At 49.6% G+C, this 230,686-nt stretch carries 188 protein-coding genes, 26 tRNA genes, 9 rRNA genes and 1 pseudogene (1 of these 224 running past the window's edge); 143 read left to right on the top strand and 81 right to left on the bottom strand.

Annotated features, from left to right (window positions below; genetic code table 11):
- A complete protein-coding gene (locus DYA43_RS13840) occupies nt 1-1,134 on the bottom strand; it encodes a 5-(carboxyamino)imidazole ribonucleotide synthase (RefSeq protein ID WP_061057040.1) in 1,134 nt (377 codons plus the stop codon).
- A gap of 3 nt (nt 1,135-1,137) precedes the next feature.
- Complete coding sequence (purE, locus tag DYA43_RS13835; protein WP_061057039.1) at nt 1,138-1,623, bottom strand: 5-(carboxyamino)imidazole ribonucleotide mutase; 486 nt, start codon at nt 1,621-1,623, stop codon at nt 1,138-1,140.
- A gap of 198 nt (nt 1,624-1,821) precedes the next feature.
- Here purE and tsaC point away from each other — a divergent pair, with 198 nt between their 5' ends.
- The 4 genes from tsaC to DYA43_RS13815 are packed head-to-tail and all read left to right on the top strand — an operon-like array spanning nt 1,822 to nt 4,473.
- Nucleotides 1,822-2,379 (top strand): L-threonylcarbamoyladenylate synthase type 1 TsaC, encoded by a 558-nt coding sequence (gene tsaC / locus DYA43_RS13830; protein WP_061057038.1) that lies wholly within the window; start codon nt 1,822-1,824, stop codon nt 2,377-2,379.
- A 19-nt stretch (nt 2,380-2,398) separates the two neighbouring features.
- On the top strand, nt 2,399-3,313 hold the full coding sequence (gene hemF, locus DYA43_RS13825; protein WP_061057037.1) for an oxygen-dependent coproporphyrinogen oxidase: 915 nt from the start codon (nt 2,399-2,401) through the stop codon (nt 3,311-3,313).
- A 60-nt stretch (nt 3,314-3,373) separates the two neighbouring features.
- Nucleotides 3,374-4,204 carry a shikimate dehydrogenase gene (gene aroE, locus DYA43_RS13820; RefSeq protein WP_061057036.1) on the top strand — a complete coding sequence of 277 codons (831 nt, stop codon included), beginning with the start codon at nt 3,374-3,376 and terminating at the stop codon, nt 4,202-4,204.
- 2 nt (nt 4,205-4,206) lie between these two features.
- Nucleotides 4,207-4,473 carry a DUF1488 family protein gene (locus DYA43_RS13815; protein ID WP_061057035.1) on the top strand — a complete coding sequence of 89 codons (267 nt, stop codon included), beginning with the start codon at nt 4,207-4,209 and terminating at the stop codon, nt 4,471-4,473.
- Here the strand turns inward: DYA43_RS13815 and DYA43_RS13810 are convergent.
- Entirely contained in the window at nt 4,466-5,014 is a 549-nt protein-coding gene (locus tag DYA43_RS13810) for a gamma carbonic anhydrase family protein (protein ID WP_020332557.1), read from the bottom strand. The two genes, DYA43_RS13815 and DYA43_RS13810, sit on opposite strands and share 8 nt — an antisense overlap.
- Nucleotides 5,015-5,496: 482 nt before the next feature.
- Here DYA43_RS13810 and DYA43_RS13800 point away from each other — a divergent pair.
- The 7 genes from DYA43_RS13800 to DYA43_RS13765 all read left to right on the top strand — a co-directional run bounded on the left by DYA43_RS13800 (nt 5,497) and on the right by DYA43_RS13765 (nt 11,014).
- Nucleotides 5,497-7,049, top strand: a 16S ribosomal RNA gene (locus DYA43_RS13800).
- 67 nt (nt 7,050-7,116) lie between these two features.
- Nucleotides 7,117-7,192: transfer RNA gene (locus DYA43_RS13795), tRNA-Glu, on the top strand.
- 1 nt (nt 7,193) lies between these two features.
- A tRNA-Lys gene (locus DYA43_RS13790) sits at nt 7,194-7,269 on the top strand.
- Nucleotides 7,270-7,297: 28 nt separating this feature from the next.
- Nucleotides 7,298-7,373, top strand: a tRNA-Val gene (locus DYA43_RS13785).
- Between the two features lie 350 nt (nt 7,374-7,723).
- Nucleotides 7,724-10,611 (top strand): 23S ribosomal RNA (locus tag DYA43_RS13775).
- A 94-nt stretch (nt 10,612-10,705) separates the two neighbouring features.
- Nucleotides 10,706-10,821: ribosomal RNA gene (gene rrf, locus DYA43_RS13770) — 5S ribosomal RNA — on the top strand.
- The 16S, 23S and 5S rRNA genes sit together here with 4 tRNA genes alongside, the layout of an rRNA operon.
- 102 nt (nt 10,822-10,923) lie before the next feature.
- Nucleotides 10,924-11,014: transfer RNA gene (locus tag DYA43_RS13765), tRNA-Ser, on the top strand.
- A gap of 96 nt (nt 11,015-11,110) precedes the next feature.
- On the opposite strand, the gene ilvY is transcribed toward DYA43_RS13765, so the two are convergent.
- On the bottom strand, nt 11,111-12,004 hold the full coding sequence (gene ilvY, locus DYA43_RS13760; RefSeq protein WP_024374228.1) for an HTH-type transcriptional activator IlvY: 894 nt from the start codon (nt 12,002-12,004) through the stop codon (nt 11,111-11,113).
- A 136-nt stretch (nt 12,005-12,140) separates the two neighbouring features.
- On the opposite strand from ilvY, the gene ilvC reads away from it, so the two are divergent.
- Nucleotides 12,141-13,625, top strand: coding sequence for a ketol-acid reductoisomerase (gene ilvC, locus DYA43_RS13755; protein WP_020433563.1), 1,485 nt, complete (start codon nt 12,141-12,143; stop codon nt 13,623-13,625).
- A gap of 120 nt (nt 13,626-13,745) precedes the next feature.
- Here the strand turns inward: ilvC and ubiK are convergent, their stop codons facing one another.
- The 4 genes from ubiK to DYA43_RS13735 form a co-directional block, all read right to left on the bottom strand.
- The gene (ubiK, locus tag DYA43_RS13750) at nt 13,746-13,997 is read right to left on the bottom strand and encodes a ubiquinone biosynthesis accessory factor UbiK (RefSeq protein ID WP_024374230.1); all 252 of its coding nucleotides are present in this window, start codon (nt 13,995-13,997) and stop codon (nt 13,746-13,748) included.
- Between the two features lie 122 nt (nt 13,998-14,119).
- Nucleotides 14,120-17,242 carry a multidrug efflux RND transporter permease subunit gene (locus tag DYA43_RS13745; protein WP_020433565.1) on the bottom strand — a complete coding sequence of 1,041 codons (3,123 nt, stop codon included), beginning with the start codon at nt 17,240-17,242 and terminating at the stop codon, nt 14,120-14,122.
- A gap of 11 nt (nt 17,243-17,253) precedes the next feature.
- Nucleotides 17,254-18,360, bottom strand: a complete 1,107-nt coding sequence (locus DYA43_RS13740) for an efflux RND transporter periplasmic adaptor subunit (protein ID WP_024374231.1) — start codon at nt 18,358-18,360, stop codon at nt 17,254-17,256.
- A gap of 18 nt (nt 18,361-18,378) precedes the next feature.
- Nucleotides 18,379-18,957 (bottom strand): TetR/AcrR family transcriptional regulator, encoded by a 579-nt coding sequence (locus tag DYA43_RS13735; RefSeq protein ID WP_061057034.1) that lies wholly within the window; start codon nt 18,955-18,957, stop codon nt 18,379-18,381.
- 168 nt (nt 18,958-19,125) lie between these two features.
- On the opposite strand from DYA43_RS13735, the gene rep reads away from it, so the two are divergent.
- A complete protein-coding gene (gene rep, locus DYA43_RS13730; protein WP_024374233.1) occupies nt 19,126-21,141 on the top strand; it encodes a DNA helicase Rep in 2,016 nt (671 codons plus the stop codon).
- A 52-nt stretch (nt 21,142-21,193) separates the two neighbouring features.
- On the opposite strand, the gene DYA43_RS13725 is transcribed toward rep, so the two are convergent.
- The gene (locus DYA43_RS13725; RefSeq protein WP_032081990.1) at nt 21,194-21,601 is read right to left on the bottom strand and encodes a c-type cytochrome; all 408 of its coding nucleotides are present in this window, start codon (nt 21,599-21,601) and stop codon (nt 21,194-21,196) included.
- A 292-nt stretch (nt 21,602-21,893) separates the two neighbouring features.
- Here DYA43_RS13725 and DYA43_RS13720 point away from each other — a divergent pair.
- The 10 genes from DYA43_RS13720 (at nt 21,894) to DYA43_RS13675 (ending at nt 30,101) form a co-directional block, all read left to right on the top strand.
- Nucleotides 21,894-21,970, top strand: a tRNA-Arg gene (locus tag DYA43_RS13720).
- Between the two features lie 34 nt (nt 21,971-22,004).
- Nucleotides 22,005-22,080 (top strand) — tRNA-His (locus DYA43_RS13715).
- 5 nt (nt 22,081-22,085) lie between these two features.
- A tRNA-Pro gene (locus DYA43_RS13710) sits at nt 22,086-22,162 on the top strand.
- Between the two features lie 65 nt (nt 22,163-22,227).
- Nucleotides 22,228-22,303: transfer RNA gene (locus DYA43_RS13705), tRNA-His, on the top strand.
- Nucleotides 22,304-22,326: 23 nt separating this feature from the next.
- Nucleotides 22,327-22,403, top strand: a tRNA-Pro gene (locus DYA43_RS13700).
- A gap of 1,146 nt (nt 22,404-23,549) precedes the next feature.
- On the top strand, nt 23,550-25,265 hold the full coding sequence (locus DYA43_RS13695) for a dipeptide ABC transporter ATP-binding protein (protein ID WP_020433571.1): 1,716 nt from the start codon (nt 23,550-23,552) through the stop codon (nt 25,263-25,265).
- A 96-nt stretch (nt 25,266-25,361) separates the two neighbouring features.
- Entirely contained in the window at nt 25,362-26,918 is a 1,557-nt protein-coding gene (locus DYA43_RS13690; RefSeq protein WP_020332739.1) for an ABC transporter substrate-binding protein, read from the top strand.
- A gap of 176 nt (nt 26,919-27,094) precedes the next feature.
- Nucleotides 27,095-28,072, top strand: a complete 978-nt coding sequence (locus DYA43_RS13685; protein WP_004728362.1) for an ABC transporter permease — start codon at nt 27,095-27,097, stop codon at nt 28,070-28,072.
- 2 nt (nt 28,073-28,074) lie between these two features.
- Nucleotides 28,075-29,013, top strand: coding sequence for an ABC transporter permease (locus DYA43_RS13680; protein ID WP_020332740.1), 939 nt, complete (start codon nt 28,075-28,077; stop codon nt 29,011-29,013).
- Between the two features lie 125 nt (nt 29,014-29,138).
- Complete coding sequence (locus DYA43_RS13675; RefSeq protein ID WP_061057033.1) at nt 29,139-30,101, top strand: hypothetical protein; 963 nt, start codon at nt 29,139-29,141, stop codon at nt 30,099-30,101.
- Between the two features lie 66 nt (nt 30,102-30,167).
- Here DYA43_RS13675 and DYA43_RS13670 read toward each other — a convergent pair whose 3' ends face one another.
- The 6 genes from DYA43_RS13670 to DYA43_RS13645 form a co-directional block, all read right to left on the bottom strand.
- Nucleotides 30,168-33,296 carry an efflux RND transporter permease subunit gene (locus DYA43_RS13670; protein WP_061057032.1) on the bottom strand — a complete coding sequence of 1,043 codons (3,129 nt, stop codon included), beginning with the start codon at nt 33,294-33,296 and terminating at the stop codon, nt 30,168-30,170.
- A gap of 3 nt (nt 33,297-33,299) precedes the next feature.
- Nucleotides 33,300-34,451, bottom strand: a complete 1,152-nt coding sequence (locus DYA43_RS13665) for an efflux RND transporter periplasmic adaptor subunit (RefSeq protein ID WP_061057031.1) — start codon at nt 34,449-34,451, stop codon at nt 33,300-33,302.
- Between the two features lie 422 nt (nt 34,452-34,873).
- Nucleotides 34,874-36,778 carry an FUSC family protein gene (locus tag DYA43_RS13660; RefSeq protein WP_061057030.1) on the bottom strand — a complete coding sequence of 635 codons (1,905 nt, stop codon included), beginning with the start codon at nt 36,776-36,778 and terminating at the stop codon, nt 34,874-34,876.
- 16 nt (nt 36,779-36,794) lie between these two features.
- Nucleotides 36,795-37,217, bottom strand: a complete 423-nt coding sequence (locus tag DYA43_RS13655) for a MarR family winged helix-turn-helix transcriptional regulator (RefSeq protein WP_061057029.1) — start codon at nt 37,215-37,217, stop codon at nt 36,795-36,797.
- A gap of 168 nt (nt 37,218-37,385) precedes the next feature.
- On the bottom strand, nt 37,386-38,741 hold the full coding sequence (gorA, locus tag DYA43_RS13650) for a glutathione-disulfide reductase (protein WP_061057028.1): 1,356 nt from the start codon (nt 38,739-38,741) through the stop codon (nt 37,386-37,388).
- 144 nt (nt 38,742-38,885) lie between these two features.
- Nucleotides 38,886-39,725 (bottom strand): 23S rRNA (adenine(2030)-N(6))-methyltransferase RlmJ, encoded by an 840-nt coding sequence (locus DYA43_RS13645; RefSeq protein WP_038130126.1) that lies wholly within the window; start codon nt 39,723-39,725, stop codon nt 38,886-38,888.
- Nucleotides 39,726-40,004: 279 nt separating this feature from the next.
- On the opposite strand from DYA43_RS13645, the gene prlC reads away from it, so the two are divergent.
- Both prlC and DYA43_RS13635 read left to right on the top strand, forming a co-directional pair.
- Nucleotides 40,005-42,047, top strand: coding sequence for an oligopeptidase A (prlC, locus tag DYA43_RS13640; protein ID WP_020332519.1), 2,043 nt, complete (start codon nt 40,005-40,007; stop codon nt 42,045-42,047).
- A 115-nt stretch (nt 42,048-42,162) separates the two neighbouring features.
- On the top strand, nt 42,163-42,393 hold the full coding sequence (locus tag DYA43_RS13635; protein ID WP_020332520.1) for a hypothetical protein: 231 nt from the start codon (nt 42,163-42,165) through the stop codon (nt 42,391-42,393).
- Here the strand turns inward: DYA43_RS13635 and DYA43_RS13630 are convergent.
- The 4 genes from DYA43_RS13630 to DYA43_RS13615 all read right to left on the bottom strand — a co-directional run bounded on the left by DYA43_RS13630 (nt 42,377) and on the right by DYA43_RS13615 (nt 44,817).
- Nucleotides 42,377-42,835, bottom strand: a complete 459-nt coding sequence (locus DYA43_RS13630; RefSeq protein WP_061057027.1) for a DoxX family protein — start codon at nt 42,833-42,835, stop codon at nt 42,377-42,379. The genes DYA43_RS13635 and DYA43_RS13630 overlap by 17 nt on opposite strands.
- Nucleotides 42,836-42,850: 15 nt before the next feature.
- Nucleotides 42,851-43,618: an HvfC/BufC N-terminal domain-containing protein gene (locus DYA43_RS13625; protein ID WP_061057026.1), complete on the bottom strand. Its 768-nt coding sequence runs from the start codon at nt 43,616-43,618 to the stop codon at nt 42,851-42,853.
- Entirely contained in the window at nt 43,615-44,478 is an 864-nt protein-coding gene (bufB, locus tag DYA43_RS13620; protein WP_061057025.1) for an MNIO family bufferin maturase, read from the bottom strand. The genes DYA43_RS13625 and bufB overlap by 4 nt, the downstream gene beginning before the upstream one ends.
- A gap of 78 nt (nt 44,479-44,556) precedes the next feature.
- Nucleotides 44,557-44,817, bottom strand: coding sequence for a BufA1 family periplasmic bufferin-type metallophore (locus DYA43_RS13615; RefSeq protein WP_020332524.1), 261 nt, complete (start codon nt 44,815-44,817; stop codon nt 44,557-44,559).
- Nucleotides 44,818-45,134: 317 nt separating this feature from the next.
- Here DYA43_RS13615 and uvrD point away from each other — a divergent pair, with 317 nt between their 5' ends.
- Nucleotides 45,135-47,309 carry a DNA helicase II gene (gene uvrD / locus DYA43_RS13610; RefSeq protein WP_020332525.1) on the top strand — a complete coding sequence of 725 codons (2,175 nt, stop codon included), beginning with the start codon at nt 45,135-45,137 and terminating at the stop codon, nt 47,307-47,309.
- A 715-nt stretch (nt 47,310-48,024) separates the two neighbouring features.
- Here the strand turns inward: uvrD and ggt are convergent.
- The 4 genes from ggt to rarD form a co-directional block, all read right to left on the bottom strand.
- Nucleotides 48,025-49,779 carry a gamma-glutamyltransferase gene (gene ggt / locus DYA43_RS13595; RefSeq protein WP_061057024.1) on the bottom strand — a complete coding sequence of 585 codons (1,755 nt, stop codon included), beginning with the start codon at nt 49,777-49,779 and terminating at the stop codon, nt 48,025-48,027.
- Between the two features lie 101 nt (nt 49,780-49,880).
- Nucleotides 49,881-50,537: a LysE family translocator gene (locus DYA43_RS13590; RefSeq protein ID WP_032081434.1), complete on the bottom strand. Its 657-nt coding sequence runs from the start codon at nt 50,535-50,537 to the stop codon at nt 49,881-49,883.
- Nucleotides 50,538-50,609: 72 nt separating this feature from the next.
- Nucleotides 50,610-51,410 (bottom strand): helix-turn-helix domain-containing protein, encoded by an 801-nt coding sequence (locus tag DYA43_RS13585; RefSeq protein WP_024374646.1) that lies wholly within the window; start codon nt 51,408-51,410, stop codon nt 50,610-50,612.
- Nucleotides 51,411-51,617: 207 nt separating this feature from the next.
- On the bottom strand, nt 51,618-52,535 hold the full coding sequence (gene rarD, locus DYA43_RS13580; protein ID WP_061057023.1) for an EamA family transporter RarD: 918 nt from the start codon (nt 52,533-52,535) through the stop codon (nt 51,618-51,620).
- A gap of 239 nt (nt 52,536-52,774) precedes the next feature.
- Between rarD and recQ the strand changes: the two genes are divergently transcribed.
- The 3 genes from recQ to DYA43_RS13565 all read left to right on the top strand — a co-directional run bounded on the left by recQ (nt 52,775) and on the right by DYA43_RS13565 (nt 55,367).
- On the top strand, nt 52,775-54,610 hold the full coding sequence (gene recQ, locus DYA43_RS13575; RefSeq protein WP_044367003.1) for an ATP-dependent DNA helicase RecQ: 1,836 nt from the start codon (nt 52,775-52,777) through the stop codon (nt 54,608-54,610).
- A complete protein-coding gene (locus DYA43_RS13570; RefSeq protein ID WP_044367001.1) occupies nt 54,603-54,905 on the top strand; it encodes a DUF3630 family protein in 303 nt (100 codons plus the stop codon). Before recQ ends, DYA43_RS13570 begins: the two co-directional genes overlap by 8 nt.
- Nucleotides 54,906-55,007: 102 nt before the next feature.
- Nucleotides 55,008-55,367, top strand: a complete 360-nt coding sequence (locus DYA43_RS13565; RefSeq protein WP_061057022.1) for a hypothetical protein — start codon at nt 55,008-55,010, stop codon at nt 55,365-55,367.
- A 47-nt stretch (nt 55,368-55,414) separates the two neighbouring features.
- Here DYA43_RS13565 and DYA43_RS13560 read toward each other — a convergent pair whose 3' ends face one another.
- Nucleotides 55,415-57,244 (bottom strand): ABC transporter ATP-binding protein, encoded by a 1,830-nt coding sequence (locus DYA43_RS13560; protein WP_061057021.1) that lies wholly within the window; start codon nt 57,242-57,244, stop codon nt 55,415-55,417.
- A 159-nt stretch (nt 57,245-57,403) separates the two neighbouring features.
- On the opposite strand from DYA43_RS13560, the gene DYA43_RS13555 reads away from it, so the two are divergent.
- From DYA43_RS13555 to DYA43_RS13540, 4 genes are all read left to right on the top strand, one after another.
- Nucleotides 57,404-58,189, top strand: coding sequence for an ABC transporter ATP-binding protein (locus DYA43_RS13555; RefSeq protein ID WP_061057020.1), 786 nt, complete (start codon nt 57,404-57,406; stop codon nt 58,187-58,189).
- Entirely contained in the window at nt 58,180-59,109 is a 930-nt protein-coding gene (locus DYA43_RS13550) for an iron-siderophore ABC transporter substrate-binding protein (RefSeq protein WP_061057019.1), read from the top strand. The genes DYA43_RS13555 and DYA43_RS13550 overlap by 10 nt, the downstream gene beginning before the upstream one ends.
- On the top strand, nt 59,106-61,079 hold the full coding sequence (fhuB, locus tag DYA43_RS13545) for a Fe(3+)-hydroxamate ABC transporter permease FhuB (protein ID WP_061057018.1): 1,974 nt from the start codon (nt 59,106-59,108) through the stop codon (nt 61,077-61,079). The genes DYA43_RS13550 and fhuB overlap by 4 nt, the downstream gene beginning before the upstream one ends.
- 175 nt (nt 61,080-61,254) lie before the next feature.
- Nucleotides 61,255-63,417 carry a TonB-dependent receptor gene (locus DYA43_RS13540; protein ID WP_061057017.1) on the top strand — a complete coding sequence of 721 codons (2,163 nt, stop codon included), beginning with the start codon at nt 61,255-61,257 and terminating at the stop codon, nt 63,415-63,417.
- A gap of 40 nt (nt 63,418-63,457) precedes the next feature.
- On the opposite strand, the gene DYA43_RS13535 is transcribed toward DYA43_RS13540, so the two are convergent.
- Nucleotides 63,458-63,946, bottom strand: coding sequence for a TIGR00645 family protein (locus DYA43_RS13535; RefSeq protein WP_038130135.1), 489 nt, complete (start codon nt 63,944-63,946; stop codon nt 63,458-63,460).
- A 196-nt stretch (nt 63,947-64,142) separates the two neighbouring features.
- Nucleotides 64,143-65,009, bottom strand: coding sequence for a YicC/YloC family endoribonuclease (locus DYA43_RS13530; RefSeq protein WP_047463205.1), 867 nt, complete (start codon nt 65,007-65,009; stop codon nt 64,143-64,145).
- Between the two features lie 215 nt (nt 65,010-65,224).
- Here DYA43_RS13530 and rph point away from each other — a divergent pair, with 215 nt between their 5' ends.
- Nucleotides 65,225-65,941: a ribonuclease PH gene (gene rph, locus DYA43_RS13525; protein WP_020332543.1), complete on the top strand. Its 717-nt coding sequence runs from the start codon at nt 65,225-65,227 to the stop codon at nt 65,939-65,941.
- A 150-nt stretch (nt 65,942-66,091) separates the two neighbouring features.
- Entirely contained in the window at nt 66,092-66,733 is a 642-nt protein-coding gene (gene pyrE, locus DYA43_RS13520) for an orotate phosphoribosyltransferase (protein ID WP_004728401.1), read from the top strand.
- A gap of 85 nt (nt 66,734-66,818) precedes the next feature.
- On the opposite strand, the gene DYA43_RS13515 is transcribed toward pyrE, so the two are convergent.
- From DYA43_RS13515 to coaBC, 3 genes are all read right to left on the bottom strand, one after another.
- The gene (locus DYA43_RS13515; RefSeq protein ID WP_061057016.1) at nt 66,819-67,769 is read right to left on the bottom strand and encodes a Kdo(2)-lipid IV(A) acyltransferase; all 951 of its coding nucleotides are present in this window, start codon (nt 67,767-67,769) and stop codon (nt 66,819-66,821) included.
- Nucleotides 67,770-67,774: 5 nt separating this feature from the next.
- Nucleotides 67,775-68,365, bottom strand: coding sequence for a nucleoid occlusion factor SlmA (slmA, locus tag DYA43_RS13510; protein WP_020332546.1), 591 nt, complete (start codon nt 68,363-68,365; stop codon nt 67,775-67,777).
- Between the two features lie 124 nt (nt 68,366-68,489).
- The gene (gene coaBC / locus DYA43_RS13505) at nt 68,490-69,707 is read right to left on the bottom strand and encodes a bifunctional phosphopantothenoylcysteine decarboxylase/phosphopantothenate--cysteine ligase CoaBC (protein ID WP_061057015.1); all 1,218 of its coding nucleotides are present in this window, start codon (nt 69,705-69,707) and stop codon (nt 68,490-68,492) included.
- Between the two features lie 196 nt (nt 69,708-69,903).
- On the opposite strand from coaBC, the gene DYA43_RS13500 reads away from it, so the two are divergent.
- The 8 genes from DYA43_RS13500 (at nt 69,904) to DYA43_RS13465 (ending at nt 77,981) form a co-directional block, all read left to right on the top strand.
- On the top strand, nt 69,904-71,583 hold the full coding sequence (locus tag DYA43_RS13500) for a methyl-accepting chemotaxis protein (RefSeq protein WP_032081580.1): 1,680 nt from the start codon (nt 69,904-69,906) through the stop codon (nt 71,581-71,583).
- A gap of 108 nt (nt 71,584-71,691) precedes the next feature.
- The gene (radC, locus tag DYA43_RS13495) at nt 71,692-72,366 is read left to right on the top strand and encodes a RadC family protein (protein ID WP_020332549.1); all 675 of its coding nucleotides are present in this window, start codon (nt 71,692-71,694) and stop codon (nt 72,364-72,366) included.
- A 403-nt stretch (nt 72,367-72,769) separates the two neighbouring features.
- A complete protein-coding gene (rpmB, locus tag DYA43_RS13490) occupies nt 72,770-73,006 on the top strand; it encodes a 50S ribosomal protein L28 (RefSeq protein ID WP_004728407.1) in 237 nt (78 codons plus the stop codon).
- Nucleotides 73,007-73,019: 13 nt separating this feature from the next.
- Nucleotides 73,020-73,187 carry a 50S ribosomal protein L33 gene (gene rpmG / locus DYA43_RS13485; RefSeq protein WP_004728408.1) on the top strand — a complete coding sequence of 56 codons (168 nt, stop codon included), beginning with the start codon at nt 73,020-73,022 and terminating at the stop codon, nt 73,185-73,187.
- Nucleotides 73,188-73,334: 147 nt separating this feature from the next.
- On the top strand, nt 73,335-73,814 hold the full coding sequence (locus DYA43_RS13480; RefSeq protein WP_024374705.1) for a hypothetical protein: 480 nt from the start codon (nt 73,335-73,337) through the stop codon (nt 73,812-73,814).
- 35 nt (nt 73,815-73,849) lie between these two features.
- Complete coding sequence (gene mutM / locus DYA43_RS13475) at nt 73,850-74,686, top strand: bifunctional DNA-formamidopyrimidine glycosylase/DNA-(apurinic or apyrimidinic site) lyase (protein ID WP_061057014.1); 837 nt, start codon at nt 73,850-73,852, stop codon at nt 74,684-74,686.
- A 43-nt stretch (nt 74,687-74,729) separates the two neighbouring features.
- On the top strand, nt 74,730-75,734 hold the full coding sequence (locus DYA43_RS13470; protein ID WP_061057013.1) for an NAD-dependent epimerase: 1,005 nt from the start codon (nt 74,730-74,732) through the stop codon (nt 75,732-75,734).
- A 243-nt stretch (nt 75,735-75,977) separates the two neighbouring features.
- Entirely contained in the window at nt 75,978-77,981 is a 2,004-nt protein-coding gene (locus DYA43_RS13465; RefSeq protein WP_061057012.1) for an LTA synthase family protein, read from the top strand.
- A gap of 59 nt (nt 77,982-78,040) precedes the next feature.
- Here DYA43_RS13465 and coaD read toward each other — a convergent pair whose 3' ends face one another.
- The 5 genes from coaD to DYA43_RS13440 form a co-directional block, all read right to left on the bottom strand.
- The gene (gene coaD, locus DYA43_RS13460) at nt 78,041-78,538 is read right to left on the bottom strand and encodes a pantetheine-phosphate adenylyltransferase (protein WP_014204064.1); all 498 of its coding nucleotides are present in this window, start codon (nt 78,536-78,538) and stop codon (nt 78,041-78,043) included.
- Nucleotides 78,539-78,623: 85 nt separating this feature from the next.
- A complete protein-coding gene (locus DYA43_RS13455) occupies nt 78,624-79,718 on the bottom strand; it encodes a glycosyltransferase family 4 protein (RefSeq protein ID WP_061057011.1) in 1,095 nt (364 codons plus the stop codon).
- Nucleotides 79,719-79,801: 83 nt separating this feature from the next.
- Entirely contained in the window at nt 79,802-80,842 is a 1,041-nt protein-coding gene (locus DYA43_RS13450) for a glycosyltransferase family 4 protein (RefSeq protein WP_061057010.1), read from the bottom strand.
- Nucleotides 80,839-81,630: a glycosyltransferase family 2 protein gene (locus tag DYA43_RS13445; RefSeq protein WP_020332724.1), complete on the bottom strand. Its 792-nt coding sequence runs from the start codon at nt 81,628-81,630 to the stop codon at nt 80,839-80,841. Before DYA43_RS13445 ends, DYA43_RS13450 begins: the two co-directional genes overlap by 4 nt.
- Complete coding sequence (locus DYA43_RS13440) at nt 81,623-82,693, bottom strand: glycosyltransferase family 9 protein (RefSeq protein WP_061057009.1); 1,071 nt, start codon at nt 82,691-82,693, stop codon at nt 81,623-81,625. Before DYA43_RS13440 ends, DYA43_RS13445 begins: the two co-directional genes overlap by 8 nt.
- A gap of 153 nt (nt 82,694-82,846) precedes the next feature.
- On the opposite strand from DYA43_RS13440, the gene DYA43_RS13435 reads away from it, so the two are divergent.
- Nucleotides 82,847-83,560, top strand: coding sequence for a 3-deoxy-D-manno-octulosonic acid kinase (locus DYA43_RS13435; RefSeq protein ID WP_061057008.1), 714 nt, complete (start codon nt 82,847-82,849; stop codon nt 83,558-83,560).
- Here DYA43_RS13435 and DYA43_RS13430 read toward each other — a convergent pair.
- The 12 genes from DYA43_RS13430 to DYA43_RS13375 form a co-directional block, all read right to left on the bottom strand.
- Entirely contained in the window at nt 83,557-84,636 is a 1,080-nt protein-coding gene (locus DYA43_RS13430) for a glycosyltransferase (protein ID WP_061057007.1), read from the bottom strand. The two genes, DYA43_RS13435 and DYA43_RS13430, sit on opposite strands and share 4 nt — an antisense overlap.
- Before the next feature lie 41 nt (nt 84,637-84,677).
- Nucleotides 84,678-85,931 (bottom strand): lipid IV(A) 3-deoxy-D-manno-octulosonic acid transferase, encoded by a 1,254-nt coding sequence (waaA, locus tag DYA43_RS13425; RefSeq protein ID WP_061057006.1) that lies wholly within the window; start codon nt 85,929-85,931, stop codon nt 84,678-84,680.
- Between the two features lie 8 nt (nt 85,932-85,939).
- On the bottom strand, nt 85,940-86,986 hold the full coding sequence (waaF, locus tag DYA43_RS13420; RefSeq protein WP_081094791.1) for a lipopolysaccharide heptosyltransferase II: 1,047 nt from the start codon (nt 86,984-86,986) through the stop codon (nt 85,940-85,942).
- 74 nt (nt 86,987-87,060) lie between these two features.
- Nucleotides 87,061-88,134: a glycosyltransferase family 9 protein gene (locus DYA43_RS13415; protein ID WP_061057005.1), complete on the bottom strand. Its 1,074-nt coding sequence runs from the start codon at nt 88,132-88,134 to the stop codon at nt 87,061-87,063.
- On the bottom strand, nt 88,127-89,350 hold the full coding sequence (locus tag DYA43_RS13410; protein WP_061057004.1) for an O-antigen ligase family protein: 1,224 nt from the start codon (nt 89,348-89,350) through the stop codon (nt 88,127-88,129). Before DYA43_RS13410 ends, DYA43_RS13415 begins: the two co-directional genes overlap by 8 nt.
- Nucleotides 89,351-89,352: 2 nt before the next feature.
- On the bottom strand, nt 89,353-90,336 hold the full coding sequence (gene lpxM, locus DYA43_RS13405) for a lauroyl-Kdo(2)-lipid IV(A) myristoyltransferase (RefSeq protein WP_061057003.1): 984 nt from the start codon (nt 90,334-90,336) through the stop codon (nt 89,353-89,355).
- Nucleotides 90,337-90,543: 207 nt separating this feature from the next.
- Nucleotides 90,544-91,710 (bottom strand): nucleotide sugar dehydrogenase, encoded by a 1,167-nt coding sequence (locus DYA43_RS13400; RefSeq protein WP_061057002.1) that lies wholly within the window; start codon nt 91,708-91,710, stop codon nt 90,544-90,546.
- A gap of 44 nt (nt 91,711-91,754) precedes the next feature.
- Entirely contained in the window at nt 91,755-92,693 is a 939-nt protein-coding gene (rfaD, locus tag DYA43_RS13395) for an ADP-glyceromanno-heptose 6-epimerase (protein ID WP_061057001.1), read from the bottom strand.
- A gap of 155 nt (nt 92,694-92,848) precedes the next feature.
- Entirely contained in the window at nt 92,849-95,092 is a 2,244-nt protein-coding gene (locus DYA43_RS13390) for a YjbH domain-containing protein (RefSeq protein WP_061057000.1), read from the bottom strand.
- Nucleotides 95,089-95,847, bottom strand: coding sequence for a capsule biosynthesis GfcC family protein (locus DYA43_RS13385; protein WP_061056999.1), 759 nt, complete (start codon nt 95,845-95,847; stop codon nt 95,089-95,091). The genes DYA43_RS13390 and DYA43_RS13385 overlap by 4 nt, the downstream gene beginning before the upstream one ends.
- Nucleotides 95,844-96,521, bottom strand: a complete 678-nt coding sequence (locus DYA43_RS13380) for a YjbF family lipoprotein (protein WP_061056998.1) — start codon at nt 96,519-96,521, stop codon at nt 95,844-95,846. The genes DYA43_RS13385 and DYA43_RS13380 overlap by 4 nt, the downstream gene beginning before the upstream one ends.
- A 210-nt stretch (nt 96,522-96,731) precedes the next feature.
- Nucleotides 96,732-96,992 carry a hypothetical protein gene (locus tag DYA43_RS13375; RefSeq protein ID WP_061056997.1) on the bottom strand — a complete coding sequence of 87 codons (261 nt, stop codon included), beginning with the start codon at nt 96,990-96,992 and terminating at the stop codon, nt 96,732-96,734.
- Between the two features lie 590 nt (nt 96,993-97,582).
- On the opposite strand from DYA43_RS13375, the gene DYA43_RS13370 reads away from it, so the two are divergent.
- From DYA43_RS13370 to DYA43_RS13280, 19 genes are all read left to right on the top strand, one after another.
- The gene (locus DYA43_RS13370) at nt 97,583-98,716 is read left to right on the top strand and encodes a polysaccharide export protein (RefSeq protein ID WP_061056996.1); all 1,134 of its coding nucleotides are present in this window, start codon (nt 97,583-97,585) and stop codon (nt 98,714-98,716) included.
- A gap of 58 nt (nt 98,717-98,774) precedes the next feature.
- Nucleotides 98,775-99,215 carry an arsenate reductase/protein-tyrosine-phosphatase family protein gene (locus tag DYA43_RS13365; RefSeq protein ID WP_061056995.1) on the top strand — a complete coding sequence of 147 codons (441 nt, stop codon included), beginning with the start codon at nt 98,775-98,777 and terminating at the stop codon, nt 99,213-99,215.
- Nucleotides 99,216-99,265: 50 nt separating this feature from the next.
- Complete coding sequence (locus tag DYA43_RS13360) at nt 99,266-101,431, top strand: polysaccharide biosynthesis tyrosine autokinase (RefSeq protein ID WP_061056994.1); 2,166 nt, start codon at nt 99,266-99,268, stop codon at nt 101,429-101,431.
- A 21-nt stretch (nt 101,432-101,452) separates the two neighbouring features.
- A complete protein-coding gene (gene rfbB / locus DYA43_RS13355) occupies nt 101,453-102,529 on the top strand; it encodes a dTDP-glucose 4,6-dehydratase (protein ID WP_061056993.1) in 1,077 nt (358 codons plus the stop codon).
- Nucleotides 102,529-103,395: a glucose-1-phosphate thymidylyltransferase RfbA gene (gene rfbA, locus DYA43_RS13350; RefSeq protein WP_061056992.1), complete on the top strand. Its 867-nt coding sequence runs from the start codon at nt 102,529-102,531 to the stop codon at nt 103,393-103,395. The genes rfbB and rfbA overlap by 1 nt, the downstream gene beginning before the upstream one ends.
- A 10-nt stretch (nt 103,396-103,405) precedes the next feature.
- Entirely contained in the window at nt 103,406-104,278 is an 873-nt protein-coding gene (rfbD, locus tag DYA43_RS13345) for a dTDP-4-dehydrorhamnose reductase (protein WP_061056991.1), read from the top strand.
- A gap of 5 nt (nt 104,279-104,283) precedes the next feature.
- Nucleotides 104,284-104,838, top strand: coding sequence for a dTDP-4-dehydrorhamnose 3,5-epimerase (rfbC, locus tag DYA43_RS13340; RefSeq protein ID WP_061056990.1), 555 nt, complete (start codon nt 104,284-104,286; stop codon nt 104,836-104,838).
- Between the two features lies 1 nt (nt 104,839).
- Nucleotides 104,840-105,853 carry a glycosyltransferase family 2 protein gene (locus tag DYA43_RS13335; protein WP_061056989.1) on the top strand — a complete coding sequence of 338 codons (1,014 nt, stop codon included), beginning with the start codon at nt 104,840-104,842 and terminating at the stop codon, nt 105,851-105,853.
- Nucleotides 105,854-105,857: 4 nt separating this feature from the next.
- Nucleotides 105,858-107,108 carry a lipopolysaccharide biosynthesis protein gene (locus DYA43_RS13330; protein ID WP_061056988.1) on the top strand — a complete coding sequence of 417 codons (1,251 nt, stop codon included), beginning with the start codon at nt 105,858-105,860 and terminating at the stop codon, nt 107,106-107,108.
- A gap of 71 nt (nt 107,109-107,179) precedes the next feature.
- Nucleotides 107,180-108,508, top strand: coding sequence for an oligosaccharide repeat unit polymerase (locus DYA43_RS13325; RefSeq protein WP_061056987.1), 1,329 nt, complete (start codon nt 107,180-107,182; stop codon nt 108,506-108,508).
- Between the two features lie 72 nt (nt 108,509-108,580).
- Nucleotides 108,581-109,654 carry a CgeB family protein gene (locus DYA43_RS13320; protein ID WP_162268969.1) on the top strand — a complete coding sequence of 358 codons (1,074 nt, stop codon included), beginning with the start codon at nt 108,581-108,583 and terminating at the stop codon, nt 109,652-109,654.
- Complete coding sequence (locus tag DYA43_RS13315; protein WP_061056985.1) at nt 109,647-110,846, top strand: CgeB family protein; 1,200 nt, start codon at nt 109,647-109,649, stop codon at nt 110,844-110,846. Before DYA43_RS13320 ends, DYA43_RS13315 begins: the two co-directional genes overlap by 8 nt.
- Entirely contained in the window at nt 110,836-111,915 is a 1,080-nt protein-coding gene (locus DYA43_RS13310; RefSeq protein WP_081094787.1) for a glycosyltransferase, read from the top strand. Before DYA43_RS13315 ends, DYA43_RS13310 begins: the two co-directional genes overlap by 11 nt.
- Before the next feature lie 33 nt (nt 111,916-111,948).
- The gene (locus tag DYA43_RS13305; RefSeq protein WP_061056983.1) at nt 111,949-113,553 is read left to right on the top strand and encodes an asparagine synthetase B family protein; all 1,605 of its coding nucleotides are present in this window, start codon (nt 111,949-111,951) and stop codon (nt 113,551-113,553) included.
- 10 nt (nt 113,554-113,563) lie between these two features.
- Nucleotides 113,564-114,598 carry a polysaccharide biosynthesis protein gene (locus tag DYA43_RS13300; protein ID WP_061056982.1) on the top strand — a complete coding sequence of 345 codons (1,035 nt, stop codon included), beginning with the start codon at nt 113,564-113,566 and terminating at the stop codon, nt 114,596-114,598.
- 1 nt (nt 114,599) lies between these two features.
- A complete protein-coding gene (gene wbjC / locus DYA43_RS13295) occupies nt 114,600-115,703 on the top strand; it encodes a UDP-2-acetamido-2,6-beta-L-arabino-hexul-4-ose reductase (protein WP_061056981.1) in 1,104 nt (367 codons plus the stop codon).
- Between the two features lie 18 nt (nt 115,704-115,721).
- Nucleotides 115,722-116,852, top strand: a complete 1,131-nt coding sequence (wecB, locus tag DYA43_RS13290) for a non-hydrolyzing UDP-N-acetylglucosamine 2-epimerase (protein ID WP_061056980.1) — start codon at nt 115,722-115,724, stop codon at nt 116,850-116,852.
- Nucleotides 116,852-118,063: a glycosyltransferase family 4 protein gene (locus DYA43_RS13285; protein WP_061056979.1), complete on the top strand. Its 1,212-nt coding sequence runs from the start codon at nt 116,852-116,854 to the stop codon at nt 118,061-118,063. The genes wecB and DYA43_RS13285 overlap by 1 nt, the downstream gene beginning before the upstream one ends.
- Complete coding sequence (locus DYA43_RS13280; RefSeq protein ID WP_061056978.1) at nt 118,050-118,454, top strand: WbuC family cupin fold metalloprotein; 405 nt, start codon at nt 118,050-118,052, stop codon at nt 118,452-118,454. Before DYA43_RS13285 ends, DYA43_RS13280 begins: the two co-directional genes overlap by 14 nt.
- Nucleotides 118,455-118,495: 41 nt before the next feature.
- Here DYA43_RS13280 and wecA read toward each other — a convergent pair whose 3' ends face one another.
- Nucleotides 118,496-119,557, bottom strand: coding sequence for a UDP-N-acetylglucosamine--undecaprenyl-phosphate N-acetylglucosaminephosphotransferase (wecA, locus tag DYA43_RS13275; protein WP_061056977.1), 1,062 nt, complete (start codon nt 119,555-119,557; stop codon nt 118,496-118,498).
- 425 nt (nt 119,558-119,982) lie between these two features.
- Here wecA and DYA43_RS13270 point away from each other — a divergent pair, with 425 nt between their 5' ends.
- The gene (locus tag DYA43_RS13270) at nt 119,983-121,302 is read left to right on the top strand and encodes an MBL fold metallo-hydrolase RNA specificity domain-containing protein (RefSeq protein WP_061056976.1); all 1,320 of its coding nucleotides are present in this window, start codon (nt 119,983-119,985) and stop codon (nt 121,300-121,302) included.
- 11 nt (nt 121,303-121,313) lie between these two features.
- Here the strand turns inward: DYA43_RS13270 and DYA43_RS13265 are convergent, their stop codons facing one another.
- Both DYA43_RS13265 and DYA43_RS13260 read right to left on the bottom strand, forming a co-directional pair.
- Nucleotides 121,314-121,892 carry a uracil-DNA glycosylase family protein gene (locus DYA43_RS13265; protein WP_061056975.1) on the bottom strand — a complete coding sequence of 193 codons (579 nt, stop codon included), beginning with the start codon at nt 121,890-121,892 and terminating at the stop codon, nt 121,314-121,316.
- The gene (locus DYA43_RS13260) at nt 121,892-122,818 is read right to left on the bottom strand and encodes a D-2-hydroxyacid dehydrogenase (RefSeq protein ID WP_061056974.1); all 927 of its coding nucleotides are present in this window, start codon (nt 122,816-122,818) and stop codon (nt 121,892-121,894) included. Before DYA43_RS13260 ends, DYA43_RS13265 begins: the two co-directional genes overlap by 1 nt.
- Before the next feature lie 72 nt (nt 122,819-122,890).
- Between DYA43_RS13260 and DYA43_RS13255 the strand changes: the two genes are divergently transcribed.
- Both DYA43_RS13255 and DYA43_RS13250 read left to right on the top strand, forming a co-directional pair.
- On the top strand, nt 122,891-123,496 hold the full coding sequence (locus tag DYA43_RS13255; RefSeq protein WP_061056973.1) for a YjaG family protein: 606 nt from the start codon (nt 122,891-122,893) through the stop codon (nt 123,494-123,496).
- Between the two features lie 178 nt (nt 123,497-123,674).
- Nucleotides 123,675-124,916, top strand: coding sequence for a mechanosensitive ion channel family protein (locus DYA43_RS13250; RefSeq protein ID WP_020332391.1), 1,242 nt, complete (start codon nt 123,675-123,677; stop codon nt 124,914-124,916).
- A gap of 53 nt (nt 124,917-124,969) precedes the next feature.
- On the opposite strand, the gene DYA43_RS13245 is transcribed toward DYA43_RS13250, so the two are convergent.
- Nucleotides 124,970-126,046, bottom strand: a complete 1,077-nt coding sequence (locus DYA43_RS13245) for a CNNM domain-containing protein (protein ID WP_024374124.1) — start codon at nt 126,044-126,046, stop codon at nt 124,970-124,972.
- Between the two features lie 352 nt (nt 126,047-126,398).
- On the opposite strand from DYA43_RS13245, the gene hupA reads away from it, so the two are divergent.
- Nucleotides 126,399-126,671, top strand: a complete 273-nt coding sequence (gene hupA, locus DYA43_RS13240) for a nucleoid-associated protein HU-alpha (protein WP_004728324.1) — start codon at nt 126,399-126,401, stop codon at nt 126,669-126,671.
- A gap of 43 nt (nt 126,672-126,714) precedes the next feature.
- Complete coding sequence (locus tag DYA43_RS13235; protein ID WP_061056972.1) at nt 126,715-127,407, top strand: DUF1481 domain-containing protein; 693 nt, start codon at nt 126,715-126,717, stop codon at nt 127,405-127,407.
- A 78-nt stretch (nt 127,408-127,485) separates the two neighbouring features.
- Here the strand turns inward: DYA43_RS13235 and purD are convergent, their stop codons facing one another.
- The 3 genes and pseudogenes from purD to DYA43_RS13220 form a co-directional block, all read right to left on the bottom strand.
- Complete coding sequence (gene purD, locus DYA43_RS13230; protein WP_061056971.1) at nt 127,486-128,778, bottom strand: phosphoribosylamine--glycine ligase; 1,293 nt, start codon at nt 128,776-128,778, stop codon at nt 127,486-127,488.
- Between the two features lie 87 nt (nt 128,779-128,865).
- On the bottom strand, nt 128,866-130,458 hold the full coding sequence (gene purH / locus DYA43_RS13225; RefSeq protein WP_032081301.1) for a bifunctional phosphoribosylaminoimidazolecarboxamide formyltransferase/IMP cyclohydrolase: 1,593 nt from the start codon (nt 130,456-130,458) through the stop codon (nt 128,866-128,868).
- Nucleotides 130,459-130,564: 106 nt separating this feature from the next.
- Nucleotides 130,565-130,705, bottom strand: a pseudogene (locus DYA43_RS13220) (phosphoribosylamine--glycine ligase); the annotation flags it as partial.
- A gap of 2 nt (nt 130,706-130,707) precedes the next feature.
- Here DYA43_RS13220 and zntR point away from each other — a divergent pair.
- Entirely contained in the window at nt 130,708-131,106 is a 399-nt protein-coding gene (gene zntR / locus DYA43_RS13215; RefSeq protein ID WP_061056970.1) for a Zn(2+)-responsive transcriptional regulator, read from the top strand.
- 35 nt (nt 131,107-131,141) lie between these two features.
- Here zntR and DYA43_RS13210 read toward each other — a convergent pair whose 3' ends face one another.
- From DYA43_RS13210 to DYA43_RS13165, 10 genes are all read right to left on the bottom strand, one after another.
- Entirely contained in the window at nt 131,142-132,782 is a 1,641-nt protein-coding gene (locus tag DYA43_RS13210) for a methyl-accepting chemotaxis protein (protein ID WP_061056969.1), read from the bottom strand.
- Nucleotides 132,783-133,033: 251 nt separating this feature from the next.
- Nucleotides 133,034-133,330: a DNA-binding transcriptional regulator Fis gene (gene fis / locus DYA43_RS13205; protein WP_000462885.1), complete on the bottom strand. Its 297-nt coding sequence runs from the start codon at nt 133,328-133,330 to the stop codon at nt 133,034-133,036.
- A 23-nt stretch (nt 133,331-133,353) separates the two neighbouring features.
- The gene (gene dusB / locus DYA43_RS13200; RefSeq protein ID WP_032372123.1) at nt 133,354-134,322 is read right to left on the bottom strand and encodes a tRNA dihydrouridine synthase DusB; all 969 of its coding nucleotides are present in this window, start codon (nt 134,320-134,322) and stop codon (nt 133,354-133,356) included.
- A gap of 139 nt (nt 134,323-134,461) precedes the next feature.
- A complete protein-coding gene (gene prmA / locus DYA43_RS13195) occupies nt 134,462-135,349 on the bottom strand; it encodes a 50S ribosomal protein L11 methyltransferase (RefSeq protein ID WP_061056968.1) in 888 nt (295 codons plus the stop codon).
- Between the two features lie 138 nt (nt 135,350-135,487).
- Nucleotides 135,488-136,831 carry an acetyl-CoA carboxylase biotin carboxylase subunit gene (gene accC / locus DYA43_RS13190; RefSeq protein WP_020431203.1) on the bottom strand — a complete coding sequence of 448 codons (1,344 nt, stop codon included), beginning with the start codon at nt 136,829-136,831 and terminating at the stop codon, nt 135,488-135,490.
- Nucleotides 136,832-136,846: 15 nt separating this feature from the next.
- Entirely contained in the window at nt 136,847-137,308 is a 462-nt protein-coding gene (gene accB, locus DYA43_RS13185) for an acetyl-CoA carboxylase biotin carboxyl carrier protein (protein ID WP_020332376.1), read from the bottom strand.
- A gap of 61 nt (nt 137,309-137,369) precedes the next feature.
- Complete coding sequence (gene aroQ, locus DYA43_RS13180) at nt 137,370-137,819, bottom strand: type II 3-dehydroquinate dehydratase (protein WP_020332374.1); 450 nt, start codon at nt 137,817-137,819, stop codon at nt 137,370-137,372.
- 364 nt (nt 137,820-138,183) lie between these two features.
- Nucleotides 138,184-140,133, bottom strand: a complete 1,950-nt coding sequence (gene acs / locus DYA43_RS13175; protein WP_061056967.1) for an acetate--CoA ligase — start codon at nt 140,131-140,133, stop codon at nt 138,184-138,186.
- A 215-nt stretch (nt 140,134-140,348) separates the two neighbouring features.
- Nucleotides 140,349-140,987 carry a 3'-5' exonuclease gene (locus DYA43_RS13170; protein WP_061056966.1) on the bottom strand — a complete coding sequence of 213 codons (639 nt, stop codon included), beginning with the start codon at nt 140,985-140,987 and terminating at the stop codon, nt 140,349-140,351.
- 3 nt (nt 140,988-140,990) lie between these two features.
- Nucleotides 140,991-142,814 (bottom strand): DUF294 nucleotidyltransferase-like domain-containing protein, encoded by a 1,824-nt coding sequence (locus DYA43_RS13165; protein ID WP_061056965.1) that lies wholly within the window; start codon nt 142,812-142,814, stop codon nt 140,991-140,993.
- 208 nt (nt 142,815-143,022) lie between these two features.
- On the opposite strand from DYA43_RS13165, the gene DYA43_RS13160 reads away from it, so the two are divergent.
- Both DYA43_RS13160 and DYA43_RS13155 read left to right on the top strand, forming a co-directional pair.
- The gene (locus DYA43_RS13160; protein WP_061056964.1) at nt 143,023-144,204 is read left to right on the top strand and encodes a 3-phenylpropionate MFS transporter; all 1,182 of its coding nucleotides are present in this window, start codon (nt 143,023-143,025) and stop codon (nt 144,202-144,204) included.
- Nucleotides 144,205-144,316: 112 nt separating this feature from the next.
- Entirely contained in the window at nt 144,317-147,751 is a 3,435-nt protein-coding gene (locus DYA43_RS13155; RefSeq protein WP_061056963.1) for a hybrid sensor histidine kinase/response regulator, read from the top strand.
- A gap of 43 nt (nt 147,752-147,794) precedes the next feature.
- Here DYA43_RS13155 and gppA read toward each other — a convergent pair whose 3' ends face one another.
- The gene (gppA, locus tag DYA43_RS13150) at nt 147,795-149,288 is read right to left on the bottom strand and encodes a guanosine-5'-triphosphate,3'-diphosphate diphosphatase (RefSeq protein WP_044364072.1); all 1,494 of its coding nucleotides are present in this window, start codon (nt 149,286-149,288) and stop codon (nt 147,795-147,797) included.
- 7 nt (nt 149,289-149,295) lie between these two features.
- On the bottom strand, nt 149,296-150,609 hold the full coding sequence (gene rhlB / locus DYA43_RS13145) for an ATP-dependent RNA helicase RhlB (protein ID WP_020332366.1): 1,314 nt from the start codon (nt 150,607-150,609) through the stop codon (nt 149,296-149,298).
- Nucleotides 150,610-150,720: 111 nt separating this feature from the next.
- Here rhlB and trxA point away from each other — a divergent pair, with 111 nt between their 5' ends.
- The 16 genes from trxA to DYA43_RS13065 all read left to right on the top strand — a co-directional run bounded on the left by trxA (nt 150,721) and on the right by DYA43_RS13065 (nt 167,734).
- A complete protein-coding gene (gene trxA, locus DYA43_RS13140; RefSeq protein WP_004728344.1) occupies nt 150,721-151,047 on the top strand; it encodes a thioredoxin TrxA in 327 nt (108 codons plus the stop codon).
- 197 nt (nt 151,048-151,244) lie between these two features.
- The gene (gene rho / locus DYA43_RS13135; RefSeq protein ID WP_024374422.1) at nt 151,245-152,504 is read left to right on the top strand and encodes a transcription termination factor Rho; all 1,260 of its coding nucleotides are present in this window, start codon (nt 151,245-151,247) and stop codon (nt 152,502-152,504) included.
- A gap of 102 nt (nt 152,505-152,606) precedes the next feature.
- Nucleotides 152,607-153,596, top strand: coding sequence for a hypothetical protein (locus DYA43_RS13130; protein ID WP_061056962.1), 990 nt, complete (start codon nt 152,607-152,609; stop codon nt 153,594-153,596).
- 101 nt (nt 153,597-153,697) lie between these two features.
- Complete coding sequence (gene ubiD / locus DYA43_RS13125; protein ID WP_061056961.1) at nt 153,698-155,551, top strand: 4-hydroxy-3-polyprenylbenzoate decarboxylase; 1,854 nt, start codon at nt 153,698-153,700, stop codon at nt 155,549-155,551.
- On the top strand, nt 155,548-155,817 hold the full coding sequence (locus DYA43_RS13120) for a 2Fe-2S iron-sulfur cluster-binding protein (protein ID WP_020332361.1): 270 nt from the start codon (nt 155,548-155,550) through the stop codon (nt 155,815-155,817). Before ubiD ends, DYA43_RS13120 begins: the two co-directional genes overlap by 4 nt.
- Nucleotides 155,818-155,832: 15 nt before the next feature.
- Nucleotides 155,833-156,546 carry an NAD(P)H-flavin reductase gene (gene fre / locus DYA43_RS13115; RefSeq protein WP_020431188.1) on the top strand — a complete coding sequence of 238 codons (714 nt, stop codon included), beginning with the start codon at nt 155,833-155,835 and terminating at the stop codon, nt 156,544-156,546.
- A 454-nt stretch (nt 156,547-157,000) separates the two neighbouring features.
- Nucleotides 157,001-158,553 (top strand): 16S ribosomal RNA (locus tag DYA43_RS13110).
- A 100-nt stretch (nt 158,554-158,653) separates the two neighbouring features.
- Nucleotides 158,654-158,729, top strand: a tRNA-Glu gene (locus tag DYA43_RS13105).
- 301 nt (nt 158,730-159,030) lie between these two features.
- Nucleotides 159,031-161,918, top strand: a 23S ribosomal RNA gene (locus DYA43_RS13100).
- A 94-nt stretch (nt 161,919-162,012) separates the two neighbouring features.
- Nucleotides 162,013-162,128: ribosomal RNA gene (gene rrf, locus DYA43_RS13095) — 5S ribosomal RNA — on the top strand.
- A 294-nt stretch (nt 162,129-162,422) separates the two neighbouring features.
- Nucleotides 162,423-163,975, top strand: a 16S ribosomal RNA gene (locus tag DYA43_RS13090).
- Nucleotides 163,976-164,040: 65 nt separating this feature from the next.
- Nucleotides 164,041-164,117 (top strand) — tRNA-Ile (locus tag DYA43_RS13085).
- A 42-nt stretch (nt 164,118-164,159) separates the two neighbouring features.
- Nucleotides 164,160-164,235 (top strand) — tRNA-Ala (locus DYA43_RS13080).
- 292 nt (nt 164,236-164,527) lie between these two features.
- A 23S ribosomal RNA gene (locus DYA43_RS13075) occupies nt 164,528-167,415 on the top strand.
- Between the two features lie 94 nt (nt 167,416-167,509).
- Nucleotides 167,510-167,625, top strand: a 5S ribosomal RNA gene (gene rrf / locus DYA43_RS13070).
- A gap of 32 nt (nt 167,626-167,657) precedes the next feature.
- A tRNA-Asp gene (locus DYA43_RS13065) sits at nt 167,658-167,734 on the top strand.
- A 483-nt stretch (nt 167,735-168,217) separates the two neighbouring features.
- Here DYA43_RS13065 and pssA read toward each other — a convergent pair.
- Together pssA and DYA43_RS13055 are read right to left on the bottom strand one after the other, a co-directional pair.
- Complete coding sequence (pssA, locus tag DYA43_RS13060; protein WP_024374528.1) at nt 168,218-169,558, bottom strand: CDP-diacylglycerol--serine O-phosphatidyltransferase; 1,341 nt, start codon at nt 169,556-169,558, stop codon at nt 168,218-168,220.
- A gap of 98 nt (nt 169,559-169,656) precedes the next feature.
- A complete protein-coding gene (locus DYA43_RS13055) occupies nt 169,657-170,082 on the bottom strand; it encodes a GNAT family N-acetyltransferase (protein ID WP_061056960.1) in 426 nt (141 codons plus the stop codon).
- 65 nt (nt 170,083-170,147) lie between these two features.
- Between DYA43_RS13055 and murB the strand changes: the two genes are divergently transcribed.
- Together murB and birA are read left to right on the top strand one after the other, a co-directional pair.
- Nucleotides 170,148-171,191, top strand: coding sequence for a UDP-N-acetylmuramate dehydrogenase (murB, locus tag DYA43_RS13050; RefSeq protein ID WP_061056959.1), 1,044 nt, complete (start codon nt 170,148-170,150; stop codon nt 171,189-171,191).
- Nucleotides 171,188-172,150: a bifunctional biotin--[acetyl-CoA-carboxylase] ligase/biotin operon repressor BirA gene (gene birA / locus DYA43_RS13045; RefSeq protein ID WP_024374525.1), complete on the top strand. Its 963-nt coding sequence runs from the start codon at nt 171,188-171,190 to the stop codon at nt 172,148-172,150. The genes murB and birA overlap by 4 nt, the downstream gene beginning before the upstream one ends.
- 34 nt (nt 172,151-172,184) lie before the next feature.
- Here the strand turns inward: birA and coaA are convergent, their stop codons facing one another.
- Nucleotides 172,185-173,108, bottom strand: coding sequence for a type I pantothenate kinase (gene coaA, locus DYA43_RS13040; RefSeq protein WP_024374524.1), 924 nt, complete (start codon nt 173,106-173,108; stop codon nt 172,185-172,187).
- Nucleotides 173,109-173,315: 207 nt separating this feature from the next.
- On the opposite strand from coaA, the gene DYA43_RS13035 reads away from it, so the two are divergent.
- From DYA43_RS13035 to rpoC, 13 genes are all read left to right on the top strand, one after another.
- Nucleotides 173,316-173,391: transfer RNA gene (locus DYA43_RS13035), tRNA-Thr, on the top strand.
- 45 nt (nt 173,392-173,436) lie between these two features.
- Nucleotides 173,437-173,521: transfer RNA gene (locus DYA43_RS13030), tRNA-Tyr, on the top strand.
- Nucleotides 173,522-173,556: 35 nt separating this feature from the next.
- A tRNA-Gly gene (locus DYA43_RS13025) sits at nt 173,557-173,631 on the top strand.
- 13 nt (nt 173,632-173,644) lie between these two features.
- A tRNA-Thr gene (locus DYA43_RS13020) sits at nt 173,645-173,720 on the top strand.
- 105 nt (nt 173,721-173,825) lie between these two features.
- Nucleotides 173,826-175,010 carry an elongation factor Tu gene (gene tuf, locus DYA43_RS13015; RefSeq protein ID WP_020332747.1) on the top strand — a complete coding sequence of 395 codons (1,185 nt, stop codon included), beginning with the start codon at nt 173,826-173,828 and terminating at the stop codon, nt 175,008-175,010.
- A 248-nt stretch (nt 175,011-175,258) separates the two neighbouring features.
- Complete coding sequence (secE, locus tag DYA43_RS13005) at nt 175,259-175,639, top strand: preprotein translocase subunit SecE (RefSeq protein WP_020332599.1); 381 nt, start codon at nt 175,259-175,261, stop codon at nt 175,637-175,639.
- Nucleotides 175,640-175,651: 12 nt separating this feature from the next.
- Entirely contained in the window at nt 175,652-176,200 is a 549-nt protein-coding gene (gene nusG / locus DYA43_RS13000; RefSeq protein ID WP_020332600.1) for a transcription termination/antitermination protein NusG, read from the top strand.
- A gap of 144 nt (nt 176,201-176,344) precedes the next feature.
- On the top strand, nt 176,345-176,773 hold the full coding sequence (gene rplK, locus DYA43_RS12995) for a 50S ribosomal protein L11 (RefSeq protein WP_020332601.1): 429 nt from the start codon (nt 176,345-176,347) through the stop codon (nt 176,771-176,773).
- 4 nt (nt 176,774-176,777) lie between these two features.
- On the top strand, nt 176,778-177,479 hold the full coding sequence (gene rplA / locus DYA43_RS12990) for a 50S ribosomal protein L1 (protein WP_020332602.1): 702 nt from the start codon (nt 176,778-176,780) through the stop codon (nt 177,477-177,479).
- A gap of 282 nt (nt 177,480-177,761) precedes the next feature.
- Nucleotides 177,762-178,256 carry a 50S ribosomal protein L10 gene (rplJ, locus tag DYA43_RS12985; RefSeq protein ID WP_020332603.1) on the top strand — a complete coding sequence of 165 codons (495 nt, stop codon included), beginning with the start codon at nt 177,762-177,764 and terminating at the stop codon, nt 178,254-178,256.
- A gap of 59 nt (nt 178,257-178,315) precedes the next feature.
- Complete coding sequence (gene rplL, locus DYA43_RS12980) at nt 178,316-178,684, top strand: 50S ribosomal protein L7/L12 (protein WP_020332604.1); 369 nt, start codon at nt 178,316-178,318, stop codon at nt 178,682-178,684.
- A 230-nt stretch (nt 178,685-178,914) separates the two neighbouring features.
- Nucleotides 178,915-182,943 (top strand): DNA-directed RNA polymerase subunit beta, encoded by a 4,029-nt coding sequence (gene rpoB / locus DYA43_RS12975; protein WP_020332605.1) that lies wholly within the window; start codon nt 178,915-178,917, stop codon nt 182,941-182,943.
- Between the two features lie 102 nt (nt 182,944-183,045).
- Nucleotides 183,046-187,248 (top strand): DNA-directed RNA polymerase subunit beta', encoded by a 4,203-nt coding sequence (rpoC, locus tag DYA43_RS12970; RefSeq protein ID WP_020332607.1) that lies wholly within the window; start codon nt 183,046-183,048, stop codon nt 187,246-187,248.
- Between the two features lie 94 nt (nt 187,249-187,342).
- Here the strand turns inward: rpoC and DYA43_RS12965 are convergent, their stop codons facing one another.
- On the bottom strand, nt 187,343-187,837 hold the full coding sequence (locus DYA43_RS12965; protein WP_032080022.1) for an Rsd/AlgQ family anti-sigma factor: 495 nt from the start codon (nt 187,835-187,837) through the stop codon (nt 187,343-187,345).
- Nucleotides 187,838-188,013: 176 nt separating this feature from the next.
- Between DYA43_RS12965 and nudC the strand changes: the two genes are divergently transcribed.
- The 4 genes from nudC to DYA43_RS12945 all read left to right on the top strand — a co-directional run bounded on the left by nudC (nt 188,014) and on the right by DYA43_RS12945 (nt 191,899).
- Nucleotides 188,014-188,799 carry an NAD(+) diphosphatase gene (gene nudC / locus DYA43_RS12960; protein ID WP_061056958.1) on the top strand — a complete coding sequence of 262 codons (786 nt, stop codon included), beginning with the start codon at nt 188,014-188,016 and terminating at the stop codon, nt 188,797-188,799.
- A gap of 251 nt (nt 188,800-189,050) precedes the next feature.
- Complete coding sequence (gene hemE, locus DYA43_RS12955; RefSeq protein ID WP_020332611.1) at nt 189,051-190,118, top strand: uroporphyrinogen decarboxylase; 1,068 nt, start codon at nt 189,051-189,053, stop codon at nt 190,116-190,118.
- 95 nt (nt 190,119-190,213) lie between these two features.
- Nucleotides 190,214-190,849, top strand: coding sequence for a TetR/AcrR family transcriptional regulator (locus tag DYA43_RS12950; RefSeq protein ID WP_020332612.1), 636 nt, complete (start codon nt 190,214-190,216; stop codon nt 190,847-190,849).
- Nucleotides 190,850-190,942: 93 nt separating this feature from the next.
- A complete protein-coding gene (locus DYA43_RS12945) occupies nt 190,943-191,899 on the top strand; it encodes a hypothetical protein (protein WP_061056957.1) in 957 nt (318 codons plus the stop codon).
- Nucleotides 191,900-191,949: 50 nt separating this feature from the next.
- Here the strand turns inward: DYA43_RS12945 and DYA43_RS12940 are convergent, their stop codons facing one another.
- The 7 genes from DYA43_RS12940 to rsgA all read right to left on the bottom strand — a co-directional run bounded on the left by DYA43_RS12940 (nt 191,950) and on the right by rsgA (nt 201,740).
- Entirely contained in the window at nt 191,950-193,086 is a 1,137-nt protein-coding gene (locus DYA43_RS12940) for a murein hydrolase activator EnvC family protein (RefSeq protein WP_061057244.1), read from the bottom strand.
- A gap of 169 nt (nt 193,087-193,255) precedes the next feature.
- Nucleotides 193,256-194,788, bottom strand: coding sequence for a 2,3-bisphosphoglycerate-independent phosphoglycerate mutase (gpmM, locus tag DYA43_RS12935; RefSeq protein ID WP_024374077.1), 1,533 nt, complete (start codon nt 194,786-194,788; stop codon nt 193,256-193,258).
- Nucleotides 194,789-194,952: 164 nt separating this feature from the next.
- Nucleotides 194,953-195,840 (bottom strand): DMT family transporter, encoded by an 888-nt coding sequence (locus tag DYA43_RS12930; RefSeq protein WP_061056956.1) that lies wholly within the window; start codon nt 195,838-195,840, stop codon nt 194,953-194,955.
- A 122-nt stretch (nt 195,841-195,962) separates the two neighbouring features.
- Nucleotides 195,963-197,843: a methyl-accepting chemotaxis protein gene (locus tag DYA43_RS12925; protein WP_020332617.1), complete on the bottom strand. Its 1,881-nt coding sequence runs from the start codon at nt 197,841-197,843 to the stop codon at nt 195,963-195,965.
- A 265-nt stretch (nt 197,844-198,108) separates the two neighbouring features.
- Nucleotides 198,109-199,524, bottom strand: coding sequence for an SLC13 family permease (locus DYA43_RS12920; RefSeq protein ID WP_061056955.1), 1,416 nt, complete (start codon nt 199,522-199,524; stop codon nt 198,109-198,111).
- A gap of 166 nt (nt 199,525-199,690) precedes the next feature.
- Nucleotides 199,691-200,548: an archaetidylserine decarboxylase gene (asd, locus tag DYA43_RS12915; RefSeq protein ID WP_020332619.1), complete on the bottom strand. Its 858-nt coding sequence runs from the start codon at nt 200,546-200,548 to the stop codon at nt 199,691-199,693.
- Between the two features lie 130 nt (nt 200,549-200,678).
- Nucleotides 200,679-201,740, bottom strand: coding sequence for a small ribosomal subunit biogenesis GTPase RsgA (gene rsgA / locus DYA43_RS12910; RefSeq protein WP_020332620.1), 1,062 nt, complete (start codon nt 201,738-201,740; stop codon nt 200,679-200,681).
- Nucleotides 201,741-201,900: 160 nt separating this feature from the next.
- Between rsgA and orn the strand changes: the two genes are divergently transcribed.
- From orn to DYA43_RS12860, 10 genes are all read left to right on the top strand, one after another.
- A complete protein-coding gene (gene orn, locus DYA43_RS12905) occupies nt 201,901-202,446 on the top strand; it encodes an oligoribonuclease (protein ID WP_020332621.1) in 546 nt (181 codons plus the stop codon).
- A gap of 213 nt (nt 202,447-202,659) precedes the next feature.
- Nucleotides 202,660-202,735, top strand: a tRNA-Gly gene (locus DYA43_RS12900).
- A gap of 55 nt (nt 202,736-202,790) precedes the next feature.
- A tRNA-Met gene (locus DYA43_RS12895) sits at nt 202,791-202,867 on the top strand.
- Between the two features lie 33 nt (nt 202,868-202,900).
- Nucleotides 202,901-202,976: transfer RNA gene (locus DYA43_RS12890), tRNA-Gly, on the top strand.
- Between the two features lie 57 nt (nt 202,977-203,033).
- Nucleotides 203,034-203,110, top strand: a tRNA-Met gene (locus DYA43_RS12885).
- A gap of 33 nt (nt 203,111-203,143) precedes the next feature.
- Nucleotides 203,144-203,219: transfer RNA gene (locus tag DYA43_RS12880), tRNA-Gly, on the top strand.
- Between the two features lie 34 nt (nt 203,220-203,253).
- Nucleotides 203,254-203,329 (top strand) — tRNA-Gly (locus DYA43_RS12875).
- 33 nt (nt 203,330-203,362) lie between these two features.
- A tRNA-Gly gene (locus DYA43_RS12870) sits at nt 203,363-203,438 on the top strand.
- Between the two features lie 34 nt (nt 203,439-203,472).
- Nucleotides 203,473-203,548 (top strand) — tRNA-Gly (locus tag DYA43_RS12865).
- A 42-nt stretch (nt 203,549-203,590) separates the two neighbouring features.
- A tRNA-Met gene (locus DYA43_RS12860) sits at nt 203,591-203,667 on the top strand.
- A 578-nt stretch (nt 203,668-204,245) separates the two neighbouring features.
- Here DYA43_RS12860 and queG read toward each other — a convergent pair.
- Nucleotides 204,246-205,358, bottom strand: a complete 1,113-nt coding sequence (gene queG, locus DYA43_RS12855; RefSeq protein ID WP_061056954.1) for a tRNA epoxyqueuosine(34) reductase QueG — start codon at nt 205,356-205,358, stop codon at nt 204,246-204,248.
- A gap of 211 nt (nt 205,359-205,569) precedes the next feature.
- Between queG and tsaE the strand changes: the two genes are divergently transcribed.
- The 9 genes from tsaE (at nt 205,570) to DYA43_RS12810 (ending at nt 214,900) form a co-directional block, all read left to right on the top strand.
- The gene (gene tsaE / locus DYA43_RS12850; protein ID WP_061056953.1) at nt 205,570-206,034 is read left to right on the top strand and encodes a tRNA (adenosine(37)-N6)-threonylcarbamoyltransferase complex ATPase subunit type 1 TsaE; all 465 of its coding nucleotides are present in this window, start codon (nt 205,570-205,572) and stop codon (nt 206,032-206,034) included.
- Nucleotides 206,028-207,746, top strand: coding sequence for an N-acetylmuramoyl-L-alanine amidase (locus tag DYA43_RS12845; protein ID WP_169804149.1), 1,719 nt, complete (start codon nt 206,028-206,030; stop codon nt 207,744-207,746). Before tsaE ends, DYA43_RS12845 begins: the two co-directional genes overlap by 7 nt.
- 12 nt (nt 207,747-207,758) lie before the next feature.
- Nucleotides 207,759-209,699 carry a DNA mismatch repair endonuclease MutL gene (gene mutL, locus DYA43_RS12840; RefSeq protein ID WP_061056952.1) on the top strand — a complete coding sequence of 647 codons (1,941 nt, stop codon included), beginning with the start codon at nt 207,759-207,761 and terminating at the stop codon, nt 209,697-209,699.
- On the top strand, nt 209,696-210,628 hold the full coding sequence (miaA, locus tag DYA43_RS12835; protein ID WP_020433627.1) for a tRNA (adenosine(37)-N6)-dimethylallyltransferase MiaA: 933 nt from the start codon (nt 209,696-209,698) through the stop codon (nt 210,626-210,628). The genes mutL and miaA overlap by 4 nt, the downstream gene beginning before the upstream one ends.
- A gap of 195 nt (nt 210,629-210,823) precedes the next feature.
- Nucleotides 210,824-211,087 (top strand): RNA chaperone Hfq, encoded by a 264-nt coding sequence (gene hfq / locus DYA43_RS12830; protein ID WP_020332629.1) that lies wholly within the window; start codon nt 210,824-210,826, stop codon nt 211,085-211,087.
- Between the two features lie 41 nt (nt 211,088-211,128).
- The gene (hflX, locus tag DYA43_RS12825; protein ID WP_061056951.1) at nt 211,129-212,418 is read left to right on the top strand and encodes a ribosome rescue GTPase HflX; all 1,290 of its coding nucleotides are present in this window, start codon (nt 211,129-211,131) and stop codon (nt 212,416-212,418) included.
- A 45-nt stretch (nt 212,419-212,463) separates the two neighbouring features.
- A complete protein-coding gene (gene hflK, locus DYA43_RS12820) occupies nt 212,464-213,654 on the top strand; it encodes an FtsH protease activity modulator HflK (RefSeq protein WP_020332631.1) in 1,191 nt (396 codons plus the stop codon).
- Between the two features lie 2 nt (nt 213,655-213,656).
- On the top strand, nt 213,657-214,640 hold the full coding sequence (gene hflC / locus DYA43_RS12815; protein WP_020433624.1) for a protease modulator HflC: 984 nt from the start codon (nt 213,657-213,659) through the stop codon (nt 214,638-214,640).
- Nucleotides 214,641-214,711: 71 nt separating this feature from the next.
- The gene (locus DYA43_RS12810) at nt 214,712-214,900 is read left to right on the top strand and encodes a DUF2065 domain-containing protein (RefSeq protein ID WP_024374461.1); all 189 of its coding nucleotides are present in this window, start codon (nt 214,712-214,714) and stop codon (nt 214,898-214,900) included.
- Between the two features lie 16 nt (nt 214,901-214,916).
- Here DYA43_RS12810 and DYA43_RS12805 read toward each other — a convergent pair whose 3' ends face one another.
- Both DYA43_RS12805 and DYA43_RS12800 read right to left on the bottom strand, forming a co-directional pair.
- Entirely contained in the window at nt 214,917-215,144 is a 228-nt protein-coding gene (locus tag DYA43_RS12805; RefSeq protein WP_020332635.1) for a SlyX family protein, read from the bottom strand.
- 2 nt (nt 215,145-215,146) lie between these two features.
- Nucleotides 215,147-216,127 (bottom strand): WD40 repeat domain-containing protein, encoded by a 981-nt coding sequence (locus DYA43_RS12800; RefSeq protein ID WP_020332636.1) that lies wholly within the window; start codon nt 216,125-216,127, stop codon nt 215,147-215,149.
- A 139-nt stretch (nt 216,128-216,266) separates the two neighbouring features.
- On the opposite strand from DYA43_RS12800, the gene fkpA reads away from it, so the two are divergent.
- From fkpA to rplI, 15 genes are all read left to right on the top strand, one after another.
- Entirely contained in the window at nt 216,267-217,055 is a 789-nt protein-coding gene (gene fkpA / locus DYA43_RS12795; protein ID WP_020433619.1) for an FKBP-type peptidyl-prolyl cis-trans isomerase, read from the top strand.
- A gap of 178 nt (nt 217,056-217,233) precedes the next feature.
- Nucleotides 217,234-217,956, top strand: coding sequence for a helix-turn-helix transcriptional regulator (locus tag DYA43_RS12790; protein ID WP_020332638.1), 723 nt, complete (start codon nt 217,234-217,236; stop codon nt 217,954-217,956).
- Nucleotides 217,953-218,345 carry a sulfurtransferase complex subunit TusD gene (gene tusD / locus DYA43_RS12785; protein WP_055453748.1) on the top strand — a complete coding sequence of 131 codons (393 nt, stop codon included), beginning with the start codon at nt 217,953-217,955 and terminating at the stop codon, nt 218,343-218,345. The genes DYA43_RS12790 and tusD overlap by 4 nt, the downstream gene beginning before the upstream one ends.
- Entirely contained in the window at nt 218,342-218,698 is a 357-nt protein-coding gene (gene tusC / locus DYA43_RS12780) for a sulfurtransferase complex subunit TusC (RefSeq protein WP_024374462.1), read from the top strand. The genes tusD and tusC overlap by 4 nt, the downstream gene beginning before the upstream one ends.
- A gap of 14 nt (nt 218,699-218,712) precedes the next feature.
- Nucleotides 218,713-218,988: a sulfurtransferase complex subunit TusB gene (gene tusB / locus DYA43_RS12775; protein ID WP_020433616.1), complete on the top strand. Its 276-nt coding sequence runs from the start codon at nt 218,713-218,715 to the stop codon at nt 218,986-218,988.
- Nucleotides 218,989-219,171: 183 nt separating this feature from the next.
- Nucleotides 219,172-219,546, top strand: a complete 375-nt coding sequence (rpsL, locus tag DYA43_RS12770; protein ID WP_014203960.1) for a 30S ribosomal protein S12 — start codon at nt 219,172-219,174, stop codon at nt 219,544-219,546.
- A gap of 102 nt (nt 219,547-219,648) precedes the next feature.
- A complete protein-coding gene (rpsG, locus tag DYA43_RS12765; RefSeq protein ID WP_014203959.1) occupies nt 219,649-220,119 on the top strand; it encodes a 30S ribosomal protein S7 in 471 nt (156 codons plus the stop codon).
- A gap of 75 nt (nt 220,120-220,194) precedes the next feature.
- Nucleotides 220,195-222,291, top strand: a complete 2,097-nt coding sequence (fusA, locus tag DYA43_RS12760) for an elongation factor G (RefSeq protein WP_020332642.1) — start codon at nt 220,195-220,197, stop codon at nt 222,289-222,291.
- Between the two features lie 107 nt (nt 222,292-222,398).
- Nucleotides 222,399-223,583: an elongation factor Tu gene (gene tuf / locus DYA43_RS12755; protein WP_061056950.1), complete on the top strand. Its 1,185-nt coding sequence runs from the start codon at nt 222,399-222,401 to the stop codon at nt 223,581-223,583.
- 286 nt (nt 223,584-223,869) lie between these two features.
- A complete protein-coding gene (locus DYA43_RS12750) occupies nt 223,870-224,058 on the top strand; it encodes a (2Fe-2S)-binding protein (protein WP_020332718.1) in 189 nt (62 codons plus the stop codon).
- Nucleotides 224,059-224,127: 69 nt separating this feature from the next.
- Nucleotides 224,128-224,604 carry a bacterioferritin gene (bfr, locus tag DYA43_RS12745; RefSeq protein WP_020433766.1) on the top strand — a complete coding sequence of 159 codons (477 nt, stop codon included), beginning with the start codon at nt 224,128-224,130 and terminating at the stop codon, nt 224,602-224,604.
- A 196-nt stretch (nt 224,605-224,800) separates the two neighbouring features.
- On the top strand, nt 224,801-225,169 hold the full coding sequence (gene rpsF / locus DYA43_RS12740; RefSeq protein WP_004723737.1) for a 30S ribosomal protein S6: 369 nt from the start codon (nt 224,801-224,803) through the stop codon (nt 225,167-225,169).
- Between the two features lie 8 nt (nt 225,170-225,177).
- Complete coding sequence (priB, locus tag DYA43_RS12735; RefSeq protein WP_086027247.1) at nt 225,178-225,480, top strand: primosomal replication protein N; 303 nt, start codon at nt 225,178-225,180, stop codon at nt 225,478-225,480.
- Between the two features lie 15 nt (nt 225,481-225,495).
- Complete coding sequence (gene rpsR, locus DYA43_RS12730; RefSeq protein ID WP_000090472.1) at nt 225,496-225,723, top strand: 30S ribosomal protein S18; 228 nt, start codon at nt 225,496-225,498, stop codon at nt 225,721-225,723.
- 33 nt (nt 225,724-225,756) lie between these two features.
- A complete protein-coding gene (gene rplI / locus DYA43_RS12725; RefSeq protein ID WP_020332714.1) occupies nt 225,757-226,206 on the top strand; it encodes a 50S ribosomal protein L9 in 450 nt (149 codons plus the stop codon).
- 75 nt (nt 226,207-226,281) lie between these two features.
- Here the strand turns inward: rplI and DYA43_RS12720 are convergent, their stop codons facing one another.
- Entirely contained in the window at nt 226,282-227,049 is a 768-nt protein-coding gene (locus DYA43_RS12720; protein WP_020332713.1) for a DUF481 domain-containing protein, read from the bottom strand.
- A 172-nt stretch (nt 227,050-227,221) separates the two neighbouring features.
- Here DYA43_RS12720 and DYA43_RS12715 point away from each other — a divergent pair, with 172 nt between their 5' ends.
- Nucleotides 227,222-228,631, top strand: a complete 1,410-nt coding sequence (locus DYA43_RS12715) for a replicative DNA helicase (RefSeq protein ID WP_020332712.1) — start codon at nt 227,222-227,224, stop codon at nt 228,629-228,631.
- Between the two features lie 13 nt (nt 228,632-228,644).
- Nucleotides 228,645-229,730, top strand: coding sequence for an alanine racemase (gene alr / locus DYA43_RS12710; protein ID WP_061057242.1), 1,086 nt, complete (start codon nt 228,645-228,647; stop codon nt 229,728-229,730).
- Between the two features lie 10 nt (nt 229,731-229,740).
- On the opposite strand, the gene DYA43_RS12705 is transcribed toward alr, so the two are convergent.
- Entirely contained in the window at nt 229,741-230,160 is a 420-nt protein-coding gene (locus tag DYA43_RS12705) for a secondary thiamine-phosphate synthase enzyme YjbQ (RefSeq protein WP_061056949.1), read from the bottom strand.
- A gap of 285 nt (nt 230,161-230,445) precedes the next feature.
- On the opposite strand from DYA43_RS12705, the gene pgi reads away from it, so the two are divergent.
- Nucleotides 230,446-230,686: the start of a glucose-6-phosphate isomerase gene (gene pgi, locus DYA43_RS12700; RefSeq protein ID WP_055453706.1), read on the top strand. Its footprint extends 1,412 nt past the window's final position; only the first 241 of its 1,653 coding nucleotides appear in the window; its start codon is at nt 230,446-230,448; its stop codon lies beyond the right edge, outside the window.

Below are 230,686 nucleotides of genomic sequence, written 5' to 3'. Positions count from 1 at the left end.
CTAGTGCTTAATCTGCTGCGCCACTTCCTGTACCGCCGGAAAGGCTGTTGGATCGAGAACGGCTGCCAGTTGACATAGCTTACGTTGTAATTCGCCACTGTAATCGGCGGTGACGTTGATGTGACCCATTTTGCGTCCGGGACGTTTGTCTTTGCCATACCAGTGAATATGGCAGCCTTCCATCGCCAGCAGGGCATCAGGCAAGGTGTCTTCACCCAGAATGTTGATCATCGCAGTTTCGCGAATCAGCTTGGTGCTGCCCAGTGGCAGTCCGCACACTGCGCGTAGATGATTTTCAAACTGACAGGTTTCTGCGCCCTGCTGAGTCCAGTGGCCAGAGTTGTGCACGCGCGGCGCAATTTCATTGACCAGCAACGTCCCCTGGACGTCGAAAAACTCCAGCGCCAGCACGCCGACGTAATTCAGGCTTTCAGCCACGGCGGTAAACATCTGCTTCGCTTGCTCTTGTAATTCTGGCGCATCAATAGCGGTCGACAGGCTGAGGACGCCGTTCACGTGCACGTTCTCAGCCAGTGGATACACCGCGATCTCGCCATCTTTGCCACGCGCGCCAACCAGCGACACTTCGCGATCAAAGGGCACGAACTCTTCCGCCACAATCGCCTGTTGCTCAGATGCCGCCAGTGCTTGTGCCATGTCGGCCCAAATCGTTTCGCTATCTTGTGGGGTTTTGAGACGCCATTGGCCTTTGCCATCATAGCCACCCAAGGCGGTTTTCAGCACCATGGGAATGCCGACGTAATCAATTGCAGCATCAAATTCAGCGCGGTTGGTGATCACTGCGTATTTGGCGTTGCGTACGCCCGCGTTGTCCAGCAGTGCTTTTTCCAGACGGCGATCGCCACCGGCTTTAATCGCGTCGGTACTTGGCAGAAATTTTCCGCTGCGTTCACACACGGCCAGCACATCGTGAGGAATGTGTTCAAATTCGGCGGTAATCACATCCGCACCGGTAATTGCCTGTTCCAAACCATGGCCAATTACAGCCTGAGTCAGCGGATGCACCACGTTCTGGGTATTGACGTCAAAGGCGGAAATTTCAATGTTGAGCGGCGCCCCGGCCAGAGACATCATGCGCGCGAGTTGACCGGAACCTAATACCAATACGTGCATGATTTATTCCTCGGCTGGGTTTGGGTTAGCCAGCACGGCTTCGGTTTGTGCGGCGCGGAACGCTTCCACTTTCGCCATCACGCTTTCATCAAACGCACCAAGGATTTGTGCGGCCAGCAGCCCTGCATTCGCAGCGCCAGCTTCACCAATCGCCAGAGTGCCGACCGCGATGCCTTTAGGCATCTGAACGATAGAATAAAGAGAGTCGATACCCGACAACGCACGCGACTGTACCGGAACGCCCAGTACGGGTAGGCTGGTGAATGCAGCTGTCATGCCGGGAAGGTGCGCCGCGCCGCCAGCGCCAGCGATGATCACTTTTAGTCCACGCTCTTTGGCACTGGTGGCGTAATCGGCCAGAAGTTGAGGGGTACGGTGCGCGGAAACCACTTTGGTTTCGTAAGCAACACCAAATTGATCCAGCATCTCTGCTGCAAGCTTCATGGTTGGCCAATCCGATTTTGAACCCATGATAATGCCGACTTTCATCTCAAACTCCTTCAAGCGTTATAAATTAGGTGAGCTTTTGTGCGCGCATTATACGGGGATTTTTCTTTCAAGCAAACGTTTGCGCAGTGATTGAAAGTGTAGCGGTATAATTTATCCCGAATTAGATTTAGCCGTTGCGCCGGATAATTTGTACACTAGGCCGCAAATAAAAAAGTCAGCTCAACTTAGGAAACTCTGGTGAATAATTTTGAACATACACTGCAAGCGTTGCAGTCCGGTGAAGTGATCGCTTATCCCACTGAAGGTGTGTTTGGTGTCGGGTGTGATCCGGACAATCCGCAGGCGATTGAAAAGTTGCTGCAACTCAAGCAGCGTCCGGTCGAGAAGGGCCTGATTCTGATCGCTGCGTCGTACCAACAACTGCTGCCTTATATTGATGAAAGCCAACTGACTCAAGAGCAGTTGGAGCGAGTGCAGTCGACCTGGCCGGGGCCGGTGACCTGGATCATGCCAGCCAGCCAGCGTGTCTCGCATTGGGTGAGCGGCCAGTTTGATACCATCGCCGTGCGCGTGACCGATCATCCGTTGGTGCGGAAGCTGTGTTTGGCGTATGGCAAGCCGCTGACCTCAACCAGCGCGAATCTGTCCGGTTTGCCACCGTGCATGACCACGCAGGAAGTCGAACAGCAACTCGGTGATCAGCTGGTGGCGATTCTGCAAGGCGAAACGGGCGGACGCAATAAACCCAGCGAGATTCGCGATGCCAAAACGCTCCAGGTACTGAGACAAGGCTAAGTCAGCAAAGGAAGTAACGATGCCAACCATCAATAAAGAAGCCGTCAAACAATTTCTGTTGTCGCTACAAGACAGCATTTGCCAGCAGTTGGAAGCCGTCGATGGCGGTGCCAAATTTGAAGAAGATGCCTGGCATCGTGAACCAGGCGAAAAGCTCGGCGGCGGCGGTCGTACGCGCGTGATGCGTCATGGTCATGTGTTTGAACAGGGCGGGGTGAATTTCTCCCATGTGGAAGGTCAGCAGATGCCCGCATCGGCAACCGCACACCGCCCGGAACTGGCCGGACGCCGCTTTGAAGCGATGGGCGTGTCATTAGTGATGCATCCCAATAACCCATACGTACCGACTTCGCACGCGAACGTGCGTTTTTTCATTGCGGAAAAAGAGGGTGAGGCGCCGATTTGGTGGTTTGGCGGCGGATTTGATCTCACGCCCTTCTATCCGTTTGAGCAGGATTGTCATGAGTGGCACCGTGTGGCAAAAGCACTGTGCGCGCCGTTTGGTGATGACGTTTACGCCGAGCATAAAGCATGGTGCGATCGTTACTTCTATCTGCCGCATCGCGAGGAAACCCGCGGTATCGGCGGGCTGTTCTTTGACGATCTCAATCAGTGGAGCTTTGAGCAGTGCTTTGACTATATTAAGGCGGTCGGCGAGGGGTACACGCAGGCGTATCTGCCGATTGTCGAGCGCCGCAAAGCGACACCGTATGGCGAACGCGAACGCGAGTTCCAGCTCTACCGTCGTGGCCGTTATGTCGAATTTAACTTGGTCTTTGACCGCGGCACGTTGTTTGGCCTGCAATCGGGTGGACGCACCGAGTCGATTCTGATGTCAATGCCGCCGTTGGCGCGCTGGGAATATCGTTATCAGCCACAGGCGGGGAGCGCCGAAGCGGAATTACAGCAATTTTTAGTACCGCGCGAGTGGTGACAGAGTCAGTAGTGAGTGATAGGGTCGCATACAGCGACCCTCTTTCTTTCAGGCAGGAACATGGATTTTCAATACGATCAGTATGCGGTGTTCGGCAACCCGATCGGCCACAGTAAATCACCTTTCATTCATACCTTATTTGCCCGTCAAACCAATCAGGCCATGACCTACACCGCGCAACTCGCGCCCGTGGATGGTTTTGTGCAAGCTGCGACAGATTTCTTTGCCCACGGCGGTAAAGGGTGCAACATCACCGTTCCGTTTAAAGAAGCGGCGTTCACGTTTGCCACCCGCTTGACGGAACGGGCGCAACTGGCTGGCGCGGTTAACACGCTTAAAAAACTCGATGATGGCGGTATTCTGGGGGATAACACGGATGGTGAAGGTCTGGTGCAGGATCTGATGTTGCATCAGGTGCCGTTGCAAGACGCGCGAATTCTGTTGATTGGTTCCGGCGGCGCGGCGCGTGGTGTGCTCAAGCCTTTATTAGATAAACAGCCAGCCAGCATCACCATTACGAACCGCACCTTTGCCAAAGCGCAGCAGTTAGCGGAGAGCTTTGCTCCGTACGGTAAGGTGAACGCTGTGGAAATGGCGCAGCTGAATTCCGGTTTTGATGTCATCATCAACTCGACGTCGGCCAGTCTGGATGGTGCCTTACCGGATATCTCCGCCGCGATTTTCCAGCCGACCAGTGTGGCGTACGACATGATGTATGGTAAAGGTCACACCATTTTCAACCAATGGGCATTAGACAGTGGGTGTGCTCAGGCGTATGACGGTTTGGGGATGCTGGTGGGGCAGGCGGCAGAAAGTTTTATGTTATGGCGTGGTTTACGTCCGGGGACGAAACAGATTCTGCGTGAACTGCGCAAAAATTTAGAAGGTTAATCATGAACCAATCGATCTTATTTCCGGATATGCAAACTTGGAATGATGAGCTGCAAGCCGTGGTGTTTCCTGCACAGCAGGCCGGAGCGCTCATTGAATGTGTCGTGACGCTTGCCGAACTCAGCCGTCTGTCGGCAGAGACGATTGATGGTGAGCAACAGGCTCTGGCTATTTTTCAGACACTGCGTTTTGATTTGGAAGAAATAGCTGAAGCGCTGATTGAAGAAGAAGACTACAACCAGCGCGGACAAATCGAAGTGGTTAGCTAACGGCTTCAACCGACGTCAGGTAGTCATTTTTATTCTGAACGTAGTTTTGTGCGGACTTTACTAAAAAGGCTCTTTCTTTTTCATTTAGAGGACGAGCCTGTTTCACCGGGCTGCCTATATATAGATAGCCGCTTTCTAAGCGTTTTCCAGGTGGGACTAAACTGCCCGCACCGATCATCACATCACTTTCTACTACTACGCCATCCAATACGATAGCGCCCATGCCGACTAACACGCGATCTTGGATGGTGCAGCCATGCAACATCACTTTATGCCCGACGGTCACGTCTTCACCGATAATCAGCGGATAGCCGTCTGGATTTTCGTTATTCTTGTGCGTCACATGCAACACACTTCCATCCTGAATATTGGAGCGCGCGCCGATCACAATGTGGTTCACATCACCGCGAGCCGCCACCAGAGGCCAAATACTGGCGTCATTACCAATCTTGATGTCGCCAACGAGAACGGAACTCTCATCTATATAGACACGTTCACCGATCTGTGGAGTGATTCCTTTATAACTACGAATAGCGCTCATTACGCCTCCTTATCTGGGCTGTTGAGGGCAGTTTAGAAGTGAAAGAGTAGTAGAAATAGCCCTTGGTGAATAAAAAACAGTCAAACAGTTAAAAAATCAAAAAAAACGTGAAAAAGCGCTTGCCAATGTGAGCTCGATCTCTATAATGCCCCCTCGCTGACACGGCAAAGCTTCGAAAGAAACAAAAGCAGTTCAGCAAGGTCGTTTTCAGAGCTGAAAAGCTCGCGAAAATAAACTGAAAAAAGTGTTTGACACGACAGTTTATCTCGCTAAAATGGCCGCCTCTTCCACGGTGACTCAGTCGCTGAAGCAGGAAGAAAGCTCTTTAACAATATAAACCTATCAATCTGTGTGGGCACTCGTTGATGATAATCGCAAAAGATTTATCAATGAACTGAGTGACCAATTTGATACTTCGGTATCGAGCACAGTCAATTCAACATTACATAGTAATGTTATCAGTATTCATTGAGCCAAAACTTTAATTGAAGAGTTTGATCATGGCTCAGATTGAACGCTGGCGGCAGGCCTAACACATGCAAGTCGAGCGGCAGCGACAACATTGAACCTTCGGGGGATTTGTTGGGCGGCGAGCGGCGGACGGGTGAGTAATGCCTGGGAAATTGCCCTGATGTGGGGGATAACCATTGGAAACGATGGCTAATACCGCATGATAGCTTCGGCTCAAAGAGGGGGACCTTCGGGCCTCTCGCGTCAGGATATGCCCAGGTGGGATTAGCTAGTTGGTGAGGTAAGGGCTCACCAAGGCGACGATCCCTAGCTGGTCTGAGAGGATGATCAGCCACACTGGAACTGAGACACGGTCCAGACTCCTACGGGAGGCAGCAGTGGGGAATATTGCACAATGGGCGCAAGCCTGATGCAGCCATGCCGCGTGTATGAAGAAGGCCTTCGGGTTGTAAAGTACTTTCAGCAGTGAGGAAGGAGGTATCGTTAATAGCGGTATCTTTTGACGTTAGCTGCAGAAGAAGCACCGGCTAACTCCGTGCCAGCAGCCGCGGTAATACGGAGGGTGCGAGCGTTAATCGGAATTACTGGGCGTAAAGCGCATGCAGGTGGTTTGTTAAGTCAGATGTGAAAGCCCGGGGCTCAACCTCGGAATTGCATTTGAAACTGGCAGGCTAGAGTACTGTAGAGGGGGGTAGAATTTCAGGTGTAGCGGTGAAATGCGTAGAGATCTGAAGGAATACCGGTGGCGAAGGCGGCCCCCTGGACAGATACTGACACTCAGATGCGAAAGCGTGGGGAGCAAACAGGATTAGATACCCTGGTAGTCCACGCCGTAAACGATGTCTACTTGGAGGTTGTGGCCTTGAGCCGTGGCTTTCGGAGCTAACGCGTTAAGTAGACCGCCTGGGGAGTACGGTCGCAAGATTAAAACTCAAATGAATTGACGGGGGCCCGCACAAGCGGTGGAGCATGTGGTTTAATTCGATGCAACGCGAAGAACCTTACCTACTCTTGACATCCAGAGAACTTAGCAGAGATGCTTTGGTGCCTTCGGGAACTCTGAGACAGGTGCTGCATGGCTGTCGTCAGCTCGTGTTGTGAAATGTTGGGTTAAGTCCCGCAACGAGCGCAACCCTTATCCTTGTTTGCCAGCGAGTAATGTCGGGAACTCCAGGGAGACTGCCGGTGATAAACCGGAGGAAGGTGGGGACGACGTCAAGTCATCATGGCCCTTACGAGTAGGGCTACACACGTGCTACAATGGCGCATACAGAGGGCGGCCAACTTGCGAAAGTGAGCGAATCCCAAAAAGTGCGTCGTAGTCCGGATTGGAGTCTGCAACTCGACTCCATGAAGTCGGAATCGCTAGTAATCGTGAATCAGAATGTCACGGTGAATACGTTCCCGGGCCTTGTACACACCGCCCGTCACACCATGGGAGTGGGCTGCAAAAGAAGCAGGTAGTTTAACCTTCGGGAGGACGCTTGCCACTTTGTGGTTCATGACTGGGGTGAAGTCGTAACAAGGTAGCGCTAGGGGAACCTGGCGCTGGATCACCTCCTTATACGAATGATTATTGCGATGAGTGTTCACACAGATTGATACGGTTTAAATGTGAAGAGTATCTTAGTGTCCCGTTCGTCTAGAGGCCTAGGACACCGCCCTTTCACGGCGGTAACAGGGGTTCGACTCCCCTACGGGATACCACGGGTCGTTAGCTCAGTTGGTAGAGCAGTTGACTTTTAATCAATTGGTCGCAGGTTCGAATCCTGCACGACCCACCATTTCCTGCCACAGGAAATCAAATAATGTGGGCGATTAGCTCAGTTGGGAGAGCACCTGCCTTACAAGCAGGGGGTCACTGGTTCGAACCCGGTATCGCCCACCACTCTCTAAGAATTTTTGGATAGGATAGCCAAACCACTTCAGTAAAACGGGTGTGGTTCGGATTTCTGACGCTGAGAATCCTTAGAAAGTGTTTCTTTCGATAGAAAGTGGCATAGCTCTTTAACAATTTGGAAAGCTGACAAAACAACAATTTATTGTTGTTTGTAAAGTTCTCAATGTATTCCTGAATGGAATACACCAACAAACACATTCAAGTGTGCTTGGTATCGAAGCTTACTGATTCAGTAAGTCTTCAAATTGAGTCCGGCAAAATCAGTCACACACTCATGAAAAATAAATGTGTGACACCTAGGTTGTTTAACAGCAACCCGAAACTCCTTCGGGTTGTATGGTTAAGTGACTAAGCGTACACGGTGGATGCCTTGGCAGTCAGAGGCGATGAAGGACGTAGTAACTTGCGATAAGCTCAGATTAGGCAGTAACAGCCACTTGAGTCTGAGATTTCCGAATGGGGAAACCCAACTGCATAAGCAGTTATCATTAACTGAATACATAGGTTAATGAAGCGAACCGGGGGAACTGAAACATCTAAGTACCCCGAGGAGAAGAAATCAACCGAGATTCCGATAGTAGCGGCGAGCGAAATTGGATTAGCCCTTAAGCTTTACATGCGTCAGGTGAAGGTTCTGGAAAGGACCGCGAAACAGGGTGATAGCCCCGTAGCCGACAGCGCATGTTCAGTGAAATCGAGTAGGGCGGGACACGTGTTATCCTGTCTGAATATGGGGGGACCATCCTCCAAGGCTAAATACTCCTGACTGACCGATAGTGAACCAGTACCGTGAGGGAAAGGCGAAAAGAACCCCTGTGAGGGGAGTGAAATAGAACCTGAAACCGTGTACGTACAAGCAGTAGGAGCCTCTTCGTGGGGTGACTGCGTACCTTTTGTATAATGGGTCAGCGACTTATATTCAGTGGCAAGGTTAACCATTTAGGGGAGCCGTAGGGAAACCGAGTCTTAACTGGGCGTTCAGTCTCTGGATATAGACCCGAAACCGGGTGATCTAGCCATGGGCAGGTTGAAGGTTGAGTAACATCAACTGGAGGACCGAACCGACTAATGTTGAAAAATTAGCGGATGACTTGTGGCTAGGGGTGAAAGGCCAATCAAACTCGGAGATAGCTGGTTCTCCCCGAAAGCTATTTAGGTAGCGCCTCGGACGAATACTACTGGGGGTAGAGCACTGTTAAGGCTAGGGGGTCATCCCGACTTACCAACCCTTTGCAAACTCCGAATACCAGTAAGTACTATCCGGGAGACACACGGCGGGTGCTAACGTCCGTCGTGGAGAGGGAAACAACCCAGACCGCCAGCTAAGGTCCCAAATTACAGCTAAGTGGGAAACGATGTGGGAAGGCTCAGACAGCTAGGATGTTGGCTTAGAAGCAGCCATCATTTAAAGAAAGCGTAATAGCTCACTAGTCGAGTCGGCCTGCGCGGAAGATGTAACGGGGCTAAGCTGTAAACCGAAGCTGCGGCAATGCGATTTATCGTATTGGGTAGGGGAGCGTTCTGTAAGCCGTTGAAGGTGTGTTGTAAAGCATGCTGGAGGTATCAGAAGTGCGAATGCTGACATGAGTAACGACAAGGGGGGTGAAAAACCTCCCCGCCGGAAGACCAAGGGTTCCTGTCCAACGTTAATCGGGGCAGGGTAAGTCGACCCCTAAGGCGAGGCCGAAAGGCGTAGTCGATGGGAAACGGGTTAATATTCCCGTACTTCTTACAATTGCGATGGGGGGACGGAGAAGGCTAGGTGGGCCTGGCGACGGTTGTCCAGGTTCAAGTGCGTAGGCTTGAGGGTTAGGTAAATCCGGCTCTCTCTAAGGCTGAGACACGACGTCGAGCTACTACGGTAGTGAAGTCATTGATGCCATGCTTCCAGGAAAAGCCTCTAAGCTTCAGATTGTAAGGAATCGTACCCCAAACCGACACAGGTGGTCGGGTAGAGAATACCAAGGCGCTTGAGAGAACTCGGGTGAAGGAACTAGGCAAAATGGTACCGTAACTTCGGGAGAAGGTACGCTCTTGATGGTGAAGTCCCTCGCGGATGGAGCTGATGAGAGTCGCAGATACCAGGTGGCTGCAACTGTTTATTAAAAACACAGCACTGTGCAAAATCGTAAGATGACGTATACGGTGTGACGCCTGCCCGGTGCCGGAAGGTTAATTGATGGGGTTAGCGTAAGCGAAGCTCTTGATCGAAGCCCCGGTAAACGGCGGCCGTAACTATAACGGTCCTAAGGTAGCGAAATTCCTTGTCGGGTAAGTTCCGACCTGCACGAATGGCGTAATGATGGCCACGCTGTCTCCACCCGAGACTCAGTGAAATTGAAATCGCTGTGAAGATGCAGTGTACCCGCGGCTAGACGGAAAGACCCCGTGAACCTTTACTACAGCTTGGCACTGAACATTGAACCTACATGTGTAGGATAGGTGGGAGGCTTTGAAGACGTGACGCTAGTTGCGTTGGAGCCGTCCTTGAAATACCACCCTTGTATGTTTGATGTTCTAACTTAGCCCCGTTATCCGGGGTGAGGACAGTGCCTGGTGGGTAGTTTGACTGGGGCGGTCTCCTCCCAAAGAGTAACGGAGGAGCACGAAGGTGGGCTAATCACGGTTGGACATCGTGAGGTTAGTGCAATGGCATAAGCCCGCTTAACTGCGAGAATGACGGTTCGAGCAGGTGCGAAAGCAGGTCATAGTGATCCGGTGGTTCTGTATGGAAGGGCCATCGCTCAACGGATAAAAGGTACTCCGGGGATAACAGGCTGATACCGCCCAAGAGTTCATATCGACGGCGGTGTTTGGCACCTCGATGTCGGCTCATCACATCCTGGGGCTGAAGTCGGTCCCAAGGGTATGGCTGTTCGCCATTTAAAGTGGTACGCGAGCTGGGTTTAGAACGTCGTGAGACAGTTCGGTCCCTATCTGCCGTGGGCGTTGGAAGATTGAAGGGGGCTGCTCCTAGTACGAGAGGACCGGAGTGGACGAACCTCTGGTGTTCGGGTTGTGTCGCCAGACGCATTGCCCGGTAGCTAAGTTCGGAATCGATAACCGCTGAAAGCATCTAAGCGGGAAGCGAGCCCTGAGATGAGTCTTCCCTGATACTTTAAGTATCCTAAAGGGTTGTTCGAGACTAGAACGTTGATAGGCAGGGTGTGTAAGCGTTGTGAGGCGTTGAGCTAACCTGTACTAATTGCCCGTGAGGCTTAACCATACAACACCCAAGGGGTTTTGTAGTGGACTCAAAGCTAAGCGCATAAGAATGTGTTGAGAGAACGAAAAACAGCTTTCCGAATTTTAAGAATTTGCTTGGCGACCATAGCGTTTTGGACCCACCTGATTCCATTCCGAACTCAGAAGTGAAACGAAACAGCGTCGATGGTAGTGTGGGGTTTCCCCATGTGAGAGTAGAACATCGCCAGGCTTTAATATCGTTTTCAGATATCCATTTAAAGTGAATAGCCTGAAAACACAGCTAAATATCTAGCATCGTAAGTATAAGACTCGATTTTTAGTGACAATTTGTGGAGAGATGGCTGAGTGGTTGAAAGCACCGGTCTTGAAAACCGGCGTACGTTAATAGCGTACCTAGGGTTCAAATCCCTATCTCTCCGCCACTATTAAAAAACCCGCTGAGCAATCAGCGGGTTTTTTGCTATTTATCATGATGAAAATACATCGTAAAAAAGCCGCGGTGATGGCGGCGATAACGTTCAGTCAACGATACTGCGTTTGGATGACACCACTCGCCACAACGCTCTGACCAACGGATCATCGAGCTGTGAACGCTTACAGCACACTCCGAGTTTGAATGGCTTGATCGGTGAAAAGGACAGGCGTTGTACTTTCTCTCGCACTGGACTGTTGTTGATCACCACATCCGGCGCAATTCCGACACCACATCCCAGAGCGACCATACTGACGATCGCTTCATGGCCCGCGATCTGTGCATAGATGCTGGGCTTAATCTTCATCTTTTTAAACCAAGCGTTGGCGCGATCCCGCGCGGTCCCGGCTTCAGGAACAATAAAGGGTACTTGCGTCCAGTCTGGGTGCTCTTTTTGTATTTCTTCGACAAAGCTACTGATACCAATAGGCGCGATCACTGACAATGGGATTTCGCTGATCGTTTCAAATTCAACTCGGGATGGCAGACTTTCTGGCATCGCGGAAATCGCTATGTCCGCTTCGTCGTTAAGAATTTTATCGATCGCTTGTGCTGGGTCGCCAGTCAGCAGTTTGAATTCAATATAAGGGTGTTTGAGGCGAAAAGCATTGAGCAGTTCAGGTAAGTGGCTGTAGCTGGCGGTGACGGAACAGAACAGACGAATCTCTCCTTTTAGTTCTGCTTCCTGATCGTTGAGTTGCGACTGAAACTGGCGCCACTCATTGATCATGCGCATCGCGACTGGGAGTAACTTGCTGCCCGCTGGTGTCAGCTCGACGCTGCGGTTGTCGCGGACAAACAGGACGTGACCAATCTCTTCTTCCAGTTTCTGTACCTGGCGGCTGAGCGCCGAGGGACTGACGTGCATCGCGGTGGCGGTTTTGCTGAAATTCATACTGTCGCAAAGATGGAGAAACAGTTGTAAGGTTTTAATGTTCATGTGCACTCGCATGTTGCATTAATTGCAATAACTAATTGTGAATATATCACTTTAAGCAACTTACTGTCTGTTTTAGTATGAATTCATTCGGTGCAGAGCCACCGACCTGATGGAATAACGATAAAGGAGCACCCTCATGGCTAACTATTTCAATACGCTAAACCTGCGCGAACAATTAGACCAACTTGGCCGCTGCCGCTTTATGGCACGTGAAGAATTTGCAACAGAAGCAGATTACCTCAAAGGCAAGAAAGTCGTCATCGTAGGTTGTGGTGCTCAAGGCCTGAACCAAGGTCTGAACATGCGTGACTCTGGTCTGGATGTTTCTTATGCTCTGCGCCAAGCAGCCATCGATGAAAAGCGTCAGTCCTACAAGAACGCCAAAGACAACGGCTTTGTGGTTGGCAGCTATGAAGATCTGATCCCACAAGCTGACCTGGTCGTTAACCTGACTCCGGATAAACAGCACTCAAACGTTGTAGAGACGGTTATGCCTCTGATGAAAGAAGGCGCTGCTCTTGGTTACTCACACGGCTTCAACATTGTTGAAGAAGGCATGCAAATTCGTCAAGACCTGACCGTAGTTATGGTGGCACCTAAATGTCCGGGTACTGAGGTTCGTGAAGAGTACAAACGTGGCTTTGGTGTTCCGACACTGATTGCGGTTCACCCAGAAAACGATCCAAAAGGTGAAGGTTGGGATATCGCGAAAGCATGGGCTGCGGCGACGGGGGGTCACCGTGCTGGCTGTCTGGAATCGTCTTTCGTGGCGGAAGTGAAATCTGACCTGATGGGTGAACAGACTATCCTGTGTGGCATGCTGCAAGCGGGTTCTATCGTATGTTACGAGAAAATGATTGCTGACGGTATCGAACCAGGTTACGCAGGTAAACTGCTGCAGTTTGGTTGGGAAACCGTAACTGAAGCGCTGAAGTTCGGCGGCATCACGCACATGATGGATCGCCTGTCTAACCCAGCGAAAATTAAAGCGTTTGAACTGTCTGAGGAGCTGAAAGATCTGCTGCGTCCTCTGTATAACAAACACATGGATGACATCATCTCTGGTCACTTCTCCAGCACGATGATGGCAGACTGGGCGAACGATGACGTGAACCTACTGGGCTGGCGTGCAGAAACGGCGGAAACGGCGTTTGAAAACTACCCGGCAACGGATGTGAAGATTGCTGAACAAGAATACTTTGATAACGGCATTCTGATGATCGCGATGGTTCGCGCTGGGGTTGAACTGGCATTTGAAGCAATGACCGCATCAGGCATCATTGACGAGTCCGCGTACTATGAATCACTGCATGAACTGCCGCTGATCGCTAATACCATCGCTCGTAAGCGTTTGTACGAAATGAACGTGGTTATCTCTGATACTGCTGAGTACGGTAACTACCTATTCGCTAACGTAGCGACTCCGCTACTGCGCGAAAAATTCATGCCGAACGTGGGTACTGACGTGATTGGTAAAGGTCTGGGCGAAACATCTAATCAGGTGGACAATGCCACTCTGATCGAAGTGAACAGCATCATCCGTAATCACCCAGTGGAATACATCGGTGAAGAACTGCGTGGCTACATGAAAGACATGAAGCGCATCGCGGTAGGTGATTAATCACTCGGCTTAAAAGAATTACAAAAGCAAACACAACAACATAAAAAAGAAAAAGGGCTTAGTCGCAAGACTAAGCCCTTTATATATTCAATCAACCACCCGCAAAGCAGGGGGCGCTGCTTATTTGTCAGCCAGTTTCGCTTCAAGCTCCGCCAGTTTGGCTTCCATCTCGGTTAGCTTCTGGCGCGTACGCAGCAGAACTTGAGTCTGCACATCGAACTCTTCGCGGCTGACCACGTCCAGTTTGTTCAGTTGTCCCTGAATAACCTGACGTACTTTCTGTTCCACATCCGCCCCCAGGTCTTTCACTGGCTGAGGCATAGATTCGTGAATCTGTTTGGCAATTTGCTCAAGTTTCTTTGGATCAAACATTCGTTCTTCACTCCTATATTTATTCCGCTCATTCTATGCAATTCACCGTGCAATGTCGTTAATTGCGACAATAAAAAAGGCCACCGAAGTGACCTTTTGTGAGTCAGAAACTCTTTATTGGTTTACTTATTCTCAGCTAATTGGCGGTGCGCTGCTTTGGCTTCATCGACACGGGCCAGCTTCTCCAGGTCTTTGTCTTCGACAAACACCGGCAGTGGCTTGTGTTTTTCAGCCAGATAGCTGTAAATCACGGGCAGTACGAACAACGTAAAGATAGTACCTATCGCCAGACCAGCGACGATAACGATACCAATACTGAAGCGCTGCGCCGCACCTGCACCAGTAGCGTACATCAACGGGATCAGACCAGCAATCATCGCGGCTGTGGTCATCAGAATCGGACGCAAACGCACTTTCGCAGCGGCCATTACGGCATCAATGCGGCTGAGCTTATTGTGTAACTGCTCTTCTTTGGCCACTTCGCAGATCAGAATACCGTGTTTAGTGATCAGGCCGACCAGAGTAATCAAACCGACTTGTGAGTAGATGTTCATCGTCGCCATGCCCCAAGCCAGCGCGATCAACGCGCCACAGATGGCGAGTGGTACCGACACCATGATCACGATTGGGTCTTTAAGAGATTCAAACTGAATCGCCAGAACCAGGAAGATGATCGCCAGTGCCAGACCAAACGTCGCGTACAGCGCGCTGCCTTCGGTCACGTACTGACGAGCTTCGCCCATGTAGTCGTGGTTGTAGCCTTTCGGCAGTTTGGTCTCAGCGATGTTTTCAAACCAGTTGATAGCATCACCCATGGCTGTACCCGGTGAAGGCACGGCACCCACTGTCGCCGAGTTCAGCTGGTTGAAGTGTGGCAGTGCGCGTGGCTCTGCAATCACGTCAATGCTGATCAGGCTGCCCAGAGGGACGGCTTTACCATCGGCGCCGCGAACATAGTAGTTGTTCATCGATTCCGGGTTCAGACGCCATTTACGCTCGACCTGAGGGATCACTTCGTACGAACGACCGTTCAGGTCGATACGGTTGACGTAACCGTCCGCCATCATAGTTCCCAACGTGACACCGATATCCTGCATGGTGACGCCATACGCACCCGCTTTGTCTTTATCGATGTTGATTTTCATCGTTGCGGAATCGTAGTTCAGGTCCAGGTTCGAATACACGAACAGTGGGCTACTCTGCACTTCGGTCAGCACGTCGGTCGCAATGGTAAACAGGCTCTCAAACGCATTCGGAGTGGTAATGACAAACTGGATTGGCAGACCCGAACCCGCACCTGGCAATTCAGGCATCTGGAATGCGGTTACGGCCATACCCGGAATGTCTTTCACCAAGTTACCCACGCGTGTGGTCACTTCTGCCTGGCTTGCTTCACGCTGGCTCCAAGGGACCATCGAAGCGATACCAAATGCCTGGTTGGAATCCGGCACCCCGGTAAAGACCTGCGCAAATTGCACTTCTGGCTGATCGGACAGAATCTTGTTCACGTCCGCCATGGTGTTAGACAGGTAATCCAGGTTCGCGTTAGAAGGACCGGTACCGAGCAGCATGACCACGCCTTTATCTTCCGACGGTGCCAGTTCACTTGGGATGAACTTGAACAGTACCGGCAGGCTGCCAAATACGATGATTGCAAACGCAATCACCACCGGACGATGTTGCATGACCGCGCCAAGCATTTTCTCGTAACGGTTGGTCATCTTATCCAGTACATGGTGTACTTTCTGTTCAAAGCGATTGGGTTTTTCATTCGCTTTGAGCATTTTTGAACACATCATTGGCGACAGAGTCAGGGCGATGATACCGGACACAAACACCGAACCTGCCAGCGTGAGGGCAAACTCTTTAAACAGCGAGCCGGTAATACCGCCCATCAGCGCGATTGGCGCGTATACCGCACCCAGCGTCAGCGTCATCGCGATAACCGGAACGGCGATTTCACGCGTACCAATGATGGCGGCACGGAACGGTGATTCGCCCTCTTTAATATGGCGGTCAACGTTTTCCAGTACCACGATCGCATCATCCACCACCAGACCGATGGCGAGTACCATTGCCAGCAGCGTCATCAGGTTCCAGGAGAAACCCATTGCCTGCATCACCATCGCGACACCAATCAGCGACAGCGGAATGGTGACGATAGGAATGATAACGGCGCGGAACGAACCAAGGAACAGCGTGATCACCACCAGTACGATCACGGCCGCTTCGACGATGGTTTTGATGACCTCGTGAATCGATTCGTTGATTGCCACCGTCGAGTCATACATCACGTTCATCGAAATGTTGCTTGGCATGTTGCGTTTTAGTTCCGGCAAAATGTCGAGCACATCTTTCGCGATATTGATCGGGTTAGCACTTGGTGCGGCGTTAATCGCTGCAACCACCGCTTCCTGACCGTTCGCACTCGCGCGGTAGGTATCGTGGCTCTTGGCCAGAGTTACGTTGGCGATGTCGCTCAGGCGAGTGACACTGCCATTTTCGTTTTTCACCACCAGATTTTTCAGTTCATCGACGTTCGATACCTGAGTATCCGCGCTGCCGTTAAACAGCACGAATTCGCCTACCGCCTGACCGGTGGCCGACTGGTAGTTGTTCGCGCTCAGTACGCCCATGACATCGGTGGCCGTCAGGTTGAAAGCCGCCATCTTGGCCGGATCCAGCCACACGCGTAGGGCGTATTTCATCCCACCGTACAGGTCGATGCTGGAAATACCGTTAATCGAGTACAACTGAGGGTTGATCACGCGTTGCAGGTAATCGGTGATCTGGCTTGAGTCCAGTTCATGACTGGTAAAACCGATGTAGAGTACCGCCGTTGTGGAACCGGTCGACATCGTCACCGTCGGGTCTTCCGCTTCTTTTGGAAGCTGAGAGCGCACCGAGTTGGTTTTGGCCAATACATCCGACAACGCCGCATTCGGATCGGTGTTGAGTTTCATGTTGACCGTGATCTTCGAAGTACCCAAAACCGACTGCGATGTCATGTAGTCGATATTGTCCGCCTGAGCAACCGCCTGTTCCAACGGCTGGGTAATAAAGCCTTGAATCAGGTCGGCACTCGCACCGTAGTAGCTGGTGCTGACGGTGATCACCGTATTGGTCATTTCCGGATATTCACTGACCTGCATTTTGAACACGGCCTGCAAACCAAGCAGGGCGATCAAAAAGCTGATCGAAACCGCGAGTACCGGACGTTTAATAAAAACATCAGTAAAGCGCATACGTCCTCCGCTTACAGCATTGGGGTTTCAGCAGGTGGCGTAGTGGCATCACTTTCCACAATGCGAACTTTCGCGCCATTACTTAAACGAACCTGACCAGAGGTCACGACCATATCACCCGGTTTTACACCTTCAAGAATGTGGGCGATATCCTCAGTGCGTTCACCGACTTTCACCACGTGCTGTTGCACGCGTTGTACACCCTCTTCTTCAGTGACAATAAATACATTGTTACCGTAGAGAGTAAAGGTGATGGCGGTTTGTGGCAGAGTGACCTGGTTGTCCAGTTTCGGCAGAATGATGTTGGCACGCGCGAACATACCGCTGCGCAGTTTACCGTCGCTGTTCGGAATGTCGGCTTGAACCTGAATCAGACCACTTTGCACGCTGACTGCTGGCTCAATCGCGGTGATCGAACCGCGGAATGTGGTTTGCGGGTAAGCATCCACGGCGATGTCGACTTCCTGACCGATGGAAATGCGCGAGATATCTGTTTGTGGCACGGTAAAACGCAAACGCATGACGCTGGTATCTTCCAGGCGCACAATGTCGGTGCCCGGTTGCAGGTACTGACCCAGATACACATTACGAATACCCACTACGCCCGCAAATGGTGCTTTGATTTCACGACGCGCAATCGAGGCTTTCAGGCTCTCAATGTCTGCAGACAGTGAGTAGTAGTTTGCTTCGGCTTCATCGAAAGATTCTTTAGAAATTGAGCCTTTAGTATACAAACCTTTATAACGCTCATATTTGGCTTTGGCGGCCGGCAAACGAGCTTGTGAGCTTTTCAGGTTGGCTTTTTCCACTTCTGAATCCAGCAGCACCAGCGGCTGATCCTGCTGAACTTGCGCGCCTGATTCGAAAGCAATTTTATCGATCACGCCGCTGGTTTCAGTCGTCAGGGTGACGCCTTGATTAGGCTCGATAAAGCCGATCGCTTCAATGACCGGAACCCAGTCCACGGGCTTCACTTCGGTTACCGTCACGGGAAATTCCGCTTCCGGACGATTAGCCATGTATTCAGCAATTTTCTTTTGCTTAAACAGATTGAAACCTATCACGCTGCCAAACAGCAGAATCACGATAAGTATCATGAAGAATGTCCACTTTTTCATTCTCGTGAGAACCCCAAATTAGTGTTGAATGATTGCGTCCCAGCTGGCTTCAATGACGGCTTGCAGTTGGTCATTGTCCAGTTGATACAGCCCCGACACATGTTTTTGTGCCAGAACGACAGTCGTTTCAAAACTTAACGCCGCCAGAATTTGATTATCCAGTGGTTTGAATAAGCCTTGATTTTTACCTTGGTCAAACAGCAAATCGACTTTGGTAAACATTTTCCTCTCAAGTCCCCTGGTATTGCAACCCGTTGTTGTGGGTAGTGATTCATATTGAAGTCGGTTGCAAATCAGATCGCCGTCGGAACTAGCCAAGCTCCAGATGTTCAGCCACATGGTACGAAAGCGCTGTTTCAGCGGCATGTCATCACTGACATTCGCCTGCACAGCCTCCGCAATACGGCGGCTGACATGTAAACGCACTTCCAGGAGCAGATGTTCCTTATCATCAAAGTAGCGATACAACGTTCCCGCTGCGACCCCGGCTTTCTCGGCCAGTTTGTGCATCGATAAACCGTGAAACCCCAGTTCTGCAATCAAGGTTTCCGCTGATTCAATGATCGCCAGACGTTTGTCAGCTTGTTGATCGGGCACAGAAAAACTCCGCGGTGAATGAACGTTCACACATTATAGCTTATAACGCAGGCATTTTTGCAACACACTTGTGCAGTAAAAATGTAAATAATGATTTTTTCTTTGGGTGGAAAGCGGCGCCAACGGGCATTATCATTAGCGCCTTGAATACGCAGACCAGAGAGCAATATGAAGCTGAATCCAAGACAAGATGAAGCCGTGAAATACGTATCCGGCCCGTGCCTGGTACTGGCGGGTGCTGGCTCGGGTAAAACCCGGGTGATCACCAATAAAATTGCCTATTTGGTTCAGCAATGCGGCTACAAAGCGCGCAATATTGCCGCGGTAACATTTACCAATAAAGCGGCCCGTGAAATGAAAGAGCGGGTGGGGCAGACATTGGGTAAAGCCGAATCCCGTGGTCTGATGGTGTCAACGTTTCACACGCTGGGGTTGAACATCATTCGCCGTGAATACAAACAGCTGGGCTTGAAAGCCGGCTTCTCGTTGTTTGACGATCAAGACCAGTTGGCGCTGCTTAAAGAGCTGACGGAAAAGCAGCTTGATGGCGACAAAGATTTGCTGCGCCAACTGACGAGCACCATCTCGAATTGGAAGAACGACATGCTGTCGCCCGATCAGGCCAAAGCTCAGGCACTGGGTGAACAGCAGCAACTATTCGCGTTCTGCTATGAAATGTATCAAAAACAGATGCAGGCTTATAATGCGCTGGATTTTGACGATTTGATTTTGATGCCCGTACTCCTGCTGCGCGCCAATGAAGAGGTGCGTCAGCGTTGGCGCAATCGCATTCGCTATTTGCTGGTGGATGAATACCAGGATACCAACTCCAGCCAGTATGAACTGGTGAAACTGTTGGTGGGTGAGCGTGGCCGTCTGACGGTGGTGGGCGATGATGACCAGTCGATTTACTCCTGGCGTGGCGCGAAACCGCAGAACTTGGTGTTGCTCGGTCAGGATTTTCCGAATTTACGCTTAATCAAGCTGGAGCAGAACTACCGTTCAACCAGTCGCATTCTGCGTGCCGCGAACATTCTGATTGCCAACAACCCGCACGTGTACGATAAGTCGCTGTTTTCCGAGATCCCGGATGGCGAAAAACTCAAAGTGATCCTGGCCAATAATGAAGATCATGAGGCGGAAAAAGTCACTGCTGAGATCATCGCGCACAAGTTCCTGAATCGTACTGAGTATCGCGACTACGCCATTTTGTACCGTGGTAACCACCAGTCACGTCTGATTGAGAAATCCTTGATGCAGAACCGGGTGCCTTACAAGCTCTCTGGCGGAACATCGTTTTTTGCGCGCGCCGAAATCAAAGACATCATGGCTTACCTGCGGGTGCTGGTGAATCCGGATGACGACAATGCGTTTCTGCGTATCGTCAATACGCCGCGTCGGGAAATCGGTCCGGCGACACTGGAAAAGCTCGGCAGTTACGCCAACATGCGTGGTAAAAGCTTGTTTGAGTGCAGTTTTGAGTTGGGCTTGGAGCAGCACCTTTCCGGCCGCGGTTTGGAGAATTTGCGCCGCTTTACTCAGTGGCTGGTCGCCATTGCTGATAATGCCGAACGGGGTAATACCGTGGACGCGGTACGCTCTCTGGTGCGCGACATCAATTACGAAGACTGGTTGTATGAAACCTCGTCCAGTGCTAAAGCGGCAGAGATGCGGATGAAAAACGTCTCTGACCTGTATTCGTGGATCGTGTCGGATTTGGAAGGCGACAACTATGACCAGGAAGAGAAAACCCTCAAAGAGGTGGTGCAGCGCCTGACATTGCGCGACATGATGGAACGTGGCGAAGAAGACGATGACAGTGATGCGGTACAACTGATGACGCTGCATGCATCCAAAGGTCTGGAGTTTCCTTACGTGTACCTGATTGGGGCGGAAGAGGGCATCTTGCCCCATCAAACCAGCATTGATGAAGACAACGTTGAGGAAGAGCGTCGTCTGATGTACGTAGGCATTACTCGCGCCCAGCGAGAACTGACTTTTATTATGTGTAAGGAGCGTCGCCAGTTTGGTGAGTTACTCAAGCCGACACAAAGCCGCTTTTTGGACGAGCTGCCGTATGATGATGTGGAGTGGGAAATAAAGAAAAAGCCGCTTTCACAGGAAGAGCGTATGGCCAAAGGTCAGGCTCACATTGCCAATATTCGGGCGATGTTCAAGAAATAGCGCCCAATAAAAAAGGCCTGGGATTCCCAAGCCTTTTTTGAGTCCGGTTTGCTTACAAGCCTTCAATCATATGCTCAATGGCTGCAACGATTTCATCGTCTGAACAGTCCATACAGGTGCCTTTTGGTGGCATCGCGTTAAAGCCATTCAGAGCATGGTTTTTCAGAACATCTTTACCTTGGGCGATACGAGGGCCCCAATCGGCTGCATTACCCGCTTTCGGCGCGCCGTTTACTCCAGATGCGTGACAGGCGATACAAAATGTGCCGTAAACTTTAGCGCCATCACGTGGTCCGGTTGGTTCAGCCACAACCGGCTCGCTACCGGCCAGATACACATCACCAACCGGTTTGATGCGCTCGGCAATAGCGTCGTAATCGGCTTGGCTGGTGGCAAAAGCTGCAGTAGAAAAGGTTAGTGCAGCGAACAATACGCTTAAGACTGATCGAGACATATCCATTAAACTCACTTTACATTCCAAAGGTAAGTGCTGCTTACCCAATTATTATTTAGCGTAGGGCGATTTAAATAGCGATCAAGGCTGTTAAATCAATGTAAATATTGGGTGATTATATCCCGATAACTTGTTGCAATAAACAACAAGTTGCGATCTTCAGGGGCTTAGTCACATCCTTTGTGTGGGGTTATTGGCAAGTAACTGACGAAAAAGACGTCAAACGATAAAAAAAGTTGAAAAAGTACTAGACGGCCTAGGGGGATATACGTATTATTCCACTCCGCCGATAGGGCATGCGCCCGTAGCTCAGCTGGATAGAGCGTTGGCCTCCGGAGCCAAAGGTCGAAGGTTCGAATCCTTTCGGGCGCGCCATTTCCCGGAGGAATTATCGGTAAAATTTATAGTGGTGGCTATAGCTCAGTTGGTAGAGTCCCGGATTGTGATTCCGGTTGTCGCGGGTTCGAATCCCGTTAGCCACCCCATTCGTCGGTGAATAGCGCAGTTTGGTAGCGCATCTGGTTTGGGACCAGAGGGTCGGGGGTTCGAATCCCTCTTCACCGACCACTATTTAATAGTTAGGCTTTGATAGCGTGACTAGTTCGGCAAACAGCCGGTTACACAAATTGATGGTGGCTATAGCTCAGTTGGTAGAGTCCCGGATTGTGATTCCGGTTGTCGCGGGTTCGAATCCCGTTAGCCACCCCATTCTTTTCTAAAGAATAAAAGCTCGGTGAATAGCGCAGTTTGGTAGCGCATCTGGTTTGGGACCAGAGGGTCGGGGGTTCGAATCCCTCTTCACCGACCACCATTCAAAGCCTCGTCAGAAATGACGGGGCTTTTTTGCATTGATGGTTTGGGGGTTTGGAAGCTGAGTTAGCTTTCATCACACTCAGGTCGTGGGCTGGAGCGCCAGTCCGATCGAATGCCTCTTCACTAGCTACCATTTAAGTCTTCGTTAGACATAACGTTTTTTGCACTTGTGGTTTGGATTCTGGGCTCGGTTTCATCGCATTTTGGACACGTTTTGGAATGTCTGCCGTCTTCTTCTTCTTCTTCTTCACGGATTCGCATATCACGTTTTATTTCGCTTCGTGCGCGCTCCCGGTGCTTGCCGCGGATCGCCAGCTTGGACTGGGTCGCGATAGCGTTCACTCACTATATGTCATGCAGTGAAAAGGTTTTCCTCATCGTGATGGTTTGTATCATTAATGGTTGCTCGGAATCCGGCGGATAAGAGTAATTCTGCTTTATAAACTCAGCCCTTCAGTGGTTAGTTTTTGTCTAGTCATTAAAAGTTGCTGATTATGTGGCTTATTTAACACTTTCTGTTTTTATGCGTTTTGCGTTCAAAAAACGCATCTAAGCTCAAATTGGATATTTTGTGCGAAGTGGCGGTGAAATTTTCTTTCTGGCGGTGATTTCCCTGCTTTTTAATGAGATTAAGCGACCGATAATCATACTGTTTATGTTTTTATAACTAGATTCAAACACTGGGTTTTGTTTTTAATGCAGTGTTGTTTGGCTTAAGTAATGGTTTTCACTCGGTGCTTGTTTCTTTAATGTTAAATATGGTGTGTCGGACGATTGTGCAGAAATATGCGCGGATGCTGGTTTACAAAATTTTTGTTTTTAACCAGAAAATAGAGTTTAAATCTATATGAATCGGTGTGAATTTACGTGCCAGAAAAATGGTTCAACAATTTATATATGTAATTTAAATGCATAAAAATTCGATAATGCTGCTTTCTTTTTGCGTGTTATCGATTTTTTATCCTCTCAATGTTGCTTTTCTGTGAAATATTTGCCAAATTGATGACCTTGTAAATTGCCAGAATAATGTACTGGCAAGAATGGATTCACTTGTACTCGTTGCCCCCACGCCATTTTGTGCTGTGGGCACCGAGTCGCAGACAGGGCAGAAAACTGCCGAAGCAGTAGAGGTCTGGTTTAGATGTCACTTTTAGAAGTTAAAAACCTTCGTATTGAATACCCATCACGTCATGGCGTACACGCTGCGGTAAAATCGCTGTCGTTCAACATTGAGCGTGGCGAGATCGTTGGCGTAGTAGGCGAGTCCGGGGCGGGTAAATCGACCGTCGGCAATGCGATCATCGACTTGTTGAGCCCACCGGGCACCATCGCGGGTGGTGAGGTTTTTCTTGATGGTCAGAAAATCTCCGGCTTGTCCGCTGAGAAGATGCGTGCTGTACGTGGGTCTAAAATTGGCTTTATCTTCCAAGATCCAATGACTTCCCTAAACCCACTGTTTACCGTTGAGCAGCAGCTCAAAGAGACCATTCATGCCAACATGAAGGTGAGTGATGACGAGGCGTATCAACGTGCGCTGTCTCTGATGAAACAGGTGGGAATTCCTCAACCGGAAAACCGTCTTAAACAATACCCGCACCAATTCTCGGGCGGTATGCGTCAGCGCGTGGTGATTGCGATTGCACTGGCGGGCGAGCCGGATCTGATCATTGCCGATGAACCGACAACGGCACTGGACGTGTCCATTCAGGACCAGATTCTCAACCTGATCCGCGAGTTGTGTATCAAGAACAACGTAGGCTGTATGCTGGTTACGCACGACATGGGTGTGGTGTCGAATGTCACTGACCGTGTTGCGGTAATGTACCGTGGTGACTTGGTAGAGTTTGGCCCGACGGCGAAAGTGCTGGGTGACCCGGATCATCCTTACACCCGCAGTCTGATTTCGGCCGTACCACGCTCGGATGTCAAACTGGATCGATTCCCTCTGGTCACCTACATCGAAGATGTTGCTGAGCATAAAACGCTGGATATCAAGAATCACTGGTTGGGACAGAGTCAGGATCAGCGCAAATACACGGGACCACTGCTGAAAGTGGAAAACGTGAACCTGCGTTTTGTGACCAAAGACTCGCTGTTTGAAAGCCGCCGTGAATACGTACAGGCATCAAACAATGTCAGTTTTGACGTGTTTGAAGGGGAAACTTTCGGTCTGGTGGGCGAATCTGGTTCAGGTAAATCGACCATTGCCCGTGTGATCGCAGGCTTGTATGAGCCGAATGATGGTCGCGTGACGTTTGAAGGTATTGACCTCACGGCACTGAAATCAGAGAAAGAACGCCGTCCGATGCGTCGTCAGATGCAGATGGTGTTCCAGAACCCTTACACCTCAATGAACCCGCGTATGAAGATTTTTGACATCATCGCGGAGCCGATTCGTTTCCACAAACTGACCAACAGTGAAGCGGAAACGCGTCAAATCGTGAGCGACCTGCTTGACCACGTTGGTCTGGGACGCAAATCGGGTGTGAAGTACCCGCACGAATTTTCCGGTGGTCAGCGCCAGCGTATTTCGATTGCGCGTGCACTGGCAACCCGTCCACGTCTGTTGATCTGTGATGAACCGACGTCGGCGCTGGATGTATCGGTTCAGGCTCAAATCCTGAACCTGCTCAAAGATCTTCAGGATGAGCTGAATCTGACCATGCTGTTTATTAGTCACGATTTACCAGTGATTCGCCAGATGTGTGATCGCGTGGGTGTGATGAAGATGGGGACGCTGCTGGAAGTGGCGCCGACCGAACAGCTCTTTAATTCACCGTCGCATGAATACAGCAAACAACTGATTTCCTTGATGCCTGAATTTACAGGCTTGAGAGAAGATGTAAAAACGGCTTAAAGCCGTACTGGATTACCCATCCTTCGGGATGGGGATTGATAAACAGAAGCAAATACAACAACTAGGGATTCGGATTCCCGCATAAGGAGTTATGCAATGAAAACCATGAAAAGCAAACTAGTAGTGGCTTTAATGGCAGCTGGCTTGAGCTTTGCGGCAAGTGCTGCAGACATCACAGTGGCTTACGACGCAGACCCAGTGTCTCTCGACCCGCATGAGCAGCTGTCAGGCGGCACGCTGCAACTGTCTCACATGGTGTTTGATCCACTTGTTCGTTACACGCAAGACCTGGATTTTGAACCACGCCTGGCAAAAAGCTGGGAACGTCTGGATGACAAAACCGTTCGTTTCCACCTGCGTGAAGGTGTGAAATTCCATTCAGGTAACACAATGACTGCTGACGACGTGGTATGGACATTCCAACGTCTTCAGAACTCTCCAGATTTCAAAGCGATCTTTGAACCGTACGAGAAAATGGTGAAAGTTGATGACAACACCGTTGATCTGGTTTCAAAAGGTGCATACCCACTGGTTCTGCAAACCGCTACTTACATCTTCCCAATGGACAGCAAGTTCTACACGGGCAAGACTGAAGACGGTAAAGACAAGAGCGAAATCGTTAAACACGGTAACTCGTTCGCATCAACGCACATTTCAGGTACTGGTCCGTTCATCGTGACTCAGCGTGAACAAGGCGTGAAAGTTGAATTCGAACGTTTCAAAGATTACTGGGACAAAGATTCAAAAGGTAACGTGGATCACCTGACTCTGGTACCAATCAAAGAAGACGCGACTCGCGTTGCTGCGCTGCTGTCTGGCGATGTAGACATGATTGCACCGGTTGCTCCTAACGACCACAAACGTGTGGAAGAAGCGAAAGGTGTTGATCTGGTGACTCTGCCAGGTACTCGTATCATCACGTTCCAAATGAACCAGTCTAGCAACGAAGCGCTGAAAGACGTACGCGTTCGTCAGGCGATCGTTTACGCGATCAACAACGAAGGTATCGTTGACAAAATCATGAAAGGTTTCGCGACAGCAGCTGGTCAGCAAAGCCCTAAAGGCTATGCAGGTTACAACCCTGAGCTGGTTCCTCGCTACGATCTGAAGAAAGCGAAAGAGCTGATGAAGGAAGCGGGCTACGAGAAAGGCTTCACTCTGACGATGATCGCACCGAACAACCGTTACGTGAACGATGCGAAAGTGGCACAGGCTGCTTCTGCGATGCTGTCTAAGATCGGCATCAAAGTTGACCTGAAAACCATGCCTAAAGCGCAATACTGGCCTGAGTTCGACAAATGTGCGGCAGACATGCTGATGATCGGCTGGCACTCAGACACAGAAGATTCAGCGAACTTCTCTGAATTCCTGACTATGACTCGTAACGAAGAGACAGGTAAAGGTCAGTACAACTGTGGTCACTACTCAAACCCAGAAGTCGACAAGCTGGTTGAAGCGTCAAACGTAGAAACCGATCCGGCGAAACGTGCACAGATGCTGCAGAAAGTTGAAGCGACGCTGTACAACGACGCAGCGTTCGTTCCTCTACACTGGCAGAACCTAGCTTGGGGCGCGAAATCAACTCTGGATATCAAACCAATCGTCAACCCGATGGAATTCCCATACTTCGGTGACCTGGTGGTTAAACAGTAATCACGTTCTTCGTTCGTGAATAGGGCCTCCAGAGCTTCGGTTCTGGAGGCCTGTTTAAAGCTTTGGTACTTAACTTTGTTTCAGTCGGGTTAGGTGCCATTTTTGAGACTGAAGTTAGTTCACTGGCGGTGCGTTGACCCGCGGTGAATTCGTCATGGAAAGTTAAGGGGCAAGGAATGTTTTCGTTTCTGGTCAAGCGCCTGTTTCAGGCACTGATAGTGATGTTTGTGATCAGTTTGGTGGCGTTTGCCATTCAGGATAACCTGGGCGATCCGCTGCGTGAGCTTGTCGGTCAATCGGTTTCGGAAGCAGAGCGTCAAGCGCTGCGTGACGAGCTGGGCCTCAACGATCCTTTCGTTACTAAATACGCTCGTTTTGTTACCGCTGCTGTGCACGGTGATTTGGGCACATCCTACTTCTTCAAGCGTCCTGCGGTTGAAGTGATCCTCGATAAACTGGTAGCGACGCTGGAACTGGTGTTCGGTGCTTCGTTAATCATTGTTATCTGTTCGATTCCGCTTGGGGTGTATTCGGCAATACATCCGAAAAGCTTCTTTACCAAACTCATTATGGCGGGCAGTAGTATCGGTATCTCGATCCCGGTGTTCCTGACGGCCATTATGCTGATGTATGTGTTCTCGATTGAACTCAACTGGCTACCGTCCTACGGCCGGGGTGAAACCGCCAACTGGCTGGGCTGGGATTCGGGCTACTTTACACTTGATGGTCTGGCGCACCTGATTTTACCGTGTGTGTCACTGGCGTCGATCATGCTGCCGCTGTTTATCCGTCTGGTTCGAGCGGAAATGCTCGAAGTGTTGAGCTCGGAGTACATCAAGTTCGCGACTGCAAAAGGTCTGCCAATGAACAAGATTTACTACCAGCACGCGCTGAAAAATACCATGCTGCCAGTGTTGACCGTCGGCGGGGTGCAAATCGGTACCATGGTGGCGTACACCATTCTGACCGAGACGGTATTCCAATGGCCGGGTACGGGCTTCTTGTTCCTTGAGGCGATCAACCGTGTTGATACGCCACTGATCACCGCTTACGTTATTTTCGTCGGCCTGATCTTCGTGGTCACCAACACTATCGTTGACCTGTTGTATGGTCTGATCAACCCAACCGTTAACCTGACTGGTAAAGGAGCATAATCATGAGTCAAGTAGCTGCTGCTCCTTCACGTTGGGAGCGTTTCAAACAATCCGATTTTCTGTACTACTTCCTGCGCGATAAAGTGGCGATGTTCAGCTTTACCGTGTTTATGGTGGTGCTGGTATTGTCTCTGGTGTCGCCGCTGGTGGCGCCGACCAACCCGTATGATTTGTCATCCATCGACATCATGGACTCTGAATTGCCACCATCATGGATGGCTGACGGCGATGCCCGCTTCCTGCTGGGTACCGACAACCAGGGCCGCGATATTCTGTCGACGATTCTTTACGGCTCGCGTTTGTCGTTGACCATCGGCTTCTTGGCTGTGGCGCTGCAACTGTTCCTCGGCATTGTGATTGGTCTGTCTTCGGGTTACTTCGGTGGCCGTATCGACAGTTTCCTGATGCGTTTTGCCGATGTACAACTGTCGTTCTCGACCATGATGGTCGCGATCATCGTTTCTGCCATCTTTAAAGCCAGCTTTGGTAGCGAATTTTACAGCGAATACGCGGTGATTATGCTGGTGGTGATCATCGGTGTGGCGGAATGGCCGCAGTACGCGCGTACCATTCGTGCATCGGTACTGGCTGAGAAGAAGAAAGAGTATGTTGAAGCGGCGCGTGTGATGGGCTTTAAATCGCCTCGCATCATGTTCCGTCACATTCTGCCAAACTGTCTGTCGCCAATTCTGGTGATTTCAACCGTACAGGTGGCAAATGCCATCATGTCGGAAGCGGCACTTTCTTTCCTTGGTCTGGGTTTGCCGGTTGACCAACCGTCACTGGGATCGCTGATCAGTATCGGTTTTAACTACATCTTCTCCGGTTCATGGTGGATCACCATCTTCCCGGGTATCGTACTGGTGACGCTGGTGCTGGTGATTAACCTGCTAGGCGACTGGTTGCGTGATGTATTTAACCCGAAAATCTATAAAGGGTGATCAGAGTCGATTGATTTTGTTCACATAACCTACCTAAACTAAGAGTCGTAAGTGATTACGGCTCTTTTTTTGCATCTATCGCTGAACATTGAGCAGTAACCATTGTCACTAAGAATAGGATAACTATGGATATGAGAGTGGTCGTGATGCCTAAAATCAGCCATCGAGTTCTATTAAGTCTGTCCTGCTGTGCCGTTCCGCTATTCTCACTACCGGTGCACGCCAAGGACTTTCTATGCGATGCCACACAAGCGTCGAGTAATCAATTGCCTGTGCTGGATAAAGCCTGCCCTATTGGGCAAGGTTTGTGGGGAAACTCGGCCCCGAAAAAGAGAGACTCGAATTTCTGGATTCAGTGTGGCTTGCTGAAGGAGCCACTGCCGGTCGATAAAGCCAAAGTGCTGTATCAGAAAATCTCAACGGACGTCTGGATGAAGCCGGAACAGAAAGGCCAGCGTTGCCTGATTGGGCCGTACACCGATTACGCACAAGCAAAGAAAGACCTGGCTGGTGTGCGTAGCGTGCCGGGCTACAAAGAAGCGTTTATTCGTGAGGTGCGTAAAAACGGCAGCGAGGTAGCCGGAGTGGCTGCGCCAGTGAAAAAGCCTGCCCCTAAACCAGCGCCTAAAACAGAAAAGGTTGTCAAAGCGACACCAGTTAAAGAGGCACCCGTTGCCGCGCCTGTTACCAAACCTGCGGCACCTGCACCTACTGGCAAAACGCTACAGACGCCACCGAAAGCCGCGAGTTCAGGCGGTGATGTGGTGATCCGTCATCAGACCGCATTGAATGGTCTCACCTATGTGGTGCCTTACACCATGGCGGATAACGTGCAGTTTTACATGGAGCACAATCTGGCGTGGAACCGCCTCAGCTATGACGATGCGGAGAAATTGTGCCGCAGCCAAAGCATGCGCCTGGCGACGGAAGAGGAGTGGAAACAGCTGCTCAGCTCCAAAGTGATGGAAAAAGAACAGTGGCCGGTCTATCTGCCTTACTGGGGATTCAATAAAAAAGGATTGTTTACCAGCGGCAAGATCACCAACCTCAAAGGGACGTCGCTGCTGAATGTGTTGTGCGTTAAATAACCGCAAAACAGTCAAATAAAAAAAGCCCAGTGAAATCACTGGGCTTTTTTGTACTGAGCGTTCAGGTTAGGCGTCTTTTGGAATCTTATGTGGTTTGGTGCGGAACAGTTTCATCACCATCACAAAGAACACCGGTACGAAGAAAATCGCCAGAATCGTGGCGGCCAACATACCACCGACCACACCCCAACCAATCGCGTTACGGCTCGCAGCACCAGCACCCGTGCTCAGTGCCAGTGGCAGTACGCCAAGGATAAACGCGAAGGAGGTCATCATGATCGGACGCAGACGCATACGACATGCTTCTACGGTCGCTTTGACCAAATCCATCCCTTCGTCATACAGGCCTTTGGCGAACTCGACGATCAGGATGGCGTTCTTCGCCGACAAACCAATGGTCGTCAACAGACCCACCTGGAAGTAGATGTCGTTCGACAGCGCTTTAACAGTAGCCGCGGCAATCGCCCCGAATACACCCAGCGGAACCACCAGGATGATAGAGAACGGTACACTCCAGCTTTCGTACAGAGCCGCCAGGCTGAGGAAGACGATCAGAATCGACAGCGCATACAACAGCGGAGCCTGAGAACCTGATTCAATTTCCTGATAGGACGCGCCAGTCCACTCCAGGCCAATACCTTGTGGCAGCTGAGCAACGATATCGCGAATCGCTTGCATCGCTTCACCGGTACTCTTACCTGGCGCCGCAGAACCCTGAATGTTGACCGCCGACACCCCATTGAAACGTTCCAGACGTGGTGAGCCAAATGTCCACTCGGTGGTTGCAAACGCATCAAACGGCACCATATCGCCATCCGAGTTCGCCACATGCCACAGCTTCAGGTCATCCGGATTCATGCGGTAAGGCGCATCGGCCTGCACGTACACTTTCTTCACACGACCGTTGTCGATGAAGTCGTTGACGTAGCTCGAACCCAGTGCCGTTGATAGGGTAGAGTTGATGTCAGATACCGACACACCCATCGCCATCGCTTTTTCGTAGTCGATGTTGATGCGGAATTGCGGCGTATCTTCCATACCGTTCGGACGCACGGATGTCAGGTTCGGGTTGCTGGCTGCCATACCCAGTAACTGGTTACGCGCGGCAATCAGCTGCTCGTGGCCAAGGTTACCGTTGTCGGTCAGATACGCATCGAAACCACTCGCACTACCCAGGCCTTGAATCGCAGGGACGTTGAACGAGAAGATTTGCGCTTCTTTGATCGGTGCAAACGCAGGGTAAGAGCGGCCGACGACGGCGCTGACCGACAGCGCCGGATTGGTCCGTTCGCTCCAGTCTTTGAGGCGAACGAACGCCATACCCATGTTCTGACCTTGACCCGCGAAGCTGAAGCCCGCGACGGTAAAGACCGATTCCACCGCGTCTTTTTCATCTTCGAGGAAGTGCTTACGCACTTTATCCATCACTTGCAGAGTCTGCTCTTGCGTCGAACCGACCGGCAACTGAACGATAGACAGGAAAATACCCTGATCTTCTTCTGGCACGAATGAGGTTGGCAGACGCGTCCACAAGGTCGCCAGAACACCGACGATCGCCGCATACACCAGCATGTAACGAATACGCTGATTGACGCCGCGGTTTACCGTGTTCTGATAGCCTTGCGTACTGCGATCAAACCATTTGTTAAACCAAGCCAGCGGACCACGATGAACGTGGTGATCTTCGCCTTTCTTGATTGGCTTAAGCAGAGTTGCACACAGCGCTGGCGTCAGAATCATGGCCACTAGTACCGACAGCACCATGGACGAGACGATGGTGAGTGAGAACTGACGATAAATCGCCCCCGCCGCACCACCGAAGAACGCCATCGGAATGAATACCGCACTCAGTACCATTGCGATACCAACCAGCGCGCCGGTGATCTGACTCATCGACTTACGGGTGGCTTCACGTGGCGACAGGCCATCTTCGCTCATCACCCGCTCAACGTTTTCCACCACAACGATGGCGTCGTCAACCAGCAGGCCGATGGCGAGCACCAGACCAAACATCGTCAGGGTGTTGATCGAGAAGCCAAACGCCGCCATAACCCCGAATGTACCCAACAGAACCACAGGGACTGCGATGGTTGGAATCAGGGTCGCACGGAAGTTTTGCAGGAACAGGTACATCACCAGGAAGACCAGTACGATCGCTTCAAACAGCGTATGTACCACTTCTTCAATCGAGATTTTGACGAATGGGGTGGTGTCGTATGGGTAAACCACTTCAATGTTCGCCGGGAACATTGGCTGCAGTTCTGCCAGACGCGCTTTCACCGCCGTTGCGGTTTCCAGAGCGTTGGCACCCGTCGCCAGTTTAACCGCGATACCCGATGCGTATTTACCGTTGTACAGCGCCACTGCTTGATAGTCTTCCGCACCCAGTTCAACGCGAGCGACATCTTTCAGGCGAATCTGCGCGCCGTCGGTGTCCACTTTGAGCAGAATGTTTTCAAATTCTTTCACGGTGGTGAAGCGGCTTTGCGCGGTAATCGTGGCGTTAAGCTGCTGACCTTGCAGAGACGGTGTTGCCCCCAACTGACCCACAGAAACCTGAGTGTTCTGCGCGCTGATGGCTGATTTAACCTGCGCCGGTGTTAACTGATAGTTGTTCAGTTTGTTCGGATCCAGCCAGATACGCATTGCGTGCTGAGCACCAAACACCTGCACTTCACCGACACCCTGAACTCGGCTGAGCGGGTCTTTGACCTGCGATACCATGAAGTCCGCGATTTCGGTGTTGTCCATGCTGCCGTCGCTGGAAATAAAGCCGACCACCATCAGGAATGAGGTCGAGGATTTCGCAACAGTAATCCCTTGTTGAGTCACTTCGGTCGGTAGCGTCGCTTCAGCCAGAGACAGTTTGTTCTGTACCTGTACCTGCGCGATGTCCGGATCGGTGCCTGATTCAAAGGTCAGCATGATGCTGAAGTTACCCGCAGAGTCACTGGTTGCCGACATGTAAAGCAGGTTGTCGATACCGTTCATGTTCTGCTCGATGGTCTGGGTTACGCTGTTTTCCACCGTTTCCGCAGAGGCACCTGGGTATGAACCCGAAATCGACACCGAAGGCGGCGCGATATCCGGGTATTGCGAGACAGGCAGTGTCATGATCGACAACACGCCCGCCAGCATGATGATAATGGCGATCACCCACGCAAAGATGGGGCGATCTATGAAAAATCGAGCCATGTCTTATTGTTCCTTAGAAGCTTCCAGGACGTTAGGAGTGACATTGCTGCCCGCACGAACTTTCTGCAGACCTTTTACAATCACTTGTTCACCCGCGTTCAGACCTGAGTCCACCAGCCATTGATTGCCAATCGTGCGATTTGCAACAATGTTGCGGCTCTCAACCTGGTTCTGATCGTTGACGATCAGGACCGAAGCCTGACCACGCGCGTCGCGGCTGACTGCAGATTGAGGGATCAGAATACCGTCATCGCGGTGCTCAGTCGGCACCGAGGCACGCACATAAAGACCAGGTAACAGGAACTGATCCGGGTTTGGAATGGTTGCGCGCACGTTCACCGTACCGGTTTTCTCGTTCACGGACACTTCGGCAAATTGCAGCGTCGCACGCTGTTCAATCGGCGTACCGTCATCCAGGAACAACTCAATACCGCTCAGCTCCTGGCTGCCTTTACCCGCTGACTGGCGCAGCTTCAGCAGTTCATTACTTGGCTGAGACAGGTCAACATACAGCGGATCCAATTGCTGAATGGTGGCCAGCGCATCAGTTTGGTTAGCGGTAACCAGCGCACCCTCGGTGATCAGTGTGCGGCCAATGCGACCTGAAATCGGCGCGGCAATTTTGGTGTAACCTAAGTTGATTTGCGCAGAGTTCACGTTCGCTTTTGATGCTTCTACCGACGCTAGCGCCTCTTTGTAGCTCGCCTGTGCATCTTCGTAATCCTGTTGGCTGACAGACTTCTTCGCCACCAGTTCACGGTAACGCTTCGCCTGGAATTCAGCCTGAGCCAGAGTTGCTTCTGATTTGGCTAAGTTGGCTTTGGCACTGGCCAGCGCCGCTTTGTAGGTTGAAGGATCGAGTTCAAACAGAACATCGCCCTTGTTCACCATGCTGCCTTCAACAAACAGGCGGTTGGTGACAATACCGCTCACTTGCGGACGTACTTCGGCAATGCGGTATGCACTGGTACGGCCCGGCAGTGTGCTGGTGACTTCAACGGGTTGGGTGTTGATTTTGACCACATCCACCGCAACTGGCGGCGGTGCGCCGTTACTGGCGGCTTGTGGTGTGGCTTCTGGCTGACATCCAGCAAGCGCAACTGCGGCAACAATTGCGGTTAGCCATTGTTTAGAAAAGGCTTTACCGTCGCCCATAATCTCTCTCTCCTTTACCACTTCGAACGCATTAAACTCAGTGATCCATTCTGGTATACGTACAACCCACCACTCAGATTCACAGGCTTAAATGTCTTTGTGAGAATGCTAAAAAATCGCAATGCCTCTCGACAAGATAATGTAACCACAGTTAACAACGGGTTAAGAATCGTAATGAATTGGCTGCTGACAGAACTCTGTCATTTATTGCACAAATGGACAAGTAAATTTTACTATACAAACGGACAATTAATTTTGGGTGTCTACTTTGCGACCATTTTGAGCGAATGATTGTCGCACTGAATGCACTTTGATGCATGTGCATTTTTTGTTCTCTGGCATTTTTCTCATTCTTAGAAAAGGGTGCTCTAAAAGGAGGAAAGCGGCTCTTTGTAGGCAAGAACCGCTTGGGAGAGAAGCGCTCAGCGACGTTTGAGCCGTTGCCATCGGGGTAGGTACTCACTCAGGCGCAGCGCAGCGCGTTCAGCCATCAGGCTGGGTTGCGGAGTGCGCTCTTGCTCCTGGCGCGCATAACGGTGCAGCAGTTCAATGGTGGCCTGCGGCGACTGATTCAATGCATGTTGCAGCCGCTTTAACCACACCTGATGGCGTTGTTGGTGGTATTCACTGGTGCTATGGCTGGCGATTTGTTGCCAATGATGCAGGCACTGGCCGAGCAGCACCAGAGTCAACCCGGTCTCACTGTGTTCTGCCCAGTTGAGGCCGTTTTTGCGTGTCATCGCGATCAGCTTTAGAACCCGGTGTTTCATGCGCGCCTGCCAGAAATTAAACGGCGTGCCGTGTTGAATCAGGCTCGGCAGAGCATGCCACATCGCTTCCATGAGCAGCTGCTGCCGGCGTACCAGATTGGTCGGGAAAATCAGTTTGAACGCCAGTAGCGCCAGCATCGGACCTGCCACCACTGCCAGAGCCATCACGATGGCATGGGTGCTGTCCGCGCTGTAAGGTTGCTGCGGATGAGAAAGCAGCAGAAAGATCATGAAATAATCCATCGAACCGGAGCTGAGGCGACGGTGAGCAAATGGCACCACGCCCAGCAGAATAAACGGAACCATCATCAGCAGCATCTGCCACTCGTTGGCGGCCAGCGGCCACAGCCACAACTGACAAATCAGGTTGGCGGCCGCGCCGACCAGCTGCCACCAGAAAATGTGGGTCATAATCAGCGCTGGATTTTCAAAAGTGGAAAACAGCGTCACCATCACCGATGCTCCCAGCAATACGTATGCGCCAACCGGCGAGCCTGATAACGCCCAGCCAAGGCCGAGCATGACCATTAAGCTGGTGGTGCGGTACATCGCCTGACTGGCGCCGACCCAATCGCGGTGCAGCACCACATTACCGCTGACCGAATAGTTGTCGAGTTTACCGCGTTCACGAAATGTGTGACGTCCGCTTAACGCTTGGCCCAGTTCGGTCAGGGCTTGCGACAGCGTCAGATCATCACACGCCTCATTCGCCAGTTTTAAATGTGCCACGACCTGTTCGAGCGGGGATTGCAGCTCATGCACGTTGATCGCGTGCTGGATTTGAGTCACGAATTCCTCGCCGTCAATCCGGGTGCGTTGATGAGTCAGCCAGGTCAGGATCGAGATCAGAGAAAACACCACCGAACGCAGCGACTGCACCGAACGTCTTGAGCGCAGCGAACCGGCACTGTGCGGTTCCAGCGCTTCTTCGATCTGCGCGGCTTCGAGCATCAGGTGCTCCAGTGGTTGCGAGAACGGCTGCTGACGCGCGTGCTGCAATAGCGCTTGCAGAACGGAGATAGTCAGGGTTCGCACCCGCCACACCAATGCATCTTCATCACTTTTACGGGCAAACATCAGGCCGACCAGCAGAGCGATGATAACGCCCGTCAGTACCGTGAGCAGGCGGTCCATGCCGAGCTCAAGCATGTTGGTCTGATTGGCGGTACCGAGCAGCGCCACCAGCGAGGCCGAGTAGCCAGACAACAGCGTCGCGTAACTGAACAAACCATGAATTACATTGCCCGCACCGGCGCACAATCCGACCCACAACGATAAGCCGAGAGCCAGCAGCAGAATGTTGTCACCCGCCAGGTACACCAGCGCAACCCCGGCCAGGGTGCCAATCACGGTACCGACAAAACGGAACAGGCTTTTTTCCAACAGCATACCGCGGCCCGGTTGCGACGCCGCCCATACAGACATCGCTGCCCATTGCGGATGCTCCAGACCAAGCTTCCAGCCGATAAAAAGTGCCAGACACGACGCCAGCGCAGTGCGCAGTGCAAAGGCAAGACGTCCGGAATCGAGTCCCAGATTTGCAAGTTGAGCTTTCATGATTTGCCCTCAGCAATCAATGCTTGAATTTGGTGATCAGTCCGTTGAGTACTTCCAGCATCACGCCAATCTGCTCATCGGACACATCCGCCAACATCTCCGTTTCTATCTGCAGCAGCTCTGCACGCAGCGCGCCTACTTGTTCGCGCCCGGCGTCAGTCAGATAAATGCGTTTTGCCCGGCGATCATGACTATCCGCCTGACGTTCAATCTGACCTTTCTGCTCCAGCGTATCTAATAAGCGTACTAGGGTTGAGCCTTCCATGCCGACTGATGCCGCTAAATCTTTTTGGCTGATACCATCACCAAACTCATCCAGGTGCAGCAATGGTGCCCAACTGATGTCTTTGATGCCTGCCTGCGCAAGGCGTTGATCGAGATGACGGCGCCACAGACGGGCGGCAATAGAAAACTGAATTCCAAATTTTTGTCGGGACATAATAGTTCTGATTAATATAGTTTGAATTCAAACTATATGGGGAGAGTCGAGCAGAATCAACGCGCGATTTAACCAGAACGCCGAACCGCAGGCATAAAAAAGCCCCGTAGCAAGTGCAGGGCTTTGATATCTCTTGGCGTACGCCACGCCAAATGAATGCTTAATGCATTAACGCATGGTCACGAATTCTTCGCTGCCCGTTGGGTGAATCGCGACGACAGAGTCGAAATCGGCTTTGGTGGCGCCCATTTTTATCGCGACGCCAAAGCCTTGAATCATCTCATCCACCGCAAAACCGATGCCGTGCAGACCAACCACGGTTTCTTCTGGTCCTGCGCACACCAGCTTCATTTTGCATGGCTGACGGTGCTGAGTCACTGCGGTGTACATGGCCGTAAAGCCCGATTGGTACACTTTCACGTTGTCTTCGCCGAATTTCGCGATCGCGTCGGTTTCCGTCAGGCCGATGGTGCCGATTGGCGGGTGGCTGAACACTACGGTCGGCACTAGGTCGTAATCCATTTTCGCATCCGGCTTGTTGTTAAACAGGCGCTCAGACAGCTGACGACCCGCTTTCACGGCCACAGGCGTCAGTTCGATACCGCCTTCCATGATATCGCCGACACAGTAAATGCCGCTAACATTGGTGGCTTGGTAAGCATCCACTTTGATGTAGCCTTGCGCGTTAGTTTCCACACCCGTCGCCGCGAGGTTAATCGCGTCGGTCGCTGGGTGACGGCCAATGGCCCAAATCAGAGTATCGACATTGCAGCTTTCGCCGTTTTCCAGATGCAGGGTCAGGCTGCCATCGGCTTCCTTGACCACTTCTTTTGGCACGCTGTGGGTGTGCAGTTGCGGGCCTTCTGCCGCCATCACTTCCACTAACGTGTCGATGATCATCGGATCAAAGCTGCGCAGTGGCGACTCTTTACGGCAGAACAGGTGCGTTTCGGTGCCCAGTGCGTTGAGTACGCCCGCGATTTCCACCGCGATGTAACCCGCGCCGACGACCGCGACACGTTTTGGCTGTGCGCTCAGTTCAAAGAAACCGTTGGAGTCGATACCGAATTCGGCACCCGGAATGTTGGGAATAGTCGGGCGGCCACCGACGGCGATCAGAATGTGATCGGCGGTGTAGTGCTCCCCATTGACTTCCACGGTTTTTGCATCGACAAATTTGGCAAAGCCGCGAATCACTTCCACTTTGTTGTTGCCCAGCACGCGATCGTAAGACTGGTGAATACGACCGATGTACGCCTGACGGCTTTCCACCAGTTTGGCCCAGTCGAAGTGTTTCACGTCCACATCAAAACCGTAATCTGCCGCGTACAGGTTCATCGCTTCTGCTACCTGAGCGCCGTGCCACATCACTTTCTTCGGCACACAGCCGACGTTCACACAGGTACCGCCAAGATCTTTGGCTTCAATCAGGGCGACTTTGGCGCCGTACATGGCTGCACGGTTGGCTGAGGCGATACCGCCGCTGCCGCCACCGATACAGATATAGTCAAAATGTGTTGCCATTACTTTCTCCAATTTGGGCTCATCGCGAACAGGTCCGCACCAAGCCTCTGTTATGCATGTATCCAACGACCTAATCTAGGTTAGTTGGGGTAGATTGCCAAATTACAATCCTCAGTCGCTGAGTAATTTTGAGCGGTCGCGACCTTATTCAGGAACAATCCATTCTACTTTATAGTGACCGGTGGCTGGCGCAATTGCTTCTTTCAGGAACGGCAGAATGCTCTGCATCTGGCTTTCCAGTTTCCACGGCGGGTTGATGACAATCATGCCAGAGGCGGTCATGCCGCGCTCGTTGGTGTCGGGTGACACGCCGAGTTCAATTTGTAAGATTTTGCGAATGCCCAGACCTTGCAGGCCTTCAATCATGTCATCGATGTCACAGCGGTTAACCACCGGATACCAGATGGCGTAAATGCCGGTCGCCCAACGTTTGTAGCTTTGCGCGATCGCCTGTACCACATCACGATACTCTTTGGCGAGCTCATACGGTGGGTCAATCAGCACCAGACCACGGCGTTCTTTCGGCGGCAGGCTGCCTTTCAGACGGGCAAACCCGTCTTCTTTGAAAATCGCCACCTGACGATCGCGGTGAAACTCCTGCTCCAGCAGCGGGTAATCGCTCGGATGCAGCTCCGTCAGCACCATGCGGTCATGGCTGCGCAGATGCGCACGCGCCACACGTGGTGAACCCGGGTAGTAACGCAGTTCGCCATCGTCGTTGAGCGCTTTAATCGCATCGAGGTAGCTGTGAATGTCTTCCGGAACCTCGGTTTGTTGCCACAGGCGGGCGATGCCTTGCTTGTATTCACCGGTTTTTTCTGACCATTCGTGGGTCAGATCATAGCGGCCGACACCCGAGTGCGTGTCGTGGTAGACAAAGGGTTTGTCTTTCTGCTGCAGGGAAGACAGGATCAGGCTCTGTACGATGTGTTTCACCACATCTGCGTGGTTTCCGGCATGGAAACTGTGTCGGTAACTTAACAAATTGCGCTCTCTCACCCGAAACCAGGTGCTGGTCAGTTCAAAAAACAGTTCGCCCGATTATACGCCAGTATTGAAAATTGCTGAACCTGACTATATCTATTAACGTAATAGCCATATCCTTCTTTGCTGGCGTAGTGACTTATTGATAACGTACGCTCAGCAAATCATCGAATTATTTTAGGTGCTTAGCCGCGCCGGCTGCCGCGTTGCGCCAGCATCCATGACTTCAGGTATCGTGATGGTTCGTCACGTACTCTCTTTTATTAAAAGGAACGTTATATGTCTAATCCACTTCTTACCTTTACGGATTTGCCACCGTTTTCTGCAATTAAACCGGAGCACGTCAAGCCAGCGGTTGAGAAGGCGATTGAAGATTGCCGCGCGCGCATTGATGCGGTGCTGGTAGGCAACGCCGAGCCGAGCTGGGAGAGCGTGATTGCGCCGATTGAAGAAGTGGATGATCGCTTAAGCCGTATCTGGTCGCCGGTCAGCCATATGAACTCGGTGATGAACAGCGATGAGCTGCGTGATGCCTACGAAAGCTGCCTGCCGATTTTGTCGGAATACAGCACGTGGGTCGGTCAGCACAAAGGGCTGTTTGAGGCCTACAAAGCAATCAAAGCCAGCAAAGCGTTTGCCACATTGAGCCGCGCGCAGCAGAAAACTATCACCGACGGCCTGCGTGATTTCGAGTTGTCGGGCATCGGCCTGCCAGCGGCAGAGCAAAAACGCTACGGCGAAATCAGCAAACGCATGTCGGAGCTGGGCTCGAAATTCTCTAACAACGTGCTTGATGCCACCATGGGCTGGACCAAACACGTCACGGACGTGAATGAGCTGTCAGGCATGCCGGAATCGGCGCTGGCGGCCGCGCAAGCAGCGGCAGAAGCCAAAGGGCTGGAAGGTTATCTGCTGACACTCGACATTCCGTCTTACCTGCCGGTGATGACCTACTGTGACAACCAGGCGCTGCGTCAGGAACTGTACGAAGCGTATGTGACCCGCGCCTCGGATCGTGGTCCGAATGCCGGTAAGTGGGACAACAGCGAAATCATTGCCGAGCAGTTGAAACTGCGCCACGAAATCTCGCGCATGCTCGGTTTTAACACCTACAGCGAAAAATCGCTGGCGACTAAAATGGCCGAATCGCCAGAGCAGGTACTGGGCTTTTTGAATAACCTCGCTGCCAAAGCCAAGCCGCAGGGCGAGCGCGAAGTGGAAGAGCTGCGCCAGTTCGCCGAGCAAGAGTTTGGCGTGACGGCGCTGAACCTGTGGGACATCGCGTACTACAGTGAAAAACAAAAGCAGCATCTGTTTGATATTTCAGACGAAGAACTGCGCCCTTACTTCCCGGAACACAAAGTGGTGAGTGGCCTGTTTGAAGTACTCAATCGCGTATTCGGTATGGAAGTGAAAGAGCGTCAAGGTGTTGATACCTGGCACGAATCGGTGCGTTTCTTCGATATTTTCGACAGCGAAGGCACACTGCGTGGCAGCTTCTACCTCGATTTGTATGCCCGTGAGCACAAACGTGGCGGCGCGTGGATGGATGAGTGCCGCGTGCGCCGCATTAACGGTGAAGGCGAGTTGCAAACGCCAGTCGCGTACCTGACCTGTAACTTCAACCGTCCGGTGGGCAACAAACCGGCGCTGTTTACCCATGATGAAGTGGTCACGCTGTTCCATGAAACCGGCCACGGCATTCACCACATGTTGACGCAAGTTGAGGTGGGTTCGGTGTCTGGCATCAACGGTGTGCCGTGGGATGCTGTCGAGCTGCCAAGTCAGTTCCTGGAAAACTGGTGCTGGGAAGAAGAGGCGCTGGCGTTTATCTCCGGTCACTACGAAACCGGTGAACCGCTGCCAAAAGCGATGCTGGAAAAAATGCTGGCTGCGAAGAACTTCCAGTCTGCAATGTTTATTCTGCGTCAGTTGGAATTCGGCTTGTTCGATTTCACCCTGCACACTACATACGATCCGGAACAAGGCCCGAAAGTGCTGGAAACGCTCGCCGACGTGAAGAAGAAAGTGGCGGTGCTGCCAAGCCTGGAATGGAATCGTTTCTCGCACAGCTTCAGCCATATTTTTGCTGGCGGCTACAGCGCGGGTTACTACAGCTACCTGTGGGCTGAAGTGTTGTCGGCCGATGCGTTCTCTCGATTTGAAGAAGAGGGTATCTTCAACCGCGAAACGGGTTTGAGCTTCCTCAATAACATTCTTGAAATGGGCGGCAGCGAAGAGCCGATGGAGCTGTTCAAACGCTTCCGCGGCCGTGAACCTCAGATCGATGCGCTGCTGCGCCACGCCGGCATTGCGGCCTGAGTCGCTCTCTTGGCGCAGTTAACCAAAGCATGACAATAACCCCGCTCCATTGAGCGGGGTTATTTGTTAGAGTAAGGGATATTACGCGACCCTATGGATTAGTTGGAGATTCGCCATGCAAACGACAAAACGCGCTAAGTTGTGGATTCAAACGTTATCGGTCAGTGCGTTACTGACGATGGCGGGCTGCGCTGAGATGAAACAGGCAGGCACCGACGTCGGTCACGCCACCCGCGACGCAGCGACAGCCATTGGCCATGCCACGCGCGACACCACCAAAGCGATTGGGCATGCGACGCGCGATGCGGTTAACTCGGTGAAAGACGATCTCAATTCTGCAGAATAACGCGCTGCCACTTGCGGCTCAGCCAGTTATCCAGCGACAGATTGCCCGGCCCCCACACGAACACCATCAATAACATTAATCCCCACAGCTGGTGGTCGGTAAATCCTTGTTGCCACAACAGCGGATACGACACCACCGCCATCGCATTGACCGCAAACAGGGCCAGTGCGCTGAGTCGACCGAAAAGCCCCGGAATCAACAGCAGCGGCAGCGCCAGTTCGGCGCCGGTTGCCAGATACGCGGCGAGCTGCCACGGTAGTAGCGGGACCTGATATTCCAGTTCAAACAAGTACAGCGTACTGTCCCAGTTGGCGATTTTACTCAGCCCTGATTGCCAGAACACCCAGCCAGCCCAGACGCGGCACAGCAGTAAAACCAGGCTGGCGAAGTCGCGTTGCAGCCAATGGCACAGGGCTTTATAACGGTGCATGAAGTCAGCCATGTCGGGCTCCTTAATTTAATCGTGGGTATTGGGGGCGGCTACACGAAAGCCGGCGACAATCTCCATCGCCATGATGGCGGGCAACGCCGCCAGTGCATCTGGATGAATCTGCCCCAACGGCGCGCGATGATGCATCGCCAGCAACAACTGATAAGTCGGCTCATCCAGCGCTTGTGTCCACGGCTCGCCATCGGCAGTGCAGGCGATGATCCCCGACTGAAGCGCATTTAAAGTGAGCTGGCTAAAGTCGTCATCCCGCATCGCACGCTGCAAATCAAACAGCGCAAACGGTGCGCAAAATGGTGCGGCCCACGGCACTAACTCAAACACCAGTTGTGGCTGCTGTTCCGGCGCGACCTGACTCAGCGTGCTGAGTGGCTGATAGTCATTGCGCGGTGCCTGTGCGTATTGTTGCTGCACGTGGTCAAGCGCCCATTCAAACCGCGCCAGTGCCGCGGCATACGGCGCGGCCTGCATCACGGGCTGCGCGCGTTCAATCACAGCCGCAAACCCTTCGCCATAGTGGCTGACATCACCACGGGTCAGCGGATGCGACAGCACGTATTCGCGTGCCAGCGCGGCAAAACACTCGTTGCCCAGCACCGCCAGCAGCATAGGATAGGTGGCTTCGAGCACTTCGCTCAGGCTGATCACACGGTTGTTGCGATAAATCTGCAGTCGCTCATCGGCGCTCAAACCGTCCGCGATAATCGCGCACTCGTCGCCGCCCGCCTGATAGTTGAGGCCGCGGGCAAACTGCGCCTGCAATTGCGCCAGCGTCATGAGGCTCTCCTTATGCCGCGTTCGGCATCAATCGCATGCAGGCGTGCGGCCGCTTGGTGCGCTTCGCCCAGCAGGACTTCAGGCGCTGGAATATCCAGATCCCACTCAATCAGGGTACGGCGCGTGCCGTGTTGACGACACCAGCGTTCAAACAGTTGCCACACCGCGTCGCTCACCGGTCGGCTGTGCGTATCAATCCAGATTTCGCCCTGCGGCAGCATTTTGACGGAGTAACCCGCGAGATGAATTTCCTCCACCGCACTGGCGGGAATGGCATCAAGATATGTCTGGCTGTCAAAGCCATGGTTAAACGCGGACACATGCACGTTGTTGAGATCGAGCAGCAAACGGCAATCGGTGCGCTGTTGCACCGCGCACAAAAACTCCCACTCCGGAATGGTTGAGTGAGAAAAACGCAGGTAGCTGGACGGGTTCTCAATCAGCAGCGGGCGACCCAGTGCGTGTTGCACCTGATCGACATTGCGGCAGAACACCGCCAGCGCTTCTTCGGTGTAGGGCAGTGGTAGCAGGTCGTTAAAATAGTGGCCGCCGTTTTCGCTCCAGCTGAGGTGATCAGAAATCAGGATGGGGTCGATGTCATCGACTAACGTTTTGAGCTGCGCCAGATGTTGCGCATTGACCGCGGCCACCGAACCGAGTGATAAGCCGATGCCGTGGCAGCTGATGTCGTAGCGCTCACGCAGGCGGCGCAAATCGCGTCGAGCCGGGGCGTGAGGCTGAAAATAGTTTTCGCTGTGAATTTCCAGCCAGTTCAACGGGGTCGGTTGGCTGAGAAAATGGTTCATGTGTGGGCTGCGTAACCCCACGCCGACCTGAGGGTGAGAGTGCGTTGAGTGCATGGGCGTGTCCTTATCGCGGGGTCAGGGAGATAAATCGAGTGCGCCGCCAGCGCCGCGCACTCAAGTCGCAGAGTGTGGTTACTTGTCCATGGTGCTGCCGCCAGCCAGTTTGTCGCACAGACCTTTTGGTACCACGACAAACGCATCTTTCTGATGATCCATTTTTGACGTGCCTGCGCAGGAGCTGGTTTTGGTCGCGCAGTCATTTTTGCCCGCTTTCGCCACGCCGTAGCATTTTTCTTTCTCTGCGGCGGCGGCTGGCGCTGCGGTCAACAGAGTGCCGCCCATTGCCAGTAGGCCAGTGATTGCTGCTGTGACTGCTAGGTTTGATTTTTTCATCTTCATTTCCTCGAGACTGTTCCTTGGTCGTTATTGTCGCAGGCCGTTGTTGTGGCTTGCTTACCCAAAAAGAGAGGCAGGCGCGCAGAAAACTTTCACAACGAAAATAGGAAAAAGTGAAATATTGATGAAATTTATAATTAAGGTGATGATTTATCGAACAATTTTATGTGGGAAAATTTTTGATATTTTTTACCTGAGAGCAGAAGTTTTGTGCGAGGAGAGGGGAAATCCGAGGGAAATTTCGCTCGCTTGGGTCTCGCTGCGTTTAGGGGTATAATCGTTCAAATTATGTATAAATAACCAGTAGCTAAGCCATGATCGATCCCTCTCTTTTACTTGACGGTTTAAACGACAAACAACGCGAAGCGGTGGCGGCACCGCTTGAAAACCTGTTGGTGCTGGCAGGGGCCGGTAGTGGCAAAACCCGGGTGCTGGTGCACCGCATCGCTTGGCTGATGTCGGTTGAACAGGCCTCGCCGTTCTCCATCATGTCCGTGACCTTTACCAACAAAGCGGCGGCGGAAATGCGCGGCCGTATTGAAGAACTGATGATGGGCAGTTCGTCCGGGATGTGGAACGGTACGTTCCATGGCATCTGCCACCGTATTCTGCGCGCCCATTATCTTGATGCCAAACTGCCGGAAGATTTTCAGATCATCGACAGCGATGACCAGCAGCGTCTGCTGAAACGTCTGATCAAAGCGCAGAATCTGGACGACAAACAGTGGCCTGCGCGTCAGGTGTCGTGGTGGATTAACGGCAAGAAAGACGAAGGGTTGCGCCCGGCGCACATCGACGCTTATCGCGATCCGGTGACTCAGACGTACCTGCAACTCTACACCGCGTATCAGGATGCCTGTGACCGCGCGGGTCTGGTCGATTTCGCCGAAATTCTGCTGCGCGCGCTCGAGCTGCTGCGCGACAACAAACACATTCGCGAACATTATCAGGCGCGCTTTAAGCACATTCTGGTAGACGAATTTCAGGACACCAACAACATTCAATACGCGTGGCTGCGCATGATGGCGGGGCCGCAGTCGCACGTGATGATCGTGGGCGATGACGACCAGTCGATTTACGGCTGGCGCGGGGCGAAAGTGGAAAACATTGAGAAATTCACCTTGGAATTTCCGAGTGTGAACACCATTCGCCTTGAACAGAACTACCGCTCGACCAAAACCATTCTCGAAGCGTCCAACACCCTGATCGCTAACAATACCGAACGCATGGGCAAAGAGCTGTGGACCGACGGCAACGTCGGCGAGCCGATTTCGGTCTACTCGGCGTACAACGAGCTGGATGAAGCGCGTTTTGTAGTAGGTAAAATCAAAGAGTGGCAGGACAAAGGCGGCATTCTCAATGACTGCGCGATTTTGTACCGCAACAACGCCCAGTCGCGGGTACTGGAAGAAGCCCTGCTGCAAACCGGATTGGCGTACCGCATTTATGGCGGCATGCGCTTCTTCGAACGTCAGGAAATCAAAGATGCGCTGAGCTATCTGCGCCTGATGAACAACCGCAACGACGACACCGCCTTTGAGCGCGTGGTCAACACGCCCACCCGTGGTCTGGGCGATAAGACGCTGGATACCGTGCGCTTTGCGGCGCGCGATCGCGGCTGCACCTTGTGGGAAGCCAGTGTGCAGCTACTGGACGAAAAAGTGCTGACGGGCCGCGCGGCTTCAGCACTGAGCCGTTTTGTTGAACTGATCAACGCGCTGGAAGATGACAGCGCCGAGATGCCGCTCCATAGCCAAACCGACCATGTGATCAAGACTTCGGGTCTGTTTGATATGTACCAGCAGGAAAAAGGCGAGAAGTCCAAAGCGCGGATTGAAAACTTGGAAGAGCTGGTCACTGCGACCCGCCAGTTTGAAAAGCCGGAAGAAGCGGACGAAATGACCATGCTGACCGCGTTTTTGACCCATGCGGCACTGGAAGCGGGTGAAGGGCAAGCGGATGAATTCGACGATGCCGTGCAGCTAATGACGCTGCACAGTGCGAAAGGTCTGGAGTTTCCGCTAGTGTTTATGGTGGGCGTGGAAGAGGGCATGTTCCCCAGCCAGATGTCGGCCGAAGAAGCAGGGCGCCTCGAAGAGGAGCGCCGTCTGTGCTACGTGGGCATGACCCGCGCGATGCAGAAGCTGTACATCACCTATGCGGAAATGCGCCGTCTGTACGGACAGGACAAATACCACAAGCCATCGCGCTTTATTCGCGAGTTGCCGGAAACCTGCCTCGATGAAGTGCGTATGAAAGCGCAAGTCAGCCGTCCGGCCAGCAGCGGCCGTTTCAGCCAGAGCGCGGTGAAAGAGAACTTCAACGAAACCGGCTTTACACTCGGCTCACGTGTGCAGCATCCGAAATTTGGTGAAGGCACCATCATTAACTTTGAAGGCAGCGGTCCGCAAAGCCGCGTGCAGGTCGCCTTTAATGGCGAAGGCATCAAGTGGTTGGTGACGGCTTACGCCAAGCTGGAAAAAGTCTGACCCGACGGATGAGTCACGAAAAACCCGGTCAGTGTACCGGGTTTTTTTACGTTTGCCGCCGACGGATAACACGCCATTTTTGAGCGATAGCAAAAGAAAAACCCCGAGGGGCCAAAGCCCTTCGGGGTTATAGTCTTACTCGCAGCAATCCGGCTACTAATAGGTGCTCCCTGCATCTATTCCTTGATAAGTATGCTGTATCCGTCAGCGTAATCCGTTCATCGCCATCCTAGCGGTGTCCTTGATCTTCCTGATCTGCTAACTATCCTGGTTAGCTCTCATCACTTGTTCCCTGAGCGGTGTCCTTGGCATCATCCTGATGCTGAGTCCTTGCCTCGTCCAGAGGAGTCCATTGTCATTCCCTTGTCGTCGCCTTCCTGGTAACGATTGAGTCCGTTCAATGTCCTGTTTGCTATCCTTGCCGATCATTCATCCTGAATAACCGTATCTTCTTCCTGAAGATCACCAATCCGTAGTGATTTCCTGTTCCGTGTCAGCATCCTTCCGACACGATTCATCTTACGGATTTCGCTCTGCGGGGCAATGTGAGGAAATCGATTACGTAGCGATTTATTTTGCTCTAATACATTGAGTTTATTTAAAAACAACCACTTACGATTTGTTGTTGTCCTTTTTGCCAGATAAAAAGCGAGATTACCCCACCGCTTTGTGCGAGATCTCTTACAAAACGGTGGGACGATCGATTACGTGAGGATCACTCGCCGATCGCGACCCCTTCACGACGAGGATCCGCCGCGCCTTCCAGACCTTGCACTGTGATGCGAATCGCGTGCAAGCCGGAGTTGAGATCGCGCACGGCGACTTTCACGCCCATCTTCTCCAGTTCCGGTTTGAGCTGCTCCGCTTGGGTGCCCTGTTCGACATCGGTTTCCCCAAAGCGGTTGAGCACATGCGGCTGGTTAATCGCGCTCTGAATGTCCATGCCCCATTGCAGATGGGCAATCAACGCCTGCGCCACATAGCCGATGATGCGGCTGCCACCCGGTGAACCGATGGCTAAGTAAGGTTGCTCGTTGTGCAGCACAATCGTGGGGGCCATCGAAGAACGCGGCCGCTTGCCCGGCTCCAGACGGTTGGCTATTGGGCGGCCGTTATCGTGGGTCGCAAAGGAGAAATCGGTCAGTTCGTTGTTGAGCAAAAAGCCGCGTACAAACAGACGGGAGCCGAACGCGTTTTCGATGGTGGTGGTGATGGACACCACGTTACCGTCACGGTCGACGATGTTGAAATGGCTGGTGGACGGCAGTTCGATGGACTGATCGGGGCTTTGCAGCATCGCATGTTGCCAAGGTGGCGTGCCGGCTTCGGCGCTGGTCAGGGCTTTGCCCGGCTGAATCAGCTTGGCGCGCTGCGCCAGATACCCGGGATCGAGCAGTCCTTCCGTTGGCATCGGCACATAATCCTGATCGGCCATGTACAAGCCGCGGTCGGCAAACGCCAGTCGTGAGGCATCGCCAATCACCTGCCACGATTTGGCGCTGCTGGCACCCCAGCCTTTGAGGTCATATTTCTCGGTCAGTGCCAGAATCTGGCCGACGGTCAGTGCGCCGGAGCTTGGCGGCCCCATGCCACACACCTGATAGCTTTGATACGGCGCGCACACGGCTGCACGTTGTTTGATTTGGTAAGCATCGAAATCATGCTGCGCCAGCACACCCGGGTTGCCCATCGCGGTCTGAACCGTGTGGACGATGTCTTCGGCGATTTCGCCCTGATAGAACGCTTTGTCACCGCGCTGGGCGATGGCGCTCAGCGTGGCGGCGTACTCGGGGTTTTTCAGCACGGAGCCTGCGGTCAGCGGCGAGCCGTCGGGCTGAAAGAAATAGGCTTTGGTGGCGGGGAAACGGCTCAAACGCTGCTGATCGTCGGCAATCAGCGTGGCAAGGCGCGGGCTGACTTCAAACCCCTCTTGTGCCAGTTTGACTACCGGCTCAATCAGGCGCGCCCAGGCCATTTTGCCGTACAGACGATGCGTCTCCCACAGCAGTTTGACGGTGCCCGGCGTGCCGACGGAGCGGCCACCGACCACGGCATCGTAAAATTTCAGCGGCTGGCCGGCGCTGTCGAGAAACAGCCGCGGCGTCGCATCGAGCGGCGCGGTTTCGCGGCCATCAAAGGTCGTGAGCGCCTTTTGCTTGGCGTCCCAATACACCAAAAAGGCGCCACCGCCAATGCCGGACGACTGCGGTTCGACCAAGCCCAGCATCAGCTGCACCGTCACCATGGCGTCGATGGCATTGCCGCCATCGCGCAGAATTTGCGCGCCCGCTTCGGCGGCGAGCGGGTTGGCCGCGGTCACCATCCAGTTCTGGGCTTTCACCAGTTGTTTGCTTGCCAGTCCGCTGCTTTGCTCAGGTGCAATCGCGTCGGTGACTTGATTTGGTGCGGCTTGCGCGGCGAAAGAAAATATCAGCCCTGACGTGGCGAGCGTTGCGAGAGTCCACTGCATACTCTTCTCCTTGTTGTAATGGTCAACATTCAGAGTGGCAGTGGACGTGGTGTTTTTCTAGCCAAAGATGATAAATATGCAACCTTGACTCAGAATTGAGGTTAACCGAGCAAGCCTGTCAGTGATTGCCACAGAATCATCACGCCGATCAGGGTGAAGATCGCGCCGCACAGCAGATCGATATAACGGCTGGCGGCCTGCAATTTACGCTGCAAACGCTGGGTTGACAGCATCCACGCCAGAGCGGCAAACCACAGCAGCGACAGGCTCCATAAGATCAGCAAGGCCAGGCTTTTGCCACCCAGTGACATGCCTGCCGGCACCAAGGTCGACATCAGGCTGACGAAAAACACCAGCGCTTTCGGATTCAGAATATTGGTCATAAAGCCGCGCGAGAAGGCTTGACGTTTGTTGCTCAGCAGCAGCTCCGGTTTGCTTGATAACTCGCCCGGGGCTTGTGACCAGTTGGCCAGCGTCGCACGCAAGGCACCGCTGCCGAGATAGAGCAGATAGCTGCCGCCGCACAACTGCAATAGGGCAAACAGCAGCGGCTGCTGATGCACCAGATAACTGACGCCGGTCAGGCTCAGCAGTGAGTGCAGTAAAATGCCGAATGACAAACCGAGGGCGATGTAGACACCGGTCTGGCGGCCATAACGCGTGGCATTTTGAACCACCAGCGCCACGTCGGGGCCGGGGCTCATCAGGGCGATAAAATGCACCGTCGCAAGGGTAATAAGAATACTGGCTTCATTCATGAAAGGATCTCCAACAACAGATGTCGTCATTGTGCCAAGCGCGCGTTCGCGCCGCTTGTAAAATTCTGACACTCAGTGCGAGTTGACCGCGGAAGGAGAGACGCCGTAGGTGTGTTTGAACGCTTTGGTGAAATGCGCCTGATCGTAAAAGCCGACCTGATGAGCCACGTCGGTGCCGGGCAGTCCCGCTTTCACCAGCTTCATGCCTTGCTCAAGACGCAGGCGGGTCAGCCAAGCATACGGCGTCATGCCGGTGCGCGCTTTAAAATGGCGCTGCAATTGTGTTGGCGTGAGATTGCACAAGGTGGCCAGTTGCTCTAAGCGCACGGCCTGATCGAGGTTGGCGAGCAGATACTCTTTTAAGGTGGCCAGCGACTGGGTGCCAAGCGCGACGGCATCTTTTTCTTTGATGGCACCATAGCGCGACACTAAACCGGAAAACCCTTCATACGGCAGGCAATCTTTGGCGAGTTGACACAAATCCGGCTGTGCCAGTTTCTGATGCAACTGGGTCAGGGACGCAAACACTTGCTGGTCGCTGACGATCAGGCGATCAAAGCTCATCACATCGCTGGGTTTACTCAGTTCGAGCGTTTGGTGAAACCATTCGGGTTCAATCGCGAACACGCGTACCTGATAGCCGGAATCGAGCAGTGAACGGCCGTCGTGCAGTTCATCCGGTGGCATGATCACCAGCTCGCCGTGGCCAACGTTGTGATGTGTGCCCTGATGGAGAAAACGCTGCTGCCCCTGAGTGATGAGCCCGAGGTGAAAATCGAGGTGATAATGGCGCTCGAACGCGAACTCATGATAGTCCGCTTCAATCAGACTGATCGCCTGATGAGGGGTGGTACTGTAGCGAACTTTGTCCATGATGATGTGTGTGCCCGGCGCTGAAGGCATGCACAGCGGCACGCCATAGAGTGAAACAGTGGTGAAAAAGTCGTCAAACACTTCTAGCGTAGCGAGGCGGGCGCCGTTTGTCTTGTAAAAAACGATCACCCGCCGTTGCGATGTGTTTTCAGCGCTGAATGGCTTCAGCGCGAAATTATTTCTGTGCGGTGGCGCTTCGCCGCCGCGTTACTTGGCGACCGCGTTGGCCAATGGTCGTTTGCGCCCTTGGGTCAGACCATCGACACTGAAGATCACCAGCGCGCTCCAGATGAAGGCAAAGGTAATCGCTTTGTCAGCACTGAAGTTTTCACCGTACACCAATACCGCCAGCAGGAACATCAGGCTTGGGCCGATGTACTGGAAAAAGCCCAGCGTCGAGAGTTTGAGCTCAGTCGCCGCGCCGGTAAAGCACAGCAACGGCAGCGTGGTGACGATACCGGCTGAGATCAGCAGCAGGTTGAGGTGCCAGTCGTTCACCAGCATGGAGCTGGTGGCCGAGTCGGCAATCCACAGCAGATAAATCGCCGCCGCAGGCACCAGCACCAGCGTTTCAATAAACAGGCCGGTTTGCGCATTCACGCCGACTTTTTTGCGCAGCAGGCCATACAAACCAAAGGTGATGGCCAGCGAGAACGCCACGATCGGCACCGAGCCGAACACTACCAACTGAATGGCGACGCCAATGGCTGCCAGAGCCACCGCAAACCACTGCAATTTACGTAGCCGTTCGCCGAGAAACAGCATGCCGAGCACCACGTTGAGCAGCGGGTTGATGTAATAACCTAAACTGGCGTCGAGCATGTGATTGGCGTTGACCGCCCAGATAAAAATCAGCCAGTTGCCGCCGACCAGCAGAGCAGTGGTCAGCAGATAGACCATCTTCTTTTTGTCGCGGAATACGCTCACTACACTGCGCCATTGACGGCCGAAATGCAGCAGCGCGGCCAGCAGGAAGAAAGACCAAATCACGCGGTGACTGAGAATTTCCAGAGCGGAAACCGAACTGATCGCTTTGAAATAGATGGGCGCAATGCCCCACATGGTGTAGGCGCTGATGGCCAGTATCACGCCTTTTTTGGCGTTTTGTTGTTCTTCGGGTGTCATGCTTTACTTCTCACTAAGATCGCGCACCGAAGGGTGGCGAGTTACCGGGCAGTATACAGGGCAAATCGTTTTCCTCGAACCATTATGTGCCAACGCACGTTCTGGCCTGAGCACGTTGCCCACGCTTGCGGCGCAATTACTTTGCCAATAGCGGTTTAATTCACCGCTAAACGCCTCTACAATATCCGGCTTATTGAAATGCCCAATCGTCTGCTTGCAGACCGCCACTGAGACCCAGCATGACCGCTACTTTAATCGCTGAACAATCCGACGCGTTGCCCGATCCGCAGACCATTCTGCGCGATGTGTTTGGCTACCAGACTTTTCGTGATGGTCAGCAGGAAGTGATCGAATCGGCTGTTGCGGGTCGTGATTCGCTGGTGATCATGCCCACTGGCGGTGGTAAATCGCTCTGTTATCAGATTCCGGCATTGGCGCGCGAAGGCGTGACGGTCGTGATTTCGCCGCTGATTTCGCTGATGAAAGACCAGGTCGATCAGCTTAAAGCCAACGGCGTGGCAGCGGAGTGCGTCAACTCGACCCAGAGCCGCGAGGCGCTGATTGGCATTTACAATCGCATGCATTCCGGCCAACTCAAGCTGCTGTATGTGTCGCCAGAGCGCGTGCTGACCGGCGAATTTATCGAGCGTTTGCACAACCTGCCGCTGGCGATGATTGCGGTCGATGAAGCGCACTGTATTTCCCAGTGGGGACACGATTTCCGCCCGGAATACGCGGCGCTTGGCCAGCTCAAACAGCAGTTTCCGCAGGTGCCGATCATGGCACTGACGGCGACCGCCGACGATGCCACCCGCAGCGACATTCTGTCGCGCCTCAACCTGACTGACCCGCACGTTTATCTCGGCAGCTTTGACCGGCCGAACATTCGCTACACGCTGATGGAAAAACACAAGCCGGTGTCGCAGGTGATTCGTTACCTCGACACGCAAAAAGGCCATTGCGGCATCATCTACTGTGGCAGCCGCAAGAAAGTGGAAATGGTGACGGAAAAACTGTGCAACAACCACATTCGCGCCGCTGGCTATCATGCCGGGATGGACGCCGATGAACGGGCGTATGTGCAGGAAGCGTTTCAGCGCGACGACATTCAGATTGTAGTCGCCACCGTGGCGTTCGGCATGGGCATCAACAAACCCAACGTGCGGTTTGTGGTTCACTTTGATATTCCGCGCAACATCGAATCCTATTATCAGGAAACCGGCCGCGCCGGCCGCGATGGCTTGCCCGCAGAAGCCGTGATGCTGTATGACCCGGCAGATATTGCCTGGCTGCGCCGTATGCTGGATGAGAAAAGCGACGGCCCGCAAAAGCAGGTGGAAACCCACAAGCTGACCGCCATGAGCAACTTTGCCGAAGCGCAAACCTGCCGCCGTCAGGTGCTGCTCAACTACTTTGGCGAATATCGCGACAAGCCGTGCGGCAACTGCGATATCTGCCTCGATCCGCCCAAACATTTCGATGCCACCGAAGAGGCGCGCAAAGCGTTGTCGTGTGTCTATCGCGTCAATCAGAGCTTTGGTATCGGCTATGTGGTGGAAGTGCTGCGCGGCATGCAGAACATTCGTATTCGCGAGCATGGCCACGACAAGATTTCGACTTACGGGCTCGGGCGAGATCACAGCCACGACTACTGGGTAAGTATCTTCCGCCAGTTGATTCACAAAGGCATGCTGCATCAGAACATCACGCGCAACTCGACGTTGCAACTGACCGAAGAAGCGCGTCCGCTGCTGCGCGGCGATATGTCGCTGGAACTGGCGGTGCCGCGTTTGGATACCGCGGTGCGCGCGGCCAAAGCGGATAAACTGTCGAGCAAAAACTACGACAAGAAACTGTTCGCCAAACTGCGCAAGCTGCGTAAGTCGATTGCCGATGAAGAAGGGTTACCGCCGTACGTGGTGTTCAGTGACGCGACTTTGATTGATATGGCGGACATTCTGCCGACATCGTATGGCGAAATGCTGGCGGTGAGCGGTGTGGGCCAGCGCAAACTGGAAAAATACGCCGACCCGTTTTTGGACTTAATTCAGGAGCATCTGACCTATCATGGCTGAGTTTGGTTTACGTGATTATCTGGCCAGTGACGGCCGCCTGATTGTGGCAACGCCCGCGTTTGATTTTGACTCCTTTCCGCCGCTCGGTGAGCGTTTGGTCGCGCTGTTGTCGGCGCGCGTGCTGGAAAAGCAGAGCGATGCCGATTTGCACTCGTGGCTGATTGATTTTGAAGGCTGCCACCTGATGCTGCGTGCCGAACACTACAGCGAATGTGTGTGGCTCGAAGCCATGGGGGAAGGCTTGGCCAAAGAAGAGCTCGATTTTATCGCCAGTTTACTGCGCCGCGGCATCTGAGTGCCAAAGCGCGACGGCTGTTCCATCTCGTCGCCATTTTCCTTTTTCTTTATTTTTCAACGCTTATGCTACTCCTACTCGGCTTAGAACAAGGAGAGCACCATGCGTCTGGAATCCATTCATCAGGATGTCATTTCGTTTGAGCGTTTTATCGGGCGCTGTATCCGTTACGCGCTGATCGCGCTGGGTTTGTTGCTGCTGGGCCTGTTGCCGGGCGTGCTCGGTTTTCTGCTGCTGGCGGAACTCACCGCTGTGCAGGCGTGGCTCAATGCGCTGTCGATGGTCAGCGGGCTGGAGCTGCCGTATCCGGTGGCGGATTTTCACCAATCAGCGTCGCTGCATCTGTTTCTCGCGTTTTATAGCCTGTTCATCGAAACCGTATTCTTCGTTGCGCTCGCCACGCTGTTTGCGCCGATCATTCACCGCGTGTTTCATCGCATGCATTGCGCTGAAGACGCCTAGCGGACGCATAAAAAAAGCCCCAAACGGGGCTTTTTCTGTCTCATCAGTTAGGCTTCGCCGATAAAGCCACCAGTCTGGTGCGCCCACAACTGCGCGTACACGCCGTTTTGCGCCAGCAGTTCCTGGTGGGATCCTTGTTCGACGATGTGGCCCTGGTCCATCACAATCAAACGGTCCATGGCGGCAATCGTCGACAGACGGTGCGCAATCGCAATCACGGTTTTGTTTTCCATCAGCTTGTCCAGGTTCTCCTGAATCGCCGCTTCCACTTCCGAGTCCAGCGCAGAGGTGGCTTCGTCCATGATGAGGATCGGCGCGTCTTTGAGCAGTACGCGCGCGATGGCGATGCGCTGGCGCTGACCGCCGGACAGTTTCACCCCGCGTTCGCCCACTTGCACGTCGTAGCCTGAGTGGCCGTTTTCATCTTGCAGCAGTTCAATGAAATCGTGCGCTTCAGCCTGACGGCTGGCGTGGATCAGCTCTTCTTCGCTGGCGTGCGGGTTGCCGTAAAGAATGTTTTCACGAATCGAGCGGTGGAGCAGTGACGTGTCTTGGGTGATCATACCGATTTGCTGGCGCAGCGATTCTTGCGTGACCTGCGCGATGTCCTGACCGTCGATCTCAATCCGGCCGGCGTTTAAATCGTAGAAGCGCAGCAGCAGGTTAACCAGCGTCGATTTGCCCGCGCCGGAGCGACCGACAATGCCGACTTTCTCGCCCGGTTTGAGGTGCAGATCGAGCCCGTCAAACACCGCTTTCTGGTCGTTGTATTGAAAACCAACCTGATGGAAGCGAATGTCGCCTTGGGTGACAGCCAGCGGTTTGGCGTGCGTCGCGTCTTCAATTTCAATGTCGTTGGCGATGGTGTTGATGCTGTCGATCACCATGCCGATACTTTCAAACATGCCGCGGATTTCCCACATGATCCATTTCGACATGCCCTGTAGGCGCAGCGCAATGCTGATGCCAATCGCGATCACGCCGACAGTCACGCTTTCCGCCAGCCACAAGTGAATCGACAGCGCCGCCATCGAAAACAGCAGCAGGTAGTTAATCAAATCCACGCTGTAGAGCAGGCTGGTGAGGGTGCGCATCTGCTGATACACCGTCGCCAGATAGTTTTTCATCCCTTTTTGCGCGTGTTGGGTTTCGCGCTGCGAATGCGAGAACAGCTTCACGGTGGTGATGTTGGTGTAAGTATCGACGATGCTGCCCGTCATGCTCGACTGTGCGTCGGCCTGAGCGGTAGAGATGCGTTTCAGGCGCGGAATAAAGAACACCTGGATCAGAATATACAGACACAGCCATGCCAGAATCGGCAACACCAACACGTCGTCGGCGCTGGCAATCATCACCAGCATCGAGACGAAGTAGACCGCGATGTAGACCGACAGATCAACCAGTTTCATCACCACTTCGCGCACCGAATGGGCGCTCTGCATCACTTTGGTGGCCACGCGCCCGGCAAAGTCACGTTGGAAAAATCCCACACTCTGTTTGAGCAGGTAACGGTGCACCAGCCAGCGAATCGACATCGGGTAGTTGCCGAGGATCGCCTGATGCAGCAGGTTGGAGTGCACAAACGCCAGCACCGGCATCACCACCAACACCAACAGCGCCATCGACAGCAGCGCGCTGCCGTTTTCCGCCCAGAAGTTGGCGCGTGAGCTGTTGCTCAGCATGTCGACCAGTTCACCCATGTAACGCACCAGCGTGACTTCCGCAATCGCCACACAGGCGCTGAGCAGTGACATCAGCAGCAGCGGTTTTTCAAACCCGCGCGTGTAATAGCGACAGAAGCCAAACAGGGTTTTGGGCGGTTGTTGCGGCTCGTGATCCGGAAACGCGTTGGTGAGATTTTCAAACCAGTGAAACATGAAAGTGACCTTGCTCTTTGAGGAGTAGTTGCAATTTGAATGTGGTTACTGACTTTTCATCGACAGAATAATCAGTAAAATGGCGGAATTGGTATAGTAATGATAATTAAAACGGTTCTCAATAACCTTTGGGTGATCTGAGAGGCGGGAGGTAAGCGAATGTTCACCCTATCTGGCGTGGAGATGGTCCGCGGAGGTCGTCGTATTCTGGCGATTGAGCAGTTGAACATCCCCACCAACGAACTGACGGTGGTGCTGGGCCACAATGGCTCCGGCAAATCAACGCTGGTCAGTTTGCTGTCCGGTCAACAGGCACCGGATACCGGGTCGGTATGGCTGAATGACGCGCCGCTGACGTCTCTGAGCAGCAAATCGCTCGCCAAAGCCGTCGCATTCCTGCCGCAAAAACTGCCTGCCAGTGCGGGACTGACGGTACGGGAACTGGTGCGTCTTGGCCGTTTTCCCTGGCGCGGCGCACTCGGCTTCTGGCGTCAGCAGGATGCCGATATTATCAGAGCGGCGATGGACAAAACCGGCGTCAGTGCGTTTGCCGATACGTTCGTTGATGAGCTGTCGGGCGGTGAACGTCAGCGGGCCTGGGTCGCGATGCTGCTCGCGCAAGAATCGCCGGTACTGATCCTGGATGAACCGACCTCGGCATTGGATGTGCAGCATCAGTACCAACTGATGGCGCTGCTGGCAGAACTGAATCAGAAGCAGGGCTGCGGCATTATTGTGATTCTGCACGATCTCAATCTGGCTCTGCGCTACGCGACCCATATTGTTGCGCTCAAGCAAGGGCGGATTGCCTTTGACGGCCCGGCAACGACGCTGGCTGATGAGCAGCGGCTCTCCGATTTGTACCAAACTCCGATTACGCTGATCGATCACCCACATGCGGTGAGCGAGGCCACTACCAATAAGGTCGCGATTGTATGTGCCTGAAATCGACTGTGAAGCAAACTCTGCTGCTGTTTGGCCTGTTGGTCTGCGGCGTATCTTCCGCTCTGGCGGCCATTGAGGTGAGCGATTCGCTCGGCAAGCAGACGCTGAATGCCGTGCCTCAGCGTGCGGCGGTACTGGACTGGAGCCTGCTCGAGCAGGTAATTGAACTGGGTGTGACGCCGATTGCGGTCACCGATGCCGATTCGTACCGTGACTGGGTGGTGAAGCCGGCTATTCCGGCTTCGGCGGAAAATGTCGGCACGCGCGGCGAACCCAATCTGGAAAAAATCGCGGCACTGAAACCCGATATTATTCTGATCACCGGTTCACAGCGCGATCTCAAACCGCGTCTGGAGCAAATCGCGCCGGTGTTGCTCTACACCAATTTCAGCGCCAATGACGCGCAAGCCGAAGTGGCGATCACCCAATTTAAACAACTGGCGCAGGTGTTTGGTCAGCAAGCGCTCGCCGAGCAAAAACTGGCCATGATGGACCAGCGTTTTGCCGAACTGAAAGCCGAGCTCAATACGCATTTTGGCTCGCCGCTGCCGCGCACTCTGGTGATGCGTTTTGCCGACACCAAATCGACCTTTATCTACACCCAAGATTCGATGGCGTTCTACGTGGTGGAAAAACTCGGCCTGACTCCGGCGCTGGTGGAAGCGCCGCAGCAGTGGGGCATCGTGCAAAAGCCGATCGCTGATTTACGTAACGTGCGTGATGGTTATGTGCTCTACATCGAACCGTTCAATGAAGAGAAAAAACTGAAAACCTCGGTGCTGTGGAAAGCGATGCCGTTTGTGCGCCAGCAACATGTCAACTCGGTCGAGTCGGTCTGGAGCTATGGTGGCGCGATGTCACTGCTGTATACCGCGGAAGCCATCACCGCCAGCCTGCTTGAAATGGCTCCCGCGTCATGAGTGCCAAACATCTGCTCGCGGTGGTGATGTTATTGGCCGCCGCCGCACTGGCGAGCCTGCAGTTCAATCAGCCATTAGCGCTCAGTCATCAGTGGAGCCTGATCGGGAGTCCGCAACTGGCTGAATCGTTTGATGATTTCAACTTTGCTTACGCGCAACTGCCAAGGCTGGTGATGACGCTGATTGTCGGCGCCATGCTCGGGCTGGTCGGCAGCCTGATGCAGCAGCTGACCCAGAACTCGCTGACCTCTCCGCTGACGATGGGGACGTCGTCCGGTGCCTGGCTGGCACTGATCATTGTCAGCATCTGGTGGCCAGATGCCATTGCCGATTACAGTGCGCTGGCGGCGATGACTGGCGCGCTGTTGGCATTCGGTCTGATTCTGCTGATCGCCGGGCTGGACAACATGACCGGTTTACCGATGGTGATCTCCGGTATGGTGATCAACATTCTGCTTGGCGCGATTGCCGGCGCGATCATTTTGCTGCATCAGGATTACGCGCAGAACGTGTTCATGTGGGGCGCAGGCGACCTGGCGCAGAATGGCTGGGAGATGATCGAGTGGTTGGTGCCGCGCTTATCGCCGCTGTTGCTGCTGTTGCTGTTGGCGCCCCGCGTATTGACGCTGCTGCGCTTGGGTCATCAGGGCGCGCAGGCGCGTGGATTGTCGGTTATTCCGGCGTTTTTCCTGCTGATGATCATCGGCATCTGGCTGGTGTCCGCGTCGATTACGGTTGTCGGCCTGATTGGTTTTATCGGCTTGCTGACCCCCAATATTGTGCGTGCGCTTGGCGCGCGGACACCGCGTATGGAGCTGGTGGCGAGTGTCGTGTTTGGTGCGTTGTTACTGCTACTGACGGACATGCTGGCACAGTGGCTGACCTTATGGTTTGGCCAGGTGGTGCCGAGCGGTGTGACCGCGGCCGCCATTGGCGCGCCTGCGCTGATTTGGTTCAGTCGCCGTCAGCTGAAAGCGCAGGATGGCATTGCCGTGGCGCTGCCGGGCTCGCGTCAGCGCGTCAGCCGTGGGCTGAGCGTCACCGTCGCCGCGCTCTTGATGGTAGGAGTGGCGCTCTATTTCTGTTATCAGCCAGACAGTGCGGATACCTGGTTGGCGTTGCCGAGTGATTATCAGTGGTCGCTGCGCTGGCCGCGTGCGCTGACAGCGCTGTGCACCGGCATTGGCCTCGCGCTGGCGGGGACCATTTTGCAGCGTCTGATTTACAACCCGTTAGCCAGCCCGGATATTCTCGGCGTGTCGTCCGGAGCGACATTTGCGCTGGTGTTCTCCAGCTTGTTTCTTGGCCAGTCGCTGCTGTCGACCCAGTGGGGGACGGCGCTGGCAGGCAGTCTGGCGGTGCTGTTGGTGCTGATCTTGCTCGGGCGAAAACATCAGTTCGCGCCATCGAGTGTGATTCTGACCGGGATCGCGATGACTGCGCTGCTGCAGGCGTTTGTGCAGTTCTGTCTGGCGAAAGGCAATCAGGACAGCTACAAAATTCTGCAATGGCTGGCAGGGTCGACTTACCGAGTGACCGCCGAACAAGCGACACTGCTGTCTGGTCTGGTGCTGGTGCTGTTTGTCCTGAGCCTGATGAGCAGCCGCGCGCTGACGCTGATTTCCATCAGCCGCTCGTTTGCGACGGCACGCGGCCTCAATAGCGCCTGGATGTCGCTCGGCTTGCTGGTGTTGGTGGCCATGCTGTGCGCCGTGGTGACGGCGACCATGGGCCCGGTGGCCTTTGTCGGCCTGATCGCGCCGCATTTGGCGCGCATGCTCGGTGCGCAGCAGGTCAAAGCGCAGTTGCTGCTCGGCAGCCTGATTGGCGCGACGACCATGCTGTGGTCAGACTGGCTCGGGCAGGTATTGCTGTTTCCGAATCAGATTGCCGCCGGCACGCTGGTCGCGATTCTCGGCGCGCTGTATTTCCTCGCGCTGCTGATTGTTAATCGTCTGGCGAAGCGCTGATCTCGTTTCCCTTTGCACACCAGAAGGAATGGCGGCGCGATTCCTTCGGTTTTCCTGATAGTTATCTCACTTTTCCCCGCATTGATTATTTTTATGACATTGCAAATCGTTCTCATTGACAATATCATTCGTAAAAATTTTAATGATTAGTTTATAAATTAAAGCAGGGGTATTTATGAAATCGTTCCGTCTTTCTCCAGTCGGGCTTGGTGTGGTTGCCGCGCTCGCGCTTGGACAAACTGGCTATGTTGGCGCGGAAGAAACCGCCACACAAAGCAGTGAAGCGAAAGAGGTCATCACCATCGTGGGTTCTCAGGTCGACTTAGGTGGCGACTATCAGGGTGGTCAGGTTGCACGCTCAGGCCGCGCCGGTATTCTCGGCAACCAAGATTTCATGGATACTCCTTTTTCATCAAGTAACTACACTTCGAAGCTGATCGAAGATCAGCAGGCCAAAAGTGTCGGCGATGTGCTGAAAAATGACCCGACGGTGCGTCAGGCTGTGGGTTACGGTAACTTCCAGGAGCTGTACATGATTCGCGGCTTCCCGGTCTATTCCGACGACATGACGCTGAACGGTGTGTACGGTATTCTGCCTCGTCAGTATGTGGCGGCAGAGATGCTGGAGCGCGTGGAAGTGTTCCGCGGTGCGAACTCGTTCGTCAACGGTGCAGCGCCGGGCGGCAGTGCGATCGGTGGTTCCATTAACCTGGTTCCAAAACGGGCGGGTAGTGAACCGCTGACCCGCGTTACGCTGGGTACGCAATCCGGTGGTCAGGCATATGGCGCGATGGATGTGGCCCGCCGTTTTGGTGATAATCAGGAAAATGGTGTGCGTGTGAACGTCGTGGCGCGTAACGGTGATGACGCTGTGGACGATCAGGAAACCCAATTGGGTGTGCTGAGCTTGGGCTTTGACCACCAAGGTGAAAATCTCCGTATGTCCGCCGATCTTGGCTATCAGGATCATCACATTGATGCGCCGCGCCCAAGTGTGACGCCGGGCAGCGCAATTCCTTCGTTACCAAGTTCAGAGGCCAACTACGCGCAGGACTGGACTTACACTGACGAAAAACAACTGTTTGGTGTTGTGCGTGGCGAATACGATTTCTCCAGCCAGACGACCGGTTGGATTGCTGGCGGCATGCGCCGCGGTAAAGAACACAACCTGCTGGCTAACCCAACGGCGGATGCCGATGGCAACCTGACGGCTTACTTGTTTGAGAACGTGCGTGAAGACACCGTCATGTCAGGGGATACTGGTGTACGTCATGAATTCTCAACCGGCAGTGTGGGTCACACTGTGGTGGTGTCGGGTTCAGTCTATCAGTCTCGTTCGAAAAACGCCTACGTGATGTCATCCAGCACTGACGTTGGCTCACTGTACGACTATGACTCACTCGAGCAATTTGCCGGTCTGTACTACGGCGGTTCGCTCAGCGATCCAAAAGAAACCGAACGCGTGACTTACAGCAGTGCTGCGCTGGCAGACACCTTGTCGCTATTTGATGATCAGGTGAAAGTGATGCTGGGCGCGCGCCTGCAGCGTCTGGAAACCAGGAGTTTTGATTATAGTACTGGCGAAAAGACGGGTGACTATAGCAAAACTGCACTGACTCCGTCGGTGGGTGTCGTTTATCAGCCAACGCTGGATATCTCCCTGTATGCTAATTACTCTGAAGCATTATTGCCCGGTGAAACAGCACCAGCAGATAGCAGTAACCCGACTGGAGAGGTGTTGAAACCAAACCGCTCTGAACAGTATGAAGTGGGCGCGAAATACGACAATGGCAGCTACGGTGCCGTGGTGAGCCTGTTCCAAATCAGTAAGCCAAGTTACATGTACGACAGCAACAATTACTATACCGACAATGGCGAGCAGCGTAACCGCGGTATCGAACTGTCTGCGTTTGGTGAACCGATTGAGAGCGTGAAAGTGTTGGGCGGTGTGACGCTGATTGATGCGGAAATAGTCAAAAACGCAGATGCAACTACAGAAGGTAAACAGGCGATCGGTGTGCCGAAAGTGCAGGCCAACGTCAACATTGAGTGGGCCACCCCGTTTGTTGAAGGCCTGACTCTGGAAGGTCGTACGTTGTACACCGGCTCTCAGTACGCCAGTGCGGACAACTCACTGGAACTGCCATCGTGGACTCGTTTCGACCTGGGAGCGCGTTACGGCATGAAGCTGGGTGATAATGCACTGACGCTGCGTGCACGTGTCGACAACGTGACCGACAAGAGCTACTGGGCTTCAGCGGGTGGCTACCCGGGCAGCAACTACCTGGTGCAGGGCGCGCCACGCACGTTTGTTCTGTCAGCCAGCTACGACTTCTGATGACCCACAAAAAAACCAGCTTCGGCTGGTTTTTTTATCATTACTTCTTGGTGATCTTGTCCAGATAGCCCATGGCGAAGGCCGACAATACAAACGTGACGTGCAGCAGCAGGTACCACTGAATTTTTTCACTGTCGATGTGCTCGGTATTCATGAACACCTTCAGCAGATGAATCGACGAAATCGCCACAATCGACGCTGACACTTTGTTCTTCAGTGAGCTGGTGTCGAGTTTACCCAGCCAGCCCAGCTTGTCGTCGTTCTCATCCACATCAAGCTTCGAAACGAAGTTTTCGTAACCGGAAAACATCACCATCACGATCAGGCCGCCAACCAACGAAATATCAATCAGCGAGAGAGTGACGAGAATCAGATCCACTTCTTTAATTGAGAAGATGATAGGCAGCAGGTGAAACACCTCCTGAAAGAATTTAATACCCAGCGCCAGCAGAACCAAACTGAGGCCAAGATAAATAGGCGCCATAATCCAACGCGCTGAATACAAAAGTTTTTCCACTAAATTTTCCATCATGAAGAAGCCGATTTGTTGTTATTAGACAGCGGTGCGCACAGTGCCCACCGTAATGGCGCGATATTACTCTGATTGCCGCGGGTTTGACTATCGGCAAACGGTAAAATTTTTCCATTGCCTGAGGAGCGAAATCGCAGCAGGCAGAAAACAAAAAGCCCTGCAAAAGCAGGGCTTGGCAAGTGTACGGCGGCGATTATTCGATGTTCTGGATCTGCTCGCGCATTTGCTCAATCAGCACTTTCAGTTCTACGCCAGAGGCGGTGATGTCGGTGCTGATCGATTTGGAAGCCAGTGTGTTCGACTCGCGGTTGAACTCCTGCATCATGAAATCGAGGCGGCGACCGACCGAGCCACCTTTTTTCAGAATATTGCGCGTTTCTTTGACGTGCGAATCGAGGCGATCCAGCTCTTCCGCTACATCGGATTTCTGCGCCAATAGAATCAGCTCTTGTTCGATGCGGCTCGGGTCAAGCTCCACTTTGGCTTCTTCAAATTTGCTGACCAGACGTTCACGTTGCCAGTCGATGATTTCCGGCATGCGCGCGCGCACTTTCACCACTTCGGCGCTGATGCCATCCAGACGCTGCTCAATCAGCGCTTTCATGTTTTCGCCTTCGCGACCACGAGCTTCGATGAATTCACTCACCGCTTCGTCAAAACCTTCCAGCAGTGATTTGTTGATCGCGTCCATATCCTGCTCAGGAGTTTCCATCACGCCCGGCCACTGCATGACCTGGAACGGGTTGATACGGCTCAGTTCGCCGGTCATGTGCATGATTTGGCTGGCTGCTTTAATCACTTGTTCGGCCAGCGCTTCGTTGATGTTTAACTTGCTTTGCGCTGCAGGGTTGGCATCAAAACGCAGGTGACATTCGACTTTACCGCGCGCCAGACGCTGGCGGAAACGTTCGCGTAACACGGGCTCCAGGCCACGGAACTGCTCCGGCAGGCGGAAGTAAGTTTCCAGATAGCGTTGGTTAACCGAGCGAATTTCCCACACGGCACTGCCCCAATCGCCTTTGACTTCTTTGCGTGCATACGCCGTCATGCTGTAGATCATCGATATGTCCTTGGTTTTGAAATTTTTTAAATGAACTGGCGCTAATACTAGCATAGAAAAACCCTGCGGTGGCGAGATGCACTTCCCAGTTGCGTGGCCAACTTGGTGTAGCGATGGGACGCAAACCTAGGATTGACGTTCGAATTCCGCTATAATTCTGCCCCAATCAAATCCGCCCCCTCGATGGCGGTTCACCCAACACAGGTAAAAACCTTATGCGTCCAAATAACCGCGCTGCGGATCAGGTTCGTCCGATTAACATTACTCGTCACTACACGGCCTACGCAGAAGGTTCTGTGCTGGTGGAATTCGGCAACACCAAAGTGCTGTGTAACGCAACGGTAGAAGAAGGCGTGCCACGCTGGCTGAAAGGTCAGGGCAAAGGCTGGGTAACCGCAGAATACGGCATGCTGCCACGCGCCACCCATTCGCGCACACGTCGTGAAGCGGCGAACGGCAAGCAAGGCGGTCGTACCATGGAAATTCAGCGTCTGATCGCGCGCAGTCTGCGTGCTGTGGTTGACCTGGAAGCGATGGGCGAACTGATGATCACTGTGGACTGTGACGTGATTCAAGCCGATGGTGGCACACGTACCGCATCGATTTCTGGTGCCAGTGTTGCGATGGCTGATGCGTTCGACAAACTGGTCGCGGACGGCAAACTGAAGAAGAACCCGATGAAAGGCCATGTCGCGGCAGTTTCAGTGGGGATTCTGGGTCAAGACGTATTGTGCGATCTCGAATACGTTGAAGATTCGGCGGCAGACACCGATATGAACGTGGTGATGACCGAAGAAGGCAAGATGATCGAAATTCAGGGCACGGCCGAAGGCGAACCGTTCAGTCACGAACAGTTGCTTGATTTGTTGGCGGTGGCCAAGAAAGGCATTGCAGATATCGTCTCGGCGCAGAAGGCGTCGTTAGAGAATTGATATTTAGCTCCCAATTGGGGGCTATTTTTTTGTCTGAATTTTTTGCCGCGTGAGCGGCAGCAAGAAACCTTGGGCGTTTACTGGTGTAAGCGTCCACCGTTGAGTTTGACGATGCTCAAACCAGAACCATGTAAATATAGAGAGAAAGTGATGAAAGCATACCAGCGTGAATTTATTGAGTTTGCCCTAGAAAAGGAAGTACTGAAATTTGGTGAGTTTACTTTGAAGTCTGGCCGTAAAAGCCCATATTTCTTTAACGCTGGTCTTTTCAACACTGGCCGCGATTTAGCGCGCCTCGGCCGTTTTTATGCGGCGGCGCTGGTGGATTCAGCGATTGAGTTCGATGTGCTGTTTGGCCCAGCCTACAAGGGGATTCCGATTGCGACCACCACCGCCGTAGCACTGGCGGATCACCACGATGTGGACACGCCATACTGCTTTAACCGCAAAGAAGCCAAAGATCACGGCGAAGGTGGCAATCTGGTGGGCAGCGCGCTGGAAGGCCGTATCATGCTGGTAGACGATGTGATTACCGCGGGCACGGCGATTCGTGAGTCGATGGAAATCATTCAGAACAACGGAGCAGATTTGGCCGGTGTGCTGGTGGCGATTGACCGTCAGGAAAAAGGCAAAGGCGAATTATCGGCGATTCAGGAAGTTGAGCGTGACTTTGGCTGCGCGGTGATTTCGATTGTCAGCCTGACCGACCTTATCACCTATCTGGAAGAGCAAGGCGGCAACCGCGAACACCTCGACGCGGTGAAAGCGTACCGCGCGCAATACGGTATCTGATACCGATCTCCTCAAAGGGGAATGGACGGACAACAAAAAGCCCACCGATTGGTGGGCTTTCTATTTCAAGCTGGCGTTGCAGGCATTATTGGTAACGGATGCCTTTCGGCACATTCGGATCCTGCATGGTTTTAAAGCGTTTATGTAGCCACATCCACTGCGTTGGCGCGCGCATGATGACCATTTCCACGTACTTATTCATATAGGCCGCGGCGGCGACTTCATCTTTTTGTGGGTAGTTGTCTCCCACCGCGATGTCAGCCAAAATCTCATACTTGCCTTCGTCGTTACGAAAGCCTGAACCCATCACGATGGCGCAGTGGCTGGTGTACGCCAGAATACTGGTGCCGGTGGTGGTACACGCATCTTGCACTGCAAAAAACGGTACGAATACCGATTTGTTACGCCCGTAATCGTGGTCTGGCAAATAGAACAGCAGCTCACCCTGGCGCATAACGCGAATCATTTTCTTCACGTCTTTACGGTCAATCAGTACGTTGCCATTATGTGTGCGGCCCCAATACTGAATGAAGTTGTAGGCGGGGTTGTTGTGCGGGCGAAACGCGCCATAACCCGGCAGACCCAGCACGGCAAACGCACGCGCGGTAATTTCCAGGTTGAGGGCATGCACGCAGCACAGCAGCACGCCTTGGCCGTTGGCTTTGTATTCGCGCAAGACCGCCAAGTCTTTCTCAACAATACGACGTTTGAACCGCCAGGTGGGCCAGAACCAGGTGATGCCGGTTTCAATCAGTGCCAGACCGGTGTTTTTGAAGTTCTCGACCACCATCTGATCGATCTCGTCGCTGCCTTTGTCAGGAAACGCCAGTTCAAAGTTACGTTTGGCGACGTGCACGCGTTTTTTACCCAAACGCATGCCCAACAAGCCTAAGCTCTGGCCGAGTTTCAGCAATACAGGATAAGGCAGCAGGTTAACGATCAGCGCGAGGGTGCCGAATCCCAGCCACACGCCCCAGTTTTTAGGGTGCAGCAGAGACAGGGTGAATTGAGGTTTGCCGTATTTGTCTTGACTCATGGGGTTCACTTAATCTGAGCACTCAGCAGCGACCAGTATTCGTCGAAGTTGGCCGTTGGCAGGTATTTAAAATCGGAACGCACAAAGCGGTTCAGACTGCCTTCGACCTGACCGAGTAACTGGGCGGCCAGAATGTTTTCGTCAACAGGAAATGATTTGCCTTCACGAATTTTACGTTCACGCAGAATCTGACGCAGTGAGGTCTCGATGCGCTCGAACAGCTGATTGATGCGCTCACGCAGACGCTCATTTTCAAACATTAGAGCATGGCCGGACAAAATTCTTGTCAGACCGGGGTTACGTTCTGAAAACGCCAGCAGCAGTTGCATCACCAGACGAATACGGTTCAGGGTGTCTTTTTCATCATCCAGAATGCGGTTGATACGCGACATCAACGACTCTTCGATGAACTCGATCAGACCTTCGAACATGCGTGCTTTGCTGGGAAAGTGACGATACAGCGCCGCTTCAGAGACACCGACCTGTTTTGCCAGTTTGGCGGTGGTGATGCGCGAGGCGCCTTCGTGCGACTCCAGCATTTCTGCTAAGGCTTGGAGAATTTCTTCACGTCGATTGCTTTTCTTACTGACGGCCATAACCGTGTTTCCTTTTAATACCACTGCTTGGTTAGAAATGAGTCGGGCGAAAAGGTCACTGTTTCGCGCCCCAACCTCACTTCAGAGCGTTTCGATAAAATGGTGTAAGCAGGCGGGGAGCCGCTTACAGTTTGTCGTTGATCAACAGCATCAGCGCTTGTGCCAATTCGGCTTTGGAGGCCAATGGCAGTGATTGCTCACTGGGTGCACTTGCTTCACTCGGGCGCCAATACACCGTGAGGGCATTGTCGTTGCTGTTGAAACCCTGGCCGGCGACGGAGACGTCGTTGGCACAGATCATATCGAGATTTTTCTTCACCAATTTGCCGCGCGCGTATTTTTCCACATCCTGTGTCTCGGCGGCAAAACCGACGGTAAATGGTCGGTTATCGGTCATCGCGGCGACCGAGGCGACGATGTCCGGATTTTTGACCATAGTGACGCTGAGCGTATCACTGTCGTCGGTTTTTTTGATTTTTTGCTGTGCCATGCTCTGCGGACGGTAATCCGCCACCGCCGCGCAGCCGATAAAAATGTCGTGCTCGCCTGCGTGCGCCATCACCGCTTGGTGCATGTCGATAGCACTGTCTACATTGATACGCGACACGTTGGCAGGCGTTGGTAAATTCACCGGGCCACTGACCAGCGTCACTTGCGCTCCCAGTTTCGCCGCCGCATCGGCAATCGCAAAGCCCATTTTTCCGGAACTGTGATTGGTGATGTAACGCACCGGATCGAGCGCTTCCCGGGTCGGGCCCGCGGTCAGCAGGACGCGTTTACCCGCCAGCGGCTTTGGGCCGAAAAAATCCTCACAGCGATGCACCAGATCCATCGGTTCGAGCATGCGGCCCGGGCCGATATCGCCACACGCTTGTTCACCGGCGGCTGGTCCCCAGATCTGCATGCCGCGACGAGCCAGAGTGGCAATGTTTTCTTGAGTCGCGATATTGCGGTACATCTGCTGGTTCATTGCCGGAGAGACGACAACGGGCGCATCCGTGGCCAGCACGAGAGTGGTGAGCAAGTCATTGCCCATCCCTGCGGCCATGCGCGCAATCAGATCGGCGGTGGCTGGTGCCAGCAGAACCAGATCGGCCCACTTAGCAAGTTCGATGTGGCCCATCGACGCTTCGGCGGCCGGGTCGAGCAGGCTGTCAGAGACAGGGCGACCGGAGACCGCTTGCATCGTTAAAGGCGTGATAAATTCTTTTGCCGCTTTGGTCATCACGACCTGAACGTCGGCGCCGCGCTCAATCAGGCGACGGGTTAATTCTGCACATTTGTACGCCGCGATACCGCCGCTGATACCAAGCAGAATCTTTTTTCCTGCCAATGTTTGCATGCTGGATTCCTCAAAAATTCTGCGCGCTATGTTAGCACAACTCCAGAAAGATGTCGGAGCTGTGTCAAATCTCGGCATGTGCAGGCGATAAATCCTCAGCCGGACGCTGCAAAGTTATGCCAGCCTCACAGATATTCTTTCTGGATTATGCAACATACTGTTTTATAAAAACCAATAATAAAGCACAAGGACCTTTATGATTACCTCCCTGAGAAGCCGAACTAAACTTTTACTGCTAACGGTCATTCCTCTGGTGATTATTACTGCCATGGTCACGGCGGTATATTACTGGAACGGGATGAAATCCCTCGACCAAGAACTGACTCAATACCGCGCGCAGCTGGTCGACAGCCGCAAAGCGGAGCTCAAAGCCTACCTGATGATGGGTGTCACTGCAGTGAAATCGCTGTACGACGCCGATCAGGGCGGGGAAAACAAAGAACAGGCGAAAACGATTCTCAAAGCAATGCGCTTTGACAGCGATGGCTACTTTTTTGCCTATGACTCCAAAGGCATCAACACGCTGCACGCGATTAATCCGTCATTGGAAGGCAAGAATCTCTACGATCTGAAAGATAAAAATGGCGTGCCGGTGATCGCCGGATTGATCCAAGCGGCAAAATCGGGCGACGGCTTCCTTTATTTCTCGTGGCACAAACCGTCGATTGACGCGCAGGCGCCTAAACTGGGGTATGCGGAATATCTGCCGAAATGGGACTGGGTGCTGGGAACCGGTATCTATATTGATGACATCGATACTCAGGTCGCTCAGTTTAAGGCGCAGCGCGAAGCGCAGCTGTATGAACAAACCCTGTCGGCAGTTGGTCTTTCCGTCGTCGGGCTTGTGCTGACTATCATCGTGGTGAGCGTGCTGGTTGCGCGCGGCGTGGCGCCGTTGCAGCACGTGGTGGACTCACTGAAAGCGGTCGCGGCGGGTGGCGGCGATCTCACCGCGCGTTTGAAAGTCGAAAGCCACGATGAAGTGGGCGAAGTCGCGCAAGCATTCAATGCCTTTATGGACAAACTGCATCCGCTGATTGTCGATCTGCGTACCTCGGCGCAGGACGTGCAGTCTGCCGCGGCCGATCTCGATGTGCAAACAACGCAGTCCAGCCAGCAAATGAACAGCCACTGCATGGAGACCGATAAAGTGGTTGCCGCGGTAACCGAAATGAGCGCCACAGCCCGTGAAGTGGCCAATAACACCAACTCTACCGCTCAGGCGATTGACTCTGCCAACCGTCAGATCATGGATGCGCAGAAAGAGGTGAATCTGGCGATTGAAGGTATTGGCGAGCTGGTGAACGAAGTCAACCTGACTTCGGATGCGATTCAAGAATTGAGCCAGCAAACGGAACAGATCACGAAAGTACTGAACGTGATTGGGGATATTGCTGAACAAACCAACCTGCTGGCATTGAATGCGGCAATTGAAGCAGCACGCGCTGGCGAGCAGGGCCGCGGTTTTGCCGTCGTGGCCGACGAGGTACGCTCATTGGCAAGCCGCACGCAAAACAGCACACAGGAAATCGGTGAGATGCTGCAGGCGCTGCATCAAGGGGTGAGTAAAGCGGTCAGCAGTATGGCACTGAGTCAGGATCGCGGCGAAAAAACCGCGCTGGAATCGGTGCAGATTAAAGACAGTTTGTCTGGCATTTCTGATGCGGTCAGTGTCATTCACGATATGGGGATTCAGACCGCTTCTGCCGCTGAGCAGCAAAGCGCAGTGGCGGAAGACATCAACCAAAACCTGGTCGCGATTCAGCAGATAGTCAATGAGCTTAGCGATAACCTGCAGCGTTCAGAATCGATCAGCACCCGTTTGGCACAATCGGGCCAGCAAATGGGGAACCTGGTCGGTCACTTTAAGCTTTAACTGACAACGGCGTTGCACCGCTGAATGACGCCGCTCTAAAGATCCCTCAGGCCGCTTGCAGCCTGAGGGAGAGATCGGCTTGAGTATGGCAAATCACAGGAGCCATACATGAGCCTCAAATCCCTTCCCAACGAATCCATGCCGCGTGAAAAGTTGTTGTTACGCGGCCCTCAGGCATTATCCGATGCTGAATTGCTGGCGATTTTTCTGCGCACCGGCACTCAGGGTATGAATGTCCTCGAACTCTCCGACTTTCTGCTGCGCGAGTTTGGATCGCTGCGCGCCCTGTTTTCCGCCACCAAGGATCAGTTTTGTGTCCACAAAGGGCTTGGCGAAGCGAAATTTGTTCAGTTGCAGGCGGTGTTGGAGATGACTCAGCGCTATCTGGCAGAAACGCTCAAACGCGGCGAAGCGCTCACCAGTCCGCAGCAGACCAAACTGTATCTGTCGAGTGTGCTGCGCGATCGCCAGCGTGAAGCGTTCTACATTCTGTTTCTCGACAACCAACACCGCGTAATTCGTGATGAAGTGCTGTTTGAAGGTACGATTGATGCGGCGAGCGTCTACCCGCGAGAGGTGGTCAAACGCGCACTGCACCACAACGCGGCGGCGCTGATACTGGCGCACAACCACCCGTCCGGTGTTGCGGAACCCAGTCAGGCGGACCGAAGGATCACGCAGCGTCTAACCGATGCCCTAGCGCTGGTGGACATTCGCGTGTTGGATCACTTCGTGGTGGGTGACGGTGACGTGGTCTCATTTGCGGAGCGGGGCTGGATATAAAGCGACACAAAAAAATAAATTTCGGGTTGTTGAAAGTTTAAACTATTGAGCAAATACAAGGCTGTAGGGACAAACTTTCACTTTTTCTCAGGAAAATTCCGACAGCCCTTACCAGCAATTCACTTGAATGCACAAAAAATGCTTAGCTTTCTGTGGTTTTCTGGTATGATTCGCACACATTTTTTAACCCCAATTCAGCTCAACACAAAAAAGATCAGGTAATCCTGTAAAAAGGATCTGTTCGGGTCTTGAGCAATGCGTGTCAAGTTAGTATAATGCGCGACCTTTGATAGCCTTGTATGGATTTTCCATAACGGTTTTTAACCTCAACTTCTTATGTAGAAAGAGAGAGGTTCGGCCACCAAGGTTGATATCGAGCTGAAACGATTTGGAGAAGACATTCATGTCCCGAGTATGCCAAGTAACTGGTAAGCGTCCAGTAACGGGTAACAACCGTTCACACGCACGAAATGCTACTAAGCGTCGTTTTCTGCCGAACCTACAAACTCATCGTTTCTGGGTAGAGAGCGAAAAACGTTTTGTTAAACTACGTCTAACTGCTAAAGGCATGCGTATCATTGATAAGAAAGGCATCGATGCTGTTCTTGTTGATATCCGTGCACGTGGCGAAAACGTTTAAGAGGAATTAAACAATGGCTAAAGGCATTCGTGAGAAAATCCGTCTAGTATCTTCTGCTGGTACTGGTCACTTCTACACAACTGACAAGAACAAACGCAACATGCCAGGCAAATTTGAGATCAAGAAATTTGATCCAGTTGTACGCCAGCACGTTGTATACAAAGAAGCGAAAATCAAGTAATTGATGGCTTCCTTGGAACGATAAAAACCCAGCCTCTTGGCTGGGTTTTTTCTTTTCTGCTTTCGGTGTCCTGCCAAGCACTTATCTAGGATCTCTTTTCTTCCTCTGCTACTCTAGCGGTATCGTAATCAACTAAGGACAGCGATTATGCGCGTCGCGCCTCATCGTCGTCGCCGATGGAATAACATTCTGATTCTGGCGGTGATTGTGTTTATCGGAGTGTTGAATCTGCCTGCGTTCATCAAATCGTATTTGATCGAACCGGAGGTTAGCTCGTATCCAACCTTACTCAATCCGCACGCCAAGTTACAGGCTATGCATTTTGCCCGTTTGTCACTGGAGCTGAATCAGGGTCGCTGGCGAGCCACACCACCGACAGAGGTGGCTCCGGAAGAGCTGGTGAAACGTTGGCAAGAGCTGGTTGGTACGGAAGTGAACGATGAGACCTATCTGTCGTTGCAACCGAATTTACGCAGTCCGCAGACGATCGAAGTGTGGTATAGCGATCAGGAAGAGCCGCAAAGGATCACTTATTACCGTACGCCACAGTTCTGGCTGTTTAAGAACTGGCAGGATAAGTGGATCGCCATCTCTGTCGACAATGGTTACCTGCTGCCGTCATCCTGAGCACCGCTCCATCATTAGAGGTTTAATTACACAACATGCCAGAACTCCCGGAAGTTGAAGTCAGCCGAATGGGTATCTCGCCGCATCTGGTGGGAGAAACCGTGCGTTCGCTGACGTTCCGTACGCCTAAACTGCGTTGGGATATTCCCGCTGAATTGAAGCAGATGGAAGGGCAGGTCATCACCGCCATTTCTCGCCGCGCCAAATATCTAATGATTGAAACACCGGTCGGCAGCGCTATCGTCCATTTAGGCATGTCAGGGTCACTGCGCGTGTTGGATGGCGATTTTCCACCCGCCAAACACGATCACGTGGATCTGACGCTGACCAATGGCAAAGTACTGCGCTACAACGATCCGCGCCGTTTCGGTGCCTGGTTATGGTGTCCGGTCGGCGAGAGTCACGAAGTGCTGGGCCATATGGGGGCAGAGCCACTGACGGAGGCGTTTAATGCTGAGTATCTGCAAAATAAGGCGCGTAATAAGCGGGTGGCGGTGAAGTCGTTTATCATGGACAACAAAATTGTCGTCGGTGTGGGCAATATCTACGCCAATGAGTCGCTGTTCAGCTCTCATATTCATCCGCTGCGACCTGCCCATTCTCTGAGTGAAGCCGAGTGGATTTCTCTGGTGGCTGACATCAAAGCGGTCTTAACTACCGCTATTGCGCAAGGTGGCACCACGCTGAAAGATTTTGCCCAAGCGGATGGCAAACCGGGCTATTTTGCCCAGGAGTTGCAGGTGTATGGCAAAAAGGGCCAACCTTGTCCTCGCTGCGGCGAGAAAATCGCCGAGCTTAAAATTGGTCAGCGCAACTCGTTCTTTTGTCCACAATGTCAGCCACCAGAGCGCGAAAAATCAACACATTTGTGATATAACGCCCATACACTAATTTAGAGGCTTAAAGAGTATAACAATGAAATATTTAGTGACCGGAGCTGCGGGTTTTATTGGTTCAGCGGTAATTGAACGTCTGTGTGCCGAAGGCCACGATGTGGTTGGCATTGATAATCTGAACGACTACTACGATGTGGCGTTGAAAGACGCGCGCTTGGAGCGAGCGGCACATGAACGTTTCTCGTTTCTTGAAATGGACATCTCGGATCGCGAAGCGATTGCCGATCTGTTTGCGGCTGAACAGTTTGATAAGGTCATTCATCTGGCAGCGCAAGCGGGCGTACGTTATTCGATTGATAACCCGATGTCGTATGCCGACAGTAACCTGGTCGGCCATCTGACTATTCTGGAAGGTTGCCGCCACCACAAAATCAAGCACTTGGTGTATGCATCGTCGAGTTCGGTGTACGGTCTGAACCGCAAAACGCCATTCAACACGTCGGATAGTGTGGATCACCCGATTTCCCTCTACGCTGCGACCAAAAAGTCTAATGAGCTGATGGCGCATACCTACTCTCACCTGTACGGTGTACCAACAACAGGGCTGCGTTTCTTCACCGTGTATGGTCCTTGGGGACGTCCGGATATGGCGCTGTTTAAATTCACTAAAGCCATCATCAATGGTGACGCTATCGATGTGTATAACAACGGCGATATGATGCGTGATTTCACCTACATTGATGACATCGTTGAAGGCATCTTGCGTATCAAAGATGTGGTACCTGAGCCGAATGCAGAGTGGAGCGTGGAAGCAGGATCGCCAGCGACCAGTTCAGCACCTTACCGTGTGTATAACATTGGTCACGGCAGCCCGGTGAAACTGATGGATTACATCAAAGCACTGGAATCGGCGCTGGGTATCGAAGCGAAGAAAAACATGCTGCCGATGCAGCCGGGTGATGTGTATGTGACGTACGCTGACACTCAAGACCTATTCAACGCGACGCAATACAAACCTCAGATGGGAGTTGAACAAGGCGTGGCGAATTTTGTGAAATGGTACAAAGAATTCTATTCTGTATAGCGATATTTCACACACTCTTTGCGGCCGGGACTTGTGTCCCGTGCTGTAAACGATAATCTTCCGCTTTACCGGATGCTCAGATATTGATGAGCCAAATCTGGCTCAACGCCATATTATTTCCTGAATTTGATGCTCTGAGTTCGGTATCATTCTTGCTAATGTGACTAACTGATTTTATTCTCTGACCAAGAAAACACTCGCTTTTCGCTCGTCAGATTGTCCACCTGTTTGTTGTCCATAAAAATGAAGTATCCATCTCATCTGCGCCAGCTGTGTCTGCTACTACTCCAGTGTTTCCTGTTCTCCTTCAGCCTGTTGCTGATTGCCCGTGTAATGTTTTTTCTTCACGTTCGTGATGTGTTGCCGGAGGCCGGAGTTAGTGATGATATTGGGCGGGTGTTCTGGGTCGGTGGGCGGTTTGATGCCAAGGTCACCGCTATTGCTTACGCGCCGTTGCTGCTCAGCGGTTTAATTGCCGCTGCGTTTCACAATATCTACCGCCGCTGGCTGAAATTTGCCTTGGGTTATCACAGCGTGATTGCCTTTTTGTATGTAGTCGGAGGCATCGGTAATTACTACTATTACCTGACTTATGGCAGCTACGTTGACCTGTTTGTCTTTGGTCTGTGGGAGGATGACACTAACGCCGTACTGATCAATATCTGGCAGGATTACCCTATCATTCGCGGTTCGTTGTTGTCCGTTTTGGCCGCATTGCTGGCTTATGTCTCTTCACGCTGGTTCTTGCGTACAACGCTGGGACAGTTGCGTCCACGCATGTATTGGCATTGGAGCATGACCTCTCTGGTGGTCTTGCTGACGATTGTGGTCACGTTCGCGGTCGCACGCGGTTCGCTCGATAGCCATCCACTTAAGCGCTATCATGCCAGTGTGTCGCAGTACAAACCGCTGAATATGATCACGCCGAACGTGTTTATGGCGCTTGATTGGGCGACAACCGATTACAAAGAGCAGCGCCGTTTTGACCCTGTGTCACAACGCGTATTGACCACGCAGATGGAAAAGATGCTCGGTCAGCCGACGCCGAACTATCATGTACCGACCAACCCTTTCCTTGCTGACAATCCACCGCATGTCGTGGTCGCGATGATGGAGAGCATGGGCATGAATATTTTGGTGGAAGACGATCCGCAGACGAACGATTTACTGGGGAGCCTGCGTCCGTATTGGGGGAACGGTTTCTTATTCGAGCGCTTTATGGCGGGCACGTCGGCGACCATCGACAGCATTGTCATGACGTTGTTCCACAGCCCGGTGGCGACGATCAGCCACTCATCGATCCAAAACATTGCGCTGCCAAGTTCAGCTGTTCTGCCTTATAAGCGCGCGGGCTATGAAGTCACATTCCTGTATGGCGGCAATGGCATGTGGCGAAATTTGGCCAACTATTTGCCGGTACAAGGGTTTGACCGCGTGTACGATGAGAACGACATTATTGAGGCATTTCCGGAGGCGGCCCAATATTCCGGAACTTGGGGCGTACCGGATGGCTACTTGTTTAAGTATGCCAACAAGGTTTTGGAGGAGGCGAAAAAACCGACGCTGATTTTTATTATGACGGTGACCAACCACTCGCCGTACAAAGTGCCGGATTATTATCAGCCGAAGCCAACGGTCATGAGTGAACGTTTGTCCTCGCTGATTGGTTATCAGGGCGATCAGGCCAAAGTGTTACTCAACACATTCCAGTATGCATCGGATGCGTTTGGGCAGTTTATCGGCCGAGTCAAAGCCTCAGACAAGTTGAAGGACAACACGGTGATTGCGGTTACTGGCGATCATCGCATGCGTTACAGCAGCACCGATGAGCCGACCGAATACGGCTTAACCTTCGCCGTGCCATTTTTCCTTGATGTGCCACAGCCGATTTTGGATCACACGCCATTTACCTATGATCCGCAGCGCATTGGTTCGCATCGCGACCTGTTTCCGACGCTGTATCATTTCAGTTTGTCGAATCAGGATTACATCAGTTTAGGCGGCGAAAACCTGTTGGCCAAAGACGGAGTGAGTAACATCGGTTTTAATGCCTCGCGTACTATCAGTGAAAAGGGCGCATTCAGTAGCAGTGGTGCGGGGGTGTTTTATGCGTGGGACGAACACAATCCGCTGTTGAATCAATCCAGACCGGAGAAGAATCCACCGCAAGAGACGGACTGGGGCAAAGAGTATTCGTTGCTGCAAGATTATTATCTGCGCTCGCAAGTGTTGCCGATGACGCCATAAACTGGAGTAACACATAAAGAAAAAGGCTGCTCAGTGAGCAGCCTTTTTTCGAGGCGTGACTATTCCACAATCTTTTTGCTGTGCAGCGCGTTGGCTACCAACTCGGGCACAAACGCATCCACGTTGCCTCCATGAATCGCGACTTCGCGAACCAACGATGAGGAGATAAATGCGTACTCTTCCGCCGGGGTGAGGAAAACACTCTCCAGCCCGGGCATCAAGCGTCGGTACATGTTGGTCAGGCCGAATTCGTATTCAAAGTCGACCGTGGTGCGCAGGCCGCGCACCAATACCGTGGCGCCTTCGGCTTTGGCAAAATCCACCATCAAGCCTGAGAACCCTTTTGCCGTAACGTTATCCAGATGTGAGGTGACCGCTTTGGCAAAGGCCACGCGCTCTTCCAGCGTAAACAGGGTATTTTTGCTTGGACTGGCGGCCACCGCGATGATCACTTCATCAAACATGCTGGCAGCACGCTCAATCAAATCCAGATGGCCGTTGGTAATAGGGTCAAAGGTGCCCGGGTAAATAACGCGGGAAATACTTTTTGAATTCACAATGTTCTACTCAGTGTTTGTGCGTGTAGGGGTATGCTAAACAAAACTGTGCCGCCAAACCATGACAATCTGACGGCAAGTGTGATTATTTTTCATCCAATAGCGATTGAAAAAAGTCCAGATGCTGCTGAGCGCTTTCCTGACAGGAGAAATCGTTGATCATCCGCTGCTGCGCTTTGCGCCCCATCTCTTGGCGATTTTGCTCAGACGCGTACAGCCACTGAATTTTATCGGCGATGGCTGAGGCATCATTCACCGGAACAACGAATCCGGTTTCGCCGTCGATCAAGAGTTCTTTACCACCGCCGGTGGTGGTCACCACGGAAGGAATGCCCATCGCCATCGCTTCAATGATGGTTTTAGGTAAACCTTCTCCGCTAATCGAAGGCTGAACTTGCACTTGGCTTGCCGCCAGCAGTTCCGGCACATCTTTGCGGTAACCGAGGAAATGTATGCGATCGCGCATGCCACTTGCTTCGGCCAATTTCAGGTTCTGTTCGGTATCCATATCGCGACCGACCAGCAGCAAGTGCAAATTTGGTAATGGCGCCAGTTGTTTCGCGCTCTCAAGCAACACGTGTACGCCTTTACTTGGCCGCGCATTGGCGATACAGATGGCGCTGAACGCGTCGTCCGGCAAGCCCAGTGCGCTTAAATTCGCCGGCTGCGCCTGATACCAAGCAATGTCGTGGCCTTTGTAAATCGTGACCACTTTGTCGGCGCGTTTCCAAACATGTTTGCGCACATCGTCAGTCACTGCCTGTGCCACACAACTGATGCCGTCGATACGAGGATGCAAATGGGTCAGGTAGGCGGTGGGATCGTGACGATACAACCCGCCGACTGTGCCGCGATAGCTCACCAGTTTGGTGTGTTTGAAACCGATGCAGGCAAATGCCGCGTTGGGAATGGTTTTGGAGTTCATGGCGTACACCACGTCATAGCGTTCTTGATGCAGCGCGTGACGTAACATCTTGATCGTGTTGAGACAAATCTTTTTCTTCGGGTAACAGTCGATGATCTTCACGCCGTTGTCGCGAAAACGCGGCACATACTCCGCATCGCCTTGCGTCATGATGGTCACCTCATGGCCGAGCTTGGCCATTTCAATAAACATCTCCGCTTCCGGACGCACGCTGTTCCAGGCATCACGATAGGAGCTAAAAATTAAGATTTTCATGGTCTCACATTACCTCAGCCGCAGCGAAACTGCAGCGGTGTTCAAATTTGGTGGCTGACACGCTTTCGCGTCGCGAGCCCAGATTATGACTTTCCGGCCGCAACGCGAGCGTAAAGCTGCTCATAGCGTTTGGCGGTATTCTCAATCAGAAAGCCTTGCAGTTTTTTCTCACGTCCGATGGCGAGCTTTTCGCGCAACGTGGCGTCGCTGCGAATAGTTTCAATCGCATTGGCCAGTCCAAGGCCATCGCCGGGCTCAATCAAAAGCCCTGACTCTTGGTGGTCAATAATATCCGGGATACCGCCCGCACGAGCACCAATCACCGGTAAGCCATTGCCCATCGCTTCCAGAATCACCGAACCCAAGCCTTCGCTGTAGGAAGGGTGAACCAGCAAGTCGGCTGCGGCAAACCAATCGCCCATGTTGCTCTGTTTGCCCATGAACGACACGTTGGGTAAGCCTGCGGCTTGCTGCTCTAGGGCGGCTCGCTCTTTGCCGTCTCCTAACAGCGCAAAATGAACCTCAGGGGCGCGCTGAACCAACGCTTTTGCTGCGCTCAGGGTGACATCAAAACCTTTGTGTTTGAGCATGTTGGCGGCGTGGATGACCAGAAATTTGCCACTGAATTGCTGTTTGATGTGCGCCACGTTGGCGTCATCAATCGGGTAGGTGACTGGCGAGCTGGGAATGATCTCAATGCTTTTTGTCGGGTACGCGTCACGAATGCGGGCCGCGATTTCATGGCTCAGGCCAACCAACAACGCGGCTTGGCGGTATGCTTGGTCCGATAACCATTTTTTGCGCAGCGGATTGTCGATGCGACGCGTCACCATATACGGCACACCATGCAATGCGTGTTGCAGCCACGCCCAGTAAATGGCTCGGCCTTCATGCACATGAATCAATTCACAGCCGTCGGTCACGCGTTTGCCATGTTGGAGTAAATAATGGCTGGCGGCGATGACTCGACAAGGCAGCTCGGACACACGCGCAAAAAACGGGCTTTTGGGGTTAGCGACAATTGTCAGCTGATAGCCCATGCGAATCTGCTGCTTGATGAGTTGCAGTGTCTGGTTTTCTCCGCCGTGATAGCCGGATGCCAAGTTAACGTGGCAGATGTTCATTTCTGTTTTTGCTCCTGCTTGCGCACGTAGTCGCGCAGCCACAAATCCGCATACCGAGTAAACGTGGTGTTGGCGCTTAACATCGCCAACAGTAAGCCATGGCGACCATCGAGAAACCCGCGTTTAATCACGTACATTTTAAAGAAGCGGAAAAAGCCATGCAGGACTGCGCCGCCCAACGACGCTTTCTTGCGTCCTTCACGTTGGTCAGCCCACGCTTTCATGTATTGCTGCGTTTTTGCGGTGTACTGTGGCAGATACTCAAAGGTGTAATGCTCGAGATAACCTTTTAACGACCGCAGTTGAAATCCGGATGGGATTTCTACGCTCTCATGCACCAAGGCTTGGTTGTATTGTGTGTCGCGCGTGCGGTAAAGACGCGTGACCCAGTCGGGGGACCAACCGGAATAGCGAATCTGTTTGCCAAACGCGGTGGTGAGACGATCAATCTGGTAGACGGTGTTGGGTTTGTCGGCGTGGACCGCTTGTAAAATTTGTTCTTTGAGCGCATCGGTCACGCGTTCATCGGCATCGAGCCACAACACATAGTCTGAGGTAATGTGCGATTGCGCCAAACGGCGCTGAGGACCAAAGCCGGGCCACTCGGTGTTGACGAAAAATTTATCGGTATAGCGGCGAGCGATGGCTTCAGTTTGATCGCTGCTGCCGGAATCAAGAATGACGATTTCGTCGACCCATTGATACACCGTGTCTAAGCAGGCTTGCAGGTGCTTGGCTTCATTTTTCACGATCAGGGCGACCGCCAATGTTGGAGTGGTATTAGCCATGATTTGGGTTACCTAACTGTGTTGTCGCTGACATCATGCGATCAAAGGTGGTGATGACCGCATCGAGCGAGATGGCCTGCATCAGGTCCGTGCCTTTGGCGCGTGTGCTCCACGCCAGCAGTTCCAGCGGTTTGCCCTGTTGCTCGGTCACGAACGGTTCGTACACACTCACCACATCTTTGATATTAAAGTATGGCCCCGTGCGCTTCGGGTTGCTGTGGGCATACAAGCCCAGTACGGGCGTTCCTTGTGTGGTGGCAATATGTGCCGGGCCAGAATCCGGAGCAAGCACTAACTTCGCTTCGCCCAAGACGGCGGCCAGTTGTTTTAAATTGGTTTTGCCAACCAGATTGAGTACCGGGTGCGTCATCAAGGCGCTGATTTGCTCTGCCAGTTTCTGCTCGCGCGGCGCAGGAGAGCCACATAAGGCGACCTGATACCCTTGAGAGATAACGTAATCGGCAAATTGCGCGTAGCGTTCCGTGACCCAATTGCGCTCATCTTTACTGGCGGCCGGGCTGATGACGATGGTCGGTTGGTTACCCAGTTGCGCACGGGCAAATTGCCTATCTTGTTCGGAAATCGGCAGGTTCCAGGTTGGTGTTTGGCGTGGCACGCCAAGAAATTCGGTAAACGAGAAAAAACTGTCGAGCACGTGCGCCGATTCGGTGTCAGCAATCTTGCGGTTAGTGAACAACCACTGACCTTCTTTGGCCCGTTTGCGGTTGAATCCCACTTTGTATTGCGCGCGAATGCCCAGCGTGACCAAACTGGCGCGCAGGGCTAACTGCATGTGCACGAGCGCATCAAAATGACGCCCTTTCAGTTGCTGCCAAACCGCTTTGATCCCAGACCAGCCGGCTTTTTTATCAAAGACGATCAATTCAACGTTCGGCAAACCTTGGAGCAATTGGGCTTCGACTTTGCCAATCACCCAGGTCACTTGGGTATCTGGCCAGTGTTGTTGCAGGTTTTGAACCGCGGCAACGGCATGACAAACGTCGCCAATCGCCGACAGGCGCAGAAAACAGACCGACTTCGGAGGCGCAGTGAACAGTGGCATCAAATAAGCTCTTCAATTAATGAGGCTAAATTATGCAGAGTCCACCGATAAATGTAAAATAACCGCATTCTTTTCCTCTCTTTATTGGTGTGAAGATGCCAATTTTGATGAGATCGCCACCTTGTGTGTCAGTCATCATAGCGGGAACCTAACGTGATCAAACAACAGAAGCTCAGCAAACATCAGACAATTTGGTACGACGACCAATGGGTCAATGAACCGTTGGCGTCGTTGTTTGACCCCGAATATTGGCACGCCAATCAGCGGGTGATTGGTAGCGCGCAAGGGCGTGGCACCACGTGGTTTGTTCAAATGGCGGCGTTGCCAGCTGCGTTGCGCCATTATCGCCGGGGCGGCTTGTTTGGCAAATTGGTCAGTGACAGTTATTGGTTTCAAGGGTGGGAACAAACCCGCAGCTGCGCCGAATTTCAATTGCTGCATCATTTACGTGAGCAAGGGGTGAATGTACCACGCCCGATTGCTGCTCGCGCCCTGCGTCGGGGCTGCGTGTATCAGGCCGATATTCTCAGTGAGAAAGTGGCCAATGCGCGGGACTTGGTTGCAGTGTTACAAGACAAAGCCTTGCCTGAGGCGCTTTATCATCGTATTGGTCAACAGGTGGCGAAGCTGCACCGTGCTCAGGTCAACCATACCGATTTGAATATTCACAACATTTTGCTCGATGATAACAACCATGTGTGGATTATTGATTTTGATAAATGTGCGCTTCAACATGGCGATGGCTGGAAAGCGGAGAATTTGGCGCGACTGTTGCGTTCGTTTCGCAAAGAGCAGTTACGCGCCAATATCAAATGGCAAGACGCCGAATGGCAAGCGTTGCTGGCCGGTTACCAAGCAACAGTTTAATGCTTATCGTTATTCCATTGCTCTACGATAGTCATAAAAGACTGATAGACTTTCTCTTCGGTAAACTTTTCATAACCCGCGGAAAGATCTGGAATGTCGCGGTCTTCCAGCAATGCATCGATTCGTTCCGCGATGACTTTTTCATCGTAAGAGTGAATCAGATATTTCGATAGCTCTCCGGTAAGAATTTCATCTGGGCCGGAAGGGCAGTTCACACTGAGTGCGGGAATGCCGAGAATCAAAGCTTCAATGATAACGGTTGGTAGACCTTCATGATCAGAGGTCAGTACGACCGCTTTCGCACCTTTAATAATTGGGTACGGATTGGTGTCGAACTTTTTGAACTCCACTCGTTCGCCTAGATTTAACTCTTCTGCTTGTATTTTTAGCTTTTGCTCCAAAGAGCCTTCACCCAAGATCACTAGCTTGATGGACGGATTTTTTACGTAAGAAAACGAAGTCAGCAAGCGATCAACACGTTTTTGTTTTTCTAGGCGGCCAACGAAAAGCAGGTAGTTTTCTTGAGAAGCCTGTGCGCTTTCATCACAAGCGTAATGTCGGATGGTCTCAATATCGAAAGGATTATAGAGCACGCTAGCGGGCTGGATGTGTTTCCCACAACACTGCTCAGTAAACTTTTTTATACTCTCGGAGACGCACAACACATGCTTTCCTTTGAGTCGCTTCGCCAATCTGTTGCGGTATCGAAAGCGTTTGAAGCAGTTGCGTTGACTGTAGGAATACTGGTCCGAGTTATGGATAAATGGAACTAAACGCTGATCAGAAAAATGTGCGATTAACTTGATACATTCACTGTGTGGGGCAATCAAATAGTCAAACTCAGCGTCCTGATACCAGGATTTAAAATGCGACAGCAGTACTCTCTCACATTTATTGTTCTGAGGAATATTCAGACAAGAGATGTTTAAATCACTTAATTCCGGTAACTCAATGTGATCGAACAGAGTGATGATTTGTACGTTGTGTCCGTTCGCCTGCAGCAGCCTAGCCAGGCGCACAGTTACCACCTGTACGCCTTCAATTTTTAAGTCTCTGATTAAAAATTTTATGTTCATGAGTTAACCATCACTGCATTCAAATCCATCTTTTAGTTGTTCTAGGCGATATTGGCGATTGTACGAGAAATTGCGCCTGTATTTTGCTCAACGACTCTCAGTGCGTTGGCTCCCTTTACCTGTAGCAGTTGGGAAGTTGTCCAAAATTGCTGGAGATTATAAGTTATTTGCTGGGCATTTCCGCAAATAGTTACGGCATCATTGGCCTGCAGCAATTGCATAATTTCACTGAAGTTATAATAACTTGGGCCATTGAGTAGTGGTTTTCCGAGAGCAGCTGGTTCAAGTAAGTTGTGCCCGCCTACTTTATCGCCGATAAGGCTGCCTCCCATAAAGCAGATGTCCGCCGCACTGAGTAGTGTTAGTAACTCGCCCATTGTGTCGCCAAGGTAGACCTGACAATCTTGTTGCATTGGTGTTGGGAACGTTCTGCGACAAGTTATAAACTCTCGCTTTATGCAGAGGTCAAAGACGGAATTAAACCGTTCCGGATGGCGTGGAACTAAGATCAGTAAAGCCTGGGGAAAATGCTCTAGCAGGGCTTGATGAGCGTCGAGGAGAATAGCATCTTCACCATCGTGGGTGCTGGCGGCAATCCATACCGGACGGTCTAAGCCCAGCTCTTCACGTAACTGTCTTCCCTGTTCGAGTACCGTGGGTGCAATTTCAATATCAAACTTAATCGAGCCGGTCACCTGAACTTGCTCTGGTTGAAAACCCAAGCGAATAAAACGCTGAGCGTCACTATCGTACTGACACAAAATGCGATCAACGTAAGGGCGAATCAGATTAAATAGCGCGGAAAACTTTTGATAGCGAAGGCAAGATCGCTCTGATAAGCGAGCATTAATGATGGTTATTGGAATGTTATGTTGATGCACTGTGTGTACGGTATTCGGCCACAGTTCCGTTTCAACGATCAGGAGTCGAGACGGTTTAACGGCTTGCAAAAAGCGGCGCACACACCAAGCAAAGTCCAACGGCATGTAGCGATGTTCAATCAGGTCGCCTAGTTTGGCGATTTGTTCCGCACCAGTGCTGGTGGTGGTTGTAACGACAATCGCCTGATCTGGCTGCGCTTGCTTCATGGCTTTGATCACGGGAATCGCGGCGATTGACTCACCAACGGAAACCGCATGGATCCAAATAGGATTCTGAGAACTAACTTTGGGTGTCATTCCCCAGTGCTCTTTCCAACGTGCACCAAAAGCCGGTTTACCGACTTTCTTTTTATACAATGAATAGAGCAGTAATGGACTAGCGACAATCAGCAACAGAGTATAGATCAGGCGCATTGTTCAAATTACTCCTGTTCTGCGTTGTCGAATTGCATCAACGCGTTGATGACACGCTGCGGAGCGAGATCTTTCAGACATTTCAAATGGCCTAACGGACATTCCCGTTTGAAGCACGGTCTGCATTCAATATCGGTATGAATGATGGCTTTTTTCTCTGCCAGAGGCGGCGTGTATGTTGGCGAAGTGGAGCCATACACCCCGACCACTTGGCAACCGACTGCTGCGGCCACATGCATTAACCCCGAGTCATTGCTGACGACGCTCTCGCAGCAGGCCAGCATGTCGACGGCTTCGATCAAACTGGTTTTGCCCGCCAAATCGACGATGTGTGATTGTTGCTCGTCGTTGAGATCGGCCACAATGGCTTGCGTGGTTTTACTGTCTTTCGCTGAACCAAATAGCCAAACTTGTTTCCCTGCATTGATCATCGCCGCGGCGACGGCGGCGTAATGTTCGGTCGGCCATTGTTTCGCCGGTCCAAATTCAGCCCCGGGACACAAGCCAATGACTGGGCGCGAGGAGTGAAGGGCAAACTTATCGCGAGTTTGTTGCTGAGCGTCTTTATCAATGTACAGACTTGGGCGTGGTAACGCGTCGAGGCCGCCCAATGATGCGGAATCTACCATGGTTGCTTTGGGATGTGCCAAGGCTACATAACGCTCGGTCATGTATTGGAAGGATTTTTTATTTGGGCGTAAATCGTTCAGCAGCCCGTAACGCATCTCACCTTTCCAGCCTGTTCTGACTGGAATGTCGGCAAACCAAGGTATCAGCGCGGATTTGGCTGAATTCGGCAGAATATAAGCCTGATCATATTGACCACGCATCGACTTACCGATGGCTCGGCGACCAAGAAAGTTAAAATCACCATGCCCTAACGGCATTTCGATCGCTTGATGTACCTCGGGCATGCGCTCCAGAATGGGTTTGCACCATGCTGGCGCCATGACATCGATGACGGCGTCGGGATGTTGTTGTTTGATGCGAGTATAGAGGCATTGAGACATCACCATGTCTCCGACCCAAGAGGGGCCAATCACTAGAATTTTCATTCGATACTTCGATTCGTTTGATGCTGTGTTCATTCTGGCGGTAGAGGAATAATGAACACAAGCGTTTTGCTCTTTTAGTGTGAAGATAGCAGAGATTCGCGCTTTTGCTTTAGCTCTGACCATTCAAAATCATGCACATAGACTCGGTCGTTTCGGTCTTTGGCTGGTGGGTTAAACACCACCTCTGCTTTATCTGATAGAGGATGCCACTCTTGGAAATTGCGAGGGTCGTCGGCATAAATCGCCAGAATGGGTGTGTTCAAAGCGCTGGCCATATGAACCACGGAGGTGTCGGGCGTGACACACAAGTCGACCTGACTGAGCAGTTGAAGCGAAAACTCCAGCGAAGGTGTTTCGCAAAGCAATTGCACACGATGGTTATCGATTTCAGCTAAAAGTTCTTTCAGAAATTCAATTTTCCCCGGCACCGGAATCAAGTAAAGGGTATCTTGAGGGAAATCGCGTAACCAATGATTAAGCAACTTGTTGGCTTCCGTTTTGGAAAACTGACGATATTTGCTGGAACCAAAGAGGTTAATAGCGATGGTTGTTGTGCTTTTATCCACAATGGTTGAATTTGAGTAAGGAATCAGTGGAATCTCTGTTGACTCCGGTGCATCACAAAAGAGCTTTGCGACCGCAAGGTAGCGATCCTTAAAATGGATATGCTCTTTGGGAAGGCATACATTGAAAATCGGGTGTGATTCTTTATTGAATCCAATGTTATAGGATGCCCCCAGTGCGTGTAGGGCTAGCAATTCTTTAAAGTCAAAACTGGTTCCTAGTTCAACAACTGCATCAAACTGACCACGAAAGTCTCGTAATGATTGTGCCGTTTCCACGCTTCGCTTACCACAATGAATAGTGTTGCAGCTCGTTGATTTTTCAAACCAGTTTGCACAAAAATCGGGCGTTATAACTGTTACCTGAATATCCGGTCGGTATTGTTGCAGCAATTTTACTAGTAGGCCACTCATAATAGCGTCGCCAAGCTTGTTGTCCCAACGTAGTAATGCCAGAGACTTAATTTCTCTGAGTTGGACTTTTGAGTGTGGTGCTTTGTCGTAACGTTGGCAGTAATAGCTCAACTTGAGTGTTTTATGCTTGTTGCGTAGAGCTCGATTGAGCTGTTTTAATTTCTTAAGCACCGATTGGCTCCACATTTATTGCTTGTGTCGATGGCTGAGCTGTATTGTTTAGCAAAAAAAGCATAGAGAGTACGTACAAGATAAAAGTTTGCCCATTATAAAATGGTGCATCGGTTAGTCCCATAATGACATAAAGCATAACTATGGAACCTACAATTTTTTTTACATTTTTATTGACGTGCCTAACTAGATATAAAGGCATAAACAGTAAGAATAATAGAAAAACAAGCCCGATGACTCCTGATTTTACAACACTGTCGACAAACTGATTGTGATAGTGTGGTGGATGGTAGTCATACAGAGCTTTAGATACTTTCTGCTGTTGGTAGAGCAACTCTAATTTGTTGAAATGTTCAGTTCCCAACCCTAATAACCAGTTACCTTCTGACAACTTGATTGCAGCTTGCCACATTTGCAGTCGCAGACCGATGGAGGTATTCATGTTGCCTTGTTGAATCTGTTCAAATTCATAACGAGTCTGCTCTATACGTTGATCGACAAAGTTGGTAGAGAACATAAATACGGTAGAAGAAATTAGTATCAGAAAAAGAATTATTCTCTTAAGTGTGAGTTTGAATTTATTAAACACAAGGACGAGCAGCGCGCAGGCAAAGGCTAACCACACCCCACGAGATTCTGTTAGGATCAAGCTAGTCACTGGCAATATTGCAAAAAATCCAAACAAGATTTTCGTATTGATGCTTTTTGAAGTTAAAGAAAAATGAATTGACAACAAAGCTAGAAGGGCAGTTATTCCAGCGTAAGGGATTGGGTTTATTACTCCGGATTCACGGCTGAGTCCCAGTACAATATTCAAATAAATGCTGTTGGCAAAAACCGTCACACACCCGAGAGCTATAATGGCCCGGTAGTAAACAGGCTTAATCGCACAAAAAGGGAAATAAAGTGCGATAAGAGATAAGCAAAGTAATGCTCTTATTTCTCGGGAGCTGACGCCATGCAGGAAAGATTGAATAAAGATAAAAAGCGCGAATGCCCAGATAAGAATGTGAAAAGGTTTACACAAGTTTTCAATGAGAAAGGTCTTGCAGTTTTTTCTGAAACCAATAGCGAAACCTAACAGTGAGATTACCGTTGTCATCACTAATACTTTACTTGCCCCTTCAAACCAAATCATAAAAGCAAAAGAGAATACGAAGGGTAACAGTAAAACCACCTCGTTAAAGGTCTTCTTATTCAAAAGATTTACACTCATATTTATTGTTTAACTTGATATGGATTGATGTCAGAATCTGGGCGCGTTTTCAGTAGTCGAAGAATCCACATATATTGTTCAGGGCGTTGTGAAACATAGTCTTCAATACATTCGTTCATCATTCTCGCATCCTGATGCTCATCTCCGGTTGGGAATGGAAGCTCAGGGTAGAAATCCAATTCATATTGTCCGGTTTCGCTGTTAAACATGGCAAATAGCGGTACTATTTTCGATTTACTCAGTGTAGAAAGGCGACCTAAACCCGCGATGGTTGCTTTCTGCGTAGCAAAAAAATCCACAAATACACTGTGTTCTCGACCTAAGTCTTCATCAGGTAAGTAGTACCCCAAATAGCCATCTTTACGCACAGATTTGATAAAGGGTTTGATTCCGACGCTGCGATCGTAAACGCGGCCACCATATTGAACACGTTGTTTATGCATTAACCAGTCCGACACCTTATTCTTTTGGCTCTTTGCCATTGCAGAAACAGGGTGACCTCGTGAGGCAAGTAAAATAGCAGGAATATCGATGGCCCAAGTATGTGGTACGAGAAGAATAACGTTTTCTCCCCGCTCCAATACATGTTCTACATGTTCAAAGCCACGAATAGTTGTATTGTGTTCCAGCCATGCTTTACTACGCAGTGATGTGGACGCAAATCCGATTAAGAACATCACAGACGTGATGTACATCTCTTGCAGAATCTTTTCTCGCTCATCGACGGATTTTTCCGGGAAACACATATGCAAGTTGACCCGTGCCCGAGTGTTCGCCTTACTTTTTACTTTCACAGCAAACTTGGCGAGACTTTGGGCTAGTACTCTTTTCAAAAATATTGGAAGAAAACTCAGTAGACAGGCAAAAATCACTGCCAGCCAGGTACCCCAATAACGAGGATGAAGAAAGTGCCAACTGAACTGCGGATTATAGGCGTAATCATCATGGTCATTGCGTAGTGATGATGAGGAGTTTGATGACGGCATAAATGGCTCAGATTCGATTGCTTTTTGCGTAAAATTGTGACCGATTATAGCAGCTAACTGAGTGGGAAACAGTAAGCAATGTGGGGGTAAGTTCGGTACACGACTATTTTCTGTTCGCCGCCATTGAAAATGGAGCTTTCAATCGTGATGAATAAACAACAGCCACCCAGAGGTGGCCGTTCAGTACAGGAATATTAGACTGAAGTCTTAATCGCTGCCAAAAAGGTCACGTGTATACACTTTAGCTTCCACATCTTTGAGCTCTTCCGCTAAACGGTTTGAGACAATAATGTCAGCTTGCTGTTTAAACATCTCAAGATCATTCACAACACGTGAATGGAAGAAGTGCTCTTCTTTAAGTACTGGCTCATACACGATCACTTCGATACCTTTCGCCTTAATGCGTTTCATGATGCCTTGAATTGAAGAGGCACGGAAGTTATCGGAACCTGCTTTCATGATCAGGCGATAGATACCCACCACCTTTGGCTGACGCTGAATAATAGAGTCTGCAATAAAATCTTTACGAGTACGGTTCGCATCCACGATAGCGCCAATAATGTTGTTTGGCACATCGTGGTAGTTGGCGAGAAGCTGCTTGGTATCTTTTGGCAGGCAGTAACCACCGTAACCAAAAGATGGATTGTTGTAGTGATTGCCGATTCGAGGGTCAAGACTGACGCCTTCGATGATTTGGCGGCTATCGAGGCCATGAACTTCTGCGTAAGAATCCAATTCGTTGAAGTACGCCACTCGCATGGCGAGATATGTGTTCGAGAACAACTTCACCGCTTCTGCTTCGGTTGAGTTGGTAAACAAAACGGGAATGTCTTGTTTGATTGCGCCTTCTTTCAATAGATTTGCAAACGTTTCGGCGCGCTCACTCTTTTCTCCCACAATAATGCGAGAGGGGTACAAGTTGTCGTACAGCGCTTTGCCTTCACGCAGGAATTCTGGTGAGAAAATAATGTTTGAACAGTTCAAATCCTGCTTGAGTTTTTCGGTATAACCGACCGGAATGGTGGATTTAATGACCATTACCGCCGTTGGGTTAATGGCCATCACATCGCGGATGACTGCTTCAACGGATGTTGTATTGAAATAGTTGGTGCTTGGGTCGTAATCGGTTGGGGTGGCGATAATCACAAACTCAGCATTTTTATAGGCCAGCTCTTTATCGGTGGTAGCAGTAAAGTTGAGTGATTTCTCCGTTAGAAACTGTTCAATTTCGTTGTCGACAATCGGAGATTGACCACGGTTCAGCATCTCAATTTTTTCCTGAACGATATCCAGAGCAACCACTTCGTTGTGTTGGGCCAGAAGTAAAGCATTGGACAGGCCAACATACCCTGTACCTGCTACTGCTATTTTCATAGTGTTCTCTCTTATAGCTTCAATACAATGAAAACTAGATGGGATTAATTGATTATCGATAAATATTCTGCGACGCCTTCAGCGACAGATTTAAATTCGATATCGCAACCTGAAGCACGTAACTTAGTCAGATCGGCCTGAGTGTATTCCTGATAAGCGCCTTTAAGGTGTTCTGGGAACGGAATGGTTTCAACTTGGCCTTTGCCGTGATGAGTAATGACGGCTTTAGCTACTTCATGGAATGATTCTGCATTACCAGTGCCGCAGTTGAAAATACCGGAGACGCTGTGGTCGAGGAACCACAGGTTAACGGCTGCTACGTCACCAACGTAAACAAAGTCACGTTTGAAATGTTCACTACCTGCGAATAGCTTTGGATTTTCGCCCGCATTCATTTGATTATTGAGGTGGAATGCGACGGACGCCATGGAGCCTTTGTGTTGTTCGCGTGGACCATAGACGTTGAAGTAACGGAATCCAGTAATTGGAGAAAGTTTTTCGCCGTGTTCTTCAGCGTCTAACCACAGTCGACGAACATAGTTGTCAAACTGCTGTTTTGAATAACCATAAACGTTCAGAGCACCTTCGTATTGTGGTTCTTCAACGAAGGTATCAGTTTCGCCGTAGGTCGCTGCAGAGGAGGCATAAAGGAACGGAATTTCTCGTTCAAGGCAGTAATGTAGCAGTTCTTTAGAATACTCATAATTATTGAGCATCATGTATTTGCCATCCCATTCGGTGGTGGCAGAGCAAGCACCTTCATGGAAAACTGCATCAATAGGGCCAAAGTCATCTCCGGCCATGATCTGAGTTAGGAAGTCGTCACGATCCATGTAGTCTGCGATTTGAAGATCTACTAAATTTTTAAACTTGCGGCCATTCTTCAGGTGGTCCACAACCAGAATATCAGTGATGCCACGCTCATTCAGAGCTTTGACGATGTTGCTGCCAATCATGCCAGCTCCACCAGTTACGATGATCATAGTCTTTCCACTTCAGCTTGAAATATGAAACGAATATTAGCAGTAATGTTTTTTCATGGCTATCTGACCCACCGTAGTAGTTGAGTAATAAGCGCATGGATACAGGGTTTTCAAGAATGGGGTTAATGAAAAATTAACCCCACTGAATAGATGAGTTAGTCGTTGGAGGAAACATGACTCTTCCGCTCAAACCATGGGCTACGAGCATCGGTGAGATAATACAAGTGATATTTACGACTAAGCATCTGACCGCCATCGCGAGTGATTGGCTGCCATGCGATGTTCGCGCGGCTGGTGGATGGTTTAATGGTCATGATGTCAAACGGTACGGAAACGTAGAACCCTTTGTTGTAGCTGCCTTCACCATATTCTTCCGTGGTCAGATCCGTGACGGTTGCAAACGCACCTACAATGACACCTGATTTAAACTGTTTTGAAAAGTCAACACGGACCCCTTTATCGCCACCGAGGAATTTACCGACACTGACTTTAAACAGGGTGTTATCGATCCACTCCCATTGTGGCGTGTAATAAGTGGTAATTTGACCGGTTGTGCCTTGGTCGAGTACGTATGCTTGACAGCTCACGTCGCCGGCACTGCAGTTGCTAGCATTATAGCCATCATAGTAGGCGTACGGATCGCTAAAGGTACCAAACCAAGAGTCAGGATCACGTTGAGAGATTAAGTTGGCATCCACTCCGATGGCCCAATTGCTGTTCAATGGACGATAAAGAACTTCACCACCCACACCTGCAAACATGGTTTCTAGGTAGCCCGCGTAGGCTTGGGTATACACTTGTTGCAACGGTTGCTCAAACCACGTCAGTTGCAAGTTGTTTAAACGCACGGGGTTGTCATGAACGTAGGCGCGAAACATGGTGCGAACACGCGGTACCGCAAAGTTGGAAATGTGCGGGTTGTTCTCGACGTAGTTAAATTTGTCGTAGTTATCGGCAAGGTTAACGTAAATCGAGCCACTGGCTTCAAGGTTGTTGGTCAACCAGACATTTGCATTGGTATTGAAGCCAATTTGATACAGATAAAATGACTCTGGTCCGCCAAACGATTGTTGTAGAACGGGTGAAATACCGGCACCCCAACGCTGATTATGTTGTGCAAGTTGTTGCCCGGAAGCTCGTGTGTTCGGTTCCGAATACGTCGTGATGTCTGACATGTTCGCTCCGATATAGTCGTGGTTGGCGACTTTTTTATATCCACTTGCTGAAATTTCAGCTTCGGTCAAGTCGACACCATTGCGTTGCTCTACGATTTTATAAGTACGAATGGTTTCTGGAGCATGATTGGCTAAAATCGCGGCTGCGCGATCTTGTGCTTCTTCGCGATCGCGATATTTCGTTTGTTGACCAGTGATGATTAACGTGTCGCCATCTTGACGAATGGTATTTTTCTCATAGCCAGCATTGCTCGCAAGCTGCTCGCTGACTTCATCCCAATTCGGGTTAGCAACCGGACGACGAGTGACCGCCGTTTTCGGCTCATCTCGCCAAATTGCCTCAAGTTGGTCGAAATTGGTATAGAGGTTTAGGCCAACAGTGAGGGTGTCGCCGCGTTGGTAGCTGACTTTAGCGTCGCCCCAATCACCAAGGCGATAAAGCACGCCAAAGTTCCATGGTGTATTCTGAGGCATAGGTTTGCCACTAGAAACGTGAGGATAGTCTTGTGAGTAGTCATTCGCATCATATTCTACCTTGATGCGTAGTGGGTCATAATGTGTTTGATATTCAATACCGCCAAATATTGCTGCAGGACCATGAAACCAGCGGCCAGCATCGATTGAACCACCACTTGCTTTCGTCTCAGTACTTCGTCCGCAAAAGCTATCACTTGTGGTACAGAATGGATTGCTGATATTGCCGCTTTGTCCAATGTAACCCCAGCCCATTCCCAAGGTAACATCCAAATTACCCCAGCGCTTGGTAGCAGCAATAAACTCACCATCAAATAAGCCTGTACCACCAATGTCGCGGATCCCGATCGAGGTCTCAGGGAGCCAGTAACTTTCTTCAAGTAGGCGTAGCTTTACGTCAATCCCTTTATCTGTGTATAGGTTATCGCCACTGTAACTTGGATTTGGGTTGTACAACATATCCGGTACACGAGTGTAGCGAATTGTAGATTCTAACCATGGAAAGAGCTGAATTGAGGTGTTGAAGTGTTGGTAATCATCATTGACGCTGATGCCAAAGTTGAATTCTCCTTCGGCGGCCATTCTGCCTGATGGCATTTGCATCAGCCCCACACCACCAAAATCGGATTGTGATGGTTTGAAATCCACGGGAGTCAACTGGGAGGCTAATAGTGGGCTGGATAGTAAGCCAACACAGACTGCGCTCAGTGTAAAGACAGACGAAGTGGATGAGCGTACAGAGTGTGTCATAGAGTAGAACCCTCAATCATGCTAATCAAAGTGGCAATTTCTTGCTCGAGCTGAATAATCTCTTTGTCATTGCTACCAAATCCCACGAGCAAAGCGCTACCGGGTTTGATATGTGTTGACTCATCATTCCAATAGGCGTAACCGACGCGGGTAACATTGCCTTCTGGAGAAATCAACCATGCGTAGCTATGATGTTTCTTGTGCGATGCTCGCGAGTTTTGAATATAATCTGCAATAGTATAATCAGCTTTGAACTTAATCTTTTGTTGCTCAGACAAGCCAAATAAGACAATAGAATCAGGCCGTTGTGTTAGCTGAAGGCGATATTGACCCGCTAGGATAGGGTTCAATTCCGGTTTAATTCTAGTAGCGTCAAGATCCAGATTTAGTATCTCTCGGTATCCGTACTGATAAAGTCTTAGTTGAGCGAGTAATTGCTTAGCCGCACGATGGTAATTTTCATCATGCAGCAGCGTATTTAACTGCTTTTTGACTTTGGTGAGAAGACTGCGGGCTTGCTGATCTTTATCACTGGCGAACAGGCGAAAGCCTTCATGGTAGGTATTTAGGCCTTGTACTAGGTTATCTTGGTTTTGTGCATCCAGTAGTATTCGATCGAGACGAACTGCTTGATTGTATTGCAGCATTAATTGGTGGTTTTCAAGAATCACCGTAGTTGGAGAATTAGCCAAAGCTGATTCGTTGTGCAAGAAAGTCAAACCAGCCAAAAGCCATATTGGAAGGAATTTGGTCATTGTTGCACCTCTACATATGGCTTGAGAATATCCATTTCGATGCGATCCATATCTGGGCCGATGTACTGGACGCTTTTAAGTACCCAGCCTTGTTTATTAACCCAATAGTGGTTTTGGAAACTATTTGACAGCTCAGGGAACGATACTGTTTCTAGCCAATGATCTAGTGTTTCCTGCCAAAGTTCGGACGTTACCTTCTCGCTGCTTAGTTTGGTAGTGGATACATCAGCGGTATAGCCATAATGACTACCTTTTTGCCAATCGAAGTGAGTCTGCCATTGAGATGGCTCTTCCCAGCTCTTCCTATGGCTTTCGCGCTGAGCCAAATTTTGTTGAGGCAAATTAAGAGTTTTGACGATGCGGCCTTGTTCGGTAATGATCATCGCTTGATCGTGCGATATCCATTTGAGTTGCGTTTGGCCGGTCTCTGGATTTTTTTCTGCGTATGCCAAAACCATAAAGACTCTAGGCCCATCGTTCAGACGAACATAGGCACTGGCGAAAGGTAACTCTGATATTTGTTGAGCACTTAGCTCGACGTCATCAATTCCCCAGAAAGCTTCTTTAAGTGTCTCATTTACGCTCGAGATTCGTTGTGAACATCCAGCTAGCAATGTGATGTTTAATATAAGTATCACGCTGCGTAAATTACGCCATCCTAACGTTTGTGTCATAGCCTAAACAGCCTTGTTTATCGTGTTGGGTTATCATTTTTAGCGATTTAGATTAACAGCCTTAATCAATCGCAGCAATCTTAGACATGTTTTTTAACTGGTTAATTTTTTGGAAAAATGTGAGCTATTTTATGAAAAAAAGACCAACAAAAGTTGGTCTTCAAAATGCTTAGATGTCGACATGAATCCAAAAGGAATGTCTATCCTCGCTTAGTTCGTGCCAGTTGTGCCAGTTGTGCCGTCACTGTTGCTGTTCTCAGCTATAGCAACAGTAGCCGTTACAACAACAGCAGCACCAACAGCAACAGTCGTTGCCGTTAATCCACCCGTTGCCGCCCCCGCTGCTACACCACTACCAGCTGCACCACCACCAGCTCCTGACGCCGCACCCGCTGCACCTTCTTCACCTGTAGCGAAAGCTGTAGATGAGACACCCAACGCCAGTAGCATTGCTAACGCAATATTTTTCATACTAAATCCTTATACATACAAATTTTAACATCGATGTTTGAAGTGTGTATTGCACTTCGATTCTCATTGTAGATACAAACTATTGATGAAGTAAACGGGCATATGCATCAAAGGGGCCATCGGATGATTGGTTTACACAACCGGATAAGTAAAAATACAGCGATAAATTTGAGACAATAAATTGTCATTGAGGTGACTATATGCATAATTAACGGCCGAATAATATAAACGCGGTAATGTTTGCCGCAAATAATACAACGTCAAATTTTTTTACTTTCTTCAATGTCAATGATTCATAAGCGCGGTGTGGTTTGCGTAAATACCAATGGGCGGTAGCGTGCCTGACTTTGGACTTAGAGCCACATTTGCAAGGTGTTCATGTTTTCTTTTGGTGCAAAGAAAGTAGTATGAAAGTGCGGTGCCCTTAGGGGTAAGGTATACATTTACTGGTTAAACAATATAGTTAAAGGTTAACACTCTAGTCTTTAACCATATTGAAATAGACGCGATACCCAGTAGTTTGGGTATGGTGAATTTTTTCCAGTGAAAACAAGAGCAAATGATTCGCTCGTAACAAAAAATTGGCTTACATGGAACTCAAAAAAAATCTCTTTTGTGCGGTATTACTGCCGTCTATCTTAGCTGGATGCACTATGGTGCCTGGCTCACACCTATCTACAATCGATAAGCAAGAAGTTGAAAACAACACTCAAACTAGTGATGTTTCTGACCTTATCAATGTTTATCCATTGGACGCTCACAGTGTCAATCAAGTGCAAAGCACAGTTCAATATCGCTCTCAATCGAATCCCAATTTAGACAATCTAATCTCAAACTATGAGTACAGAGTTGGGCCTGGGGACATACTTAATGTGACCATTTGGGATCACCCTGAGTTAACGATTCCTGCAGGGTCTTATCGAAGTTCTGCAGAGGCAGGGAACTGGGTTCACGCCGATGGTACAATTTTTTATCCTTATATCGGAACAGTAAACGTATCGGGTAAAACCGTTCGTGAAATCCGCGCCGAAATAGCCCAACGATTGGCTAAGTATATTGAAAGTCCTCAAGTCGATGTCAACGTCGCCGCTTTCCGTTCGCAAAAGACATATGTTACTGGTGAAGTAAACTCGCCAGGTCAACAAGCAATTACCAACATTCCCCTCACCTTGTTGGATGCGGTCAATAATGCTGGTGGTTTATCAACGGATGCTGATTGGCGAAATGTAACGCTTACCAGAAACGGATCAGAAGAGTTGATATCTCTGTATGCGTTAATGCAAAAAGGTGACCTGACTCAGAATCGTCTCCTTCAATCAGGAGATATCATTCATATCCCAAGAAACGACGCACAAAAAGTATTTGTGATGGGGGAAGTGAATGATCCTCAAATGTTGAAGATTGACCGTTCAGGAATGAGTCTTACAGAAGCGCTGAGTAGTGTTGGTGGTATAAATGAACTGTCTGCAGATGCTACGGGAGTCTTTGTGATCAGGACTTCGCCGAATAAAGCAGAGCGACTAGCAGACGTTTACCAATTGAACATAAAAGATGCTACTGCCTTAGTCATTGGAACAGAATTTAGCTTACAACCTTACGATATTGTGTATGTAACAGCTGCGCCATTGACACGTTGGAATCGTGTAATCAGCTTATTAGTACCAACTATATCAGGGTTTAATGAGCTTACTGAAGGCGCATTGAGAATCAGAAATTGGCCATAGACAGGTTTTTGCCCTTAGTGGTTTGTTTCTCTCTGAATCATAGAAAAGGAACCAAAGCGTGTTCAACAAAATTTTAGTGGTCTGTGTTGGTAATATATGTCGCTCGCCTATGGGTGAACGTATGCTACAAAACCTTATGCCAGAGAAGGAAGTCGCATCAGCAGGAATTGCTGTAGCGAAAAGTAATTTGATCGGAAAGTCTGCAGATAGCTCTGCTGTACTTACCGCTAACAAATACAATGTTGATCTGTCAGGGCATTGCTCTCGTCAGTTAACATCTCAACTGTGTTCTGAGTACGACTTAATTTTAGTGATGGAAAAGGGACACATAGAAGCGTTGACCAGTATTGCGCCTGAAGCACGAGGTAAAACAATGTTATTTGGACAGTGGATAGGTAAAATCGATATCCCAGATCCATACAAACAGAGCCTAGAAGCATTCGAACATGTATACCAATTACTTGATGCTTCTGCAAAAGCATGGTGCGAGAAATTATAAACTCCGGTTCAGTGTTCAATAAACTAACTTATCGTCAAAAAGTGTAATATATGACAACGCAAAATATAAAATCCAAAGTAGATGATTCTTCCGATGAAATCGATTTAAAGAAACTCTTTGGTGTTTTACTAGACTCGAAATGGTTGATTCTAACTGTAACATTTGCTTTTTCTATCGCAGGGGTTGTTTATGCGTTGTTGTCAACACCCATTTATAAAGCAGACGCACTTCTTCAGATAGAACAGAAAAGTTCCAGTGGAATATCGGCTCTTGTTGGAGATATGGGAGATGCATTTTCTTCTAAATCATCGTCTGACACCGAAATTGAAATTATTAAATCAAGAATGATTCTTGGAGACACAGTCGATAAATTTAATCTGACCATAGTCGTAACGCCTGAATATATACCTGTAATTGGGAAAGGACTTTCAAGGCTATTCGGTGAAATAAATCATATATCAGTTTCTCGCTTTGAACAGCCAGATGCTACCTCTGAACAGAAAGCAGAAATCGTTGTTCAAGATAGACAGCGAGGCATTTATCAACTTTTTGTCGGTGGCGATTCGGTATTGACAGGAAAAGTAGGAGAGTTGGCTGAATCCAATGGGTATAAAATATTTATATCTGATATTCAATCGGAAGATGGTTTTAGGTTTTCTATCGCTAAAAGAAGCAAACTGGATGCAATATCTTTTCTGAGCCAAAACTTATCAATTACAGAAAAAGGCAAGAATACCGGAATTATTTTATTGAGTTTTGTTGGTGAAAATAAACAATTTATAAAGAAAATATTGGACGATATTAGTAAAAATTACTTTCTTCAAAATGTAGAAAGAGAGTCGGCAGAAGCTGAAAAAAGTCTATCATTTCTTAAAGGTCATCTTCCTGAAATTAAAGTAAAACTAACAATGGCGGAAGACGAACTAAATAATTTTCGTCGACAAAATGATTCCATTGATTTAGGACTTGAGGCTAAATCCACGTTGGATGTTATGGTTAAGTTAGAAACTCAACTTAATGAATTAACATTTAAAGAGAGTGAGGTTAGCCAGAGGTTTACCAAAGACCATCCTGCATATAAGTCTCTTTTAGATAAAAGACAAACATTATTGAATGAAAAGGAAAAACTGAATAAGCAAGTTCAGAAGCTACCCAAAACACAGCGAGAAATATTGCGCTTAACAAGGGATGTTGAAGTAAACCAACAAATTTATGTCCAATTACTCAATAAGGTTCAGGAACTCAGTATTATTAAGGCAAGCACTGTCGGCAATGTTAGAATTCTGGATACTGCCGAATCATATTCTCAAGCCGTTAAGCCAAAGAAAACCATTACAGTTATTTTGTGTACAATGTTTGGCGCATTTTTGAGTATGGGTTTTGTTATTCTTAAAGCGGCGTTCCACAAGGGAGTCGAAAGCCCGGATGAAATTGAAGCATTGGGTTTATCGGTATATGCCAGTGTTCCTAAGTCCAACTTGCAAATAGAGTTAGCCAGTAAACTGAAAAGCAAAGGGCGCCGAAATCACGGCACAACGTTACTTGCGGAGTCAAACCCTGCAGATTTATCGATAGAAGCTCTGCGTGCGCTGCGAACCAGTTTGCATTTTGCGATGATGGAAGCAAAGAACAACAGAATTATGATTTCTGGCCCGGCTCCGGGAATCGGAAAATCATTTATTTCAACAAACTTTGCGGCTGTTGCTGCTAAGACCGGGCAACGTGTTCTGCTCATTGATGCAGATATGCGAAAAGGTTATTTGCAACAGTGCTTTGGTCTAAAATGGGACAATGGTTTATCTGACTATCTTTGTGGGAAAATTAAGTTAGAGGAAACCATTCGTCAAACGAGTATTGAACATCTGGATATTATTACTCGTGGTCAGGTTCCACCGAACCCTTCTGAATTGTTGATGCATAAGCGATTCAGGGATTTACTGGATTGGGCAAGTGAAAACTATGATCTGGTACTCATTGATACCCCGCCAGTGCTTGCGGTGACTGATCCGAGTATTGTTGGGGCATTTGCTGGTACCACTTTAATGGTGGCTAGGTTTGGCCAAAATACAGCCAAAGAAATCGATGTTGCACGTAATCGTTTCGAACAATCGGGTATTGAAGTCAAAGGCATCATTCTGAATGCGGTTGAGAAGAAAGCGTCCAGCTCATATGGGTATGGCTATTACAACTACAGTTATGAATCCAATAATAAATAAGACAGTTGGCAGAACTTAAGTATGAAGATTTTAGTAACAGGTGGCGCAGGATTTATTGGCTCTGCGGTAGTTCGACACATTATTCACAATACTAATGATTTGGTAATCAATGTAGATAAGCTAACGTATGCTGGGAACTTAGAATCGTTAAATAGCGTGTGTGATAGTGAGCGTTATACTTTTGAACAGGTTGATATCTGCAATAAATCTGAGTTGGAACGAGTGTTTGCATTGCACAATCCGGATGTTGTAATGCATTTAGCTGCTGAGTCGCACGTTGACCGTTCTATTGACGGTCCTTCCGCGTTCATAGAAACGAATATTATAGGTACCTACAACTTACTGGAAGTCAGTCGTCAATATTGGAATTCTCTAGACTCTGAAGCAAAGTCGAAATTCCGTTTTCACCATATTTCGACAGATGAAGTCTACGGTGATCTTGACGGGAGCGATGATTTATTCACCGAAGAGACACCTTACGCGCCGTCCAGCCCCTACTCAGCGTCAAAAGCATCAAGTGACCACTTGGTGAGAGCGTGGATGAGAACTTATGGTTTGCCGACAATTGTGACTAACTGTTCTAACAATTACGGGCCATATCACTTTCCTGAAAAGTTGATTCCTTTGATGATTCTTAACGCTTTAGACGGCAAAAAATTACCTATCTATGGAGATGGTCTGCAAATTCGAGATTGGCTATATGTTGAAGATCATGCGAGAGCTTTATATCTAGTTGTCAAAGAAGGTGTGGTAGGCGAGACGTATAACATTGGTGGGCATAATGAAAAAGCGAATATTGACGTCGTAAAAACGATCTGCACTCTGCTTGAAGAACTCGTGCCCAACAAACCTTCCGGTGTTGGACAATATCTAGACTTAATTACTTATGTAACAGACCGCCCGGGACACGATGTTCGATATGCAATTAATGCGGCAAAAATCGAACGCGAGCTAGGATGGAAACCACAGGAAACCTTTGAATTGGGTATTCGCAAAACAGTTAAATGGTATTTGACCAATCAAACTTGGTGGTCGAGAGTACTTGATGGTTCATATACCGGTGATCGCCTGGGTGTAACTCAGGAGAAGTTGCAATAATGAAAGGTATTATACTTGCGGGGGGCTCTGGGACTCGTCTGTATCCTCTAACTCGTGGTGTATCCAAGCAATTGCTGCCTATTTATGACAAACCAATGGTGTTTTATCCGATCTCGACTCTGATGTTGGCGGGTATCAGAGAAATCTTGATTATCACAACACCAGACGACAATGCTGCTTTTAAGCGTTTATTAGGTGATGGCAGTGATTATGGAATACACCTTGAGTATGCAATTCAACCAAACCCGGACGGTTTAGCTCAGGCTTTTATTATCGGTGAAGAGTTTATCGGTGATGATAGTGTCTGTTTGGTGCTAGGGGACAATATTTTTTACGGACAATCTTTCAGTAATACCCTCAAGAATGCAGCAGCGAGGCAATCGGGTGCGACAGTCTTTGGTTACCAGGTGAAAGATCCCGAGCGTTTTGGTGTAGTAGAATTTGACGCCAACATGAAAGCTATCTCCATTGAAGAGAAGCCAGCAAAGCCTAAATCGAGTTATGCTGTTACGGGATTATATTTTTACGACAACCGAGTCATAGATTTTGCTAAAAACGTAGAACGCTCAGCTCGAGGGGAATATGAAATAACCTCTATCAACGAGATGTATTTATTTGATGGATCACTAAATGTGGAATTGCTGGGGCGTGGATTTGCCTGGCTAGACACAGGAACGCATGAGAGTTTGCATGAAGCTTCATCTTTCGTACAGACCATAGAACACGTTCAGGGACTGAAAGTCGCTTGTTTAGAGGAAATTGCATGGCGAAATGGATGGCTGACAAGAGAAGATATTAAGAGACTTGCAGAACCTATGCTTAAAAATGAGTATGGACGTTACTTGCTCTCTTTGATTAAGAATTGAGGAGAGAGTGATGAAAATATTGATTACAGGAAGTAATGGCCAAGTTGGGCAGTGTCTAGTTGAGAAGATTCGGGATAGTGTTGAACTACTTGCTTTGGATAGAAACCAATTGGATATTACTGATCAGGCGGCAGTTTTAGAAACTGTCGCTCAGTTTGAGCCTGATTATATCATCAACGCCGCTGCTTATACGGCTGTCGATAAAGCAGAGAAAGAAATTGAACTCGCTTATGCGGTGAATAGGGATGGCCCCGAATATCTAGCCTTCGCAGCACAAAAATATGGGGCAGTATTTCTCCATATCTCAACAGATTATGTTTTTGATGGTGCAAGTGAGCACCCCTACGAAGAAAGCGATGTCACCGCCCCGCAAGGAATCTATGGTAAAAGCAAATTAGCAGGGGAAGTTGCAGTTGCAGCTCAATGTTCTCGGCATATTATCGTTCGTACAGCATGGGTCTTTAGTGAATATGGGAATAACTTTGTTAAAACCATGCTAAGGCTTGGCTCTGAGCGAGATATGGTGAGCGTAGTGTCTGATCAGTTTGGTGGGCCGACGTATGCTGGGGATATAGCAAATACTTTGCTTGCAATGGTCAGCTTCGTTGAACGTGGCGGTACACCTGAATGGGGCGTGTATCATTTTTCGGGTATGCCTCACACGTCTTGGTATAAGTTTGCGAATGAAATTTTTATGCATGCCAAGCGGGCTCAGATTTTAGACAAACTACCTTCAACTTTTGCCATTACCAGTTCGGAATTCCCTACTGCAGCGAAGCGTCCTGCCAATTCTCGTTTAAACTGCCGGAAAATATTTGAACAATTTGGTATCGAACCCAGTGATTGGCTGAGTGCATTAGATAATATTGAAAACTACAAGTAAAAGACATGAAAGTAATTGATACAAATATACCCGAAGTAAAAATAATTGAGCCGACAGTCTTTGGAGATGAAAGAGGTTTCTTTATGGAAACCTGGAACCAAAAAGAGTTCGATGAGCGTGTTACCGGAAAATTAACTTGTTTTGTCCAAGACAACCACTCAAAGTCAAAAAAAGGCATTTTACGAGGACTTCATTATCAAACAAAGAATACCCAGGGAAAGCTTGTTCGTGTAGTTCAAGGGGAAGTCTTTGATGTCGCAGTTGACCTGCGCAAACAATCACCCACTTTCGGCCAGTGGGTGGGAGTGTATCTTTCGGCAGAAAATAAGCGTCAGTTGTGGGTGCCAGAAGGATTCGCACATGGTTTTTACGTAACAAGTGAAGAAGCTGAATTTGTGTACAAATGTACTAATTATTATGATCCTGCTTCAGAAGTATCGATAAAGTGGGATGATGAGCATCTGAATATTGTGTGGCCGATCACTACCCCTCCTCTGTTATCTGGCAAGGATATGTCTGGCGTAAGCTTCAAAAATGCACAATTTTTTAATGGTAAATAAAATGAAAACAACGATATCAATATGCATTCCTTCTTATAATCGCCCACAAGAATTAGCTAGACTATTAGACTCTATAGACTCTAACTACAGTGAAAATATAGAAGTTTTAATATGCGAAGATAAGAGCCCTAAAAGGGATGAGATAAAATCGGTTGCTAACAGTTATAAAGAAAGAACCAAGTATAAAGTTGTTTACCACGAAAATGAAACAAACTTGGGTTATGACAACAATATTAAGAATCTGGTAAAAAGAGCTTCCAACGATTTCATTATATTTATGGGGGATGATGATGTTTTCATTCCTGGTGGGTTAGATAAAATGATGTCATTTTTGAATGAGAATAGTAGTCTGGGTTATATCCTAAAGTCTCATCAACACCGATTCAAAAATGACAATGTTGAAAAGTTTAGATATTTTGATGGGACAAAAATATTTGTCAAAGGTCAGGAAACTTACGTAAAGCTGTTTAGAAGAAGTGTATTTATTTCAGGTTTTACGATAAACCGACATTACGTAAAAGATTTAATCATCGATGACTTTGATGGTGGGTTGTTATATCAGCTATATTTGCTTGCTGAAGTCTCCATAAATTACGATTGTGCGTATTTTGATGAGCCTCTCACAATGGCATTTGAGGAAGGCATTCCTTACTTTGGTACTTCTGAGTCCGAAAAAGGCCGTTACACGCCAGGAACAATTACTGTTGAGAATTCATTAAACTTTCTCAAAGGATTTTTTGATATCACACGATATATAGATAAAAAATACAACCTAAATTCAACGAGTCTTGTTAAAAAGGACATGTCTAAGTACTTTTATCCAAGTTTAGCAATACAAAGAGATAAAGGAGTAAAAGTTTTTCTAAGCTATGTTAGCAAACTAAATGGCATGGGTTTTAATTGTTCAATCTATTATTATATCTATGTGGTTGCTTTAACAATTTTCGGTAAAAACATTTGTGACAGAATTGTAAGTGAACTAAAAAATGTTCTAGGCAAAACGCCACAGTTATAATCATATGTTTAGAAAACTATTAAGAAATAAAGAACTGCTCTGGACGGTATTTGCACAATTTCTGCAGATGAGTTCTGGAGTGGTCTTAATTAAGTTATTGACCAGCAATCTTTCTTTGACCAGTTATGGTACATTCTCACTTGTTATGGCAGCGAGTGCATTTGTATTAACTGTACCTTTCACTGCGCTTCAGCAAGGTTTTTATCGTTATAGGTCAACATACATAAAGAAAAATAAAGGGGAAGAGCTGTATTCCTCGATGATTTTCGGCATTTCTACCCTGGTTGTAATATACGTCTTAATATCTTATGTAATATCTTTGCTTTTCTTTAAAAATGAAATATGGTATACGCAATTTTTCACAATAGCTTTTTTTGTCTCCACCGAAGTAATAAAGATATATGTAAGAGCCATAGTCAATGCTGATAGGAAAAGAAAACTTTACTCTCTTGCTATAATAACGGAATTTTCAACCAAGTTATTATTCGTTGCCATTTACTTCAATTTTCCATCAATCAACGTGCTCTATATTGTGTTGCTTTATGCAATATCAAATACGATGAGTATTATGGTTTGTATGAAAGGATACATTAGTCATATCAGATACATACCATGGTCATCTTTCTGGAACGTATGGAAAAAAACGTTAACATTTTCTGCCCCTTTATTGATTTGGGCTATTTTTGGTTGGTCGAGAGATTCATCGCTTCGGTGGATTATAGAGACAAAACTTGGTACGTCTGATGTAGCAGTATTTACCGCAATCACATCAATTGCAGTTATAGTGCCATTAGCATTGCAGTCACTAGTGTCAGCCTATATTATACCTATTCTTTATCAAAATGATGAAGGAAAAAATAGATATGAAGTCGATAGAAAATTTAGTCGATTCATTCAGATTCTTTACTTGTTTGGTTTTATAGGTTTTGTATTCCTTATTTTCTATTCAGATATAGTGATTGAATTGTTCACCGATGAAAAATATCTAGCATATTCATGGGCATTACCATGGGCGTTTATATCCTACTATCTATTCTGTTGCGCTATGTTAAATGGTACGACATTACTTGTTCAATATGATACAAAGAGTTTACTATATCCTAATTTACTTTCAGGTATCGTTATCCCTTTTGTTTTCTTTATTTATGGTGAAAATTTTTCATTTAAGTTAGCAATAGCATCCTATTTCACATCATATTTAGTTTACTTTTTATCAACGACAATAATTGTTTTTAAATCAAGACGTAGATACTAAAATAAATTTTTAAGTGTGGTTAATGAATGTTGTTTTGACTTAATTGTAAATCCCAATATAGTAGGATTAATATGGAAACAATATATACTATATCGACTGTTATTTTCTTAGTTGTTGTTTTGTTGTCATTATACATTTACTATTCCAAGTCAGGGAATATTTTCAATCCTTGGTTCATTATTTCTTCTCTCTCTATACTGGATGTGTATATTCCTGCTGTTATAAGGTTAGTTAACAAAGAGTTAAACGTTTATGCATCTTGGATGAGCCATTTAGATGAAACTGATATTATTTATGGTGTTATAGTCTATTTTATTGGATGGGTGTTTTTTAGTTTAGGATATTTTCTATCAAAGAAGATGAAATTTGGAGGCGAGGGAAAATATGAAAGATATATCAGTATTAAAAGAACTAGAAACTTACTAATTTTTAGTTTGTCATTCCTTTTGCTTTATTTTTACTTGACGTTGTCGTTTTTTGGTGGTGTGAGTAACTATATTTTAATTTCTTTGTCTGAAAGATTTAATAATACTGTAGAACTACCATATTATTTGTCAATGCTTGGACAAGTAAAAATTATGGCAATGTCTATAGTCTTTATATCTAGTTCACTCATATTTAGTTCCGATCTTATTAAGAAAAGATATCCAAGACTGAGGTTTACTTTAATCTTTATATGTCTAGCTGTAGCATTTACAACATTATTTAGAGGCACCATATTAAATTTCTTATTAGGCTTTGGTGCTTTAACTGCCTATATTATCAATAAAAATAATATAGGCACAGGCAAAAGGGATTTAAAGAACCTATCTAGAAAAGTAGTCCTTATTGCTGTTGGGCTATTTATAGTTGTTGGAGCTTCAAGAACGTTATATATAGCTCGGAACGTGTCAGAAATAAACAATGTGTCATTTTCATTTGTAAATGAGATAAACAAGAACTTAACGGGAAGTTCTCTTTTAGGTGTTTCTTCTATAGTTAAGTATTATGGAGAAGATTCGGATAGACTTTTTATGGGGAAAACTATTACAGATATGTTATTGATGCCCGTACCAAGATCTATTTATCCTAGCAAACCAGAATGGTACGGTATTGATGACATTACCCGAAAAATGGGATGGCCAGAAACCACTCAATCGGCTACATCCATTCAAGGAGAATTGTTTGCCAACTTTAGTTATCCTGGACTGGTTTTAATGATTTTATTTGGATGTATATTTGGTATTTTTTCAAAATGGTCTGAAAAAAATATCATAAATGCTTCTTTATATTCATTTGTCGTAATTCCTGCAACATTAACGACATTTTGGATGTCGACAACAGGTCTAATTAATGCTCTAAAATTTCTACCATTCATATATTTGCTGTTATTTGCTTTTTCTTCCAAGAGACTTGATTAATAAAAGTTGTTTTTTTCATTTACAACGCGACTTTAAAGATAGGTCGTATTATAAACAATGGTGGTTAGGTATATGAAAATACTTGTGGTCGCAGATTGGCATGGTGCAGAGATTTATGCAGAAGTGTTCGCCAAGTCATTTGAAGAGTTGGGACATGAGGTTCGCCGATTTAGCTGGAAAGAATACTTTAAACACTATCAATATTCTACTAGATATGAAACGGATAATAATAAGATTAAGTCAATTTATTATAGGCTTCAGAACAAGTATATATTAGGTCCTGCTGTAAATAAAATAAATAGAGACTTAATTGAACAGGTGAACCTGTTCAAGCCTGATTTAATTTTTATTTATAGAGGCACGCACATACATCCATCAACGTTAAAAGAAATTAAAAAAAATACGAGTAGCAGAGTTTTTGGGTATAATAACGATGACCCTTTTTCTCCTCGTTACCCTAAATATTTCTGGAGACATTTTATCAACAGTGTACCGCTTTACGATCATCTATTTTGCTATCGTGAACATAATATTAATGAATTTTCTCAACTAGGTAATACAAATGCTTCTTTACTGAGAAGTTATTACACGCATGAAAGGAACTTCAAATTAGATAATATTAATAAAAAATATGATGTTATCTTTATTGGTCACTTTGAAGATGATGGAAGAGATTCGTGCATGTTGGATCTTTTGGAAAATAATTATATCGTTAAACTATTTGGTACCGGTTGGGAAAAGTCAAAACTATATCAAGAAATAGTGAGGTTAAATGGTGAGATTTCTCCTGTATACGATGACTATAATTTAGTTTTGAACCAATCTAAGGTTGCTCTTGTGTTTCTTTCTAAACTGAATAGAGACACCTACACTAGACGTTGCTTTGAAATACCAGCAACAGGCACAATGATGCTCTCAGAGTTCACTGAAGATCTCGCATCGCTTTATGAACCAGGTGTAGAAGCTGATTTCTTTAAGTCCAAAGATGAGCTAATCAAAAAAGTGGAATATTATATGTCTAATACAGAATTGGCATTAAATATAGGTGAATCTGGTAGGAGACGATTGATATCTGACGGTCATGAGGTTTTAGATAGAGCGAAACAAGTTCTAAATAAATACCATGAAGGTAGTGAAAATGAATAATTCGGTTTATCACCTAAAAAAAATTCTTAAAAAATCTGCGCTGCTTAAAAAAATAAATGCAATTTTAAGTGGCTTAAAGTTAGAAAAAAATTACGATAAAATTTTTGGACATGTCACGCCTATTATAAATAGTTTAAGTGATGATAAATATAATGAATTAAAATGTAAGGCTATAGAAAAAATAACCAAAAATCAAAAACCAAGAATCATCTGGGTTGGTGCAAATTATGAACAAGATTATTCTGGTTTCGTTCAAGCATTGTCAAGAATTGGTGATGTGACAGTATTTACTCGTAACAGTGGATCTTATGGATTAGAGGCTCCTGTTATTCGTGAAAGTATTATTTTTGATAAAGAGCGACAGAAGAATAGCGATAGATTGTATTCAATTTTTGAAGAGTTAGGCGGAAGTCAAGGTGTTGATGTCGTCATGGGACAGATGTGGTCTACTTTGGTTGATCCTGCTGTCTTAGATAAAATTCGTTCGACAGGTGTTGTGGTCATTAATGTCGCCATGGATGATAAGCTGCCTGTACATTGGAAGACAGATTCTCGCGGGAGATTGGCTGGAGCCATTGGTTTAGCTGATAGTGTTGATCTAACTCTCAATACAAGTAAGCAGGCTGTAAGCCTGTACGCAGAGAGAGGATTACCTTGTATCTATTGGCCTTTAGCCAGTGATGGCGGTGTGTTTGTGCCTGCTGAATCCAAAAAATATGATGTTGTTTTTATTGGCTCTAACTATGGTGTCCGAGCTAAAGTGATTTCGGATTTACTTTCGGCTGGTATTGATGTGAAGGCGTTTGGCCCTGGTTTTCCGTCAGGCCTACTAGGCCCAGAAGAAAGTGCAAAAATTTTCGGAGAAGCAAAAATCGTTTTAGGAATTGGATTTGTTGGATATAGTCAACGTATTTCTACCCTTAAACTACGCGATTTTGATGCTATGTTCACTGGAGCACTGTATATAACTTCAAGAAATGAAGATCTTGAAGAGATATTTTTCGAAGGTGAACATATAGCTTACTATGATTCCACTCAGCATCTTATTTCTCTAATAAAGTATTACCTAGAACATGATGAAGAGAGAAAGAGAATTGCAAGAAGTGCTTTGAAAAATGCAAATGCTCATCATCGTTGGGATAGTAGGATAGAAGATATATTTAATTTTTTGGGCGTGAAATTTGAACAATAAAATATTAATGATAGGGCCATTTCCTGAGCCTATTCATGGGATGTCTCTGAGTAACGAAATTATTTATAGCAACATATCATTATGTAAAGATATTGATGTTTATAAGTTTGACATAACATTATCCAGAAGGTTAAAAAGCAAAAATTCACAGGGTAAATTAAAATTAGTGCCGCTTATCGCCTCTTTGTATAATTTTGCCAGAATGATTTTGTTTTTACTTTACCATAGAAAGTCTATTTGTTATTTCACTCCACCTCAATCTGCTTATGGTTACCTCAGATTAGTTCCAGGAATGTTATTGTCAAAGATTTTTGGAAGTCGACTTATTGTTCATATGCACGGCGCAAAATTTATTTCCTATTTAGAACGTTCTCATAAGCTAGTTAGGAAAGTAATTTTGTGGTCATTAAAATATGTTGATGACTTCATTGTTTTAGGTGACTCACTAAAAGATAGCCATTCTAAAATTATAAGCGCGAATAAGATTAGAGTATGTGAGAATGGAGTTTTGGATCCGGAATATAAAGGTGATAAAATTAATGATGAGAAAGTAAATGTATTATTTTTAAGTAACTTAATGAAGGATAAGGGAATTTTTGAATTCTTGGATGCTGTTGAAAAACTTGATGATAATATGTTTAATTTTGATATTGCCGGAGCAATAGAAACTAGCAACAATAAGCATATAAATGAGAGACTGAATAAGCTAGGCTCTAAGATAAATTACCATGGTGTAGTGAGTGGTGAAAAAAAAGCACGTTTGTTTGAAAATGCAGATATATTTGTCCTACCTTCTTATGATGAGGGACAGCCGCTTTCTATTTTAGAAGCTTATAGTTATAAGTGTGCAGTCTTAGTCACAGATGTAGGTGGTGTTTGTGATATATTTAAAGATGGTATAAATGGAAGGTTTATAAAGGTAGGCAGCTCCTCTTCGATAGTTTCTTCTATAAAAAATATGACAAAAACAGAAATAGAAATTTTCGGGAATGTTAATCTGCAAAGTTACTATGCAAAATTCACGGAGCAGGCTTTAGTTAAGCGTATTTTGAAAATTTTGGTTGATTAGTTATCTTCTGAACAATTTAGGATTAAACGTAAAATGAACAATGAAATAGATTTCTTCATTCAGTTCGATATCAAAGCAAGACAATTTGTTGAAATGGATTGGGGAGGATTAGAGGTAGATAAATTAAGTGACAATGAATATAAGCTATCTCTCTCTGACCACGTCCAAGATGATGACCATCACCATGGTTTAGTTTTTAGTAAGACCGAGTCTGGCTTTACTCTATCTAACGACTTTTTTTGTACTATTCCCGTTTATTTTATTGAAGAAGAAAACTTTTTATATCTCTGCTCGAACTTTGAACGATTGACGAAGTTCTGCAACAGCAGTGTTGATTTTACCGGTGTGTGGGAATCGCTTTTATTTGGCAGCTGTATATATGATAGAACTATCTTTAATCAGATTAAACAATTGCCGTGTTTACATAAAATTGTAGTAGATGATAAAAATGTAGATATGATACGTCAGCCACCGTTAGAGTTCTTTATCGATTCGTCTAAGACACCAGATGAATTATTAGACGGGATAGATGAAAGGTTAACCGAGATATTCTCACGATTTTCAAATAAATTAGATTATGTGATTGGTGTTAGCGGTGGACTAGATAGTCGACTTACATTAGCTTATTTGAATAAAGTTGGTATAAAAAACGTTCAACCATTCACTTTTTTTGCTAGTGATAACAGTTTAGAATTTTCCCTAGCTAAAAAAGTATGTGATAAGTTTGAATTCGCTCAACCTATAGGCTTTAAATTGAGTGATGAATCTTACAATAGTTATCTGAAGTTTCTCTCTAATAGCTCTGGTGCTCAAATAGGTTATCATCATTCACATATATTAAGCTGTCTTGAACAGTTGAAAAATGTAAATTCTAATTATATTCAAATATCCAATTATTATACTGATGCGATATTTGGATGGGCAACAGAAAATAATAAGTTATCCGGATTGGATTCTTGGTCTAGAGCCGTTAAAGGTCTAGAGTTTTTGGATGAGAAGATTAAGGATGAAATATTATTAGACATTGAAAATGTATTTCATTCATTTGATGATAACCAAAATTTTTCATCTAAAGATGAATACAAATATATTTTTGAGAGGAATCAAAAGTTCCATATCAGTTTAGCGTTTCAACAAAATAGGATTTGTAAAACACTTTTGCCTTATTGTGACTATAAACTTATGAAACTGGTCTTTTCTTTGCCATTAACTTATCGCGCCAATAAACGTATCTCTGATCTCCTTTTGACAAGATTGAACGGCGGCAACTTGTATTCGTTGTCTTCTAGACAAATGATTGATGGGAAAGGATTCTCTCAAAAAGAAGGATTGAGCAAATTAGTCGAGAGTTTTCGATTTAGAGTTGATAATTTTTTATCGTTGGTTATTTCTAGGCTAACTTGTGGTAGAATTGTTTATAAAAATAAATATCAGTCGGAAGCTCATTATAATTTGTACTATTCATTGAAATGTAAAGGCCAGATAGATGAAGACCTTAATATTTTGAGTGATATCGGCATTACTAGTAGTTCGGCTGTTCAGTGGTACAAGAGCATGTCTCCTAGGAATGGTAAGACTGCTTATTTTTTTCAGCTTCATACGTTGGCAAGTTATTTGAAATATAAAGATATTAATTAGGTAGATAGATATGTTTAGTAATAAAGTTTTATTGATAACAGGTGGCACTGGGTCGTTTGGTAATGCGGTTTTAAATAGATTCCTAGAAACGGATATTAAAGAGATTCGAGTTTTTTCTCGTGACGAGAAGAAGCAAGATGATATGCGCAAAAAATACAATAACCCCAAGCTAAAATTCTATATTGGCGACGTTCGCGACTATAACAGTGTATTGACTGCAACTCGCGGTGTTGACTTTATCTACCACGCAGCAGCATTGAAACAGGTTCCTTCTTGTGAGTTCCATCCAATGGAGGCTGTAAAGACGAACGTTCTCGGTACTGAGAATGTACTAGAAGCTGCAATTACTAACCAGGTTAAACGCGTGGTTTGTCTGAGTACAGATAAGGCTGTTTACCCAATTAACGCGATGGGCATTTCCAAAGCGATGATGGAAAAAGTAATGGTTGCTAAATCTCGTAATGTTGATGCAACGAAAACCGTAATTTGTGGTACTCGATATGGAAACGTAATGGCGTCAAGAGGTTCTGTTATTCCTCTTTTTGTCGATTTGATTAAATCAGATAAGCCGATGACGATTACTGATCCATCGATGACTCGTTTTATGATGACTTTGGAAGATGCGGTTGATTTGGTTCTTTACGCATTTGAACATGGTACGAACGGCGACATTTTTGTTCAAAAAGCTCCAGCAGCTACTGTTGAAACATTAGCTCAAGCGCTACGAGAGCTACTTGGAGTAAAAGAGCATCCAATCAATGTCATCGGCACTCGTCACGGTGAGAAGCTCTTTGAGGCGCTGTTAAGCCGAGAAGAAATGGTCGCTGCGGTCGATATGGGAGACTACTATCGTGTTCCACCAGACCTAAGAGATCTAAACTACGGTAAATATGTAGAAGATGGCGATGCAAGAATTTCGCAAATGGAAGATTATAACTCGCACAACACTGAACGACTGGATGTTGAGGGTATGAAGTCCCTACTTATGAAACTTCCGTTTATTCGAGCCATGTGTGCTGGTGAAGAATACGAACTGGATGCATGATATGAACATAGTCGTCACAGGGGCCAATGGATTTATTGGCAAAAATTTATGTTCAATGTTGGATGAATCTGGCTTTAAGGATGTAATTCGTATTGATCGTACGACATCCAAGGCTGATTTTGAAACTGCCCTTTCAAAAGCAGATTTCGTCTTTCACTTGGCTGGAATCAATAGGCCTACCAACGACAATGAGTTTAAAACGGGTAACTCTGATTTAACTCAGTTTATTGTTTCCGAGTTACACAAGACAGGGCGCCAAGTTCCAATTGTGTTGAGTTCCTCGACACAGGCAGATAGAGACAATTTGTATGGAGCCAGCAAGGCAGAAGCAGAGGCGATTGTTGAGCGGTACGGTAAACAATCTAATGCACCATTCTATATCTATCGTTTCCCTAATGTATTCGGTAAATGGTGCCGACCTAACTACAACTCATTTGTAGCAACGTTTTGTCACAACATCGCTAACGATGTCGCTATCAACATCCATGATCCTAAGGCTGAAGTCACCTTGGTATATATTGATGACGTTTGTAAGTCATTAATCTCTCTGGTTGATAGTGGAATGTCATCAGGTTATCAAACCGTTTCTCCAGAGTATTTGGTGACGGTTGGTGAAGTAGCCGAGCTTCTTATGTCGTTTAAAGAGAGCCGTAGTAATTTGGTTACAGAGAACGTTGGAACAGGATTCACACGAGCATTGTACTCGACGTACTTGAGCTATTTTTCTCCAGCGCAGTTCAGTTATCAAATTCCCGGGTATACCGATGAGCGGGGCACATTTTGTGAAATGCTCAAGACCAAAGACTCTGGACAGTTTTCGTTTTTTACTGCACATCCAGGTATTACTCGAGGCGGTCATTATCATCACTCCAAGAATGAAAAATTTCTTGTTATTAAAGGTTCGGCATTGTTCAAATTTGAAAATATTGCTACTGGTGAGCGCTACGAGTTGGCGGTTTCGTCTGATGAGCTCAGAGTCGTAGAAACAGTACCGGGATGGTCCCATGATATTACAAATTCTGGACAAGAAGAGTTAATTGTTATGTTGTGGGCAAATGAAATTTTTGATCGAGAAGCTCCTGATACCTTTGCAAGGCTACTGTAGCGAAAAGAGATTTTAGTAATGAAAAAAATGAAAGTCATGTCAGTGGTGGGGACTCGTCCCGAAATTATTCGTTTATCGCGTGTGTTGGCCAAGCTCGACGAACATTGCGAGCATATTCTGGTTCATACTGGGCAAAATTATGATTTTGAACTGAATGAAGTTTTTTTTAACGATTTAGGTGTAAGAAAGCCAGACTACTTCCTTAATGCTGCAGGCAAGAATGCAGCAGAAACTATAGGTCAGGTTATTATTAAGGTCGATCAGGTTCTTGAAGAAGTACAGCCAGAGGCAATGTTAGTGCTTGGTGATACCAACTCTTGTATTTCTGCATTACCGGCAAAGAGAAGAAAGGTTCCAATCTTCCATATGGAAGCTGGAAACCGATGCTTCGATCAGCGAGTTCCTGAAGAAACGAATCGTCGTATTGTCGATCACACTGCTGATATCAACTTAACCTACAGTACGATTGCTCGTGACTATCTGTTGGCAGAGGGACTACCTGCTGATCGTGTGATCAAAACGGGAAGCCCAATGTTTGAGGTATTGTCTCACTATATGCCTCAAATCGATGCCTCAGACGTGCTTACCCGTCTAGGTCTCAAAAAGGGCCAATTTTTTGTCGTTAGTGCGCATCGAGAAGAAAATGTTGATTCGCCCAAGCAGCTAGCAAAACTAGCTGAATCGCTCAATACAGTTGCACAGCAATATGGACTGCCAGTGATTGTCTCAACGCATCCGCGTACTCGTAATCGTATTGAAGCTCAGGGTATTCGTTTCCATCCAAACATTCAGTTGTTAAAGCCACTTGGCTTTCACGACTATAACCACTTGCAGAAAAATGCTAGAGCGGTTCTTTCTGACAGCGGAACGATTAATGAAGAATCATCAATCATGAACTTTCCTGCATTGAATCTTCGTGAGGCGCATGAAAGGCCTGAAGGGATGGAAGAGGCTTCAGTTATGATGGTTGGCTTATCTTCCGAGCGAGTCATGCAGGGTTTGAAGATTCTGGAAACTCAACCTGCAGGTGAAGAACGTTTACTAAGACAAGTTTACGACTACAGCATGCCTAATGTTTCGGATAAGGTTGTACGTATTATTCATTCTTATACTGATTACGTTAAAAGAGTTGTCTGGAAAGAATATTAATGCGATTAGCTTTAATTATTGACGATTACTTGCCCCAAAGCACTAGAGTTGGGGCAAAAATGTTTCATGATCTGGCGAAACAACTCGTTGAATCTGGTCATTATGTTACGGTGATTACTCCAGATGATCGTATTGAAAAAATACTAGAGATCACAGACTTTGATGGGGTGGAAGTTTGGCGCTTTCGTGCCGGAAAAATCAAAGATGTTGGTAAAGTAAAACGAGCGATCAATGAAACATTGTTGTCTTTTCTTGCGTGGAAAGCTATTCGAGGTCAAATTTCCAAGAATACTTTTGATGGTGTGGTGTACTACTCTCCATCCATATTCTTTGGTGATTTGGTCAGTAAAATTAAAAAACGCTGTAAATGTCCATCCTACTTGGTTCTTCGAGATTTTTTTCCGCAATGGGCGATTGATGCTGGGATGATTAAGCAAGGCTCTTTGATTGAAAAATATTTTCGATATTTTGAACGGCGTTCATATAATTCGGCGGATATGATTGGTGTGATGTCGGAGAAAAATAAAGAATTATTTGAACGTTATCATGGAAAGGATTTTCCTGTAGAAATATTACGTAATTGGGCTTGTTTGTCTCCATATAATTCATTGAGGAAAAATGAGATTAGAGAAAAGCTCAATATAAAAAACAAGATTGTTTATTTCTATGGTGGAAATATAGGGCACGCTCAAGACATGGCTAACCTTATGCGCCTAGCGAATAATATGAAACAATATAAAGATGCTCATTTTCTATTTGTCGGCCAAGGTGATGAGGTTGATTTGATTCTTGATATGGCTAAAGATTTGAAATTAGAGAATTTTTCTTATCTTCCATCAGTTAATCAGAGTGAATTTAGAGATATACTTTCTTCTATTGATGTTGGGTTGTTCTCACTTTCATCTAAACATACTTCTCATAATTTCCCTGGTAAACTCTTGGGATATATGGTTCAAGCTATTCCTATTTTAGGAAGTGTGAATCAAGGTAATGATCTTCTTGACTTAGTTAATGATAATTCAGCGGGATATATTACGATTAATGGTGAGGATGAAGCTCTTTTAGAAAATGCAATTTCTTTGTATTACAGCACTGATCTTAGACGAAATTTAGGGGATGGTGGGTATAAACTCTTGTGTGCTGAATTCTCAGTAGAAAGTGCAGAGAAAAGCATAGTGTCAAATTTGGAGATAAATCATGAGAGAGTTTAACAGCGACTTATTCGATTTGATGTACCAAGATGCCAGAGAATCACCGCGGAAAAGAAGTCACCACAATTTACACGGTAGTTTTGATGAAAAAGTGCAACGTTTGTTTATTGCATTGTTGAAAGGAAGTTATGTTGAGCCTCATTTTCATTCTCAAGATAATCAATGGGAAAACTTCTTTGTTCTTGAGGGGGAAATTAAGGTTTGCTTGTACAATTCAGACGGTACTGTAAGAAAAACAGTTTTTGTTGGAGATGGGAATAAGACGCGAGCTATTGAGTTTTTCCCTAATGATATACATAGCGTAGAATGTATTTCTGATAAAGCGATTATGCTTGAAATAAAAGAAGGCCCATTCAATCCTAATATGAGTAAGGTTTTTCCTGAATGGTAAAAAAAGAAAGCTCTTTTTGAGCTTTCTTTTTAGATTTTGTGTCAAATATTAGCTAAATTTCTAAACTTGTTTCTAATATAAGTCGTGATTCGCCAAATATAGTTAAGAATGGTTGCATAAATCAAAAAACAAGCAATAAATAAGTAAAGCATAGTGGCTTCGCTAATATTCATAGCTTCACCATAAATACCAAAAGTAGCGAAAGCTACAGCAATAGAGCAGATTACTACTAACGTTTGCTTTGAACTCAGCCCCAACCGTTGAAAAATGTGATGTAAATGTTCTCTATCTGGTTTGAACGGGGAGTCCCCCCTACGAATACGACGAATCATGATCGCGGCCATATCCATCAACGGCACTGCGATTAACCAAAGAGCTGTAACTGGTCTCATTGGCGGCTGCTTACCTATTTGGCTAGCACCTAGAAGTAACCAAATAACAGTAAAACCTATCATCATACTACCCGCATCACCCATGAATACTTTTCTTGCGCGCCCCAAAATTCCTAAATTCATAAAGATATATGGCAGCATTGCTACAATAAAAAGTACGCACAAGTAAGCTAATCCGTGCAGACTTCCGACATTTAGAAGAATTGCTATGGCGCCGAAAGTGACAATAGACAACCCACCAAGTAAACCATCGATGCCATCCACCATGTTAAAGGCGTTAATTGCAGCAATGACAGCGATCACTGTGACTGTTGATCCAAACCAGCCTAAATATATATAACCAAATCCAAATAAGTTCCCTAAGCTATGCAGTTCTATGCCTGTCACTTTCATCATAATGATAGACAATAGCGCCTGAATACCGATTCGCAATTTCACGCTTAAATCAAATTTATCATCTAACGCACCAATCAAGGTAAGCAGCGATATGGAAGCAACGAAAAGCTCACTGTACTGAATGGTGTCGGGTCTGAAGGTCAAAAATTGTGTAATAACTAAGCAGGTTGAGATGCCACCTACAAGGGGAACTGCCCCTTCATGCAGTTTCCTTGCATTGGGTTTGTCAACTAAACCAATACTCTTCGCCACTTTTCTCATTAAGAAAAGAGTGGCAAAAGAACTAAAAAAGACAAATACGAGCTCTAAAAACATGATCTAGCCATTGGTGTGTTTACGTACATTTTTGTTTGCAAAAATTTTATCTCAAAAGCTACCTATCTAAAAGTTAGATTTAAAGATCGTTTGTGTCTACATCTTAGAAAACATACTTTATTAATTCTTTACTTAACAATGGGATATGATTATTAAAGGTTTTTTTCTTACGCTTAGCTTGGATAATAAATTCGATTATAATTGTACAAATTCTCAATGTTGTAGGTCTTAATTTTAAGAATTTTCATTGCTCTATATGTAATTTGTGTGACGTGTGTTTACTTTTTTGTATCGAAAAGCTTTCCTGCTTCATGATTACTTCAGAACTGTATTTGGGTTAGCGCTATCGCATTTTAAGGATGATAAAATTGTGTTTGATTTCTCATACAGGCACCGTTGAAATTTTCGTATTGGAGGAGTAATTGATGCAACTCATACATCATGGTGGCAAACAGACGGTGACTGGTTCTTGTCATGAACTGGTTGTTGATGATCTGGCGATTCTTGTCGATTGTGGTCTGTTTCAGGGCAAAGATGCGCTGGATATCGAACCGGATTTTCCGATCGAACACATCCAGGCGCTGATTCTGACACATGCGCACATCGACCATATCGGTCGGTTGCCGTGGTTGATTGCGGCGGGTTTTACCGGACCAATCTATTGCACGCCGGCGACAGCAGAATTGCTTCCTCTGATGCTGGATGATGGTATGAAGTTACAATCCGGATTCTCGCGTGCGCAGCGGGAGGTAGTGCTGGATAAGATTGACCATCTGATTGAACCGATTGAATACGAGCAGCGTTTTCGCATTGAGTCCGATTCCGGGGTTATGTTGCAGTGCCAGTTTGTGCCTGCCGGGCATATTCTGGGCTCCGCCTATCTTGAAATTCAACTCCCGAATCAGAAAGTGATTGTGTTCTCTGGTGATTTAGGTCCGAGCAACACGCCGTTACTGCCCGATCCGGTGCCGCCAATGCATGCAGATTATCTGGTCATTGAGACGACGTACGGCGATACCCATCACGATGGCGTTGAAGAGCGCGCCAACAAACTGCGTGAAATCATCGATCGTTCATTGGCCGATGGTGGCACGATTCTCATCCCCGCCTTTAGTATTGGCCGCACGCAAGAGCTGTTGTTCGATATTGAGCAATTGGTGTATGAGCATCAGATCAACGCTGATTTACCTATCATTCTCGATTCGCCAATGGCACAAAAAGTCACCGAGTCTTATCGTCGATTCAAACAGCTCTGGGGTGAAGAAGCCAAAGAACGTTTAGAAATGCATCGCCATCCGCTGGCGTTCGATCAGTGTGTTCTGGTTCAGGACTATCGCTCGCATGAAGCCTTGGTGAACCGACTGGCCTCGACCGGAGAGGCATCAATAGTGGTGGCCGCATCCGGCATGTGTGAAGGCGGGCGAATTGTTGATTATCTTAAAGCGTTACTTCCTGATCCTCGAACCGACGTTATTTTCGCTGGCTTTCAGGCTGAAGGGACTCTGGGGCGCGCCATTAAGCAGGGCGACAAAGTGGTGATGATTGAAGGGGAAGAGGTTGAAGTGAATGCTCAGATTCATGTCATGTCGGGTTATTCCGCACATGCAGACCAGGATGATCTGCTGGCATTTATTGAAGGCATCGATGAGAAGCCGAAAGAAGTGCATCTAATCCATGGTGAACACGAGGCCAAGCAAGCGTTCGCTCAACTGCTGCGTGACAAAGGCTACAACGTCATCGAATAACGCTCAAACCGCTAGTTAGCGGTGAGCTGAGTATGGAAATGTTGGCGGATATACGTCACCACTTCGTCTTCAAACCACGGATTTTTCTTTAACCATAAGGTATTGCGTGGTGAAGGGTGCGGCAGAGGAATGTAGTGTGGCGCCCAGCGTTGCCATTGACGGACGGTGTCAGTCAGGGTGGATGGTTTATCTTTCAGGTAGTAATTTTGCGCATACTGACCAATCAGCAGCGTTATTTCGATGTTGGGCAGTTGCGCCAGCACTTTCTGATGCCATAGCGGCGCGCACTCTTTACGCGGTGGCAGATCGCCGCTCTTACCTTTGCCCGGATAACACAGCCCCATCGGCATGATGGCAATCTGCTTTGGATCGTAAAACGTCTCTTTGTCCACGTTCAGCCATTGGCGCAGGCGATCGCCACTCGGGTCGTTCCACGGTATCGAGCTTTCATGTACGCGAATACCGGGTGCCTGACCGATGATCAAAATCCGCGCTTCTTCATGCGCCTGAATCACCGGATTGGCACCCAGTGGCAGTGCGGGCTCACATACCCGGCATTGACGAACTTCTCGCAGCAGATCACAGAGCATCAGTACCCCTTGGCAAAATCAATGCGGTTATTGAGCTGGAAGCCATCGCGCCACAACGCGTAATTCTCGGCAAAGATTTCCACCACCTGATGCGGAAAGCTCAGCGCAGCAATGTGCGGCGTGACGGTGATCGCCGCATGTGTCCAGAATGGATGTGATTCGGCGAGCGGTTCAGCGATAAACACGTCTAAAAACGCGTGCTGAATATGACCAAGTTCAATCAGTGGAATCAGCTCATCTTCGACTAAGGTTTTGCCCCGACCGACGTTGAACAGCAGCGCCTGCTGGCAATGGCTCAAGGTCTCTTTGCCCAACAATCCAAGCGTACTTGGCGTATTGGGCAATGTGTTGACTACGATATTCGCCTGAGCGAGTGCGGCAGGTAATTCATTAATGTGATACGTCTGACTGAAGGCGCCTTGCTTGGGCGGAATGCCGGAGCTGTTGACGCCCATCACCGTTAGGCCAAATGCGGCAGCCACATCAGCCAGATGGGCACCGATTGAGCCCGTGCCGAGAATGGTCATCACCTGGCCAGTCAGCGATTGATATAAGTGAGGCTGCCACTGCGCATGCTGCTGTTGCTGCTGATAACGCGCGAAATGGCGATAGTGACCGATGGTGTAACCGAGCACGTATTCCGCGATTTGTTGGCCGAAGATGCCTTTCACGTTAGTGAGCTCGTAATCCTGGCGCAGTGCCGGGGCGATAAGCGCATCGACGCCAGCGTAAGCCGATTGCAACCACTCTAAACGCGGAAATTCCTCCAGGCAGCGAGCAGCCATCGGCGGTGCGGCCAGTAACAAGTCTGCCTGACTGCGATCTTCGGTAATCACCAGATCGGGCAGCTGCAGCGCTTCAATGGCGTCGCGATAGAGGTCATTGTGCTCCGTTAAAATGTACAGCTGATGAGTGAAATTGTTCATAGATGCGCCTTTTTTCCCTGCTGGTTATCCAGTACACTTCCGCTGTCTTTATCCGCAACGAATTGAGTGACCATGTTACAGACATCAAATGGGTTACAGAACCCTTTGCAACTTCGCCTTGAGAAGTTTGAACCTTGGCAACAGATTACCTTTATGGCGTGTCTATGTGAACGCATGTATCCGAATTACGCCATGTTCTGTGAACATACCCAATTCGCTGAGCCACGTCGTTACCGTGAAATTCTCGACAGTATTTGGGAATTGATGACGGTGAAAAACGCCAAGATTAACTTTGAGCGTCAATTGGAAAAACTGGAAGAGCTGATCCCGACCTCAGACGAGTTTGATCTGTATGCGGTTTATCCTGCGATTGATGCGTGTGAAGCGCTCGCAACGGCGCTGCATGGCCTGCTGGATCGCGATGATTTGTACGAATCGATGCAGAAAGTCAGCCAGATTTCGGTGCAAACCGTCGCGCAACTGGAAGAAGCGCAAACCGGTGAAGCCATCACCAACGACAATCAGAAAGAGAACGAAGCCGTGTGCGAAGAGTGGGATGTGCAATGGGCCATCTACCGACCACTGCGTGAAGCGAGTGAGCGCGATATTGATCTGATCAAAGATCTGCGTCAGGAGCTGCGCGACGACTGCATCAGCAATATCGGCGTGTCATTGTAATATTTCCCAAGGCAGGAGACTCTCTCTTGCCTTTTCTTTATCCGTTCCCTTACCCACAACATCCTTCATTCACCGCCTCATTACGTCCGAATATTGTCATAAATTGTTGCCGCCGCAGTTCTGCAGTGCAGAATGCGTTACGATGCGTATCACGTTGTTCCCAATGCAGGAGTTAAACATGTTGCAGTCTCTGGAGACTTGGCTGAGTCAGTTTGGTATTGAGATGTCTCAGTTTATTAAGATTTCAGAAGCGTTAGGCTTAATTGTTCTGATTGCGGTAGTGGTGCATCTCGTATTGCATCGTGGAGTGGTCGCGTGGTTGAAACGACGCGCAACCAAATCTGAGGCGGTGTGGCGTCATGCGCTGTTTGCCGGCAAGTTGTTCAGCCGGATTGCTTTGGTTATTCAGGGCATTTTGATTGCGGTTCAGACCAGCATGTGGCTGTCGCCGGAGAGCGCAATCCGTGATTGGATTCTGACGTTGGTGGCGCTGTGGATCGTGCTGTTTGCCTTGCTGGCGATGTTCTCGCTACTTGACGTGGCGGATACGCTGCTGTCACGCACGCCGCTTGGCCGCAACATGCCCGTGCGCGGCATTGTGCAGAGTCTGAAGATCGTTTTCTTTGTGATTGCGGCGCTGCTGGCCACATCGATTCTGGTGGGCAAATCGCCGCTCATTCTGTTGAGTGGGGTCGGTGCTCTTACCGCGGTCATCATGTTGGTGTTCAAAGACCCGATCCTCGGGCTGGTGGCTGGAATTCAACTCTCGGCCAATAAGATGCTCAGCGTCGGCGATTGGCTGGAAATGCCGAAGTATGGTGCCGACGGTGACGTGATTGATATCAGCCTGACCACTGTGAAAGTGCAGAACTGGGACAAAACCATCACTACTATTCCCACTTATGCACTGATTTCCGATTCGTTTAAAAACTGGAAAGGGATGCAGGATTCGGGCGGGCGCCGCATCAAACGCAGCGTGCTGATTGACGCGACCAGCGTACATTTTCTGTCTCAGCAGGATATTGGCCATTTAACCCGGGCCAAGTTGCTGGAACCTTACATCAAAACCAAACTGGAAGAGATCACGCAGTACAATCATCGCCAGCAGTTTGATGAAGAGTGCCTGATCAACGGCCGCCGGCTGACCAATCTGGGCAGTTTCCGAGCCTATCTGGAGCGTTACCTGCGTGCGCATCCGGAAATCCATCAGCGTATGACGTTGATGGTGCGCCAACTGGCACCGACTCATGAAGGCATCGCGTTGGAGTTGTACTGCTTTACCAATACCACCGCGTGGGTCGAGTACGAGCGTATTCAGTCCGATATCTTTGACCACTTGTATGCCGTGTTGCCAGATTTTGGCCTGCGGGTTGCTCAGGCGCCGACAGGGCACGACTTCCGACAATTGCACGCGAACTAGCCAATCAAAAACGCCCCTCTTATCGAGGGGCGCTGTCTTTGCAAGCAGAGGGTTTATTTACGGTTCTCTTGCGGGTCATCTTCGTCACGGCTTTCAATCACACCGTGTTGCTTTTTCCAATTTTCCCAGCGTTCTGTCGCCAGTTTCTGCATGTCGGTGGTCTTATCGGCTTCATCGATAATTTCCTCACCGAGCAAGTGTTCAAACACATCTTCCAGCGTCAGCAGACCTTGTACGGTGCCATATTCATCCACCACTAAGGAAAGCTGCAGACGGTTTTTCATCATCTGAGCAAAGGCTTTGGGTAGGGTTTGAGTATTAAGTAACACATGGATCGGTCGCATCACAGCGCCAAGTTGTTGCTCGCCCAAGCCGCTTTGTTGCAGCTTGAACAGCTCTAAGCGATGCACAAAGCCGATGATGTTATCGCTGTCCTCACTATAGACTAACGGGCGGGAAAACGGCGTATCGCGGTGTTCAAGCAGGAACTCGTTGATGCTCAGTTCTGCATTAACACGAAACAGCACGGTACGCGGCGTCATGACCTGAGTGACGGGCACGTCGCTGATGGCCAGCAGGTTGTTGAGTATCTTCGATTCGCCTTCGGCCAGTTCACCACTTTCGTTGGCCAGCAGCGCCATGGCAGACAGTTCGTCACGCAGACGCGGCACTTCAATGTTGCGTGCCAGACGTTTGGTGATTTGCTGCGAGAACCACACAAACGGCGTCAGACACCACACCATCCAGCCAAGGATCACGGCGCTGGCTGGTGCGAGCTGGCGCCAATAGGTTGCACCAATAGTTTTCGGCACGATTTCAGACAACACCAGAATACCGAGCGTCAGCACGGCAGAGAAAACCCCCAGCCACTGGCTGCCAAAGACAACGGCGGCTTGCGCACCGGCACTTGCGGCACCAATGGTGTGAGCAATGGTGTTTAAGGTCAGAATCGAGGCCAGTGGGCGGTCGATGTCGCCTTTCAGTTGGGCCAGTTTCTCGGCCGACGGGTGTGACTGCTGGCGGAGCTGGGCGAGATAGCTGGGCGTCAGGCTGAGTAAAACGGCTTCGAGTACAGAACAAATAAACGATACGCCAATCGCCACAGTGACGTATATCGTAAGCAAAAACATGCTGGTTCCTTAATGGTGTTATCCAACGATTAAACATTCAGATTGATGACGTTTTTTCCGCAAAAAAGTGTGCTGGATTTGTTACGCATCGGTATTGATTGTGAACAATCTTATTTCCGAAACACCTTGATATATCAGGCTTAGCGGGTGTTTGACCGGAAATATTTGGAGACATTTTGCGTTAAAAACAAGTCAGGCGCCTCGTTCAATGGGTAACAAATTGTGAGTTATTACTCATATTATGGTTAAAAGTACGTCAGAGAGGCACAAGTTACGCGACAAACCTTTGCCAGACGGGGCATTTATGCTTTAGAGTGAACTGAATTCGATAACCTATGAGAAGGGAAACCTAATGAACAAGACCCAATTAATCGACTTTATCGCAGAGAAAGCAGATCTATCTAAAGCTCAGGCTAAAGCTGCTCTTGAAGCTACTCTTGGCGCGGTTGAAGGCGCACTGAAAGAGGGTGACCAAGTTCAACTAATTGGTTTTGGTACATTCAAAGTAAACCACCGTGCAGCACGCACTGGTCGTAACCCAAAAACTGGCGAAGAGATCAAAATTGCAGCAGCTAACGTACCTGCATTCGTCGCTGGTAAAGCACTGAAAGATTCAGTGAAGTAATCTATACTACGCCGAGATATCGTGTCTCGGCGTTTTTCCCTTTATGAAAAAACTTCTGTTTCCTATTTTTGCGTTTGGCCTGCTGGCCGGATGCTCATCTTCTCTCCCGACGGCTAATCTCGAGCAAATTAATGACTACACGGGTGGTCAGAGTATGGGAGACGCCACCAGTTTCTATTGGTACACCGAACGTCAGAATCAACCCAGCAGCGCAGCCGACTATGTTTCGTCTGAACGCTTTGGTTGGTATCAATCCAGCTATCGCTGGGACGAAGGTCAGGTGCGAGAAGTGGTGCGCGAAGGCGTTCAGCCCAAGAACCAAACTTTAGTCCCTTATCGTGTACAGCTGCGTTTCAATAAAGATGGTGAGGCGGTGTATCAGCAATACCGTGTCGACGGTAAAGTGCTGCCACTTAATCAGGATCAGTTGGCGCACTATCAGCAGCAGGCGAAAGCTCTGGCAGAGATGACCAAATCTCAGGATTCACAAGGTCTGGAATTGATTCAGGGCGTATGGGATGGTGAGGTTTTTGAAACCTGTACCGGGCGAGAATATCGCCGGATTGAATTTAATCAGACCTTACCGAATTTTGTGGTCAACCGACTTTCATCGCTCGACAGCTATGTCGCATTTCTGGGCAAAATCCGCAACGACAAAGTGTATGTCGAAGAGCTGCTGATGCTGGCGGATGATAACCACGACTGCATTCGTCGTCCGAATCTGATCAGCGAATAATCACGTTCTCATTTGAACGGACACAACGAACATAAAAAAGGCGCCTAACGGCGCCTTTTTGCTAATCAACTTTGGAAGTTATTGGCTTTCCTGCTCGCGAGCGATCGCGCGGTAACCGATGTCGTTGCGGTGGAACATGCCATTCCAACTGATCTGTTTCGCCAGTTCGTACGCACGTTGCTGCGCTTCTGAAACGGTATTGCCGAGTGCGGTCGCACACAGCACGCGGCCTCCGTTAGTGACGACGTGGCCATCTTTGTCGGTGGTGCCGGCGTGGAACACTTTCTGACCTTCCACTTCAGTAGTTGGCAGGCCGGAAATGACGTCGCCTTTAGCATAATCACCCGGGTAGCCGCCCGCGGCCAGTACGATACCGATGGACGCACGTGGATCCCATTTCGATTCCACTTGGTCCAGTTTGCCGTCAATCGCCGCCAGACACAGTTCAACCAGGTCAGACTGCATGCGCATCATGATCGGCTGGGTTTCTGGGTCACCAAAGCGGCAGTTGTATTCAATCACTTTTGGCGCGCCGGTGTTGTCGATCATCAGGCCTGCGTACAGGAATCCGGTGTATGGGTTGCCTTCGGCCGCCATGCCTCGCACGGTTGGGTAAATCACTTCCTGCATCACGCGGTCGTGGATAGCTTGCGTCACCACTGGCGCTGGTGAGTAAGCGCCCATGCCGCCCGTGTTCGGGCCGGTGTCTTGGTCGCCGACACGTTTGTGGTCTTGACTGGTGGCCATTGGCAGAACGTTTTCGCCATCGACCATCACGATGAAGCTGGCTTCTTCGCCATCGAGGAACTCTTCAACCACAACACGGCTGCCTGCATCACCAAACGCGTTGCCCGCCAACATGTCTTTGATGGCCTCTTCCGCTTCTTCCAGCGTCATGGCGACAATCACACCTTTGCCCGCGGCGAGGCCGTCGGCTTTGACGACGATCGGAGCACCTTGTTCACGCACATAAGCGAGTGCAGGCTCAATTTCCGTGAAGTTGGCATAAGCGGCGGTTGGAATGTTGTGACGCGCCAGAAAATCTTTGGTGAACGCCTTAGAGCCTTCCAGCTGCGCAGCGGCTTGAGTCGGGCCAAAGATTGGCAGGCCAGCGGCGCGGAATGCATCCACCACGCCAATGACCAGCGGCGCTTCAGGGCCAACGATCGTCAGCTCAATTGCGTTGTTCTGTGCAAAGGCAACCAGGCCTGAGACATCTTCAACTGCGATATCAACGTTTTGCAGCTTTGCTTCCAGCGCGGTGCCCGCGTTCCCCGGAGCGATAAATACCGTTTCAATGGCAGGGTTTTGCGCGACTTTCCAGCCTAGCGCATGCTCGCGACCGCCAGAACCAATAATTAAAACTCGCATAAATGAATTCCTTAATTTTAAATTCGGATCTCTTAATCATTGGGAGCTCGGCCAAGCTGACGGGCTCCCCAGTGACGGCTCGAAGAATTAGTGACGGAAATGACGCATGCCAGTGAAGATCATCGCCATGCCGTGTTCGTCGGCAGCGGCGATCACTTCATCGTCACGCATTGAACCGCCTGGTTGAATCACGCATTTAATGCCCGCTTCTGCGGCGGCATCGATACCATCACGGAATGGGAAGAACGCATCGGATGCCATCACGCTGCCAGCCACTTCCAGACCTTCGTCGGCAGCTTTAATACCAGCAATTTTCGCGGAATAGACGCGGCTCATTTGGCCTGCGCCAACACCGATGGTCATGTCGCCTTTGGCGTACACAATCGCGTTTGATTTGACGTATTTCGCGACTTTCCAGCAGAACAGCGCATCTTTCAGTTCTTCTTCGGTCGGTTGACGTTGAGAAACCACTTTCAGGTCGCTCAGTGTCACCATGCCTTGATCGCGGTCTTGAACCAGCAGGCCACCGTTGACGCGTTTCACATCAAAACCAGTGGTCTTGCTGTGCCATTCGCCACATTCGAGCAGACGTACGTTTTTCTTCGCTGCCACTACGTCAATCGCTTCTGCTGAGACGCTTGGTGCGATGATCACTTCAACAAACTGGCGTTCCACAATGGCCGTGGCCGTTGCTGCATCCAGTTCGCGGTTAAACGCAATAATGCCGCCGAATGCGGAGGTTGGGTCGGTTTGGTAGGCGCGGTTGTACGCTTCCAGAATGTCGCCGCCCAAGGCCACACCACATGGGTTGGCGTGTTTGACGATCACACACGCTGGCTCTGCGAACTCTTTGACGCATTCCAGCGCGGCATCGGTATCGGCGATGTTGTTGTATGAGAGGGCTTTACCCTGAATCTGACGTGCGGTAGATACCGACGCTTCTTCTGGGTTTGCTTCCACGTAGAAAGCCGCGTCTTGGTGGCTGTTTTCGCCGTAACGCATGTCTTGTTTCTTGATGAACTGTTGGTTGAAGGTGCGTGGGAACTTTGATTCCTCATCGCCTTCTTTGTTCTCGCCGTAGCTCGGGACCATGGTGCCGAAGTAGTTGGCAATCATGCCGTCGTAAGCCGCGGTGTGTTCAAACGCAGCAATGGCGAGGTCGAAACGCGTGTCCAGCGTCAGTGATTTTTCGTTTGCATCCATTTCGGCGATCACGCGGTCGTAATCGCTCGCGTTCACGATGATGGTCACATCTTTGTGGTTTTTCGCCGCAGAGCGCACCATGGTCGGGCCGCCGATATCGATGTTTTCCACCGCGTCAGCCAGTGTGCAGTTCGGGTTCGCTACGGTTTGCGCGAATGGGTAAAGGTTCACCACCACCATGTCGATTGGGTTAATGGCGTGCGTGTTCATGACCTCGTCGTCCTGACCACGACGGCCAAGAATGCCACCATGAACTTTCGGGTGCAGCGTTTTCACGCGCCCGTCCATCATTTCTGGGAAACCGGTGTAGTCAGAGACTTCGGTTACTGCAATGCCTTGCTCGGCAAGTAGGCGAGCGGTACCACCAGTAGACAGGATGTCGACACCGCGCTCAGAGAGCGCTTTTGCAAACTCAACAATGCCAGTTTTATCTGATACGCTGATGAGTGCACGGCGAATTGGACGAGCGTTATTCATGCTTCCATTTTCCTTAAATTCACGGAGTTAATGACGAAAGATGTTTGCCAAAATTGTTCATGGGTGATGGCATAGCATCACAACTTGGCCAGTTTTGGTAAAGACCTTTTTCTCCAGGAGTTTGGATGGCGCGTATTCTAACCAATTTATTACAAAAGATCTCGCGCAATCGTTTGGCATGGGAAAAATAATAGCTAAAAACAGGTTTTTCAAGCGAAAAAAGTAACCAAAGAGTAAATAGGTGCAGTTATGTTTCAGATAGGTGAATTGGCGAAACGGTGCGGAGTTTCCACCGATACGCTGCGTTTTTACGAGAAAAATGCGCTGATCTCGCCAGCCGGTCGCAGCGATTCGGGTTACCGTTTGTATGATGAAGAGAATCAGAAACAGGTGAGTTTTATCCTCAAAGCCAAAGAGCTGGGGCTGAGTCTGGAAGAGATTAAGGAACTGCTTGAGATTCGGTTGGAAGCGACTGAGCATAGCTGCGCGGAGGTCAAATCGATTACTTCCGCTAAGCTGGCGTTAATCGACGAAAAAATCGCTGAGCTGATGCGCATTCGCAGCGCCCTGAACAAAATCAATGACGCCTGCTGCGGCCATCGGGATGACGACGCCAGCCATTGCTCCATTCTGGCAGCGCTGGAATAACAAAGGGCCATAAGGCCCTTTGAGTCTAGTTGACGTTACACCTTAAACGTTGAGAAGCTGTGAATCAGTTGCTGGCCGTTTTCCATCAATAGTTCGCTGGCAGCCGCGACTTGCTGGGCTTGTGCGGCGGATTGAGTGCTGTGATCGGCAATTTGCGTCAGGTTGCGGCTGATTTCATCGGTCGCGAGTGATTGTTGGTTACTCGCCTCAGCAATGTGCTGGTTGAGGGTCAGGATGGTGCTGACCTGCTGATCAATCGCATTGAGAACCTGCTGAGCCAAATCAGCCTGCTCTTGCGTGGCTTTCGATTGCTGCTGTGTTTGCTCCATCGACGCGCTGACATCGCGAGTACGTTGTTGCAGGCTGGCGATGATCTGTTCGATTTCATTGGTGCTGCTTTGTGTGCGTGTTGCGAGCGTGCGCACTTCATCAGCCACCACGGCAAAGCCACGTCCTTGTTCACCGGCGCGGGCGGCTTCAATCGCGGCATTGAGTGCCAGTAAGTTGGTTTGTTCGGCGACGCCACGAATCACTTCGAGCACCGCGCCCACTTCTTCTGTTTCTCTTGCCAGAGCCTGAGTGTCACGATCGGTTTTGCTCAACAGCTCAGACAGAGAGCCCATATAGCCGGAGGCTTGGGCGATGACATTACTGCCTTCCTGGCCCTTGGCGCTGGCGGTTTGCGCGGCGACCGCAGCTTCCTGCGCCGCATTCGCCACTTCCTGATTGCTGGCGTGCAGCTGGTTCATGGCCGAAGCAACGGTATCGACTGACTGTTGTTGCTCCATCGCTTTGCCGGAGGCACTTTGTGCCACTTGCGTCAGCTCCTGAGCGCTGCCGGTAACACTCTCGGTGATTGGTGCGATGTCTTGAACGATATGACGAATCTTTCCGGTAAACTGGTTGAAGGCGCGTGCGATGCGCGACAGCTCGTCACTGCCGCTGGTATCGAGTTGACGGGTAAGGTCACCTTCGCCCTTGGCAATGTCTTCCATCGCATACAGCGTTGCCAGACAGGGTTTTGTAATGCTGCGACCGATGGTGTAGGCGAGGGTAAACATTACCGCAATGGCCATCGCCAGTTGTAGCAACACGGTTTGCATTCGTGTCGCGACCAGCGCTTGCACATCATCAATATACACACCGGAACCGACCACCCAACCCCAGGGTTTGAACAGTTTGACGTAGGAGACTTTCTCGACAGCGACTTCGGCACCCGGCTTCGGCCACAGGTAATAGACAAACCCTTCCCCCTGATCACGGGCGAGATTGGCCATATCGACAAACAGTGCTTTGCCGTTGGGATCTTGAATACCAGATAAGGCTTTGCCATCCAACTGTGGTTTAAATGGGTGCATTACCATGGTTGGAGTCAGATCGTTGATCCAAAAATAATCATCAGCACCATAGCGGGCGCTGGCAATCGCCTGTTTGGCTTGTTGCTGCGCTTGTTGTTCGGTGAGTGCGCCACTGGTTTGCTGCTGATAAAAGTAGTTGAGCAAAGAGGTGGTACTTTCAACCAGATGACGGGTTTTGGTTTGCTTGGCATCCATCAGGTCATCCTGATAGTCCTGCACGAGCAGTGTGAATGGGATCAGCAGAAGCAATGTAATCGTGCCACCCAGCAAGTAGAGGCGGGCGCGGATACTGATCTGACGCAGACTGGAAAAATTCATGAGCATCACTCCTTGTAATGCAGGCTGTTAGACAGAGGCGATGTTGTTATTGAAGAATTATTAATCGCACTGTGCACTGTAACAAAAGGAGGAAATGAGCGTAAATGAGACTTAAGGTGAACAATCAATAACTTGCAACTTAGGTCTTGTTTTCAACGAAATCATGGCGTGTTTGCAGCAGAAGGCGTGCGGTTTTCGGGCAATAAAAAACCGAGCCAGAGGCTCGGTTTATAAAAAAGGGTCAGAACGTATTAGTTCATGCCGTATTTTTTCAGTTTCTTGCGAAGAGTACCGCGGTTGATACCCATCATCGTTGCCGCGCGAGTTTGGTTACCGCGAGTGTACTGCATGATGGTGTCCAGTAGTGGTTGTTCAACTTCAGCTAGAACTAATTCGTATAGTTCTGTCACTTCCTGACCATTCAGTTGAGCCAAGTAGTTTTTAAGAGACGCTTTAACTGAATCACGTAGTGGCTTTTGCGTGATTTGATCTTGTGAAGTTACGGTTGTTACTGTTAAAGCTTCTGAAGTCAGATTTTGTTCGAACATATTCGGTCTAGCTCTTCTCTTAATTATGATGCAACGTTATCAAAATAACCCTCTAATGCTTCGATTTGCATTGCTGCAACGTCGATGGCATTGAAGGTACGGCGAAACTCACTTGCCTGTTCATGTTCTTTGAGATACCACCCAACGTGCTTACGCACGATGCGAGGGCCTAAATACTCTCCATAAAATTGATGCAGAGCGTTCACATGACCAAGCAGGATGTCTTTCACTTCCGAAGTCGGGAGATCAGGCATCGTGGTGCCGTTTTCCAAATAGTGTTGGATTTCCTGGAAAATCCATGGACGTCCTTGGGCAGGTCGTCCAATCATTAAAGCGTCAGCGCCGGTGTACTCCAGCACATGTTTGGCTTTCTCCGGAGAATCGATATCACCGTTAGCGATGACCGGAATTTGAATAGCCGCTTTGACCGCTTTAATGCTGTCGTATTCCGCCTCACCCTTGTACATGCAGGTACGGGTTCGCCCATGGAGCGCCAGTGCCTGAATGCCGCAGTCTTCGGCAAGTTTAGCGATTTGGACACAGTTTTTGTTTTCTGGGTCCCAGCCAGTGCGGGTTTTGAGTGTTACAGGAACATTCACTGCATTCACTACAGCTTTCAGGATGTCTTCAATGACATCCGGATAGCGCAGCAGCGCAGAACCGGCCAGCTTTTTATTCACTTTTTTCGCTGGGCAGCCCATGTTGATGTCGATGATTTGTGCACCGTTTTCAACGCTGAACTGGGCCGCATCGGCCATCAGCTGTGGATCGGAACCAGCAATCTGTACAGAGCGAATGCCCGATTCGCCTTCGTGTACCATGCGGTTTCTGGACTTGTCTGTTTTCCATAGCGCAGGATTGGAGGACATCATTTCACTGACGGCCATACCCGCGCCATAGCGGAGACACAACTCTCGAAACGGTCTGTCGGTGACACCGGCCATCGGTGCAACGATGAGATTGTTCTTAAGTTGATAATTTCCGATTTTCAAAACGTCTTCACAGCTTCATACCAGCAAGGGCGCGCATTTTACGCATTTTTTCGATGCGTGAAAAGACTAATATTTGAGCATTTACAAAAACATTTTGTAAATGGTCTATTTTTCAGTCAATTAGCGCGCAAAGTCTTATCTAGCCTTGCTTGCGACCCGTGATACGGCACCATTCTTCCTTCTCTTTGATAGGATCAACGTGCAGTTCGTCACGGTAGTAATCCGCCACATCTTCAGCTTGGGTGTTGAGGACACCAGACATCGCCAGCAGGCCGTCTGGTTTCATCAGACTCTTGATGACGGGTGAAAGTTCACGCAGTGGACTGGCCAGAATGTTAGCCACGACCACGTCAGCCACTAAGCCTTCAGGTTGGTTTTGTGGTAGGTAGACTTCGATTTGATCTTCGACGCCGTTGCGCGCTGCGTTGTCTTTCGACGCCAACAGGGCTTGTGGGTCGATATCAATACCGATCACTTTCGCTGCGCCCAGCTTGATTGCCGCGATGGCCAGAATGCCTGAACCACACCCAAAGTCGATCACGGTCTTGCCGGACAGATCGAGAGAGTCCAGCCACTCTAAACACAGCGCAGTGGTTGGGTGAGTACCAGTACCAAACGCCAGACCTGGGTCGAGCATAACGTTAACTGCATCTGGATCAGGTACATCGCGCCAGCTTGGGCAGATCCACAGACGCTGGCCAAACTTCATCGGGTGGAAGTTATCCATCCACTCGCGTTCCCAGTCTTTGTCTTCAATTTGCTCAACTTTGTAGGCAAAATCGTCCGCTAGCAGGTTACTGGCGCGAATTTGGCTCAGAACCCATGAGGTGTCGGCTTCGGCATCGTAGAGGGCAAGAACATCGGTATCGCCCCACAAACGGGTTTCACCCGGCAGGGGTTCAAACACAGGCGTATCCTTCGCATCCAGGAAAGTAATGGATAACGCGCCGGTCTCTTCCATCAACATATCGCTGATGCGTTCAGCGTTTTCGTTGGTCGCGTTAAGTTTAATTTGAATCCAAGGCATTGCTCTTGCTCTCTTCAGTTCGTTCAATTGGCGCAAAGTGTAGCAGATTTGGCCCGTTTTTATAGGGCTAGTCCGCTTGAGCGTCGGGGGGAAACAAAAATGCCCACCGAAGTGGGCATTTGCGATAAGAAGGCCGGGTTAGTGAATACCCAGTTTTTTCTCCAGGTAGTGGATGTTGGTGCCACCGTGCTGGAAGTTCTCATCTTTCATAATGACTTGCTGTAGTGGAATGTTGGTTTTGATACCTTCCACAATCATCTCGTCCAGCGCGTTACGCATACGTGCGATTGCGACGTCACGGTTTTCACCGAAGGTGATCAGCTTACCGATCATTGAGTCGTAGAACGCTGGTACGGTGTAGCCAGAGTAGATGTGCGATTCCCAACGAACGCCCATACCACCTGGTGAGTGGAAACGGGTGATCTTGCCTGGACAAGGCAGGAAGCGCTCTGGGTCTTCCGCGTTGATACGACATTCCATCGCATGGCCGCGGATTTTGATGTCATCCTGAGTAAACGACAGTGGCTGACCCGCCGCAATGCGCAGCTGCTCTTTAATCAGGTCAACGCCAGTCACCATTTCAGTCACTGGGTGTTCAACCTGAATACGCGTGTTCATTTCGATGAAGTAGAACTCGCCGTTTTCATACAGGAATTCAAACGTACCTGCGCCGCGGTAACCGATTTCGATACATGCACGAGTACAACGTTCACCGATGTACTTACGCATCTCTTCAGTAATGCCTGGTGCCGGAGCTTCTTCCACCACTTTCTGGTGACGACGCTGCATTGAACAGTCACGCTCACCCAGGTGAATGGCGTTGCCCTGACCATCAGCCAGAACCTGCACTTCAACGTGACGAGGGTTTTCCAGGAATTTTTCCATGTAAACCATGTCGTTGTTGAACGCCGCTTTCGCTTCTGCACGGGTCATGCTGATAGCATTGACCAGTTCCGCTTCGCTGCGAACCACACGCATACCACGACCGCCGCCGCCACCAGAGGCTTTGATGATCACTGGGTAGCCAATGCGTTTCGCGTGCGCTTTGTTTTTCGCTTCGTCATTGTCCAGAGGACCGTCAGAACCTGGTACACAAGGAACACCTGCTTTCTTCATCGCGGTGATCGCTGACACTTTGTCACCCATCAGGCGAATGGTGTCGGCTTTCGGGCCTACGAAGATAAAGCCGCTGCGCTCAACTTGCTCAGCGAAGTCCGCGTTTTCAGACAGGAAGCCGTAACCCGGGTGGATTGCCACCGCGCCGGTCACTTCTGCTGCAGAAATGATACGTGGAATGTTCAGGTAGCTGTCGATGCCTTTCGCAGGACCGATACACACGGTTTCGTCCGCCAGCAGCACGTGTTTCAGATCGCGGTCTGCAGTGGAGTGAACGGCAACAGTTTTGATGCCCAATTCTTTACATGCACGAAGAATACGAAGCGCAATTTCGCCTCGGTTCGCGATGACTAACTTATCTAGCATAACTACGCGCCTCGATTATTCGATGACAACAAGTGGCTGGTCGAATTCAACTGGCTGACCGTCTTCAACAAGGATCTCGGTAACAACACCAGATTTGTCTGCTTCGATTTGGTTCATCATCTTCATCGCTTCAACGATGCACAGAGTGTCACCCGCTTTCACAGTTTGGCCCACTTCGATGAACGCTTTTGAATCTGGACTTGGAGAGCGGTAGAAAGTACCAACCATTGGAGAAAGAACCATGTGGCCCGCAGGAGTTTTAGAAGCTGCTGGCGCTTCAGCTGCTGGAGCCGCCGCAGGTGCAGCTACTGGAGCTGGCGCTGCGATTGGAGCAGGTGCTGCGTAATGAATCGGTGCAACCGGTGCGACACCGTGACGACTGATGCGTACCGACTCTTCACCTTCAGAAATTTCTAGCTCAGCAATGCCAGACTCTTCAACCAATTCGATAAGCTTCTTGATTTTACGAATATCCATTGTTTCTTTCTCTTTTATCTTGTGAGTAAGACAGCTCAAGTGAGCTGCAGAGTGTTTGGGGTTACTTTGTTTGCAGCGCGCGAATGGCCGCCGACAAAGCGAATTCATAGCCTTGTGCACCAAGACCGCAAATCACACCTTGTGCCTTATCAGACAAGTAGGAGTGATGACGGAACGGCTCACGAGCATGTACATTTGATAAATGCACTTCGATAAATGGAATAGCAACCCCCAGCAAAGCATCACGTAACGCCACACTCGTGTGAGTGAATGCTGCCGGATTAATAATAATGAAGTCCACTTTGCCGTATGAACGGTGAATGGCTTCAATCAGCTCGTATTCGCGATTTGACTGAAGATGTTCCAACTCAATGCCAGCGCTTTCTGCTTGTTGTTGTAGATTCGCTACAATTTGGTCCAAAGTTTGTGAGCCGTAGTGTGCCGGTTCACGTAAACCTAATAAGTTTAAGTTTGGACCATTTAAAACCAGAATGCGTGATTTTGCTGCCATTGTGTTGCTATCTCCCTTTATTATGTAGTTATTGCGAATATTCCCATATTATCGCTTATTCGACACAACTTTTTTGTCAAAAGTTCGCGGTTTTTATTAAATTGACCAAGATTATAGCTAATTCATAGCAAATGGCAGCAATTTACTGGTCTTATCACTTTGTTTGACTCTCGTAGCATCACGATAACATTTCTCTCGCGAAAACGGCGATAGGAGGATAGCGGCTGAGCAGACGGGGCTTTCTCCGTGCTGGTACCACCGACAGAGTTCACTCAGTCAGGTTTTGGTAGCTGGGTAATAACGCGCAGAAACAAAAGCACCTTCCAGAGGAAGGTGCTTGGTCATCAAGAAATTTGTGGCAGAGTTAGGCTAGCTGCGCTTTCTCGGCAATCAGTTTGTCGACCACACTTGGATCGGCGAGGGTGGAGGTGTCGCCCAGATTGCTGGTATCGCCCGTGGCAATCTTACGCAGAATGCGGCGCATGATCTTACCTGAACGGGTTTTTGGCAGCGCGTCTGTCCAGTGCAGCACATCCGGTGTGGCGATCGGGCCAATCTCTTTACGCACCCAATCTTTCACTTCTTTGTGCAGTTCTGCGCTTGGATATACGCCATCATTGAGGGTGATGTAGGCATAAATCGCCTGGCCTTTAATATCGTGCGGCACACCCACCACAGCGGCTTCAGCAATCTTATCAAACGCCACCAGAGCGGATTCGATTTCGGCGGTACCCATACGATGGCCAGAGACGTTCAGTACGTCATCCACGCGGCCAGTGATCCAGTAGTAGCCATCTTCATCGCGGCGCGCGCCGTCACCGGTAAAGTACATGCCTTTAAAAGTCGAGAAGTAGGTCTGCTCGAAACGTTCATGGTCGCCGTACACAGTACGCATCTGGCCCGGCCATGAATCTAGGATCACCAGGTTACCTTCTGCTGCGCCGTCAATAACTTCGCCCATGTTGTCTACCAGGGCTGGCTGCACACCAAAGAACGGACGTGTCGCCGAGCCCGGTTTCAGCGCGGTTGCACCTGGCAGTGGCGTGATCAGAATGCCACCCGTTTCGGTTTGCCACCAGGTATCGACGATCGGTGATTTTTCATTACCGATGGTTTTGTAGTACCACTCCCACGCTTCCGGGTTAATCGGTTCGCCCACCGAGCCCATAATGCGCAGACTACTGCGCGAGGTGCCTTTTACAGCTTCATCCCCTTTCGCCATCAGCGCACGAATCGCGGTTGGTGCGGTGTACAGAATGTTGACTTGGTGTTTATCGACCACTTCGCTCATGCGCGCCGTGCTTGGGTAGTTCGGCACACCTTCAAACAGAATGGTTTTCGCGCCGTTCGCCAGTGGTCCGTAAATCAGATAAGTGTGGCCCGTGATCCAACCTACGTCGGCGGTACACCAGAAAGTTTCGCCTGGCTGGTAGTCGAATACGTATTTGAAGGTCATGGTCGCGTAAACCAGATAACCGCCAGTGGAGTGCAGTACACCTTTTGGCTTACCGGTTGAGCCAGAGGTGTACAGAATGAACAGCGGATCTTCCGCTTTCATCTCTTCTGGCGGGCAGATATCAGAGGCTGCAGCCACAGCATCGTGCCACCAGACGTCGCGATGTTCGTGCCACGCGACGTTGCCGCCAGTGCGCTGGAATACGATCACTTTGCTGATGGTTTTCACTTCCGGGTTAGTCAGAGCTTCATCGACGTTTTTCTTCAGTGGTACGGCACGGCCGCCACGTACGCCTTCATCGGCGGTGATCACAATCTTGGAATCCGAATCGATGATTCGACCCGCTAGTGCCTCTGGAGAGAAGCCACCAAACACCACGGTATGAACGGCGCCGATACGGGTACACGCCAGCATAGCCACAGCCGCTTCCGGTACCATCGGCATGTACAGACACACCACATCGCCTTTGCGTACGCCCTGAGCTTTCAGCGCGTTAGAGAAACGGCACACTTCACGGTGCAGTTCTTTGTAAGTCAGCGTTTTATCATCGGTCGGGTCATCACCTTCCCAGATGATGGCGACATCGTCGCCACGCTCCGCCAGATGGCGATCAAGACAGTTGGCCGACACGTTCAGGGTGCCGTCTTCAAACCAGCGAATATCGACGTGGCCAGTATCAAAAGAGGTGTGTTTCACTTTGGTGAATGGCTTAATCCAATCCACAATCTTACCGTGTTCGCTCCAGAACCCTTCCGGATCGGATACTGACTGTTGGTACATCGCCAGGTAGGTATCGTTGTCGGCATGGGTGTGCGCTTTAATGTTTTCTTTAACCGGATAAATGTGGGCTTCACTCATTGCATATTCTCCTTGTGAATACAGCAAATTTCCCTTTCACACCGCGTTTCAAACACGAGGGAGGAAATTCGATATGCCTATAACTCTTAGTCAGGGGAGGCTTTTACACAATTAGACTTTAGGATGAATGGTCGATTTGTTGTGAGAAAATAGGCAGTTAAGCTGGTTTTTGAGAAGTGGATCTAAGCTTACACAACACAATTCGGGCGTAAGGGTTAAGACACATGGTGAGATGAGGATCTAAACGTGGGTAAATCACCATTGGTCAGACGGACATACACCAGAGCGGCGGCAATTGCATCCTGCAGCGCATCGTGTTTGTCCTGCAGCGGTAAATCCAGATGACGGCAAATCGCATCCAGACTGAGGTCGAAATAGGCATTCGGCAGATGTTTTTCCAGCTTGTCATGATAAATCTGGCTGACTTCGATTAAATAATTGGGTAGCGGGAAGCCAAGATGGCGCCGGCAGGCAATATCGAGAATCTTTTTGTCGTAGCGGATGTGATAGCCGACCAGCGGACGATTACCGATGAAATCGAGCAATCGGGTTAATGCCTCGCGCTCGCTGATGCCGTCAATCAGATCCTGATGACGCATGCGGTGAATACGCACTGAGCCTGAGTCGAGCGATTGTGGCGCACGCAGCCGCACTTCAAACGGCTGGCTGGTCAGAATGCGGTTGCCGATGATTTTGGTGGCGGCGATCGTGACCAGCTCCGCGCGGTTGGGATCAAGGCTGGTGGTCTCACAATCGAGCGAGACATATTCCTGTTCGCCAGGCGCGGTGAACAGTGCTTGGTAGGGTGAACCGCGAAGCTTGTAATGCCAGTACTGGCGGGCAATCCAGTTCATCGCTCAGTCCCGAATCTGATAGTGGTAACCCAGCCACTGCTTGAACTTCTTCACCACATGCAGGCTGTGGCGCAGTAAATCGCGTTCTGCCCGATCCAGCTGTTTTAAATCAAGCGTATTGGCGCTGTGTTGGTTGCTGAGTTGCTGGGCGAGACGCAACTTAAAGAACTGCTTGAGTGCTTCACTGAGATTGTCGCCAGTCTCTTGTTCTAACACCTTACGTTTGACCAGAGTTTCGATGCGTTCAAACGTGTTGTTGACCTCAATGTTGTGTTCGAGGCTCAGCGCACGAATGCCGTGCACGATGGGGAAGATTCCTCCCTGTTTGATATCGAGGCCAGATTTGGAGTTCTTCACATTACCAAACAGGGTCAGCGGCACTGAGAAGTTGAGCGCCGGACGCGTAAACTCGGTCAGAATCAGCTCCTGATCGGCCATCAGATGATGGAGGTGTTGTTTGACCTGAGTCAGTAGCTCTTTGTTGCCCGCAACAGCATGAGCATCGGCCATGATGGCGATGTCCATCACTTGCTCGGATCGGGCGGCCTTGACCCAGTCGGTTAAAGTCTGCTTCCAAGCCGCTTGCGACTTAACCCATTTCGGGTTGTTGACCATCACTTTGCCGGGGCAAAGTGGGTATCCCAGTTGCAACAAGGTGTGAGACAGCTCGTTCATGATCGGTTGGCACTGATGCCATTCCAGGCCGTCTTTGATGATCAGGGCGTTATCCTGATCGGTTTTGAGAATTTGTTCCCCGCGTCCTTCCGAACCGAGCACAATCAGGCAGCAGTGATCATGCAGTGCGGGTGGCACTACCAGTTCAAATGCCTTTTCGATGATTTGTTCGTTCACCGCCGAGATCAGTTCCATCACAAAACGGGTGCGTACGCCACGACTGAGCAGGCTCTCCACCAGTTGGCGCTGCTTGTTGGATGCCAGCGCCAACTCCTCAACACTCGAAGCACGGGCGATCGCCAGTGTCAGAACATGGGAATGGGTTGAGAAAGCACTGAGGATCTGAATCATGTCCAGAATGCCGACTGCTTGGTTGCCTTCGCACACCATCAGGCGTTTGACTCGCTGGCGGGTCATCATCACCATAGCATTGAACAGGAAGTCCCCCTCATCGACATGCAGGACCGGAAACGTCGCGATCTGACCCACGGGAGTATCGAGGGCAAATCCGTCCAGCATCACCGCATGCAGCATGTTAGTCCGGGTGACGATGGCGTAGGGATGGGCATGACTGTTTTGCAGTCTGGGGTCGCCTTCGGCCAGTTGCACCAAAGCGGCATCTACCCCGTTGTCTTTCATCATTTGAGTGACGGCCTGCAGCGGTTGCTCCGGAGTGAGCAGCATCGGCGACAGGTAAATCGATTGATCGACTTTGGTCAGAATGAACTCGGCGATATTTTTCTGTTGCTGCGCCGCTTCGATTAATTCCTGACGTTTGGCCAGATTATTATCGAAGTACGCCGCAAATTGACCATTTTCATTGTACAGCTCGAGAAATACGCTTTGGGGCAACAGGTAACTGAGAGTATCTTCCAGCGCGACATAATGATGCTTGGTGTTGCCTTCAAAGATCGCCCGGACATCAAACAGGTCATCGTTGGCGTAATGAGCGTAAATCTCTTTGCCGTCAGCGGAACGTTCTTCCACGGTTCCCTTGATTAACACATGCAGATGCGCACATGGCTGGCCGCTGTGCAGAATCACTTCACGCTCACGAAAATAGGCGACGTCCAACGAGGCGCGCAGGTATTGCTGTTGACTGGCCGTCAGGCGGTCAAATGGCGGGGACTGCATGTTGAATTTATCCGGCATGACGCAAGCTCACCTTAGAGAATCATCTATGGTAAGTGTGACGAAATTCTTTCTGGCCTCCAGACGACTTTGGTCTAATGGAGGCGACCGCCAAACGGATTAAGTGTGAATAGGGAAACAGTGCGTTGAACAAAGATCCCTTTTTCGGCAACGGGACTCATTGCATAATACTCACGCTTTTAACGACGGTTTCATTTTAGGATCACTAATGCTAAACCCTTCACCTTTTGGATGGATATCCCAGTATTTTATCGGTTTCTTCTTTGCTTACGGCGTGTATCTGCCGTTTTGGTCGCTGTGGTTTGCTGACCAGGGCGTGTCAGCGACCGATATCGGTGTGTTGGTCGGCATTGGTTTTGCGACCCGTTGTGTCGCCAACCTGGTGATCACGCCACGCGTGCACAAAGCGGAGCTGTTGCTCCCTGCGCTACGCTGGCTGAGTCTGGCTGCGCTGCTGTTTGTTGCGTTTCATTTCTTTACCGGCGGCAGCTTCTGGCTGATGGCATTGGCTACCGTGCTGTTTAACCTCTGTTGTGGCCCGGTGGTGCCGCTGTCGGATGCGATGGCTAATTACTACGCCAAACGTAAAATGCTCGACTACGGCCGTACCCGTCTGTGGGGCTCGGTGGCGTTTATCGCCGGTTCAACCGTGGTAGGCTTTCTGGTTGCGCATTACGGCGCGACCATGATTCTGTATACCGCGCTGTTCGGTGTGTTTGTCTCGCTCATTATCAGTTTGCGTAATCCCAACCCTATGCCGGTGACCGAACACCATGGGCATGCTGAGCGTCTCAAACTGATGTCATTACTGCGTGAATGGCCGGTGCTGAAGTTCCTGCTGCTGGTGGCCCTGATTCAAGGCAGCCATGCGGCGTATTACAGTTTCAGTTCTATCTACTGGAAACAGGCGGGTCATTCGGAAGATGTGATCGGCTATCTGTGGAGCCTGGGCGTGGTGGCGGAAGTGCTGGTGTTTGCATTCAGCAAGCGTCTGTTTTCCGGCTGGAGTCTGCGTACACTGTTTGTGATTGCGTCACTGGGCGTGATGGCACGTTGGGGCATGACGGCTTCGACCACGGCGATTGTTGCGCTGGTGGCGATTCAACTGCTACACGGCGTGACGTTTGCGATGGCACACATTGCTGCGATTCAGTACATTCAGCACGCACCGCAGAACAAAATGGTGGCTTTGCAGGCCCTGTATAACGCTATTCCATTGGGAGCCGTCATTGCGCTGATGACAACACTCAGTGGCTGGGGATACGAACACTGGGGCGCATCTGTGTTCTGGGCGATGGCGGCGATGGGACTGCTGGCGCTGCTGGTGAAAGTCGAACAGCCGCAAACCTCGGTCTCAATGCAGAAAGCGGAGCCTGAAGCACAGATTTAATGCTGGCTGATTGAGCAATTCGCTAATCCTTTGTTTAATAAAAGTCTCTTCACTATGCCTTGCGCTGGGAAGGGACTTTTTTGTCACTGCGGTGCAGCAACAAGGATAAGCAATGCAAGGATGGTTAGTGATACCGGTGTCGCTCATGTATCTGGGCGTACTGTTTTTAATTGCCTGGTATGGTGATCGGCAGACCCGCTGGCTGGCGAAATGGCGTCCGTGGATCTACAGTCTGTCGATTGCGGTGTACTGTACATCGTGGACCTTTTACGGCACGGTCGGTCAGGCGAGTGCCAACCCCTGGTCGTTTCTGCCCATCTATGTTGCCCCTATTTTAGTTTTTGCCTTTGGTTGGCGTATTCTGGCCCGGCTGATTCTGATCGCCAAGCGCGAACACATCACTTCTATTGCCGACTTTATAGGTGCGCGTTACGGCAAATCCCAAGGCCTGGCGGTTGCGGTCACACTGATTGCGGTTGCTGGGATCCTGCCTTACATCGCGTTGCAGCTGCGTGGCATCACTATGGGGCTCAACATCGTTGCTCCGGATCTGCGTGAGCAGTTCGGCTATCAGGACGATCATGTTTCCTGGTTTGTGGTACTGGCGCTGGCGCTGTTCACCATGCTGTTCGGTACCCGCCATATTGATAACACCGAACATCACCGCGGCATGATGATGGCGATCGCGTTTGAGTCGATTGTCAAGCTGGTTGCTTTTTTGGTGGTCGGGTTGTTCATTCTGTTTCTCGCGTTCAGCCACGACAGTGTCAACCTGATTGAGACTGCGCGGGCAACTTATCAGGCGCCAAATTGGCCGACCCTGTTTGTCCACACGGTGCTGACGATGATCGCCATCATCTGTCTGCCGCGTCAGTTTCACACCATGGTGGTGGAAAACGAGCGAGCTCAGGATTTACATACCGCACGCTGGCTGTTCCCGATTTATCTGATCCTGATGGGGCTGTTTGTGTTGCCGATTGCCTGGGTCGGGCAAAGCCTGCTCGGCGGCACGTCTCCGGATACGTTTGTGATTAGTGTGCCGATGTCGGTCGGCGCCGAAGATATCGCGCTACTGGCGTTTCTCGGCGGCACGTCGGCGGCATCAGGCATGGTGATTGTTTCCACCATCGCGTTGGCCATCATGGTTTCCAATGATTTGGTGATGCCGTTATTGCTGCGCCGTATGCGGCTGTCTCAGCGCAACCACCGTCACTTTTCCGGGTTGCTGGTGATTATTCGCCGCACGTTGATCCTGCTGTTATTGCTGGGGGCGTGGGGCTTTTATCTTGCGCTGGATACCATTCCGTCATTGTCGGCGATTGGTTTTCTCTCCTTTTCGGCGATCACTCAGTTTGCGCCAGCGCTGATTGGCGGGATGTATTGGCGCGAAGGGAACCGCAAAGGGGTGTATGTCGGCCTAGCGGTTGGTTTTACGCTGTGGCTGATTACCCTGATGACCGCCACCAACATGTTGGCCGGGGATGAACAGAGCAATATCTTGTTATGGCTGATCACTCCGCCGGATGTACTGGGCAGCATGGGGCTGAAAAATTCCGACTGGGGGATGATCCTCAGCGTATCGCTCAATGCGCTGTGCTACGTGCTGGTGTCGTGGGGAACACGCTCGAGCCTGAGTGAACGGCTGCAATCGGCGGCGTTTGTCGGTACACCGCTGCCTGAAAATGAAAACATGAGCCTGTATCAGAGCCGAGTGACGGTGGGCGAGCTGGAAATGCTCGCGTCGCGGTTTGTCGGTCGTACTCGGGTGCGTGCTGCCTTTACTCAATACTGGGGACAGCAACGTGAAACCCTGATGCCCAACCAGCAGGCGCCATCCACGCTGATTCGCCATACCGAGCGGGTACTCGCCGGGGTGTTTGGTGCATCTTCGGCCAAACTGGTGCTGACTTCGGCGCTGCAGGGCCGTAACATGCAGCTTGAAGAAGTCGCCACCATTGTTGATGAAGCTTCGGAGCTGTACGACTTTAGTCGCGGACTGCTGCAAGGCGCCATTGAGCACATCGGGCAGGGCATCGCTGTGGTGGATAAGCAGCTGCGCCTGGTGGCGTGGAACCAACGTTATCTCGAGCTGTTTGATTTCCCGCTCGGCCTGATTCAGGTCGGCCGGCCAATCGCAGATGTGATTCGCCATAACGCCGAACAAGGGCTGTGCGGCCCAGGCGACCCGGAAGACCACGTGCGCCGGCGCGTATATCACCTTGAGCAGGGCTCTCGTCATACTTCATCGCGTGTGCGCCCCGATGGCCGCGTGATTGAAGTGCAGGGCAACCCGATGCCCGGCGGCGGATTCGTCATGAGCTTCACCGATATTACTGTGTTCCGCGATGCCGAGCAGACGCTCAAAGAAGCCAATGAAAATCTCGAAGAACGGGTACTCGAGCGAACCCGTGAGCTGGAAAAACTCAACAAACAGCTGGTCTCCGCCACGCAACGTTCGGAACGAGAATCGCAGTCCAAATCGCGCTTTCTGGCTGCGGTCAGTCACGACCTGATGCAGCCCCTCAATGCTGCGCGCCTGTTTGCCTCGTCTCTGGCCGAAGTCGCCAGAGACGATGAAGTGAAACGCCTGTCGCACCATATTGAAAGTGCGCTGAGTGCGGCGGAAGACTTAATTGGCGATTTGCTGGATATCTCCCGCCTTGAATCGGGCAAGCTGGAGATTCATCCGCAGAGCTTTGCGATTAAAGATGTGCTGGCCAATCTCAATGCCGAGTTCAGCGCGCTGGCGCGCCAGCAAGGTGTCGACTTTTGCATGGTGCCCTCTTCTTTATATGTACGCTCCGATCCTAAGTTGCTGCGCCGTGTGGTGCAGAATTTCCTGACTAATGCGTTTCGCTACAATCCGAAAGGTAAAGTGTTGCTCGGCGTGCGCCGCATTAATGGCAAAGTACGGATTGACGTGTGGGATAACGGCATCGGCATAGAAGAAGACAAACAGCAGGAGATTTTTGAAGAGTTCAACCGTGGCGGTCAGGTGCGTTCAGACCAAGGACTTGGGCTGGGGCTGGCAATCTCTAAAGGTATCGCCCATGTGTTGGGGCACGAGATCTCCATGCGCTCCTGGCCGGGACTCGGCAGCGTATTTTCGCTGACGCTGGAACAGTCAAAGCCAGTGGTACAAGAAGCGCCGATTGTGGCGGTGGCCGAGGCTGTGTCTGATCTCAGTTATCTGCGTGTGCTGTGCGTGGATAATGAAGAAGACATTCTGGTGGGCATGCGGGATTTACTTGAGCGCTGGGGCTGCGAAGTAAAAACCGCCACCGATCTGGTAAGCAGTTTGAAAGCGCTCGACAATCAGTGGATTCCGGATGTGATTTTGTCCGATTACCGACTCGACAATGGCCGCACAGGATTAGAAGTCTTGCAGCAATGCCGTTTGCGTTTGGGCGACTGCTTTGAGGGAATTATCATAAGTGCCGATCGCAGCGCGGATATTCTTGATGGGATTAAATCCAACGGCTTTGGCTTTATTGCGAAACCCGTCAAACCGATAAAACTGCGCGCGATGCTCAATCGTGTCGGATAAGCCGATGAGTGCGAAATAAAAAACGCCCTGAATGGGCGTTTTTTTACAGCGTATTGATGGTCAGCGGCCAGCCAATATCAGTTTGGCGGTTGGCTTCCAACTCCAGTTCCGCGTGGGTGAGCGGATTCTGCTCCAGCCAATCGGCATCGAGACTTAACGTCAGCTTGTCGCCTTCCGCAACCAAGGTTACCTGAGGCTCCAGTGCGGCGTTGCGGCGATGGCTGAGCAAAACGGCAAGACGGAACAGACGCAGTACGCGTTTACCACTGGTGCCGGACAGGGCATATTGCTCTGGCAGCGAAGTCAGTTGTTCACGATAGCGACGTGCCAGTTCCGCGAGAAAATGCTTCTGCGCGCGGGTGTAGCCCGGCAGCTCAAGGTGCTGGAGCAGATAAGCACTGTGTTCGCCGCCTTTTTTGTAATCGATCGACAGTCCGATTTCATGTAGCTGCGCCACACTGCTCAGCAACATTTCCGCCTGCGGTTCGCTAATCCACTCTTCACCACCGCATTGAGCCAGTAGTTTGGCGGCCAGCGTAGCCACTTGTTCCCCATAAGCGGTATCGAGCTGGTAGCGGTTCTGAATGCTGGCGATGGTGCGGGCACGAATATCGTCCTGACGCAGACCTTCGACCATTTCATACACCAAACCTTCACGCAGCGCGCCACCGGCCAGTGTCATTGCATCAATATTGAGTGATTCGAAAATCGCGATCAGAATAGACAAGCCGCTTGGAAAGACTAAGGCCCGTTCCAGCGTCAGCCCTTCAATTTCCAGCTCTTCCAGATGATCGGCCAGCATGGCTTGCTTTTGCAAACGCTTGAGCTTGGCCAGTGTGATCACTTCATCCATGCCTTGCGCCAACATGATCTCTTGCAGCGCTTGTACCGTCCCGCTGGCGCCAACGCACACATTCCAGCCCAGTTGTGTGTACTGTTCCAGAATGGGAGCCAGCATCTGCTTGGCGGCATGAATGGCGTTATTGAAGTTGGTCGCGTTGAGCTGACGGTCTTTAAAATGACGTTCCAACCAAGTGACGCAACCCATTTTCAGGCTGGTCAGGGCTTTGGCTTCAAAACCTTCACCGATAATCAGCTCGGTGCTGGCGCCGCCAATATCCACCACCAGTCGACGGCCCATGCCGCCGGAGGTGTGGGCGACCCCTTTGTAAATCGTGGCCGCTTCCTCTTCGCCGGAGATCACCTCTATCGGGTGACCAAGAATGGCGTTGGCTTTGCTAAGAAACGCATCGACATTCGTGGCTGTGCGCAGTGTGGCAGTACCGACAATGCGGATATTCTCATCAGGAATATCTTGCAGGCGCTCAGCAAACAGACTGAGACAATCCCAGCCACGCTGCATCGCTTCAAAGCTCAACGCATTGTTTTCATCCAGACCAGCGGCTAAACGCACTTTGCGTTTGATTTTTGCCATGGTCTGAACGCTGCCATCAATATGGCGCACAATCAACATGTGAAAACTGTTCGACCCGAGGTCGATGGCAGCATATAGCGGTGAAGAAACGGCTTGACTCATAGACGGCTTACGAATCCTTGTTCTGACGCGGACGAGGTGAGCGCGGACGACGTTGAGATTTACGGTTGCCGTTATTGTTGTTGCGTTGACCGCCGGTGTTAGTGCGACGTTGCTGCGATGAACGCATCGTCAGCGCTTTCGGCAGATCGGTCAGCAGAGCTGACGGGTCGTACTCAGACGTTGGAATCGCATGCTCGATGTACTCTTCGATGCCTGGCAGGTTAATCGCGTACTCTTCACAAGCGAAGCTGATTGAGTGACCGCTGGCACCTGCACGACCGGTACGGCCGATACGGTGAACGTAGTCTTCACAATCGTCTGGCAGGTCGTAGTTGAATACGTGCGTTACCTGAGGAATGTGCAGGCCGCGAGCTGCCACGTCGGTGGCAACCAGAACGTCCACTTCGCCTTTTGTGAACTGCTCAAGAATGCGTTCACGTTTTTTCTGCGGAACGTCACCAGTCAGCAGGCCTACGCGGTGACCATCGGCAGCCAGATGGCCCCAGATTTGTTCACAACGGTGCTTAGTGTTGGCAAATACAATCGCGCGATCCGGCCATTCCTCTTCAAGCAGAGTCTGCAGCAACGCCATCTTGTGTTCATTCGATGGGTAGAACAGCTCTTCTTTAATACGGTGACCGGTTTTTTGCGTTGGCTCCACCACCACGTGCTCAGGATTGTGCATGTGTTCGAACGCCAGTTCCTGTACGCGGTAAGACAGCGTCGCTGAGAACAGCATGTTGAGACGGTCTTTCGGCTCCGGCATACGACGGAACAGGAAACGGATATCTTTAATAAAGCCAAGGTCGAACATGCGGTCGGCTTCATCCAGTACCACAGCCTGAATGTTGTTGAGGTTAAAGACGCGCTGTTTGTAGAAATCGATGATACGGCCAGTGGTGCCAATCAGCACGTCTACGCCGTCTTGCAGTTTCGCCAGCTGTTTGTCGTAGCTTTCGCCGCCATAAGCAAGCGCTGCTTTAATACCGGTGCTGGCAATCAGAGGCTCGGCATCGTTATAGATTTGAATCGCCAGTTCACGGGTCGGAGCCATAATGATCGCACGAGGTTGCGTTGGCTGACGGCCCTCAATTTCTGGTGTAGTCAATAAATGGTGGAAAGTAGCAGTAAGAAACGCGAGCGTTTTACCAGTACCCGTCTGGGCCTGGCCTGCGATGTCTTGGCCGGTGAGCAGTACCGGCAGCGCCAAGGCTTGGATAGGGGTGCAGTATTCGAACCCTTTTTTTTCCAATCCTTCAATGACTTGCGGATGTAAACCGAAGTCGGCGAACTTTTGCTCTGTGATATGCGTCTTTTTCATAGGTATAGAATATCAGCTTAGGCTTGCAATACGGAAGTAAATACATTCCAATAGAGCATCTATTTACTGGTTAGTATGCAACCAGTTCAGAAAAACACATTGGAGTGGATGATGAGTGATAAAATTTTGCAGCTTTCTGATGAAGGTTTTGAGAACGATGTGATCAAAGCTGCAGGCCCGGTTCTTGTTGATTTTTGGGCAGAATGGTGTGGTCCTTGTAAAATGATTGCGCCGATTCTTGATGAAATCGCAGACGAGTACGAAGGCAAACTCACTATCGGTAAACTGAATATCGACCACAACGCGGGAACTCCGCCTAAGTTTGGTATTCGTGGCATTCCAACGCTTCTTCTGTTTAAAGATGGTAGCGTTGCAGCAACCAAAGTTGGTGCGCTATCTAAGACTCAACTGAAAGAATTCTTAGACGCGAACCTATAAGGGAACGCCCAGAAACCGTACATAGCAATATGTGCGGTTTTGTTTTTGGTAAAAAACATTTTCTAGACTAGGCTAATATTTAGTGCTAGTTTATCGCACGTTAATTAAACAAATGTTCACTTCTTGGTCAATCCTGCGACCAAATCCATCTTAACTAGAAAACAGATCCTATTTTGACTAAACAAGTATCCACCACAATGAATCTAACAGAATTGAAGAACAGACCTGTGTCTGATCTTGTGAAACTTGGTGAGAGCCTGGGCCTTGAAAACCTTGCGCGTCTGAGAAAACAAGACATTATCTTCTCCATCCTCAAAGCACATGCAAAAAGTGGTGAAGACATCTTTGGTGACGGGGTCTTGGAAATTCTTCAAGACGGTTTTGGTTTCCTACGCAGTGCAGACAGTTCATACCTGGCTGGTCCTGACGACATCTATGTGTCACCGAGCCAGATTCGTCGCTTTAACCTGCGCACGGGTGACTCGATCGCCGGGAAAATCCGTCCGCCTAAAGAAGGTGAGCGTTACTTTGCACTGTTAAAAGTGAACACAGTTAACGACGACAAACCAGACAACGCCCGCAATAAAATCCTTTTCGAAAACTTAACTCCTCTGCATGCCAACGAACGTATGGTGATGGAACGTGGTAATGGTTCTACTGAAGACATTACGGCGCGAGTTCTCGACCTGGCGGCACCAATTGGTAAAGGTCAGCGTGGTCTGATCGTTGCTCCGCCAAAAGCGGGTAAAACCATGCTGCTGCAAAACATTGCACAAAGTATCGCCAGCAACCACCCTGAGTGTGTGTTGATGGTTCTTCTGATTGACGAACGTCCGGAAGAAGTGACTGAGATGCAGCGTTTGGTGAAAGGTGAAGTGGTTGCTTCGACTTTCGATGAGCCGGCATCACGTCACGTTCAAGTGGCTGAAATGGTGATCGAGAAAGCGAAACGTCTGGTTGAACATAAGAAAGATGTGGTGATCCTGCTGGATTCGATTACTCGTCTCGCTCGTGCTTACAACACGGTCGTGCCTTCATCAGGTAAAGTACTGACTGGTGGTGTGGATGCGAACGCACTGCATCGTCCTAAGCGCTTCTTTGGTGCGGCTCGTAATGTTGAGGAAGGCGGTAGCCTGACGATCATCGCCACTGCGCTGGTCGATACCGGTTCGAAGATGGATGAAGTCATTTATGAAGAGTTCAAAGGTACAGGTAACATGGAACTGCACCTGAACCGTAAGATTGCTGAAAAACGTGTTTTCCCAGCGATCGACTTCAACCGCAGTGGTACTCGTCGTGAAGAGCTACTGACTAAGCCGGATGAACTGCAGAAGATGTGGATTCTACGTAAGATTGTTCACCCTATGGGCGAAACTGATGCGATGGAATTCCTGATCGACAAACTGGCCATGACCAAAACTAACGACGAATTCTTTGACGCGATGCGCCGTCAGTAAGATTTCTGCGAATTAAAAAACACCACCCTCTGGGTGGTGTTTTTGTTTGCATTCTCGCCATGAACCGCCCACAATGGCTAAGAATGTTAACAGGAGGTTAATATGCAACAAGGAATGTTGTTTACACTTCTCCTATCTCTTTCACTCTGGATGACACCCGCTTCGGCGGTGGAAATGGCTCCACAGGAACGCCAGCAACTGTTACAGGACCATCAACTGCAGCAAAAAGTGGCAGAACTGATGGAACTGGCGGTGAAAGATGATATCGATGCACTCCGTTTTGCGTTGCAGCGCTTAGCACTGCCGCAGCAGGAAGCGGTGCGCTACCTGCTATTACAACATTTGGATCAAAGCCGTTTGGTGTTGTCTCCGAGAATGGTCAATTTTGTTGATGCGCAGCGTCAAATCGCGCCCGTTTATCAAGTGATGGAAAAAGGGGAAGGCTACGAGTTTTCTGTTCCTGCCTTTGATTATCTCGGTATCGCCAATCGACTGATTAAACAATGGAATCAGGATCAGAGTGTGCTGGACTTTGTTCTCAAAGCGGAACGTTATGAGCTTAATCTGCGTCAATGGCTGTCAGGCAATGAGCATCAGGTTCAGGCTCGTGAAGCGCTGTTAATTCGTGAGTTTGACAGTTTGTCGGCGGAGGCGGTGAAGGCGTTGACGGACCAACTCACTCAGGCTTCTGTGACCAGTTGGCTACCTTCTTCTTCCGTCATGGTGCGCATGGCCCAGGTCAGTGAAGATCCGCAGGTATATAAGTTACTGTGGTTGATGCGCGCTGACTTTCATGTCGAGCAGGAGCTAGACCGGCTCGCCAAGCAAGGAGATGAATTCGCGCTGCAACAGATGATGGTGGCCGTGGATAATCCACGTCTGAAAAATCAGGCCCTCAAAGAGCTGGCCCGTTCTAAACCGATGTCGGAAGAAGTGAAAACATTTCTGGTCGAGCGATTGGGCAATTCTGAGGAAGCGCCGATTGTCGCGCAGGCACTGGCCGATCAGGGATACCAATCATGGCTGAAGGAGATTCTGGCCAGTAATCGTCAGGTGAAGAGTCACGCCATTTTGCAGGTACTGGCGCAATAACGTATTGGTACGCCACAAAAACAGCAAAAACAGCAAAAGAGGGACCGAGAGTCCTTCTTTTTGTTATACTGCGCGCAGATTAACCAATCATCAGAAGACCTATGAGTTTTAAGGATTTACGTGAATTTCTCGATCATCTGGACAAACATGGCCAGTTGAAACGCATTACGCACCCAATTGACCCTCACTATGAAATGACGGAGATCAGCGATCGCACCTTACGTGCTGGTGGCCCGGCTCTGTTATTTGAAAACCCGATTGGTTCTGACATTCCCGTGCTCACCAATCTGTTTGGTACGCCAGAGCGTGTCGCCATGGGGATGGGGCGAGATCAGGTTCAGGAATTGCGTGAGGTCGGCAAATTATTGGCTTACCTGAAAGAGCCCGAGCCACCGCGCGGTTTTAAAGATGCAATCGACAAACTGCCTGTATTCAAACAGGTTCTCAATATGCCGGCCAAAAGATTACGCCGCGCCCCGTGCCAAGATATTGTTTGGCAGGGCGAGGATGTTGATCTCGATAAAGTACCTGTGATGAGCTGCTGGCCGGATGACGTTGCGCCACTGTTAACCTGGGGATTGACCATCACGCGTGGTCCCAATAAGAAGCGCCAGAACTTAGGCATCTACCGTCAGCAAAAAATCAGCAAAAATAAAATTATCATGCGCTGGCTTGCTCATCGTGGTGGCGCATTAGATTTTCGTGACTGGATGGAAACCCATCCGGGCGAACCTTTCCCGGTCTCTGTTGCATTTGGTGCTGACCCGGCCACCATTCTGGGGGCGGTCACTCCGGTACCGGACACCTTGTCGGAATACGCATTTGCCGGTTTACTGCGTGGCAGCAAAACCGAAGTAGTGAAGTCCATCAGTAATGATCTGGAAGTGCCTGCCAGCGCGGAAATCGTCTTGGAAGGATATATCGACCCTAACGAGTACGCTGATGAAGGCCCGTATGGCGATCACACTGGCTACTATAATGAAGTCGAACGCCACCATGTGTTCACGGTGACGCATGTTACTATGCGCAATCAACCGATCTATCACAGTACCTATACCGGACGTCCACCTGATGAACCTGCGGTACTGGGTGTGGCACTCAACGAAGTGTTTGTGCCGATTCTGCAAAAGCAGTTTCCCGAAATTACTGATTTCTATCTGCCACCGGAGGGATGCTCTTACCGCATGGCGGTGGTGACGATGAAAAAACAGTATCCGGGGCATGCGAAGCGCGTCATGATGGGTGTTTGGTCTTTCCTGCGTCAGTTTATGTACACCAAATATGTCATTGTCTGTGATGAATCGGTGAATGCCCGAGACTGGGGCTGTGTGATTGCAGCCATGACTGAGCATATGGATCCGGTACGCGATACCTTGATGATAGAGCACACGCCGATTGATTCGCTGGACTTTGCTTCACCCGTGGTAGGGCTAGGTTCGAAGATGGGCATGGATGCGACCACCAAGTGGGCGACTGAGCTGGCGATGTCTGAACCAGAGGACAGCACTGATCAGGTAGTCGTTGCAGAAGCCGATATCGAGGCATTCAAATCGCAGAACCCCTTGGTATGCGATCTGTACTTACCGCCTTCAGCGAATAATTGCTTCGCGCTGGTCAAAATGGAGAAGAAGCAAGCGGGCCAGTCTCAGCCAGTGATGGAGGCAGTATTGGCATTTTTAGCGCCATACGCTGATGTGAAGTTTGTGGTGCTGTGTGACGACGATGTCAATATCCGCGACTGGCATGACATTATCTGGGCCATTACTACCCGAATGGATCCTGCCCGTGATACTGTGCGTATGCATGCACAAGGCGGCCGAGTATCTAAGCTCGTCATGGATGCCACCAATAAGTTTGAAGGTGAGGTCCAACGCGAGTGGGGCACGCCGATTAAGAAAGATCCTAAACTGGTCGCGAAAATCGATGCGATTTGGGATGAGTTAAGTATTCTATGACCCACACTGTCCGTTTGCTTCCGAGCAATATTCAGTTTGAGGTAGAAGAAGGGCAAACGGTGTTGGACGCTGCGCTCAACCAGCATATTTCATTTCCACACCGTTGCCAGGTCGGTGCTTGTGCCGCCTGCCTATGCCGCAAAGTCGAAGGTGAGGTCAGTTACCATCTTGAACCTATGCTTACAGAGAAAGAGCAAGCTCAAGGATGGATATTTCCCTGCCAAGCCTTCGCAGAAAGTCATTTAGTACTTACTTTTGAAGAGTAAGTAAGAAGGAAGCTCATGACCATTAAATGTAAAGTAAAGTCTATTCAGCCATTAGCCAGCAATACGTTTCAGATTCTGCTGCATCCGGAACAACCGGTCGCATTCCACGCAGGTCAGTATCTGATGGTCGTAATGGGCGAGAAAGACAAACGTCCGTTTTCCATTGCCAGCAGCCCATGTCGTCATGAAGGTGAGCTGGAGCTGCATATCGGCGCCGCCGAACATAACGCTTATGCGTTGGAAGTCGTGCAAGCCATGCGCCATGCGCTGGAACAGGGATCCGACATTATTATCGATGCGCCGCATGGCGATGCGTGGGTAAAAGAAGACAGTGACCGTCCGTTGCTGCTGATTGCCGGCGGTACAGGCTTTAGTTACGTGCGTTCTATTCTGGATCATTGTGTCGCTCAACAGATGCCTAACGCTCTTTATCTCTACTGGGGTGGGCGCGATGAGAGTCAACTGTATGCAAAAGCCGAGTTAGAAGCGATTGCTGCTCAGAATGAGAATGTTCACTTTATTCCTGTTGTCGAAAACCCAGCACCTCAGTGGACGGGTAAAGTGGGTAACGTACTTCAGGCGATAGAGCAGGATTTCGATTCACTGGCAGAGTTTGACATTTATATTGCTGGCCGTTTTGAAATGGCAGGTGCCGCACGTGAACAGTTTACGCAAAACAAACAAGCACGTAGCGAACGAATGTTCGCGGACGCGTATGCCTTTATCTAGTATCTAAATGGCGTTAAATAAGAAAAAGAGGGCAAAAATGCCCTCTTTTTCGTCTTTTTGCTGGTTTATTCATCGAACGGTCTTTTTTTTAAAGTTTTTTTAAAAAAGCACTTGCGCTGTTTTAATTCCTCCCTATAATGCCGCCTCACTGACACGGCAGACGCCACAAGGCTTCAGCGGTTGTCATCGAGGTGAAAGCTTCTGAAAAAGAAAATTGAAAAAAGTGTTTGACACTCTCAGTTATCTCGCTAGAATGCACCTCCGCTTCGAGAAGAAAGCTTCGAAAAGCAATGCTCTTTAACAATATAAACCTATCAATCTGTGTGGGCACTCGTTGATGATAATCGCAAAAGATTTATCAATGAACTGAGTGACCAATTTGATACTTCGGTATCGAGCACAGTCAATTCAACATTACATAGTAATGTTATCAGTATTCATTGAGCCAAAACTTTAATTGAAGAGTTTGATCATGGCTCAGATTGAACGCTGGCGGCAGGCCTAACACATGCAAGTCGAGCGGCAGCGACAACATTGAACCTTCGGGGGATTTGTTGGGCGGCGAGCGGCGGACGGGTGAGTAATGCCTGGGAAATTGCCCTGATGTGGGGGATAACCATTGGAAACGATGGCTAATACCGCATGATAGCTTCGGCTCAAAGAGGGGGACCTTCGGGCCTCTCGCGTCAGGATATGCCCAGGTGGGATTAGCTAGTTGGTGAGGTAAGGGCTCACCAAGGCGACGATCCCTAGCTGGTCTGAGAGGATGATCAGCCACACTGGAACTGAGACACGGTCCAGACTCCTACGGGAGGCAGCAGTGGGGAATATTGCACAATGGGCGCAAGCCTGATGCAGCCATGCCGCGTGTATGAAGAAGGCCTTCGGGTTGTAAAGTACTTTCAGCAGTGAGGAAGGAGGTATCGTTAATAGCGGTATCTTTTGACGTTAGCTGCAGAAGAAGCACCGGCTAACTCCGTGCCAGCAGCCGCGGTAATACGGAGGGTGCGAGCGTTAATCGGAATTACTGGGCGTAAAGCGCATGCAGGTGGTTTGTTAAGTCAGATGTGAAAGCCCGGGGCTCAACCTCGGAATTGCATTTGAAACTGGCAGGCTAGAGTACTGTAGAGGGGGGTAGAATTTCAGGTGTAGCGGTGAAATGCGTAGAGATCTGAAGGAATACCGGTGGCGAAGGCGGCCCCCTGGACAGATACTGACACTCAGATGCGAAAGCGTGGGGAGCAAACAGGATTAGATACCCTGGTAGTCCACGCCGTAAACGATGTCTACTTGGAGGTTGTGGCCTTGAGCCGTGGCTTTCGGAGCTAACGCGTTAAGTAGACCGCCTGGGGAGTACGGTCGCAAGATTAAAACTCAAATGAATTGACGGGGGCCCGCACAAGCGGTGGAGCATGTGGTTTAATTCGATGCAACGCGAAGAACCTTACCTACTCTTGACATCCAGAGAACTTAGCAGAGATGCTTTGGTGCCTTCGGGAACTCTGAGACAGGTGCTGCATGGCTGTCGTCAGCTCGTGTTGTGAAATGTTGGGTTAAGTCCCGCAACGAGCGCAACCCTTATCCTTGTTTGCCAGCGAGTAATGTCGGGAACTCCAGGGAGACTGCCGGTGATAAACCGGAGGAAGGTGGGGACGACGTCAAGTCATCATGGCCCTTACGAGTAGGGCTACACACGTGCTACAATGGCGCATACAGAGGGCGGCCAACTTGCGAAAGTGAGCGAATCCCAAAAAGTGCGTCGTAGTCCGGATTGGAGTCTGCAACTCGACTCCATGAAGTCGGAATCGCTAGTAATCGTGAATCAGAATGTCACGGTGAATACGTTCCCGGGCCTTGTACACACCGCCCGTCACACCATGGGAGTGGGCTGCAAAAGAAGCAGGTAGTTTAACCTTCGGGAGGACGCTTGCCACTTTGTGGTTCATGACTGGGGTGAAGTCGTAACAAGGTAGCGCTAGGGGAACCTGGCGCTGGATCACCTCCTTATACGAATGATTATTGCGATGAGTGTTCACACAGATTGATAGTGTTTAATAAAGTGAAGAGATTCGTACCTCTGCCCTTTAGTGCGGAGATACACTGCTGTGTCCCGTTCGTCTAGAGGCCTAGGACACCGCCCTTTCACGGCGGTAACAGGGGTTCGACTCCCCTACGGGATACCATCTTTAAAGGTTTTACCTTTAGAATCTTTAAAAATGGTTTCTTTCTGATACAGAAAGTGAATCTTGCTCTTTAACAATTTGGAAAGCTGACAAAACAACAATTTATTGTTGTTTGTAAAGTTCTCAATGTATTCCTGAATGGAATACACCAACAAACACATTCAAGTGTGCTTGGTATCGAAGCTTACTGATTCAGTAAGTCTTCAAATTGAGTCCGGCAAAATCAGTCACACACTCATGAAAAATAAATGTGTGACACCTAGGTTGTTTAACAACAACCCGAAACTCCTTCGGGTTGTATGGTTAAGTGACTAAGCGTACACGGTGGATGCCTTGGCAGTCAGAGGCGATGAAGGACGTAGTAACTTGCGATAAGCTCAGATTAGGCAGTAACAGCCACTTGAGTCTGAGATTTCCGAATGGGGAAACCCAACTGCATAAGCAGTTATCATTAACTGAATACATAGGTTAATGAAGCGAACCGGGGGAACTGAAACATCTAAGTACCCCGAGGAGAAGAAATCAACCGAGATTCCGATAGTAGCGGCGAGCGAAATTGGATTAGCCCTTAAGCTTTACATGCGTCAGGTGAAGGTTCTGGAAAGGACCGCGAAACAGGGTGATAGCCCCGTAGCCGACAGCGCATGTTCAGTGAAATCGAGTAGGGCGGGACACGTGTTATCCTGTCTGAATATGGGGGGACCATCCTCCAAGGCTAAATACTCCTGACTGACCGATAGTGAACCAGTACCGTGAGGGAAAGGCGAAAAGAACCCCTGTGAGGGGAGTGAAATAGAACCTGAAACCGTGTACGTACAAGCAGTAGGAGCCTCTTCGTGGGGTGACTGCGTACCTTTTGTATAATGGGTCAGCGACTTATATTCAGTGGCAAGGTTAACCATTTAGGGGAGCCGTAGGGAAACCGAGTCTTAACTGGGCGTTCAGTCTCTGGATATAGACCCGAAACCGGGTGATCTAGCCATGGGCAGGTTGAAGGTTGAGTAACATCAACTGGAGGACCGAACCGACTAATGTTGAAAAATTAGCGGATGACTTGTGGCTAGGGGTGAAAGGCCAATCAAACTCGGAGATAGCTGGTTCTCCCCGAAAGCTATTTAGGTAGCGCCTCGGACGAATACTACTGGGGGTAGAGCACTGTTAAGGCTAGGGGGTCATCCCGACTTACCAACCCTTTGCAAACTCCGAATACCAGTAAGTACTATCCGGGAGACACACGGCGGGTGCTAACGTCCGTCGTGGAGAGGGAAACAACCCAGACCGCCAGCTAAGGTCCCAAATTACAGCTAAGTGGGAAACGATGTGGGAAGGCTCAGACAGCTAGGATGTTGGCTTAGAAGCAGCCATCATTTAAAGAAAGCGTAATAGCTCACTAGTCGAGTCGGCCTGCGCGGAAGATGTAACGGGGCTAAGCTGTAAACCGAAGCTGCGGCAATGCGATTTATCGTATTGGGTAGGGGAGCGTTCTGTAAGCCGTTGAAGGTGTGTTGTAAAGCATGCTGGAGGTATCAGAAGTGCGAATGCTGACATGAGTAACGACAAGGGGGGTGAAAAACCTCCCCGCCGGAAGACCAAGGGTTCCTGTCCAACGTTAATCGGGGCAGGGTAAGTCGACCCCTAAGGCGAGGCCGAAAGGCGTAGTCGATGGGAAACGGGTTAATATTCCCGTACTTCTTACAATTGCGATGGGGGGACGGAGAAGGCTAGGTGGGCCTGGCGACGGTTGTCCAGGTTCAAGTGCGTAGGCTTGAGGGTTAGGTAAATCCGGCTCTCTCTAAGGCTGAGACACGACGTCGAGCTACTACGGTAGTGAAGTCATTGATGCCATGCTTCCAGGAAAAGCCTCTAAGCTTCAGATTGTAAGGAATCGTACCCCAAACCGACACAGGTGGTCGGGTAGAGAATACCAAGGCGCTTGAGAGAACTCGGGTGAAGGAACTAGGCAAAATGGTACCGTAACTTCGGGAGAAGGTACGCTCTTGATGGTGAAGTCCCTCGCGGATGGAGCTGATGAGAGTCGCAGATACCAGGTGGCTGCAACTGTTTATTAAAAACACAGCACTGTGCAAAATCGTAAGATGACGTATACGGTGTGACGCCTGCCCGGTGCCGGAAGGTTAATTGATGGGGTTAGCGTAAGCGAAGCTCTTGATCGAAGCCCCGGTAAACGGCGGCCGTAACTATAACGGTCCTAAGGTAGCGAAATTCCTTGTCGGGTAAGTTCCGACCTGCACGAATGGCGTAATGATGGCCACGCTGTCTCCACCCGAGACTCAGTGAAATTGAAATCGCTGTGAAGATGCAGTGTACCCGCGGCTAGACGGAAAGACCCCGTGAACCTTTACTACAGCTTGGCACTGAACATTGAACCTACATGTGTAGGATAGGTGGGAGGCTTTGAAGACGTGACGCTAGTTGCGTTGGAGCCGTCCTTGAAATACCACCCTTGTATGTTTGATGTTCTAACTTAGCCCCGTTATCCGGGGTGAGGACAGTGCCTGGTGGGTAGTTTGACTGGGGCGGTCTCCTCCCAAAGAGTAACGGAGGAGCACGAAGGTGGGCTAATCACGGTTGGACATCGTGAGGTTAGTGCAATGGCATAAGCCCGCTTAACTGCGAGAATGACGGTTCGAGCAGGTGCGAAAGCAGGTCATAGTGATCCGGTGGTTCTGTATGGAAGGGCCATCGCTCAACGGATAAAAGGTACTCCGGGGATAACAGGCTGATACCGCCCAAGAGTTCATATCGACGGCGGTGTTTGGCACCTCGATGTCGGCTCATCACATCCTGGGGCTGAAGTCGGTCCCAAGGGTATGGCTGTTCGCCATTTAAAGTGGTACGCGAGCTGGGTTTAGAACGTCGTGAGACAGTTCGGTCCCTATCTGCCGTGGGCGTTGGAAGATTGAAGGGGGCTGCTCCTAGTACGAGAGGACCGGAGTGGACGAACCTCTGGTGTTCGGGTTGTGTCGCCAGACGCATTGCCCGGTAGCTAAGTTCGGAATCGATAACCGCTGAAAGCATCTAAGCGGGAAGCGAGCCCTGAGATGAGTCTTCCCTGATACTTTAAGTATCCTAAAGGGTTGTTCGAGACTAGAACGTTGATAGGCAGGGTGTGTAAGCGTTGTGAGGCGTTGAGCTAACCTGTACTAATTGCCCGTGAGGCTTAACCATACAACACCCAAGGGGTTTTGTAGTGGACTCAAAGCTAAGCGCATAAGAATGTGTTGAGAGAACGAAAAACAGCTTTCCGAATTTTAAGAATTTGCTTGGCGACCATAGCGTTTTGGACCCACCTGATCCCATTCCGAACTCAGAAGTGAAACGAAACAGCGTCGATGGTAGTGTGGGGTCTCCCCATGTGAGAGTAGAACATCGCCAGGCTTTAATTTGCACTTGCTTAAACTTTAAGCAAGTCACCATAGGGCTCTAAAAAACTTAGAGTTTTATGTTGACTTTCACGGTGTGAAGCGTAATATACGCGTCCTGCCTACGTGCTAACGCACTGAAAGCAAAGCTCTTTAACAATATAAACCTATCAATCTGTGTGGGCACTCGTTGATGATAATCGCAAAAGATTTATCAATGAACTGAGTGACCAATTTGATACTTCGGTATCGAGCACAGTCAATTCAACATTACATAGTAATGTTATCAGTATTCATTGAGCCAAAACTTTAATTGAAGAGTTTGATCATGGCTCAGATTGAACGCTGGCGGCAGGCCTAACACATGCAAGTCGAGCGGCAGCGACAACATTGAACCTTCGGGGGATTTGTTGGGCGGCGAGCGGCGGACGGGTGAGTAATGCCTGGGAAATTGCCCTGATGTGGGGGATAACCATTGGAAACGATGGCTAATACCGCATGATAGCTTCGGCTCAAAGAGGGGGACCTTCGGGCCTCTCGCGTCAGGATATGCCCAGGTGGGATTAGCTAGTTGGTGAGGTAAGGGCTCACCAAGGCGACGATCCCTAGCTGGTCTGAGAGGATGATCAGCCACACTGGAACTGAGACACGGTCCAGACTCCTACGGGAGGCAGCAGTGGGGAATATTGCACAATGGGCGCAAGCCTGATGCAGCCATGCCGCGTGTATGAAGAAGGCCTTCGGGTTGTAAAGTACTTTCAGCAGTGAGGAAGGAGGTATCGTTAATAGCGGTATCTTTTGACGTTAGCTGCAGAAGAAGCACCGGCTAACTCCGTGCCAGCAGCCGCGGTAATACGGAGGGTGCGAGCGTTAATCGGAATTACTGGGCGTAAAGCGCATGCAGGTGGTTTGTTAAGTCAGATGTGAAAGCCCGGGGCTCAACCTCGGAATTGCATTTGAAACTGGCAGGCTAGAGTACTGTAGAGGGGGGTAGAATTTCAGGTGTAGCGGTGAAATGCGTAGAGATCTGAAGGAATACCGGTGGCGAAGGCGGCCCCCTGGACAGATACTGACACTCAGATGCGAAAGCGTGGGGAGCAAACAGGATTAGATACCCTGGTAGTCCACGCCGTAAACGATGTCTACTTGGAGGTTGTGGCCTTGAGCCGTGGCTTTCGGAGCTAACGCGTTAAGTAGACCGCCTGGGGAGTACGGTCGCAAGATTAAAACTCAAATGAATTGACGGGGGCCCGCACAAGCGGTGGAGCATGTGGTTTAATTCGATGCAACGCGAAGAACCTTACCTACTCTTGACATCCAGAGAACTTAGCAGAGATGCTTTGGTGCCTTCGGGAACTCTGAGACAGGTGCTGCATGGCTGTCGTCAGCTCGTGTTGTGAAATGTTGGGTTAAGTCCCGCAACGAGCGCAACCCTTATCCTTGTTTGCCAGCGAGTAATGTCGGGAACTCCAGGGAGACTGCCGGTGATAAACCGGAGGAAGGTGGGGACGACGTCAAGTCATCATGGCCCTTACGAGTAGGGCTACACACGTGCTACAATGGCGCATACAGAGGGCGGCCAACTTGCGAAAGTGAGCGAATCCCAAAAAGTGCGTCGTAGTCCGGATTGGAGTCTGCAACTCGACTCCATGAAGTCGGAATCGCTAGTAATCGTGAATCAGAATGTCACGGTGAATACGTTCCCGGGCCTTGTACACACCGCCCGTCACACCATGGGAGTGGGCTGCAAAAGAAGCAGGTAGTTTAACCTTCGGGAGGACGCTTGCCACTTTGTGGTTCATGACTGGGGTGAAGTCGTAACAAGGTAGCGCTAGGGGAACCTGGCGCTGGATCACCTCCTTATACGAATGATTATTGCGATGAGTGTTCACACAGATTGATGGTTTATACGTTTTAGAGACGATACTGGGTCTGTAGCTCAGGTGGTTAGAGCGTTCGCCTGATAAGCGAGAGGTCGGTGGTTCGAGTCCACTCAGACCCACCAATCTTCCTCCCAGAGGATTGGCACACAGTATCAACACCTGATGGGGCTATAGCTCAGCTGGGAGAGCGCCTGCCTTGCACGCAGGAGGTCAGCAGTTCGATCCTGCTTAGCTCCACCATCTTTAAGCACATTTGCTTAAGTGTTCTTAAACATGGTTTTCAGTAGAAAATCTGCTCTTTAACAATTTGGAAAGCTGACAAAACAATCTTTTAAAAGATTGTTTGTAAAGTTCTCAATGTATTCCTTAACGGAATACACCAACAAACACATTCAAGTGTGCTTGGTATCGAAGCTTACTGTTTCAGTAAGTCTTCAAATTGAGTCCGGCAAAATCAGTCACACACTCATGAAAAATAAATGTGTGACACCTAGGTTGTTTAACAACAACCCGAAACTCCTTCGGGTTGTATGGTTAAGTGACTAAGCGTACACGGTGGATGCCTTGGCAGTCAGAGGCGATGAAGGACGTAGTAACTTGCGATAAGCTCAGATTAGGCAGTAACAGCCACTTGAGTCTGAGATTTCCGAATGGGGAAACCCAACTGCATAAGCAGTTATCATTAACTGAATACATAGGTTAATGAAGCGAACCGGGGGAACTGAAACATCTAAGTACCCCGAGGAGAAGAAATCAACCGAGATTCCGATAGTAGCGGCGAGCGAAATTGGATTAGCCCTTAAGCTTTACATGCGTCAGGTGAAGGTTCTGGAAAGGACCGCGAAACAGGGTGATAGCCCCGTAGCCGACAGCGCATGTTCAGTGAAATCGAGTAGGGCGGGACACGTGTTATCCTGTCTGAATATGGGGGGACCATCCTCCAAGGCTAAATACTCCTGACTGACCGATAGTGAACCAGTACCGTGAGGGAAAGGCGAAAAGAACCCCTGTGAGGGGAGTGAAATAGAACCTGAAACCGTGTACGTACAAGCAGTAGGAGCCTCTTCGTGGGGTGACTGCGTACCTTTTGTATAATGGGTCAGCGACTTATATTCAGTGGCAAGGTTAACCATTTAGGGGAGCCGTAGGGAAACCGAGTCTTAACTGGGCGTTCAGTCTCTGGATATAGACCCGAAACCGGGTGATCTAGCCATGGGCAGGTTGAAGGTTGAGTAACATCAACTGGAGGACCGAACCGACTAATGTTGAAAAATTAGCGGATGACTTGTGGCTAGGGGTGAAAGGCCAATCAAACTCGGAGATAGCTGGTTCTCCCCGAAAGCTATTTAGGTAGCGCCTCGGACGAATACTACTGGGGGTAGAGCACTGTTAAGGCTAGGGGGTCATCCCGACTTACCAACCCTTTGCAAACTCCGAATACCAGTAAGTACTATCCGGGAGACACACGGCGGGTGCTAACGTCCGTCGTGGAGAGGGAAACAACCCAGACCGCCAGCTAAGGTCCCAAATTACAGCTAAGTGGGAAACGATGTGGGAAGGCTCAGACAGCTAGGATGTTGGCTTAGAAGCAGCCATCATTTAAAGAAAGCGTAATAGCTCACTAGTCGAGTCGGCCTGCGCGGAAGATGTAACGGGGCTAAGCTGTAAACCGAAGCTGCGGCAATGCGATTTATCGTATTGGGTAGGGGAGCGTTCTGTAAGCCGTTGAAGGTGTGTTGTAAAGCATGCTGGAGGTATCAGAAGTGCGAATGCTGACATGAGTAACGACAAGGGGGGTGAAAAACCTCCCCGCCGGAAGACCAAGGGTTCCTGTCCAACGTTAATCGGGGCAGGGTAAGTCGACCCCTAAGGCGAGGCCGAAAGGCGTAGTCGATGGGAAACGGGTTAATATTCCCGTACTTCTTACAATTGCGATGGGGGGACGGAGAAGGCTAGGTGGGCCTGGCGACGGTTGTCCAGGTTCAAGTGCGTAGGCTTGAGGGTTAGGTAAATCCGGCTCTCTCTAAGGCTGAGACACGACGTCGAGCTACTACGGTAGTGAAGTCATTGATGCCATGCTTCCAGGAAAAGCCTCTAAGCTTCAGATTGTAAGGAATCGTACCCCAAACCGACACAGGTGGTCGGGTAGAGAATACCAAGGCGCTTGAGAGAACTCGGGTGAAGGAACTAGGCAAAATGGTACCGTAACTTCGGGAGAAGGTACGCTCTTGATGGTGAAGTCCCTCGCGGATGGAGCTGATGAGAGTCGCAGATACCAGGTGGCTGCAACTGTTTATTAAAAACACAGCACTGTGCAAAATCGTAAGATGACGTATACGGTGTGACGCCTGCCCGGTGCCGGAAGGTTAATTGATGGGGTTAGCGTAAGCGAAGCTCTTGATCGAAGCCCCGGTAAACGGCGGCCGTAACTATAACGGTCCTAAGGTAGCGAAATTCCTTGTCGGGTAAGTTCCGACCTGCACGAATGGCGTAATGATGGCCACGCTGTCTCCACCCGAGACTCAGTGAAATTGAAATCGCTGTGAAGATGCAGTGTACCCGCGGCTAGACGGAAAGACCCCGTGAACCTTTACTACAGCTTGGCACTGAACATTGAACCTACATGTGTAGGATAGGTGGGAGGCTTTGAAGACGTGACGCTAGTTGCGTTGGAGCCGTCCTTGAAATACCACCCTTGTATGTTTGATGTTCTAACTTAGCCCCGTTATCCGGGGTGAGGACAGTGCCTGGTGGGTAGTTTGACTGGGGCGGTCTCCTCCCAAAGAGTAACGGAGGAGCACGAAGGTGGGCTAATCACGGTTGGACATCGTGAGGTTAGTGCAATGGCATAAGCCCGCTTAACTGCGAGAATGACGGTTCGAGCAGGTGCGAAAGCAGGTCATAGTGATCCGGTGGTTCTGTATGGAAGGGCCATCGCTCAACGGATAAAAGGTACTCCGGGGATAACAGGCTGATACCGCCCAAGAGTTCATATCGACGGCGGTGTTTGGCACCTCGATGTCGGCTCATCACATCCTGGGGCTGAAGTCGGTCCCAAGGGTATGGCTGTTCGCCATTTAAAGTGGTACGCGAGCTGGGTTTAGAACGTCGTGAGACAGTTCGGTCCCTATCTGCCGTGGGCGTTGGAAGATTGAAGGGGGCTGCTCCTAGTACGAGAGGACCGGAGTGGACGAACCTCTGGTGTTCGGGTTGTGTCGCCAGACGCATTGCCCGGTAGCTAAGTTCGGAATCGATAACCGCTGAAAGCATCTAAGCGGGAAGCGAGCCCTGAGATGAGTCTTCCCTGATACTTTAAGTATCCTAAAGGGTTGTTCGAGACTAGAACGTTGATAGGCAGGGTGTGTAAGCGTTGTGAGGCGTTGAGCTAACCTGTACTAATTGCCCGTGAGGCTTAACCATACAACACCCAAGGGGTTTTGTAGTGGACTCAAAGCTAAGCGCATAAGAATGTGTTGAGAGAACGAAAAACAGCTTTCCGAATTTTAAGAATTTGCTTGGCGACCATAGCGTTTTGGACCCACCTGATCCCATTCCGAACTCAGAAGTGAAACGAAACAGCGTCGATGGTAGTGTGGGGTCTCCCCATGTGAGAGTAGAACATCGCCAGGCTTTAAATTTAGACTCTTGAGTCTAACCAGTGCGGAGCGGTAGTTCAGTTGGTTAGAATACCGGCCTGTCACGCCGGGGGTCGCGGGTTCGAGTCCCGTCCGCTCCGCCACTTATTTAAGACCTCAGCAGCAATGCTGGGGTTTTTTGTTATCTGGGAGTGGTAAACCTCTACACTCACCAGCCTCACTGAGCGCTTCGCTCTCCTCTTTCTCTCGCCCCAGCGCTTTGTCGCTCTTAAGTGTTATTCCTAACGGCTAACGGATTGTTACCTATCTCAGGCTCTTACCCCTTCGGCTTTGTTGTCATCGCGCCTCTGTTTGGTAAAGATAGACTTCGCTACCCTGACTCTGCAGTGGTAAGGTCTTATTCATTCCGACACTAATAAAGAGTTCTCCCTCCTCAATACCGACCTATTGGCTATAACTGGCTCACTGGTACTTTTCTTTGTTAATAAAGCCTGTCAGTGACGAGAGTTTACGTTGATTAGATTTACCTAGGCTGCAATGTAGTGATCTCTCTGTGAGGTGTTAGGGAGAGAGCAGAGATATAAAAAAACCGATGCTGGGCATCGGCTTATCAGAGTGTTTGATACTCAGAGAATCTGTTTGAGCACTCGATCGGCTTTGACCCGCGTAATTTTACGAATCAGGCGCTGAACGGTTTCTGGATAGTTCTCAAGCTTTTCAATTTGTTTGTATGTACAAACCAGTTGAGTGTGCTGGAGAATGTTTTGTACTTCCTGTTCAAAACGCTCAGTCAGGTGATGATAATCATCAGTGATCAGAATTGCGTTCTCTAAGTCTAGCTTCCAGGCGCGTGGATTAAGGTTGTTGCCAGTGATGAGCATATACCGTTTATCCACCCAGATTCCTTTCAAGTGGAAACTGTTATCCCCATCTTTCCACAGATGGATAGAGAGTTTGCGGCTGGCGATATTCGCTTCGTTGATTTTCGCAAATCGACGCAGGTTAAGTTCATACAAATACGGCAATCCACCAATGGTTTTAAACTCTTGCGTCGGTGGAATATAGAAGTCATTCGCCGTTTTATCACCCACCACAATATGGACTTTAACACCGCGTTTAATAGCTTTACGCACTTCCTTGGCGACGCCTTTCGGGAAATTGAAATACGGTGTGCAGATGAAGATTTCATCTTTAGCCTGAGCAATCAGCTGAACGATGTATTGATTCAGGCGGTTGCGGCGTTTGCCGATACCGACCAACGGCGTAATGCCCACTTGATCAGGTGATACCTGCTGCGATTCAAAATCGTACCCAGCTTGAGATAGCGTCGCGCGGAACTGGCGAATATCGGTTTTAATTTCTTTGGTGGTTGGCTTGCTGTGACATGCGAGATCGTTGACCGCCGGGTGAGCCAGCATCTGCTGCTGAATGAACGCGACCATACTGTCGGCCAACACTTGGTTTTCTATCGTATGATAACGGTCAAAGCGGTAACGTTCTTTGTAATGCAAATAGACGTTGTTAAGGCTGGCGCCGCTGTAGATCACTTGATCATCGATAATGAAGCCTTTTAGGTGTAGGACACCAAAGACTTCTTTGCCACGAACGGGAATACCATAAACCGGAATGCAATGGTCATACTGATCTTTGAAAGATTTGTACATCGCCGCATTGCCTTCGGAAGAAGCCGCGCCGATAAGGCCGCGTTGGGCACGGTGCCAGTCAACACAAATATTGATGTCCAGGCCGGGATTACGTTGCTTCGCTTCATACAGCTCAGTGAGAATTTCGCGACCAGCATCATCATTCTCTAAATAGAGCGCCACTATGTAGATACGCTTACTTGCCTGACGAATCGACTCAATCAGATGAGTGCGGAATTCTTTGGCAGAGAACAAAATACCAAACTTATTCGGATCTTGCGCAATAGTTGGTAGCTGTTCGAATGGGTTTCTACGAGCAATCATAGGGATGCTTTACCTTACGTACGTGCAAAATTGCGAGCAGAGCATATTACCAAAACTCGGCAAAGAAAGGCTAGGAAAGTGCACAATTCTTACCATCTCTATGGGATGAATTGCATCGGAATGAGATCTTTACCGCTTGATGAATAACGATTAAGTAATGTTTGTAGTTCGGTAGGAAGTGTATCAGCCATTACCGGGATGAAAGCCGCTTTGCGGTAAAACTCAGCAAGGTGGCTATAGGCAAAGCAGTAATCGTTATGTTGTAAGATGTGTTGACTACAGTAGTTCAACAAGGCGAGACCGATGCCACATCCTCGTTGGTTACTGTCTACCGCCATGCCGGTCAGCAGCCGATACTGAGCTATTTGGCGAAATCGCACTACGGCGCACAAACCTTGTTCGCCGTACGCACCAATCATTAATTCATCGCTTTTGGGTTTGGTACTCGTGTAGTGCTGCTTATAAAAACGCTTTATCAAAGGCAACTTTATCGGGTCTATGTGTTCAAACTGCAGAGTTGGCATTTGTATCTGTCTTCAAAGTACATCTGTTGTAGAATGACCCCAGTTTAGTTTATTCAAAGAATCTCATGCAATTACATCTCGACGCGAACTTAAAGCCCTATCATACGTTTGGTATCGAACAGTCGTGCAAGGCGCTGGCGATCATTGGATCGGTGGATGATCTGGTGCAACTCTATAAAGATGAGCGTTGGCAAGGCTCACCTAAACTGATGCTGGGTAAGGGCAGTAATATGCTGTTTACTGAACCTTATCAGGGGTTGGTCATGGTGAATAACATTACAGGTATCGAACACCGTGAAGATGAACATCATCACTACCTGCATGTAAACGGAGGCGAAGATTGGCCAGCCTTAGTTACCTGGTGTATGAACCAGCAGTTCTATGGTATGGAGAATCTCGCTCTCATTCCTGGTTGCGCGGGGTCTGCTCCCATTCAGAATATCGGCGCGTATGGAGTCGAGTTTCAGGATATCTGCCAGTATGTGGACTACCTGTGTCTGGAAAGCTTTTCCATCAAGCGTCTTAGCGCGCAAGAGTGCCAGTTTGGTTATCGAGACTCCATTTTTAAACACCAGCTGTATGGTAAAGCGATTGTTGTCGCTGTCGGACTCGTGCTGAAAAAGCACTGGCAAGCGGTAGCCTCTTACGGCCCTTTGCAGGCATTAGGTGAGAGTTGCTCGCCAGAAGAGATCTATCACACAGTATGTCGTACTCGTATGGACAAGTTGCCTGACCCTTCTGTCACTGGTAATGCGGGGAGCTTTTTTAAGAACCCTGTGATTGCAGAGGAACACTACGCGAAACTCAAACAAACGTATCCAGAGATGGTGGCTTATCCGGCAGCAGGCGGTGTGAAAGTGGCGGCGGGCTGGCTTATTGATAGCGCGGGTTTAAAAGGTGTGAGTGTGGGAGGCGCGCAAGTTCATCCCAAACAAGCCTTGGTTCTGATAAATACCGGCCATGCTACGTCACGAGATGTCGTTGAGCTGGCTGCGTTAGTGCGAGAACGAGTCGAAGAGAAATACAGCATTCGCCTTGAACATGAAGTGCGCTTTATGGGCGCAATTCAGGAAACTTATTTAACTACCCTAATGGAGCAAGCAGAGTGAAAGAGCATAGTGTGAAACTGACGTTATTAAAGACATTGTCGGATGGTGCTTTTCATTCTGGTGAATCGCTTGGCGCGCAGTTAGGCATGACCCGTGCCGCGATCAGCAAACACATTCAAGGCATTCAGGAATGGGGCGTGGACGTATTTCGCGTACAAGGCAAAGGCTACCAGTTGGCTCAGCCACTGCATATGTTGGATGAAGCGTTGATTCAAGCTCAAGTGAACAATCTGGTTGAACTGCATCCTATTATTGGTTCAACCAATCAGTATCTGCTGGACAATGTGGATACGCTGGCATCTGGTACGGTCTGCCTGGCTGAGTATCAGGCAAGTGGCCGTGGCCGCCGTGGCCGCCACTGGGTTTCCCCATTTGGCGCTAACCTCTATTTTTCCATGTATTGGCGACTAGACGCTGGTATCGCTGCGGCAATGGGACTGAGTTTGGTCGTGGGTGTCGCGATTGTGGAAGCGTTGGAAAAGATGGGGCTGGAAGGCGTCAAATTGAAATGGCCAAACGATCTGTATTACCAAGATCGCAAACTTGCCGGGATTCTGGTGGAGTTGTCTGGTCAAGCCGGCGCGGCTGCCCATTTAGTGATTGGTATGGGGATGAACCTCATTATGCAGGATCGTGAATCCAACATCGATCAGCCGTGGGCGAGTTTGTCTCAGGTGATCGGTCAGGATCATGTCGATCGTAACCAACTAGCGGTTGCCTTCATTCAGGCACTGGATCAGGCACTGCGCGACTATGAGCTACATGGAATGCAGGACTTTGTCGAACGTTGGAATCGATTGGACAACTTTATTGGCCGTAAAGTGCGACTGATCATGGGCGCCAATGAGATTACCGGTATTGAACGGGGCATCGATGCGCATGGTGGCGTCTTGCTGGAAATGGAAGATGGGATAAAGAGCTTTATCGGTGGCGAAATTTCGTTACGTAAAGGCGAATAAAAAAGAGGCTCAGGCCTCTTTTTTATTGCCGATACTACTTTCTCAGCAGCACTTCTTCGACCGTATGATTGAGGCTTTTACGCAGAATCAGTTGCGCGCGCTCTTTGGTCGGCAAAATGTTCTGTTGCAGGTTTTTGCCGTTGATGTTGTGCCAAATCTCTTTCGCCTTGGCGACGGCCTCTTCTTCGCTCAATTGAGTGTAGTGGCTGAAATACGATCCCGGCTTCATAAAAGCACCTTGGCGAAACTTCATGAAACGTTCCACATACCACTTCTCGATCATCGTGCTGTCGGCATCGACATAAATAGAGAAGTCGAGAAAGTCAGAGATAAACACACGATGCGGATCATGTGGGTAGTCCATGCCACTTTGCAGCACATTCAGACCTTCAATGATCAATACGTCCGGGCGATCGACCACTTTAACTTCCGGCGTAATGTCGTAAGTTAGATGCGAGTAGATCGGGGCTTCCACATGTGGCTCGCCAGCTTTCACGTCCGAGACAAACTGGACCAGACGGCGCATGTCATAGGATTCAGGGAACCCCTTTTTATGCATGATGTCGCGTTCGTTCAGAATGCGGTTCGGGTACAGAAAACCATCGGTGGTAATCAACTCGACTTTCGGATGGTTTTCCCAACGTGATAGCAGCGCTTTGAGCAGACGAGCAGTGGTGCTTTTCCCGACGGCGACACTGCCGGCAATACCAATCACAAAAGGTGGTGCTTTTTCGGTGTTACCCAAAAACTGATTCAGCACTGAGTTACGGCTCTGCCTGGCGGCGACATACAAATTCAACAACCTGGCGAGCGGCAGATAGATCTCTATCGCTTCTTTGATGGTTAGGTTTTCATTGATGCCTTGCAGCTCTTGAAGGTCCGTTTCCGACAACGTCATAGGCACAGAATTTCTCAACTCTGCCCACTGATGACGAGCAAAAGACAAGTACGGGCTCATAAAATGCTCAATCGTATAATTAGAATAAGAGAAGGGAACATACAATATGGCGCTGATAATGCAAATGAGAAAGATGACAGAATTAGCGATTGAACCTAAATTCGGGTGAAAAATCATCGAATAAACAAAAACGTGCCAAATTTGGATTTTTTTTAGCTTTAAGGGTTGCAAGCTAAGAAATCATTCAATAGAATGCGCTCCACTTATGCCGACTTAGCTCAGTAGGTAGAGCAACTGACTTGTAATCAGTAGGTCACCAGTTCGATTCCGGTAGTCGGCACCACTTTCCTTAGGAGTAAAACTCCAAGACGTATAGTGGATAAAATTTGGAGGGGTTCCCGAGTGGCCAAAGGGAGCAGACTGTAAATCTGCCGGCTCCGCCTTCGATGGTTCGAATCCGTCCCCCTCCACCATATTCTAAAGGAAATAGCTCTCAGAGTTACGTGTTGCGGGCATCGTATAATGGCTATTACCTCAGCCTTCCAAGCTGATGATGCGGGTTCGATTCCCGCTGCCCGCTCCACTCATTCAAGAGTGCTGATATAGCTCAGGCGGTAGAGCGCATCCTTGGTAAGGATGAGGTCGGCAGTTCGAATCTGCCTATCAGCACCAGCTCTAAGCAAAGTTTTCCTTTTGATATATACTTTACTACCGGTAATTTTTGGTTGCGTGGTCATAAATTAAAGCCACCTATATCCGTACCTAGAGGGACAACTCATGTCTAAAGAAAAATTTGAACGTACGAAACCGCACGTAAACGTTGGTACTATCGGCCACGTTGACCACGGTAAAACAACTCTAACTGCAGCAATCTGTACTACTCTGTCTAAAGTATACGGCGGTGCAGCACGTGACTTCGCGTCAATCGACAACGCTCCAGAAGAGCGCGAGCGCGGTATCACAATCTCTACTTCTCACGTAGAGTACGACACTCCAAGCCGTCACTACGCACACGTAGACTGCCCAGGACACGCTGACTATGTTAAAAACATGATCACTGGTGCTGCGCAAATGGACGGTGGTATCCTAGTTGTTGCTGCAACAGATGGTCCAATGCCACAAACTCGTGAGCACATCCTACTAGGCCGTCAGGTTGGTATTCCTTACATCATCGTATTCATGAACAAATGTGACATGGTTGACGATGAAGAGCTGCTAGAACTAGTAGAAATGGAAGTTCGTGAACTTCTGTCTGAATACGATTTCCCAGGTGATGACCTACCAGTTATCCAAGGTTCTGCACTAGGCGCGCTAAACGGCGAAGCACAGTGGGAAGAGAAAATCCTTGAGCTGGCTAAAGCACTGGACGAGTACATTCCAGAGCCAGAGCGTGCAGTAGACATGCCGTTCCTGATGCCAATCGAAGACGTATTCTCAATCCAAGGCCGTGGTACAGTAGTAACTGGCCGTATCGAGCGCGGTATCCTACGTGTAGGTGATGAAGTAGCAATCGTTGGTATCCACGAGACTACAACCACTACATGTACTGGTGTAGAAATGTTCCGTAAACTGCTGGACGAAGGTCGTGCAGGTGAGAACGTTGGTGCGCTACTACGTGGTACTAAGCGTGATGAAGTAGAACGTGGTCAAGTACTGGCTAAACCAGGTTCAATCACTCCACACACTAAGTTCGAATCAGAAGTATACGTACTGTCTAAAGATGAAGGTGGTCGTCACACTCCATTCTTCAAAGGTTACCGTCCACAGTTCTACTTCCGTACAACTGACGTAACAGGCAACATCGAACTGCCAGCAGGCGTAGAGATGGTAATGCCAGGCGACAACATTCAAATGATTGTTGAACTGATCGCTCCAATCGCAATGGACGAAGGTCTACGCTTCGCGATCCGTGAAGGTGGCCGTACAGTTGGTGCTGGTGTTGTTGCTAAGATCATCGCTTAATCACAGATTCTGTGAAGAATGATTTGACTACGCAGTAGCAAAGAGGGCATCATTTGATGCCCTTTTTCTGCGCTGTAGTTTTTTGTGCTGATTTATTAATCGAATCGCACTCAGCAAGGAATTCCGGGGCTGAGAGTTCCTCTTGGTCTTGAACGATCGATCGACACTTTTTAGTGTTGATGGAATGGATTTGCCCTGCAACAGCGGGGTTGTTGTCGTCTATAGTAAGACTTGTGACAGGTTGGTTTATGAAAGCAAACAATGCTGAGACTCCTGATAGCTCAAGTGCAGCGGATACATTGAAGTGGATCGTCACTTTTGTACTGCTAGCTGCCGCTGTTGTGGGTAATTACCTGTATGGTGAATTGTCTGTAGTGATTCGCGCTGCAGGTGTGATTGTGTTGATTGCTGCTGCGCTTGGCGTTGCTGCAACCACATCAAAAGGTAAAGCCGCGATTATTTTTGCACGCGAATCTCGTATGGAAGTTCGCAAAGTTGTTTGGCCTACGCGTCAGGAAACAATGCAAACGACATTGATCGTGTTAGCTGTAAGTATTGTAATGGCTCTAGTGCTTTGGGGCATTGACGGCATTATGGTTCGTCTTGTTGCCTTTGCAACTGGGGTATAGAGGGTTTAATACATGAGTGAAGCTCCAAAAAAACGCTGGTATGTAGTTCAAGCCTTCTCGGGATTTGAAGGTCGTGTCGCCCAGTCACTTCGTGAACATATCAAAATGCATGGCATGGAAGAGTTGTTCGGTGAAGTTCTGGTTCCAACTGAAGAAGTTGTAGAAATGCGCGCCGGTCAACGCCGCAAAAGCGAACGTAAATTCTTCCCTGGTTACGTGTTAGTGCAAATGATCATGAATGATGAATCATGGCACTTGGTACGTAGCGTTCCTCGTGTAATGGGCTTCATTGGTGGTACCTCTGATCGTCCTGCACCTATCACAGATAAAGAAGCTGACGCTATTCTGAACCGTCTTGAGAAAGCGAGCGAAGCTCCACGTCCTAAGACTATGTTCGAAGCGGGCGAAGTGGTACGTGTTAACGAAGGTCCGTTTGCTGACTTCAACGGTACTGTTGAAGAAGTGGATTATGAGAAGAGCCGTCTGAAAGTGTCTGTATCGATCTTTGGTCGTGCAACACCGGTTGAGCTTGAATTTGGTCAGGTTGATAAACTTGATTAAAAAAACAGCTTTGTAGGCTTGTTTAAGGCGCGAAATCTGACTATAATTTCGCGCCTTTTTACTTCTGTCGAAGTGAAAAGTTTTTTGCTCTAACGGGGAGCTGATCAGTAGATTAGCGTTTGAACCCACAATCTAGGAAATATCATGGCTAAGAAAGTTGAAGCTTATATCAAGCTGCAAGTTGCAGCGGGTATGGCTAACCCAAGTCCACCAGTTGGTCCTGCTCTAGGTCAACGTGGTGTGAACATCATGGAATTCTGTAAAGCGTTCAACGCACGTACAGAGTCTATGGAGAAAGGTCTACCTACTCCAGTTGTTATCACTGTATACAGCGACCGTTCTTTCACTTTTGAAACTAAGACTCCACCTGCAGCAGTTCTTCTGAAGAAAGCAGCTGGTATCAAGTCTGGTTCAGGTCGTCCAAACACTGATAAAGTGGGCACAATCACTGACGCTCAAATCCAAGAAATCGCAGAAACTAAAGCTGCTGACATGACTGGTGCTGATATCGAAGCAATGAAGCGTTCTATCGCAGGTACTGCTCGTTCAATGGGCCTAGTGGTTGAGGGTTAAGACAATGGCAAAACTAACTAAGCGCATGCGTACTATCCGCGAAAAAGTGGATGTAACTAAAGAGTACGACATCAACGAAGCTGTTGCTCTTCTGAAAGAACTTGCAACTGCAAAATTCGTAGAATCTGTTGACGTTGCTGTTAACCTAGGTATCGACGCTCGTAAATCTGACCAAAACGTTCGCGGTGCAACTGTACTGCCACACGGTACTGGTCGTGATATCCGCGTTGCTGTATTCACTCAAGGTGCTAACGCTGAAGCTGCGAAAGAAGCTGGCGCTGACCTAGTGGGTATGGAAGATCTTGCTGAGCAAGTTAAGAAAGGCGAAATGAACTTCGACGTAGTTATCGCATCTCCAGATGCAATGCGCGTTGTAGGTCAACTAGGTACTATCCTAGGTCCTCGCGGTCTTATGCCAAACCCTAAAGTTGGTACTGTAACTCCTAACGTTGCTGAAGCGGTTAAGAACGCTAAAGCAGGTCAGGTTCGTTACCGTAATGACAAGAACGGCATCATCCACACTACCATTGGTAAGGTGTCTTTCGAAACTGAACAACTTAAAGAGAACCTAGAAGCTCTGCTAGTTGCTCTGAAGAAAGCAAAACCTTCTTCTGCGAAAGGTACTTTCGTGAAGAAAGTAAGCATCTCTACTACTATGGGTGCTGGCGTTGCTGTTGATCAGGCTACTCTGACTGCTCAAGTATAATGCATTTGCTTAGGCGTGAAATTTGTGTATAATTTCGCGCCTAATATTTGTGGTTGGGGCTGATAGTTCATTCCTCGAATGAGTGTTCAGTCTCCGTCCAAGACCGTAGGCGTTATCACTTGATAACTTAATGCAACCTACGTAGATGGTGCCCGAACCTGACAGAAAGATTTCATTTTTTATTTTAAAGAATGGGTTAACTTTCTTCTGGGACTGCACCTAATAATCTCTCACTGTTGTGATAATAGTGAGTGGTGTAACGACAACCAGGAGTAATCCAAGATGGCTTTAAATCTTCAAGACAAAAAAGCAATTGTCGCTGAAGTCAACGAAGCGGCCAGTGGTGCACTTTCTGCAGTTGTAGCTGACTCTCGTGGTGTACAAGTTGCTGCGATGACAACTCTACGTAAACAAGCTCGCGAAGCGGGTGTTTACCTACGTGTTGTTCGTAACACACTAGCACGTCGCGCAGTAGAAGGCACAGCTTACGAATGTCTACAAGACGTATTCGTAGGTCCTACTTTGATCGGCTTCTCTAACGAGCACCCAGGTGCTGCAGCGCGTCTTTTCAAAGACTTCGCTAAAGAGAACAAAGCGTTTGAGATCAAAGCAGCTGCATATGAAGGCGCACTGACTGACGTTGAAGTACTAGCGACGCTACCAACTTACGACGAAGCAATCGCACGTCTGATGATGTGCATGAAAGAAGCTTCTGCTGCTAAGCTGGCTCGCACTATCGCTGCTATCCGTGACCAAAAAGAAGCTGCTGCGGCTTAATTGCCTTGCTTTTTACTGGTTGCAAAATAAACTTATTGTTGACTTAAAAGAGAATTGTTATGTCTATTACTAACGAGCAAATCCTAGACGCTATTGCAGAAATGACTGTAATGCAAGTTGTTGAACTGATCTCTGCAATGGAAGAGAAATTCGGTGTTACTGCTGCTGCTGCAGTTGTAGCTGGTGGTGCTGCTGCAGGCGCTGCTGTTGAAGAGCAAACTGAATTCGACGTAATCCTAGCTTCTGCTGGCGCGAACAAAGTTTCTGTAATCAAAGCAGTACGTGGCGCAACTGGCCTAGGTCTGAAAGAAGCTAAAGCTCTAGTTGACGGCGCTCCAGCTGCTCTGAAAGAAGCTGTATCTAAAGAAGAAGCTGAAGCACTGAAGAAAGAGCTTGAAGAAGCTGGTGCAACTGTTGAAGTTAAGTAATAATTACTTAATTTCTTAGCCGTAAGGCTAATGGCTGGTGGTTTATTGACCACCGGCCTTTTTGCGCTGTAGGGTATGAGCGAATTTTCCCGCTGTTTAAGCGTCTCATATCCTTGCAAAAAACGTCTCATTCTAACGTAATGAGCCGTCACTACAGTAAACAGCGATTTAGTCACTGTCCCCTTTTCAGCGGACAGTTTGGGTCACTTATCAGCGAGCTGAGGAACCCCATGGTTTACTCTTATACCGAGAAAAAGCGCATCCGTAAGGACTTTGGTACTCGTCCACAAGTGTTGGACATTCCATACCTGCTATCGATCCAGCTCGATTCGTTCGAAAAATTCATCGAACAGGATCCTGAAGGACAATACGGTCTTGAAGCCGCTTTTCGTTCTGTGTTTCCAATCCAGAGCTACAACGGCAATTCAGAGCTGCAATACGTTAGCTACCGTCTTGGTGAGCCAGTTTTTGACGTTAAAGAATGTCAAATCCGTGGTGTAACTTATTCAAAACCGCTACGCGTGAAACTGCGCCTAGTGATCTTTGATAAAGACGCGCCAGCAGGTACTGTCAAAGATATTAAAGAACAAGAAGTCTACATGGGTGAAATTCCACTCATGACAGATAATGGTACCTTTGTAATCAATGGTACCGAGAGGGTTATCGTATCCCAGCTGCACCGAAGCCCAGGCGTGTTCTTCGACAGCGATAAGGGTAAGACCCATTCTTCAGGTAAAGTGCTTTACAACGCACGTATCATCCCGTACCGCGGCTCTTGGTTGGATTTCGAATTCGACCCTAAAGATAACCTGTACGTACGTATTGACCGTCGTCGTAAGCTACCTGCATCTATTATCCTGCGTGCGCTGGGTAAGACGACTGAAGAAATCCTCGACATCTTCTTCGAGAAAATTAATTTCGAAGTCAAAGACCAGACTCTGATGATGGAGTTGGTCCCTGAGCGTCTACGCGGTGAAACTGCGTCTTTCGATATCGAAGCAGACGGTAAGGTTTATGTTGAGAAAGGTCGTCGCGTAACGGCTCGTCATATCCGTCAACTTGAAAAAGATGACGTGAGCTTTATCGAAGTACCAGTTGAGTACATCGTAGGCAAAGTTTCTTCTAAAGATTACATCAACGAAGCAACTGGCGAGATCATCGTTGCAGCGAACCAGGAAATTAGCCTTGAATCGCTGGCGAACCTGTCACAAGCAGGTTACAAAAAACTAGAAGTTCTGTTTACGAACGATCTAGACCACGGTCCGTTCATGTCTGAAACCCTGCGTATCGACAGTTCGAATGACCGTATTTCAGCGCTGGTAGAAATCTACCGTATGATGCGCCCTGGCGAGCCGCCAACAAAAGAAGCGGCTGAAGCCCTATTTGAAAGCCTATTCTTCTCTGAAGAACGCTACGACCTGTCTACGGTAGGCCGTATGAAGTTCAACAGCTCTATCGAGCGTGCAGACGCGGAAGAGCAAGGCACTCTTGACGAAACAGACATCGTCGAAGTGATGAAGAAGCTGATCGCGATCCGTAACGGTAAAGGCGAAGTGGACGATATCGACCACCTTGGCAACCGTCGTATCCGTTCTGTTGGCGAAATGGCAGAGAACCAATTCCGTGTTGGTCTTGTACGTGTTGAACGCGCAGTGAAGGAACGCCTAAGCCTTGGCGATCTGGACAACGTGATGCCACAAGATCTGATCAACGCGAAACCAATTTCTGCTGCTGTTAAAGAATTCTTCGGTTCTTCACAGCTGTCTCAGTTTATGGACCAGAACAACCCGTTGTCAGAAGTTACGCACAAACGTCGTATCTCTGCATTAGGTCCTGGCGGTCTGACTCGTGAGCGTGCTGGCTTCGAAGTACGTGACGTACACGTAACTCACTACGGTCGTCTATGTCCTATCGAAACGCCTGAAGGTCCGAACATCGGTCTGATCAACTCGCTGTCTGCGTTTGCACGCTGCAACGAGTACGGTTTCCTAGAAACCCCATACCGTCGCGTTGTAGATGGCGTTGTTACGGATGAAGTGGATTACCTGTCAGCTATCGAAGAAGGTCAATTCGTTATCGCACAGGCGAACGCGAAACTGACTGAAGAAGGTGGCTTTGCTGATGAGCTGGTTACAGCACGTCAAAAAGGTGAATCTGGTCTTCACCCACGTGAACACGTTAACTACATGGACGTTGCAACGAACCAGGTTGTATCGATCGCAGCATCGCTGATTCCATTCCTGGAACACGATGACGCGAACCGTGCATTGATGGGTGCGAACATGCAACGTCAAGCAGTACCAACGCTGAAAGCTGAGAAGCCTTTCGTTGGTACCGGTATTGAACGTAACGTAGCGGTAGACTCAGGCGTAACTGCAGTCGCGAAACGCGGCGGTATGATTCAGTCTGTAGACGCATCACGTATCGTAGTTAAGGTTAATGAAGAAGAGTTGATTCCTGGCGAAGCGGGTATCGATATCTACAACCTGACTAAATACACCCGTTCTAACCAGAACACTTGTATCAACCAGCGTCCATGTGTGATGCCGGGTGAACCTGTGGCTCGCGGTGACGTACTGGCTGACGGTCCATCAACTGACCTTGGTGAACTGGCGCTTGGTCAAAACATGCGTATCGCGTTCATGCCTTGGAACGGTTACAACTTCGAAGACTCGATCCTGGTTTCTGAACGTGTTGTTCAAGATGACCGTTTCACAACTATCCACATTCAAGAACTGTCTTGTGTGGCTCGTGATACTAAGCTGGGTGCAGAAGAGATCACTGCGGATATTCCAAACGTAGGTGAAGCTGCGCTGTCTAAGCTGGATGAGTCAGGTATCGTTTACATCGGTGCTGAAGTGAAGGGTGGCGACATCCTGGTTGGTAAAGTAACGCCGAAAGGCGAAACCCAACTGACACCTGAAGAGAAGCTGCTACGCGCTATCTTCGGTGAGAAAGCATCGGACGTTAAAGATACTTCTCTGCGTGTACCTAACTCTGTTGCGGGTACGGTTATCGACGTTCAAGTCTTCACTCGCGATGGCGTAGAGAAAGACAAACGTGCGCTTGAAATCGAACAGATGCAGCTGAAAGAAGCGAAGAAAGACCTGACTGAAGAGTTCCAGATTCTGGAAGGCGGTCTGCTTGCTCGTGTTCGTTCTCTGCTGATCACTGGCGGTTATAGCGAAGCGAAGCTGGACTCTATCGATCGTAAGAAATGGCTAGAACAGACGCTAGAAAACGACGAACTGCAAACTCAGCTAGAGCAAATGGCTGAGCAGTACGACGAGCTGAAAGCGGAATTCGATAAGAAATTCGAAACCAAGCGTCGCAAGATCACCCAAGGTGATGACCTTGCACCTGGCGTTCTGAAGATCGTTAAAGTGTACCTGGCAGTGAAACGTCGCATCCAACCGGGTGATAAGATGGCGGGTCGTCATGGTAACAAGGGTGTAATCTCTAAGATCAACCCTGTTGAAGACATGCCATACGATGAGAAAGGCCAACCGGTCGACATCGTACTGAACCCACTGGGTGTACCTTCACGTATGAACATCGGTCAGATCCTAGAAGTTCACTTAGGTCTGGCTGCGAAAGGTATCGGCGACAAGATCAACCAGATGATCAAGGAACAACAAGAGCTGGCTAAGCTGCGTGAGTTCCTGCAGAAGGTTTACGATCTGGGCGAAACTCGTCAACAAGTCGACATTGCGGCTCTGTCTGATGAGGAAGTACGTACACTGGCAAATAACCTGCGCGCAGGTCTGCCAATCGCGACTCCAGTCTTTGATGGTGCGAACGAAGCGTCAATCAAAGAGCTACTGAAACTGGGTGATCTGCCAGAATCTGGCCAGCTGACTCTGTTTGATGGCCGTACTGGTGATGCGTTTGAGCGTCCGGTAACTGTAGGTTACATGTACATGCTGAAACTGAACCACTTGGTTGATGACAAGATGCACGCTCGTTCAACAGGTTCTTACAGCCTAGTAACTCAGCAACCACTTGGTGGTAAAGCTCAGTTCGGTGGTCAGCGTTTCGGTGAGATGGAAGTATGGGCACTGGAAGCATACGGTGCTGCTTACACCCTACAAGAAATGCTAACCGTTAAGTCGGATGACGTTAACGGCCGTACGAAGATGTATAAGAACATCGTTGACGGAAACCACGCGATGGAACCTGGTATGCCAGAATCGTTCAACGTACTGTTGAAAGAGATTCGCTCGCTGGGTATCAACATCGAGCTAGAAGACGAAGAGTAAACCTTAAGGTTCCCCATTCGGGGAGCCTAACCGGTTTTCTGGTAGGAAGGAGCTCGCTAGTTCACGCGGCGAGTTCCTTTTAACTCCTTACAGGAGCTGATTGTGAAAGACTTATTAAACTTTCTAAAAGCACAGCATAAGACCGAAGAATTTGATGCAATCAAAATCGGTCTGTCTTCACCTGACATGATTCGTTCATGGTCATTTGGTGAAGTGAAAAAACCTGAGACCATCAACTATCGTACGTTCAAACCTGAACGCGATGGTCTTTTCTGTGCGCGTATTTTTGGCCCGGTAAAAGACTACGAATGTCTTTGTGGCAAATATAAGCGTCTGAAACACCGTGGTGTTATCTGTGAGAAGTGTGGCGTTGAAGTAACGCAAACTAAAGTTCGTCGTGACCGTATGGGCCACATCGAGCTGGCTTCTCCAGTTGCTCACATCTGGTTCCTAAAATCACTGCCGTCTCGTATCGGTCTGTTGATGGATATGCCACTGCGCGACATCGAACGTGTTCTTTACTTCGAAATGTACGTGGTGACTGAACCAGGCATGACTGACCTGGAACGTGGTCAGATGCTGACTGAAGAAGAGTATCTGGATCGCCTGGAAGAGTGGGGCGACGAGTTCACTGCGAAAATGGGTGCAGAAGCGATCAAAGATCTGCTGTCATCTATGGATCTGCTGGCTGAAGCTGAGCAGATGCGCGAAGAGCTGGATACGACTAACTCAGAAACTAAGCGTAAGAAAGTTACGAAGCGCCTGAAACTGGTTGAAGCATTCGTTGCATCAGGTAACAAACCTGAGTGGATGATTCTGACTGTACTTCCGGTACTTCCGCCAGATCTACGTCCTCTGGTACCACTAGATGGCGGTCGCTTTGCGACTTCAGATCTGAACGATCTATACCGTCGTGTGATTAACCGTAACAACCGTCTGAAACGCCTTCTAGAGCTTGCTGCTCCGGACATCATCGTACGCAACGAAAAACGTATGCTACAAGAGTCTGTTGATGCGCTTCTGGATAACGGTCGTCGCGGTCGCGCGATCACAGGTTCGAACAAGCGTCCTCTGAAATCTCTTGCTGATATGATCAAGGGTAAACAAGGTCGTTTCCGTCAGAACCTGCTAGGTAAACGTGTAGACTACTCAGGCCGTTCTGTAATCACAGTTGGTCCTTACCTGCGTCTGCACCAGTGTGGTCTTCCTAAGAAGATGGCACTTGAGCTGTTCAAACCATTCATCTACAGCAAGCTGGAAACTCGTGGCCTGGCGACGACGATCAAAGCTGCGAAGAAAATGGTAGAGCGTGAAGAAGCAGTTGTATGGGATATCTTGGATGAAGTTATCCGTGAACACCCAGTGCTACTTAACCGTGCACCAACTCTTCACCGTCTAGGTATTCAGGCGTTTGAACCTGTACTGATCGAAGGTAAAGCGATTCAGCTACACCCACTTGTGTGTGCGGCGTACAACGCGGACTTCGATGGTGACCAAATGGCGGTACACGTGCCTCTGACTCTGGAAGCACAGCTAGAAGCTCGTACTCTGATGATGTCGACAAACAACATTCTGTCGCCAGCGTCAGGTGATCCGATCATCGTACCTTCTCAGGACGTTGTATTGGGTCTGTACTACATGACTCGTGAGAAGATCAACGCGAAAGGTGAAGGTATGTACCTGGCCGGCCCAGCTGAGGCTGAGAAGGCTTACCGCACTAAGACTGCGGCACTGCACGCACGCGTTAAAGTTCGTATCACTGAAACAGTGGTTGATGAAGACGGTAATCGCACAACTGAGACCAAGATGGTGGATACCACTGTTGGTCGTGCAATGCTGTGGCAAATCGTACCGAAAGGTCTGCCATTCAGCATCGTGAACCAGAAGCTAGGTAAGAAACAAATTTCTAACCTGCTGAACGAGGCGTACCGCAAACTGGGTCTGAAAGACACCGTTATCTTCGCTGACCAAATCATGTACACCGGTTTCGCTTACGCGGCACTGTCAGGTGTTTCTGTTGGTATCGACGATATGGTTGTACCACCTGCGAAATACACTGAAATCTCCGAAGCGGAAGAAGAAGTACGTGAAATCCAGGAACAGTTCCAGTCTGGTCTGGTAACTGCCGGTGAACGCTATAACAAAGTGATCGATATTTGGGCATCAACCAACGATCGCGTAGCGAAAGCGATGATGGAGAACCTGTCGTCTGAAATGGTGATTAACCGTGACGGCGAAGAAGAGAAACAAGAGTCGTTCAACAGCATCTACATGATGGCTGACTCAGGTGCTCGTGGTTCCGCAGCTCAGATTCGTCAGCTTGCTGGTATGCGTGGTCTGATGGCTCGTCCAGATGGTTCGATCATCGAGACGCCAATCACTGCGAACTTTAAAGAAGGTCTGAACGTACTACAGTACTTTATCTCAACGCACGGTGCTCGTAAGGGTCTGGCGGATACGGCACTGAAGACAGCGAACTCAGGTTACCTAACACGTCGTCTAGTAGACGTTGCTCAAGACGTTGTCGTTTATGAGCACGACTGTGGCACCCAAGAGGGTGTAGACATGATGCCTCACATCGAGGGTGGTGACGTTAAAGTTCCACTGACTGAGCTTGCTCTGGGTCGTGTGGTTGCTGAAGACATTCTGAAACCAGGTACAGAAGAAGTGCTTGTTCCTCGTAACACGCTTCTGGATGAGAAATGGTGTCAGATTCTAAACGACAACTCTGTTGACCGTATTAAAGTACGTTCAGTGGTAACCTGTGACGCAGACTTCGGTTGTTGTGCACTGTGTTACGGTCGTGACCTGGCTCGTGGTCATCTGGTTAACCAAGGTGAAGCTGTGGGTGTTATCGCGGCTCAGTCAATCGGTGAACCTGGTACACAGCTGACGATGCGTACGTTCCACATCGGTGGTGCGGCATCAACAGCAGCAGCAGAAAACAGCATCCAAGCGAAGAACAAGGGTTCTGTTAAACTGCACAACGCGAAATTCGTAATCAACAAAGATGGCAAACTGGTAATCACTTCTCGTGCTTCTGAACTGACCATCATTGACGAATTTGGCCGTACCAAAGAGAAACACAAACTGCCATACGGCTCTTTGCTGAGCAAAGCAGACAACGATGCAGTAGATGCGGGCGAAACCGTAGCTAACTGGGAAGCGCACACCATGCCAATCATCACTGAAGTAGCAGGTCGCATCCAGTTCGTTGACATGATCGATGGCGTTACCGTTTCTCGCCAGACTGATGACCTGACTGGTCTGTCTTCAAGTGAAGTAACAGATGCAGCGGCTCGTCCAGCAGCAGGTAAAGATATGCGTCCAGCTATCAAACTTGTGGATGAGAAAGGTAATGACGTACTGATCCCTGGTACTGATATGCCAGCACAGTACTTCCTGCCTGGTAAAGCGATCGTGAACATCGACGATGGCGCTGAAGTGAATGTGGGTGACACACTGGCTCGTATTCCTCAGAAATCTGGCGGTAACAAGGACATCACCGGTGGTCTACCACGCGTAGCAGACCTGTTCGAAGCACGTAAGCCTAAAGAGCCTGCGATTCTTGCTGAGTACACAGGTACTGTAAGCTTCGGTAAAGAGACCAAAGGTAAGCGTCGTCTGATCATCACTCGCGACAGCGGTGAAACTTACGAAGAGATGATTCCTAAGCACCGTCAGCTGAACGTGTTTGAAGGTGAGCGCATCGAACGTGGTGATGTAATCGCAGATGGTCCAGAATCTCCACATGACATTCTGCGCCTACGTGGTATCCATGCTGTAACGACTTACATCGCGAACGAAGTTCAGGAAGTTTACCGTCTGCAAGGCGTTAAGATTAACGATAAGCACATTGAGACTATCGTTCGTCAGATGCTACGTAAGTGTACTATTACTCATGCAGGTGACTCTGAGTTCCTGCCAGGTGAGCAAGTAGAATACTCACAAGTGAAGATTGCGAACCGTAATCTGGAAGCAGAAGGTAAAGAACCAGCACGTTTTGAGCGTGAACTACTGGGTATTACGAAAGCGTCTCTGGCAACAGAATCGTTCATCTCAGCCGCATCGTTCCAAGAAACGACTCGCGTACTGACTGAAGCAGCGGTTTCTGGTAAGCGTGATGACCTACGTGGTCTGAAAGAGAACGTTATCGTGGGTCGTCTGATCCCGGCTGGTACTGGTTTTGCGTACCACCAAGATCGTCAATCTAAGCGTGAAGCTCAGAAAGATGGTCCTTCTGCGGAACAGGCTACTGACAACCTGGCAGCTCTGCTAAACGCAGGCTTCTCAGCTGACGAGTAATCGTTCTGATAGCAAAAAGGCACCTTAGGGTGCCTTTTTTATTGCCTGCTATTTGCGCTGGTGGTTTTCGTTGACGGCGACTCAGTCTACTACGTTAAGCGCCCGGCGGAATCGCGAGGCTGTCTGCGATCAGTTGAATCAGACCATCTTCGGTTTCAAAGCGTGACTCCAGCAGCTCGCCGACTTGCGACAAATCGTCATCCAGTGTCTCCAGATCATCCTCTTCGTGAATCGCAGCATACTGATCAGTGAAGTTCAGTAGCGGATCGGTCGTTTCGATGATCTGTGCGTATGCCCGGTTAATTTCATCCGTTGCCTGAAAGCCAGTGGCATGCCATTTGTTCATGACCATGTCATAGATTTTAAAATGACCTTCAGAGATGTAATCGACGAGCTCCTGACAGAAATACTGTAGCTCTTTCGGGGAAGGGAGTTCGGTGACAGCGGCTTTGGTTGCGCAGGGTTGCAGCGCAGCGAGTTTACAGTATTCAACGATCAGATGCTGGCGCTTATCCAGCCAATGATCAATAACATCACTCGAGCCACCCCATTGTTCTTGCGTTCTTTTGAATTTTTTTAGCATGACCATGCCCTCATGATCCGATCATTCAACGATGATCTTTCCTTTGCACGTCTGTTGTAGTGGTACAGCACAACTCATTGTCCTTACTAGAATTTATAGATTTAAAATCAAATCTGTACAAACTCTGGTATGAATTTAGATTGCCAGTAAAATGAACGAACTGCAAGCAAACAGGAGTTGGCATGTTAAAAAACAGTGACACAAAATCCGCTTATTGGTGCGTCGTTTCAGGCAGTGAGATCTGGACCGTTGACGGAGCACTCCCTTTTGGCCGGGGTGAGCAGTGGGATCTGCCCGTAGATGCCGCGATCAAAATCGATCATCATCAGGGCGCGCCAGTGTATTGGGTCAATGCCTCGGAGCTGGATCGCGATCTTGAACTGACGTCACTGCGTGATTTGCTGCATCTGCCGGAACCCCTGTTTTTGATGGCGAGCAAGGCTATTCAGTATGGCCATATGAGCCAAAGCTTGCGTTTTTGCCCACAGTGTGGGGGACGCAATTATCTCAACCATCGCGATTTAGCGATGCAGTGCCATGACTGTCGTACTTTGCATTATCCGCGTATTTTCCCGTGCATTATTGTCGCGGTGCGTAAGGGCAACGAGATTTTGCTGGCTCAGCATCCGCGCCATCGTGGTGGCATGTATACTGTGATTGCAGGCTTTCTGGAAGTCGGAGAAACGCTCGAGCAATGCGTAGCACGCGAAATCAAAGAAGAAACGGGCATTGATGTGACCAACATTCGTTACTTCGGCAGCCAGCCCTGGGCTTTTCCATCGAGCATGATGATGGGCTTCTTGGCGGATTACGCAGGTGGCGATATTAAACCGGATTATTCTGAATTGAGCGATGCACAGTGGTTTACTCCCGAAACCATGCCACCTGTTGCGCCAGAAGGCACCATCGCCCGGGCATTGATTGAACGAACTCTGGAAGATATTCGTCTCACGCCGTCCAAGGGATAAAAAAAACCCTCCGATTAGGGAGGGGGTAAGTAAGATGTCGTTATGAGATGCTGAGTACTGAATACTCAGTTTATAATTGTAGTTTTCGCTAGCGAACAAATTTGTAACATCGAAAAAGATTGTACGCAAATTAAGCATTGATTTAAAAGTTAATAACTTGATCTGGGTTGCAAAGCTCTCCGCTCCTGAGGGCAAATCAGTGCTAGAATACGCCCCAAACTAATAAGCCTAGAAAAGAAGTGGAATACGGAATGACTGAATTAAAAAACGACCGCTATCTACGCGCTCTGCTCAAGCAGCCTGTTGATTGCACGCCAGTATGGATGATGCGTCAGGCTGGACGTTATCTGCCAGAATACCGTGCCACGCGCGCTCAGGCGGGCGACTTTATGTCTCTGTGTAAAAACGCTGAGTTGGCCTCTGAAGTGACTTTACAGCCACTGCGCCGTTTTCCACTCGATGCCGCGATTCTGTTCTCTGACATCCTGACTATTCCTGATGCGATGGGACTCGGGCTGCGCTTTGCCGCTGGTGAAGGTCCGGTGTTTGACCGCCCAATCACGTGCAAGGCGGACGTCGACAAGATTGGCCTGCCGGATCCGGAAGGTGAACTGCAGTACGTTATGAATGCTGTGCGTCAGATTCGCAAAGATCTGCAAGGCGAAGTGCCGCTGATTGGTTTCTCTGGCAGCCCTTGGACACTGGCAACCTATATGGTTGAAGGTGGCAGCTCTAAGGCATTCACCAAGATTAAAAAGATGATGTACGCTGAGCCTGCGACTTTGCATCTGCTCTTGGATAAGCTGGCGGACAGCGTGATTGAATACCTTAACGCGCAAATCAAAGCTGGCGCGCAGTCTGTAATGGTATTTGATACCTGGGGCGGCGTACTGACTCCGCGTGACTACAACCTGTTCTCACTGCAATACATGCACAAGATTGTTGATGGTCTGATCCGTGAAAACGAAGGCCGCCGAGTGCCAGTGACACTGTTTACTAAAAACGGCGGGATGTGGCTGGAGCAGATTGCGGCAACCGGGTGTGATGCAGTAGGCCTGGACTGGACCATCAATATCGCCGATGCCAAAGCGCGCGTGGGTGACAAAGTGGCGCTGCAAGGCAACATGGATCCTTCTATGCTGTATGCCCCGCACGAGCGTATTCGTGAAGAAGTGGCTTCCATTCTGGACGGTTTTGGTCACGGTGGTACTGGTCACGTCTTCAACCTTGGCCATGGTATCCATCTGGATGTACCGCCAGAAAACGCGGGCGTGTTCGTCAACGCGGTCCATGAGCTATCTAAGCCATATCATAAATAAACCAATGACATCAGCGTCCGGAAACGGGCGCTTTTTTTACCATTCAATGGAGCTGTTTTATACTGCAGGTAATCAGGAAGGAATGTGAACCATTAATGAAAACAAGAGACAGAATTGTCCATGCGGCGTTAGAGCTGTTTAACGAGCATGGTGAACGCCCGATGACCACCAACCATATTGCTGCGCACATAGAGATCAGCCCCGGTAATCTCTATTATCATTTCCGCAATAAGCAGGAGATTGTGCGTGAGATATTTGCACTCTACTCAGCAGAACTGATTGAGCGCTTTACGCCGCTGCAAGGTCAGTATGAAAGCCTGACTCTGCTCAAACACTACCTCGACTCTATCTTCACCCTGATGTGGAAATACCGTTTTTTCTACGCCAATTTGCCCGAAATTCTGCAGCGGGATGAAGAGTTGCACGACGATTACATTCGCGTGCAGGAAAAACTGCAAACCAACTTAGTCAACATTATGCGTGCTTTTGTCGAGATGCAGTTGCTGGCGCTCAATGAAGATGAGATGAAAAAGCTGGTCACCACTTTGCATCTGATCGCCTGCAGCTGGCTGGCTTATCAGTCAGCGATGTCACCAAAAACTAAGATCACCGAGCAGGTGATTCATCAGGGGATGCTGCAAATCATCTCGGTGATGAAGCCGAATGCGACCGAGCAAGGGCTGGAGCAGTTACAATTGCTGGAAGATGGCGTGCGAGCGATGCATGCCTAAAAGGGATGACATATAACCTTTCATTCTTGTGCTGGTGGGCGTGAAACTGCTAATTTCTGATGTTATTACAAGGGATTAAAAGTAGCGCTCACTATGCATTACGACATATTTAATGGTGATGCCGATGGCATCATCGCACTTCTTCAACTGCGTCTGGCTAAGCCCCGAGACAGTCAGTTGATAACCGGCGTCAAACGCGACATTGAGCTTCTGGCGAATGTGACCGCCCAGCGCGGCGATTCGTTGACGGTACTGGATATCTCTATGGCAAAAAACCGGGATGCACTGTTAACCGTGTTGGCCAGCGGCGCTCAGGTATTCTATGCCGACCACCATCAGGCTGGTGACATTCCTCAGCATGAGCAGTTAGATGTGCACATCAATCTGGATGCCAATATGTGTACCGCATTGATTGTGGATACGCTGCTCGAAAGCCAGTTTCACCATTGGGCCATCACCGCAGCTTACGGAGATAACTTGCTCAGCGTTGCCGATGCTCTGGCAGCCAAGGCAGGTTTACCTCCTGAACAAGCCGAGCAGTTAAAAGAGTTGGGCACCCTGATCAACTATAACGGCTATGGTCAATCCGTCAGTGACCTACATTACCATCCCGCAGATTTGTTCCGTGCACTACTAGGCTACTCATCGCCGTTTGAGGTGATTGCTGACCCGACATCGCCTTATGCTGTACTCAAACAGGCGTACGAACAGGATATTGCTCAGGCGCTGGCCAAACCAGCTGTGTATGAGAGCCAAACACTGCGCGTATTTGCACTTGCCGATGAAGCGGCATCACACCGGGTGAGTGGGGTATATGGTAATTTGCTGGCGAATCAAAAGCCGGATCAAGCGCATGTGGTGTTGACCGTGGCAGACGATGAGAGTTATACGGTCTCGCTACGTGCCCCTTTGAGCAAAAAGCACGGCGCGGGCACGCTGTGCAGTCAGTTCACTACGGGGGGCGGTCGGGAAGCGGCAGCGGGGATCAATCGGCTGCCAAAGCAAGATTTAGCGTGCTTGATCGCCAGCGTTGAAGCGTATTACGCCTAGAAGTAACAAGGCCGCTCACAGAGCGGCCTTGTTTAAAAACAGAGGTTAGCTTAGCGGGTCAGCCAGTTACGTGGGTTTTCCGCTTTACTGTTGCGGCGGATTTCAAAGTAGAGTGCCGGGCGGGACTGACCGCCGGTATCGCCTGCCAGTGCCAGTGTTTCACCAGCAGTGACTTTATCGCCTTCTTTTTTCATCAGCGTTTGGTTGAAGCCGTACAGCGTCATATCGCCTTTACCGTGATCAAGCAAGACGACTAAGCCATAACCGCGCAGATATTCGGCAAACACCACTGTGCCGGAATAAACGGCTTTAACAGGCTGGCCGTAATTGGCATCAATCACTAAACCTTTCCAATCGATCTGACCGGTTTGTCGCTCACCAAACTGATGCAGCACCTGGCCTTTGAGTGGCCACGGCAGTTTACCGCGCTGCTGGCTGATTCCGTCCATCGGCACGGCGTTACGTTTGGCTGCTTTGGCAATTTCCGCTTTGAGGCGGGTTTCGTTGCGTTGCAGTTCTGCCAGATACACTTTGTCACCAGAAATGCTTTTCTGAATTTTGCCCAGAGTCTGACGGCGGTCAGATTGCGTCTTGGCTAATTGATCGCGCTTGCGCGTCTGTTCTTCCAGCAGTGAGGTGATCTGATCGCGCTCGAGTTGCAGTTGGCGTTCATTGTCGTTCAGAGCCTGACGCGTGGCCTCTAATTCGGCAATGGTATCGGTTCGGGCTTTGGCCAAATGTTGGTAATACTGGCTGATACGGTCTTCTTCAACACCGTTGTTGAGTAAATCGCCGCTCGCTTTGGCACGCTGAGTAATGTAGTAAGTCTGCAGCAGCTCAGCGAGTTTATCCGCCTGCTGTTTACGTTGGCTTTCCAGTGCGGCAATTTTTTGTTTCAAGCGGCCAATGTTGGCGTTGGCTTCAGCCAGTTGGTTTTTGGTCTGCTTGATCTGGTTTTCCAAACCGGAAATACCCACTTCCTGTTGTTTGAGGGCCTGTTGCAGTTGATCCAGTGTTTTCTGTTGTTGTGATAACGACTGTTGCTGGCGCGAGATTTCGCTTTTAACGCCTTTCAGCTCCTGTTGTGAGGCAGCCAAGACGCTGGACGGCAGTAATCCGGCGCTGAGACACACCAATAACAGGCTTCGGCAGAAACGCGAAGAGGGCTGGAAAGTTGATAACGTCATGTTTTTACGATAATCACGATTGGAATCACTGAGCACTCAGTATACCCAATGTGACGCATGAGGCGAGTGTGGCAGGTAAAAAGTTTGCAATTGTTCCGATGTGAACGGTAAAAAAGATAAAAAAAGCCCCGATGATATCGGGGCTTGTGCAATCGTTCGTGCGCGTGAATTACGCGAACAGAACCTGACCAGACATTTCAGCCGGGATCTCTTGATCCGTCAGTGCCAGCATGGTTGGGGCAAGGTCAGACAGTTTACCGCCCTCTTTCAGAGCAATGTCTTTGCTACCCACGTAGATCAGCGGTACTGGCAGGTTGGTGTGCGCAGTGTGCACACCGCCAGTCTCTGGGTTCACCATCATTTCCGCGTTACCGTGGTCTGCAGTGATCAGCAGTTGACCATCCACTTCTTTGATGGCTTCCACAACACGACCGATGCATTCGTCAACCGCTTCACACGCTTTAACCGCAGCTTCGTAAACGCCAGTGTGGCCTACCATGTCGCCGTTCGGGTAGTTACAGATGATCGCATCGTATTTACCTGATTTGATCGCGGCAACCAGCTTGTCAGTCAGCTCTTTAGAGCTCATTTCAGGCTGAAGATCGTAGGTCGCAACTTTTGGAGATGCCACCAGTTGACGCTCTTCACCGTCAAATTCGTTTTCAACACCGCCGTTGAAGAAGAACGTCACGTGCGCGTATTTCTCAGTTTCAGAGATACGCAGCTGAGTTTTACCTGCTTTAGACAACCATTCACCATAAGTGTTTTCTAGTGATGCTGGTGGGAAAGCAGCGGGTAGTGGAATGTCTGCTGCGTATTGAGTCAGCATAACAAAGTTCAGGGCTGGGAAGACTTTGCGCTCAAAGCCCGCGAAATCCGTCACGAAAGTGCGAGTGATTTGACGTGCACGGTCAGCACGGTAGTTCATGAACAGTACCGCGTCGCCGTCTTGCATTGCTGCAGACTCTTGACCTTCAGCACGGATTTCAGTGGCTTTTACGAACTCATCGTTTTCGTCGCGAGCGTAAGCCGCTTGCAGTGCTTCTACCGCAGAGCCGTAAGTGAATTCACCTTGCGCCGCAGTCAGTACATCGTAAGCTTTTTCAACGCGTTCCCAGTTGTTGTCACGGTCCATCGCGTAGTAACGACCAACCACAGAGGCGATACGGCCTTTACCCAGTTTCGCGAACAGTTCGTCAAAACGTTTCAGTGATGCTTCTGCGCTGCGAGGCGGAGTATCACGGCCATCCAGGAAGCAGTGCAGATAAATTTTCTCAGCGCCACGTGCTGCTGCCATTTCAACGGCTGCGTAGATGTGATCTTCGTGAGAGTGAACGCCACCCGGAGACATCAGACCCATCAGGTGTACGGCTTTGCCCGCTGCGACTGCTTGGTCGATAGCGGTAACCAGTACTGGGTTTTGTTGGAATTCGCCGTCTGAGATCGCTTTAGTGATGCGAGTCAGATCTTGATACACGATGCGACCGGCACCGATGTTAGTGTGGCCCACTTCAGAGTTACCCATTTGACCGTCAGGCAGACCTACGTCCATACCTGAAGCCGAGATAAGAGTGTGTGGGTTATTCGCCATCAGACCATCAAGAACCGGAGTGTTTGCGTTGTTGATCGCGTTGCTTGAGTTGTCTTCACGGTAACCCCATCCATCCAGGATCACCAGAGCCATAGGCTTCTTAGCTGACATAGTTATGACCTCGTCAAATTCAAAGTAACTAGAAATCGAAATTAGCGTAATTTTACTACACTTTGGTGTGCTTGCAGTAGGTTAAGATCAATGATTCTCCCTATCAATGCAATAAAACGTTGCCTATTGATCAAAATTGACCGTCTGTCAGGACAGGCTCGGTCTTAGTACACCAATATTCCGGTACCCATCACGGCCACCAGTGCGCCAAGCCAGGCGAATCGGTTCGGCCTTTGCTTGGTATAGACCCAAAGTATAGGCAAAAGCATGATGGGTGTGGTGGAGGAAAGTAGCGCCACCATCCCGACATTGCCTTCACGCAGTGCATACAGAATCAGAGTCATGCCCACCGCCATGGCCAGAAAACCGTTCACGGCAGTGATAGCAAATATTTTGCCATTCATCGGCTGAGTTGGGCGGGCAATCCGCGCGCCGCTGGCACGCAGCAGCGAGTGAGCGGCAAACGCGGTCATCATGCGAATCGCAGAAGCCGCCACCGGGTCGATCGCTGTTTGCATAATCGGTTTCGCAATAATGCCACCCAGCGCCTGACACATCGCTGCCGTCAGGCCGAGGCCGACGCCGACCCAAACGCTGCCGCTGATCGTCTCCAGACTATTGTTGGTTTGACCACGGCGACCAAAAAAGATTGCAGTCAATACACCGGAAAAGACCAGTGCCGAACCCAGTAATTCCCCCGGTGTCATGCTTTCACTGAACAGGAAGTAGCCGAGAATGGCAGAAAAAACAGCATGACAAGAAAACAGCAGGCCAGCCTGACGCGGCCCCATGCGGTTTAAACAGGCAAACAGTGCGGTGTCACCAATGAAAATACCGATCAAGCCCGAGAGCATCATTGGAGTGACGGCGCTGGTGTCGACACTCGACCAGCCTCCGCTAAGCAGCGCAATGGTGCCAAGGATCACAGAAGTACATCCCATGCGCCAGCGACTATAGGTAAAGGTGCCCAGATAGCGGGCAGGGGTAACAGACATCAGGCCAGCAATGGCCCACAGAAAGGCAGCGGCGAGAGCCAGCCACTCGAATCCCATAGAATCGTCCTTGACAGTGCGCGGGAGAAATAGGCTCTCAATATGCCATTAAGGGTAGGTAAAACAAAGCAAATTCACGGTCGATCATGCCCTGTATTTACAGGGCATGAGGGCCAATGAAATCAGACTTTAAATCGACTGATCTCATGACGCATCGCATCGGCAGCGCTGTGCATCTCGCTTGCACTTTCACTGCTCTGCTGTGCCTGATACGCCAGATCGTCTGAGGCATCTTTGATGCCTTGTGTATTGCGGCTGATGTCTTCGCTCACCGCACGTTGTTCTTCGGCCGCGCTGGCGATTTGCAATGCCATGTCGTTGATTTCCGTGATGGCTTGAGTGATGCTCGCGAGGCTGTCTTGAGCCTGCTGGGCATAGGAGACACTGCTGTCGGCCAGTGAGGTACTGCTTTCCATGCTTTCGACCGCCTGCTGCGTGTTGCGCTGCAGGGTTTCAATCATGGTGCGAATCTCTTCTGTCGAGCCGTGGGTACGTTGGCTCAGCACGCGCACTTCATCGGCCACCACAGCAAAACCGCGGCCCTGATCGCCCGCTCGCGCCGCTTCAATCGCTGCGTTGAGAGCAAGTAGGTTTGTTTGCTCGGCAATGCCCTGAATGGTCGACAGGATCTGGTTGATACTCTGTGCGTTGCTTTCCAGTTCGCGGATCACGCTCGCCGCATTGGTGACCTGATTGGCCAGATCGGTGATCGCCTGACGGTTTTTACCAATCACGGATTGACCTTCTTCACAAGCCGACGCCGAGGCTTGCGAAGCATTCGCGGTCAGCTCTGCATGGCTGGCGACTTCAGCCGCCGTCGCTGACATCTCATGAATCGCGGTGGCGATTTGGTTGACGTCATCCTGCTGGCGTTTAACGCGATCAGTGGACTGAATCGAGAGAGACTTGGCGTGTTGCGCCTGAGACGACAGGCTATGGCTGTGCTCCACAATGTCTTTGAGCATGGTTTGCATCTGGCTGATGAACTGATTGACCTTCTCCGCCAGTTCACCAATTTCATCTTTGCGTTCAATGTTGACGCGCTGGGTCAGATCACCTTCACCACGTGACAGCTCTTGCAGAGCGCCGGACAGTACTTGCAGCGGTTGCAGCAGGCGATTGACCACCCAGGTGCTGGCCAGGGCAATGAGCACGTACAGAATCAGCGTAGCGATTGAAGTAAAAGTAATCTGGTCGCTGACCGATGCGTAAGCCATGCCGTGATCCACCACGATACCCAGCAGCCAGTTGGTGCCCGCGATTTTGCTCACGTAGATCAATTGATCATCGCGGCTCGGCCACTGTATCTGGCTGGCGTGATCTGCCGCCGCCAGTTGCTGCATTGTCTGTGCGGAAAGCTGCGGGTTGAGTTCGGTCAGCGGTTTCTGGCTCAGTTTTTCATCCTGATAGGCGACGATTTTATTATTACCGTCGACTAAAAATGCAAAGCCGTTGTTGTCGAGCTTGATACTCAACACTTGCTTGATCAGGTTGGTGACGGTCAGGTCAGCGGCCAACACGCCCTGACGACTGCCGCGAAATGCTTTGGCAAAACTGACCACGATACTGCCATCGAAATCCTGATAAGGTTCAGTCAATACTAAGCCGGAATTGGCCATCGCATCTTGATACCAAGGGCGAGTACGAGGGTCGTAATCGGCTGGCCAGTCTTCACTTTTATCGCCGTAGGCAATCGTGCCATCGCTGAAACCAGCGTACACCGAGAGAAACTGACCGGCGTGTTTGGTCACCAGCAGTTCGCGGTCGGTGTTTTCGCCGCTGGCGATGCGGGATTCGTTGGCCAGCATCATGTCACTGCGAATCGACAACCAGTCACTGATATAGCGGCTGGTGGCCAGGCTGACGTTAGCCATTTCACTGTTGATGGATTTGGTGGTCTCCTGACGTAACTGACTGATGGAGTTCCATGCCTGCACGCCACTGACGATGGCGATGATGATCGCAATCGCGACCTGAATTTTGAATTTAATCGTATGTCTCATACTCTGCCCTTCCTGCCGGACAATCTCATCCTGCTGATAGAAATAACTGAAAATTAATCCAATAAGCGTGAATAGTTAATTTAAATTACTGAAATGCGGTTAATTTTAGTGATTGTTCAGCAAAAGCGTAAGAAATTATCGTGCGGATTAATTTGATCGCGATCGATTATTAATTGCTCAGAAACCCGGTTAATAAGGGAATTATGGACGAAAATTTCGAGCCCGTGACTTGTGTCCAATAAAATACAAGTCACGGGTTGACGTTTCAGCCGAGAATAGCGGCGGCGATGTAGACAATCGCCAGGCCAATGACACCGATGATTAAGCCGGTTTTGGCCATGTCTTTGCTCTGGATGAGACCGGTTGAGTAGGCGAGTGAGTTAGGCGGCGTCGATACCGGCAGAATCATCCCCAGTGAGGCGGAAAAGGCCACGACCACTAACAGGCCTTGCAGGCCGCCGACATCGCTCAGGCTGTTCATGGTCGCACCAATCGCTGCTGCGATGGGCATCAGCAGGTTGGCGGTTGCGGTGTTGGACATAAAGTTGGCCATGACCCAGCACACCAGCGACAGAGTGATCACCACCGACATCGGTGACAGGGATTCATAATCGATGGCGTGCGCCAGTGCTGTCGCCAGTCCGGTCTGTTCCAGACCAATACCGATCGCAATCCCCCCGGCAACCAGCCACAGAACATCCCAGTTGATCTGCTTGAGTTCTTCTTTGCCCATGATGCCCGTCAGCGTAAATACCGCCAGCGGAATAATCGATACCACGTAAGTGTTCATGCCGTGCAGTGAGGTGGTCATCCACAGCAAAATTGTGGCGGCGAAGGTAACGTAAACCACAACTGCCCGCCAGTTACGCTGGAAGGTGCCATCGAGTTTGAGCGTCATGGTCGGTTGTGAAGAAGGAAACAGTTTTTGCAGCAGGAACCAGGCAATCGTCAGTTGGATTAGCACAAACGGTAAACCCATCATCATCCACGACAAAAAGCTGATGCTGTTCTCACCGGTCAAATATTGTAGTGCGATCGCGTTGGGCGGTGTGCCGATGGGGGTGGCGATACCGCCAGTATTGGCTGCAATCGGGATACACAGCACCAGCGCCTTAATGCCGAGGTCACCTTTCGGTGCCGATGCGACAATCGGCCCCAACAGTGCCAGCATCATCACGGTGGTTGCGGTGTTGGACATGAACATCGAAAACACGGAAGTGATCAGCATCAGGCCGAGCATGATGTATTTCGGTTGATTACCAAACGGCTTGAGTAGCACGCGGGCGAGGTTGTTATCGAGTTCATACTTCGAGGCGGCGATGGCCAGCGCAAAGCCGCCCATAAACAGAATGATGATCGGTGATGAGAAGGCGCTGAAAATTTCCGTGTAAGGCAACAGATGGCCGAGGTCATGGCCCTCGACAGGGGCGCGAAACGGATGCAGCCCTTTGTCGGAAATCATCACCAGTTCAAGGGCAATGATCAGAATCGAGGTGGCAAAGACGGGCACTGGTTCCAATACCCACAATAGTGCGGCCAGCAGAAATATCGCCAACAGACGATGTTGCACCAGCGTGAGGTCGTTGATCGGAATGGCATCGATGGGCAGCATCAGCACCAGTAGAGGGAGCCCGAAACTGAGCGCGAGCCGCAGGAGAAGGCCCTTATCCAGAGTCTGCATAGCGTCTTCCTTGATGAATGAGAACATGACTGCAGACAGGGTAAAGCTTTGAAACAAAAAGGTCTTAGAGGGGAGACAAAGTTTTGCATTTTATGCGCCGTTCGCACCAGGAAGTGTGCAGAACGTCAAAAACAAACATCCCGGCAGAGCCGGGATGTTAAAGCGATTAAGCTTTGTGCGCGTATGGGGTACCGAGCAGAGTCGGAGCATTAAGCTGCATGCTGTCATCAAAACGAATCGCGTCTTTCGCGAACAGGTTAATCACCGTTGAGCCAAGCTTGAAGCGACCCATTTCTTCGCCTTTCTTCAGCACCACAGATGTGTTGCCCGTCGCCGGATAATCCCAGCGGTAAACGGTATTGCCGCGCGGTGGCGTGACTGTACCTGCCCAGATCAGTTCGATGCTGCCAACGATAGTTGCGCCAACCAGTACCTGAGCCATTGGGCCGAATTCGGTATCGAAAATACATACGACACGTTCATTGCGGGCAAACAGATTTGGCACGTTTTCCGCCGTCAGTGGGTTCACAGAGAACAGATCGCCCGGTACATAAATCATCTGACGCAGGGTACCATCGCATGGCATATGGACGCGGTGGTAATCGCGAGGCGAGAGATACAGCGTGGCGAATTCACCGTCGCGGAATTCTTCTGCCAGTTTGGCATCGCCGCCCAGCAGTTCTTGGGCTGAGAAATCGTGGCCTTTGGCCTGAATCAGTTTGCCATCATTGATGGGACCAAACTGGCTCACGCAGGCATCGGCCGGGTGCGTAATCACATCAGCACCCTCTGCGACCGGGCGCATTCCTGGCTTGAGTTCACGCACGAAAAATTCGTTAAAAGTTTTAAAATGCTTAGGATCTGAATGCAATGCTTCGTCCATGTTGACGTTGTATTGCTTGATAAACCAGCGAATGATGGCTGTGGTCAGACCGCCGGCTTTGGCTGAAGCCAGTTTACCCATCAAACGGGTCAGGCCGTGTTGTGGAATCCAGTATTGCAGTCCAACTTTAATCTTGTCCATTGTAAGTCATTCCAATGTGTTTAATCTTTGGGCGCGGAATGTTACTGAAATTCGTTAGTGATGTCAGCATTTATCCCCGCGAGAAGAAAGACCGCTCTCGTTTTATCTCAAAGCCAAGAGCGGGATGTGATTACAGGTCCGCTTTTTTGTTGCGTGAATACTGTCGGTTGGCTTTATTCTCGGCCATGCTTTCGATGATACGGTGGTAGTTCTCAAAGCGAGTGGCGCTGATTTCGCCTTTGTCCACCGCTTCACGCAGCAAGCAGCCCGGATCATCACCGTGTTTGCAGTCGCGGAATTTACAGCCACCTAAGTAAGGACGAAATTCGACAAAGGCTTTGGTAACGTCTTCCGCTTCTAAGTGCCACAAACCGAACTCACGCACTCCCGGTGAGTCGATCAGGTCACCACCGGACGGAATATGGTACAGACGTGCTGCGGTAGTCGTGTGCTGGCCAAGGCCCGAGTTTTCTGAAATCTCACCCTCTTCGACCATCTCTTCCAGTTCGGGCATCAGGGCATTCACCAGGCTGGATTTCCCCACTCCGGACTGGCCAACAAAAATGTTGGTACGATCGCGCAGCTTGGCTTCCAGTGCTTCGATACCTTCCCCACTGTTTTTGCTCACGTAAAGTACCTGATAACCGATCTTCTCGTACTCAGTGAGCCATTGTTGGTACAGTGCGCGCTTTTCTTCATCCAGCAAATCGACTTTGTTGAGCACCAGTAGCGGTGCAATCGACAGGGTTTCAGCAGCGATCAGATAGCGATCGATGATATTCAGCGACAGCTCTGGCAACACGGAAGAGACGATCACCATCTGGTCGACGTTGGCGGCCACTGGTTTTAAACCATCGTAATAATCCGGACGGGTTAACACCGAACTGCGCGGTTCGACCGCTTCCACCACGCCGGAAATGCCCGCCATCGTTTCGATACCCGGACGCCAGATCACACGGTCGCCAGAGACCAGACTCTCAATGCCGCGGCGCAGGTTGCAGCGATGAATGGCCTGAGTTTCAGGATCTTCAATATCCGCATGTTGACCAAAACGGGTGATCACCAAGCCAGTTTTTGCGTTTTCCAGCATCGATTCATCCCACTGAACGGTTTCTTCCTGTTTCAGTTTCTTATGCTGGTTGCTTCGTACACGCCTTACCTGGCCTTTTGTCAGCTTCTTTTTCTTTGCCACTCTGTTCTACTTTCGCGTTGCAGGACGGGATGTACGACGCGTAATACGTCGCACCCGTCCGGTTGAAATCCTACTTACCAGCGTGAGCTGATAATTTGAATTGTACAGACTTGGGTATATAGTACCTGCTTTATCGGCAAACCTATATAGGTACTCCTCTATGTCTTTTAGCGATCAAAACCTAATCTGGATCGATTTAGAGATGACAGGCTTAGATCCTGAAACCCATAAAATCATTGAAATTGCGTCCATTGTGACTGACAGCCAGCTTAATATTCTGGCGGAAGGTCCGGTACTGGCGGTGCATCAGCCGGAATCTGAGCTGCAGAAAATGGACGATTGGTGTACCAATACTCACACCAACAGTGGTTTGGTTGAGCGCGTGCGTCAAAGCTCAGTAAATGAAGACGATGCAGTGGCGCAGACCATCGCGTTTCTTGAGCAGTGGGTACCTGCCGGTAAATCGCCGATTTGTGGTAACAGCATTGGCCAGGATCGCCGTTTCCTGTACAAACACATGCCGCGCCTGGAAGAATACTTCCATTACCGCTATATCGACGTCAGCACGATTAAAGAACTGACTCGTCGCTGGAAGCCAGAAGTATTGGATGGATTCTCTAAACAGGGCAGCCATCTGGCATTGGATGACATTCGAGAGTCGATTGCGGAGCTGAAATTTTACCGCGGCACCATTTTCAACATCTAATTTCCGGCGCCCATGCCGAATATCAGCTTGTTCCAAAGGGCGGTGAAAGAGAGTGTTGATGGTTAGTTCAGCACATTCTGGTTGTTGAATCGCCTGATTTGAGTGCTTTTTCATCAACTGAAAAAAAATTAGATTTTTTTCGCGAGAAGTTCTTGCATCACACAGAAATGCTCTTATAATTCGCAGCCCTAAACGACGGAAAACGTTGTTGATGCGACACTAGCTCAGTTGGTAGAGCGCAACCTTGCCAAGGTTGAGGTCACGAGTTCGAACCTCGTGTGTCGCTCCACTTTCTTTGTTAGAGTGGGTAGCCTTCATCGTGCTTAACGGTGACACAATACGGACGCGGGGTGGAGCAGCTTGGTAGCTCGTCGGGCTCATAACCCGAAGGTCGTCGGTTCAAATCCGGCCCCCGCAACCAAATTCAGATTGAGTGCCACGGCATTTAATCTTTGCGACACTAGCTCAGTTGGTAGAGCGCAACCTTGCCAAGGTTGAGGTCACGAGTTCGAACCTCGTGTGTCGCTCCACTTTCTTTTGTTAGGGTGGAATAGCTTTCATCGTGCTTAACGATGACACAATACGGACGCGGGGTGGAGCAGCTTGGTAGCTCGTCGGGCTCATAACCCGAAGGTCGTCGGTTCAAATCCGGCCCCCGCAACCAAATTCAGATTGAGTGCCACGGCATTTAATCTTTGCGACACTAGCTCAGTTGGTAGAGCGCAACCTTGCCAAGGTTGAGGTCACGAGTTCGAACCTCGTGTGTCGCTCCAGATTGACAGCTTTTATCGTGCTTAACGGTGACATGCGACACTAGCTCAGTTGGTAGAGCGCAACCTTGCCAAGGTTGAGGTCACGAGTTCGAACCTCGTGTGTCGCTCCAGTTGATAGCCTTCATCGTGCTCAACGGTGACATGCGACACTAGCTCAGTTGGTAGAGCGCAACCTTGCCAAGGTTGAGGTCACGAGTTCGAACCTCGTGTGTCGCTCCAGATTGATAGCTTTTATCGTGCTCAACGATGACATGCGACACTAGCTCAGTTGGTAGAGCGCAACCTTGCCAAGGTTGAGGTCACGAGTTCGAACCTCGTGTGTCGCTCCAGTTTAAAAGCCCTCATCGTGCTTAACGATGACACAATACGGACGCGGGGTGGAGCAGCTTGGTAGCTCGTCGGGCTCATAACCCGAAGGTCGTCGGTTCAAATCCGGCCCCCGCAACCAATTTCTTCGTTTCAAGAGATCACTGCGCTAGACGCAGATTTTTTTACTCTTAAAACGGCAAAAGTTTGGCAAATCGCCAATGCTCTTTCTATAATGCTGTGAAGCATAAGCCCCCCTAAAAGAAACGCGCTGCTGAAAAGTAGTGTGATTTTTTTGTCTTTCTGAACGTGATACCCAGCCGGGTAGCCTGTTTAACCGGATACAGACTCACTTTGTACTGTTCATTAACAGACTTATCCACATTTTTTTTCTGTGGATAACTTGGTGCATAAAGTGTTTTTCAGTAGCTGGAATGGTGACTTGCGGCAGGATCTTTTTCGGCAATTCAGATTCTGAAATATTAGAGGATGTCACTTAAATCATTGTTTTTTATGAACTTAATTCATTTCTCTGCAACAAGCATTCCAACAAAAAACGATCATTAACTGTATTTTCATTGATCCTAATCATTTCCTGCTGATGTGACTAACTTTTCTGAGATTTAGAAAACAATGTCTCATTAAAAATTTTTTCCACATTTGGAATATTTGAGAAGCATATCAAAGTCTGTGCGTACTGTTTGTGCAAACGGTTCTCATCTACGCATCTCTTGGCAGTCCTTTCTCAACGATACGTACCAGTCGCTGGTGTTTCGTGTTGCTGAACGGTAACTGACGCTCTTGTTCCTCAAGCGCCCATTGGATATGTTCGTCCAGCAGCTCAGACTGGCCTTGCTTACGCGTTAAGGCGTCGATGATGCGGGAGGAATAAGGTGCGTTCCCCATGGCAATAATCAGATTGCGTTGCCATTGCTGGTGGCCAATGCGGCGGATGGCAGAACCTTCCATATTGCGCAGAAACGTGGCTTCGTCCCATTCAAACAAAGTGACCAGATCGGGCTCGCTGAAAGCCGGGCGGCGGTGGAAGTCAGATTGCTGCGTGAGGTCGGCGTATCGATTCCATGGGCACACCAGTTGGCAATCGTCACAACCATAAATGCGGTTGCCCATCGCTTTGCGAAACTCCAGAGGAATCACGCCATCGTATTCTATCGTGAGATAAGAAATACAGCGCCGCGCATCGACCACGCCATCGGCGACGATGGCACCTGTCGGGCAGGACGTCACGCAGGCGCGGCATTTACCACATTGGTCTACAGACGGCGTATCGACGGGCAGCGGAATATCAACCAGCAACTCACCAAGAAAGAACCAGGAGCCGGCGTCTTTATCCAGAATCAGTGAGTGTTTGCCAGTCCAGCCCAGTCCGGCTTTCTGTGCCAGCGGGCGCTCCAGAATTGGCGCGGAGTCGACAAACGGCCGATAACCGAGCTCACCAACTGCGGCTTCGATTTTCTCACCCAGCTTTTTGAGCTGATTACGCACCAGTTTGTGGTAGTCGCGACCCAAAGCGTAGCGACTGATGTAGGCATGTGCCGGATTATTCAGGTTGCTGGCAAACTGGGCTTGCGGCGGCAGATAGTTCATCCGCGCGCTGATCACTCGTACTGTACCGGGTAATAGCTCTGCAGGGCGCGCGCGCATCATGCCGTGACGCGCCATCCAATCCATTTCACCGTGATAACCGGCATCAAGCCACTGCTGCAACTTGGCTTCATGTTGGCTCAGATCCACATCGCAGATCCCGACTTTCTCAAACCCGAGCTCAATAGCCCAGCTTTTGATTTGATCTGCAAGTGCGTGATAGTCCATAACGGTTCAGCTCGGTAAAAGGGGGCGGGGATCTTAGCGGATCTCCGGCGGTGGATCCAGCGGCACGATCTCGCTTTTTTCCTACCCAATTGGCGAATATTTTTCGGTTTGCTTACAGAAGAGAGCTTGTCTCTCAAATCCAACCCAGTTTACTATTCGGTTTCTTTTGGTTTTTATATAGTCGATGTCCGACACGTTAGAGATATTTTCAATGAGCACTAAGACCTTCACCCTTAAAGATGAACAAGCGACGGTAGACCTAGGCACAGCGCTGGCAAAACTGTGTACTCAACAAACCACCTTGTACTTACACGGCGATCTTGGTGCAGGTAAAACGACGTTCAGCCGCGGTTTTATTCGAGCTCTGGGTCATGCAGGCAATGTGAAAAGCCCGACCTATACCTTGGTAGAACCTTATCAACTGGCACAGTGGCAGGTGTACCACTTCGATCTTTACCGCTTGGCGGATCCTGAAGAGTTAGAGTTTATGGGGATCCGTGACTATTTTACCGACGACGCGATTTGTTTAGTGGAATGGCCGGAAAAGGGCTGTGGCATGCTACCGACGTCGGATATTGATCTCGAAATGCGTTACGATGGTAGCCAGCGTCAGGCGGTACTGACCGCCAACAACGACTATGGGCGTACATTACTGAGTCAGTTGGAGTTATGTTGATCGTTAAAGTTTGTCGTTCTTTGGTCGTCTGGCTTGCCCTGGCGACCGCTTTCCTTGCCAGTGCTGCGCAGGCTAATGTGTTGGAGGGGGTTCGAGTCTGGCCCTCTCCGGACGAAACGCGTGTCGTGATCGACGTGAAGTCCGAAGTTGATTTCAGTTATTTCACCCTCAGCGGACCCGACCGACTGGTGGTCGATCTCAAACAGACCTCACTCGGCACCAAATTACCGGTCAATGTCAGCGACAGCGCGATACTGACCAAAATCCGCGCCAGTTCGCCACCAGAAAAATCGACCTATCGTCTGGTGCTGGAACTCAAAAAGAAATCCGCACCTCAGCTATTCAAACTTGCACCGACGCCGGGTGGCCAGTACGGCCATCGTCTGGTGATCGATCTGCCCCATGGCGAAAACAGCACCCCGCCAGCGGCCAAACCGAGCAGCGAAACTAAAGTCAGTCGCGATGCCTCTCAGCTGTATGGTACTGCCGATATCGTTGTCGCGATTGATGCGGGCCACGGTGGTGAAGACCCGGGCTCGATCGGGCCAACCCGCAAATACGAAAAAGATGTCACGCTGAGTGTGGCCAAAAAGTTGGCAGACCAGATTGATGCAGTTCCGGGTATGAAAGCGGTGTTGACCCGCCGCGGTGACTACTTCGTTAACCTGAATAAACGCTCTGAGATTGCGCGGAAGAATAAAGCGCATCTACTGGTGTCGATTCATGCCGATGCTTTCCATACGCCGCAGCCGCGTGGTGGTTCGGTCTTCGTACTGAATACTCGTCGTGCCAACACCGAAATTGCCCGCTGGGTCGAAAACCATGAGCAGCAATCGGAACTGCTCGGCGGCGCCGGGGAAGTGCTGGCGAAAAACAATGCCGACCGCAATGTGAGCCAAACGTTATTGGATTTGCAATTCAGCCATTCACAAAAAGAAGGCTATAAAGTTGCGACCAATATTCTCCGTGAAATGGGTAAAGTCGCGTATCTGCATAAACGTGAGCCGGTCAATGCCAGTCTGGCGGTGCTGAAATCGCCGGACATTCCATCGGTGCTGGTCGAAACGGGCTTTATTTCCAACCCAAGTGAAGAGAAGCTGCTGTTCCAGCGCAGTCATCAGGACAAATTGGCGCATGCTCTGACCAAAGCCTTAGTGCAATATTTTGAAGACAACCCACCGGAAGGAACCCTGTTTGCTAACCGCGGTAAGACGCAGAAACACAAAGTGCAGCGTGGCGAATCGCTGTCGGTGATTGCCAGCAAATATGGCACCAGTGTTGATGAAATTGTTCAGACCAATAAACTGAAAAGTAACAGTCTGGCGGTTGGCCAAGTGCTGACGATTCCTGGTGGCAGTCGCGGTCCGGTGCCCGTGCCTGTGGTGAGTAATCCGGTTGAAACCGAAACCGTCACTCACGTGGTCAAATCGGGGGATTACCTTGGCAAGATTGCCAGTACTTACAAAGTCTCCGTTGAGACGATTAAGCGGGAAAATAACCTCAAGTCCGATACGCTCAAGCTGGGTCAGAAACTGAAAATTACCGTCAGTCTCAAAGACAAGCCGTTGCGTAAACACAAAGTGGCACGCGGTGAGTTTCTGGGCAAAATCGCCAGTGAGTATAACGTCAGTGTGCAGAGCATCCGCGATGCTAACAAACTGCGCTCTGATCAGCTGGCGGTTGGTCAGGTACTGATTATTCCGAACAAATAACACAGGGCGAGTATGACGATTCGCATTCTGCCAGCGCGGCTGGCGAACCAGATTGCTGCCGGAGAGGTGGTCGAAAGACCCGCTTCGGTGGTGAAAGAGCTGGTGGAAAACAGCCTCGATTCCGGCGCAACCCGTATCGATATTGATATTGAAAAGGGCGGTGCCAAATTGATCCGTATTCGTGATAACGGTTGCGGTATTGATAAAGAGGAACTCGGGTTGGCGCTGAGTCGTCATGCTACGTCGAAAATCCATACTCTGGACGATCTGGAAGCCATTATCAGCCTCGGGTTTCGTGGCGAAGCGCTGGCGAGTATCAGTTCGGTGTCGCGTTTGACGCTCACTTCGCGCCCGGCAACTCAGGAAGAAGCTTGGTCGGCATACAGTGAAGGTCGGGACATGCAAGTGCAGTTGCAACCTGCGGCACACCCGATTGGTACCACAGTGGAAGTGCTCGATTTGTTCTTCAATACGCCAGCACGGCGCAAGTTTCTGCGCACTGAAAAAACCGAATTCACCCATATTGATGAACTGCTGAAGCGGATCGCACTCAGCCGCTTTGACGTCACGTTCAACCTGCGTCATAACGGCAAATTAGTGCGTCAGTACCGAGCGGCAAAAACCGATATTCAGATGGAAAAACGCATTGCGGCGGTGTGCGGTGCGCCGTTTGTGCGCCATATGCTGAAAATCGAGCTGGAACATCAAGGGCTGACACTGCATGGCTGGATCACTACGCCGGAAGGCGCTCGCCAGCAGAGCGATCTGCAATACTGCTACGTCAATGGTCGCATGATGCGTGACAAACTGATCAATCACGCGATTCGTCAGAGCTATGAAACCAGCCTGCGCCCGGATCAGTTTGCCACTTACGTGTTGTTTATTGAGCTGGATCCGCATCAGGTCGATGTCAACGTGCATCCTGCCAAACACGAAGTGCGTTTTCATCAGGCGCGTCTGGTACACGATTTCATTTATCAGGCGCTCAGCAGCGCGCTGGCTGAAAGTCAGCACATTGATGCGCCAGCGCACAACGAATCGGCTTTCCACTATCACGACGAGCCTGAACTGGCGTCAGCGGTGCCAGAGCGGGTGATACAGGCTGTCGAGAGCACGCCTGCTTATCCTGGCCGCAGCGATTATGAACGGCCAGAGCATGAATCGACCCGTGATCAGGTGCGCGAAGCCCCTAAACACAGTGACTGGGTTGAATCACCGAAAGCAAAAGGCAAACCAGTACAAGAACGAGTCAGTGCACCTTCGCCTTCTCAGGCTGAAGTGCGCGCCTATCAGGCGCTGATGCAAACACCGGAATTGCCCGCGACGCCCAAGCAGGAACCAGCCACCGTAGTGGCGGAGCAGGCAACAGCGGACATTTTTACGGTGCAGCAACTGGGGAAAGCGGTGGCGGTGGTACGTGGGCGCTATCTGCTGATGAATGCTCCGCAAGGCTGCGTGCTGTTGTCACTCAGTCAGGCTGCGTGGCTCAAAGTTCGCGGCCAGTTAAATGCGCAGCAAGGTGCATTGAAGAGTCAGCCACTCTTGGTGCCGTTGTCGTTGAAGATGTCGGCGCAGGAAGCTCAGGCTTTGGAGCATTATCAGCCGCTGCTGACACAATTAGGCTTGGAACTTAAACCGCGCAATCCGGGATCCTTGATGGTGATGGGCGTGCCGCAGCCACTCAGACAGCAAAATCTACAAATTCTGATCCCAGATCTGTTATCTTACGCGTCTTTGAATTTTGAGCAGGCCGACAAGCCGCTGGATCTGAATTCGCTCGCTGATTGGCTGAGCGATCGTGTGGTGAGCACGAAAGCTGACTACACTTTGTCAGAAGCGATCCAGTTGATTGCAGAGATTGAGCAGATGTGGCAGGGCAACCTCCCACTGCACGATGAGCGTTTTGTCCGACCTGTGGATTTTTCCGCGACCATTGCAGCACTAAACTCATGAGCACACAATTACCTTTAGCCCTGTTTCTGATGGGGCCGACCGCTTCCGGTAAAACCGATCTGGCCATTCGCCTGCGTCAAAAATTTCCGGTTGAGATCATCAGCGTGGATTCTGCGTTGATCTACAAAGGCATGGATATCGGTACTGCCAAACCAGACCAAGATGAACTGGCGTTGGCGCCACATCGCTTGATCGACATTCTCGATCCGAGTGAAGCCTATTCGGCGGCTGATTTTCGCCGCGATGCGCTGAGAGAGATGCAGGCGATTGTTGAACAAGGCAAAATTCCGTTGCTGGTGGGCGGAACCATGCTCTACTACAAGGCTTTGCTGGAAGGCTTATCGCCACTGCCAGCGGCCGATCCTGAGATTCGTCAGCAGATCGAACAAGAGGCTCAGCAACTGGGCTGGGCGGCGTTGCACGAACAATTACGTCAGATTGATCCCATTTCTGCCGAGCGAATTCATCCAAATGATCCACAAAGATTATCTCGGGCATTGGAAGTTTATCGGATTTCAGGTAAAACTCTTACTGAACTGACCCAAACGAAAGGCGAAGCATTGCCATTTCGCGTCAAGCAGTTCGCTATAGCTCCCAAGGAAAGGGCTGAGCTCCACCGTCGAATTGAACTCCGATTCGAAAAGATGGTCGAAGCAGGGTTTGAAGATGAAGTAAAAGCACTCTATGCTCGAAAAGATCTTCACCCTGATTTACCGTCGATCCGTTGTGTGGGATATCGACAAATGTGGGACTACTTAGACGGGAACTGTACGCTTGATGAAGCGATTTTTCGCGGAATCTGTGCAACTCGTCAATTGGCCAAGCGACAGATCACCTGGTTACGCAGCTGGGATGATTTAACTTGGTTAGATAGCGAAAACGTTGAACAAGCATTGGAAACTCTCTCAAATGCCATAGCATCTGATTGAGTTAGCTGTGTATAATGTGATCGCTTTTGCGTGATGTGCCCTGTAAAGGATCCGTTACTTGTTTTTGGTGCGCAAGCCCCAATGATCAGTAACAACGGGGAGTTTTTATTCGTTTAGCTCAGATGCAAAGGCCGCACAGATTTTCGTGCACCGCTAGCTAAATAACTACAACAAAATACAAATAAGGAAAATAAAATGGCTAAGGGGCAATCTCTACAAGACCCATTCTTAAATGCACTACGTCGCGAGCGTATTCCGGTTTCGATCTACCTTGTGAACGGCATTAAGCTGCAAGGCCAAATTGAATCGTTTGATCAGTTTGTGATCCTATTGAAGAACACTGTGAACCAAATGGTTTACAAGCACGCTATCTCAACCGTGGTACCGGCGCGTCCAGTTAGCCACCACAGCGGCGAACGTCCTTCGAATGATCGCGGCGCAGAGAAATCAGAAGATTAATTCTCTGTACACAAATTATTATTTATTAAGGAGTTGGTAGCTTGTTTGACCGTTATGAAGCCGGTGAGCGAGCCGTACTTGTTCATATCAACTTCACGCAAGAGGGTGAATGGGAAGATCTCAGAGAATGTGAAATGCTGGTCTCTTCCGCAGGAGTGTCGACACTACAGGTGATTACCGGTAGCCGACAGACTCCTCACCCTAAATATTATGTCGGTGAGGGCAAAGCCCAAGAAATTGCTCAGGCAGTCCAGTTGACTGGCGCTGATGTGGTGATTTTCAACCATGCCCTCTCTCCTGCCCAAGAACGTAACCTTGAACACCTCTGCCAGTGTCGAGTGATTGACCGTACCGGTTTGATCCTGGATATCTTTGCTCAGCGCGCGCGTACTCACGAAGGTAAATTACAAGTGGAACTGGCCCAGTTGCGCCATATTTCTACTCGTCTGATTCGTGGTTGGACGCACTTGGAACGTCAAAAGGGCGGTATCGGCTTACGTGGTCCGGGTGAAACCCAGTTGGAGACGGACCGTCGTTTATTGCGTGAACGTATCAAAGCAATTTTGCGCCGTTTAGAGCGAGTCGCTAAACAGCGTGAACAAGGTCGACGTGCACGAAACCGGGCGGAAATACCTACGGTTTCCTTAGTCGGTTATACCAACGCAGGTAAATCGACCCTGTTTAACCGTATTACATCAGCAGGCGTCTACGCCGCAGACCAATTGTTTGCGACGTTGGATCCGACCTTGCGTAAGATTGATTTAGACGATGTCGGCCCGGCAGTACTGGCAGACACCGTAGGATTTATTCGTCATCTGCCGCACGATCTGGTGGCTGCATTCAAAGCAACGTTACAAGAAACTCAGGAAGCTGACATTTTGTTACATGTTGTGGATGCCAGTGACGAACGATTTCGTGAGAATATCCGGGCTGTTGATGAAGTTCTGCAGGAAATTGAGGCGCATGAAGTCCCAACCCTGCTGGTGATGAATAAAATCGATAATCTGGAAGACCAGAAACCTCGTATAGAGAGAGATGACGAGGGCGTACCGAGAGCGGTGTGGATCTCGGCCATGGATGGTCTGGGCATTGATTTGCTGTTTGCAGCGCTGACTGAGCGTTTGGTCAGTCAGATTGTCCAATACCGCTTGCGAATTCCGCCTCAACATCAGGGCAGAATCCGTAGTACTTTCTTCCAAATGAAGTGCATACAACAAGAAGAGTATGATCCGGAAGGCAATTTACTGATCACAGTTCGTATGCAGCAAGTGGATTGGTCTAGACTAGAAAAAAGAGAAGAGGCAGTTTTACGTGACTTTATAGTTACTTAAAGGACTGCTAGAGTATAACGTCATATCAAATGATGGAGCTTTCTAATGGCGTGGAATGAGCCCGGAAATAACAACGGCAACAACGGCCGCGATAATGACCCATGGGGTAATAATAATCGCGGCGGTAAAGGTGGCCGTGAACAAGGTCCGCCAGATTTAGACGAAGTGTTTAATAAGTTGAGTCAGAAGCTGGGTGGCAAGTTTGGTAAGAAAGGCGGCGGTAAAGGACCATCTTTCTCCGGTGGTGGTGCAATCGGCTTTGGTGTCATTGCTGCGATTGCTGTCGCTATCTGGTTCTTTGCTGGCTTCTACACAATTGGTGAAGCTGAGCGTGGTGTTGTGCTGCGCCTCGGTAAATACGATCGCATTGTCGATCCGGGCCTGAACTGGCGCCCACGTTTTATCGATGAAGTGACACCGGTTAACGTGCAAGCGATTCGTTCGCTGCGTGCGTCTGGTCTGATGTTGACTAAAGACGAAAACGTGGTCACGGTATCGATGGACGTTCAGTACCGTGTAGCGGATCCGTACAAGTACTTGTTCAAAGTAACCAACGCAGATGACAGCCTACGCCAGGCGACCGACTCTGCATTGCGTGCCGTGATCGGTGACTCTCTGATGGATAGCATTCTGACCAGTGGTCGTCAGCAAATTCGTCAAAGCACTCAGGAAACTCTGAACCAGATCATCGACGGCTACGACATGGGGCTGATCATCGTTGATGTGAACTTCCAGTCAGCGCGTCCACCAGAACAGGTGAAAGATGCGTTTGATGATGCGATTGCCGCGCGAGAAGATGAAGAGCGTTTCATTCGTGAAGCAGAAGCGTACAAAAATGAAATTCTGCCAAAAGCGACTGGTCGTGCTGAGCGTCTGAAGAAAGAAGCTCAGGGTTACACCGAACGTACCGTGAATGAAGCTCTCGGTCAGGTAGCGCAGTTTGAGAAACTGTTGCCAGAATATCAGGCATCACCAAAAGTTACGCGTGATCGTCTGTATCTGGATGCGATGCAGGAAGTGTACTCGAATACCTCTAAAGTGCTGATTGACTCGAAATCCAGCGGTAACCTGCTGTACCTGCCAATCGACAAATTAGCAGGTCAGGAAGGTGAAGCGACTAAGCGCCAAACGAAGTCATCGTCTGCTTACGATCAGATTGAGTTGGAATCTCAGCGCACTGATACGGAAACCGATACCCAATCTCGCTCAACCAGTACACGTCAAGGGAGATACTAAGAATGCGTAAGTTAATGATCCCTGTTGTCGTTGTTGTTCTGGCGTTGCTGCTGATGTCGATGTTCGTTATCCCGGAAGGGGAGCGTGGTATCGTCATTCGTTTCGGTCGAGTGCTGAAAGACAACAATGATGTATCGAGAATTTACGAGCCGGGTTTGCATTTCAAAATGCCTCTGTTCGATCGTGTGAAAACGCTGGATGCACGTATTCAGACTATGGACGGCCGTTCAGACCGTTTCGTGACCTCTGAGAAAAAAGACGTCATCATCGACTCATACGTGAAATGGCGTATTGAAGATTTCGGTCAGTACTATCTGGCGACTGGTGGCGGTAACACGCTGACAGCCGAAGCTCTGCTGGAACGTAAAGTGACAGACGTGCTGCGTTCGGAAATTGGTGCGCGTGAAATCAAGCAGATCGTATCTGGTCCTCGTAACAGCGATGTGTTGCCAGCGAGCCCGGATGCCGATGTTGTGACGACTGAAGCGGCAAAACAGGCGTTGGAAATTGATGGTCAACGTGACCAGATCATGGAAAACGTACTGGAAGATACCCGTAAGAGCGCCATGAAAGACTTGGGTGTGCGTGTGGTTGACTTCCGTATGAAGAAAATCAACCTGCCGGATGAGATCAGTGAATCTATCTACCGTCGTATGCGCGCAGAGCGCGAGTCGGTAGCACGTAAACACCGTTCTCAAGGCCGTGAAAAAGCCGAAGTTATCAAAGCACAAGCTGAGCTTGAAGTGGCGACCATTCTGGCCGAAGCGGATAAAACAGCTCGTGTAACACGCGGTGACGCGGACGCGAAAGCGGCGAAGATTTATGCGGATGCCTACAACAAAGATCCGGAATTCTTCAGCTTCTTACGTTCACTACGTGCGTATGAAAAATCATTCAGCCAGAAGAGTGACATTCTGGTACTGGATCCGAAGAGTGACTTCTTCCAGTACATGAATAACTCGAAAGGTGCTGCGACAGCGAAATAATCGCTGAGCAGATAACATAAAGGCTCCGTAAGGAGCCTTTATTGTTTGTCTATCAACCGATGGGAGAGCCCATGTCTAATTCAATTTGGGTCGCAATTGGTTTGGTGTTGATTGCCGAAGGACTCGGCCCTTTGATTGCACCGAATGGCTGGCGACAAATGGTGGCTCAGTTGAGTGAGCAACCAGACAACCAATTGCGCCGGATTGGCGGTTGTCTGGTGGTGGCGGGTGCCGTCATCGCTTATTGCTTTATCCGCTAAACATCCGTTCTCGCGCTCAGTAATGTGGGGGCGGGGTTTCCTGTGAAGGGTCGGCCAGATTGGATGTATCCATATTCTTCACCTTACCCACCACAAATTTCATCTGATCCTGCATTTTTGTAATCAACAGCTGCTGATGACTTAATGCTTCATTGAGGTCGTCAATGGTCTGCTCCTGAAACGCCACTTTGCATTCCAGGTCATCTATGCGCTGTCGCAGCGAAGTCAACATATCGTCTTTCATGATTAATCGTCGAGTTTCCAGGCTTGAGCTATACCGGCAGACGTGCCGGAAATGACACGCTGCTGTGAATCGAAAGCCGCATCATACACTACCGCACGCGGCGGGCGGGCATCTTTTCGCGGTTCCGCTTCAAAGCTGTCGAGCTTCTTACCGGTTTCGGTGTTCCAGATATCGACACGGCTGGACGGAGTGCCAGTGACCAGGCGCGAGCCATCGTCGGAAAAGCGGGCTGCGGAAAATATCAGCTGGCGTGAGAAACTGCTGAGCGCGCTGCGTTTTTTCCCTGTCTCTAAATCCCACACAATGGCTTGATTACCGCCATCAGAGGTAAACGCCAGCTTGCCGTCACGCTGCAAAGCCACGCGGTTGACCCGTTGTTCGTGTTCAAATTTATGCAGAATCTGGCCTGTTTTGGTATCCCACAAATAAGCGGCGTAGTCGTTCCCTCCCGTCAGGGCATAGCGACCATTGGGGGAAATCGCGACAGAATTGACTTTTTCCTGGTGGGCAAGGAACTCCAGACGTCGTCCGGTGACTAAATCGACGTAAATGGCTTTGCCGTTGGAGAGACCAAGCAGCACTTGTTCGCCGTCGCTGGTGATGTCGACGTCACGAATTAAACCGTCAGAAATAGACCAAAGGCCTTTGGCCTGCGTCCAGGCGAGATCCCAGACCGCGAAGTTGATTTGGCTGGCGGTCACGGCATAACGGCCGTTATCGGAGAGGCGGATCTGAGAAACTGTGCTCGCTTGAGGATCCTGCGCACCGAGGTCCGCGAGTTTTTTGTGCTCACTGAGATCCCACAGCACCAATTGATGCTCCTTGGAGTAAATCAGGGCAAATCGACCATCCCGGCTGAGGCCGAAACTGGTGGATCCTTCAGGCTCTAAATCCCAGCGTTCGACATTCTGGTCAGAGAAAAAACAGCCATTTAACAAGGAAATGACAACAAACAGCAGGATGGAATGAGAAATTATTCGCATCAGTTCTAATTATCCGCCAAGTGTGTAAAGACAATCTGAAAACATAAGGCTATATTGGTACAACTCTGTGCTGTGCACCAGCTTGAAACCAAGATTTGTGCACAACGACAAAAGGTTTGCCTACAAATTGGAGAATTCAATGAAATCACTTTTTAAAGTGTCGCTACTGGCCGCTACCGTTGTGTTGGCAGTCGGCTGTCAGAAAGAAGAAGCTGCGAAACCAGAAACGGCAGCACCAGCCGCAGCTGAGCAAGCTACGGCAGCGAAAACCGTAACTTTCCAGTCTGAAGATGACAAAGCAGCGTACGCAATTGGTGTTTCGTTTGCGAACTACCTGAGCAGCAGCATTGAAAAACCAAGTGAAATTGGCATCAATCTGAACAAAGATATGGTTCTTCAGGGTATCCAGCACGTATTTGCTGGGAAAGCGGAAATGACCGAAGAAGAGACCCGTGCGGCTCTGGAAGCTTTGGACAAACGTGTAGCAGAAAAAATGAAAGCTCAAGCGGCTGAAAAAGCGGCAGCGAACAAGAAAGCTGGCGATGAGTTCCGCGCTGAGTTCGAAAAGCAGGAAGGCGTGAAGAAAACGTCAACCGGTCTGCTGTACCAAGTTCTGACGCCAGCACAAGGTGATTCACCAAAAGATACCGACACCGTGCAAGTGCATTACAAAGGCACATTGACCGACGGTACTCAGTTTGACAGCTCTTACGATCGTGGTGAGCCAGCGACATTCCCGCTGAACCGCGTGATCCCTGGCTGGACTGAAGGTGTTCAACTGATGCAAGTCGGTTCAAAATACAAGTTCGTTATTCCGCCAGAGCTGGCTTACGGCGAACAAGATACCCCGACCATTCCTGCTAACTCGACACTTGTGTTCGAAGTTGAGCTGCTGAAAATCGACAACGGCGACAAAGCTGCGCAATAATCGTCACGGTTTGGAACGAAATGGGGCCTGACTTGTTCAGGCCCTTTTTGATCCCGGTCGAGAACTGCAACAGAAGTTGTTCTAAATCACTTGTTGGCAATATAGCAGAGTCTTCGGCTAAAATTTTCTGATAAACTTACACCAATTTGTTGATTTTTCGTTCTAAGGTCAAAGTACAGTGACAACGACAGATACTATTAATGCCGATATGTTGCTTGAGATGGAATCCGTGCATGTGAAACCATTTACGGAGCATGACAAAGTAATTCTGCGCTCATACGAAGCCGTGGTGGATGGGATCGCCAGCTTGATTGGCCCTTTTTGTGAAATCGTTCTGCACTCGCTGGAAGATCTGAACACCTCGGCGATCAAAATTGCTAACGGCGAAAACACGGGCCGTCAGGTGGGGTCGCCGATCACGGATCTGGCGTTGAAGATGCTGCGTGATATTGAAGGATCGGAGCGAAACTTCTCACGTTCTTACTTTACGCGTGCCAAAGGCGGTGTACTGATGAAGTCGATCACGATTGCCATTCGCAATGGTGAGAATCGTGTGATCGGCTTGTTGTGTATCAACGTCAACCTTGATGCGCCTTTCTCTCAGGTCTTGCAATCGTTCATGCCAACTCAGGAAGCGCAGGAAGCCGCGTCATCAGTCAACTTCGCCAGCGATGTGGAAGAGTTGGTTGACCAAACGGTTGAGCGGACGATTGAAGAGATCAATGCGGACAAATCGGTGTCGAACAACACTAAAAACCGTCAGATCGTCATGGCGCTTTTTGATAAGGGTATCTTTGATATTAAAGATGCGATTAACCGCGTGGCGGATCGCCTCAATATCTCGAAGCACACGGTGTATCTCTACATCCGTCAGCGCAAAACTGAGGATGACGAAAAGTGAGCCTCACCTACACCTTATTGGTGAATGGGTCGGTCTACGGTACGCAGTCGGCGCGCAACGCTTATTTGTTTGCCAAGGCAGTGATAGAAAAAGGCCATACTCTCAAGAGCGTCTTTTTCTATCAGGATGGCGTACAAAATGGCTCGGCGCTCACTGCGCCAGCCAACGATGAGTTTGATTTGGTTAAAGCGTGGCAACAACTGGCTGAGCTGCATCAGGTGCGTTTGGAAACCTGTGTGGCAGCAGCGCTGCGCCGTGGTGTGGTAAGTCAGAGTGAAGCTGAGCAGCACCAATTGCCGGGCGCTAACTTGGCGGCACCGTTTGAGCAAACCGGGTTGGGTAGTCTGGCAGAAGCGCTATTAAGCCAGGACAGAGTGGTACAGTTTTGAAAAAAGTCGCGTTTGTATTTCATTCCGCGCCGCACGCCATCAGTGCTGGCCGTGAAGGTTTAGATGCGCTGTTAGCCGCGTCGGCGTACAGCGAAGATCTGGCGGTGTATTTCGTCGGCGAAGGCGTGTTGCAACTGGTCAAAGATCAGCAACCACAGTCGGTGCTCAGCCGTGATTACATCAGCGCGTTTAAGCTACTGGATCTGTATGACATTGAACAGCGCTTCGTGTGTGCCGCCAGCATGGCTGAGTGGGGATTGACTCGCGAGGATCTGCTGGTGGACGTTGAAAGTCTGGATCCGCAAGCCATCGGCTCGCAATGGCAGGCTTTCGATCAGATTGTTACCTTCTAATCACAGGAACGTTTGTGTTACACATTATTAAACATCCTCAGCAACTCGCGATCGCCAGTCGGTATCTTCAGCCGAATGACGCTATCGTGCTGGTCGAAAATGCGGTGTACGCAACGAGCGAACAATCGCCATTTTTTGGCTATTTCAACAACCACAATCCGGTTTATGTGCTCAAAGAGGATCTCGAGGCCAGAGGTTGGTTGAATCGTTGCGCGCAGAACATTCAGATTATGAATGTGGCTGATTGGGTCGAATTAACGGTTAATTACGACAAATCAATGAGTTGGTAGTGGTGGCCATCAGCTGTACACCACATTGTCCATCCTGCTTTTTCTACCCCGCAAAAAAGATCTGTATATTTCTTGACACACCTCTCACTGCTGCATAGAATTTTGCGTCCCTATTTGCGCAAAGTGCATTTGGGGCTAGATTTTTCACAAAGCTTACTTTCAAGTAAATTCAGGAGCTAGTTAATGGCAACTATTAACCAGTTGGTACGTAAGCCTCGTGCAAAGCAAGTTGCTAAAAGCAACGTGCCAGCACTAGAAGCGTGCCCACAAAAACGTGGTGTATGTACTCGTGTTTACACTACTACACCTAAAAAACCTAACTCAGCACTTCGTAAAGTTTGTCGTGTACGTCTGACAAACGGCTTCGAAGTAACATCGTACATCGGCGGTGAAGGTCACAACCTTCAAGAGCACTCAGTTGTTCTGATCCGCGGTGGTCGTGTTAAAGACCTTCCAGGTGTTCGCTACCACACTGTTCGTGGTGCACTTGACTGTGCAGGCGTGAACGACCGTAAACAAGCTCGTTCTAAGTACGGTGTGAAGCGTCCTAAGTCTTAATGGATTCCGTTAAGTAAGGCCAAACACTAAATTATTTTTTAATTTTTTGAAAAAACTGAAAAGTTTTGGATAAAACCTGAAGAAGACAACGGAGAATATTCCATGCCACGTCGTCGCGTCATTGGTCAGCGTAAGATCCTTCCAGATCCAAAGTTCAAATCTGAACTGCTGGCAAAATTCGTTAACATCCTTATGGTTGACGGTAAAAAATCTACTGCAGAAAAAATCGTTTACACTGCACTAGATGCTATGGCTGAGAAATCTGGTAAAGATCACTTAGCTGTATTTGAAGAAGCTCTTGAAAACGTTCGCCCAGCGGTAGAGGTTAAATCTCGCCGTGTTGGTGGTTCAACTTACCAAGTGCCAGTAGAAGTACGTCCGGTTCGCCGTAACGCACTTGCTATGCGTTGGTTGGTTGAAGCTGCGCGTAAGCGTGGTGAAAAATCTATGGCTCAACGCCTAGCTGCTGAAATGCTAGATGCGTCAGAGAACAAAGGTACTGCTGTTAAGAAACGTGAAGACGTTCACCGTATGGCAGAAGCGAACAAAGCGTTTGCTCATTACCGCTGGTAATACCTTCTGTGCTGCGAGGTTCTCTCGCAGCACATTTCTATTTTCTAAGGTGAACCTTAGTAAGAGGATACAATCGTGGCTCGTAAAACTCCTATTGAGCGCTACCGTAACATCGGTATCTGTGCTCACGTAGATGCAGGAAAAACAACCACTACTGAGCGTATTCTGTTCTACACTGGCCTTTCTCACAAAATCGGCGAAGTTCACGATGGTGCCGCAACCATGGACTGGATGGAGCAGGAGCAGGAGCGTGGTATCACCATCACCTCGGCTGCGACGACTACCTTCTGGCGTGGTATGGAAGCACAGTTCCAAGATCATCGCATCAACATCATTGATACCCCAGGACACGTTGACTTTACGATCGAAGTAGAGCGTTCTCTTCGTGTACTTGACGGTGCAGTGGTTGTGTTCTGTGGCTCATCTGGTGTTGAACCTCAGTCTGAAACTGTATGGCGTCAGGCAGACAAGTACCACGTTCCACGTATGGTATTTGTGAACAAGATGGACCGTGCGGGTGCAGATTTCCTACGCGTTGTAGACCAAATTAAACATCGTCTTGGTGCGAACCCAGTTCCAATCCAATTGAACATTGGTGCGGAAGAGGAGTTCAAGGGTGTCATCGACCTGATCAAGATGAAAGCCATCAACTGGAATGATGCCGATCAAGGCATGACGTTCACATACGAAGACATTCCGGCCGACATGCTCGAGCTTGCAGAAGAGTGGCGCAACCATCTGGTTGAAGCGGCTGCTGAAGCTAACGAAGAGTTGATGGAAAAATACCTGGAAGAAGGCGAACTGACTGAGCTTGAAATCAAGCAGGCACTTCGTCAGCGTACATTGAACAATGAAATCGTACTGGCCACTTGTGGTAGTGCGTTTAAGAACAAAGGTGTACAGGCCGTACTGGACGCAGTCGTTGAGTACCTGCCATCACCGGTTGATGTACCGTCTATCAAAGGTATCGATGAACGTGAGAACGAAGTTGAGCGTCACGCTGACGACAACGAACCGTTCTCTGCGCTGGCATTTAAGATCGCGACTGACCCATTTGTGGGAACGCTGACTTTCATTCGTGTTTACTCTGGTGTTGTGAATTCAGGTGATGCTGTCTACAACTCTGTGAAAGAGAAGAAAGAACGTTTTGGTCGTATCGTACAGATGCACGCAAACAAACGTGAAGAAATCAAAGAAGTTCGCGCAGGTGACATCGCAGCAGCGATCGGCCTGAAGGATGTGACGACAGGTGATACTCTGTGTGACCAGGACCATAAAGTGATTCTGGAACGCATGGAATTCCCTGAGCCGGTAATTCAGATCGCAGTAGAACCTCGTTCTAAGGCAGACCAGGAAAAAATGGGTATCGCGCTGGGTAAACTGGCAGCAGAAGATCCATCTTTCCGTGTCGAAACCGACAATGAAACCGGTCAGACTCTGATCTCAGGTATGGGTGAGCTTCACCTAGACATCATCGTTGACCGTATGAAACGTGAATTCAACGTTGATTGCAACGTGGGTAAACCTCAGGTTGCATACCGTGAAACCATTCGTGGCAAAGCGGAAGTAGAAGGCAAGTTTGTTCGTCAGTCAGGTGGTCGTGGTCAATACGGTCACGTATGGCTGAAGATTGAACCTTCTGAACCAGGCGAAGGCTTTGTCTTCGTTGACGAGATCGTGGGTGGTGCGATTCCTAAGGAATTCATCGGCCCGGTAGCGAAAGGTATCGAGGAGCAAATGAACAACGGTGTGTTGGCGGGCTATCCAGTACTGGATGTCAAAGCAACACTATTCGACGGTTCATTCCACGATGTCGACTCAAGTGAGATGGCGTTTAAGATCGCTGGCTCAATGGCATTCAAGAAAGGTGCGCTTGAAGCAAAACCTGTCATTCTTGAACCGCTGATGAAAGTTGAAGTAACCACTCCGGAAGACTGGATGGGTGATGTGGTCGGTGACCTGAACCGTCGTCGTGGCATCATCGAGGGTATGGATGAAGGTCCTGCTGGCCTGAAAATCATTCGTGCGCGCGTACCACTTTCTGAGATGTTCGGTTACGCAACTGACCTACGTTCTGCAACCCAAGGTCGTGCTTCTTACTCTATGGAGTTTTCTGAGTACGCCGAGGTGCCTAAAAACATTGCTGATGCAATTGTGGCAGAGCGCGGTTAATAATGAATCTATTGCGCTGACGAGAGTTGGCGCATAAAATAGCAATTTCTGGCGCGCCTTGAGTGTACGTGACTTAAGGCGAATCATAACTAGGAAGGAACACGATCGTGTCTAAAGAAAAATTTGAACGTACGAAACCGCACGTAAACGTTGGTACTATCGGCCACGTTGACCACGGTAAAACAACTCTAACTGCAGCAATCTGTACTACTCTGTCTAAAGTATACGGCGGTGCAGCACGTGACTTCGCGTCAATCGACAACGCTCCAGAAGAGCGCGAGCGCGGTATCACAATCTCTACTTCTCACGTAGAGTACGACACTCCAAGCCGTCACTACGCACACGTAGACTGCCCAGGACACGCTGACTATGTTAAAAACATGATCACTGGTGCTGCGCAAATGGACGGTGGTATCCTAGTTGTTGCTGCAACAGATGGTCCAATGCCACAAACTCGTGAGCACATCCTACTAGGCCGTCAGGTTGGTATTCCTTACATCATCGTATTCATGAACAAATGTGACATGGTTGACGATGAAGAGCTGCTAGAACTAGTAGAAATGGAAGTTCGTGAACTTCTGTCTGAATACGATTTCCCAGGTGATGACCTACCAGTTATCCAAGGTTCTGCACTAGGCGCGCTAAACGGCGAAGCACAGTGGGAAGAGAAAATCCTTGAGCTGGCTAAAGCACTGGACGAGTACATTCCAGAGCCAGAGCGTGCAGTAGACATGCCGTTCCTGATGCCAATCGAAGACGTATTCTCAATCCAAGGTCGTGGTACAGTAGTAACTGGCCGTATCGAGCGCGGTATCCTACGTGTAGGTGATGAAGTAGCGATCGTTGGTATCCACGACACTACAACCACTACATGTACTGGTGTAGAAATGTTCCGTAAACTGCTAGACGAAGGTCGTGCAGGTGAGAACGTTGGTGCACTACTACGTGGTACAAAACGTGATGAAGTAGAGCGTGGTCAAGTACTGGCTAAACCAGGTTCAATCACTCCACACACCAAGTTCGAATCAGAAGTATACGTACTGTCTAAAGATGAAGGTGGTCGTCACACTCCATTCTTCAAAGGTTACCGTCCACAGTTCTACTTCCGTACAACTGACGTAACAGGCAACATCGAACTGCCAGCAGGCGTAGAGATGGTAATGCCAGGCGACAACGTACAAATGGTTGTTGAACTGATCGCTCCAATCGCAATGGACGAAGGTCTACGCTTCGCGATCCGTGAAGGTGGCCGTACAGTTGGTGCTGGTGTTGTTGCTAAGATCATCGCTTAATCGATAATCTTACTGCGAACCTCGCATTAAAAAAGGGAAGCTTCGGCTTCCCTTTTTGCATTTCGGTTATAAAAAAATTTGCGGCAAAGAAAGTGAGATGCAAAGGCTTTAGAGATTAAACAAAGGGTTAGATTTACCTCTATTTCTTGCACTGAAGCTAAGTGATCCAGCCATCTGAATTCCGTGGTTCGATATAACGAAACGATCTTAATGAAGCATAAAACCAACTGGTAATAAGAACGATTCTTTTTTATAGTTCTGGCAACAATGATTTTGAGGTTGCAGTATGTACGTTTGTTTGTGTCACGGTGTATCGGATAAGAAGATCAAGAAACTTGCTCTGGAGCAGGGGATCACAGATATTCGCGGCATTAAACGTTGCACTGCGTTGGGTTCGCAATGTGGTAAATGCGTCAAGCAGGCGAAGGAGATCCTTAGCGAAACGATAGTCGTTCAGTATCAACAGGCCAGCTAAGCGCACGACCTTTTTGACACCTTCTCAATTGGTTCTACAGTTATAAGAGCCAAAGAGGAGGGCTTTGTCATGAAAGGTGATCCAATCATCATCCAACACCTGAATAAAATTCTCGGCAATGAACTGATTGCCATCAACCAATATTTTCTTCATGCCCGTATGTATAAAGATTGGGGCTTGAAACATCTCGCGGATAAGGAATACCACGAGTCCATCGATGAAATGAAACATGCAGATCATCTGATCGAACGCATTCTGTTTCTAGAAGGCATTCCTAACCTGCAAGATCTTGGCAAACTGATGATTGGGGAAGACACTAAGGAAATGCTGGAGTGTGACCTCAAGCTGGAGTTGGCTGCCATTCCGGATCTGCGCGATGCTATCGCTTATGCGGAAGATATTCGTGATTATGTGTCACGTGACTTGTTCCAAGACATTCTTGAAGACGAAGAAGAGCACGTTGACTGGCTTGAAACCCAACTCGGCCTGATAGAAATGACGGGCATCGAAAACTATCTTCAGGCGCAAATTGTCGACGAAGATTAACTGTAATCTAGCCAGCGTCATCCCCCGGCTCTGGCTGTTTTCCCTGCTTTTTCCGCGCTAATATTTCCCTTGCTAAAGCTGCTGTCTTTCTGTACTATTCCCGCTCCTTAATTCTCGGTCAATTATCATTAGTTCCTTGCTTCCTCTGGATGACCGGGCCAACTCTGGAAGCTGAATAATCCGTAAGGAGCAAATAATGCGTCATTACGAAATCGTATTCATGGTGCACCCAGATCAAAGCGAGCAAGTTGCTGGCATGATCGAACGTTACACTGGTTCAATCACTGAAGCTGGCGGTAAAGTACACCGTCTAGAAGACTGGGGCCGCCGTCAACTGGCTTACCCAATCAACAAGCTTCACAAAGCTCACTACGTTCTGATGAACGTTGAAGCTGACCAAGCTGTTATCGATGAACTGGAAACTGCTTTCCGTTTCAACGATGCGGTTCTGCGTAACATGATTATGCGTACTAAAGCTGCTATCACTGAACCTTCAATCATGCTGAAAGCTAAAGAAGAGCGTTCTAAGCGTGACGAAGCGAAATTTGAAGCAGACGCTGAGTAATTTCATTGATGACCAATCGAATGGAGTTAAGTGGTTCCATCGCTAAACCTCCGATTCGAAGCCAAAGCCCTTCGGGCATCGAACACTGCCGTTTCTGGCTAGAGCATCGCTCTACGGTGATCGAAGCTGACCTACCGCGACAGGTGTATTGCCGAATCCCGGTGGTTGTCAGTGGGCAAAGGTCAAAAGCGTTAACTCAAAATTTAGTACAAGGCAGCATCATTCAGGTAAGTGGTTTCTTGGCTTACCAAACCGGCCGAAATGGCGTGGGGAAATTGGTGCTACATGCCGACAACATTATCCAAATTTAGATCAGGAGATAGCCCATGGCTCGTTTCTTCCGTCGTCGTAAATTCTGCCGTTTTACTGCAGAAGGCGTACAAGAGATTGATTACAAAGACGTAGCAACTCTTAAGAACTACATCACTGAAGCTGGTAAAATCGTACCAAGCCGTATCACTGGTACTAGCGCTAAATATCAGCGTCAACTAGCTCGTGCAATCAAGCGTTCTCGCTACCTAGCTCTACTGCCATACACTGACAAACATCAGTAATTGGCACCGTTTATTAAGAAAGAGGATTAAGCAATGCAAGTTATTCTACTTGATAAAATCGGTAACCTAGGTGGTCTTGGCGATACAGTTAACGTTAAATCTGGTTACGCTCGTAACTTCCTTATCCCACAAGGTAAGGCAGTAATGGCAACTAAAGCTAACGTTGAAATGTTTGAAGGCCGTCGTGCTGAGCTAGAAGCGAAAGTTGCTGAGCAACTGACTGCTGCACAAGCTCGCGCTGACCAAGTTAACGCTCTTGAAGCAGTTGTTATTGCTTCTAAAGCTGGTGACGAAGGTAAACTGTTCGGTTCTATCGGTACTCGTGACATCGCTGACGCTATCACAGCGGCTGGTGTTGCAGTTTCTAAGAGCGAAGTTCGCCTACCTGAAGGCGCTCTGCGCAACACTGGTGAATTCGAGGTTAGCGTTCAACTTCACTCTGAAGTTTTCGCAACTGCGAAAGTACAGGTTGTTGCTGAGTAATTTCAGTATACAGACGAATCAAAAACACCAGCCTCGGCTGGTGTTTTTTTATGTCTGAAGAAAAGTAATCGCTTGTCAGAACAGAAAGATCAGGTTTACAGACAGTACGCTGTCGGCTTTGCTCATGCCGTCTGGTACACGGGTATGGTACTGGCGAGACTGGTTGATTTTGAGCGCGATATCGTCGGTGATGTTGTTGATTACACTCAGTTCTGAATCCAAACGGGTATTGCTTTCACCATTGACTAACGTCAGGTCGGCGGCAAACTTAAGCGATTTTAGTATCTGCCATTCGGTCTTCAAATTGCTGCGGAAAATCGGTTCCTGCACGATGTCAGGAAAGACGACGTCGGTCTTGTCAATCTCATCCAGATTCGGTTCCTGATATCGATAGCCGGGACCCAGTTCCAGTTCGACCAACAAACTTTCCGTATGCGTCACCTGATAACCCAGACCGCCAGATAAGGTGTAATCTTTAAAATAAGCACTGTAGCGTGAATCAATGCCTTTAAAGCTGCCGTACAAGTAGGTTTTGGGGCCAAGCTTGTAGTCGGTTTGCAATGAGTAGTTCGATTGGCGCTTATTCTCTTTACCGTTTTTATCCAACTTGTAAAAACGCCATTCGCCGTTGGTCCGGTGACGACCTTGAATGTATTCACCTTTCAGGCGGGTATTCAGAGACTCCGAACTGGTATTGCCGGTATGCGACTGGTAGCCGAATTCGACCTGACTACTCCAATGAGAAGAAGGTTTCTCGATGTCCTTATCGTTCTTGGGATCCTCGTTCGCATAGACGCTGTAGCTCGTCAACAGGCTAAGACTAAGAAGCCAGACTTTGGACACGCGTTACCTCTGATAAACGGGTTGAATCGTTGCATGATAAGCATCTGTTTGGCTAATTGGGTCATGTGACGGTTAATTCTGCTGTTGTTACACACAAACTTTCGCATCGTTAATTACAAATTACGGATTCTCGCTATAATGGACGGTCATAAAAGAGTTACCGAGTGAAGTCATGGCTGATCCCCGAACAGATAACCGAAACCGTAAACCTTCCGATGCGCAGGTCGATGCGATTAAAGTTCCTCCCCATTCCTTAGAAGCTGAGCAGTCCGTGATCGGCGGCTTGCTGCTGGATAACGAACGCTGGGACACGGTCTCTGAACGTGTATTGACATCGGACTTTTACAGCCGTCCGCACCGCCTGATTTTTGATGGTGTGAAGTCGATTCTGGATGCGGGTAAGCCACTCGATTTGATCACGCTGTCGGAATTTCTTGAGCAACGTGAACAGCTGGAAGACGTGGGCGGTTTTGCCTATTTGGCGGATCTGGCTAAAAATACCCCGAGTGCGGCCAACATTAACGCCTATGCGGAGATCGTGGCTGAACGTGCGCTGGTGCGCAATCTGATTGGTGTGGCGAATGAAATTGCCGATGCGGGTTACGATCCGCAAGGCCGCAGTTCTGAAGACCTGCTCGATCTGGCGGAAAGTAAAGTATTTGCGATTGCAGAAGCGCGCACCACCGAAAATGAAGGCCCACAGAACGTCGACAACATTCTGGAAAAAACGCTTGAGCGTATCGAGCTGCTTTATAAAACGCCGCAGGATGGTGTGACCGGGGTGAATACCGGCTTTACCGACCTCAACAAGAAAACGGCAGGTTTGCAGGGGTCTGATTTGATCATCGTCGCGGCACGTCCATCGATGGGTAAAACCACGTTTGCGATGAACTTGTGTGAAAACGCGGCGATGGAGCAGGAAAAGCCGGTGCTGATCTTCTCGCTGGAGATGCCCGCCGAACAGATCATGATGCGTATGCTGGCTTCCCTGTCTCGCGTCGATCAAACCAAAATCCGTACCGGTCAGCTCGATGATGAGGACTGGGCGCGAATCTCTTCGACCATGGGTATTCTCATGGAGAAGAAGAACATGTACATCGATGACAGCTCCGGTCTGACGCCGACCGACGTGCGCTCACGCGCGCGCCGTATTGCCCGTGAACATGGCGGTTTGTCGCTCATCATGGTCGACTACCTGCAGCTGATGCGTGTACCTGCGTTGTCGGATAACCGAACGCTGGAAATCGCTGAGATCTCCCGCTCGCTGAAAGCGCTGGCGAAAGAGCTGAATGTGCCAGTGGTGGCGCTGTCGCAGCTCAACCGCTCGCTGGAACAACGAGCTGACAAACGCCCGGTTAACTCGGACTTGCGTGAATCCGGCTCTATCGAGCAGGACGCGGACTTGATTATGTTTATCTACCGTGACGAGGTTTACCATCCTGACAGTGCGCTCAAAGGCACCGCCGAGATCATCATCGGTAAACAGCGTAACGGCCCTATCGGTTCTGTACGTCTGACCTTCCAGGGCCAGTTCTCCCGCTTTGATAATTATGCAGGACCGGCATTTGACGACGATGAGTAAAACGATGAGTTACATGAAAGCCGCGACGGCCTGTATTAACCTGGACGCTCTACAGCACAACCTGCAACAGATTAAGCAGCAAGCGCCCAACAGTAAATTGATGGCCGTGGTGAAAGCAAACGGGTACGGGCATGGTCTGCGTCATGTTGCTAAACATGCTTTAGGTGCAGATGCCTTTGGCGTGGCTCGTATCGAAGAAGCGCTGCAATTACGTGCCAGCGGTGTGGTTAAACCGATTCTGCTGCTTGAAGGGTTCTATTCAGCGGGTGATTTACCAGTTTTGGTGACCAACAATATTCAAACCGTGCTGCACTGCGAAGAACAGTTGCAGGCACTGGAAAGCGCCGAATTGGAAACGCCGGTGGTGGTGTGGCTGAAAATCGACAGTGGCATGCACCGTTTGGGTGTACGTCCGGAGCAGTACGCGCAGTTTGTGGAACGGTTGCATGCTTGCAACAATGTGGCGAAGCCACTGCGCTATATGAGCCATTTTGGTTGTGCCGATGAGCTGGATAAATCCACGACAAACGAACAAATTGAACTATTTTTGTCGTTGACTAACGGCTGTGAAGGTGAGCGCTCAATGGCGGCATCGGCAGGCTTGCTGGCGTGGCCGCGAAGCCAGATGGAATGGGTTCGCCCTGGAATCATCATGTACGGCGTGTCGCCCTTTGCTGACAAGAATGCTCAGCAGCTGGGTTATCAACCGGTGATGACTCTGAAATCACACCTCATTGCGGTTCGTGATGTGAAAGCCGGGGAGAGTGTCGGTTATGGCGCTATCTGGACCAGCGCACGTGACACCAAAATCGGTGTGATTGCGATTGGTTACGGTGATGGTTATCCACGCACGGCACCGAATGGTACACCCGTGGTGGTCAATGGTCGTATTGTGCCTTTGGCTGGTCGCGTTTCGATGGATATGCTGACGGTCGATCTAGGACCGGACGCCAAGGACAAAGTCGGTGATGAAGCCATTTTGTGGGGCAGTGAACTGCCTGTCGAAGAAGTGGCCAGCCACATTGGCACACTGGGTTATGAGTTAGTGACTAAACTGACCTCCCGCGTTGACATGTCATATTACGGAGCAGGCCGATAGGCCTGCTTTTTTATTCCCCTTGCAGCGTCGCAACCAGGCGGCGTTTGCCACCGTGGTCACGGTGCTCGCCTAAGTAAATGCCTTGCCATGTTCCCAAAGCTAAACGACCTTGCGAAATGGGAATCGTCACGCTGGAGCCGAGCAACGACGCTTTGATGTGAGCGGGCATGTCATCATCACCTTCGTAGGTGTGGACATAATACGGTGCGCGTTCGGGAACAAAGTGATTAAAGTGCTGTTCCATGTCCGAACGAACCGTTGGATCCGCATTTTCGTTGATGGTCAGACTGGCGGATGTATGTTGAATAAATAGATGTAGCAAACCGACAGAAATATCAGCCAACTGAGGTAATTGTTGTTCAATTTCATCAGTAATCAAATGAAAGCCTCGTGGATATGCACGCAGGTGAATTTGCTGTTGAGCCCACATTCTCATCTCTCCATAATCTGATTGGCAAACGGGCAGATAAACGCTATGGTTGGCGCCAAGTGATTGCAACACAATTGGGTAAACACTCGGCGTTTACGTGACTTAACTCAATGTGGGGGTACATGAGCTGAGTCATAATTGTGCATTGAAAATTTATTACACTTTGATCTGCTTCAGGCAGAGAATTTTATCATTTTCTTTTTGCTTAATCGGGGATTCTGCATTCTTGGCGCCAGTGACTAAGATTAGTGGAATAAAATCGACAGTAACATCGGGATAGATACCATGTTGAAAAATATCAATCCAACGCAAACTCAAGCTTGGAAAGCACTGACCGCGCATTTTGAATCGGCGCAGGATATGGACCTCAAAACTCTGTTCGCAGAGGACAGCCAGCGTTTCGCAAAATACTCGACTCGTTTCGGTAACGACATTCTGGTCGACTACTCTAAGAACCTGGTCAATGAAGAAACCATGAAGCACCTGTTCGCTCTGGCTGAAGAGACCGACGTGAAAAGCGCGATTC

Origin of the sequence: Vibrio fluvialis (assembly GCF_900460245.1) — a bacterium.
In the GTDB taxonomy this organism is placed as follows: Bacteria; Pseudomonadota; Gammaproteobacteria; order Enterobacterales; family Vibrionaceae; genus Vibrio; species Vibrio fluvialis.
This window is presented reverse-complemented; position numbering and strand designations above follow the sequence as displayed.

What these genes read in the sequence shown, in the direction of transcription:
- DYA43_RS13840 (WP_061057040.1), bottom strand. Translation starts at nt 1,134, where the DNA reads ATGCACGTATTGGTATTAGGTTCCGGTCAACTCGCGCGCATGATGTCT.
- purE (WP_061057039.1), bottom strand. Translation starts at nt 1,623, where the DNA reads ATGAAAGTCGGCATTATCATGGGTTCAAAATCGGATTGGCCAACCATG.
- hemF (WP_061057037.1), top strand. Translation starts at nt 2,399, where the DNA reads ATGCCAACCATCAATAAAGAAGCCGTCAAACAATTTCTGTTGTCGCTA.
- aroE (WP_061057036.1), top strand. Translation starts at nt 3,374, where the DNA reads ATGGATTTTCAATACGATCAGTATGCGGTGTTCGGCAACCCGATCGGC.
- DYA43_RS13815 (WP_061057035.1), top strand. Translation starts at nt 4,207, where the DNA reads ATGAACCAATCGATCTTATTTCCGGATATGCAAACTTGGAATGATGAG.
- DYA43_RS13810 (WP_020332557.1), bottom strand. Translation starts at nt 5,014, where the DNA reads ATGAGCGCTATTCGTAGTTATAAAGGAATCACTCCACAGATCGGTGAA.
- ilvY (WP_024374228.1), bottom strand. Translation starts at nt 12,004, where the DNA reads ATGAACATTAAAACCTTACAACTGTTTCTCCATCTTTGCGACAGTATG.
- ilvC (WP_020433563.1), top strand. Translation starts at nt 12,141, where the DNA reads ATGGCTAACTATTTCAATACGCTAAACCTGCGCGAACAATTAGACCAA.
- ubiK (WP_024374230.1), bottom strand. Translation starts at nt 13,997, where the DNA reads ATGTTTGATCCAAAGAAACTTGAGCAAATTGCCAAACAGATTCACGAA.
- DYA43_RS13745 (WP_020433565.1), bottom strand. Translation starts at nt 17,242, where the DNA reads ATGCGCTTTACTGATGTTTTTATTAAACGTCCGGTACTCGCGGTTTCG.
- DYA43_RS13740 (WP_024374231.1), bottom strand. Translation starts at nt 18,360, where the DNA reads ATGAAAAAGTGGACATTCTTCATGATACTTATCGTGATTCTGCTGTTT.
- rep (WP_024374233.1), top strand. Translation starts at nt 19,126, where the DNA reads ATGAAGCTGAATCCAAGACAAGATGAAGCCGTGAAATACGTATCCGGC.
- DYA43_RS13725 (WP_032081990.1), bottom strand. Translation starts at nt 21,601, where the DNA reads ATGGATATGTCTCGATCAGTCTTAAGCGTATTGTTCGCTGCACTAACC.
- DYA43_RS13695 (WP_020433571.1), top strand. Translation starts at nt 23,550, where the DNA reads ATGTCACTTTTAGAAGTTAAAAACCTTCGTATTGAATACCCATCACGT.
- DYA43_RS13690 (WP_020332739.1), top strand. Translation starts at nt 25,362, where the DNA reads ATGAAAACCATGAAAAGCAAACTAGTAGTGGCTTTAATGGCAGCTGGC.
- DYA43_RS13685 (WP_004728362.1), top strand. Translation starts at nt 27,095, where the DNA reads ATGTTTTCGTTTCTGGTCAAGCGCCTGTTTCAGGCACTGATAGTGATG.
- DYA43_RS13680 (WP_020332740.1), top strand. Translation starts at nt 28,075, where the DNA reads ATGAGTCAAGTAGCTGCTGCTCCTTCACGTTGGGAGCGTTTCAAACAA.
- DYA43_RS13675 (WP_061057033.1), top strand. Translation starts at nt 29,139, where the DNA reads ATGGATATGAGAGTGGTCGTGATGCCTAAAATCAGCCATCGAGTTCTA.
- DYA43_RS13670 (WP_061057032.1), bottom strand. Translation starts at nt 33,296, where the DNA reads ATGGCTCGATTTTTCATAGATCGCCCCATCTTTGCGTGGGTGATCGCC.
- DYA43_RS13665 (WP_061057031.1), bottom strand. Translation starts at nt 34,451, where the DNA reads ATGGGCGACGGTAAAGCCTTTTCTAAACAATGGCTAACCGCAATTGTT.
- DYA43_RS13660 (WP_061057030.1), bottom strand. Translation starts at nt 36,778, where the DNA reads ATGAAAGCTCAACTTGCAAATCTGGGACTCGATTCCGGACGTCTTGCC.
- DYA43_RS13655 (WP_061057029.1), bottom strand. Translation starts at nt 37,217, where the DNA reads ATGTCCCGACAAAAATTTGGAATTCAGTTTTCTATTGCCGCCCGTCTG.
- gorA (WP_061057028.1), bottom strand. Translation starts at nt 38,741, where the DNA reads ATGGCAACACATTTTGACTATATCTGTATCGGTGGCGGCAGCGGCGGT.
- prlC (WP_020332519.1), top strand. Translation starts at nt 40,005, where the DNA reads ATGTCTAATCCACTTCTTACCTTTACGGATTTGCCACCGTTTTCTGCA.
- DYA43_RS13635 (WP_020332520.1), top strand. Translation starts at nt 42,163, where the DNA reads ATGCAAACGACAAAACGCGCTAAGTTGTGGATTCAAACGTTATCGGTC.
- DYA43_RS13630 (WP_061057027.1), bottom strand. Translation starts at nt 42,835, where the DNA reads ATGGCTGACTTCATGCACCGTTATAAAGCCCTGTGCCATTGGCTGCAA.
- DYA43_RS13625 (WP_061057026.1), bottom strand. Translation starts at nt 43,618, where the DNA reads ATGACGCTGGCGCAATTGCAGGCGCAGTTTGCCCGCGGCCTCAACTAT.
- bufB (WP_061057025.1), bottom strand. Translation starts at nt 44,478, where the DNA reads ATGCACTCAACGCACTCTCACCCTCAGGTCGGCGTGGGGTTACGCAGC.
- DYA43_RS13615 (WP_020332524.1), bottom strand. Translation starts at nt 44,817, where the DNA reads ATGAAAAAATCAAACCTAGCAGTCACAGCAGCAATCACTGGCCTACTG.
- uvrD (WP_020332525.1), top strand. Translation starts at nt 45,135, where the DNA reads ATGATCGATCCCTCTCTTTTACTTGACGGTTTAAACGACAAACAACGC.
- ggt (WP_061057024.1), bottom strand. Translation starts at nt 49,779, where the DNA reads ATGCAGTGGACTCTCGCAACGCTCGCCACGTCAGGGCTGATATTTTCT.
- DYA43_RS13590 (WP_032081434.1), bottom strand. Translation starts at nt 50,537, where the DNA reads ATGAATGAAGCCAGTATTCTTATTACCCTTGCGACGGTGCATTTTATC.
- DYA43_RS13585 (WP_024374646.1), bottom strand. Translation starts at nt 51,410, where the DNA reads ATGGACAAAGTTCGCTACAGTACCACCCCTCATCAGGCGATCAGTCTG.
- rarD (WP_061057023.1), bottom strand. Translation starts at nt 52,535, where the DNA reads ATGACACCCGAAGAACAACAAAACGCCAAAAAAGGCGTGATACTGGCC.
- recQ (WP_044367003.1), top strand. Translation starts at nt 52,775, where the DNA reads ATGACCGCTACTTTAATCGCTGAACAATCCGACGCGTTGCCCGATCCG.
- DYA43_RS13570 (WP_044367001.1), top strand. Translation starts at nt 54,603, where the DNA reads ATGGCTGAGTTTGGTTTACGTGATTATCTGGCCAGTGACGGCCGCCTG.
- DYA43_RS13565 (WP_061057022.1), top strand. Translation starts at nt 55,008, where the DNA reads ATGCGTCTGGAATCCATTCATCAGGATGTCATTTCGTTTGAGCGTTTT.
- DYA43_RS13560 (WP_061057021.1), bottom strand. Translation starts at nt 57,244, where the DNA reads ATGTTTCACTGGTTTGAAAATCTCACCAACGCGTTTCCGGATCACGAG.
- DYA43_RS13555 (WP_061057020.1), top strand. Translation starts at nt 57,404, where the DNA reads ATGTTCACCCTATCTGGCGTGGAGATGGTCCGCGGAGGTCGTCGTATT.
- DYA43_RS13550 (WP_061057019.1), top strand. Translation starts at nt 58,180, where the DNA reads ATGTGCCTGAAATCGACTGTGAAGCAAACTCTGCTGCTGTTTGGCCTG.
- fhuB (WP_061057018.1), top strand. Translation starts at nt 59,106, where the DNA reads ATGAGTGCCAAACATCTGCTCGCGGTGGTGATGTTATTGGCCGCCGCC.
- DYA43_RS13540 (WP_061057017.1), top strand. Translation starts at nt 61,255, where the DNA reads ATGAAATCGTTCCGTCTTTCTCCAGTCGGGCTTGGTGTGGTTGCCGCG.
- DYA43_RS13535 (WP_038130135.1), bottom strand. Translation starts at nt 63,946, where the DNA reads ATGGAAAATTTAGTGGAAAAACTTTTGTATTCAGCGCGTTGGATTATG.
- DYA43_RS13530 (WP_047463205.1), bottom strand. Translation starts at nt 65,009, where the DNA reads ATGATCTACAGCATGACGGCGTATGCACGCAAAGAAGTCAAAGGCGAT.
- rph (WP_020332543.1), top strand. Translation starts at nt 65,225, where the DNA reads ATGCGTCCAAATAACCGCGCTGCGGATCAGGTTCGTCCGATTAACATT.
- pyrE (WP_004728401.1), top strand. Translation starts at nt 66,092, where the DNA reads ATGAAAGCATACCAGCGTGAATTTATTGAGTTTGCCCTAGAAAAGGAA.
- DYA43_RS13515 (WP_061057016.1), bottom strand. Translation starts at nt 67,769, where the DNA reads ATGAGTCAAGACAAATACGGCAAACCTCAATTCACCCTGTCTCTGCTG.
- slmA (WP_020332546.1), bottom strand. Translation starts at nt 68,365, where the DNA reads ATGGCCGTCAGTAAGAAAAGCAATCGACGTGAAGAAATTCTCCAAGCC.
- coaBC (WP_061057015.1), bottom strand. Translation starts at nt 69,707, where the DNA reads ATGCAAACATTGGCAGGAAAAAAGATTCTGCTTGGTATCAGCGGCGGT.
- DYA43_RS13500 (WP_032081580.1), top strand. Translation starts at nt 69,904, where the DNA reads ATGATTACCTCCCTGAGAAGCCGAACTAAACTTTTACTGCTAACGGTC.
- radC (WP_020332549.1), top strand. Translation starts at nt 71,692, where the DNA reads ATGAGCCTCAAATCCCTTCCCAACGAATCCATGCCGCGTGAAAAGTTG.
- rpmB (WP_004728407.1), top strand. Translation starts at nt 72,770, where the DNA reads ATGTCCCGAGTATGCCAAGTAACTGGTAAGCGTCCAGTAACGGGTAAC.
- rpmG (WP_004728408.1), top strand. Translation starts at nt 73,020, where the DNA reads ATGGCTAAAGGCATTCGTGAGAAAATCCGTCTAGTATCTTCTGCTGGT.
- DYA43_RS13480 (WP_024374705.1), top strand. Translation starts at nt 73,335, where the DNA reads ATGCGCGTCGCGCCTCATCGTCGTCGCCGATGGAATAACATTCTGATT.
- mutM (WP_061057014.1), top strand. Translation starts at nt 73,850, where the DNA reads ATGCCAGAACTCCCGGAAGTTGAAGTCAGCCGAATGGGTATCTCGCCG.
- DYA43_RS13470 (WP_061057013.1), top strand. Translation starts at nt 74,730, where the DNA reads ATGAAATATTTAGTGACCGGAGCTGCGGGTTTTATTGGTTCAGCGGTA.
- DYA43_RS13465 (WP_061057012.1), top strand. Translation starts at nt 75,978, where the DNA reads ATGAAGTATCCATCTCATCTGCGCCAGCTGTGTCTGCTACTACTCCAG.
- DYA43_RS13455 (WP_061057011.1), bottom strand. Translation starts at nt 79,718, where the DNA reads ATGAAAATCTTAATTTTTAGCTCCTATCGTGATGCCTGGAACAGCGTG.
- DYA43_RS13450 (WP_061057010.1), bottom strand. Translation starts at nt 80,842, where the DNA reads ATGAACATCTGCCACGTTAACTTGGCATCCGGCTATCACGGCGGAGAA.
- DYA43_RS13445 (WP_020332724.1), bottom strand. Translation starts at nt 81,630, where the DNA reads ATGGCTAATACCACTCCAACATTGGCGGTCGCCCTGATCGTGAAAAAT.
- DYA43_RS13440 (WP_061057009.1), bottom strand. Translation starts at nt 82,693, where the DNA reads ATGCCACTGTTCACTGCGCCTCCGAAGTCGGTCTGTTTTCTGCGCCTG.
- DYA43_RS13430 (WP_061057007.1), bottom strand. Translation starts at nt 84,636, where the DNA reads ATGAACATAAAATTTTTAATCAGAGACTTAAAAATTGAAGGCGTACAG.
- waaA (WP_061057006.1), bottom strand. Translation starts at nt 85,931, where the DNA reads ATGCGCCTGATCTATACTCTGTTGCTGATTGTCGCTAGTCCATTACTG.
- waaF (WP_081094791.1), bottom strand. Translation starts at nt 86,986, where the DNA reads ATGAAAATTCTAGTGATTGGCCCCTCTTGGGTCGGAGACATGGTGATG.
- DYA43_RS13410 (WP_061057004.1), bottom strand. Translation starts at nt 89,350, where the DNA reads ATGAGTGTAAATCTTTTGAATAAGAAGACCTTTAACGAGGTGGTTTTA.
- lpxM (WP_061057003.1), bottom strand. Translation starts at nt 90,336, where the DNA reads ATGCCGTCATCAAACTCCTCATCATCACTACGCAATGACCATGATGAT.
- DYA43_RS13400 (WP_061057002.1), bottom strand. Translation starts at nt 91,710, where the DNA reads ATGAAAATAGCAGTAGCAGGTACAGGGTATGTTGGCCTGTCCAATGCT.
- rfaD (WP_061057001.1), bottom strand. Translation starts at nt 92,693, where the DNA reads ATGATCATCGTAACTGGTGGAGCTGGCATGATTGGCAGCAACATCGTC.
- DYA43_RS13390 (WP_061057000.1), bottom strand. Translation starts at nt 95,092, where the DNA reads ATGACACACTCTGTACGCTCATCCACTTCGTCTGTCTTTACACTGAGC.
- DYA43_RS13385 (WP_061056999.1), bottom strand. Translation starts at nt 95,847, where the DNA reads ATGACCAAATTCCTTCCAATATGGCTTTTGGCTGGTTTGACTTTCTTG.
- DYA43_RS13380 (WP_061056998.1), bottom strand. Translation starts at nt 96,521, where the DNA reads ATGACACAAACGTTAGGATGGCGTAATTTACGCAGCGTGATACTTATA.
- DYA43_RS13375 (WP_061056997.1), bottom strand. Translation starts at nt 96,992, where the DNA reads ATGAAAAATATTGCGTTAGCAATGCTACTGGCGTTGGGTGTCTCATCT.
- DYA43_RS13370 (WP_061056996.1), top strand. Translation starts at nt 97,583, where the DNA reads ATGGAACTCAAAAAAAATCTCTTTTGTGCGGTATTACTGCCGTCTATC.
- DYA43_RS13360 (WP_061056994.1), top strand. Translation starts at nt 99,266, where the DNA reads ATGACAACGCAAAATATAAAATCCAAAGTAGATGATTCTTCCGATGAA.
- rfbB (WP_061056993.1), top strand. Translation starts at nt 101,453, where the DNA reads ATGAAGATTTTAGTAACAGGTGGCGCAGGATTTATTGGCTCTGCGGTA.
- rfbA (WP_061056992.1), top strand. Translation starts at nt 102,529, where the DNA reads ATGAAAGGTATTATACTTGCGGGGGGCTCTGGGACTCGTCTGTATCCT.
- rfbD (WP_061056991.1), top strand. Translation starts at nt 103,406, where the DNA reads ATGAAAATATTGATTACAGGAAGTAATGGCCAAGTTGGGCAGTGTCTA.
- rfbC (WP_061056990.1), top strand. Translation starts at nt 104,284, where the DNA reads ATGAAAGTAATTGATACAAATATACCCGAAGTAAAAATAATTGAGCCG.
- DYA43_RS13335 (WP_061056989.1), top strand. Translation starts at nt 104,840, where the DNA reads ATGAAAACAACGATATCAATATGCATTCCTTCTTATAATCGCCCACAA.
- DYA43_RS13330 (WP_061056988.1), top strand. Translation starts at nt 105,858, where the DNA reads ATGTTTAGAAAACTATTAAGAAATAAAGAACTGCTCTGGACGGTATTT.
- DYA43_RS13325 (WP_061056987.1), top strand. Translation starts at nt 107,180, where the DNA reads ATGGAAACAATATATACTATATCGACTGTTATTTTCTTAGTTGTTGTT.
- DYA43_RS13320 (WP_162268969.1), top strand. Translation starts at nt 108,581, where the DNA reads ATGAAAATACTTGTGGTCGCAGATTGGCATGGTGCAGAGATTTATGCA.
- DYA43_RS13315 (WP_061056985.1), top strand. Translation starts at nt 109,647, where the DNA reads ATGAATAATTCGGTTTATCACCTAAAAAAAATTCTTAAAAAATCTGCG.
- DYA43_RS13305 (WP_061056983.1), top strand. Translation starts at nt 111,949, where the DNA reads ATGAACAATGAAATAGATTTCTTCATTCAGTTCGATATCAAAGCAAGA.
- DYA43_RS13300 (WP_061056982.1), top strand. Translation starts at nt 113,564, where the DNA reads ATGTTTAGTAATAAAGTTTTATTGATAACAGGTGGCACTGGGTCGTTT.
- wbjC (WP_061056981.1), top strand. Translation starts at nt 114,600, where the DNA reads ATGAACATAGTCGTCACAGGGGCCAATGGATTTATTGGCAAAAATTTA.
- wecB (WP_061056980.1), top strand. Translation starts at nt 115,722, where the DNA reads ATGAAAAAAATGAAAGTCATGTCAGTGGTGGGGACTCGTCCCGAAATT.
- DYA43_RS13285 (WP_061056979.1), top strand. Translation starts at nt 116,852, where the DNA reads ATGCGATTAGCTTTAATTATTGACGATTACTTGCCCCAAAGCACTAGA.
- DYA43_RS13280 (WP_061056978.1), top strand. Translation starts at nt 118,050, where the DNA reads ATGAGAGAGTTTAACAGCGACTTATTCGATTTGATGTACCAAGATGCC.
- wecA (WP_061056977.1), bottom strand. Translation starts at nt 119,557, where the DNA reads ATGTTTTTAGAGCTCGTATTTGTCTTTTTTAGTTCTTTTGCCACTCTT.
- DYA43_RS13270 (WP_061056976.1), top strand. Translation starts at nt 119,983, where the DNA reads ATGCAACTCATACATCATGGTGGCAAACAGACGGTGACTGGTTCTTGT.
- DYA43_RS13265 (WP_061056975.1), bottom strand. Translation starts at nt 121,892, where the DNA reads ATGCTCTGTGATCTGCTGCGAGAAGTTCGTCAATGCCGGGTATGTGAG.
- DYA43_RS13260 (WP_061056974.1), bottom strand. Translation starts at nt 122,818, where the DNA reads ATGAACAATTTCACTCATCAGCTGTACATTTTAACGGAGCACAATGAC.
- DYA43_RS13255 (WP_061056973.1), top strand. Translation starts at nt 122,891, where the DNA reads ATGTTACAGACATCAAATGGGTTACAGAACCCTTTGCAACTTCGCCTT.
- DYA43_RS13250 (WP_020332391.1), top strand. Translation starts at nt 123,675, where the DNA reads ATGTTGCAGTCTCTGGAGACTTGGCTGAGTCAGTTTGGTATTGAGATG.
- DYA43_RS13245 (WP_024374124.1), bottom strand. Translation starts at nt 126,046, where the DNA reads ATGTTTTTGCTTACGATATACGTCACTGTGGCGATTGGCGTATCGTTT.
- hupA (WP_004728324.1), top strand. Translation starts at nt 126,399, where the DNA reads ATGAACAAGACCCAATTAATCGACTTTATCGCAGAGAAAGCAGATCTA.
- DYA43_RS13235 (WP_061056972.1), top strand. Translation starts at nt 126,715, where the DNA reads ATGAAAAAACTTCTGTTTCCTATTTTTGCGTTTGGCCTGCTGGCCGGA.
- purD (WP_061056971.1), bottom strand. Translation starts at nt 128,778, where the DNA reads ATGCGAGTTTTAATTATTGGTTCTGGCGGTCGCGAGCATGCGCTAGGC.
- purH (WP_032081301.1), bottom strand. Translation starts at nt 130,458, where the DNA reads ATGAATAACGCTCGTCCAATTCGCCGTGCACTCATCAGCGTATCAGAT.
- zntR (WP_061056970.1), top strand. Translation starts at nt 130,708, where the DNA reads ATGTTTCAGATAGGTGAATTGGCGAAACGGTGCGGAGTTTCCACCGAT.
- DYA43_RS13210 (WP_061056969.1), bottom strand. Translation starts at nt 132,782, where the DNA reads ATGAATTTTTCCAGTCTGCGTCAGATCAGTATCCGCGCCCGCCTCTAC.
- fis (WP_000462885.1), bottom strand. Translation starts at nt 133,330, where the DNA reads ATGTTCGAACAAAATCTGACTTCAGAAGCTTTAACAGTAACAACCGTA.
- prmA (WP_061056968.1), bottom strand. Translation starts at nt 135,349, where the DNA reads ATGCCTTGGATTCAAATTAAACTTAACGCGACCAACGAAAACGCTGAA.
- accC (WP_020431203.1), bottom strand. Translation starts at nt 136,831, where the DNA reads ATGCTAGATAAGTTAGTCATCGCGAACCGAGGCGAAATTGCGCTTCGT.
- accB (WP_020332376.1), bottom strand. Translation starts at nt 137,308, where the DNA reads ATGGATATTCGTAAAATCAAGAAGCTTATCGAATTGGTTGAAGAGTCT.
- aroQ (WP_020332374.1), bottom strand. Translation starts at nt 137,819, where the DNA reads ATGGCAGCAAAATCACGCATTCTGGTTTTAAATGGTCCAAACTTAAAC.
- acs (WP_061056967.1), bottom strand. Translation starts at nt 140,133, where the DNA reads ATGAGTGAAGCCCACATTTATCCGGTTAAAGAAAACATTAAAGCGCAC.
- DYA43_RS13170 (WP_061056966.1), bottom strand. Translation starts at nt 140,987, where the DNA reads ATGAACTGGATTGCCCGCCAGTACTGGCATTACAAGCTTCGCGGTTCA.
- DYA43_RS13165 (WP_061056965.1), bottom strand. Translation starts at nt 142,814, where the DNA reads ATGCCGGATAAATTCAACATGCAGTCCCCGCCATTTGACCGCCTGACG.
- DYA43_RS13160 (WP_061056964.1), top strand. Translation starts at nt 143,023, where the DNA reads ATGCTAAACCCTTCACCTTTTGGATGGATATCCCAGTATTTTATCGGT.
- DYA43_RS13155 (WP_061056963.1), top strand. Translation starts at nt 144,317, where the DNA reads ATGCAAGGATGGTTAGTGATACCGGTGTCGCTCATGTATCTGGGCGTA.
- gppA (WP_044364072.1), bottom strand. Translation starts at nt 149,288, where the DNA reads ATGAGTCAAGCCGTTTCTTCACCGCTATATGCTGCCATCGACCTCGGG.
- rhlB (WP_020332366.1), bottom strand. Translation starts at nt 150,609, where the DNA reads ATGAAAAAGACGCATATCACAGAGCAAAAGTTCGCCGACTTCGGTTTA.
- trxA (WP_004728344.1), top strand. Translation starts at nt 150,721, where the DNA reads ATGAGTGATAAAATTTTGCAGCTTTCTGATGAAGGTTTTGAGAACGAT.
- rho (WP_024374422.1), top strand. Translation starts at nt 151,245, where the DNA reads ATGAATCTAACAGAATTGAAGAACAGACCTGTGTCTGATCTTGTGAAA.
- DYA43_RS13130 (WP_061056962.1), top strand. Translation starts at nt 152,607, where the DNA reads ATGCAACAAGGAATGTTGTTTACACTTCTCCTATCTCTTTCACTCTGG.
- ubiD (WP_061056961.1), top strand. Translation starts at nt 153,698, where the DNA reads ATGAGTTTTAAGGATTTACGTGAATTTCTCGATCATCTGGACAAACAT.
- DYA43_RS13120 (WP_020332361.1), top strand. Translation starts at nt 155,548, where the DNA reads ATGACCCACACTGTCCGTTTGCTTCCGAGCAATATTCAGTTTGAGGTA.
- fre (WP_020431188.1), top strand. Translation starts at nt 155,833, where the DNA reads ATGACCATTAAATGTAAAGTAAAGTCTATTCAGCCATTAGCCAGCAAT.
- pssA (WP_024374528.1), bottom strand. Translation starts at nt 169,558, where the DNA reads ATGATTGCTCGTAGAAACCCATTCGAACAGCTACCAACTATTGCGCAA.
- DYA43_RS13055 (WP_061056960.1), bottom strand. Translation starts at nt 170,082, where the DNA reads ATGCCAACTCTGCAGTTTGAACACATAGACCCGATAAAGTTGCCTTTG.
- murB (WP_061056959.1), top strand. Translation starts at nt 170,148, where the DNA reads ATGCAATTACATCTCGACGCGAACTTAAAGCCCTATCATACGTTTGGT.
- coaA (WP_024374524.1), bottom strand. Translation starts at nt 173,108, where the DNA reads ATGAGCCCGTACTTGTCTTTTGCTCGTCATCAGTGGGCAGAGTTGAGA.
- tuf (WP_020332747.1), top strand. Translation starts at nt 173,826, where the DNA reads ATGTCTAAAGAAAAATTTGAACGTACGAAACCGCACGTAAACGTTGGT.
- secE (WP_020332599.1), top strand. Translation starts at nt 175,259, where the DNA reads ATGAAAGCAAACAATGCTGAGACTCCTGATAGCTCAAGTGCAGCGGAT.
- nusG (WP_020332600.1), top strand. Translation starts at nt 175,652, where the DNA reads ATGAGTGAAGCTCCAAAAAAACGCTGGTATGTAGTTCAAGCCTTCTCG.
- rplK (WP_020332601.1), top strand. Translation starts at nt 176,345, where the DNA reads ATGGCTAAGAAAGTTGAAGCTTATATCAAGCTGCAAGTTGCAGCGGGT.
- rplA (WP_020332602.1), top strand. Translation starts at nt 176,778, where the DNA reads ATGGCAAAACTAACTAAGCGCATGCGTACTATCCGCGAAAAAGTGGAT.
- rplJ (WP_020332603.1), top strand. Translation starts at nt 177,762, where the DNA reads ATGGCTTTAAATCTTCAAGACAAAAAAGCAATTGTCGCTGAAGTCAAC.
- rplL (WP_020332604.1), top strand. Translation starts at nt 178,316, where the DNA reads ATGTCTATTACTAACGAGCAAATCCTAGACGCTATTGCAGAAATGACT.
- rpoB (WP_020332605.1), top strand. Translation starts at nt 178,915, where the DNA reads ATGGTTTACTCTTATACCGAGAAAAAGCGCATCCGTAAGGACTTTGGT.
- DYA43_RS12965 (WP_032080022.1), bottom strand. Translation starts at nt 187,837, where the DNA reads ATGGTCATGCTAAAAAAATTCAAAAGAACGCAAGAACAATGGGGTGGC.
- nudC (WP_061056958.1), top strand. Translation starts at nt 188,014, where the DNA reads ATGTTAAAAAACAGTGACACAAAATCCGCTTATTGGTGCGTCGTTTCA.
- hemE (WP_020332611.1), top strand. Translation starts at nt 189,051, where the DNA reads ATGACTGAATTAAAAAACGACCGCTATCTACGCGCTCTGCTCAAGCAG.
- DYA43_RS12950 (WP_020332612.1), top strand. Translation starts at nt 190,214, where the DNA reads ATGAAAACAAGAGACAGAATTGTCCATGCGGCGTTAGAGCTGTTTAAC.
- DYA43_RS12945 (WP_061056957.1), top strand. Translation starts at nt 190,943, where the DNA reads ATGCATTACGACATATTTAATGGTGATGCCGATGGCATCATCGCACTT.
- DYA43_RS12940 (WP_061057244.1), bottom strand. Translation starts at nt 193,086, where the DNA reads ATGACGTTATCAACTTTCCAGCCCTCTTCGCGTTTCTGCCGAAGCCTG.
- gpmM (WP_024374077.1), bottom strand. Translation starts at nt 194,788, where the DNA reads ATGTCAGCTAAGAAGCCTATGGCTCTGGTGATCCTGGATGGATGGGGT.
- DYA43_RS12930 (WP_061056956.1), bottom strand. Translation starts at nt 195,840, where the DNA reads ATGGGATTCGAGTGGCTGGCTCTCGCCGCTGCCTTTCTGTGGGCCATT.
- DYA43_RS12925 (WP_020332617.1), bottom strand. Translation starts at nt 197,843, where the DNA reads ATGAGACATACGATTAAATTCAAAATTCAGGTCGCGATTGCGATCATC.
- DYA43_RS12920 (WP_061056955.1), bottom strand. Translation starts at nt 199,524, where the DNA reads ATGCAGACTCTGGATAAGGGCCTTCTCCTGCGGCTCGCGCTCAGTTTC.
- asd (WP_020332619.1), bottom strand. Translation starts at nt 200,548, where the DNA reads ATGGACAAGATTAAAGTTGGACTGCAATACTGGATTCCACAACACGGC.
- orn (WP_020332621.1), top strand. Translation starts at nt 201,901, where the DNA reads ATGTCTTTTAGCGATCAAAACCTAATCTGGATCGATTTAGAGATGACA.
- queG (WP_061056954.1), bottom strand. Translation starts at nt 205,358, where the DNA reads ATGGACTATCACGCACTTGCAGATCAAATCAAAAGCTGGGCTATTGAG.
- tsaE (WP_061056953.1), top strand. Translation starts at nt 205,570, where the DNA reads ATGAGCACTAAGACCTTCACCCTTAAAGATGAACAAGCGACGGTAGAC.
- DYA43_RS12845 (WP_169804149.1), top strand. Translation starts at nt 206,028, where the DNA reads ATGTTGATCGTTAAAGTTTGTCGTTCTTTGGTCGTCTGGCTTGCCCTG.
- mutL (WP_061056952.1), top strand. Translation starts at nt 207,759, where the DNA reads ATGACGATTCGCATTCTGCCAGCGCGGCTGGCGAACCAGATTGCTGCC.
- miaA (WP_020433627.1), top strand. Translation starts at nt 209,696, where the DNA reads ATGAGCACACAATTACCTTTAGCCCTGTTTCTGATGGGGCCGACCGCT.
- hfq (WP_020332629.1), top strand. Translation starts at nt 210,824, where the DNA reads ATGGCTAAGGGGCAATCTCTACAAGACCCATTCTTAAATGCACTACGT.
- hflK (WP_020332631.1), top strand. Translation starts at nt 212,464, where the DNA reads ATGGCGTGGAATGAGCCCGGAAATAACAACGGCAACAACGGCCGCGAT.
- hflC (WP_020433624.1), top strand. Translation starts at nt 213,657, where the DNA reads ATGCGTAAGTTAATGATCCCTGTTGTCGTTGTTGTTCTGGCGTTGCTG.
- DYA43_RS12810 (WP_024374461.1), top strand. Translation starts at nt 214,712, where the DNA reads ATGTCTAATTCAATTTGGGTCGCAATTGGTTTGGTGTTGATTGCCGAA.
- DYA43_RS12805 (WP_020332635.1), bottom strand. Translation starts at nt 215,144, where the DNA reads ATGAAAGACGATATGTTGACTTCGCTGCGACAGCGCATAGATGACCTG.
- DYA43_RS12800 (WP_020332636.1), bottom strand. Translation starts at nt 216,127, where the DNA reads ATGCGAATAATTTCTCATTCCATCCTGCTGTTTGTTGTCATTTCCTTG.
- fkpA (WP_020433619.1), top strand. Translation starts at nt 216,267, where the DNA reads ATGAAATCACTTTTTAAAGTGTCGCTACTGGCCGCTACCGTTGTGTTG.
- rpsL (WP_014203960.1), top strand. Translation starts at nt 219,172, where the DNA reads ATGGCAACTATTAACCAGTTGGTACGTAAGCCTCGTGCAAAGCAAGTT.
- rpsG (WP_014203959.1), top strand. Translation starts at nt 219,649, where the DNA reads ATGCCACGTCGTCGCGTCATTGGTCAGCGTAAGATCCTTCCAGATCCA.
- DYA43_RS12750 (WP_020332718.1), top strand. Translation starts at nt 223,870, where the DNA reads ATGTACGTTTGTTTGTGTCACGGTGTATCGGATAAGAAGATCAAGAAA.
- bfr (WP_020433766.1), top strand. Translation starts at nt 224,128, where the DNA reads ATGAAAGGTGATCCAATCATCATCCAACACCTGAATAAAATTCTCGGC.
- rpsF (WP_004723737.1), top strand. Translation starts at nt 224,801, where the DNA reads ATGCGTCATTACGAAATCGTATTCATGGTGCACCCAGATCAAAGCGAG.
- priB (WP_086027247.1), top strand. Translation starts at nt 225,178, where the DNA reads ATGACCAATCGAATGGAGTTAAGTGGTTCCATCGCTAAACCTCCGATT.
- rpsR (WP_000090472.1), top strand. Translation starts at nt 225,496, where the DNA reads ATGGCTCGTTTCTTCCGTCGTCGTAAATTCTGCCGTTTTACTGCAGAA.
- rplI (WP_020332714.1), top strand. Translation starts at nt 225,757, where the DNA reads ATGCAAGTTATTCTACTTGATAAAATCGGTAACCTAGGTGGTCTTGGC.
- DYA43_RS12715 (WP_020332712.1), top strand. Translation starts at nt 227,222, where the DNA reads ATGGCTGATCCCCGAACAGATAACCGAAACCGTAAACCTTCCGATGCG.
- alr (WP_061057242.1), top strand. Translation starts at nt 228,645, where the DNA reads ATGAAAGCCGCGACGGCCTGTATTAACCTGGACGCTCTACAGCACAAC.
- DYA43_RS12705 (WP_061056949.1), bottom strand. Translation starts at nt 230,160, where the DNA reads ATGTGGGCTCAACAGCAAATTCACCTGCGTGCATATCCACGAGGCTTT.